Source organism: Streptomyces griseocarneus (genome assembly GCF_014655595.1).
GTDB classification, from domain to species: Bacteria; Actinomycetota; Actinomycetes; order Streptomycetales; family Streptomycetaceae; genus Streptomyces; species Streptomyces griseocarneus.
In genome coordinates, this window is record NZ_BNBL01000010.1 from 109,712 (window position 1) to 304,755 (window position 195,044).

At 72.9% G+C, this 195,044-nt stretch carries 179 protein-coding genes, 1 tRNA gene, 1 other RNA gene and 3 pseudogenes (1 of these 184 cut by a window edge); 85 read left to right on the forward strand and 99 right to left on the reverse strand.

The window, feature by feature from the left end:
• Positions 1–1,112 carry the 3' portion of a DHA2 family efflux MFS transporter permease subunit gene (locus IE295_RS24110; RefSeq protein ID WP_190065835.1) on the forward strand. The gene continues 481 nt to the left of window position 1, outside the view, so only the last 1,112 of its 1,593 coding nucleotides appear in the window; its start codon lies off the left edge, out of view; its stop codon occupies positions 1,110–1,112.
• 164 nt (positions 1,113–1,276) lie between these two features.
• Positions 1,277–1,642, forward strand: a complete 366-nt coding sequence (locus tag IE295_RS24115) for a peptidase inhibitor family I36 protein (RefSeq protein ID WP_190065836.1) — start codon at positions 1,277–1,279, stop codon at positions 1,640–1,642.
• Positions 1,643–1,696: 54 nt separating this feature from the next.
• On the opposite strand, the gene aceE is transcribed toward IE295_RS24115, so the two are convergent.
• A complete protein-coding gene (gene aceE / locus IE295_RS24120; RefSeq protein WP_190065837.1) occupies positions 1,697–4,429 on the reverse strand; it encodes a pyruvate dehydrogenase (acetyl-transferring), homodimeric type in 2,733 nt (910 codons plus the stop codon).
• Between the two features lie 484 nt (positions 4,430–4,913).
• Between aceE and IE295_RS24125 the strand changes: the two genes are divergently transcribed.
• From IE295_RS24125 to IE295_RS24150, 6 genes are all read left to right on the forward strand, one after another.
• Positions 4,914–5,336, forward strand: coding sequence for a DUF3052 domain-containing protein (locus IE295_RS24125; protein WP_190065838.1), 423 nt, complete (start codon positions 4,914–4,916; stop codon positions 5,334–5,336).
• 178 nt (positions 5,337–5,514) lie between these two features.
• Positions 5,515–5,973: a peroxiredoxin gene (locus IE295_RS24130; RefSeq protein WP_190065839.1), complete on the forward strand. Its 459-nt coding sequence runs from the start codon at positions 5,515–5,517 to the stop codon at positions 5,971–5,973.
• Positions 5,974–6,144: 171 nt separating this feature from the next.
• Positions 6,145–6,720, forward strand: a complete 576-nt coding sequence (locus IE295_RS24135) for a TerD family protein (RefSeq protein ID WP_190065840.1) — start codon at positions 6,145–6,147, stop codon at positions 6,718–6,720.
• A gap of 132 nt (positions 6,721–6,852) precedes the next feature.
• The gene (locus tag IE295_RS24140; RefSeq protein WP_190065841.1) at positions 6,853–7,428 is read left to right on the forward strand and encodes a TerD family protein; all 576 of its coding nucleotides are present in this window, start codon (positions 6,853–6,855) and stop codon (positions 7,426–7,428) included.
• A gap of 47 nt (positions 7,429–7,475) precedes the next feature.
• Positions 7,476–8,618, forward strand: coding sequence for a DUF475 domain-containing protein (locus IE295_RS24145; protein WP_190065842.1), 1,143 nt, complete (start codon positions 7,476–7,478; stop codon positions 8,616–8,618).
• A gap of 100 nt (positions 8,619–8,718) precedes the next feature.
• Entirely contained in the window at positions 8,719–9,471 is a 753-nt protein-coding gene (locus tag IE295_RS24150; protein ID WP_190065843.1) for a TerD family protein, read from the forward strand.
• 46 nt (positions 9,472–9,517) lie between these two features.
• Here IE295_RS24150 and IE295_RS24155 read toward each other — a convergent pair whose 3' ends face one another.
• On the reverse strand, positions 9,518–10,444 hold the full coding sequence (locus IE295_RS24155) for a TerD family protein (protein ID WP_190065844.1): 927 nt from the start codon (positions 10,442–10,444) through the stop codon (positions 9,518–9,520).
• Positions 10,445–10,651: 207 nt separating this feature from the next.
• Here IE295_RS24155 and IE295_RS24160 point away from each other — a divergent pair, with 207 nt between their 5' ends.
• The 4 genes from IE295_RS24160 (at position 10,652) to IE295_RS24175 (ending at position 15,817) form a co-directional block, all read left to right on the forward strand.
• A complete protein-coding gene (locus IE295_RS24160; RefSeq protein ID WP_190065845.1) occupies positions 10,652–11,815 on the forward strand; it encodes an HpcH/HpaI aldolase/citrate lyase family protein in 1,164 nt (387 codons plus the stop codon).
• Positions 11,812–14,250 (forward strand): phosphoribosyltransferase, encoded by a 2,439-nt coding sequence (locus IE295_RS24165; protein WP_190065846.1) that lies wholly within the window; start codon positions 11,812–11,814, stop codon positions 14,248–14,250. The genes IE295_RS24160 and IE295_RS24165 overlap by 4 nt, the downstream gene beginning before the upstream one ends.
• A gap of 77 nt (positions 14,251–14,327) precedes the next feature.
• Entirely contained in the window at positions 14,328–15,080 is a 753-nt protein-coding gene (locus IE295_RS24170) for an HAD family hydrolase (protein ID WP_263453182.1), read from the forward strand.
• Positions 15,081–15,151: 71 nt separating this feature from the next.
• Positions 15,152–15,817 carry an O-methyltransferase gene (locus tag IE295_RS24175; protein WP_190065847.1) on the forward strand — a complete coding sequence of 222 codons (666 nt, stop codon included), beginning with the start codon at positions 15,152–15,154 and terminating at the stop codon, positions 15,815–15,817.
• An 18-nt stretch (positions 15,818–15,835) separates the two neighbouring features.
• Here the strand turns inward: IE295_RS24175 and IE295_RS24180 are convergent, their stop codons facing one another.
• Together IE295_RS24180 and IE295_RS24185 are read right to left on the reverse strand one after the other, a co-directional pair.
• The gene (locus IE295_RS24180; protein WP_372478778.1) at positions 15,836–17,248 is read right to left on the reverse strand and encodes a coiled-coil domain-containing protein; all 1,413 of its coding nucleotides are present in this window, start codon (positions 17,246–17,248) and stop codon (positions 15,836–15,838) included.
• Between the two features lie 26 nt (positions 17,249–17,274).
• Positions 17,275–18,051: a DUF4097 family beta strand repeat-containing protein gene (locus tag IE295_RS24185; RefSeq protein WP_190065849.1), complete on the reverse strand. Its 777-nt coding sequence runs from the start codon at positions 18,049–18,051 to the stop codon at positions 17,275–17,277.
• 201 nt (positions 18,052–18,252) lie between these two features.
• On the opposite strand from IE295_RS24185, the gene IE295_RS24190 reads away from it, so the two are divergent.
• A tRNA-Val gene (locus IE295_RS24190) sits at positions 18,253–18,324 on the forward strand.
• Between the two features lie 78 nt (positions 18,325–18,402).
• Here IE295_RS24190 and IE295_RS24195 read toward each other — a convergent pair.
• The 5 genes from IE295_RS24195 to IE295_RS24215 form a co-directional block, all read right to left on the reverse strand.
• Positions 18,403–19,026 (reverse strand): GOLPH3/VPS74 family protein, encoded by a 624-nt coding sequence (locus IE295_RS24195; RefSeq protein ID WP_190065850.1) that lies wholly within the window; start codon positions 19,024–19,026, stop codon positions 18,403–18,405.
• Positions 19,027–19,142: 116 nt separating this feature from the next.
• The gene (locus tag IE295_RS24200) at positions 19,143–19,349 is read right to left on the reverse strand and encodes a hypothetical protein (protein WP_190065851.1); all 207 of its coding nucleotides are present in this window, start codon (positions 19,347–19,349) and stop codon (positions 19,143–19,145) included.
• Positions 19,350–19,495: 146 nt separating this feature from the next.
• Entirely contained in the window at positions 19,496–19,882 is a 387-nt protein-coding gene (locus IE295_RS24205; RefSeq protein WP_190065852.1) for a VOC family protein, read from the reverse strand.
• A 47-nt stretch (positions 19,883–19,929) separates the two neighbouring features.
• On the reverse strand, positions 19,930–20,511 hold the full coding sequence (locus IE295_RS24210) for a TMEM165/GDT1 family protein (RefSeq protein WP_190065853.1): 582 nt from the start codon (positions 20,509–20,511) through the stop codon (positions 19,930–19,932).
• Positions 20,512–20,720: 209 nt separating this feature from the next.
• Entirely contained in the window at positions 20,721–21,527 is an 807-nt protein-coding gene (locus IE295_RS24215) for an ABC transporter permease (RefSeq protein ID WP_190065854.1), read from the reverse strand.
• Between the two features lie 356 nt (positions 21,528–21,883).
• Between IE295_RS24215 and IE295_RS24220 the strand changes: the two genes are divergently transcribed.
• The 3 genes from IE295_RS24220 (at position 21,884) to IE295_RS24230 (ending at position 24,116) form a co-directional block, all read left to right on the forward strand.
• Positions 21,884–22,552 carry an HNH endonuclease family protein gene (locus IE295_RS24220; RefSeq protein WP_190065855.1) on the forward strand — a complete coding sequence of 223 codons (669 nt, stop codon included), beginning with the start codon at positions 21,884–21,886 and terminating at the stop codon, positions 22,550–22,552.
• A gap of 222 nt (positions 22,553–22,774) precedes the next feature.
• Positions 22,775–23,266: a DoxX family protein gene (locus IE295_RS24225; RefSeq protein ID WP_190065856.1), complete on the forward strand. Its 492-nt coding sequence runs from the start codon at positions 22,775–22,777 to the stop codon at positions 23,264–23,266.
• A 211-nt stretch (positions 23,267–23,477) separates the two neighbouring features.
• The gene (locus IE295_RS24230; RefSeq protein WP_190065857.1) at positions 23,478–24,116 is read left to right on the forward strand and encodes a DedA family protein; all 639 of its coding nucleotides are present in this window, start codon (positions 23,478–23,480) and stop codon (positions 24,114–24,116) included.
• Positions 24,117–24,217: 101 nt separating this feature from the next.
• Here IE295_RS24230 and snpA read toward each other — a convergent pair whose 3' ends face one another.
• A complete protein-coding gene (gene snpA, locus IE295_RS24235) occupies positions 24,218–24,877 on the reverse strand; it encodes a snapalysin (protein WP_190065858.1) in 660 nt (219 codons plus the stop codon).
• A gap of 240 nt (positions 24,878–25,117) precedes the next feature.
• Here snpA and IE295_RS24240 point away from each other — a divergent pair, with 240 nt between their 5' ends.
• Positions 25,118–26,101 carry a LysR family transcriptional regulator gene (locus IE295_RS24240; RefSeq protein ID WP_190065859.1) on the forward strand — a complete coding sequence of 328 codons (984 nt, stop codon included), beginning with the start codon at positions 25,118–25,120 and terminating at the stop codon, positions 26,099–26,101.
• On the opposite strand, the gene IE295_RS24245 is transcribed toward IE295_RS24240, so the two are convergent.
• Positions 26,084–26,821, reverse strand: a complete 738-nt coding sequence (locus tag IE295_RS24245; protein ID WP_190065860.1) for a hypothetical protein — start codon at positions 26,819–26,821, stop codon at positions 26,084–26,086. The two genes, IE295_RS24240 and IE295_RS24245, sit on opposite strands and share 18 nt — an antisense overlap.
• 188 nt (positions 26,822–27,009) lie before the next feature.
• On the opposite strand from IE295_RS24245, the gene IE295_RS24250 reads away from it, so the two are divergent.
• Together IE295_RS24250 and IE295_RS24255 are read left to right on the forward strand one after the other, a co-directional pair.
• Positions 27,010–28,533: a glycoside hydrolase domain-containing protein gene (locus IE295_RS24250; protein WP_190065861.1), complete on the forward strand. Its 1,524-nt coding sequence runs from the start codon at positions 27,010–27,012 to the stop codon at positions 28,531–28,533.
• Between the two features lie 170 nt (positions 28,534–28,703).
• Positions 28,704–29,282, forward strand: coding sequence for a hypothetical protein (locus IE295_RS24255; RefSeq protein ID WP_308013095.1), 579 nt, complete (start codon positions 28,704–28,706; stop codon positions 29,280–29,282).
• On the opposite strand, the gene IE295_RS24260 is transcribed toward IE295_RS24255, so the two are convergent.
• On the reverse strand, positions 29,271–29,918 hold the full coding sequence (locus IE295_RS24260) for a hypothetical protein (protein WP_190065863.1): 648 nt from the start codon (positions 29,916–29,918) through the stop codon (positions 29,271–29,273). The genes IE295_RS24255 and IE295_RS24260 overlap by 12 nt on opposite strands.
• 391 nt (positions 29,919–30,309) lie before the next feature.
• On the opposite strand from IE295_RS24260, the gene IE295_RS24265 reads away from it, so the two are divergent.
• On the forward strand, positions 30,310–30,825 hold the full coding sequence (locus IE295_RS24265) for a GNAT family N-acetyltransferase (protein ID WP_190065864.1): 516 nt from the start codon (positions 30,310–30,312) through the stop codon (positions 30,823–30,825).
• A gap of 66 nt (positions 30,826–30,891) precedes the next feature.
• Here IE295_RS24265 and IE295_RS24270 read toward each other — a convergent pair whose 3' ends face one another.
• Positions 30,892–31,989, reverse strand: coding sequence for an ArsR/SmtB family transcription factor (locus IE295_RS24270; RefSeq protein ID WP_190065865.1), 1,098 nt, complete (start codon positions 31,987–31,989; stop codon positions 30,892–30,894).
• 169 nt (positions 31,990–32,158) lie between these two features.
• A complete protein-coding gene (locus IE295_RS24275; RefSeq protein WP_190065866.1) occupies positions 32,159–32,653 on the reverse strand; it encodes a DUF6255 family natural product biosynthesis protein in 495 nt (164 codons plus the stop codon).
• 401 nt (positions 32,654–33,054) lie between these two features.
• Here IE295_RS24275 and IE295_RS24280 point away from each other — a divergent pair, with 401 nt between their 5' ends.
• From IE295_RS24280 to IE295_RS24305, 7 genes are all read left to right on the forward strand, one after another.
• Positions 33,055–33,813, forward strand: coding sequence for a GntR family transcriptional regulator (locus IE295_RS24280; protein WP_190065867.1), 759 nt, complete (start codon positions 33,055–33,057; stop codon positions 33,811–33,813).
• Positions 33,814–33,874: 61 nt separating this feature from the next.
• Complete coding sequence (locus tag IE295_RS24285; RefSeq protein ID WP_190065868.1) at positions 33,875–34,168, forward strand: GntR family transcriptional regulator; 294 nt, start codon at positions 33,875–33,877, stop codon at positions 34,166–34,168.
• Positions 34,169–34,237: 69 nt separating this feature from the next.
• Positions 34,238–34,546 carry a putative quinol monooxygenase gene (locus IE295_RS24290; protein WP_190065869.1) on the forward strand — a complete coding sequence of 103 codons (309 nt, stop codon included), beginning with the start codon at positions 34,238–34,240 and terminating at the stop codon, positions 34,544–34,546.
• An 8-nt stretch (positions 34,547–34,554) separates the two neighbouring features.
• Positions 34,555–34,716, forward strand: a complete 162-nt coding sequence (locus IE295_RS33710; RefSeq protein WP_224322888.1) for a helix-turn-helix domain-containing protein — start codon at positions 34,555–34,557, stop codon at positions 34,714–34,716.
• Complete coding sequence (locus tag IE295_RS24295; RefSeq protein WP_224322887.1) at positions 34,688–35,392, forward strand: transcriptional regulator; 705 nt, start codon at positions 34,688–34,690, stop codon at positions 35,390–35,392. Before IE295_RS33710 ends, IE295_RS24295 begins: the two co-directional genes overlap by 29 nt.
• Before the next feature lie 966 nt (positions 35,393–36,358).
• On the forward strand, positions 36,359–36,988 hold the full coding sequence (locus IE295_RS24300) for an ALF repeat-containing protein (RefSeq protein WP_190065870.1): 630 nt from the start codon (positions 36,359–36,361) through the stop codon (positions 36,986–36,988).
• A 99-nt stretch (positions 36,989–37,087) separates the two neighbouring features.
• Positions 37,088–37,945: an oxidoreductase gene (locus IE295_RS24305; RefSeq protein ID WP_190065871.1), complete on the forward strand. Its 858-nt coding sequence runs from the start codon at positions 37,088–37,090 to the stop codon at positions 37,943–37,945.
• Between the two features lie 13 nt (positions 37,946–37,958).
• Here the strand turns inward: IE295_RS24305 and IE295_RS24310 are convergent, their stop codons facing one another.
• A complete protein-coding gene (locus IE295_RS24310) occupies positions 37,959–38,567 on the reverse strand; it encodes a GNAT family N-acetyltransferase (protein ID WP_190065872.1) in 609 nt (202 codons plus the stop codon).
• Positions 38,568–38,673: 106 nt separating this feature from the next.
• Here IE295_RS24310 and IE295_RS24315 point away from each other — a divergent pair, with 106 nt between their 5' ends.
• Complete coding sequence (locus tag IE295_RS24315; RefSeq protein WP_190065873.1) at positions 38,674–39,039, forward strand: cupin domain-containing protein; 366 nt, start codon at positions 38,674–38,676, stop codon at positions 39,037–39,039.
• Positions 39,040–39,093: 54 nt separating this feature from the next.
• Here the strand turns inward: IE295_RS24315 and IE295_RS24320 are convergent, their stop codons facing one another.
• Positions 39,094–39,759, reverse strand: coding sequence for an HAD-IA family hydrolase (locus IE295_RS24320; RefSeq protein WP_190065874.1), 666 nt, complete (start codon positions 39,757–39,759; stop codon positions 39,094–39,096).
• Positions 39,760–40,075: 316 nt separating this feature from the next.
• On the opposite strand from IE295_RS24320, the gene IE295_RS24325 reads away from it, so the two are divergent.
• Positions 40,076–42,154 (forward strand): MFS transporter, encoded by a 2,079-nt coding sequence (locus IE295_RS24325; protein ID WP_190065875.1) that lies wholly within the window; start codon positions 40,076–40,078, stop codon positions 42,152–42,154.
• 65 nt (positions 42,155–42,219) lie between these two features.
• Here IE295_RS24325 and IE295_RS24330 read toward each other — a convergent pair whose 3' ends face one another.
• Positions 42,220–42,738: a GNAT family N-acetyltransferase gene (locus IE295_RS24330; protein ID WP_190065876.1), complete on the reverse strand. Its 519-nt coding sequence runs from the start codon at positions 42,736–42,738 to the stop codon at positions 42,220–42,222.
• Positions 42,739–42,791: 53 nt separating this feature from the next.
• Positions 42,792–43,118, reverse strand: a complete 327-nt coding sequence (locus tag IE295_RS24335) for an antibiotic biosynthesis monooxygenase family protein (protein ID WP_190065877.1) — start codon at positions 43,116–43,118, stop codon at positions 42,792–42,794.
• A gap of 179 nt (positions 43,119–43,297) precedes the next feature.
• Here IE295_RS24335 and IE295_RS24340 point away from each other — a divergent pair, with 179 nt between their 5' ends.
• Positions 43,298–45,355: a bifunctional glycosyltransferase 87/phosphatase PAP2 family protein gene (locus tag IE295_RS24340; RefSeq protein ID WP_190065878.1), complete on the forward strand. Its 2,058-nt coding sequence runs from the start codon at positions 43,298–43,300 to the stop codon at positions 45,353–45,355.
• Between the two features lie 37 nt (positions 45,356–45,392).
• Here the strand turns inward: IE295_RS24340 and IE295_RS24345 are convergent, their stop codons facing one another.
• The 4 genes from IE295_RS24345 to IE295_RS24360 form a co-directional block, all read right to left on the reverse strand.
• On the reverse strand, positions 45,393–46,091 hold the full coding sequence (locus IE295_RS24345; RefSeq protein ID WP_190065879.1) for a hypothetical protein: 699 nt from the start codon (positions 46,089–46,091) through the stop codon (positions 45,393–45,395).
• On the reverse strand, positions 46,088–46,540 hold the full coding sequence (locus IE295_RS24350) for a DUF6114 domain-containing protein (protein WP_190065880.1): 453 nt from the start codon (positions 46,538–46,540) through the stop codon (positions 46,088–46,090). Before IE295_RS24350 ends, IE295_RS24345 begins: the two co-directional genes overlap by 4 nt.
• Before the next feature lies 1 nt (position 46,541).
• Entirely contained in the window at positions 46,542–47,162 is a 621-nt protein-coding gene (locus IE295_RS24355) for a DUF6230 family protein (RefSeq protein WP_190065881.1), read from the reverse strand.
• A 216-nt stretch (positions 47,163–47,378) separates the two neighbouring features.
• Positions 47,379–48,617 carry a cytochrome P450 gene (locus IE295_RS24360; protein WP_190065882.1) on the reverse strand — a complete coding sequence of 413 codons (1,239 nt, stop codon included), beginning with the start codon at positions 48,615–48,617 and terminating at the stop codon, positions 47,379–47,381.
• A 255-nt stretch (positions 48,618–48,872) separates the two neighbouring features.
• Here IE295_RS24360 and IE295_RS24365 point away from each other — a divergent pair, with 255 nt between their 5' ends.
• Positions 48,873–50,042, forward strand: coding sequence for a steroid 3-ketoacyl-CoA thiolase (locus IE295_RS24365; RefSeq protein ID WP_190065883.1), 1,170 nt, complete (start codon positions 48,873–48,875; stop codon positions 50,040–50,042).
• Between the two features lie 56 nt (positions 50,043–50,098).
• Here IE295_RS24365 and IE295_RS24370 read toward each other — a convergent pair whose 3' ends face one another.
• Genes IE295_RS24370 through IE295_RS24390 form a run of 5 tightly spaced genes read right to left on the reverse strand, consistent with a single transcriptional unit; the run spans position 50,099 to position 55,752 of the window.
• Entirely contained in the window at positions 50,099–51,007 is a 909-nt protein-coding gene (locus tag IE295_RS24370) for an ECF transporter S component (protein WP_190065884.1), read from the reverse strand.
• Positions 51,004–52,623, reverse strand: a complete 1,620-nt coding sequence (locus IE295_RS24375; RefSeq protein ID WP_190065885.1) for an ABC transporter ATP-binding protein — start codon at positions 52,621–52,623, stop codon at positions 51,004–51,006. The genes IE295_RS24370 and IE295_RS24375 overlap by 4 nt, the downstream gene beginning before the upstream one ends.
• Entirely contained in the window at positions 52,620–53,765 is a 1,146-nt protein-coding gene (locus IE295_RS24380; protein ID WP_224322886.1) for a CbiQ family ECF transporter T component, read from the reverse strand. Before IE295_RS24380 ends, IE295_RS24375 begins: the two co-directional genes overlap by 4 nt.
• Before the next feature lie 14 nt (positions 53,766–53,779).
• Positions 53,780–54,463 (reverse strand): SCO2322 family protein, encoded by a 684-nt coding sequence (locus IE295_RS24385; protein ID WP_190066010.1) that lies wholly within the window; start codon positions 54,461–54,463, stop codon positions 53,780–53,782.
• A gap of 44 nt (positions 54,464–54,507) precedes the next feature.
• On the reverse strand, positions 54,508–55,752 hold the full coding sequence (locus IE295_RS24390) for an SCO2321 family membrane protein (protein ID WP_190065887.1): 1,245 nt from the start codon (positions 55,750–55,752) through the stop codon (positions 54,508–54,510).
• Between the two features lie 229 nt (positions 55,753–55,981).
• Here IE295_RS24390 and IE295_RS24395 point away from each other — a divergent pair, with 229 nt between their 5' ends.
• From IE295_RS24395 to IE295_RS24415, 5 genes are all read left to right on the forward strand, one after another.
• Complete coding sequence (locus IE295_RS24395; RefSeq protein WP_190065888.1) at positions 55,982–57,442, forward strand: aldehyde dehydrogenase; 1,461 nt, start codon at positions 55,982–55,984, stop codon at positions 57,440–57,442.
• A gap of 128 nt (positions 57,443–57,570) precedes the next feature.
• Positions 57,571–60,222, forward strand: a complete 2,652-nt coding sequence (gene lanKC / locus IE295_RS24400) for a class III lanthionine synthetase LanKC (protein WP_190065889.1) — start codon at positions 57,571–57,573, stop codon at positions 60,220–60,222.
• A gap of 43 nt (positions 60,223–60,265) precedes the next feature.
• Positions 60,266–60,388 (forward strand): SapB/AmfS family lanthipeptide, encoded by a 123-nt coding sequence (locus IE295_RS24405; protein ID WP_190065890.1) that lies wholly within the window; start codon positions 60,266–60,268, stop codon positions 60,386–60,388.
• Positions 60,389–60,513: 125 nt separating this feature from the next.
• On the forward strand, positions 60,514–62,235 hold the full coding sequence (locus IE295_RS24410; protein ID WP_190065891.1) for an ABC transporter ATP-binding protein: 1,722 nt from the start codon (positions 60,514–60,516) through the stop codon (positions 62,233–62,235).
• 38 nt (positions 62,236–62,273) lie between these two features.
• The gene (locus tag IE295_RS24415; RefSeq protein ID WP_224322885.1) at positions 62,274–64,103 is read left to right on the forward strand and encodes an ATP-binding cassette domain-containing protein; all 1,830 of its coding nucleotides are present in this window, start codon (positions 62,274–62,276) and stop codon (positions 64,101–64,103) included.
• On the opposite strand, the pseudogene IE295_RS34300 reads toward IE295_RS24415, so the two are convergent.
• Positions 64,029–64,406, reverse strand: a pseudogene (locus tag IE295_RS34300) (LuxR C-terminal-related transcriptional regulator); the annotation flags it as partial. The gene IE295_RS24415 and the pseudogene IE295_RS34300 overlap by 75 nt on opposite strands.
• Positions 64,407–64,783: 377 nt before the next feature.
• Entirely contained in the window at positions 64,784–65,449 is a 666-nt protein-coding gene (locus IE295_RS24425) for a TetR family transcriptional regulator (RefSeq protein ID WP_190065893.1), read from the reverse strand.
• Between the two features lie 228 nt (positions 65,450–65,677).
• On the opposite strand from IE295_RS24425, the gene IE295_RS24430 reads away from it, so the two are divergent.
• From IE295_RS24430 to IE295_RS24445, 4 genes are all read left to right on the forward strand, one after another.
• Positions 65,678–67,057 (forward strand): glycosyltransferase family 4 protein, encoded by a 1,380-nt coding sequence (locus tag IE295_RS24430; RefSeq protein ID WP_372478777.1) that lies wholly within the window; start codon positions 65,678–65,680, stop codon positions 67,055–67,057.
• Between the two features lie 145 nt (positions 67,058–67,202).
• On the forward strand, positions 67,203–67,937 hold the full coding sequence (locus IE295_RS24435; protein ID WP_190065894.1) for a class I SAM-dependent methyltransferase: 735 nt from the start codon (positions 67,203–67,205) through the stop codon (positions 67,935–67,937).
• A complete protein-coding gene (locus IE295_RS24440) occupies positions 67,934–69,061 on the forward strand; it encodes a prenyltransferase/squalene oxidase repeat-containing protein (RefSeq protein ID WP_190065895.1) in 1,128 nt (375 codons plus the stop codon). The genes IE295_RS24435 and IE295_RS24440 overlap by 4 nt, the downstream gene beginning before the upstream one ends.
• A 77-nt stretch (positions 69,062–69,138) precedes the next feature.
• Positions 69,139–69,927: a maleylpyruvate isomerase family mycothiol-dependent enzyme gene (locus IE295_RS24445; RefSeq protein WP_190065896.1), complete on the forward strand. Its 789-nt coding sequence runs from the start codon at positions 69,139–69,141 to the stop codon at positions 69,925–69,927.
• A 33-nt stretch (positions 69,928–69,960) separates the two neighbouring features.
• Here the strand turns inward: IE295_RS24445 and IE295_RS24450 are convergent, their stop codons facing one another.
• The 6 genes from IE295_RS24450 to IE295_RS24475 form a co-directional block, all read right to left on the reverse strand.
• The gene (locus IE295_RS24450; RefSeq protein ID WP_190065897.1) at positions 69,961–70,971 is read right to left on the reverse strand and encodes an LLM class F420-dependent oxidoreductase; all 1,011 of its coding nucleotides are present in this window, start codon (positions 70,969–70,971) and stop codon (positions 69,961–69,963) included.
• A 141-nt stretch (positions 70,972–71,112) separates the two neighbouring features.
• Positions 71,113–71,991 carry a DUF5336 domain-containing protein gene (locus tag IE295_RS24455; RefSeq protein WP_190065898.1) on the reverse strand — a complete coding sequence of 293 codons (879 nt, stop codon included), beginning with the start codon at positions 71,989–71,991 and terminating at the stop codon, positions 71,113–71,115.
• 171 nt (positions 71,992–72,162) lie between these two features.
• Positions 72,163–73,113 carry an N-acetylmuramoyl-L-alanine amidase gene (locus IE295_RS24460; RefSeq protein WP_190065899.1) on the reverse strand — a complete coding sequence of 317 codons (951 nt, stop codon included), beginning with the start codon at positions 73,111–73,113 and terminating at the stop codon, positions 72,163–72,165.
• Between the two features lie 47 nt (positions 73,114–73,160).
• Positions 73,161–73,805 carry a class I SAM-dependent methyltransferase gene (locus tag IE295_RS24465; protein ID WP_190065900.1) on the reverse strand — a complete coding sequence of 215 codons (645 nt, stop codon included), beginning with the start codon at positions 73,803–73,805 and terminating at the stop codon, positions 73,161–73,163.
• A 95-nt stretch (positions 73,806–73,900) separates the two neighbouring features.
• Entirely contained in the window at positions 73,901–74,506 is a 606-nt protein-coding gene (locus IE295_RS24470; RefSeq protein WP_190066012.1) for a response regulator transcription factor, read from the reverse strand.
• A gap of 8 nt (positions 74,507–74,514) precedes the next feature.
• On the reverse strand, positions 74,515–75,696 hold the full coding sequence (locus IE295_RS24475) for a sensor histidine kinase (RefSeq protein ID WP_190065901.1): 1,182 nt from the start codon (positions 75,694–75,696) through the stop codon (positions 74,515–74,517).
• Between the two features lie 152 nt (positions 75,697–75,848).
• Here IE295_RS24475 and IE295_RS24480 point away from each other — a divergent pair, with 152 nt between their 5' ends.
• Genes IE295_RS24480 through IE295_RS24490 form a run of 3 tightly spaced genes read left to right on the forward strand, consistent with a single transcriptional unit; the run spans position 75,849 to position 78,822 of the window.
• Positions 75,849–76,724 carry a MaoC/PaaZ C-terminal domain-containing protein gene (locus IE295_RS24480; RefSeq protein ID WP_190065902.1) on the forward strand — a complete coding sequence of 292 codons (876 nt, stop codon included), beginning with the start codon at positions 75,849–75,851 and terminating at the stop codon, positions 76,722–76,724.
• Positions 76,725–76,756: 32 nt separating this feature from the next.
• Positions 76,757–77,842 carry a Zn-dependent alcohol dehydrogenase gene (locus IE295_RS24485; protein WP_190065903.1) on the forward strand — a complete coding sequence of 362 codons (1,086 nt, stop codon included), beginning with the start codon at positions 76,757–76,759 and terminating at the stop codon, positions 77,840–77,842.
• The gene (locus IE295_RS24490; protein ID WP_190065904.1) at positions 77,842–78,822 is read left to right on the forward strand and encodes a 3-oxoacyl-ACP reductase; all 981 of its coding nucleotides are present in this window, start codon (positions 77,842–77,844) and stop codon (positions 78,820–78,822) included. Before IE295_RS24485 ends, IE295_RS24490 begins: the two co-directional genes overlap by 1 nt.
• A gap of 71 nt (positions 78,823–78,893) precedes the next feature.
• Here IE295_RS24490 and IE295_RS24495 read toward each other — a convergent pair whose 3' ends face one another.
• The gene (locus tag IE295_RS24495) at positions 78,894–79,049 is read right to left on the reverse strand and encodes a hypothetical protein (protein ID WP_190065905.1); all 156 of its coding nucleotides are present in this window, start codon (positions 79,047–79,049) and stop codon (positions 78,894–78,896) included.
• Between the two features lie 235 nt (positions 79,050–79,284).
• Positions 79,285–80,460 (reverse strand): hypothetical protein, encoded by a 1,176-nt coding sequence (locus IE295_RS24500; RefSeq protein ID WP_372478776.1) that lies wholly within the window; start codon positions 80,458–80,460, stop codon positions 79,285–79,287.
• Positions 80,461–80,717: 257 nt separating this feature from the next.
• Here IE295_RS24500 and IE295_RS24505 point away from each other — a divergent pair, with 257 nt between their 5' ends.
• From IE295_RS24505 to IE295_RS24520, 4 genes are all read left to right on the forward strand, one after another.
• Entirely contained in the window at positions 80,718–81,755 is a 1,038-nt protein-coding gene (locus IE295_RS24505; protein ID WP_190065907.1) for an ABC transporter substrate-binding protein, read from the forward strand.
• A gap of 74 nt (positions 81,756–81,829) precedes the next feature.
• Positions 81,830–82,672, forward strand: coding sequence for a Nif3-like dinuclear metal center hexameric protein (locus IE295_RS24510; RefSeq protein ID WP_190065908.1), 843 nt, complete (start codon positions 81,830–81,832; stop codon positions 82,670–82,672).
• 13 nt (positions 82,673–82,685) lie between these two features.
• A complete protein-coding gene (locus tag IE295_RS34305) occupies positions 82,686–83,429 on the forward strand; it encodes a zinc ribbon domain-containing protein (RefSeq protein WP_190066013.1) in 744 nt (247 codons plus the stop codon).
• A 6-nt stretch (positions 83,430–83,435) separates the two neighbouring features.
• On the forward strand, positions 83,436–84,599 hold the full coding sequence (locus IE295_RS24520; protein ID WP_190065909.1) for a bifunctional RNase H/acid phosphatase: 1,164 nt from the start codon (positions 83,436–83,438) through the stop codon (positions 84,597–84,599).
• Positions 84,600–84,677: 78 nt separating this feature from the next.
• Here IE295_RS24520 and IE295_RS24525 read toward each other — a convergent pair whose 3' ends face one another.
• A complete protein-coding gene (locus tag IE295_RS24525; RefSeq protein WP_229922997.1) occupies positions 84,678–85,037 on the reverse strand; it encodes a hypothetical protein in 360 nt (119 codons plus the stop codon).
• Between the two features lie 497 nt (positions 85,038–85,534).
• A complete protein-coding gene (gene yaaA / locus IE295_RS24530; RefSeq protein WP_190065910.1) occupies positions 85,535–86,335 on the reverse strand; it encodes a peroxide stress protein YaaA in 801 nt (266 codons plus the stop codon).
• A gap of 198 nt (positions 86,336–86,533) precedes the next feature.
• Here yaaA and IE295_RS24535 point away from each other — a divergent pair, with 198 nt between their 5' ends.
• Together IE295_RS24535 and rnpB are read left to right on the forward strand one after the other, a co-directional pair.
• Positions 86,534–88,000 carry an RNB domain-containing ribonuclease gene (locus IE295_RS24535; protein WP_190065911.1) on the forward strand — a complete coding sequence of 489 codons (1,467 nt, stop codon included), beginning with the start codon at positions 86,534–86,536 and terminating at the stop codon, positions 87,998–88,000.
• A 29-nt stretch (positions 88,001–88,029) separates the two neighbouring features.
• Positions 88,030–88,440: RNase P RNA component class A (rnpB, locus tag IE295_RS24540), an RNA gene on the forward strand.
• Positions 88,441–88,542: 102 nt separating this feature from the next.
• Here rnpB and IE295_RS24545 read toward each other — a convergent pair.
• From IE295_RS24545 to IE295_RS24555, 3 genes are all read right to left on the reverse strand, one after another.
• Positions 88,543–88,791, reverse strand: coding sequence for a hypothetical protein (locus IE295_RS24545; RefSeq protein ID WP_190065912.1), 249 nt, complete (start codon positions 88,789–88,791; stop codon positions 88,543–88,545).
• Positions 88,788–89,144, reverse strand: coding sequence for a hypothetical protein (locus IE295_RS24550; protein ID WP_190065913.1), 357 nt, complete (start codon positions 89,142–89,144; stop codon positions 88,788–88,790). Before IE295_RS24550 ends, IE295_RS24545 begins: the two co-directional genes overlap by 4 nt.
• A 311-nt stretch (positions 89,145–89,455) precedes the next feature.
• Positions 89,456–90,514: a helix-turn-helix domain-containing protein gene (locus IE295_RS24555; RefSeq protein WP_190065914.1), complete on the reverse strand. Its 1,059-nt coding sequence runs from the start codon at positions 90,512–90,514 to the stop codon at positions 89,456–89,458.
• Positions 90,515–90,706: 192 nt separating this feature from the next.
• Between IE295_RS24555 and IE295_RS24560 the strand changes: the two genes are divergently transcribed.
• The 5 genes from IE295_RS24560 (at position 90,707) to IE295_RS24580 (ending at position 96,671) form a co-directional block, all read left to right on the forward strand.
• Entirely contained in the window at positions 90,707–91,027 is a 321-nt protein-coding gene (locus IE295_RS24560) for a hypothetical protein (RefSeq protein WP_190065915.1), read from the forward strand.
• A 283-nt stretch (positions 91,028–91,310) separates the two neighbouring features.
• Entirely contained in the window at positions 91,311–91,478 is a 168-nt protein-coding gene (locus tag IE295_RS24565) for a hypothetical protein (RefSeq protein WP_190065916.1), read from the forward strand.
• A gap of 230 nt (positions 91,479–91,708) precedes the next feature.
• Positions 91,709–93,187 (forward strand): C40 family peptidase, encoded by a 1,479-nt coding sequence (locus IE295_RS24570; RefSeq protein WP_190065917.1) that lies wholly within the window; start codon positions 91,709–91,711, stop codon positions 93,185–93,187.
• A gap of 160 nt (positions 93,188–93,347) precedes the next feature.
• The gene (locus IE295_RS24575; RefSeq protein WP_190065918.1) at positions 93,348–95,438 is read left to right on the forward strand and encodes a glycoside hydrolase domain-containing protein; all 2,091 of its coding nucleotides are present in this window, start codon (positions 93,348–93,350) and stop codon (positions 95,436–95,438) included.
• A 54-nt stretch (positions 95,439–95,492) separates the two neighbouring features.
• Positions 95,493–96,671: an FG-GAP-like repeat-containing protein gene (locus IE295_RS24580; protein ID WP_190065919.1), complete on the forward strand. Its 1,179-nt coding sequence runs from the start codon at positions 95,493–95,495 to the stop codon at positions 96,669–96,671.
• A gap of 119 nt (positions 96,672–96,790) precedes the next feature.
• Here the strand turns inward: IE295_RS24580 and IE295_RS24585 are convergent, their stop codons facing one another.
• A complete protein-coding gene (locus tag IE295_RS24585; protein ID WP_190065920.1) occupies positions 96,791–97,345 on the reverse strand; it encodes a superoxide dismutase family protein in 555 nt (184 codons plus the stop codon).
• Positions 97,346–97,602: 257 nt separating this feature from the next.
• Between IE295_RS24585 and IE295_RS24590 the strand changes: the two genes are divergently transcribed.
• The 3 genes from IE295_RS24590 to IE295_RS24600 all read left to right on the forward strand — a co-directional run bounded on the left by IE295_RS24590 (position 97,603) and on the right by IE295_RS24600 (position 101,614).
• Positions 97,603–99,084 carry an alkaline phosphatase D family protein gene (locus IE295_RS24590; RefSeq protein ID WP_190065921.1) on the forward strand — a complete coding sequence of 494 codons (1,482 nt, stop codon included), beginning with the start codon at positions 97,603–97,605 and terminating at the stop codon, positions 99,082–99,084.
• A gap of 162 nt (positions 99,085–99,246) precedes the next feature.
• Positions 99,247–100,575 (forward strand): multidrug effflux MFS transporter, encoded by a 1,329-nt coding sequence (locus IE295_RS24595; protein WP_190065922.1) that lies wholly within the window; start codon positions 99,247–99,249, stop codon positions 100,573–100,575.
• Positions 100,576–100,585: 10 nt separating this feature from the next.
• Positions 100,586–101,614 (forward strand): small ribosomal subunit Rsm22 family protein, encoded by a 1,029-nt coding sequence (locus tag IE295_RS24600; protein ID WP_190065923.1) that lies wholly within the window; start codon positions 100,586–100,588, stop codon positions 101,612–101,614.
• 51 nt (positions 101,615–101,665) lie between these two features.
• Here IE295_RS24600 and ddaH read toward each other — a convergent pair whose 3' ends face one another.
• Both ddaH and IE295_RS24610 read right to left on the reverse strand, forming a co-directional pair.
• The gene (ddaH, locus tag IE295_RS24605) at positions 101,666–102,544 is read right to left on the reverse strand and encodes a dimethylargininase (protein WP_372478783.1); all 879 of its coding nucleotides are present in this window, start codon (positions 102,542–102,544) and stop codon (positions 101,666–101,668) included.
• Positions 102,545–102,636: 92 nt separating this feature from the next.
• Positions 102,637–102,819, reverse strand: a complete 183-nt coding sequence (locus IE295_RS24610) for a DUF6243 family protein (protein ID WP_190065924.1) — start codon at positions 102,817–102,819, stop codon at positions 102,637–102,639.
• 130 nt (positions 102,820–102,949) lie between these two features.
• On the opposite strand from IE295_RS24610, the gene IE295_RS24615 reads away from it, so the two are divergent.
• Together IE295_RS24615 and IE295_RS24620 are read left to right on the forward strand one after the other, a co-directional pair.
• A complete protein-coding gene (locus tag IE295_RS24615) occupies positions 102,950–103,546 on the forward strand; it encodes a TetR/AcrR family transcriptional regulator (protein WP_190065925.1) in 597 nt (198 codons plus the stop codon).
• A gap of 163 nt (positions 103,547–103,709) precedes the next feature.
• Positions 103,710–104,441, forward strand: coding sequence for a bifunctional DNA primase/polymerase (locus IE295_RS24620; RefSeq protein ID WP_190065926.1), 732 nt, complete (start codon positions 103,710–103,712; stop codon positions 104,439–104,441).
• A 33-nt stretch (positions 104,442–104,474) separates the two neighbouring features.
• On the opposite strand, the gene IE295_RS24625 is transcribed toward IE295_RS24620, so the two are convergent.
• The 7 genes from IE295_RS24625 to IE295_RS24655 all read right to left on the reverse strand — a co-directional run bounded on the left by IE295_RS24625 (position 104,475) and on the right by IE295_RS24655 (position 111,938).
• Positions 104,475–105,419: an SCO2278 family lipoprotein gene (locus tag IE295_RS24625; RefSeq protein ID WP_190066015.1), complete on the reverse strand. Its 945-nt coding sequence runs from the start codon at positions 105,417–105,419 to the stop codon at positions 104,475–104,477.
• A complete protein-coding gene (gene efeU / locus IE295_RS24630; RefSeq protein WP_190065927.1) occupies positions 105,343–106,323 on the reverse strand; it encodes an iron uptake transporter permease EfeU in 981 nt (326 codons plus the stop codon). The genes IE295_RS24625 and efeU overlap by 77 nt, the downstream gene beginning before the upstream one ends.
• A gap of 28 nt (positions 106,324–106,351) precedes the next feature.
• Positions 106,352–107,662: an iron uptake transporter deferrochelatase/peroxidase subunit gene (gene efeB, locus IE295_RS24635; protein ID WP_190065928.1), complete on the reverse strand. Its 1,311-nt coding sequence runs from the start codon at positions 107,660–107,662 to the stop codon at positions 106,352–106,354.
• A gap of 17 nt (positions 107,663–107,679) precedes the next feature.
• On the reverse strand, positions 107,680–108,813 hold the full coding sequence (gene efeO, locus IE295_RS24640; RefSeq protein WP_190065929.1) for an iron uptake system protein EfeO: 1,134 nt from the start codon (positions 108,811–108,813) through the stop codon (positions 107,680–107,682).
• Positions 108,814–108,936: 123 nt separating this feature from the next.
• On the reverse strand, positions 108,937–109,791 hold the full coding sequence (locus tag IE295_RS24645; RefSeq protein ID WP_190065930.1) for a heme ABC transporter ATP-binding protein: 855 nt from the start codon (positions 109,789–109,791) through the stop codon (positions 108,937–108,939).
• Complete coding sequence (locus IE295_RS24650) at positions 109,782–110,921, reverse strand: FecCD family ABC transporter permease (protein ID WP_190065931.1); 1,140 nt, start codon at positions 110,919–110,921, stop codon at positions 109,782–109,784. Before IE295_RS24650 ends, IE295_RS24645 begins: the two co-directional genes overlap by 10 nt.
• Positions 110,922–111,938 carry a heme/hemin ABC transporter substrate-binding protein gene (locus IE295_RS24655; RefSeq protein ID WP_190066016.1) on the reverse strand — a complete coding sequence of 339 codons (1,017 nt, stop codon included), beginning with the start codon at positions 111,936–111,938 and terminating at the stop codon, positions 110,922–110,924.
• Positions 111,939–112,051: 113 nt separating this feature from the next.
• Here IE295_RS24655 and IE295_RS24660 point away from each other — a divergent pair, with 113 nt between their 5' ends.
• Positions 112,052–113,467, forward strand: coding sequence for an HtaA domain-containing protein (locus IE295_RS24660; RefSeq protein ID WP_190065932.1), 1,416 nt, complete (start codon positions 112,052–112,054; stop codon positions 113,465–113,467).
• Positions 113,468–113,600: 133 nt separating this feature from the next.
• Complete coding sequence (locus IE295_RS24665; RefSeq protein ID WP_190065933.1) at positions 113,601–115,292, forward strand: HtaA domain-containing protein; 1,692 nt, start codon at positions 113,601–113,603, stop codon at positions 115,290–115,292.
• Between the two features lie 89 nt (positions 115,293–115,381).
• Here IE295_RS24665 and IE295_RS24670 read toward each other — a convergent pair whose 3' ends face one another.
• Positions 115,382–116,044 (reverse strand): biliverdin-producing heme oxygenase, encoded by a 663-nt coding sequence (locus tag IE295_RS24670; protein ID WP_190065934.1) that lies wholly within the window; start codon positions 116,042–116,044, stop codon positions 115,382–115,384.
• A gap of 144 nt (positions 116,045–116,188) precedes the next feature.
• Positions 116,189–117,046 carry a type I methionyl aminopeptidase gene (gene map, locus IE295_RS24675; RefSeq protein WP_190065935.1) on the reverse strand — a complete coding sequence of 286 codons (858 nt, stop codon included), beginning with the start codon at positions 117,044–117,046 and terminating at the stop codon, positions 116,189–116,191.
• A gap of 66 nt (positions 117,047–117,112) precedes the next feature.
• Between map and IE295_RS24680 the strand changes: the two genes are divergently transcribed.
• Positions 117,113–117,343 carry a hypothetical protein gene (locus tag IE295_RS24680; protein WP_190065936.1) on the forward strand — a complete coding sequence of 77 codons (231 nt, stop codon included), beginning with the start codon at positions 117,113–117,115 and terminating at the stop codon, positions 117,341–117,343.
• A gap of 72 nt (positions 117,344–117,415) precedes the next feature.
• Here IE295_RS24680 and IE295_RS24685 read toward each other — a convergent pair whose 3' ends face one another.
• Together IE295_RS24685 and IE295_RS24690 are read right to left on the reverse strand one after the other, a co-directional pair.
• Entirely contained in the window at positions 117,416–118,750 is a 1,335-nt protein-coding gene (locus IE295_RS24685) for an MFS transporter (protein WP_224322877.1), read from the reverse strand.
• 81 nt (positions 118,751–118,831) lie between these two features.
• A complete protein-coding gene (locus tag IE295_RS24690; protein ID WP_190065937.1) occupies positions 118,832–119,443 on the reverse strand; it encodes a hypothetical protein in 612 nt (203 codons plus the stop codon).
• 134 nt (positions 119,444–119,577) lie between these two features.
• Here IE295_RS24690 and npdG point away from each other — a divergent pair, with 134 nt between their 5' ends.
• Positions 119,578–120,291 (forward strand): NADPH-dependent F420 reductase, encoded by a 714-nt coding sequence (npdG, locus tag IE295_RS24695; RefSeq protein ID WP_190065938.1) that lies wholly within the window; start codon positions 119,578–119,580, stop codon positions 120,289–120,291.
• 69 nt (positions 120,292–120,360) lie between these two features.
• A complete protein-coding gene (locus IE295_RS24700; protein WP_190065939.1) occupies positions 120,361–120,555 on the forward strand; it encodes a hypothetical protein in 195 nt (64 codons plus the stop codon).
• Here the strand turns inward: IE295_RS24700 and IE295_RS24705 are convergent.
• The gene (locus IE295_RS24705) at positions 120,545–121,339 is read right to left on the reverse strand and encodes a site-2 protease family protein (RefSeq protein ID WP_190065940.1); all 795 of its coding nucleotides are present in this window, start codon (positions 121,337–121,339) and stop codon (positions 120,545–120,547) included. The genes IE295_RS24700 and IE295_RS24705 overlap by 11 nt on opposite strands.
• 126 nt (positions 121,340–121,465) lie before the next feature.
• On the opposite strand from IE295_RS24705, the gene IE295_RS24710 reads away from it, so the two are divergent.
• Positions 121,466–124,873 (forward strand): AfsR/SARP family transcriptional regulator, encoded by a 3,408-nt coding sequence (locus IE295_RS24710; RefSeq protein ID WP_190065941.1) that lies wholly within the window; start codon positions 121,466–121,468, stop codon positions 124,871–124,873.
• A gap of 82 nt (positions 124,874–124,955) precedes the next feature.
• Here the strand turns inward: IE295_RS24710 and IE295_RS24715 are convergent, their stop codons facing one another.
• From IE295_RS24715 to panB, 3 genes are all read right to left on the reverse strand, one after another.
• Positions 124,956–125,780 (reverse strand): ABC transporter permease, encoded by an 825-nt coding sequence (locus IE295_RS24715; protein WP_190065942.1) that lies wholly within the window; start codon positions 125,778–125,780, stop codon positions 124,956–124,958.
• The gene (locus IE295_RS24720) at positions 125,777–126,805 is read right to left on the reverse strand and encodes an ATP-binding cassette domain-containing protein (protein ID WP_190065943.1); all 1,029 of its coding nucleotides are present in this window, start codon (positions 126,803–126,805) and stop codon (positions 125,777–125,779) included. Before IE295_RS24720 ends, IE295_RS24715 begins: the two co-directional genes overlap by 4 nt.
• Before the next feature lie 127 nt (positions 126,806–126,932).
• Positions 126,933–127,802 (reverse strand): 3-methyl-2-oxobutanoate hydroxymethyltransferase, encoded by an 870-nt coding sequence (panB, locus tag IE295_RS24725; RefSeq protein ID WP_190065944.1) that lies wholly within the window; start codon positions 127,800–127,802, stop codon positions 126,933–126,935.
• A 201-nt stretch (positions 127,803–128,003) separates the two neighbouring features.
• On the opposite strand from panB, the gene IE295_RS24730 reads away from it, so the two are divergent.
• The 6 genes from IE295_RS24730 (at position 128,004) to IE295_RS24750 (ending at position 132,980) form a co-directional block, all read left to right on the forward strand.
• Complete coding sequence (locus tag IE295_RS24730) at positions 128,004–129,638, forward strand: MFS transporter (RefSeq protein ID WP_190065945.1); 1,635 nt, start codon at positions 128,004–128,006, stop codon at positions 129,636–129,638.
• Positions 129,635–130,261: a TetR/AcrR family transcriptional regulator gene (locus tag IE295_RS24735; protein WP_190065946.1), complete on the forward strand. Its 627-nt coding sequence runs from the start codon at positions 129,635–129,637 to the stop codon at positions 130,259–130,261. The genes IE295_RS24730 and IE295_RS24735 overlap by 4 nt, the downstream gene beginning before the upstream one ends.
• Before the next feature lie 72 nt (positions 130,262–130,333).
• Positions 130,334–130,489, forward strand: coding sequence for a hypothetical protein (locus IE295_RS33735; RefSeq protein ID WP_224322875.1), 156 nt, complete (start codon positions 130,334–130,336; stop codon positions 130,487–130,489).
• A gap of 9 nt (positions 130,490–130,498) precedes the next feature.
• Positions 130,499–131,524, forward strand: a complete 1,026-nt coding sequence (locus IE295_RS24740; protein ID WP_190065947.1) for an endonuclease/exonuclease/phosphatase family protein — start codon at positions 130,499–130,501, stop codon at positions 131,522–131,524.
• Positions 131,525–131,581: 57 nt separating this feature from the next.
• Positions 131,582–132,784, forward strand: a complete 1,203-nt coding sequence (locus IE295_RS24745) for an MFS transporter (RefSeq protein WP_190065948.1) — start codon at positions 131,582–131,584, stop codon at positions 132,782–132,784.
• Positions 132,759–132,980 carry a DUF2277 domain-containing protein gene (locus tag IE295_RS24750; RefSeq protein WP_190065949.1) on the forward strand — a complete coding sequence of 74 codons (222 nt, stop codon included), beginning with the start codon at positions 132,759–132,761 and terminating at the stop codon, positions 132,978–132,980. Before IE295_RS24745 ends, IE295_RS24750 begins: the two co-directional genes overlap by 26 nt.
• Before the next feature lie 16 nt (positions 132,981–132,996).
• Here IE295_RS24750 and IE295_RS24755 read toward each other — a convergent pair whose 3' ends face one another.
• Complete coding sequence (locus tag IE295_RS24755) at positions 132,997–134,751, reverse strand: NAD+ synthase (RefSeq protein ID WP_190065950.1); 1,755 nt, start codon at positions 134,749–134,751, stop codon at positions 132,997–132,999.
• Positions 134,752–134,932: 181 nt separating this feature from the next.
• On the opposite strand from IE295_RS24755, the gene IE295_RS24760 reads away from it, so the two are divergent.
• Entirely contained in the window at positions 134,933–135,505 is a 573-nt protein-coding gene (locus IE295_RS24760; RefSeq protein ID WP_224322874.1) for a DUF4234 domain-containing protein, read from the forward strand.
• A 64-nt stretch (positions 135,506–135,569) separates the two neighbouring features.
• Here the strand turns inward: IE295_RS24760 and IE295_RS24765 are convergent, their stop codons facing one another.
• Positions 135,570–137,147: a multicopper oxidase family protein gene (locus IE295_RS24765; protein WP_190065951.1), complete on the reverse strand. Its 1,578-nt coding sequence runs from the start codon at positions 137,145–137,147 to the stop codon at positions 135,570–135,572.
• Between the two features lie 62 nt (positions 137,148–137,209).
• Entirely contained in the window at positions 137,210–137,752 is a 543-nt protein-coding gene (locus tag IE295_RS24770; RefSeq protein ID WP_190065952.1) for a hypothetical protein, read from the reverse strand.
• 171 nt (positions 137,753–137,923) lie between these two features.
• Between IE295_RS24770 and gadC the strand changes: the two genes are divergently transcribed.
• The 3 genes from gadC to IE295_RS24785 all read left to right on the forward strand — a co-directional run bounded on the left by gadC (position 137,924) and on the right by IE295_RS24785 (position 140,955).
• The gene (gene gadC, locus IE295_RS24775; RefSeq protein WP_190065953.1) at positions 137,924–139,393 is read left to right on the forward strand and encodes a glutamate/gamma-aminobutyrate antiporter GadC; all 1,470 of its coding nucleotides are present in this window, start codon (positions 137,924–137,926) and stop codon (positions 139,391–139,393) included.
• A gap of 57 nt (positions 139,394–139,450) precedes the next feature.
• Positions 139,451–140,323: an alpha/beta fold hydrolase gene (locus IE295_RS24780; protein ID WP_190065954.1), complete on the forward strand. Its 873-nt coding sequence runs from the start codon at positions 139,451–139,453 to the stop codon at positions 140,321–140,323.
• A gap of 140 nt (positions 140,324–140,463) precedes the next feature.
• Positions 140,464–140,955, forward strand: a complete 492-nt coding sequence (locus IE295_RS24785; RefSeq protein ID WP_190065955.1) for a hypothetical protein — start codon at positions 140,464–140,466, stop codon at positions 140,953–140,955.
• Here IE295_RS24785 and IE295_RS24790 read toward each other — a convergent pair.
• Entirely contained in the window at positions 140,924–141,634 is a 711-nt protein-coding gene (locus tag IE295_RS24790) for an HNH endonuclease family protein (protein WP_190065956.1), read from the reverse strand. The genes IE295_RS24785 and IE295_RS24790 overlap by 32 nt on opposite strands.
• A gap of 230 nt (positions 141,635–141,864) precedes the next feature.
• On the opposite strand from IE295_RS24790, the gene glnA2 reads away from it, so the two are divergent.
• Both glnA2 and IE295_RS24800 read left to right on the forward strand, forming a co-directional pair.
• The gene (gene glnA2, locus IE295_RS24795; RefSeq protein ID WP_190065957.1) at positions 141,865–143,226 is read left to right on the forward strand and encodes a gamma-glutamylpolyamine synthetase GlnA2; all 1,362 of its coding nucleotides are present in this window, start codon (positions 141,865–141,867) and stop codon (positions 143,224–143,226) included.
• Between the two features lie 44 nt (positions 143,227–143,270).
• A complete protein-coding gene (locus tag IE295_RS24800; protein ID WP_190065958.1) occupies positions 143,271–146,366 on the forward strand; it encodes a bifunctional [glutamine synthetase] adenylyltransferase/[glutamine synthetase]-adenylyl-L-tyrosine phosphorylase in 3,096 nt (1,031 codons plus the stop codon).
• 45 nt (positions 146,367–146,411) lie between these two features.
• On the opposite strand, the gene IE295_RS24805 is transcribed toward IE295_RS24800, so the two are convergent.
• The 6 genes from IE295_RS24805 to IE295_RS24830 form a co-directional block, all read right to left on the reverse strand.
• Positions 146,412–147,257: a phosphatase PAP2 family protein gene (locus tag IE295_RS24805; protein ID WP_190065959.1), complete on the reverse strand. Its 846-nt coding sequence runs from the start codon at positions 147,255–147,257 to the stop codon at positions 146,412–146,414.
• Between the two features lie 85 nt (positions 147,258–147,342).
• The gene (locus IE295_RS24810) at positions 147,343–148,389 is read right to left on the reverse strand and encodes a LacI family DNA-binding transcriptional regulator (RefSeq protein ID WP_268255725.1); all 1,047 of its coding nucleotides are present in this window, start codon (positions 148,387–148,389) and stop codon (positions 147,343–147,345) included.
• A 25-nt stretch (positions 148,390–148,414) separates the two neighbouring features.
• Positions 148,415–150,061: a glycoside hydrolase family 13 protein gene (locus IE295_RS24815; RefSeq protein WP_190065960.1), complete on the reverse strand. Its 1,647-nt coding sequence runs from the start codon at positions 150,059–150,061 to the stop codon at positions 148,415–148,417.
• Positions 150,062–150,133: 72 nt separating this feature from the next.
• Complete coding sequence (locus IE295_RS24820) at positions 150,134–150,991, reverse strand: sugar ABC transporter permease (RefSeq protein ID WP_190065961.1); 858 nt, start codon at positions 150,989–150,991, stop codon at positions 150,134–150,136.
• Positions 150,988–151,929, reverse strand: coding sequence for a carbohydrate ABC transporter permease (locus IE295_RS24825; RefSeq protein ID WP_190065962.1), 942 nt, complete (start codon positions 151,927–151,929; stop codon positions 150,988–150,990). Before IE295_RS24825 ends, IE295_RS24820 begins: the two co-directional genes overlap by 4 nt.
• A 6-nt stretch (positions 151,930–151,935) precedes the next feature.
• On the reverse strand, positions 151,936–153,237 hold the full coding sequence (locus tag IE295_RS24830; RefSeq protein WP_190065963.1) for an extracellular solute-binding protein: 1,302 nt from the start codon (positions 153,235–153,237) through the stop codon (positions 151,936–151,938).
• A 312-nt stretch (positions 153,238–153,549) separates the two neighbouring features.
• Between IE295_RS24830 and IE295_RS24835 the strand changes: the two are divergent.
• Positions 153,550–154,929 (forward strand): annotated as a pseudogene (locus IE295_RS24835) (alpha-amylase); the annotation flags it as partial.
• Between the two features lie 54 nt (positions 154,930–154,983).
• Positions 154,984–157,527 (forward strand): annotated as a pseudogene (gene pulA, locus IE295_RS24840) (pullulanase-type alpha-1,6-glucosidase); the annotation flags it as partial.
• Here the strand turns inward: pulA and IE295_RS24845 are convergent.
• The 10 genes from IE295_RS24845 to IE295_RS24885 all read right to left on the reverse strand — a co-directional run bounded on the left by IE295_RS24845 (position 157,484) and on the right by IE295_RS24885 (position 166,387).
• Positions 157,484–158,200 carry a TetR/AcrR family transcriptional regulator gene (locus IE295_RS24845; RefSeq protein WP_190065965.1) on the reverse strand — a complete coding sequence of 239 codons (717 nt, stop codon included), beginning with the start codon at positions 158,198–158,200 and terminating at the stop codon, positions 157,484–157,486. The pseudogene pulA and the gene IE295_RS24845 sit on opposite strands and share 44 nt — an antisense overlap.
• Before the next feature lie 78 nt (positions 158,201–158,278).
• Entirely contained in the window at positions 158,279–160,216 is a 1,938-nt protein-coding gene (locus tag IE295_RS24850; protein ID WP_190065966.1) for a hypothetical protein, read from the reverse strand.
• A gap of 62 nt (positions 160,217–160,278) precedes the next feature.
• Positions 160,279–161,106 carry a tyrosine-protein phosphatase gene (locus tag IE295_RS24855; RefSeq protein ID WP_190065967.1) on the reverse strand — a complete coding sequence of 276 codons (828 nt, stop codon included), beginning with the start codon at positions 161,104–161,106 and terminating at the stop codon, positions 160,279–160,281.
• A 47-nt stretch (positions 161,107–161,153) separates the two neighbouring features.
• Complete coding sequence (locus tag IE295_RS24860; protein ID WP_224322872.1) at positions 161,154–161,801, reverse strand: rhomboid-like protein; 648 nt, start codon at positions 161,799–161,801, stop codon at positions 161,154–161,156.
• On the reverse strand, positions 161,792–162,250 hold the full coding sequence (locus IE295_RS24865) for a cupin domain-containing protein (protein ID WP_190065968.1): 459 nt from the start codon (positions 162,248–162,250) through the stop codon (positions 161,792–161,794). The genes IE295_RS24860 and IE295_RS24865 overlap by 10 nt, the downstream gene beginning before the upstream one ends.
• A gap of 62 nt (positions 162,251–162,312) precedes the next feature.
• Positions 162,313–162,861, reverse strand: a complete 549-nt coding sequence (locus IE295_RS24870; protein WP_190065969.1) for a winged helix-turn-helix domain-containing protein — start codon at positions 162,859–162,861, stop codon at positions 162,313–162,315.
• Positions 162,862–162,958: 97 nt separating this feature from the next.
• Positions 162,959–163,087: a hypothetical protein gene (locus IE295_RS34185; protein WP_263453101.1), complete on the reverse strand. Its 129-nt coding sequence runs from the start codon at positions 163,085–163,087 to the stop codon at positions 162,959–162,961.
• Positions 163,088–163,196: 109 nt separating this feature from the next.
• Positions 163,197–164,192: a sphingomyelin phosphodiesterase gene (gene sph / locus IE295_RS24875; protein WP_372478775.1), complete on the reverse strand. Its 996-nt coding sequence runs from the start codon at positions 164,190–164,192 to the stop codon at positions 163,197–163,199.
• A gap of 271 nt (positions 164,193–164,463) precedes the next feature.
• Positions 164,464–164,865 (reverse strand): cupin domain-containing protein, encoded by a 402-nt coding sequence (locus IE295_RS24880; RefSeq protein ID WP_190065971.1) that lies wholly within the window; start codon positions 164,863–164,865, stop codon positions 164,464–164,466.
• Between the two features lie 61 nt (positions 164,866–164,926).
• The gene (locus tag IE295_RS24885; protein WP_190065972.1) at positions 164,927–166,387 is read right to left on the reverse strand and encodes a DHA2 family efflux MFS transporter permease subunit; all 1,461 of its coding nucleotides are present in this window, start codon (positions 166,385–166,387) and stop codon (positions 164,927–164,929) included.
• Between the two features lie 64 nt (positions 166,388–166,451).
• Between IE295_RS24885 and IE295_RS24890 the strand changes: the two genes are divergently transcribed.
• Positions 166,452–167,234, forward strand: coding sequence for an ArsR/SmtB family transcription factor (locus IE295_RS24890; RefSeq protein WP_190065973.1), 783 nt, complete (start codon positions 166,452–166,454; stop codon positions 167,232–167,234).
• A 124-nt stretch (positions 167,235–167,358) separates the two neighbouring features.
• Here the strand turns inward: IE295_RS24890 and IE295_RS24895 are convergent, their stop codons facing one another.
• The gene (locus tag IE295_RS24895; protein WP_190065974.1) at positions 167,359–169,581 is read right to left on the reverse strand and encodes an NADP-dependent isocitrate dehydrogenase; all 2,223 of its coding nucleotides are present in this window, start codon (positions 169,579–169,581) and stop codon (positions 167,359–167,361) included.
• A 203-nt stretch (positions 169,582–169,784) separates the two neighbouring features.
• Positions 169,785–171,194: a type I glutamate--ammonia ligase gene (gene glnA, locus IE295_RS24900; RefSeq protein ID WP_190065975.1), complete on the reverse strand. Its 1,410-nt coding sequence runs from the start codon at positions 171,192–171,194 to the stop codon at positions 169,785–169,787.
• 198 nt (positions 171,195–171,392) lie between these two features.
• On the opposite strand from glnA, the gene IE295_RS24905 reads away from it, so the two are divergent.
• Positions 171,393–171,860: an RDD family protein gene (locus tag IE295_RS24905; protein ID WP_190065976.1), complete on the forward strand. Its 468-nt coding sequence runs from the start codon at positions 171,393–171,395 to the stop codon at positions 171,858–171,860.
• 122 nt (positions 171,861–171,982) lie between these two features.
• Here the strand turns inward: IE295_RS24905 and IE295_RS24910 are convergent, their stop codons facing one another.
• The 4 genes from IE295_RS24910 to lipB form a co-directional block, all read right to left on the reverse strand.
• The gene (locus IE295_RS24910) at positions 171,983–172,666 is read right to left on the reverse strand and encodes a DUF4191 domain-containing protein (RefSeq protein WP_190065977.1); all 684 of its coding nucleotides are present in this window, start codon (positions 172,664–172,666) and stop codon (positions 171,983–171,985) included.
• 10 nt (positions 172,667–172,676) lie between these two features.
• The gene (locus tag IE295_RS24915; RefSeq protein ID WP_224322909.1) at positions 172,677–172,937 is read right to left on the reverse strand and encodes an SCO2195 family GlnR-regulated protein; all 261 of its coding nucleotides are present in this window, start codon (positions 172,935–172,937) and stop codon (positions 172,677–172,679) included.
• A gap of 231 nt (positions 172,938–173,168) precedes the next feature.
• A complete protein-coding gene (gene lipA / locus IE295_RS24920) occupies positions 173,169–174,134 on the reverse strand; it encodes a lipoyl synthase (protein WP_190065978.1) in 966 nt (321 codons plus the stop codon).
• A gap of 123 nt (positions 174,135–174,257) precedes the next feature.
• Positions 174,258–175,064, reverse strand: coding sequence for a lipoyl(octanoyl) transferase LipB (gene lipB, locus IE295_RS24925; protein ID WP_190065979.1), 807 nt, complete (start codon positions 175,062–175,064; stop codon positions 174,258–174,260).
• A gap of 271 nt (positions 175,065–175,335) precedes the next feature.
• Here lipB and IE295_RS24930 point away from each other — a divergent pair, with 271 nt between their 5' ends.
• On the forward strand, positions 175,336–176,838 hold the full coding sequence (locus tag IE295_RS24930; RefSeq protein WP_190065980.1) for an NsdA family TPR-like regulatory protein: 1,503 nt from the start codon (positions 175,336–175,338) through the stop codon (positions 176,836–176,838).
• A 56-nt stretch (positions 176,839–176,894) separates the two neighbouring features.
• On the opposite strand, the gene IE295_RS24935 is transcribed toward IE295_RS24930, so the two are convergent.
• The 3 genes from IE295_RS24935 to IE295_RS24945 form a co-directional block, all read right to left on the reverse strand.
• A complete protein-coding gene (locus IE295_RS24935) occupies positions 176,895–178,211 on the reverse strand; it encodes an NAD(P)/FAD-dependent oxidoreductase (protein WP_190065981.1) in 1,317 nt (438 codons plus the stop codon).
• A 177-nt stretch (positions 178,212–178,388) separates the two neighbouring features.
• The gene (locus IE295_RS24940) at positions 178,389–179,285 is read right to left on the reverse strand and encodes a TIGR01777 family oxidoreductase (RefSeq protein WP_190065982.1); all 897 of its coding nucleotides are present in this window, start codon (positions 179,283–179,285) and stop codon (positions 178,389–178,391) included.
• A gap of 39 nt (positions 179,286–179,324) precedes the next feature.
• Positions 179,325–179,843 (reverse strand): DUF4240 domain-containing protein, encoded by a 519-nt coding sequence (locus IE295_RS24945; protein WP_190066022.1) that lies wholly within the window; start codon positions 179,841–179,843, stop codon positions 179,325–179,327.
• A gap of 204 nt (positions 179,844–180,047) precedes the next feature.
• Between IE295_RS24945 and IE295_RS24950 the strand changes: the two genes are divergently transcribed.
• On the forward strand, positions 180,048–180,956 hold the full coding sequence (locus IE295_RS24950) for an SDR family oxidoreductase (protein WP_190065983.1): 909 nt from the start codon (positions 180,048–180,050) through the stop codon (positions 180,954–180,956).
• A 4-nt stretch (positions 180,957–180,960) separates the two neighbouring features.
• On the opposite strand, the gene IE295_RS24955 is transcribed toward IE295_RS24950, so the two are convergent.
• The 6 genes from IE295_RS24955 to IE295_RS24980 all read right to left on the reverse strand — a co-directional run bounded on the left by IE295_RS24955 (position 180,961) and on the right by IE295_RS24980 (position 188,991).
• Complete coding sequence (locus tag IE295_RS24955; protein WP_190065984.1) at positions 180,961–181,926, reverse strand: helix-turn-helix transcriptional regulator; 966 nt, start codon at positions 181,924–181,926, stop codon at positions 180,961–180,963.
• Between the two features lie 243 nt (positions 181,927–182,169).
• Positions 182,170–182,793, reverse strand: a complete 624-nt coding sequence (locus tag IE295_RS24960; RefSeq protein ID WP_190065985.1) for a GntR family transcriptional regulator — start codon at positions 182,791–182,793, stop codon at positions 182,170–182,172.
• Positions 182,794–182,984: 191 nt separating this feature from the next.
• Entirely contained in the window at positions 182,985–184,778 is a 1,794-nt protein-coding gene (gene sucB / locus IE295_RS24965) for a 2-oxoglutarate dehydrogenase, E2 component, dihydrolipoamide succinyltransferase (RefSeq protein WP_190065986.1), read from the reverse strand.
• A 49-nt stretch (positions 184,779–184,827) separates the two neighbouring features.
• Positions 184,828–186,216: a dihydrolipoyl dehydrogenase gene (gene lpdA / locus IE295_RS24970; RefSeq protein WP_190065987.1), complete on the reverse strand. Its 1,389-nt coding sequence runs from the start codon at positions 186,214–186,216 to the stop codon at positions 184,828–184,830.
• Positions 186,217–186,527: 311 nt separating this feature from the next.
• Positions 186,528–188,048, reverse strand: a complete 1,521-nt coding sequence (locus IE295_RS24975; RefSeq protein WP_190065988.1) for a leucyl aminopeptidase — start codon at positions 188,046–188,048, stop codon at positions 186,528–186,530.
• Positions 188,049–188,187: 139 nt separating this feature from the next.
• Positions 188,188–188,991: an adenosylcobinamide-GDP ribazoletransferase gene (locus IE295_RS24980; protein WP_190065989.1), complete on the reverse strand. Its 804-nt coding sequence runs from the start codon at positions 188,989–188,991 to the stop codon at positions 188,188–188,190.
• A 72-nt stretch (positions 188,992–189,063) separates the two neighbouring features.
• Between IE295_RS24980 and IE295_RS24985 the strand changes: the two genes are divergently transcribed.
• Positions 189,064–189,801, forward strand: coding sequence for a hypothetical protein (locus IE295_RS24985; protein ID WP_190065990.1), 738 nt, complete (start codon positions 189,064–189,066; stop codon positions 189,799–189,801).
• Here IE295_RS24985 and IE295_RS24990 read toward each other — a convergent pair.
• From IE295_RS24990 to IE295_RS25005, 4 genes are all read right to left on the reverse strand, one after another.
• Positions 189,768–190,487 carry a hypothetical protein gene (locus IE295_RS24990; protein ID WP_190065991.1) on the reverse strand — a complete coding sequence of 240 codons (720 nt, stop codon included), beginning with the start codon at positions 190,485–190,487 and terminating at the stop codon, positions 189,768–189,770. The two genes, IE295_RS24985 and IE295_RS24990, sit on opposite strands and share 34 nt — an antisense overlap.
• Positions 190,484–192,250 (reverse strand): phosphatidylglycerol lysyltransferase domain-containing protein, encoded by a 1,767-nt coding sequence (locus tag IE295_RS24995; protein WP_190065992.1) that lies wholly within the window; start codon positions 192,248–192,250, stop codon positions 190,484–190,486. Before IE295_RS24995 ends, IE295_RS24990 begins: the two co-directional genes overlap by 4 nt.
• A 76-nt stretch (positions 192,251–192,326) precedes the next feature.
• Entirely contained in the window at positions 192,327–193,373 is a 1,047-nt protein-coding gene (cobT, locus tag IE295_RS25000; protein ID WP_190065993.1) for a nicotinate-nucleotide--dimethylbenzimidazole phosphoribosyltransferase, read from the reverse strand.
• Between the two features lie 101 nt (positions 193,374–193,474).
• Complete coding sequence (locus IE295_RS25005) at positions 193,475–194,674, reverse strand: bifunctional adenosylcobinamide kinase/adenosylcobinamide-phosphate guanylyltransferase (RefSeq protein WP_190065994.1); 1,200 nt, start codon at positions 194,672–194,674, stop codon at positions 193,475–193,477.
• A gap of 114 nt (positions 194,675–194,788) precedes the next feature.
• Here IE295_RS25005 and IE295_RS25010 point away from each other — a divergent pair, with 114 nt between their 5' ends.
• Positions 194,789–195,001 (forward strand): hypothetical protein, encoded by a 213-nt coding sequence (locus IE295_RS25010; RefSeq protein WP_190065995.1) that lies wholly within the window; start codon positions 194,789–194,791, stop codon positions 194,999–195,001.
• The last annotated feature ends 43 nt before the right edge of the window (positions 195,002–195,044 follow it).

Here is a 195,044-nt window from a genome sequence, read left to right on the forward strand (position 1 = left end):
CCTCCACGGCCGGCGGCCCGATCGTCGGCGGCCTGCTCGTCGAACACGTCAACTGGCAGTCGGTCTTCTTCATCAACGTGCCGGTCGGCGCCGCCGCGCTCGCCCTCGGCGCGGTCATCCTCAAGGAGAACCGCGCCGCGCGGTCGCCCAAGTCCTTCGACGTCCTGGGCATCCTGCTGCTGTCCGGCGCGATGTTCTGCCTGATCTGGGCACTGATCAAGGCCACCGACTGGTCGTGGGGGGATACCCGGACGCTCGGCTTCCTCGGCGTCTCCCTGGTCTGCTTCGTCCTCTTCACCATCTGGGAGCTCAGGTCGCGCGAACCGCTCCTGCCGCTCGGCCTCTTCCGGTCCGTGCCCCTGTCCGCCGGCACGGTCCTGATGCTGCTGATGGCGTTCGCCTTCATGGGCGGCGTCTTCTTCGTCACCTTCTATCTCCAGAACGTGCACGGCATGACCCCGGTCGACAGCGGCCTGCACCTGCTGCCGCTCACCGGAATGATGATCGTGGCCGCGCCCGCGGCGGGCGCCGTCATCACCAAGGCCGGACCGCGCATCCCGCTGGTCGTCGGCATGCTCTGCACCGCCGTGGCCTGCTTCGGGATGTCCACGCTCGAGCCCGGCACCGGCACGGCCACGATGTCCGTGTGGTTCGCGCTGCTCGGCCTCGGCCTGTCCCCGGTCATGGTCGGGGCCACGGACGTCATCGTCGGCAACGCCCCGCTGGAGCACGCCGGCGTGGCCGGCGGCCTCCAGCAGGCCGCCATGCAGGTCGGCGGCTCGCTCGGCACGGCCGTGCTGGGCGCCGTCGTCGCCACCCGGGTGGACCGCCTGCTGCCGGAGAAGTGGGCGGACGCCGGGCTGCCGCCGGCCACGCCCGAGCAGCTGTCCCGGGCCGCCGACGCCGTCCAGGTCGGCGTGGCGCCGGTGCCGCCGGGCACGCCGCCGGAGGCCGCGGCGCGGATTTCGGCCGCCGCGCATGACACTTTCGTGGCAGGAATGAACGTTGCCTTCACCGTCGCAGGTTGCGTGGCGGTGTTCGCGGCGCTCGTCGCGTTCCTCACCAAGCGGGGCGAGAACGCGGAAGCCGCGTCCGGCGCGGCGCACATCTGAGGCCGTACGGCGGGGGCGGTACCTCGGTACCACCCCTGCCGCCGGTCGTCTTCCCCTATCAGGGCATGGCCTGCCCGGCGCTCTTGGCAGCGGTGATCACCGCTCGGAAGACTCCTTCGCGTTCGGACACCGCGTTCGGACAACTGACAGGGGGAGGAACCCTTATGCGTACGCGCATCCGCTTCGTGGCCCTGACCGTCGTCGCCGCCGCGCTCGGCCTGGCGGCGGCACCGGCCGCGAGCGCGAAGCCGGGCGGAACGTGCAGTGCCGGGCAGCTGTGCCTCTGGCCGAAGACGGAATTCCGGGGGCAGCGCCATGCCAGTGAGCTGGCCGGGATCGACATCGAGAGCTGTGTGGCGCTGCCGGCTGGGGTGACGGCGGCGTCGCTGGTCAACCGGACGGGGCGCCCTGTTACGACGTATCAGAGCGCGACGTGTGGTGAGACGGGGGAGTTCGATACGTATCCGTCGGGGAGCTGGGTGCCGGAGTCTCCGTACGTCGTGCGGGCGTACAAGGTGTGGGAGCGCTGAAAAAACCCTGCCCCCGACCGGCGAGGCCGGTCGGGGGCAGGGTTTTTTATGAGGTTACGCGTCGCCGCCCGCGGCACCCGGGTCGGCCGCGGCCACGTCCAGGAGCTGGTAGCGGTCGATGGCCTGCTTCAGGGCCGAGCGGTCGATCTTGCCTTCCTTGGCGAGCTCGGTGAGCACCGCCAGGACGACCGACTGCGCGTCGATGTGGAAGAAGCGACGGGCGGCACCACGGGTGTCCGCGAAGCCGAAGCCGTCCGCACCGAGCGACTGGTACGTGCCGGGCACCCAGCGCGAGATCTGGTCCGGAACCGCCCGCATCCAGTCGGACACGGCCACCTTCGGGCCCTCGGCGCCGGCGAGCTTGCTCGTCACGTACGGGACGCGCTGCTCCTCCTCGGGGTGGAGCAGGTTGTGCTCCTCCACCGCGATGGCGTCGCGGCGCAGCTCGTTCCAGGAGGTCGCCGACCAGACGTCCGCCTTGACGTTCCACTCCTCGGCGAGGATGCGCTGGGCCTCGATCGCCCACGGCACGGCCACGCCGGAGGCCAGGATCTGCGCCGGGATGGCGCCCGCCTCGCCCTGCTTGAAGCGGTACAGACCCTTGAGGATGCCCTCGGCGTCCACGTTCTCCGGCTCGGCCGGGTGCTGGATCGGCTCGTTGTAGACGGTGAGGTAGTAGAAGATGTCTTCCGCGTTCTCGCCGTACATGCGGCGCAGACCGTCCTGGACGATGTGCGCGATCTCGAAGCCGAACGCCGGGTCGTACGCGACGACGCCGGGGTTGGTCGAGGCCAGCAGGTGCGAGTGGCCGTCGGCGTGCTGCAGGCCCTCACCGGTCAGGGTGGTGCGGCCGGCGGTGGCGCCGAGGACGAAGCCGCGGGCCAGCTGGTCGGCCATCTGCCAGAACTGGTCGCCGGTGCGCTGGAACCCGAACATCGAGTAGAAGACGTAGATCGGGATCAGCGGCTCGCCGTGCGTGGCGTAGGCGGAGCCGGCGGCGATCAGCGAGGCGGTGCAGCCCGCCTCGGAGATGCCGTCGTGCAGCATCTGGCCGGTCGGGGACTCCTTGTACGCCAGCAGCAGCTCGCGGTCCACGGCCTCGTACTGCTGGCCCAGCGGGTTGTAGATCTTCGCCGACGGGAACAGCGAGTCCATGCCGAAGGTGCGGTACTCGTCGGGGGCGATCGGCACGAAGCGCTTGCCGATCTCCTTGTCCCGCATGAGGTCCTTCAGCAGGCGGACGAAGGCCATGGTGGTGGCGATCGACTGCTGGCCGGAGCCCTTCTTGGTGGGCGCGTAGGCCTTGTCGCCCGGAAGGACGAGCGGCTTGGAGCGGTCCACACGGGTCGGTACGTAGCCGCCCAGCGCCTTGCGCCGGTCGTGCATGTACTGGAGCTCCTCCGAGTCCTTGCCCGGGTGGTAGTACGGCGGCAGGCCGGACTCCAGCTCCTTGTCCGCGATCGGGATGTGCAGACGGTCGCGGAAGCGCTTGAGGTCCTCGACCGTGAGCTTCTTCATCTGGTGGGTCGCGTTGCGGCCCTCGAAGTTCGGGCCGAGCGTCCAGCCCTTGACCGTCTGGGCCAGGATCACGGTCGGCTGGCCCTTGTGGGCCTTGGCCGCCGCGTAGGCCGCGAAGATCTTCTTGTGGTCGTGACCGCCACGGCCCAGGTGCAGGATCTGGTCGTCGGTCATGTTCTCGACCATCTTCCGCAGACGCTGGTCGTCGCCGAAGAAGTGCTCACGGATGTACGAACCGGTCTCGGTGGCGTACGTCTGGAACTGGCCGTCGGGGGTGCTGTTGAGCTTGTTGACCAGGATGCCGTCGCGGTCCTGGGCCAGCAGCGGGTCCCAGGAGCGGTCCCACACCAGCTTGATCACGTTCCAGCCGGCGCCGCGGAACTGCGACTCCAGCTCCTGCATGATCTTGCCGTTGCCGCGGACCGGGCCGTCGAGGCGCTGCAGGTTGCAGTTGACCACGAAGGTCAGGTTGTCCAGGCCCTCGCGAGCGGCCAGGGACAGCTGGCCGAGCGACTCCGGCTCGTCCATCTCGCCGTCGCCCAGGAACGCCCAAACGTGGGACTTGGAGGTGTCGGCGATGCCGCGCGCCTCCATGTAGCGGTTCATGCGGGCCTGGTAGATCGCGCCGAGGGGGCCGAGGCCCATCGAGACGGTCGGGAACTCCCAGAAGTCCGGCATCAGGCGCGGGTGCGGGTAGCTGGACAGGCCGTAGGGCGCCTTGGACTTCTCCTGGCGGAAGGCGTCCAGCTGCTGCTCGGACAGTCGGTCCAGCAGGAAGGCGCGGGCGTAGACGCCCGGCGAGGCGTGGCCCTGGAAGAAGATCTGGTCGCCGCCGTCACCCTCGTCCTTGCCCCGGAAGAAGTGGTTGAAGCCCACGTCGTACAGGGAGGCGGAGGAGGCGAAGGTGGCGATGTGGCCGCCCACGCCGATGCCCGGGCGCTGCGCGCGCGAGACCATGACGGCCGCGTTCCACCGGGTCGCGTTCAGGATCTTGCGCTCGATCTCCTCGTTGCCGGGGAAGAACGGCTCGTCCTTGGTCGCGATGGTGTTGACGTAGTCCGTGCTGCGCATCTCGGGCACGGCCACGCGCTTCTCGCGAGCCCGCTCGATCAGGCGAAGCATGAGGTAGCGGGCACGTTCCCGGCCTCGCTCATCGACGGCTGCGTCGAGCGAGTCGAGCCATTCCTGGGTCTCTTCGGGATCGAAGTCCGGGACCTGGCTGGGAAGGCCGCCAATGATGATCGGGTTGCGATCGGATCCGGAAGCCACGCTGTTCCTTCGCTGTTCGGGGCGTGTCGTGCTCTGCACGCGGGTCATGCTGCGCACGCGGGTCAATTACTTCTCTGCTGTTATGTCGCGCCGGCTCCCATCGTGGACCGCGGCGGCGGAAACGTCATCTCTACTGAGCGGTAACCACCACTCTCGAGACGAAGCGTCGAAGGTAGGCCGTTGGGGGCGGCCAAATCGCAACCTTACGCCCCCATAGGGGGTCCCTCGCGTACGGCCGTTCGGGCCCGGTTCCCGTAATCGCACGGAGTAACTTCGCAAACCCGGCGGAACGCTGTGGCGTGAATCACTCGGGCCTGCTGCCTGATGGTTGGAGTTGCCATGAGACGTCCGCGTCCGTCAACGTTTCGGCGGGCCCGATGGCCGGGTACTTGCGCGATCGGTCCGGCACGTGTGGACTACGCCCAATGCCCCGCGCACGCGGGGACCACAAGAACATTTCTCGAAAGATGACAGGAGGCAATCCGTGAGCGCGACCGCGGGCCACGCGGAGGAGCGGACCAACCCTGCCGCCAGGCTGGGTTTCCAGCCCGGACAGGTGGTCCAGGAGATCGGCTACGACGACGATGTCGATCAGGAGCTCCGCGAGGCCATTGAGGAGATCACCGGCCAGGACCTCGTCGACGAGGAGTACGACGACGTGGCCGACGCCGTGGTGCTCTGGTTCCGCGACGACGACGGCGACCTGACGGACGCGCTGGTGGACGCCATCGGTTGTCTCGAGGACGGCGGGGACATCTGGCTGATGACCCCGAAGACCGGCCGCGACGGCTACATCGAGCCGAGCGACATCAACGAGGCGTCGCAGACCGCAGGGCTGAGCCAGACCAAGAGCATCAGCGTGGCCAAGGACTGGACCGGCACCCGCATGGTCGCTCCGAAGCGCTGACCGACGGCGGCGCCCGAGCCGCAGCCGAAAACCGCCTCCGCGCCCCCCGCAGCCCGCTGCCGGGGGGCGCGGTGCATTCCGTGGGGGGCGCAGTGACACACTGGGCGCCTACCCGCGCCGGCGGGCGGGGCCGTACGCGCCCCCGGGCGCCGGCTCCCGTCGAGAGAGGGAAGCGACCATGGCAATCGCCGTAGGCGACAAGGCTCCGGACTTCGAGCTGAAGAACCAGCACGGCGAGACCGTACGGCTCTCGGACTTCCGCGGCGAGAAGAACGTCGTCCTGCTCTTCTACCCCTTCGCCTTCACCGGCGTGTGCACCGGCGAGCTGTGCGCCCTGCGCGACGAGCTGCCGCACTTCGCCAACGACGACGTGCAGCTGCTGGCCGTCTCCAACGACTCCCCGTTCTCCCTGCGCGTCTTCGCCGAGCAGGAGGGCCTGGAGTACCCGCTGCTCTCCGACTTCTGGCCGCACGGCGAGGCCAGCCGCGCCTACGGCGTCTTCGACGAGGGCAAGGGCTGCGCGCTGCGCGGCACCTTCATCATCGACAAGGAGGGCGTCGTCCGCTGGACGATCGTCAACGGACTGCCCGACGCGCGTGACCTGAACGAGTACACCAAGGCGCTGGCCGCCCTCTGAGCGACTCCCGGGGCGCCCGGGGTGCGCAACCCCGGCGGGCGCCGCGGACGTCCTTCGCGCAAGAGCCTGTAATCGGTGGGAACCGGTCACTAGGATCAAAACGTTGATCGGATGCCATCGCACAACCGGGGGCACGGGTCCGGCCTGGCCCCTCGAACCAATGGAGGACTCGTGGGAGTCAGTCTCAGCAAGGGCGGCAACGTCTCGCTGACCAAGGCGGCCCCGAACCTGACCGCGGTCGTCGTCGGTCTCGGCTGGGACGCCCGTACCACCACCGGTACGGACTTCGACCTGGACGCCAGCGCCCTGCTGACGAACGACCAGGGGAAGGTCGCCAACGACCAGAACTTCGTCTTCTTCAACAACCTCAAGAGCCCCGACGGCTCCGTCGAGCACCAGGGTGACAACCTCACCGGTGAGGGCGAGGGCGACGACGAGGTCATCAAGGTCAACCTGGCCGGTGTCCCGGCGGACGTCCACAAGATCGTGTTCCCGGTCTCGATCTACGAGGCCGAGTCCCGCCAGCAGAGCTTCGGCCAGGTCCGCAACGCCTACATCCGCGTCGTGAACCAGGCCGACAACGCCGAGCTGGCCCGTTACGACCTCAGCGAGGACGCCTCGACCGAGACCGCCATGGTCTTCGGCGAGCTGTACCGCAACGGCGCCGAGTGGAAGTTCCGCGCCATCGGCCAGGGCTACGCCTCGGGCCTGCGCGGCATCGCGCAGGACTTCGGCGTCAACGTCTGACGGTCCCGTCCGGCGGTCCCAAGCGTCCGACCGTCGCACGCGAGCTGTTCGTCCGGCGCCGCACACCCCTCGGGGAGTGCGGCGCCGGACGCGCACGGGCGAATCGTCTGAACTCGGGGAGGAAGCAAGATCATGGGTGTCACGCTCGCCAAGGGAGGCAATGTCTCCCTCTCCAAAGCCGCGCCGAACCTCACCAATGTGACCGTGGGCCTCGGCTGGGACGCGCGCTCCACGACGGGAGCCCCCTTCGACCTCGACGCCAGCGCGCTGCTGTGCGCCGCGGGCCGGGTGCTGGGGGACGAGTACTTCGTCTTCTACAACAACCTCAAGAGCCCCGAGGGCTCCGTCGAACACACGGGTGACAATCTCACCGGCGAAGGGGACGGCGACGACGAGTCGATCCTGGTGGACCTCGCCAAGGTGCCCGCCGTGTGCGACAAGATCGTCTTTCCGGTCTCCATCCATGAGGCCGATGTGCGCGGGCAGAGCTTCGGCCAGGTCAGCAACGCCTACATCCGCGTGGTCAACCAGGCCGACGGCAGTGAGCTGGCCCGCTACGACCTGAGCGAGGACGCCTCCAGTGAGACCGCGATGATCTTCGGCGAGGTCTACCGGTACGGCGGCGAGTGGAAGTTCAGGGCGGTCGGACAGGGGTACGCGTCGGGTCTGCGGGGCATCGCCCTAGACTTCGGGGTCAACGTTTCGTAAAGCCGCGTCCGCGCGGCAGTCCCGAACAGCGAAGGATTGGGTAGCCAGTGCTCCTGAAAACCTTTGGTTGGTCGTTCGCCGTCACGGCGGCCGGACTGGCCTTGGCCGGCGTTCTCTGGGGGTGGCAGGGGCTGGCGATCGTCGCGATCCTCTCCGTCCTGGAGATTTCGCTCTCGTTCGACAATGCGGTCATCAACGCGGGCGTCCTGCGCAAGATGAACGCCTTCTGGCAGCGGATCTTCCTGACGGTCGGCATCCTCATCGCCGTCTTCGGCATGCGGCTGGTCTTCCCGGTGGTCATCGTCGCGATCACCGCGAAGCTGGGCCCGATCGAGGCCGTCGACCTGGCGATCAACAACAAGGACCGCTACGAGGAACTGGTCACCGCCGCCCACCCGGCCATCGCCGCCTTCGGCGGGATGTTCCTGCTGATGATCTTCCTGGACTTCATCTTCGAGGACCGGGACATCAAGTGGCTGGAGTGGCTGGAGAAGCCGCTGGCCCGGCTGGGCAAGCTCGAGACGCTCTCCACGGTCGTCTCCCTGGTCGTCCTCCTCGTCGTCGCCACCACGCTCGCCACGGCCGTCCCCGTCCACGGCGGCGAGGGCACGATCGACAAGGCCGCCACGGTCCTGCTGGCCGGCATCGGCGGCCTGGTGACCTACCTGATCGTCGGCGGCATCTCCGGCTACTTCGAGGACCGCCTGGAGCACGAGGAGGAAGAGGCCGAGGAGGAGGCCGAGAAGGCGTCCGCCAAGAGCGGCAACGGCACGGTCGTCGGCCTGGCCGGCAAGGCCGCGTTCTTCCTGTTCCTCTACCTCGAGGTCATCGACGCGTCCTTCTCCTTCGACGGCGTCATCGGTGCCTTCGCCATCACCAACGACATCTTCATCATGGCGCTGGGCCTGGGCATCGGCGCGATGTACATCCGCTCGCTGACGGTCTTCCTCGTCCGCAAGGGCACCCTGGACGACTACGTCTACCTCGAGCACGGCGCGCACTACGCCATCGGCGCGCTGGCCGTCATCCTGCTGATCACCATCAAGTACGAGATCAGCGAGGTCGTCACCGGCCTGATCGGTGTCGTGCTGATCGGTCTGTCGTTCTGGTCCTCCGTGGTGCGCAACCGCAAGGAGGCGGGCCCGGGCGACGGCTCCGGCGCGAAGGCCGAGGTCTCCTCCGGGGTGTGACCCCGGCACATTTGAGGAACGCTCTCACCGGGGCGGTCGCGAGGATCATCCTCACGGCCGCCCCGTGGCATGTGTGCTGCTCATGTGGGGGTTTTCGGCAATGTCGGTATGGGAGAAGCTCTTCGGCAACTGGGGAAGCGCCGCCGCGCGCCAATTCGATTCCGGCGGTGCCAACGGCTCGGTCGAGCTGACCAGGCGGCATCCCACGTTCTCGCTGACCAAGCAGGGTGCGGCCACCGGGAATCTGCGGGTCAACCTGTCCTGGCGGATGCGCACCTCGGACTTCGGCGAGCGGCCCTCCGGCGGCTTCGACCTGTCCGCGCTGCGGCACCCGCTGCGCAAGTTCACGCCCCAGGTGGTGCAGGCGCAGGGGCCGGCCATGGTCGACGTCGACCTGGACCTCGCCTGTATGTACGAGCTGCAGGACGGGTCCAAGGGCGTAGTCCAGCCGCTCGGGAACATACTGGGCAGCGTCAACTCGCCGCCGTATGTTCAGCTCAGCGGCGACGACCGGTTCGGGTCCGGGTCGGGCGAGACGATCTACATCAACATGGACCACCGCGACGACTTCAAGCGGTTGCTGATCTTCGTCTACATCTACGACGGCACCCCGGCGTTCGACCGTACGCACGCCATGGTGACGCTCTACCCCGGAAACGGCCCCCGGCTCGAGGTCGCGCTGCACGAGCGCGCCCCCGAGGCGCGGTCGTGCGCCGTGGTGCTGATCGAGAACATCAAGGGCGAGATCCTCGTGCGGCGGGAGATGAAGTACGTCTACGGCTTCCAGTCCGAGCTCGACCGGCTCTACGGCTGGGGGCTGCAGTGGGGCCGCGGCTACAAGACCAAGGTCTGAGCCGCTGACGCCCGGCCGGCGGTGCGGGCCGGTGTCGCCGCCGGGCTCAGCGGTCGGACTGGAACTGCGGACCCTGCGGGGGCAGCCGGAAGGCCGGGTCGGGCACGGGCCGCTGCGGCGGGTAGCCGTAGGAGGGCTGGGGCGTCCCGTGCTGGGGGTAGCCGTACGACGGCTGGGCGGCCTGGGACGCCGGTGCCGTCTGGGGCGCCGGGGCCGGCGGGTACTGCGGCGGGTAGCCGTACGACGGCTGCGGCGGGATCGTGGGCGGCGCCGGGGGCGGCGGCGGGTAGGCGTAGCCGGGCGCGGACGCGGGCGCCGGGGGAGCGGCCTCGGGCTGCGGCTCGGGCGCGGGCTCCGGGATGGCTGAGGGGGTGCCGGACGCCGGTGCGGAGGCTCCCGGGGCGCCGCCCTCCTCCGACTCGTCCACCGAGATCCCGAACTCCGTGGCCAGCCCGACCAGGCCGGAGGCGTAGCCCTGGCCGAGCGCGCGGAACTTCCAGCCGTCGCCGCGCCGGTAGAGCTCGCCGCAGAGCATGGCCGTCTCGTCGCCGGTCTCCGCGGTGACGTCGAAGCGGGCGAGGGGGGCGACGTCCGTGGTCCCGGCCGCGGTCCGCGCGGCGTCGTACAGCAGCACGCACAGGTCCCTGACCTGCCCGAAGGAGCCGCCGTCGGCCGAGGCGGCCAGCACGACGCGGGCCACGGAGGGCTCCAGTGCCGACAGGTCGGCCTCGAGCGAGTCCGTGGCCCCCTCGACCAGCCGCTTCTTGGGCAGGTGCCGGACCAGGCCGGAGGGGTGCCGGGGCTGGTTGTAGAAGACGAAGTCCTCGTCCGAGCGCACGCGGCCGGCGTCGCCGATCAGGAGGGCGGAGGCGTCCACGTCCGGGATCCCCGGGCCGGGGGTCCAGCGCAGTACGGCCCGTACGGTCGGGGCGTCCAGCGGGATGTTCGACCCCTTCAGCATGGCGTGCGTCATGTCCGCAATCCTGCCCCCTCGTGCGGCCGGCGGACAACGCAGGGGGTCCCGGCCGCCCTCCGCTTACCGGACGGATTCACGGTCGTCATGAGTTTTTCACGTCTTTGGGGAACTCTTGACCCTCCCCCGGACGTACGATAATCGGCCACACTTCGTGCCGGCCGGCCCGGTGGGAAGGCGTCCAGGCCGCGGCATCCGGGGAGAGCGATGAGGCATTTCGGGCACCTTGCGTCTGCGGTGCGGAATGGGTTGTTCCATAGGGAGCCGGGCGAGTTCACCGCCGACTCCCCCGCCCCCACGCTCGCCGTCGCCCTCGGTGCCACGCTCTACAGCCCCGGCACCCGCCTCACGCTCGCCCGGGACATACACAAGCAGGCACGGCGCGGGGTGGTCTCCATGGTGCTGTGCCTCGAGGACTCCATCGGCGACGCGGACGTCGCGGGCGCCGAGGAGAATCTCGTCCGGCAGTTCACGGAGCTGGCCGCCGCCGGGGACGACCTGCCGCTGCTGTTCGTCCGGGTCCGCGAACCCGCCCAGATCACCGACCTCGTGCGGCGCCTGGGCCCCGCCGGGCGGCTGCTGTCCGGATTCGTCCTGCCCAAGTTCACCGAGGAACGCGGCCTGCCCTTCCTCGAGGCGCTGGCCGACGCCGAAGCCGACGGCGGCCGACGGCTGTTCGCCATGCCCGTCCTCGAGTCCCCGGAGCTCCTGCACCTGGAGACCCGCACCGAGACCCTGACCGGCATCGCCCGCGCCGTCGACAAGTACCGCGACCGGGTGCTCGCGCTGCGGCTCGGCGTGACCGACTTCTGCTCGGCGTACGGACTGCGCCGGGCGCCCGACATGACCGCCTACGACGTGAAGCTCGTCGCCTCCGTCATCGCCGACGTCGTCAACGTCCTGGGCCGCGCCGACGGCAGCGGCTTCACGATCAGCGGCCCGGTCTGGGAGTACTTCCCCCAGCCCGAGCGGATGTTCAAGCCCCAGCTGCGCCGCAGCCCCTTCGCCGGCCCCGCGGAGGCCCTGCGCACCGCGCTCATCGAGCACGACATGGACGGCCTGCTGCGCGAGATCCAGCTCGACCGCGCCAACGGCCTGCAGGGCAAGACCTGCATCCACCCCTCGCACGTCGCCCCCGTGCACGCGCTCTCCGTCGTCAGCCACGAGGAGTTCAGCGACGCCCAGGACATCCTGCGGCCGGAACTCGACGGTGGTGGAGTACTGCGCTCCGCCTACACGAACAAGATGAACGAAGTGAAACCGCACCGCGCCTGGGCCGAGCGCACCATGCGGCGCGCCGAGGTCTTCGGCGTCGCACGCGAGGACGTCAGCTTCGTCGAGCTGCTGGCGGCGGGGCTTCAGGACGTATGAGCGACGGAACGAGCAGCGACATAACGAACGAGGAGAATTCACGCGTGGTGTGGTCGGGGCAGTGGGTCGCGGACCGGCTGGACATCGCTCTCGAGGGCGACGCCCGCCTGCCGGAACTGCTGGGCCTGGCCCTGCGGCGCAATCCCAAGCGGGCGCATCTGCTGGTGTCCAACGTGCTGGGCAAGCACGTGCCCGCCTCTCCGGCGGCGGTGTACGAGGCCGGGGCCGGCCTCGGCCGGCAGGTGCGGGCCCTGCTGGGCGACGCGGAGGCCGCGCGGGCCGTCGTCCTGGGCTACGCCGAGACGGCCACGGGCCTGGGCCACGCCGTGGCGGACGGCGTCGGCCTGGCGCCGTACCTGCACTCCACCCGGCGGCCCGTGCCGGGGATTTCGCCCGTCGGCGGCTTCGAGGAGGAGCACAGCCACGCCACCTCGCACCTGCTGCTGCCACAGGATCCGGACTTCTTCGCCGGCGACGGCCCGCTCGTCCTCGTCGACGACGAGTTCTCGACGGGGCGCACGGTGCTGAACACGATCGCGGCGCTGCACGCGCGGTTCCCGCGGGAGCGGTACGTGGTGGTGGCGCTGGTCGACATGCGGTCGGCGGACGACCGGGCGCGGCTGGACGACTTCGCGGCCGAACTCGGCGCGCGGGTCGACCTCGTCGCCCTGGCCTCCGGCACGGTGCGCCTGCCGGCGGGCGTGCTGGAGCGGGGCGCGGAGCTGGTGCGTACGGCACCGTCGCCGTCGCCGTCTGCGGGTGCGCCGGTGCCCACCCGTGCCGCCCAGCGGGTTGAGCTGGAATGGCCCGCCGGCCTGCCGGACGGCGGACGGCACGGCTTCACGCCGGAGCACCGTGCGAGGCTCGAGGCCGCACTGCCGCGCATGGCCGCCCAGCTGGCCGCGGTTGTGGGCACGCCCCCGCGCCGCGTCCTCGTCCTCGGCACCGAAGAGCTGATGTACGCGCCCCTGCGCCTCGCTCAGGCGCTGGAGCGCGAGTTCGCAGAGGTGCGTTTCTCCACCACCACCCGCTCACCCGTCCTCCCCGTCGACGACCCCGGCTACGCGATCCGCTCGCGCCTCGTCTTCCCGGCCCACGACGCCCCGGCGGACGGCCCCGGCGAGCGCTACGCGTACAACGTCGCCGGCGCCGGCTTCGACGCCGTCGTCGTGGTGACCGACTCCGCCGCCGACACCCCCGAACTGCACGCTCCCGGCGGTCTGCTGGACCAGCTGGCCGCGCACGCCCGAAAGGTGCTGCTCGCCGTGATCCCCTCCCACCGTGCCGGAGGCGGACCGCTGCGCGGCCCCGCCTTCTCCTCCTACGCCCCCGAGGAGGTCGGCTGGCTGCTGCAGGACCTGTCGGCCGTGGACCTCGAGGCGCCCACCGAGGAGCGGGAGGAGGCGATCCAGAGCGGCGGCGCCCACTACGCCGAGTCGCTGCCGGTCGAGTACCAGCCCAGCGAGCGCTACCAGGCCGCGTACCACTCCGCCCTCGAGGCATCGGCGGCCCGCATGGCGCGTGCGGTGGGCGTGGTCACCGAGACCGTGCTCGCCGAGCGCTCGCCCCGCCCGGTCCTGGTCTCGCTCGCCCGCGCCGGGACGCCCGTCGGCGTGCTGATGCGCCGCTGGGCGCGGCACGCACACGGCCTGGACCTGCCGCACTACGCCGTGTCCATCGTGCGCGGCCGCGGCATCGACCCCAACGCCCTGCGCTGGATCGCCGCCCACCACGACCCGGCCGACGTCGTCTTCGTCGACGGCTGGACCGGCAAGGGCGCCATCACCCGCGAGCTGGCCCAGGCCCTCGAGGACGCCGGCGCGCCCGCCGGGTTCGACCCGCGCCTCGCGGTCCTCGCCGATCCCGGCCACTGCGTGGACACGTACGGCACCCGGGACGACTTCCTCATCCCCTCCGCCTGCCTGAACTCCACCGTCTCCGGCCTGATCTCGCGCACGGTCCTGCGTGCCGACCTCGTCGGCCCGCACGACTTCCACGGCGCGAAGTTCTACCGGGAGCTGGCCGGCGCCGACGTCTCCCGCGCCTTCCTCGACACCGTCTCGGCGCGCTTCGGCGACGTCGAGGAGGCCGTCGCCCGCGAGGTGAAGGAGCTCGCCGCCGCCGACCGCACCCCCACCTGGGCCGGCTGGGCGGCCGTCGAGCGCATCAGCGCGGAGTACGGCATCGACGACGTCAACCTCGTCAAGCCCGGCGTGGGGGAGACCACGCGCGTCCTGCTGCGCCGCGTCCCCTGGAAGATCCTCGCCCGGCGCGGCTCCGGCGCCGACCTGGACCACGTCCGCCTGCTCGCCGAGCAGCGCGGCGTCCCCGTCGAGGAGGTGGACGGCCTGCCCTACAGCTGCGTCGGCCTGATCCACCCGCGCTACACCCGCGGTGCCACCGGCACCGACGGCAAGGCGGTGGCCGCCAAGTGACCACGGCCTCCCGCGTCCTGGTCGCCAGCGACCTCGACCGCACCCTGATCTACTCCACCGCCGCGCTGGCCCTGTCCATGCCGGACGCCCAGGCGCCCCGCCTGCTGTGCGTGGAGACCTACGAGCAGAAGCCGCTCTCCTACATGACGGAGGACGCGGCCGCCGCGCTCGCCGAACTGGCCGGCGCGGTGACGTTCGTCCCCACCACCACCCGCACCCGCGAGCAGTACGACCGCATCCGGCTGCCCGGGCCCGCGCCCGAATTCGCCATCTGCGCCAACGGTGGCGAACTGCTCGTGCGCGGCGAGCCCGACACCGGCTGGCGGGAGCGGGTGCGGCGCACGCTGGCCGCCGAGTGCGCCGGCCTCGACGAGGTCCACGCCCGCATGGTGGATACCGCCGACCCCCGGTGGCTGCTCAAGGCGCGCACGGCGGCGGACCTCTTCTCCTACCTCGTCGTCGACCGGCCGCTGCTGCCCGAGGCGTGGGTGACGGAGCTGACGGAGTGGGCCGGGGAACGCGGCTGGACGGTCTCCCTGCAGGGCCGCAAGCTCTACGCCGTGCCCGGGCCGCTGACGAAGAGCGCGGCGGTCGCGGAGGTGGCGCGCCGCACGGGCGCCGACGAGGTGCTCGCCGCCGGCGACTCGCTGCTGGACGCCGACCTGCTGCTGGCCGCGGGCCGGGGCTGGCGCCCGGGCCACGGCGAGCTGGCGGACGCGGGCTGGAGCGCGCCGCACGTCACCGCGCTCACCACGCGCGGGGTGGCGGCGGGGGAGGAGATCGTCCGGGCCTTCGCCCGCGCGGCGGGGGTCGCGGCGGGGGTCTCGTAAACCGGCGCCCGGGGCCCGTAATCTCGTCGATCGTCAGCCGCATGGGGTACTGACCCGACCGAGGAGACCGCGTGGCCGAGACCAAGAGCGCTCCGCTCACCACCGAGCTGTATGCGTACGTACTCGCGCACAACCCCCCGCTCGACCCGGTGCAGCGCGCCCTGGTCGAGTCCACCCACACCCTCTTCCCCGACAGTGCGCTCAAGCAGGTGGCCGAGGAGCAGGCACCGCTGCTGGCCTTCCTCGTCCGCCTCACCGGCGCCCGGCAGGTCGTGGAGGTCGGCACCTACACCGGCCTGTCGGCGCTGTCCATGGCCCGGGCGCTGCCCGCCGGCGGACGGCTGATCACCCTCGACATCTCCGAGGAGTGGACGGCCCACGCCCGCGAGGCCTGGGCCGAGGCCGGCGTCGACGACCGCATCGACCTGCGCATCGCGCCCGCCCTGGACTCGCTGCGCGCCCTGCCCGCCGAGCCGCACATCGATCTCGCCTTCATCGACGCCAACAAGGACGGCTACATCGACTACTGGGAGGAGATCGTGCCCCGGCTGCGGCCGGGCGGACTGATCGTGGCGGACAACGTCCTCTTCATGGGCCAGGTCGTCGACCCGGCCGTCACCGGCGGCCCGGGCGCCCACATCAGGGCGTTCAACGAGCACGTGGCGGCGGACCGGCGAATGGAGTCGGTCATGCTCACCGTCGCCGACGGCCTGACGCTGGCACGCAGGACCGGCTGAGCCGATCGCCCGGGGCCCTCAGCGCGCGGCGCCGCCGCGCTCCTCGCGGATCTCGCGCACGACGTCCGCGACGGCCCGCCGGACCGCCTCGGTCTCCGTCAGGAAGTGCCACCAGTCCGGATGACGCCCCTCCAGGGCGCCGACCGCCCGCTCCAGGCGGGCCACCGAGTCGTCGAGCGGGCGGGCATGCCGGGGATCGGGCGTGCTGCGCCCGGCCATCGCCAGGCGCTGGGCGTCGCGGATGGCGAAGCGGGTGCGCTCGACCTCCTTCTCGTGGTCGAACGACACCTCGTCCAGCCGCCGCAGCCGGTCGCCGGCCGCCGAGACGGCCTCGTCGGTGGTGTTGAGCAGCGCCCGCACGGTGGCCAGGAGGGCCGTGGCGTCCGCCCAGCGCTGCTCGTCGCGGGCCGTACGGGCCTCGCCCAGCTTCTCCTCCGCCCGGGCGACGGCCCGCTCCGCCTCCTGCGGCACCTGCTGCAGGTCCTGCCAGCAGGCGGCGCTGTAGCGGCGGCGCAGCTCGCTGAGGACCGGGGCCACGCCCGCCGCCCGGGTGGCCAGCGCCTGGGCGCGGGTGCGCAGCGAGACGAGCCGCTTGTCGATCTCCGCGGCCCGCTGCGGCAGCTGCTCGGCCTCGCCGCGGATCGCCTCGGCCTCCCGCTGCACCCGCTCGGCGCGCTGGACGGTCTCCCGCACGCCGTGCTGCCCGGCGCCCTGGTTGAGCTTGGTCAGGTCGGGGGCCAGGGCGGCGAGGCGGGCGGCCAGGTCGTCGGCGCGCAGCCCGCCCGCCCGGGCCGCGTCCAGCGCCTCGCCGGCCGCTCGCAGCCCCTGCCGGGCCCGCTCCACGGCGGGCGCGAGCTGTGCCAGCTGGTTCTCGGCCCGGGTCAGCAGCGCGCCCAGGCCCTGCGCGAACCGGTCGAGGTCGGCCTTGACCCGCCGGAGCTCGTCCCTGGCCCGGGTCAGGTCCGTACGGGCCCGCTGCGCGGCCGCGGCCTCGAGGCCGTCGCGGTCCAGGTCGAGGGAGTCGACGGCGCCGATGTACGTCGCGGAGACCTCGTCTATGCGCCGCCCGAGCTCCTCGAAGTCGGCGGCCGCCTTGCGCGCGGCGGGCGAGGAGTCGGCGGCCGTGATCGTCTCGATGGAGATCCGCAGATCGCGCTGCGCGGTGTCCAGCTCGTAGAACGCCGCCGCGGCCGCGTCCTTGGCGGCCTGCGCCTCCGCCCGCTGGCTCTCGCCGCGCCCCCAGCCCCAGCGGCGGGTGCCGCCCCCGGGGAACGCGGCGGGCGCGGCGGCCGCCGCGACGGCCAGAAGGGGCAGGGGCAGCAGGACGAGCGCGAGGGCCTCGCGGGCCGCAACTGTCACCGTACGTGCGAACGTCGCCGTCACCTTGCCCACTCCCGATGGATCGCCCCAGGCCGGGTGCCATTCTCCCATCCACCGGGGGCGGACACACGGGCCGGTCAGCCCGCGGTGCGCACCTCGATGGCGCCGTTGCCGCTGCGCGCGGTCACCTCGTGGCGGCTGGCGTCGTCGCGGGGGACGTCCACGTTCACGCCGCCGTTGCCGGACTTGGTGTCGACCTTGTAGGGGGCGCGGGGGAGGGTGATGCGGGTGGCGCCGTTGCCGGCGCTGGTGCGCACCTCGTCGGGCACCCGGGCCAGCCCGATGCGGATCTCGCCGTTCGAGGTGGTGGCCTTCACCTTCGGCGCCCGCAGGCCCTCGGCGGTGACCGCCCCGTTGGAACTCCTCAGCTCCACCGTGCCCTTGGCGTCGCGGATGTCGATGGCGCCGTTGGAGGTGCGGACGTTGAGGGCCGTCTCGAAGCCGCGGGCCTTGACGGCCCCGTTGCTTCCCTTGACGGTCACGGCGACGCCGCGCGGCACCTCGATCCTGTGCTTGGCCTCGCAGTCCACGCTCAGGCCCTTGCACTTCATGCGCAGCTTCAGGGTGTCGCCGCCCTCCATCTCCCAGCTCACCCCGGTCTCGCCGCCCATCGACCAGCCGTCGAACCACCGGGTGACCTGGACGTCCTTGCCGTTTCCGGTGGCCGGTACGAGCTCGATGGCGGAGTTGTCCGTGTCCACGGTCAGCTCGCGGCCGGCGAGGGAGAACGCCTTGTGCTCGGGCGTCGCATCGTCGGCGTCGACCGTGGCGCATCCGGTGAGGGCGACGGCGGCGGCCAGGACCCCGCCGGCGAGGGCGGACAGACGAACGGCGCGGCGGGCGCGGGGAAGCATGACGATCTCCGTTTCGGCTGGTGGCGCGGGCAGTGCCTGCCTGCGCGGCGAGCCTATGCGCGCCCGCACCGCCCCCGGGATCCCGCCTGCTACCGCTTCCGGGGTGGTGCTAGCCCCCGTACCCGGGTGGCCCTGCTTTCCGGTTTGCTTTCCGGTTTGCCGGGACCTGGGGCAGGCCATGTAGTCTGTGCTGTCGTGCCAGGGCGCATAGCTCAGCGGTAGAGCGCCGCTCTTACAAAGCGGATGTCGGCGGTTCAAATCCGTCTGTGCCCACCCGTACGAAGGCCCCCAGTCGATCATGGCTGGGGGCCTTCGGCGTTCATGGGTGACATCCGCGCGTGGCGGGTGTTGTCAGTCGCCTCGCCAGACGTTGTCGAAGGCCGACTTCTCGATGGCTCGCCGTTGCCGCACGGCCTCCAGTTCCATGAGCGCGTCGTTGACCGCGGCGAGGACGGTCTCCACCGCCTCGTCGGCCACGTCCGGAGGCTGTTCGGTGTCCTGGTCGTCCTTGCCGTCCTCGTCGCGGATGCCGAGGGCCGTGGCGAGGGCGGTGAGGACGGGCTCGTTCGCGGCCAGGCGGTCCTCCGCCAGGCGGTGATCCAGCGAATCGGCCGGCACCGTCCGGTCGGTCCGGAAGGGCATCCAGCCGCTGCGGCGGCGCGTGAGCTGCCCTTCCGCCTCGAGGGCGGCCAGATAGGCGGAGGCCAGGTCGCGGCCCCTGCGCCACAGCCAGTCGCCGACCGGTTCGTACGGCGCTTCCCGGGTCAGCGACTGTGCGGCCTGCTCCAGCACGGGGTCGGCCACGGTCGTCCGGGTGCCGGGCACGATCCGGTCGTCGTCCAGGGTGACGGTCCCGGCGGCCAGGAGGTCGATCAGCTCCGCTCCCGCGAGCGCGAGTGACAGATCGCCTTGCTCCACGTCGCGACCGGGCGCCGCGTCCATGGCGATGATCGTCAAGTCCCGGGGTGTGGTCATAGAGGCTCCGCTCGGGCCGTCCGACGAGTACTCCCGGGGGCGAGCCTAGCGGGAAGGCCCCCTCGCCGGCGTGGCGAAGGGGCCCTTCCGTGCTCGCTAAGGGCGTGCCGGCGGCTTCAGGAGCGGGCCGTCGCGGCGCGCCTGCGCTGGAGCTGCCAGAGGGCGCCGGTGACGGCGAAGAGGACCACCGACAGGGCGGTGAGCACGCCACTGGGGCCGGTGCGTTCGTGCAGGACGACCGCGCCCGTCGCCGTCACCACTCCCGCCAGGGCCGCGATCGCGGCCAGTAGGGAACGGCCGCCCGTCGATTCGCGCTGTTCCATGTGCACCCTCCCTGCTCCGGCTTTCGCCGGCCCGTCTGCTCTCGCACCGCTGGGACGGTCCTGTCCGGTGTTCCCGGCAGGAAGCCCAGCCGGTTGATCATCATATGTTCCTGACAGGGCGCCAGTTGACCGGTGGGGCGGGGGAGTCAGCGCGGCTCGAGGAGGTCCCAGCGGTTGCCGTACAGGTCCTGGAAGACGGCGACCGTGCCGTAGGGCTCGTGGCGGGGCGGCTCGAGGAAGGTGACGCCCGCGGTCCGCATGCGGGCGTGGTCGCGCGCGAAGTCGTCCGTGTGCAGGAACAGCCCCACCCGGCCGCCGGTCTGGTCGCCCACGCGGGCCTCCTGCGCGGCGTCCGCGGCGCGGGCCAGCAGGATCGCCGACTCGCGCGCTCCCGGCGGGGCGACCACGACCCAGCGCTTCCCGTCGCCCAGCGGGGTGTCCTCGCGGAGCTCGAAGCCGACGGCGTTCACGTAGAAGGCGATGGCCTCGTCGTAGTCGCGCACGACGAGGGTCACCAGGGCGAGATGGGGCATGAACGGATCATCCCCCATCGCCGCCGGCCGCTCCCGGCGGGCACCCGTCAGCCCGCGACGGCCTCGTACAGGCTGAAGCCGGCCAGCGCCAGCATCACCAGCGCCGCCACCTTCGTGATCAGCTTCAGCGGCACGTACCGCATCAGCGTCTTGCCGCCCAGGATGCCCAGGGCCGCCACCGACCACAGGGCCAGCACGGCGCCCAGGCCGACGGAGACGGGGTCGTCGTAGCGTGCGGCGAGGTTGGCGGTCATGATCTGGGTGAGGTCGCCGAACTCGGCGACCAGGATCAGCATGAAGCCGGCCCCGGAGACCTTCCAGAAGGACTGGTCGGCGGGCTTCCTGATCTCCTCCTCGTCGTCGTCCTTCTTCAGCAGCAGCATCGCCGCACCCGCTAGGAAGAGCACGCCGACCACGGCCTGGACGAGCCGGTGGGGCAGGAGGGTGAGCACGCTGCCGGCCGCGATGGCGAGGGACACGTGGACGAGGAAGGCCGCCGCGACGCCGGCGAAGACGTAGGAGGCGCGGTAGCGGGTGCCGAGCATCAGGCCGGCCAGGGCCGTCTTGTCGGGCAGCTCGGCCAGGAAGACGACGCCGAAGACCAGGGCGGCGACGGTGAGACTGAACACGGGGTGGATTCCTCTGTCGGTGGGAGCTGCCGCACCGAAACAGTGACCTGCGTGAATCAGGGGTCGCTTCGGCACGGCAGCGTCATGGACACTGCGGCCGAAGGTCTCGCTGGCTCCGGCACGGTGTCCGAGGCCTCCGGGCGCCGGCTGAGACGGAACTCAGCAGTATGTCGACGGTCCGGCGAAGAGCTACTCCCCTTCTGCTCCCCTCAGGATACGTGACCCCCCGCAGGACCCCCCTCCTGGCGGTCCTCGCGGTGCAGCCGCCCGCGGGCGACCAGCTCCAGCACGACCGCCACCGCCACCGCCTGCACCATCATCAGCGCGACCAGCACGAACAGCTGCACCACACCCGCCTGCACGGGCGTGGCGCCGCCCAGCAGCATCCCCACGAACGCCCCGGGCAGCGTGACCAGCCCCACGGTCCGCGTCTGGTCCAGGCCCGGCAGCAGGGCGTCGGAGGCGGCCGGGCGGGCGATCTCCAGGCGGGCGTCGCGGGGAAGCAGGCCCAGTGCCAGGCCGGCCTCCACCTCGCCGTGGCGCGTGCTCAGCTCGTCGAGGGCGCGGCGGCCGCCCAGGACGGTCGCGGTCAGCGCCCCGCCGATGAGGATGCCGGTGACGGGGATCAGGGCGACGCCCTTGAGCGGTACGAGCCCGGTCAGCAGCAGCGCGAGGACCGTCGGCAGCACGCCCGCCGCGATCGGCGCCGCCACCCACCACCAGGTGCCGTTGGGTGTGACGCGGCGTCCCGCCGTGCGGACGGCGACGGCGTACATCAGCAGCAGGAAGCCCAGCAGCGCGGGCACGGACCCCACCACCCAGCCGATGAGCGCCGAGACCGCGGCCAGCTGGACCGCCGCGCGCAGCCCGGCGAGGGCGATCTGGCGGGCGTAGCCGCGCTCGCGGCCGTCGGCGAGGCGGGCGACGGCCGCCACCGCCACGGCCACCGCGAACAGGACGGCGAGGACCGCCCCCAGTGTGGCGTCGGCGGGCAGCAGGACGTCGGCGGCGAGCACGCGGCCACCCTACGGTCCGGCCGGCCGCCCCCGATCCCGCGGCGGGCGGCCGTGCGGCCGGTGGCGCGGTTGAACACCCGGACGGGGGCCTATGCCTGGCGCTGCGTCAGGAAAGGGCGGCTCAGGAGCGGCTGGGAGGCGGTTCAGTGGTGGCTCAGTGGTGGCTCAGGAGTGAATCCGGATCGGTCGGGGCCGACTGGAATGGATCCCTCCGGGCGATCTCACGTCCCCGAACCCTTGCCTTGACATGACCGCGTCGTCATCCTGACACGTGGCGACCACCCCCTGTACACCCGTCGCCGCGATTCTGGCCGCACTTCAGCGGCTCTACCCCCTCCACCCTCAAGGGAGTTCTCATGTCCGCACTGCGCGCTTCATCGGCCACGCGCGGCGTCTACGCGCGTCGTACGGCCGTCGCCGCGGGCCTCGCCGCCCTCGTCGGAACGCTCGTGCTCAACGGCCCGGCCGCCCACGCCGCCCCGCCCACCCCGCCGGACGCCGCCACCGCGCGCACCCAGCTGGGCCAGCTGACGGTCAAGCCCGAGGGGACGATGGACGGCTACAGCCGGACGAAGTTCCCGCACTGGATCACCCAGCACGGCCAGTGCAACACCCGCGAGGTCGTGCTGCAGCGGGACGGCGAGGGCGTCGAGCAGAACGAGAAGTGCGCGGCGGTCGGCGGCACCTGGTTCTCCCCGTACGACGGGGCCACCTGGAAGGACGCCCAGGACATCGACATCGACCACGTCGTGCCCCTCGCGCAGGCGTGGCGGTCGGGTGCCAACACCTGGACCACCGCCCAGCGCCAGGCCTTCGCCAACGACCTCTCCCGTCCGCAGCTGATCGCGGTCACCGACCGCGTCAACCAGGCCAAGGGCGACAAGGACCCGGCGCAGTGGCTGCCGCCGCTGGAGTCGTACCGCTGTACGTACGCCCGCATGTGGGTCTCGGTGAAGCACGACTACAAGCTGACCGTCGACTCCGCCGAGAAGGGCGCCCTGGCGGGCATCCTCAACGGCTGCTGAGCGACCGTCGGCGGACCGGGGAACGGGCCGCGGCGCGGCGCGTCGACCGAGCGGATCCGGCCGGGCCCCCTCCCTTCGCGGGAGGGGGCCCGGCCGTCGTGTGGGGCTGCAAAAGCCGTGTGACCAGGGCCGCATCCAGAAACTTGAACTTGCAAGTATTCGTAAGGTGTGCCTAACTTGTGGCTCGTCCTTGTTCCTGTCCCCGACACGAGGAGCCGACCCATGCCCCCCACGCCCACCGCGGCCGCGCCCTCCCCCTCCGGCGTGCGCACCGCCCCGGACGCCCCCGCCTCGCCGCTCGTCCAGCGCCTCGAGACGGCCCGGCCCTACGTCCTGTCGCTGTTCCGGATCGTCGTCGGCCTGCTCTTCGCCTGCCACGGTGCGGCCTCGCTCCTCGGCGTGCTCGGCGGCGCGGTCGGCTCCAACGGCGGCACCATCGCGGCCGGCACCTGGCCCGGCTGGTACGCGGCCGTGATCCAGCTCGTCGGCGGCGCGCTGGTCCTGCTGGGCGTCGGCACCCGCAGCGCGGCCTTCATCGCCTCCGGCTCGATGGCCTACGCCTACTTCGACGTGCACCAGGCCGGCGGCCTCTTCCCGATGCAGAACGGCGGCGAGGCCTCCGCGATGTTCGCCTGGGCCTTCCTGCTGCTGGTCTTCACCGGCCCCGGCGCCCTGGCGCTGGACCGTGTCTTCGCCCGCGGCAAGCGGGACTGACGCCCGCGACAAGCGGACTGACGCCCGCGACGAGCGGACTGACGCCCGCGACGAGCGGGACTGACGGCCGCGGCGGGACGTGATTCGAACAACATCACGGACCCTGCGCTCATCCCCCAGCTGCCCCAGGCGTACGCTGTACGGTTGTCAAGGCCGCCCCTGCCGCTCCCCTGCGACGTCGCGGCGGGGGACCGTACCGGGAGATCAGGACGTGCTGGATCAGTTGGGGGCGTTGGCCGAGACCCCATGGATATACGTGGTCGTCGGGGTGTCCGTACTCCTCGACGTGTTCCTTCCGGTGCTGCCGAGCGGCGTCCTCGTGATCGCCGCCGCCACCGCGGCCGCCGGCTCCGCCGCGGGTGCGGTGGGCGAGGCCACCCAGGGCCACGCGGGCTTCGCCGACATGTTCGCGCTCGTGATGTGTGCCGCCACCGCCTCCGTGATGGGCGACATGGTCGCCTACCGCCTCGCCTGGCGCGGCGGCGACCGCTTCGACCGCGCCATCGCCCGCTCCCGGCGCCTGACCGCCGCGCAGGCCAGGCTCGGTACGGCGCTGCTGCGCGGCGGCGGCCCGCTCGTCGTGCTGGCCCGCTTCGCGCCCGCCGGGCGCTCGGTGGTCAGCCTCGGCGCGGGCGTGATGCACCGCCGGGTGGCGGAGTTCCTCCCGTGGTCCGCTCTGGCCGGCCTGACCTGGGCCGCCTACAGCGTGAGCCTCGGCTACTTCGGCGGTCAGTGGCTGGGCGCCAGCTGGCTGAGCACGGCGGTCTCGGTCTTCGCGCTCTTCGCGGCGGGCGCGGGAGCGGGGTTCCTCATGCGCCGGCCGGCCGAGCCTGAGGCGCAGGCGCACTAGAGCGTTGAGTACTTCCGCGTGATCCGCGTGACGACTCACGCGACGATTCACGCGACATGGCCCGGTTCCTGAACGGAACCGGGCCATTTTGCGCTGTGGGGCTAGTGGACCTTGGTGAAGGGCGCCTTGTCGAAGGCCGTCAGGCCGTTGGCCCACAGCTGGTTGACGCGGCTCCTCTCGGCCGAGTTCGGGTTGGGGTTGGTGCAGGACGGGCCGGGGCCGCCACCGGACATCAGCTCGCTGCACGGGCCGGAGTAGTGGTCCGGCAGACCCAGGACGTGCCCGGTCTCGTGCGCAGTGACGCGGGTGGAGTCGTACTGCTCGTTCTGCCGGTAGTCGAGGAAGATGTAGCCGCGGCCGTGCCCGTCGGTGCTGGCGTACGAGCCGCGGGAGTCATTGCCCTCGTAGTACCGGAAGTCGGCGTTCGAGCCGGCGCGCAGCTGGATGTTACGGACCGAGCTGTTCCATATCTGCGCGCTTCTCGCTATCTCCGTCGAGAAGCTCGGCGCCCGGCTGGCGTCGTAGGTGACGGTGACGACGCGGATGCCCGGCGACGCGGCCTGCTTGGCCTTCGCGGACTTCATGACGGCGTCGAAGAAGGCCTTGTTGTTGGCCTCTTCGGCCTTGGAGCCGACGTACGAGGACTGGGTGTGCTGCGGCGCCGCGCTCACGTCCGCCGTCACGGCGGAGGCGGGCACGGCCATCGTCGCTGCCAGCCCGAGGCCGAGGGCAGCCGACAGCACCATCGTGGAGCGTTTCATGTGGGGGACTCCATTCGTGCCGAGAGCCTCTTCGGCCGGGTGCGGTGGGACACGCGGCCGGGGCTCACCGGGTGAACTCCTGTTCCCCCTGAGTCTCTGACGAGTTATCAATGGTGCGGATGATGCCAGTTGGCCATAGCGCCATCCAATCGCCTATCCTGCGCCACTCGCTGTCCGTCGGCCCGTCCAACTGCCCGTTCCCGTCCGGCATGTGTCTGGTGTGACGTACGGGGCGCGGATATGCTCGCTGGCGTGGAGCTTGAGGTCAGGCACCTCCGTGCACTTTGCGCCATCGCAGACACCGGCAGCGTGCGGAAGGCCGCGGTGCAGCTGGGCATGACCCAGCCCTCGCTGACCACTCAGCTCCGCCGCATCGAGAGCACGATCGGCGGCCTCCTCTTCACCCGGAGCCAGCACGGCAGCCACCCCACCCCCCTCGGTCACTCCGTCCTCTCCCGCGCCCGGCCGATCATCGCGGAGATGGCCGCGCTGGTGGCGGCCGCCCGGGACGCGGCCGTCGGGGTCGGCGGCCTGCGGCTGCGCATCGGCAGCATCGGCAGCCGCGCCGTCACCGGCTGGCTGCGCCGCATCCACCGGCGCCTTCCGGACACGGACACCACCATCCACATAGAGGTGTCGTCCAACACCCTGCTCCAGCTCCTGGCCACCAACCAGCTCGACGTGGCCTTCGTCCACGAGACGGACGGCTTCCCGCTGCACGTCCCCGAAGGCGTCGAACGCCGCGTCCTCATCGCCTCCGAGCCGCGCTTCGTCTCCCTGTCCGCCACCCACGCCGCGGCGGCGCGCCCGGTGATACGGCTCGCCGAACTGGCCGGCGACCCCTGGATCGTCGACCCCACGGCGGACGACGAGGCCACGGCCCTGCGCCGCGCGTTCATGGCGGCGGGCCTGGACCCCCGGCTCCTCCACGTCCGCGACAACACCACGGCGGCCGAGCTCGTCGCCTGCGGCGAGGCCGTACGCCCGTCGGCGCCGACCGCCGAACCCGTCCCCGGCACGGTGATCCGCCCCCTGGCCGGCGACCCCCTCACCACGCAGCTCTCCCTCGCCTCCCGGCGCGGCTCCTTACCCCTGCGCGAACTGGACGCGCTCTTCGCCGACTTGATGGCCGCGTACGTGGACGTGGCCGGGGCCAGTGCCACGTACCGGGCCTGGCTGGACCGCAAGGGCAGCCCGCTGCTGCCGTCAGTGGGGAGTCACTGAGCCCGCCGGTATTCGCGCGTCCGGAGCGGAGTCCGTGTGCGGGGCGGAGTCCGTGTGCGGGGCGTGGTTCGTGTTCGGGGTGGAGTCCGTGTGCTGGGCGGGGTTCGTGATCGGTATGACCTCCGTGCTCCGCGCGAGGGGTGAGAGGGGCGCTAGGGGTGCGAGGGCCAGCAGGAACAGCACGCCGGCCACCGCAAGCAGATCCAGGTCGCCCGCCGCGAGCACGATGCCCGCCACGACCACGACCGGACGCCAGGCGGCTATGGCGCGCAGCGCCGCCAGCTGGGTCATGAGCAGCACCAGCCCGACGTAGAAGAGCAGCGGCCCGACCGTATAGAAGGCGGGCTTCACGCCCGCGTGGCTCTGGATGCGCCCGAAGAGCTCGTCCATCGTCGCCCGGTCCACCGAGCAGTATCCGACGAGCAGATCGATCAGCACCTGCCCGGTCACGGCCACGACGCCCAGCAGGCCGAGACCCGCACCGGCGCCCGCGAACCACCGGCTCACGCGCCCCCGCCCGACCGTCGCGGCCCGGCGCAGCACCAGGAACACCGGGACGAACAGCAGCACCCCGGCCAGCAGGGCGAGGTGCCCCAGCGACCAGTCGGGGCCGGGTCCGTGGTCGTCGTCGATCAGCCGGACGATCCCGTAGGCGGTCATGCAGACCGGCGCGGCGGCGAAGGCCGACTCCCGCCAGGTCGTCGCCTCTGCTCTCGCCATTCCCGTGCCAGTACGTGGCGTCGCCCGTGTCCCGTTGTCGCTCGTCATGCTGTGATCATGTCGCCGGGAGCACCGCTCCGACCTCGGGGAACGCCCTGAGGGCACCCCGAGAGGCCCCTGAGAGGGGCGTGCGGACGTTGGCCGTACTCCGCCTTTGTCCGGACCAGAGCGCGGTGCGAGCATGCGGCATGGCCGATGAGATGGTGCGCAAGGCGCAGAGGCTCTACAACGCCACGTACGCCGGCATAAGCGGCATGCCGACGCTGGAGGAGAACGGCAGGACGTCGTGGGACGTCATGTACGCCCTGACCCGGGCCCTGCAGTACGAACTCGGCATCTCGCCGCAGTCCAACAACTTCGGGCCCGCGACGCTGGCCGCGCTGCAGTCGAAATACCCGGTCATCGACCGAGGCAACGGCTCCGCGAACATCAACCGACTGGTCCAGTCGGCGCTTTACTGCAAGGGATACGACGGGAGCGACATCGACGGCGTGTACGGCGGCCGGGTGGCCGCGTCCGTCGGCAGGCTGAAGCAGAACATGGGCGTCGCGGAGGCCTTTCCGGGAGACGGCGTCACGCCGAAGGTCTTCAAGGCGCTGCTGACGATGGACGCGTACGTCACGACGGAGGGCGGCAGTGAAACGGTCCGGTCCATTCAGCAGTGGCTGAACGGCCGCCACGTGAATCGCCGGAACTTCTTCATCGTGCCGTGCGACGGCCACTTCTCGCGCGATGTGCAAAAGGCGCTGGTGTTCGCCGTGCAGTACCAGCTGGGCATGAGCGACGACGTGGCCACCGGGGCATTCGGGCCGGCGACGAAGGAGGGGCTGAAGAAGAACACGCTCACGGTCGGATCCAGCGGTGCGTTCGTCCAGCTCTTCTCCGCCGCCATGATCTTCAACAGGCGGGGCGGAGTGTCCTTCACCGACGCCTTCACGAGTGAACTCTCCGCCGCGGTCAGCGGTTTCCAGGAGTTCGTGAAGCTGCCGGTGACGGGGGCCGGTGACTTCCCGACCTGGGCCTCGCTGCTCGTGTCCTGCGGCGACAACACCCGGCGCGGCACGGCCTTCGACTGCGTCACCGAGATCACCCCGGCGCGGGCGGATGCCCTGCGCGAGGCGGGATATCTGGTCGCCGGCCGCTATCTGACCAACGCCCCCGGCTCGTCGTTCGACAAGAAGATCCAGCCGGGCGAGCTGGAAGTCATCGCGACCAAGGGCCTGCGGGTCTTCCCCATCTACCAGACCTATGGAGGTTCGGCGTCCTACTTCAACGAGAACCAGGGCATCGCGGACGCGCAGGCGGCGTACGAGGCGGCACGGGGATACGGCTTCAAGAGCGATACGTGGATCTACTTCGCCGTGGACTTCGACGTCCTCGACCACCAGGTGACCGACAGCATCATCCCGCACTTCCGTGGCGTCAACCGGAAGATGGGCGAGCTGGGCGGCACGTACCGGATCGGCGTCTACGGGCCCCGCAACGCGTGTTCGCGCGTCTCCGCAGCGGGTTTCGCCACAGCAGCTTTCGTGGCCGACATGTCGACCGGCTTCTCGGGGAACCTCGGCTTTCCGATGCCGGAGAACTGGGCCTTCGACCAGATCGCCACGGTGAGCGTGGGCGGCGGCAACGGAAAGATCGAGATCGACAACAACATTCTGTCCGGGCTGGACATGGGCCAGAACGAATTCGACACGACCGGTGCGAGGTGAGGCGAATGACGTCCGGAATATCGCGTCGTGGGGTGCTGAAGGGCGCGGGCGCGGTGGCGCTGGGCGCTGCCGTGTCCGTACCGGCACTCGCACAGGCCGCACAGGCCGCGTCGGCCCCAGAGGCCGCTGTGGCAGCCCCTAGGGGAGGACTCAGCGCGAACGGCTGGCGGATGGTGAAGTCCGTCGACGGCGGCGGCCCGGTCCCGGGAACCGGCGTCACCGTGGCGCTACGCGCCGGGGACGTGGAGACCGTACTGGTGCACGTGGTGCGCCGCTTCCACTACGAGGTAGCCGCGCTGGGAGAGGGACAGGTGGTCGGCCACCTGGATCCGGCGAGAGTGCGGCTGTCGGCGCCGGAGAGCAACCACGCCTCGGGGACGGCGGTGGCGATCCGGCCCGACTGGTATCCGCGAGGCGGCCGGGGCGGGTTCTTCCCGCTCGAGATGCTGGTGCTGCGCGACATCCTCGCCGAGTGCGAGGGCGTGGTCGCATGGGGAGGGGACCACCGGGGACGGCCGTACGAGGCCCTCTTCTCGATCGACGTGCCGCCCGGCGACGCCCGCCTGCCCCGGGTCGCCGCGAAGATCCGCGGCTGGGCGGCGAGACCGGCGGCCCGTACGGGCACGGCGGGATCCGACACGGTGGGGTCGGGAGCGGCGGGAACGGGGCCGGTGGACGTGCTGGCGCCCGAGCGGCGGGCGGCCGCCCTGCGGCTCGAGCGCCTGCAACGGTCGAGGTCAGCGGGGTGAGGCGGCCAGCAGGTTGGTGATCAGCTTGCGCAGCCGGCCCTTGACGACCGGCTCGACGCCGTGGACGAGCTGGGCGCCGTAGACGACGGCGGTCCCGGCGGGCGGCGAGCTGGTCCAGCGGGTGCGGGGGACGGCGCGCAGCGCGGCGAGGGCCTCGGGCCCGGCATGATGCGAGATCTCGCGGGCGAAGCGGGTGCCGGGCGCGAAGCCGCTGCCCGGCCCCGCCGTGATGTCGGTCCACAGCGCCTCGGAGGAGGCGGTGTCCACGAAGAACTCCCCTCCGCGCTCCGCCTCCTGGAGGTGGAAGGCCACGCGCGCGACCCGCAGGGGGCGCGTGTACGGGTCGTCCACGCCGTGCAGGTGCGGCGGTATCCCGTCCCCGGGCCCGAGATCGTGGTAGTCCCACGGCGTGACGCCGGCGACGGACGGGAACACCCGCCGGATCGCCGGCAGCGCCCGCTCGACGGCTCCCCCCAGGATCTCCTGCACGGCGTGCGGCGGAACCATGCCGTCACTGGGCCGCGCGGGCACCCAGCCGGTCGCGTCGAGGTGCTCGTCCAGCACCTTGATGACCTGGGACGTCTCGTCGGGGGTGAGGAAACCCTCGATGGTGTGGATGGCCAGGGTCTCGGTCATGTGAATCACGCGGTACTCACACCTCTCGCGTCGCGGTGGTCGGTGTGGAGCGTCTTCGTGAGCCTCTTCACGAGCGTCTTCGTGAGCCGTACTTCCTCGCGCATTCCATCGGAGGGCGGAGGGGGCGGCAAGCGCCGGAACGCGCCGTACGGAAGCGCGGCGGCGCGTGCGCGGGCGTGCCGGAGGGCGCGAAATGCGTTGCCCGGCCCCGAAAGGCCTTGCTAGCGTCCCGCAGGCGCGTGGAGCGCCTGATCACTCGCGTGATCACTTCGGACCCGTGACAAGGGAGGTTGATGAATATGGCCGCCGCCGGCCCTCTTCAGCATGCCCTTTTCCGGCCCGCGCCGGCACCGCCGCGCGGTCCGGGTCGTTCCCACGACCGGAGTGTCACATGTCTTCTTTTCGTACCCCGACCCCGCTTGATCTGACCACCGACCGCCTCATCCTGCGCCCGTGGACCCGGGCCGAGGCCGCCGCCGTCCTCGACGGCACCCGGCAACAGCACTGGGCCGACGACTTCCCCGCCGAAGGCGACGGCGTCGTGGCGGGACTCTTCGAGGACTTCCCCGCCTGGCTGGACGCCTACGGCCACCGCCTGGTCATCGAGCGCGAAAGCGGTCGGGTGGTCGGCTCGACGGGCCTGTTCTGGCCGCCCGCCGACGGCACCCTCGAGATCGGTTACGGCATCGTGCCGTCGCGTCGCGGCCGCGGCTACGCCCCCGAGGCGGCGCGCGCCCTGGCGGAGTTCGCCCTCACCTCGACGGATGTGCACACGGTGTTCGCCACCGTGGAACTGTCGAATCCACCGTCGATCCGCGTGCTGGAGAAGGCGGGCTTCGAGCGGTGGAGCGCGGCGGGTGCGGGTGGCGCCGAAGACGGTGTCGTTCGGTTCCGCTTCGTGAAGTGAGTTGAGGGTTCGGGTGCGGGTGCGGGGGTGGCTACGGAGGCCGGCCCCGCCCCGCCCCCGCCCTGCTCACGCCGAGACGACGCCCTGCGCCGGGGCGGCGTCGTGCGAACGGTGGGCGGCGTTCCGCGCACGCCGGCGGGCAGGGCCCGGCCGGTCGAGCAATTCCTCGGCGCCGGCGGCCTGTTGGTAGTACACCTGCTTACCCGACCGCGCTCTTGTGACCAGGCCCGCACGGTGCAGGTGCGCGAGGTGGTAGGAGACGGTCGAGGGGCTCAGGTGGTGCCGTCGCGCGAGTTCCCCGGTCGTACGGGGCGAGGTGAGCCCCGCCAGCAGCGCGTACCGGGTGTGACCGACGACGTCGGCCAAGGGGTGCGCCGCCGGCTCGGCGGGCAGCTGCGGGACGGCTCCGCGCGCGGCCGGGTAGATGAGATAGGGCCCTCGTTCGTTCCAGGGGTCGGAGCTCAGCAGCCAGGTCGTGGCGAGCGGGGACGGGAGGAGGACGACGGGCCCGTCCGGCGCGGCGGTGACGTGGGGGCTGCCCGGCATGCTCAGGGTGCCGGCCGCGAAGGTGATCGCGGGGTGCAGGGAGTTCAACGCCGCGGCCAGGCCCTGGCGGACGACGACCTGCGCCCGGTGCTCGATGTCCTCCGCCACCCGGGGCCGCAGCGCGGGCCACGCGGGCGCGATGGCCGTCTTCCAGAGCACCTCCATCTCGCACGCCGCCCGTTGGGCGAGGCCGTCCTCACCCAGGCTGTCGAGGAAGGGGCGGACGGCGGCGTTCCCGCGGCCGCGTGCCGCCTTCGGTTCGGAGGCCGGGGAGTGGTGCGGCGGCGGTCCGGACACGAGCCTGGTCATCTGCCGGGCGACGACCTGGGCGGGCGTGCGGGCGATCTGGTGGAGCTCCGCGTCGAGATCGGGAGCGCTGCCGGCGGTCAGCGCCGGCGTCAGGAAGTCCGGCGCGTAGTCACTGATGTCACTGTGCAGCGCCCCCAGCAGCGGAAGGCGCCCGTCCGCCAGCGCCGCGCGCACCGCGTGCCGCACGGCCCGGCCGTGATCCGACGGCCCGGGATGCAGCGGATGCAGCACTGCCGCGGCCTGCATGAGAGGGGACACCGCGAAGCGGGAGCGGGCCAGCGAGTCGGCCGTCAATGCGATAGCGACCATCCACCCAGTGCAGCACACGCGTCGAACCTGATCGAATCGTTCCCTCCGATCCCGGCCACCGTGCTTGGCTCGAACGCGAGGCCCCGTCCGGAGCGCCTCATCGGGGGCTACGCGGCAGGAACCAGCGCCAGGACGCTACGGGGGTGCGTCCCGGCGCCGGTTCCGCCCTTCACGGCTTGCCGCGCGCACTCCGCCGGTTCGCCTCCCGCACTCTTCGCCGGAGCTCGTCGTACCGCCGCCCCACGGCACCCGTGCCGGCACCGGCGACGGTCGCCCCGTCGGGGGCGCCGGAAGGACCGCGCTCCGGCAGCTCGAGCGCCAGGGCGAGCGCCCGGTAGTCGACCACGCGCCGGGTGCCGCAGCGGGTGCAGGTTTGGATGCCGCCGGATGTTGTCCAGGAGGAGTCGGAGCCGTCGTCGGAGTCGACGTCGGCGTGGGGGCAGGCCGGGGCCGCCGTGCCGCCGGGCGTCTGGTCTTCGGACCGCTGGAGTGGTTCGTAACGCTGCTGCTTCCCCGAGGGGAAGACGGGGAGCCGAGCGGCTTTTGGGGGTGCGCTTCGGCGCGTGGGCGCGGACAGGACCGGCCGTGTGCCCAGCGCGCAGCCGAGGAGGTGCAGCACCATGAACGTGGGCAGGGCTGCGAGCGCTGCCTGAAGGGTGGTCACGAGTGCGCCGCCCGCAGATGGCGGCCCATGGCCACGGCCGCGGCCTCGGCTTCTTGTGTGTTCCCTTGCCGAACGGACGCGTAGTGCCGCGCCTTGATTTCCGCGCAGCCCGCGCAGGGCTGTGGAGCAGGGCCTGCGGTCTTCCCCGTGACCGAGTGCCCGTCCGACAAGAACGCTTCCCGTGGCTGTGACGGATCGGTAGTAGCCATCTGGACTCCCGAACAGTAGGAGGACGGTTCCCGGAGCGCACGCGTACATCTCTAGAGATGTTGCCAGTGAAGCAGTTCATCTCTAGAGAAGTCAACGGGCTTTGGAAATTGCGCACCTGGTTTGTGGCGCCCCCACTCCGCGTCAGCGACAGGGCGCCCGTACGCTGTCCAGAGAAGAGAGGTGATCACCCGATGGCCAACCAGGACACTGGCCGCCAGCCCAAGTACCAGAGGATCGCCGCCGAGCTGCGGAACGCGATTCGGGCAGGCGAGTACGGACCTGGTGACCGACTGCCCGGCGAGAACGAGCTGATGGCCGCCTACAACGTGGCTCGCATGACAGCGCGGCAGGCGTTGGGCGTGCTGCAGAGTGAAGGCATCACCGAAGCCCGGAAGGGCGCCGGCGTATTCGTGCGATCGTTCCGCCCGCTTCGACGACGCGGCATCCAGCGGCTGGCCGAGGAAACCTGGGGCTCCGGCCGGTCGATCTGGTCGGCCGACACCGAGGACCGGGCCCTGGTCGTCGACAACATAGAGATTGCCGAGCGAACAGCGCCCGTGCGGGTCGCCGAGGTTCTGGACCTCGCATCCAACGCGCCCGTCTGCGTCCGGAGTCGGCGGTTCGTTCTGGACGGCAAACCGGTGTTGTTCTCCACCTCCTACCTGCCCATCGACCTTGTCGCCGGGTCCGCGATCACGCGGGAGGACACCGGCCCGGGAGGGACGTACGCGAGGCTCGCGGAGCTCGGCCACAAGCCGGTTCGCTTCCGCGAGGAGATTCGCTGCCGGATGCCTTCCGTCGAAGAGGCCGAACAGCTCGACCTCTCGCTGGGCATGCCCGTCGTCCACATCGTCCGTACCGCGTTCGCCGAGGACGGCAGGGCGGTCGAGATCAGCGAGATGACGCTGGACTCCGCGTCGTACGTGCTGGAGTACGAGTTCGGCGCCTGACGCGTCAGGGGGTCCGCCTCGGCGGCCGGTTCCCGGGGCCCCGTGCCCTATGTTGACTGCCATGGCAGATCCGCAGGGCGCCTCGCCCGTCGACCCGGCCCGGGCAGCCTATGTCTACATGCAAGTGGCGGACCACATCGCCGCACGGATAGCGGCGGGCGACTTGCGACCGGGCGCCCGCCTGCCGGGCGAGCGCGACCTGGGAGCGGAGTACGGCGTGGCGATCGGCACGACCCGCCGCGCGATCCGGGAACTGCGCGACCGGGGCCTGCTGTTGACCTTGCCGGCGAAGGGCACGTTCGTTCGTGGCGGAGCAGCCGCCCGGAGAGTGACTGCCCGGACAGGCGGCGGTTAACGAAAGCGCCGTCTCCGCCCGCCGGCGTCTGCCACTCTTGGCGCCACGCGAGCTGAGGGGGGAATGCCCATGAACGCTGGATTCGGGCTCATCGTGCGTTTCACGCTGCGGGACGCGGCCGCGGCGGACGGCTTCGACGAGTTGGTGGCCCGGACCCTGGAGGGCATTCGGCAGCACGAGGCCGGCACTGTGGCGTACGTCAGTCACCGGGTGCCGGGCGAACCGGGCCTGCGGGTTTTCTACGAGCTGTACGAGAGCCGGGCCGCCTTCGACGCCCACGAACGGCAGCCGCACACGCGGCACTTCCTCGAGGAGCGCGAGAAATTCGTGCGGCAGACAGATGTGACCTTTCTGGAGCACATCGATGGAAAGGTGTGACGAGACCGGTGGTCCCCGATGGGCAGCGCGCGTTCGGCGCACGGGTTGCGGAACTGCGTGCGGAGCGTGGGCTGACCCAACGGGAACTGGCGGCTGAGATCGGCCGCACGACAAGCTGGCTTTCACAGGTGGAGCGCGGCCGTGGATCATGCCTGGTCCCTCGCCTATAGCGACCGGTTCTCCGAGCTGACCGCTTCGCTGAGTTCGCTCGTTCCGACGCTGGAGCGTGTGGTGCGCACGGCCGTCGAGCGTGAGAGGCACGAGGCCTACAGTTTGCTCGCCCGTACCTATCAGGCGATGTCGGCAGCCTTTGTGCGCCAGAACGAGGCCGATGCCGCCTGGGTGGCCGCCGACAGGTCCGTCGCTGCTGCCGAGCTGTCCGGCCGCTTGCCGGATGTCATCGCAGGTACGTTTCGGCTCGCGCACGCATGCGTTCGCCTCAAGAGGTACGACCAGGCGGAACATGTCGCGCAGTCCGCTGTGAACGCGCTCGTTCGGCATATCGATCGCGTCGGAACGTCACCGGAGATGCTGTCCCTTCTCGGCTCCTTGCATTTGGCGCTTGCGCTGGTGCACGCGCGATGCAGGAACCGTGCCGGTGCCCGGAGTGAGATAGAGCGTGCACGCCAAGTGGCCGCACAGCTCGGCGATGACCGCAACGACTTCAATCTCGAATTCGGGCCGACCAATGTCGAGATCCAGGCCGTATCCGTTGCCGTCGACCTGGGCGATGCGGGCGAAGCCCTGGACGTGGGTGGGCGGGTGGACGCCTCTGGCCTCTCCATCGAGCGCCGGGCGAGGCTCGCTCTCGATCCGCTCGCGCGGCGCACGGATGCGATGTCGTAGCCAGGGGCCGGCCGAGAGGCCGGTGCGACTCCGTTCCCGGCTCAGGAGGCGGCGGGCTCGCCCCAGCGAATTCAGACGGCAGGCCGAGCCTGCGCACCTGGTCCACCAGGTCCGGTTCCGCACCCAGGGCGGTCAGCCGGGGAGGGGCGTGGTGCGCGAGCCACGCGTTCAGTTCGTGGGTGACCGCCGTTTTGTTGTCGTCCCAGTACCACCAGTCGCCCGGCAGAACGTCGGACTCCAGGTCGTAGATCCAGGCGTCGACCGCCTCGAGCAGGTGCCGGTCGGCGATCGGGCCCCTGTGCGCTGCCCATTGGCCGAGCCAGGGGGTCACGGTCCCCGACGCCGTCGCGCACGTGGCGAACACTTCGTGGGCCGGGGTCGGCGGGTTCGCCGTCTCGAGGGTGTGAGCCCACCACGCGTGCAGGAAGCCGGATACCGCCTCGTACTGCTCCTTCGGCCAGTCGCGCCACTCCGTACGCGCCAGCGACCAGCCGACCTGGTCCCGGCCCCCGTTCCCCACCGTGGCCAGGACATACGTGAACTGGGGGAGCAGGCGCCGGAGCAGAGCGTCCCGGTCCTTCCAGCGCACGTCCACCCATGTCCGGTACAGCAGGTTCACACCGAGCGGCGCATCCGGCGTTTTGAGCAGCGTGAGTTCCTCAGGGCTGCCCCAATGGCACTCGCAGGTCGATTCGTCGGGGTGGACGTTCATCCCGCCGAAGACCTGGCGTGTGCGGTCCAGTGCTGCTCTGAGCCGGGCATCGGTGACAGAAGCCATGGCAGGCCCCTCTCGGGTACTCCGACGGGCTCGCGCCGATCGAAGATCGCACCCTAACCGATGCGCTCGGCTCGGCGACGCAGCGAACCTTGACGCGCCTCTGACGCCGGCGCCCGCAGGTCGGGCCAAAGGATGACATAGCCTGTGAAGAGCCTTAATGATCTTGATGGTGAAATGTGGGGTACCGCATGAAGTTCGCACGTGTTTCCGCCGTTGCCGTGGCTGCCGCGATCGCGCCGGCCGTTCTGCTGTCCTCGCCGGCCTTCGCAGCCGGTGCCGGCGCCAAGGCGCCTGTCGCCGTGGCGGAGGCGAAGCCGGGTGACGGGACCGTCAAGCTCTCGGACATGTCGGTGGACGACCTGCGGGTCGCGGTGCTGACGGTGATGGGGAAGCCCGGAACCGGTGAGGGTGTCAAGCGGGCGGGGGACAAGGCGCTGCGGGGCACCGTCGACGACCTGCGGCACTTCCTCGAGGTGGGCCAGTACCAGGCTCGCGAGGAGGACGACCGCGTTGCCGTTCTGACGGTGATGGGAAAGCCCGGCACAGGCAAGGCGGTGAAGGCGGCGGGTGACAAGGCGCTGCGGGGGACCGCCGCCGACCTGCGGCACTTCCTCGAGGTGGGCCAGTACCAGGCTCGTGAGGAGGACGACCGCGTCGCCGTTCTGACGATCATGGCGAACGGCGGCGAGGCGGTGAAGGCGGCGGGTGACAAGGCGCTGCGGGGCACCCCCGCCGACGTGCGCCGTTTCCTCGAGGTCGGCCAGTACGAGGCCCGGAAGATCGACAACCAGAAGAAGCCCGTCGGCGGCAAGCACTAGCGGGCCAGGCGGCGTCGGCCCGAAAATCGTTCCTCGCGAGTGCCAGATGATCTTTAGAGTGCAGACGCAGAAGTCATGGCACGAAAGAGGGGCGGCACCATGAGCGGGCGGCATGACGGGGGATCGGGCGAGGGCCGGGTCTGGTTCGTCACCGGGACGAGTTCCGGGTTCGGGCGGGAGCTCACGCGGGCCGTCGTCGCTCATGGCGACCGCGTGGTGGCCACCGCGCGGGACGTCGCGGCCGTCGAGGACCTGGTGGCGCTCGCGCCGGATCGTGTGCGGGCCGTCAGGCTGGACGTCACCGATGCCGAGTCCATCCGGCAGGCCGTGGCCGAAGCCGAGGCGGGCTTCGGCCGGATCGACGTTCTGGTGAACAACGCGGGGTCGGGGCTGCTCGGTGCTTTCGAGGAGCTGAGCGACAGCGCTCTGCGCCACAACTTCGAGACCAATCTCTTCGGTGCGATGGCGGTCACCCGCGCCGTCCTGCCGCTGATGCGGCGTCGGCGCTCGGGGCACATCGTCCAGATGTCGTCGGTGATCGGTGTGATCGCCGGGCCGGGCGGCACCGCGTACGCCGGGACGAAGTTCGCGCTGGAAGGCATGTCGGAGGCCCTCGCGGCCGAAGTCGCCCACCTCGGCATTCGCGTCACCATCGTGGAACCGGGGCCCTTCCGTACGGACTTCGGCGGGCGGGCGCTGCAGTGGGGCGAGCCGATGGAGGACTACGCCGGGCTCATGGGGCCGGCGCGCAAGGCGCTGGAGGCCTCGCACGGTTCGCAGTCGGGCGACCCGTATCGCGGGGCCGAGGCCATCATCGCCGCGGTCGGACTCGACGAACCGCCACTGCGGCTCCCCCTGGGGGCGGAGGCCTTCGCCTGGATCCGTGCCCATCTCCGCGCGCGGCTCGAGCAGTTGGACGCGGTGGAGGAGATCGGGGCGGACACCGCTTTCCGGTGACGTCCGGTCAGACTCAGAGCGGGGTAAGGATCATGAGGACCTCGTCGCGGGTGTCGTCCGGTGCGAAGCGGAGGGCTCCGGGCCACCGGCCGATCTCGCGCCAGCCCAACCGCCCGTAGAAGTCCTCCAGCCCCTCGCCTCCCCGCGCGGCGAGGCGCAACTGCTCGAGCCCCAGCTCGTCGCGGGCTGTCCGTCGCAGCTCGCGGACGAGGGCGGAGCCGACGCCACGTCCCCGGAAGCCGGGATGGGTCTGGAGGTGGTGGATCGTGCCCCAGTGGCCCACGAGCCGGTAGGGGTCGCGCTTGAGGACGGCCCAGCCGGCCAGGGCCTCGCCGGACCGGGCGATGACGAGACGGCTGTTGTCCGGGGCGAGACGGCCGAGGAGCCCGTCCAGCACGGGCGCGACGTCGCCGTCCCCGACCGGGGGAAACGGGAATCCGGCCGCACCGCCCGCATTGGTGACCGCGATCCAGCAGTCGATCAGCTCTCGCCGGAGCCCGGGCGTGACGTCGCGGGGGTCGGATATCTGGGCGAGCGTGAGCGTGAAGGCGAGCGGGGCGCCGGGCCGGGCGCCGGGCCGGGCGTCGTGGGCGCTCTCGAGTGTGTCGTCCTGCTGGGGCATGGGAGCAGCATGTCAGCGGGGTCTGACATTCCCGCCTGGAGACCCCGCACCCGCCTGCCTATCGTGAGAGATGAGGCACCTGCTCCGGATCCGGAGGGAGACGGTCATGACCTCGACAACGCATGACGAAACGCCGGTCACCATCGCGGGTGACGGCCTCGAGGCGCGGACGCGGGAGATCGGCGGCGGCATGAGCGTGCTCTGGGTGCGCGTGGCCAAGGGGACCGACCTCGGCCCGGCCCTCAAGGGACTGCCCGACGACCTCTGCCAGTGCCCGCACTGGGGGTTCCTGACCAAGGGCAGGATCAAGCTGCGTACGGCCGGGGGCGAGGAGACGTACGAGGCGGGGCAGCTGTACTACTGGGCGCCCGGGCACGCCCCCGAGGCGCTCGAGGACAGCGAATTCGCGGAGTTCTGCCCGACGAAGGAGCTCGAGGAGGTCGTCGCGCACGTCAAGGCGCAGATGACGTGAGGTGATCCCGGCCGTCCATGGGGCGGGGGCCCTCAGGCCTCAGGCCAGGGGACCTCAGCCCTCCGTCGTGATCGTCAGGACGATCCCGCCGTCCGGCGCCGCCTCCACCCGGACGTGCGTGAGGTCCGCGACCGCCGCGTCCGGCGCGTGCGCCGCCGCGCGGGGGCCCACGCCCACGACGCGCATGCCGGCGGCCTTGCCGGCCGCGATGCCCGCCTCGGAGTCCTCGAAGACGACGCAGTCCCGGGGGTCGAAGCCCAGCTCGGCCGCGCCCTTGAGGAAGCCCTCCGGGTCCGGCTTGCTGGCGCCGACCGACTCGGCCGTCACGCGCACCGCCGGCATCGGCAGGCCGGCCGCGCCCATGCGGGCGTCGGACAGGGCGCGGTCGGCGGAGGTGACCAGGGCGTGCGGGAGGCCGGCCAGGGCGGCCATGAAGGCGGGGGCGCCGGGGACCGGGACGACGCCGTCCATGTCGGCGGTCTCCGCCTCGAGCATGCGCCGGTTGTCCTCGTGGTTGAGCTCCATGGGGCGGTCCGGGAGCAGGACGGCCATGGTGGCGTAGCCCTGGCGGCCGTGGACGATCTTCATGGCCTCGTCGGCGTCCAGACCGTGCTCCTCCGCCCAGCGGCGCCAGCAGCGCTCGACGACCGCGTCGGAGTTGACGATCGTCCCGTCCATGTCGAGGAGCAGGGCACGAGCCGTGAGCGTGGTCGTGGTCATCGGAGGACTCCAAGCGCGCGGAGAAAAAAGACAAGCGGCTCCACCCGCCGGTCAGGGAGTGCGGGCGGAGCCACTTTGTTTCTCTACGATACAAAACGAATCGGGCAGAACGCCAACGCCCCTGGTCAACGCCCGACGGCCCTGGTCGGCGTACCCCAGCGGGCCGTGGCCGCCCCTCCGGCGGACGATGGAACGGAGCGGACCGACCCGACCCGGGCGGACTCGGCCCGACCGACCGGATTTCGGCCCGACCGACCGGGTCCGACCCGGGCCGAAGCGAGCGGAACCCCCACCCCCGCACCCCCAGGAGCTGCCCATGGGCCAGGACACCCCGGGCCCCGGACCCGGTCCCACGGTGGCCGCGGCCCCCACGCCCGTACCCGGCGAGGGGCAGACGCGGCGCGGCGTGGGCGTGGCGATCGGCGCGCTGCTGCTCGGCATGCTGCTGGCCGCGCTCGACCAGACCATCGTCTCCACCGCCCTGCCGACCATCGTCAGCGACCTCGGCGGGCTCGAGCACCTGTCCTGGGTGGTCACCGCCTACATCCTCGCCTCCACCGCCGCCACCCCGCTGTGGGGCAAGCTCGGCGACCAGTACGGGCGCAAGAAGCTCTTCCAGACCGCGATCGTGATCTTCCTGATCGGCTCGGCGCTGTGCGGGCTCGCCCGGAACATGCCCGAGCTGATCGGCTTCCGCGCCCTGCAGGGACTGGGCGGCGGCGGGCTGATGGTGCTGTCGATGGCGATCGTCGGCGACATCGTGCCGCCCCGCGACCGGGGCCGCTACCAGGGGCTGTTCGGCGCGGTCTTCGGCGGCTCAAGCGTGCTCGGGCCGCTGCTCGGCGGGCTGTTCGTGGACAACCTCAGCTGGCGCTGGGTGTTCTACGTCAACCTGCCCATCGGCGTCGTCGCGCTCGCCGTCATCGCCGCCGTGCTGCACATCCCGGCCCGCCGCACCCCGCACCGCATCGACTACCTCGGCACCTTCCTCATCGCGTCCGTCGCCACCTGCCTGGTCCTGATGACCTCGCTGGGCGGCACCACCTACCCCTGGGCGTCGTGGCAGATCATCGGCCTGGGGGTGCTCGGGGTGCTGCTGGTGGTCCCGTTCGTCCTCGTCGAGCACCGGGCGGCCGAGCCCGTGCTGCCGCTCGGGCTCTTCCGGATCCGTACGTTCTGGCTCTGCTCGGTCATCGGCTTCGTCGTCGGCTTCGCGATGTTCGGCTCCATGACCTACCTGCCGACCTTCCTGCAGGTCGTCCAGGGCGTCTCGCCCACCCTGTCCGGCGTGCACATGCTGCCGATGGTCGCCGGCATGCTGATCTCCTCGACCGGCTCCGGCCAGATCGTCAGCCGCACCGGCCGCTACAAGGTCTTCCCCATCGCCGGCACCGCCGTCATGACCATCGGCCTGCTCCTGCTCCACCAGCTCACGCCGACGGTCAGCGCCACCGAGACGAGCCTGTACTTCTTCGTCTTCGGCTTCGGGCTCGGCCTGGTCATGCAGGTGCTGGTGCTGATCGTGCAGAACTCCGTGGCCTACGAGAACCTCGGCGTCGCCACCTCCGGCGCCACGTTCTTCCGCTCCATCGGAGCCTCGTTCGGCGTGTCCGTGTTCGGCACGATCTTCGCCAACAGCCTCGGCCCCCGCATCACCGACGCCCTCGCCGGCACCCCCTTGCCGCCCGGCGTCACCCCCGGCAGCCTGCAGGCCGACCCGCGGGCCGTGGACCGGCTGCCCCCGGCACAGCGCACCGGCGTCCTCGACGCGTACTCCGTCTCCATCACCGACGTCTTCCTCTACGCCGTGCCGCCCGCCCTGGCCGCCTTCGCCCTCGCCTGGCTGCTCAAGGAGCAGCCGCTGCGCGGCAGCGTCACCGCGCCCGACACCAGCGAGGTCCTCTCCAGCAACCCCGTCGAGCGCTCCTCGCACGAGGAGTGCGCCCGCGCGCTCTCCGTGCTCGGCAGCCGGGAGGGGCGCCGCCGGGTCTACGAGAAGATCACCGAACGGGCCGGGCTGGACCTCCATCCCGCCGCGAGCTGGATGATGCTGCGCATCCACCGCGACGGCCACGTCGAGCCGTCCCTGCTCGCCGAGCGGGTGGACGTACCGCTACGGGTGATCACGGGCGGCGCCCGCCAGCTGGAGGAACGGGGGCTGGCCGAGCGCGAGGGGCTGCGGCTCGTCCTGACCGAGGTGGGGCTCCGGCAGGCGGACACGCTGTTCGCGGTGCGCGAGGAGATGCTCGCGGAGCTGCTGGGGGACTGGTGGACGGCCGAGGACCGGCCCCACGACCTCGTGGCGCTCGTCCGCGAGCTCAACAGGGAGCTCTGCGGCTCCGACGCCGAGCAGCCGCACAACGGCGACATGCGGTCCGACCACCGCCTGCCGTGACGCCCGGCCACCGTCTGCCCGTTACGCCCACCCACCGCCTGCCGTGACGACGGCGCCGGTGGCCCCTACGCCCCCAGCTCCTTGCCCAGCCACACCTCGGCGAACGGGTCCTCCTCCAGCGGCTTGTACGGCTCGATCCCGGTGAAGCCGTGCCGGGCGTACAGCGCCCGCGCCTCGACCAGGTCGCGCCGCGTGTTCAGCACGAGCCGCCGCGCACCCCAGGCCCGGGCCGTCTCCTCGGCCGCCGCCATCAGCAGGGGCGCCCCGCCGAGCCCGCGCTTGCCCTGCGTGACGTACACCTTCGTCACCTCCGCCGTCCGGGCGTCGCGGCGCAGCAGCCCCGCGCACCCCGCCGGCTCCCCGCCGTGCCGGGCGACCAGCAGCACGCCGTGCGGCGGGGTGAGGTCGTCGGCGGCCATCTCGGCCAGGTGACGCTCGGTCTCCTCGGGCGTGACGCCGCGGCCGTGGTGCAGCCGGTACCAGCGGTCGGCGATGTCGACGAGATACGCGCGCAGCAGCGCGGCCGACTCGGGCGAGCCGGCCGGCTGCTGGGCGACGGTCCAGGAGAGCGCGGTGGTGGTCATGGCGCGGATGGTCGCACGCGACCCGGCGCCCGGTCACCCGGTTTGGCGGGTGCTCAGCCGTTCTTCGGCGCGGCCTGCTGGACGACCTCGAAGGACCACACCGTCGAACCCGACGCGGCGGGCCGCTGCTTGGGGGCGCCCTCGCCGCCGCCCTGGTGGGCGGCCTTCATCGGGCCCTCCATCCATGCCTGGAAGTCCTTCTCGCTGCGCCAGCGGGTGTAGACGAGGTACTGGTCGGTGCCCTCGACCGGGCGCAGCAGTTCGAACCACTCGAAGCCGTCGGAGTTCTCCACCGTCCCCGCGCGGGAGGCGAAGCGCTGCTCGAGGACCTCGCGCTGCTCGGCGGGGACGGTCAGGACGTTGATCTTCACGATGCTCATGCGCCCATCCTGCCGCAGGGCACCGCCCCCGCAGCAGCCCCATGGCCCTCCGGGCGACCCCTTGGGCGCAACGCTCCGCACCCTAATGGCCCTTGGAGCGTTGGATTTAGGCCACCTGTGGGGTTTCGGACAGCGCTACGGGGGCGACCGAGCCGGTCGGACTGGAGGAGCTGCGGAGCGTGGCGGATGCGGAGCGGGGCGGACTGGCCAGTCCGCCGAGGGCGGGCTCGCGGACCGGAACGGTCGTGGGGGCGCTGTGGCTGCTCGCCGGGCTGCTGGCCGTGCGTCAGGCGGCCGCGGTGCTGCGTCTTCCCCCCGAACGCCGGTTCACCGACCTCGGGACGTGGATCGGCGAGCACGGTGTCCTGCACGTGCGGGGCTCCCTCTACGACACGGGGAAATTCACCGGCACCCCCTTCGCGGGACTCGTCCTCAGACCCCTGACCCGGGCCGCCGAGCAGAGCCTCGGCGTGGTCTGGACGCTGGGCACCCTGCTCCTCGTCGTGGCCGTGGCGCTGGTCGCCGCCCGTGCGCTGCCCGGGCGCTCCGACGGCGCCCCGCCCGGCCGGCGCACCGCCCTGCCGGCGGCACCGGTCGCCGTCATCCTGGCCATGGCCTCGCTGCCCGTGCGCAACACCTTCACCCTCGGTCAGACCAGCATCATCCCGGTGCTGCTGGTGCTCCTGGGCTGTTGCGTGCCGCGGTTCGCCGAGGGCTCCGGCCGGGCCACGGGCGTCCTCACCGGTCTCGCCGCGGCCCTCCAGCCGGCCGTCCTGCTCTTCGCCCCGCTGCTCCGGCTGACCGGGCGCCGCCGCGCGGCGGCCACCACCGGCGTCACCTTCGCGGCCGCCACGACACTGGCGTGGGTGACCCTGCCGGACGACTCGTGGACGTACTGGGTGCACCACATCGCCGGGGCCGGCCTCGGCGAGGCGCCCGACGGCCTCGCCAACCAGTCGCTGCACGGCCTGCTGCTGCGCGTGGGGCTGCACGGACCGCTCGAGCTGGTGCTGTACGCGCCGCTCGCCCTCGCCGTCGCCGTCGTCGGCCTGCGCCGCGCCGTCCGCTACGCCGGGGACGGGCAGGCGCTGCTCGCCACGGCCGTCACCGGCTGCGTGGCCGTCGTGGTCGCCCCGACCGCCTGGCAGCACCAGCAGCTGTGGATCCTGCTCGCCGTCGCCGGCCGGGTGGGCCGGCGCCGCGCCGACCGGCCCGTATGGCCCGTGCTCGTCGTGCTCGTCATGACGCTCACCAGCACGATCCTGGTCCCGCCGAACCCGGTCCTCGGGCCGCTCGGCCGGCACGCCCCGCTGCTGGCCGCCCTCGCGGCCGCCTGCGCGGTGCCGTTCCTCTCCCGCTCGTCCGAGGTGTGGGACCGGCCGCTGCCGACGCCGGTCGCCGGGCCGCAGCGCGGCCGCTTCGCCTGGGTGCCGCTGCTGGGCTTCTTCAAGCGCGCGCTCAACCGCCCGAACCTGTTGCTGGAGCTGATGCTGATACGGGTCGGCTACTGGGCCTACGCCTACATCCGCGCCCAGGCCCCCGACTCGCGCGCGCTCGCGGAGTTCCACGGCCGGCAGATCATCGGCGTTGAGGAGTTCCTGCGCATGGACGTCGAGCACGGCTTCAACCACTTCGTGGCGGGCATCGGCTGGCTCAAGGACGGCATGAACTACTACTACGGCACCTTCCACTTCCTGGTGCCGCTGTGCGTGCTGGGGTACCTGTACGTGCGCCGCCCGGCCACCTACCGCTGGGCGCGCACCGCGCTGGGCTTCGCGACGCTGATGGCGCTCGTCGGCTTCTGGCTCTACCCGCTGGCGCCGCCGCGGCTGATGCCGGGCCGGGGCTTCATCGACACCGTCAACGGGCCGCAGGACCTGTCCCACCCCGACTACGGGGCGCTGACGGAGCTGTCCAACCAGTACGCGGCGATGCCCTCGCTGCACATCGGGTGGTCGTTGTGGTGCGGCGTCGTGATCGCCGCGGTGGCGCCGAAGGTGTGGACGAGGTGGCTGGGCATGCTGTACCCGCTGCTGACCTTCTCGGTCATCGTCGGCACGGCCAACCACTACGTGCTCGACGCGGCGGGCGGCGCGCTGGTGGTCGCCTCCGGGTTCGGCATCCAGTACGTCCTGACCGGCCCGGGCCGGGTGGCGCTGGCGGCGATTCCCGGTGCCCGCAAGGGGGACGAGACGGAGGCCGCCGCGCCGCGCGAGCCCGTGCGGGCCGGGAGCTGACCCGGCCCGCCGGGCCGGCGGTGGCCCGATGCCCGTTCTAGCCGCTGACGACGATCTGGGACGCCGGGTCCGTCACGTCGGTGATGTCGTACGTGGCGTTGAACACGGCCGTCTTGGCTGTCGTCGGGCAGCCGAAGCCGCCCTCCACCTTCACCGGCACCGACACGTCGGTGACCGCGATCTGGGACGGCGTGCCGTTGGTGAACGCGGCCGGTATGACCGCCGGGGCGTCGGGGGCGGCCGTCACGGTGCAGCTGGCCAGGCCGCTGCTCTTGAGCACCATGCCCCGGGCGGGCGCGGTGAGCGAGGCCGTGCTCGGCGTGCCGTGCTGCATGGAGATGTCCCAGGCGCCGGACGTGGCGATGGCGATGTCCACGCCGGGCAGGCTGGCGCTGCAGCCGGAGTAGGTGGGCGCGTTGGCCTTGCTGACGACGGGACCGGCCGGGTTGGTGTTGCCGGGGGCCGCGGGCACGTGGTTGTTGTCGCTGCCGTCGGACGGCAGGGAACTGGAGGCCGTACAGGTCACGGTGAGCGAGCCGGCCCGGAAGCTGACCTCGCCGTTGAGGGTCGCGGAGAAGGCGTGGCCCGCGGGGGTGACGGTGGTCGGTCCCGCCGTGTCGTCGGCGGGCGTGGCGGACGCGGTGCCGGTGCCCGTGCCGGCGGCGAGGGCGAGGGCGGCGGTGACGGCGAAGGCGGCGCCGAGCGTGCGCCCGCGCCGGGGGGTGTGGGGGATCATGGGGTCTCCTTGGGTGGGAGGTGGGGCCCGGGCTCGGGGGAGTGCCCGGGGGCCTGCTCCGGTGCCAGCGGCTGCCAGGCGAAGATGAGGCCGCCGCCGACGACGCCGACGACGGTGCCGAACAGGAAGCCGCCGAGGTTGGACATGACCAGTGCGGCCGTGGCGATGACGACGGTGAGCACCCCGGCCAGCGCCCGGAACTGCGGGGCGAACCACGCGCTCAGGCCCATCACGATCATCACCAGGCCCATGAGGACCGACGGGATGCCCGCGATCCCCTGCTCGAGCATGATCTTCAGAGGTGCCAGCGGAAGGGCGCAGATCTCCGCGCCCGCGACGACGGCGGCCAGGCCGCCCCAGAAGGGCCGCCCCTTGCGCCACCGCCGCCACGCCGCCCACCAGTGGCGGCGCGGTGACGGTGCCGGGGCGGACTCGGTGCCGCCCGCCACGTCAGAAGCATTCCTGCTTGCCGAAGCCGATCTTCATGCTGAGGCCGGAGAGCTTGAACGTACCGGCGTTGGTCGCCCAGGCGACCTGCCGGACATTGGTCATCACGACCTTGTCCGCCTGCTGGCCGAAGGCGTCCTGCAGGCCCTGCGCGGAGGCCGGGCCCTTGTTGAGGGTCGAGGCGTCGCGCCCGATCTCGATGTTCTTGAAGGTGGCGTCGCCGCCGAGCTGGGTGGCGTCGATGAAGAGGTTCTCCGCCTCCACGGGCTTGCCGCCCGAGCCCGCGGTGAGCCTGAGCGAGATGTCGCCGAGCCCCGGCAGGGTGGTGATCACGGACTGGCACAGGTCGTCGAGCTTCGCCTTCTTGATGGCGGTGACGGCGACGGGCAGCAGTTTGCCGCGCGCGTTGCGGTCGATGCCGCCGTACTGTGCGAAGCCCTCGCCCTCCAGGCTCTGCGCGGCCACCTTGAACTCCTGCCCGGACACCGCGAACGACGCCGCCAGGGCCCCCTGGGCGAGCGCGACGGCCAGCGCGGCGGTGGCCGCGAATCCGGGCACGGCGAGTACGGCGAACCGGCGCCACCTGACGCGGCCGGTCACCTGTCTTCCCTGAGCGTCCTTCATGCGGTGTCCCCTCGGGAAACTGTGGACAGCGCTGACCGCGCTGTCGCGGTGCGTGGGGTGCTGGGTACCGGCGCGGCGTAGCGCGCACGCGCCGTCTCAGAAGGTGTACCCGAGAGTAAGTCCGCCACGTGCACCTGACAAGGGTTCAGGTATGAACAACTCCAGTTTGAACAAAGGGAGTTGGGGAGCGTGACGCCCTTGGGTCACCCCCGTGGGCTACGGGCCGTAGGTCACCCGCAGCTCCTTGATGCCGTTGAGCCAGGCCGAGCGCAGCCGCCGGGGCTCGCCGGCCTGCCGGATGCCGGGCACGGCGTCGGCGATCGCGTCGAAGACGAGGCCGATCTCCAGCACGGCGAGCGACTTGCCCAGGCAGAAGTGCGGCCCGCCGCCGCCGAACCCGAGGTGGGGGTTGGGGTCGCGGGTGATGTCGAAGGCCCCGGGGGCATCGAAGACCTCGGGGTCGTGGTTGGCGGACGCGTAGAAGAGCCCGACGCGCTGGCCCTTGGCGATGCGGACGCCCCCCAGTTCGGTGTCGCACGTCGCCGTGCGCTGGAAGGAGAGGACCGGGGTGGCCCAGCGGACGATCTCCTCGGCCGCCGTCGCCGGGCGCTCGCGCCGGTAGAGCTCCCACTGCTCGGGGTGGGTGAGGAAGGCGTGCATGCCGTGGCTGATGGCGTTGCGGGTGGTCTCGTTGCCCGCGACGGCCAGCATCAGGACGAAGAAGCCGAACTCGTCGGAGCGGAGGTTGCCCTCCCCCTCGGCGGCCACCAGCCGGCTGACGATGTCCCCGGCCGGGCGCTCGCCGCGGGCGGCGGCCAGGTTCATGGCGTACGCGATGAGTTCGGCCGCGGAGCGGGTGCCGGTCTCCTCGGTGACGGCCAGCTCGGGGTCGTCGTAGGCGATCATCCTGTTGGTCCACTCGAAGATCCGCGCCCGGTCGTGCTGCGGAATGCCGATGAGCTCGGCGATGGCCTGCAGCGGCAGCTCGCAGGCGATGTCGGTGACGAAGTCGCCGCTGCCGCGCTCGCGGGCCGCGGCCACGATGGCGCGGGCGCGCTCGCGCAGGGCCGCCTCGAGGGAGCGGATGGCGCGGGGGGTGAAGCCGCGCTGGATGATCTGCCGGACGCGGGTGTGCTCGGGCGGGTCCATGTTGAGCATCATCAGCTTCTGGGCGTCGATCTGCTCGCCGCGGATGCTCGGGTGGAAGCGGATGACCGAGGTGTTCAGGGCGGAGGAGAAGACCTCCGGCCGGGCCGAGACCCACCGGACGTCGGCATGCCGGGTCACCGCCCAGTAGCCGTCGTCGGCGAAGCCCGCGAGGCCGCGCGGCTGGGGGATCCACGACACGGGCGCGGTCCGCCGCAGCAGGGCGAACTCCGGGAGCGGGACGCGATGGGCGTAGAGATCGGGATCGGTGAGGTCGAAGCCGTCGGGCAGCGCCGGACAGGACGTCATGGCCACCACCACTTCCTTTGCCGTTTCCGATGACTGACGGTTCGTCAGAAGGGTGTCGGCCGACGGTAGTGAGGGGGTCTTGAAGCGGCAAGTCCGATGACGCCATCTGTTGCGCGGGCGGGGGGTGCGCGACCCTTGCGTACCGGGGGTAAGGCTCGCAAGACTGCGCACGGAACCACGGAACTAGAACGTGTACCAGTTCTGGGCCGGGGGCGCCGGGACGCCCTGCGGACGCGAGGAGAGGACGACTTGGCCATGCCCGCGGAACCTGTCATCGTCGAAGCCGTACGCACCCCCATCGGCAAGCGCGGCGGCGCGCTCGCCAACCTCCACCCCGCCTACCTCCTGGGCGAGACCTACCGCGAGGTCCTCGCCCGCACCGGCATCCAGCCGGACTGCGTCGAGCAGATCGTCGGCGGCACGGTCACCCACGCCGGCGAGCAGTCGATGAACCCCGCCCGCACCGCCTGGCTCGCCATGGGCCTGCCCTACGAGACGGCGGCCACCACGGTCGACTGCCAGTGCGGCTCCTCCCAGCAGGCCAACCACCTCGTCGCCAACATGATCGCGAGCGGCGTCATCGACGTCGGCATCGGCTGCGGCGTCGAGGCCATGTCCCGCGTCCCGCTCGGCAGCGGCTCCAAGCACGGCCCCGGCAAGCCCTTCCCCGACGAGTGGAGCGTCGACCTGCCCAACCAGTTCGAGGCCGCCGAGCGCATCGCCCGCCGGCGCGGCCTGACCCGCGAACGCGTCGACGCGCTCGGCCTGCTCTCCCAGCAACGGGCCGCCCGCGCCTGGGCGGAGGAACGTTTCAAGCGGGAGACCTTCGCCGTACAGGTGCCCACCACCGAGGAGGAGCAGCTCGCCGGCCAGGGCATGTGGCGCCTGGTCGACCGCGACGAGGGACTGCGCGACACGAGCATGGCGGCGCTGGCCGGGCTCAAGCCCGTCATGCCCACCGCCGTCCACACCGCGGGCAACTCCTCGCAGATATCCGACGGCGCGGCGGTGCTGATGTGGGCCTCCAAGCGCATGGCCCGCGCCCTGCGGCTGCGCCCGCGCGCCCGGATCGTGGCCCAGGCACTGGTCGGCGCCGACCCGCACTTCCACCTCGACGGGCCCGTCGACGCCACCCGGGCCGTCCTGGGCAAGGCGGGCATGTCGCTGCGCGACATCGACATCGTCGAGATCAACGAGGCCTTCGCGGCGGTCGTGCTGTCCTGGGCACAGGTCTTCGAGCAGGACCTGGAGAAGATCAACGTCAACGGCGGCGCGATCGCCCTCGGCCACCCGGTCGGCGCGACCGGGGCCCGGCTGATCACGACCGCGCTGCACGAGCTGGAGCGGCGCGACGGGGAGTTCGCGCTGATCACGATGTGCGCGGGAGGGGCGCTGGCGACGGGCACGATCATTCAGCGGCTGTGAGGACGGGCGGGGCGGCGGGCGTCAGGTGTCCGCTGGGTGTCACCGCCCGCCGGGCGTCAGGCGTCCTCGAAGTCCGGGCGGGCGTCGAAGGCGGCGCGGCGGGTGGCCCGGCGCAGGGCCTTGAGGACCGTGGGCCCCAGCGTGAGCGTGGCCACCACCGTCACCAGGGCGCGGGGCAGGTCCCAGCCCAGGGAGGTGGCCAGGCAGTACGCCACGAAGCGGGCGAGGTTGTCGGCCACCGCATCGCCCGGCACGAAGGCGACGCCCGAGACGAGGGCGCCGATGTACGGCCAGCCCTGGAGGTTCATCACCGTCCCGTACGCCACGGACGCCACCGCCCCGTACACCGCGAGCATCGCCAGCTCCCGCCGCCCGCGCAGCCGGTCCGGGCCCGGCAGCAGGCCCGCGCCCATCGACACCCACCCCATGGCCAGCATCTGGAACGGCATCCACGGCCCGACGCCGCCGGTGAGCAGCGCCGACGCGAACATCGACACCGCCCCCAGGACGAACCCGAAGCCCGGGCCCAGCACCCGGCCGGACAACACCATCAGGAAGAACATCGGCTCGATGCCCGCCGTCCCCGCGCCGAGCGGCCGCAGCGCGGCCCCGGCCGCCGCCAGCACCCCGAGCATGGCGACGGCCTTGGCGTCCAGCCCGGTGTCGGCGATCGTCGCCACCACGACGGCGAGCAGCAGCGGCAGGAGCGCCGCGAACAGCCACGGGGCGTCCTGCGAGTGCGCCAGCCCGGACGTCCGGGCGGCGAGGAGGGGCCAGCCGAAGGCGGCTACGCCTATGGCGCTCACCAGGGCCAGGGCGATCACGGAGCGGGGGCCCAGGCGGATGGCGCGGGTACCGGGGGTGCCGGTCGGCTTCCCGCCGTCGTCGCGTTGTGCCCACCCTCCCCCAGCTACCGCTGGGGGTGCCCCCAGCCCAGCGGAACGATCGCCCACAACCGGCTTCATGACGCCTCCTCCAGTGCGTCCCGTACCTGTGACACCGTCAGCCATTGCTGAGGGGCCAGGATCTTTGCCACCTGGGGGGCGAAGGCGGGGGAGGAGACGACGACCTCTGCCGCCGGGCCGTCGGCGACGATCTCGCCCTCGGCGATGATCACTACGCGGTGGGCCAGCTCTGCCGCCAGCTCCACGTCGTGGGTGGCCAGGACGATGGCGTGGCCCTGCCCGGCGAGGTCGCGCAGGACCTCGACGAGGCGGGCCTTGGCCGCGTAGTCCAGGCCGCGGGTCGGCTCGTCCAGCAGGATCAGCGGCGGGCGGGCGGTGAGGACCACGGCGAGGGCCAGGGCCAGGCGCTGGCCCTCCGACAGATCGCGCGGATGGGTCGCGTCCGACACGTCCGGCAGCAGCGCCGACACCAGCGTGCGGCAGGTGCCGGGCGTGGCACCGGCGTCGCGGTCGGCCGCCGCGCACTCCGCGGCGACCGTGTCGGCGTAGAGCAGGTCGCGCGGTTCCTGCGGGACGAGGCCGACGTGCCGCAGCAGGTCGCGCGGTCTCGTGCGGTGCGGTGCCACGCCGCCGACGCGCACCGTGCCGCGCGCGGGTTCGTGCATGCCGACGAGCGTGCGCAGCAGCGTGGACTTGCCCGCGCCGTTGCGGCCCATCAGCGCCACGGTCTCCCCGGCCCGTACCGACAGCTCCACGTCGTGGAGGGCCACCGTGTGGCCGTGCCGGACGCCGAGGCCCGACACCGAGGCGGCCGGCTCGCCGTCGCCGGGCGGCACGTCGTCCGCGGCCGCCGGCGCCTGCGGCTCCAGCCGCTCGCGCAACGGCGCCGCCCTGCGGCGGGCGTCGCGCACCGACAGCGGCAGCGGCGACCAGCCCGCCAGCCGGCCCAGCGCCACGACGGGCGGATGGACCGGCGAGGCCGCCATGACCTCGGCGGGCGCGCCGACGACGGGGGCGGCCCCCGGGCCCGGCAGCAGGATCACCTGGTCCGCGTACTGCACCACTCGCTCCAGCCGGTGCTCGGCGAGCAGCACGGTGGTGCCCAGGTCGTGCACCAGGCGCTGCAGTACGGCCAGCACCTCCTCGGCCGCGGCCGGGTCCAGCGCGGAGGTCGGCTCGTCGAGGACCAGCACCTTGGGGTGCGCGGTCAGCACGGACCCGATGGCGACGCGCTGCCGCTGGCCGCCGGAGAGCGTGGCGATGGGCCGGTCCCGCAGGCCCGCCAGGCCCAGCAGGTCCAGGGTCTCCTCGACGCGGCGGCGCATGGTGGCGGGCGGGATGCCGAGGGACTCCATGCCGTAGGCGAGTTCGTCCTCGACGGTGTCGGTGACGAAGTGGGCGAGCGGGTCCTGCCCGACGGTCCCGACGACGTCGGCCAGTTCGCGCGGCCGGTGCGTACGGGTGTCGCGCCCGTCGACGGTGACGCGGCCGCGCAGGGTGCCGCCGGTGAAGTGCGGTACGAGTCCGCTGACGGTGCCCAGCAGCGTCGACTTGCCGACGCCGGAGGGGCCGACGAGGAGGCACAGCTCGCCCTCGGGGACGGTGAGGTCGATGCCGGCGAGGGCGGGGCGGCCGGCGCCGTCGTAGGAGACGGAGACCTGCTCGAAACGGATCACTTCGCGGTCTCCTCGCGGTGGGTGGTGGGCTGAGGGCTTGGCGCCCCGCCGGCATCCGGCGCGGGTGCCACGAACGCGGGCAGCAGCCCGATCAGGATCGACGCCGCCGGCCACAGCGGGAGGGCCGGAGGGGTCAGCGGCACCGCCGGCGGGTGGAGGGCCTGGGGGGCGGAGGTGCCCGCCCAGATCATCAGGGCCGCCACCGCCACGCCCGAGGCGGAGACCAGCCAGGCCCGCGCGCCCCAGCGGTCGGGGCGGTAGCGGGTGCGGACCGAGCGCCGGCCGCCCAGGTGGAGCCCGGCCAGGGCGAGGACCAGGCCGGCGATCAGGAGGGGCAGGCCGTAGCCCGCGCCCGTGTCGGCGAGCAGGCCGTAGGTGCCCGCGCAGACGCCGAGCAGGCCGCCCAGGGTCAGGGCGCTCGTGGTGTGCCGGACGGCGGCGGGGACCTGGGCCGTACGCCCGTAGCCGCGCGCGTCCATGGCCGCCGCCAGGGCCACCGAGCGCTCGAGCGCGCCTTCCAGCACCGGGAGCCCCACCTGCAGCAGGGCCTTGAGGCCGCGGTCCGGGCGGCCGCGCAGGCGGCGGGCGGCGCGCAGCCGCTGGACGTCCGCGACGAGGTGGGGCGCGAAGGTCATCGCGACGACGACCGCCACGCCCGCCTCGTACAGCGCCCCGGGGAGCGACTTCAGCAGCCGGGCGGGGCTGGCCAGGGCGTTGGCCGCGCCCACGCAGACGAGCAGGGTGGCCAGCTTCAGCCCGTCGCAGAAGGCGAAGACCAGGCCTTCGGCACTCACCCGGCCGCCGATCCGTACGCCCCGCGCCCAGTCCGGGAGCGGAACTTCCGGCAGGGTGACGAGGATGTGCGTGCCGGGGATGGGCGAGCCGAGGACGACCGCGAAGGCGAGCCGGATGCCGATGACGGCGAGCCCCAGCTTGAGGAACGCGCCGTACGAGCGCGCCCACGGCGCGTCCGTGCGGCGCGCCGCGACGACGTAGCCGGCGACGCCGATGAGCAACGCCAGCAGCAGCGGATTGGTCGTGCGCGAGGCGGCGGTCGCCAGCCCCAGGGCCCATATCCACCAGGCGCCCGCGTGCAACGCGAAGGCCCGGCCGGCCGCCCCGCTCGCCCGGTTCTCCCTCATCCGGCTCTCCCGGCTCATCCGCGACGACGCCGCCGGGTCTGCCACACCGTGGCCGCCCCGAGGACGGCCAGGACCGCGATGCCGCCGATCAGTCCGGCGGACGGGCCCTCGTCGCCCTCGTCGTCGCCCGCGTCGTCCTGCTTTTCCCCGTCGTTCTGCTTCTGCCCGTCGTCCTGCTTCTCCTCGCCCCGCTCGCCGACCTTCTCGCCGCAGCCGGACTTCGGGTACCCGGCGATGCCGCACAGCAGCGCGTCGGAGTTGTACCGCAGCGGCTTGGCGACCGCCGCCAGCGCCTCACCGGCGCTGGCGTCCGTGCCGACCTGGGCGCAGGCGGTGCGGCCGGCGGGCGGCTTCTCGCCGCCGGGCGCGTCGGCGGGCGTGCCGAAGTCGAGCACCACCGCCACGCGCTTGGTGCCGTCCTTGGCGGGCGTACGGTCGCACACGGCGTCGAAGCCGGCCGCGCCGCGCGGCTTGGCGGCGTCGGCGGAGTCCTTGCTCACGGCGAAGCGGAACCCGATGACGTCCCCGTCGGCGGGCCGCAGCGTGCCGGGCCCCTGCGTGGCGTAGGCCCAGTCGGAGGCCTGGGCGCCGCGCTGCCAGAAGGACCAGTAGCGGTACCCCTCGGCGTGCGCGGGCGCGGCGCCGAGCACGGCCGTCAGCGTGGCCAGGAGCAGGGCGCCGGCCGTGCGACGTGCGATGGCCGTACGACGTGCGTCGGCCGTACGACGTGCGACGGCCGTCGTCACAGCTGGTTCTTCTTGCGGTTGCTGAGCAGGAAGCCGACGCCGACGCTGGCGACGAAGAAGACGGCGACGTACCACCAGACGCCGAAGCCGCTGCCGCCGTCCTTCTTCTTCTCGTCCTTCTTCTCGTCCTTGTCCGGGGACGCGGACGCCTCCGGCTTGGGGCCGGTCTCGTTCAGCGCCTTGACGTAGTCGGTGCCGCCGAAGGCGCGCGGGTCGCCGCCGACGGCGTGCACGGTGAGGATGATCTTGGCCAGGCGGCCGGGGTTGCCCTTGGCCCACTCGGCCGTGCCGCTGCGGTCGGCCTGGAGCCACTTCATCGGCTTGTCGGCGGCCTCGAGGTGGCCGCCGGCCGCGAGGGCGAGGGCGGCGTCGGCGGTGGTGCCGGTGTCCGGGCCCTGAGCAGGGGTCATGGAGGACTTCAGGAAGCCGCCGTTCGCCTCGAGCTTCTTCGCCAGGTGCGCGGCCGCCGCCTCGGCCGAGGCCGGGGCGTCCTTGGGCTTCGCGGACTCGTCGTCGCCGCACTCCAGCGGCTTGACCGGCTTGTCCTTGCCCTTCTCGGCCGCCTCGACGAGGTAGCCCTTGCCCAGGACGCCCAGCGCGGCGGCGGCCGTGGCGAGGTCGTTGGGGGCGAAGCCGCCGCGCTCGTCCTCCTTCTTGTCGCAGCCGGCCTGGAGGGACAGCAGCGCGTCGTACGGGCTCTTGCCGCCCTTGGCCGTGGCCTTCGCGGGGTCCTGGCCGGCCGCGGCGAAGGCGCCGACGGCGGTGGAGGTGGAGTTGGCGTCGCTGGGGGAGCCCGGGGTCATGCCCCAGCCGCCGTCCTCGTTCTGGTGGGCCTTGAGCCAGTCGAGGCCCTTCTTGACCGCCTCGGCGCGGCCGCCGACCGCGGCCAGCGCCTGCACGGCGGCGGCGGTCGCGTCGGTGAACTCGCCGGCCTTGGCGTCGCACGCCTTGCCCGTGTCGGCCCGGAACGCGGCGAAGCCGCCGTCGGCGCACTGCTGGCCCGCCAGCCAGTCGACGGCCCGCGGGGCGGGGGAGACGCCGGTGGCGTCCTGCGCGAGGAGGGCGAGCGACTGCCGGAAGACACCGTCGAACTTCGGGTCGCCCGTGCCGTACAGCCCCGGGGCCGCCGGGGACGGCGAGCCGTCGGCGAAGGCGGCGGGGGCCGCGGCCGCGCCGAGGACTGCGGCGGCGGCCAGCGTCGCGGCGGCGCGACGCGCGTGGACGGCGAGGGAGGGAGCCATGGAGTGGTGCCTCTCGGTGGTGCCGGTGGTCGACCGACGTCGCTTTGGTGGGGGGCCGGACAACTTTATCCGGCCCTGTACCGGGCCCCGATACCGCCACTGAGGCGGTCGAATCCGGTCATGCCCATGGCATGCCGGTGGTGCGCCCGGCATTGCCCCCCGCGCGGGGAGCTGCTATCCAACGGCTGATTCTTCTGATGCAGCGTCAGCTCAGACGGAGGCGATCGCGATGGCCGGACCCATCGAACACGGACAGCTCTTCATCGGCGGCACCCTGACCGACCCGGCCGCCGGCCCCGGCGGCGACGTCATCGACGTCGTCTCGCCCCACACCGAGACCGTCATCGGCCGCGTCCCGCACGCCACGCGCGCCGACGTCGACCGGGCCGTGGCCGCCGCCCGGAGCTCCTTCGACTCGGGCGTGTGGGCCGGCCTGCCGGCGGCCGAGCGGATCGAGGTGGTCACCCGCATCAAGGACGGGATCGCCGCCCGCCACGAGGAGATCGCCCGGATGATCTCGGCGCAGAACGGCTCCCCCTACTCCTGGAGCGTCCTCGCCCAGGCGCTCGGAGCGGTGATGGTCTGGGACAGCGCCATCGCCGTCGCCCGCGGCTTCCACGACGAGGAGCGGCGGGCCGGCGTCCTCGGCCCGCTGATCGTCCGCCGGGAGCCGGTGGGGGTCGTCGCGGCGGTGGTGCCGTGGAACGTCCCGCAGTTCGTGGCCGCGGCCAAGCTGGCGCCGGCGCTGCTGGCGGGCTGCTCGGTGGTGCTCAAGCCCTCCCCGGAGACGCCGCTGGACTCCTACGTGCTCGCCGAGGTCGCGGCCGGGGCGGGGCTGCCGGAGGGGGTCCTGTCGATCCTGCCCGCCGGAGCGGAGACCGGCGAGTACCTGGTCGGCCACCCCGGCGTCGACAAGGTCTCCTTCACCGGCTCGGTCGCGGCCGGCAAGCGCGTCATGGAGGTCGCCGCCCGCCACCTCGCCCGCGTCACCCTGGAGCTGGGGGGCAAGTCCGCCGCCATCGTCCTGCCCGACGCCGACCTCGACGCGGCCGTCGCCGGCATCGTGCCGAGCGCGTGGATGAACAACGGCCAGGCGTGCGTCGCCCAGACCCGCGTCCTCGTCCCCCGCTCCCGCTACGCCGAGCTCGCCGAGCGCTTAGCGGCGGCCGCGAACGCGCTCACCGTCGGCGACCCGCTCGACCCCGCCACCCGCGTCGGCCCGCTGGTGAGCCGCCGCCGGCGCGAGCGGACGCTGGAGTACATCGCCCTCGGGCAGCGCGAGGGCGCCAAGGTGCTGGCCGGCGGCGGCCGGCCCGCCGCCCTGCCCACGGGCTGGTACGTGGAGCCCACGCTCTTCGGCGAGGTCACCAACGACATGCGCGTCGCCCGCGAGGAGATCTTCGGCCCCGTGGTCTGCCTGCTGTCCTACGAGGACGAGGAGGAGGCCGTGGCGATCGCCGACGACTCCGCCTACGGGCTCTCCGGCAGCGTCTGGACCGGCGACGTCGAGCACGGCCTCGACATCGCGCGCCGGGTGCGGACGGGCACGTACTCGGTGAACACCTTCAGCCTGGACATGTTCGGGCCCTTCGGCGGCTACAAGGACTCCGGCATGGGCAGAGAGGGCGGACCCGAGGGCTACGCCGAGTACTTCGAGCAGAAGACGATCCACCTGCCGCCCGCCGGATGACCGGCGTCCGGCCTGGTCCGGACATATATTTACGCGTGCGTTCCGCACGGGATGTTCATGACATGCGTGACTGTCCCGCCCCTCCACCGCGTGGAAATCTCTTCCCGTCGCAGCACGAGGGGGAGTCGATGGAGAAGCGGTACGAGGTGTACTGCCTGGCCGACACGCACTTCTACGAGATCCCGGACCGGCTGTCCGCCCCGGCGGGCGGCCGGAGGCGGCCCGGGCCCTTCGAGACCGCGCAGCGCCCCGTGCCCGAGGGCTGGAAGAGCGCCCGCAGCGGCGACTGGCTCAACCTCACGCCCGTGGACGCCGACGGCACCCCGCGACCCGGACGGCCCGCCCAGGGCTGGAAGATCCACGTGTCCGCCACCGCCGGGAGCGCCGAGAAGACCGCGGCCGCCGTCTGGGACTACTGCGTCCCCCGGGGCATCCCGTTCAAGTTCGTCCCCGCCCCGCACCTGCTGCACCTGCGCAACAGCAAGTACGCGGCCCGCGACGGCGGCGGCAAGTTCGTCACCGTCTACCCGGCCGACGAGGACCAGCTGCACACCGTCCTCACCGAGCTCCACGAGATCGTGGGCGGCGCCCCCGGCCCGTACGTCCTCACCGACCTGCGCTGGCACGAGGGCCCGCTCTACGTGCGCTACGGAGCCTTCGCCCCCCGCTGGTGCACCGACGCCGACGGCCGTCTCGTCCCCGCCCTCGAGGACGCGAGCGGCACGCTCGTACCCGACCGGCGCGACCCGGCCTTCCGGGTGCCCGAGTGGGTCACCCTGCCCGCCTTCCTCGAGCCCCACCTGGCCGCCCGCAACGCCACCACCGTCGGCGAGCTGCCCTACCGCATCGAGAAGGCCCTGCACTTCTCCAACGGCGGCGGGGTCTACCGCGGCACCGACACCCGCGACGGCGCCGCCGTCGTCCTCAAGGAGGGCCGCCCGCACGCGGGGCTCGCCGCCGACGGCGCCGACGCCATCGCCCGCCTGGAGCGCGAACGGGACGCGCTGGAGAAGCTCGCCGGGCTCGGCGTCGCCCCCGGCCTGCGCGACTGGTTCGCCGTCGGCGACCACCGCTTCCTCGTCATGGACTTCGTCGAGGGCCGCCCGCTCAACTCCTTCTTCGCCGAGCGCCATCCGCTGCTCGCCACCGACCCCGACCCCGGCGCGCTGGCCGCCTACACCGCGTGGGCACTGCGCATCCACCGGGCCGTCGAGGAGGCGGTCGAGGCGGTGCACGCCAGGGGAGTGGTCTTCAACGACCTGCACATGTTCAACATCCTCGTGGCGCCGGACGAGGAGTCCGTGACGCTCATCGACTTCGAGGCCGCCGCGCCCGTCGCCGAGAACGGCCGGCAGATCGTCGCCCACCCCGGCTTCGTCGCCCCGCCGGACCGCACCGGCACCGACGTCGACCGCTACGCCCTCGCCTGCCTGCGCCTCGCGCTGTTCCTGCCCGTCACCACGCTCTTCGGCATCGACCGCGCCAAGGCCGCACACCTGGCCGGCATCATCGCCGAACAGTTCCCCGTGCCCCGGGAGTTCCTCGACGAGGCCGTCGCCGAGATCACCCGGGACGCCGGTCCGGCCGCGGGCCGGGACGCCGCCCCGGCCACGACGACGCGGACCCCGGCCACCGGCCTCGCCGCCCTGCCCGACCCCGGTGACTGGCCGGCCGCCCGCGACTCCATGGTCCGCGCCCTCCTCGCCTCCGCCACGCCCGACCGCGACGACCGGCTCTTCCCCGGCGACATCGCGCAGTTCACCGCCGGCGGCGGACTGGGACTCGCGCACGGCGCCGCCGGAGTGCTGCACGCCCTCGCCGAGACCGGCGCCGAACGCTACGAACAGGGCGAACGGTGGCTGCTCGACCACACCGACCCCGTACCGCCCGGCACCCCCCTCGGCCTCTACGACGGCCTCGCCGGCATCGCCCACACCCTGCACCGCCTCGGCCACACCCAGCGCGCCCTCGACCTCACCGGCTCGCTCCTCGCCGAGAACTGGCAGCGCCTGGGCCCCGGACTGCACGACGGCCTCGCCGGCGTGGGCCTCGTCCTCGACGACCTCGCCGAGGCCACCGGCGAGAGCGCCCTGCGCGAGGCCTCCCACGAGGCCGCGCGGCTCCTCGCCGACCGGCTGCAGGCCGGCGGGCGCCGGCGCGCCGGGCTCATGCACGGCACCACCGGCCCCGCGCTGCTCTTCCTCAGGCTCCACGAACGCACCGGCGCACCCGGCCTCCTGGACCTCGCCGGCGCGGCCCTGCGGGACGACCTCTCCCGGTGCGTCCGCACCCCCATCGGCTCCCTCGACGTCGACGAGGGCTGGCGCACCATGCCCTACCTCGGCGACGGCAGCGTCGGCATCGGCGCGGTGCTCGACGACTACCTCGCCCACCGCCCCGACGGCGGCGACGACGACCTCACCGAGGCCCGCGACCGCATCCTCACCGCCGCCCGGTCCCGCTTCTACGCCCAGCCCGGCCTCCTCCAGGGCCGCGCCGGAATGATCTGGCACCTCGCCCGCACCACGGCACCCGGCGTCACCCGCGAGGACATCGCCCGGCAGGTCTCCGCCCTGTCCTGGTACGCGATGCCCTACCGCGGCGAACTGGCCTTCCCCGGCCACCAGATGATGCGGCTGTCGATGGACCTCGCCACCGGAACGGCCGGCGTCCTGCTCGCGCTCGGCGCCGCCCTCGACGGCGACCGGCCGGCCCGGCTGCCCTTCCTGCCGCCCCTACGGGCGCCCCAGAGCCGGCTCCACCACGTCGTGGAGTCGTAACCGCACCACAGAAATCCCATCCGTCCCCACGAAAGGAAGAACCATGGCGCTTCTCGACCTGCAGAGCCTGGAGTCCGACGAGCTGTCCCACGGCGGCGGCGGTGGCGGCAGCAACGCCAGCCTGCTGCTGTGCTGGAGCACGGCCAGTGTCGCGCTCTGCCTGTGACGGACTGACCGTCGCTCGCGGGTGACCGCTCCCGGTGGGCCCTTCGTCGGCGGAGGGCCCACCGGCACGCCCGGCCCGCACCGGGAGCGGCCGGCCCGTACCGAGACGAGGAAGGGGTGTGCCGCATGGCCGCCACGGTCCCGCGCCACGCGGCGCCGAGCGCGCGCGACGGCGACCCGATCCTGCGCGCCGCCCTCCGCCACAGCGCCGGCCGCACCCTCGCGCTCGCCGCCGTCACCACCGCGAGCACCGGCGCGGCCCTCCTCCTGCCCGCCGTGCTCGGGCACACCCTCGACCTGCTGCTCGCCCGGCGCGCCGGCGACACCGGCCGCTGGCTGCTGCTGAGCACCGCGCTGATCTGCGTCCCCGCCGTCCTGGACGCGCTCGACGAACTCCTCACCGCCACCACCACGGCCCGCACCACGGCATGGCTGCGCCGCCGCGCCCTCGGCGACATCCTCGCGGCGGGCCCCCGCGCCACCGCCCGGATCCGCGCCGGCGACCTCGTCACCCGGCTCGTCGGCAACACCGCCCACGCCGCGACCGCCCCCGCCACCCTCGCCGGCACCGCGGCCGCCGTCGCCGGCCCCCTCGGCGGCATCGTCGCCCTGGGCGTCATCGACCCCTGGCTCGCCGTGGCCTTCCTCGCCGGGGCGCCCCTGCTCGCCCTGCTGCTGCGGGCGTTCGCCCGCGCCTCCACCGACACGCTCACCGCCTACCAGCGGATCCAGGGCGACATCGCCGGCCGCCTGCTCGAGGCGCTGCGCGGCGCCCGCACCATCGCCGCCGCCGGCACCGCCGGCCGCGAGCGCGAGCGCGTCCTGCGGCCGCTGCCCGGCCTCTCCGAACACGGCCACCGCATGTGGCGCGTCCAGGGCCGCTCCACCGCCCAGGCCGCCACGCTGGTGCCGCTGCTGCAGATCGCCGTCCTCGCCGTCGCCGGGCTCCAGCTCTCCCGGGACCGGCTGAGCGTCGGCGACCTGCTGGCCGCCTCCCGCTACGCCGCGCTCGCCACCGGCGTCGGCATGCTCGTCGGCCACCTCAACGCGCTGGTCCACAGCCGCACCGCCGCCCGGCGCCTGGCCGGGGTCCGGGCCCTGCCCCCCGTCCCGTACGGCACGCGCCGCCTTCCCGCCGACGGCGCCGGCACGCTCCGGCTGCGCGGCGTGCGCGCCGAGCGCGGCGGGCGGGCCGTGCTGCGCGGCATCGACCTCGACCTGCCGGGCGGCACCACGCTGGCCGTCGTCGGCCGCTCGGGCAGCGGAAAGTCCGTGCTCGCCGAGCTCGCCGGGCGCCTCGCCGACCCCGACGCCGGCGAGATCACCCTCGACGGCGTCCCCTTGCGCGACCTCACGCACAAGGAACTGCGCCGGGCCGTCGCCTACGCCTTCGCCCGGCCCGCGCTGCTCGGCGGCACGGTCGGCGGCACGATCGCCTTCGGCTCCTTCACGCCCCCGCCCGCCGCCGTCACCGCGGCGGCGCGGGCCGCCCGCGCGGACGACTTCGTACGGAAGCTGCCCGCCGGCTACGACACGGCCTGCGCCGACGCGCCGCTCTCCGGCGGCGAGGCCCAACGCCTCGGCCTGGCCCGCGCCTTCGCCCACGCCGGCCGGCTCCTGATCCTCGACGACGCGACGTCCAGCCTCGACTCCGTGACGGAACGCCAGGTCACCGACGCCCTCCACCGCCACGTCGCCGCCCCCACCCGCCTGATCATCGCCCACCGCCCCTCCACCGCCGCCCGCGCGGACCGCGTGGCCTGGCTGGACGGGGGCCGCCTGGCGGGGCTGGGAACACACGCACACCTGTGGCGCGAGCCGGGCTACCGGGCGGTGTTCGGGGAGTGAGCGCACGGCCGGGCCCCCACCGGAAGGAACCCCCGCCGATGATCCTCCGGCACGGCACCGCCTTCCTGCGCCAGCCCCCGCACCGCCGCGCCCTCGCCGGCCTCGCCGCCTGGTCCGTCGTCGAGGCGGCGCAGACGTTCACCACGGGCTACGCCCTCGCCCGCGCCCTGGACGACGGCTTCCTCGCCGGCCGCCCCGCCGCCGGCCTCGCGTGGCTCGCGGCCGCGGCCGTGGCGGTCGCCGCCGGGGCGTACGGCACCGGCCGTACGTACCGCCAAGTCGCCGGCCTCGCCGAGCCCCTGCGCGACGCGCTCGTCCGGCGCGTGGTCGCCCGCGCCCTGCACGACGCGGACGGCGCGGCCGTGTCCCGCCTCACGCACCAGGTGGAGATCGCCCGCGACACCTTCGCGGGCCTGCTCATGGTGGCGCGTTCCTTCGTCTTCACCGCCGCCGGCGCCCTGGCCGGGCTCTTCCTGCTCGCGCCCGTGCTGCTGGCGGTCGTCGTGCCGCCGCTCGTCCTCGGCCTCGCGCTGTTCGTGCTGACGCTGCGGCCGCTGGCCCGCCGGCAGGAGGCGTACCTGGCGGCCGACGAGGCGCTGTCCCAGTCGTCGGACGCCGTCTGCGCGGGCCTGCGGGACGTGACGGCGGGCGGCGCCGAGCGCGTCGTGGAGGCGGGGACGGGCGCGCTCGTCGACGAGGGGCTGCGCACCGCGAACGCCCTGGCCCGCTGGTCCGTCACGCGCGTGGTCGCCCTGGCCGTCGCCGGCCGCCTCCCGGTCGTGCCGCTGCTGCTGGCCACGCCGTGGCTGCTGGACCACGGCGTCACGCCGGGCGCGCTCGTGGGCGCCCTCGCCTATCTGACGCAGTCGCTGCTGCCCGCCCTGCAGAGCCTGGTCCACGGGCTGGGCACGAGCGGGTCGCGGCTGGTGGTGGTCCTGCGCCGCCTGACGGCCCCGGCCTCCGCACCGGACGCGGTCCCGCCCGCCTCCTGCCCGGTGCCGCCCGGCGGCCCGGCCGTCGAGCTGCGGGGCGTCACCTTCGGGTACGGGCGGCACGCCGAGCCCGTCCTGCGCGGCCTCGACCTGACGCTGCCCGTGGGCGGCCGGCTGGCGGTCGTGGGACCGAGCGGCGTGGGCAAGTCGACGCTGGCCGCCCTGGTCGCGGGCCTGCTGGGGCCGTGGGAGGGCGAGGTGCGGGTGGGCGGCGCGCCCGCCCGGGCCCCGGGGGCGGCGGCGCGGCGGGTGCTCATCCCGCAGGAGGCGTACGTCTTCTCGGGCACCCTCGGCGAGAACCTGCGGTACCTGCGGGACGATCCGGTCGGCGACCGCGAGGTCCTGGCGGCGGCCGACGCCGTCGGCGCGGCCGCCCTCGTGCGGCGGCTGGGGGGCCTGGCCGCCCCCCTCGTCCCGGACGAACTCTCGGCGGGGGAGCGGCAACTGGTCGCGCTGGCGCGCGCGTACCTCTCGCCGGCGCCCGTGGTGATTCTCGACGAGGCGGCCTGCCACCTCGATCCGGCGGCCGAGGCGCGCGCGGAGCGCGCGTTCGCGGCGCGCCCCGGCGGCAGCCTGGTGGTCGTCGCCCACCGCGCGGGGTCCGCCCTGCGCGCGGATCGCGTGCTGGTGATGGACGGCCCCGGCACGGCGGCGGGTACGCACGCGGAGCTGCTGGCGCGCTCGGCGCTGTACCGGGACCTGATGGGCGCCGGCGGCTCAGACCCAGCCGGCGCACTGGGAGATGCGGATGGCGTCGACGCGGTTGCGGGCCCCGGTCTTGCGGGTGATGGCGGCCATGTAGTTGCGCACGGTGCCGTTCGACAGGTGCAGGCTGCGCGCGATCTCGCCGACGGAGGCGCCGCCGGCGGCCAGTGACAGCACGCTCAGCTCGCGGCGGGTCAGCGGGATCTCGGCCGCCTCGAGGAAGCCGAAGCCGAGCGTCTCGTCGATGTAGCGCTCGCCCTTCGCCACCCGCCGTATGCCCTCGACCAAGCGGTCGGGAGAAGCGTTTTTGCTCAGATACCCCAAGGCCCCCATCTCATAGGCCCGGCGCAGGGGCCCCGGGCGTCCGGCGGTCGCCAGGGCCAGCATCGCCCCCCAGGAATCCCCGCCGGTACATCGCTCGCCCCCCGCCCCCCTGACCTCGCCCCACCCCTCGCCCGCGTCGGGACTGTCCATGTCGGCCACGCACACGTCCGGCCGCAGGGCCCGCGAGGCGGCGACGGCGCCCTGCCACGACGCCGAGGACACTTCGAGGTCCGGCTCTCTGCCGACCCATGCCGCGAGGGCCGTGCGCAGAAGACAGGTGTCGTGTATCAGAAGGACGCGTGTCACGTTGCCTCTCCCGCTCCGTGTGCGAACCGCTAGGGCACGTCGGTAAATTCATACCGGCGGATCCGCCGCCGCGGGTGCTGTTACCCGCTACGCGGGGGGCGTAAGGGCGTGGGGAGAAGACCGTGTCCGCCCCGGCCGGGCGCCACGAGCGGGGCGGGGCCGCCACGAGCGGGTACGGGCGGGCACGAGCGGCGCGCGAGCGCCGCATGCCCCGCCGGTGCCTAGGGGGTGTCCGCGCCGGCCGGCGGCCCGGCCGCCGGGCCGATGAGCCCGCACACCGTCTCGATGTCGATCTTCACCTGGGCGATGGACGCCCGCCCCGACAGCCAGGTGATCAGCGCCGAGTGCCAGGTGTGCTCGATGACCCGCACCGCGGACAGCTGCTCCGGCCCGGCAGGCCCGGGCAGGCCCATCGCGTCGAGGATGATGGCCGTGGTCAGGCGCGAGACCATGTCGACCTCGGCGCTCACCGAGCGGTCGGCGAAGGTCAGGGCCCGCACCATCGCGTCGGCCAGGTGCGGCTCGCGCTGCATCGCGCGGAACGCCCGCATCAGGGTCTGGGCGACGCGCGCGGCCGGGTCGGGGTCGGTGGGCGGGCGCTTGCACAGGGTCGCGTGGAGCTGTCCCAGCTGGTCCTGCATGGTGGCCACCAGCAGATGGACCTTCGAGGGGAAGTAGCGGTAGAGCGTGCCGAGCGCGACGCCGGAGGACTCGGCCACCTCGCGCATCTGCACCGCGTCGAAGCCGCCGCGGCTGGCCAGCCGGGTCGTCGCCTGCAGGATCCGGCGACGCCGGGCCTCTTGACGTTCCGTCAGGGGCGAGCCGGACGCGGGGGTGGACGCCATCGACGCGACAGACGTCATGGCCGACTTGGATTCCGTCGTCATATGTCCCGTTCCATGGCGTTTCGTGAGACTCCATCGGGCGCCGCCCGCGCGGCTCCGGACGGCACAGCATGGCAGGGGTCGGGCCGTGGCGCGAATCACCTGGCAGGGCTCTTTCCCCTCCCTGACATCCCGGTAGATTCAAGCTTCCGACGACCCAGTCTGAAACTTGTTCTAGATTAGCGCGACCCGTTACGCTCCGGCGGAACAGCCAGCGAGAAGGAGGCCGGAGTGACCGCTGAGGCCACGGAGGCATCGCTCACGCGAGACGACAGCCTCCTGGACGAGGGCGGCAGCGGCGACGGCGACCGTCCGCTGCGCATCGCGTTGCTCACGTACAAGGGCAACCCCTTCTGCGGCGGTCAGGGCGTCTACGTACGCCACCTCTCGCGCGAACTCGCACGGCTCGGCCACAGCGTCGAGGTCATCGGCGCCCAGCCCTACCCGGTGCTGGACGACGAGGCCGACTCCGCCCCCGGCTCCCTGCGCCTGACCGAGCTGCCCAGCCTCGACCTCTACCGCCAGCCCGACCCCTTCCGCACGCCCCGGCGCGAGGAGTTCCGCGACTGGATCGACGCGCTGGAGGTCGGCACGATGTGGGCCGGCCGCTTCCCCGAGCCACTGACCTTCAGCCTGCGCGCCCGGCGCCATCTGGCCGCGCGCCGGGGGCAGTTCGACGTCATCCACGACAACCAGACCCTCGGCTACGGCCTCCTCGGCGGCCCCGGCGTCCTCGGCGCCCCGCTGGTCACCACCATCCACCACCCCATCACCGTCGACCGGCAGCTGGAGCTCGACGCCGCCGCGGACTGGAAGCGCCGCGCCGCCGTGCGCCGCTGGTACGCGTTCACCACGATGCAGAAACGTGTCGCCCGGCGGCTGCCGTCCGTGCTGACCGTCTCCGGCTCCTCCCGCCAGGAGATCGCCGAACACCTCGGGGTGCGGAACGACCGCATCCACGTCGTCCACATCGGCGCCGACACCGGCCTCTTCTCGCCGGATGCCGCCGTCCCGGAGAAGCCGGGCCGCATCGTCACCACCTCCAGCGCCGACGTGCCCCTCAAGGGCCTGGTGCACCTCATCGAGGCGCTGGCCAAGGTCCGCGTCGAGAACCCCGGCGCCCACCTGGTCGTCGTCGGCAAGCGCGCCGAGGACGGCCCGGTCGCCTCGGCGATCCGGCGCCACGGCCTCGAGGGCGCCGTCGAGTTCGTCAAGGGCATCAGCGACGCCGAGCTCGTCGACCTCGTCCGCTCGGCCCAGGTCGCCTGCGTGCCCTCCCTGTACGAGGGCTTCTCCCTGCCGGCCGCCGAGGCCATGGCCACGGGCACCCCGCTGGTGGCCACCACGGGCGGCGCCATCCCCGAGGTCGCCGGCCCCGACGGCGAGACCTGCCTGGCCGTGCCCCCGGGCGACTCCGACGCGCTGGCCGCCGCCCTGGGCCGGCTGCTCGGCGACGGCGACCTGCGGCGCCGGCTCGGCGCCGCGGGACGCGAGCGCGTCCTGGCCCGCTTCACCTGGCGCCAGGCCGCGATCGGCACGGCCGAGCACTACCGGCGGGCCATCGCCCGGCAGCGGGCCGCGGCCCGGCGGCCGGCGAGCAGGCGCGCGTAATGGCCCGCGCCACAGGCCCGTACCGGCGCACCACCGGCCCGTACCGGCCCGCCGACGACTTCCGCTCCGGGCGCCAGCCCGGACCCGGCCGCCCGCCGGCAGCGGGCGCCCACCGACCCACCCCGCCGGACGAAAGCAAACACCCGTGCTGACCGTCGATTTCTCCCGCTTCCCGCTCGCCGCAGGCGACCGCGTCCTCGATCTGGGGTGCGGCGCGGGGCGGCACGCCTTCGAGTGCTACCGGCGCGGCGCCCGGGTCGTCGCCCTCGACCGCAACGCCGAGGAGATCCGCGAGGTCGCCAAGTGGTTCGCCGCCATGAAGGAGGCCGGCGAGGCCCCCGAGGGCGCCACCGCCACGGCCATGGAGGGCGACGCCCTCGCCCTGCCGTTCCCCGACGACAGCTTCGACGTCGTCATCATCTCCGAGGTCATGGAGCACATCCCGGACGACAAGGGCGTGCTCGCCGAGATGGTGCGCGTCCTCAGGCCCGGCGGCCGCATAGCGATCACCGTCCCGCGCTACGGCCCGGAGAAGGTCTGCTGGGCGCTCAGCGACGCGTACCACGAGGTCGAGGGCGGCCACATCCGCATCTACAAGGCCGACGAGCTGCTGCGCAAGATGGAGGAGGCCGGCCTCAAGCCCTACGGCACCCACCACGCCCACGGCCTGCACAGCCCGTACTGGTGGCTCAAGTGCGCGTTCGGCGTCGACAACGACAAGGCGCTGCCCGTGCGCGCGTACCACAAGCTGCTGGTCTGGGACATCATGAAGAAGCCCGCCGCCACCCGCGTCGCCGAGCAGATCCTCAACCCCGTCATCGGCAAGAGCTTCGTGGCCTACGCCACCAAGCCCCAGCTGTCCGCGGGCGCGGCCGAGTGACCGCCTTCAGCCGGGGCCCCGGCCGCACCGAACGCCTCGTCCTGCCCGGCGTCCTCACCGCCGAGCAGGCCGCCCGCACCGTGGCCGGCATCGCCGCCGTCCAGCGCCCCGACGGCGCCATCCCGTGGTTCCGGGGCCACCACCTCGACCCCTGGGACCACGTCGAGGCCGCCATGGCCCTCGACGCCGCCGGCGAGCACGCCCGCGCCGAGGCCGCCTACCGCTGGCTCGCCGACCACCAGAACCCGGACGGCTCGTGGTACGCCGCGTACGCCGACGGCGACGCCGACGCGCCCACCGACCTCTCCCGCGAGACCAACTTCGTCGCCTACGTCGCCGTCGGCGTCTGGCACCACTACCTCTCCACCGGCGACGACGCCTTCCTCGACCGCATGTGGCCGACCGTCTACGCCGCCGTCGAGTTCGTCCTGGCCCTCCAGCAGCCCGGCGGCCAGATCGGCTGGAAGCGGGAGTCGCCCGAGGACGGCGGCCGCGACGTCGCCGACGCCCTGCTGACCGGCTCCTCCTCCATCCACCAGGCCCTGCGCTGCGCCCTGGCCATCGCCGAGCACCGCGAGGAGCCCCAGCCGGACTGGGAGCTGGCGGTGGGCCTGCTGGGCCACGCGATACGCCACCACCCCGAGCGGTTCCTGGACAAGAGCCGCTACTCCATGGACTGGTACTACCCCGTCCTCGGCGGCGCCCTGACCGGCCCGGCGGCCAAGGAGCGCATCGAGCAGCACTGGGACGACTTCGTCGTCCCCGGCCTCGGCGTCCGCTGCGTGCTGCCCAACCCCTGGGTGACGGGCGGCGAGAGCTGCGAACTGGCCCTCGCGCTGTGGGTGATGGGCGAGTCCGACCGGGCCGTGGAGATCCTCCAGTGGATCCAGCACCTGCGTGCCGAGAACGGCATGTACTGGACGGGCTACGTCTTCGAGGACGAGGCCGTCTGGCCGGAGGAGCTCACCACCTGGACGGCCGGCTCCCTGCTGCTGGCCGTGGCGGCGCTCGGCGGCGACGAGGCGACCACCGCCGTCTTCGGCGGCGAGCGGCTGCCGGCCGGCCTGGAGCCGGAGTGCGCGTGCGGGGGATCGGGCCAGGGGCCCTCGGCCTGCCGCCGGTGACGCGCCCACGGGGGGCGGCCCGGCGGTGGGGCGTAAATCACCCGCCACCCCGCTCCCCGTAAATCTAAGGTGACGTCATGAGCCTTTTGAGCCACGACCGTTACTGCCAAGAGATCATCACTCAGAACGACCTGGTGCGGGCGGCGCTGCGCGGCGCGGACCTCTCCGCGACCGTTCCGACCTGCCCCGACTGGACGATCGCCCAGCTCGCGGTGCACCTCTCCGGCGCCCACCGCGGCGTCGCGGAGAGGGTGCGCAACCGCGACACCGAATTCATCGTGCCGAAGGGCGTGCCCGGCGTCGAGGGCGCCGAGTCCTTCGACGCCGCCGGGCTCGACGCCTGGCTCGCCGAGGGCGCGCAGATGGTGGCGGAGGCCCTGGCCGAGGCCGGGCCGGACGTCGACGTGTGGACCTTCGGGCGCGAGCAGAAGACCTCCTTCTGGGCGCGCCGGATGACGCACGAGACGGTGATGCACCGGGCCGACGCCTTCGCGGCCGTCGGCGCCGACTACACGGTCGACGCGGACGTCGCCGCCGACTGCCTCGACGAGTGGCTCGAGATCATCACCGCCCCGCAGGTCCTCGCGTTCAAGCCGGCGCTGGCCGAGCTGGCGGGCCCCGGCCGCACGCTGCACCTGCACGCCACGGACACGGACCCCGCCGTGAACGCGGAGTGGCTCATCGACTCCACCACCTCCCCCCTCACCTGGCGCCGGGCGCACGAGAAGGCCGCCGTCGCCGTGCGCGGCCCGATGAGCGACATCCTGCGGGTCCTCTACCGCCGCCTGCCGGCCGACAGCCCCGGCGTCGAGATCGTCGGCGACCGCTCGGTCCTCGACGTGTGGCTGGAGAAGGCCGCCTTCTGACGCCCGTGGCCGCGGCCGCTTCCGGCGCGTTCCCTACGCGTTGAGCTCGGCCAGCACGCGCAGGGTGGCGGGGTCCGGCGCCGTGACGAGGAGATCGGTGACCGGGCCCGCGCGCCACAGCTCCAGGCGCTCGGCGAGGCGTTCGCGCGGGCCGACGAGGGAGATCTCGTCGGCGAAGGCGTCCGGCACGGCCTCGACGGCCTCGCTCCGGCGCCCGGCCAGGAAGAGCTCCTGGACCCGGCGGGCCTCGCTCTCGTACCCCATGCGTCCCATCAGGTCGGCGTGGAAGTTGCGGGCGGCGTGGCCCATGCCGCCGATGTAGAGGGCGAGCATCGTCTTCACCGGCAGCAGGCCCTCGGCCGGGTCCGCGCACAGGTGCGCCTGGACCATGGGGGCCACCATGAAGCCCTCGGGCGTGCCCGCCAGCGCCTTCGCGTACAGCTCCGTACGCGTCGGCGACCAGTACAGCGGCAGCCAGCCGTCCGCGATGCGCGCGGTCTGGGCGACGTTGCGGGGGCCCTCGGCGCCGAGCAGGAGGGGCAGGCCGGGGCGCAGGGGGTGGGTGATGGACCGCAGCGGCTTGCCCAGCCCGCTCGCGCCGGGACCGGCGTAGGGCAGCGGGTGGAAGCGGCCGTCGAGGGTCACGGGCGCCTCGCGCCGCAGCACCTGACGGACGATGTCCACGTACTCCCGGGTCGCCGTCAGCGGGCTCTGCGGGAACGGGCGTCCGTACCAGCCCTCCACGACCTGCGGGCCCGACAGGCCGAGCCCGAGCATCATCCGGCCGCCGGATAGGTGGTCGAGGGTGAGCGCGTGCATGGCCGTGGCGGTGGGGGAGCGGGCCGCCATCTGGGCCACCGCCGTGCCGAGCGCGATGCGGCCGGTGTGGGCGGCGATCCAGGTCAGCGGGGTGAAGGCGTCGGAGCCCCAGGACTCGGAGGTCCACACGGAGTGGTAGCCGAGCCGTTCGGCCTCCTGCGCGAGGGCCAGGTGGCGGGCGTCGGGCCGGCGGCCCCAGTAGCCGAGGGCGAGACCGAGCCGCATGGCGGACCTCCGTCCGTAGCTGACTTACAGTCAGATGACGGGACCGTAGGCCCGCCCCGCCCGCCCCGGCAAGGGGGCGGGAACGACGGCGGCCCGCCGGGATGAACCCGGCGGGCCGCCGTACGGGAAGCGGGGCGTCGCTCAGCCGCGCTGAATGCCCGTGGTGTCCTGCAGGACGCCGCGACGGCCGTCCTGCGTCTGCGCGACGAGCGCCGGACCGCGCTGGTCCACCGCCAGGTACCACGTGCCGGGCGCGAGCTCGGCGATCGGGGAGGCAGAGCCGTCCTCCGCGTAGAGGGGACGGTTCACCGGCACCGCGAACCAGAACGGAGTGAAGTCGCCACCGGCCGCCGCGGGCTGGCCCGCGGCCTCCGGCTGCGGGGCGGGAGCGGCGGCGCCGCCGTCCGCCTGCGGCTGGACCTGCGTCGGGCCGGGCTGGCCCGGCTGGGCGCCGTACGGCTGGGGAGCCTGCGCGCCGTACGGGGACGGGGCGCCGGGCTGCTGCATGCCGGGCTGGCCGGGGTAGCCGTAGCCCTGCTGCGGGGCGCCGTACGGGGACGGGGCCTGCGGGGCGGCCATCAGCGGGGCCTTGAGCGCCGGGGTGCGCGGGGTGAGCACGGCCACCGCGGCCAGCACCAGGTTGGCGATCAGCGCCAGGATCTGGCCGACGCCCGGCGAGACGGCGTCCACGTCCGGACCGCCGAAGATCGTCCACAGCGAGGACCACGCGGCCGACACGGCGAGGACGGTGCCCCACTGGTCGAGGCCGAGGCCCATGACCTTGCGACCCTCGGGCTGGAAGCGCGCGGCGACGATCAGCGCGGCGGCGACGATCCCGGCGAGGAAGATCGACGGCAGTACGGGGAAGAGTTCAGGCTTCCAGCCGGTCGGCTCCTTGGGGCAGCCGATCGAGTTCTGCCCGCAGTCGTACGAGCGGAAGCTGAGGAACGAGGCGATGAACAGCAACACCGCTGCTCCGATCACCCCGCCGTCGCCTCGAGTGAGGGAGCGGATGTTCACCTAAAATCCTTTGTCAGTGCTGTCAGTAATCGTCGCTGTCGCCGGACGCGAGATGCCGGGGCGCGCGGGCGCGGGGGTGGCGGCCACCCATCGTACGGTGAACCTATCGCCTGGGCGGCCTGGGCGTCCTCTTCGTATCACCCTCGTGACACGGCCGTGGCCTGCCGGTACTTACCCGCGCAGGAAGTCCGTAATGCCGTTCGCGATCCCTTGCGCCGCCTTTTCGCGCCATGTCTCGTCGGTGAGCTGCGCGGCGTCCTGCGCGTCACGCATATTGCCGCATTCGATGAAAACCTTGGGAATCGTCGAGAGGTTGAGCCCGCCCAGATCACCGCGCGTGTCGAGTCCGGTGCCCTCACCGATGTAATTGGAGGGCGCGCTTCCGGTTGACTCGAGGAACTTCCCCGCGACCCGCGCCCCCAACTCCTTCGACGGGCCGGTGATGGCGGAGGTGTCCGCCGCGCCACCGTGCACGGATGCGGGCAGGATCACATGGAACCCGCGCTGGCCGGGGCCGGCGCCGTCCGCGTGGATGGACACGGCGGCATCGCCGTGCGCCTTGTTGCCGATGTCCGCCCGCTCGGTCACGCACGGCCCGAACGGCCGGTCGCCGTCGTGCGTCAGCACGACCGTGGCGCCGCGCTCCCGCAGGATCGACCGGAGCCGGTGCGCGACGTCGAGGCTGAAGGCCGCCTCGGTGTAACCGGAGTTGGTCTCGGTGCCGGTGGTGTCGCACTCCTTGTGGCCGGTGCCGATGTCGACCTGACGGTTGATCTCGGCGGTGTGCTCGTTGTTGCGGGAGTTGTGGCCCGGGTCGACGACGACCACCTTGCCCTTGAGCGGGCCGTCGCCGGCGGGAGCGTCGGCCGCCCCGGCCGGGGGGACGGGCGAGGCGGACGCGGACGCCGCGGCGGACGGCGCCTGCGACGCCTCCTGCCCCTGGTCCGAACGCGGTTGCGGCGTACGGTCCGCGGCGCCGGCCGAGGACGCGCCGGCGGCCGGCGCGGGGCCGCCCTTGCCGCCCGCGCCCTGCGCCCTGTCCTGCGCGCCGCCGTCCGAGCAGCCCGCCAGGCAGGCGGCCAGGAACAGCGCCGCCGCCCCGGCGGCGAGACGCCGGGTCATGTGGGTACTGCTGCCGTGGGACACGCGGGCGAGCCTAGCGTCGCCGCTCAGGATCCGAGACCCGTACGCCGCAGTACGCGCAGCGAGTGCGTCACGGAGACCTCGGTGAACGCCCCGGACTCCAGCGCCCGCAGGTACACGCGGTACGGGGCCTGGCCGCCGTCGGCGGGGTCGGGGAACACGTCGTGGATGACCAGCAGCCCCTCCGGCGCCACGTGCGGCGCCCACCCCTCGTAGTCGGCGTTCGCGTGCTCGTCGGTGTGCCCGCCGTCGATGAACACCAGCCCCAGCGGCGCCCGCCACACCGAGGCGGCCTGCGGGGAGCGCCCCACGACGGCGATGACGTGGTCCTCGAGCCCCGCCCGGTACAGCGTCCGGCGGAACGTCGGCAGCGTGTCCATCCGCCCCACGCCCGGCGCGTCGTCCACGACCGACGGGTCGTGGTACTCCCACCCCGGCTGCTGCTCCTCGCTGCCGCGGTGGTGGTCGACGGTCACGGCCACGGTCCCGGCCGCCCGGGCGGCGTCGGCCAGCAGGATCGTCGACCGCCCGCAGTACGTCCCCACCTCCAGCAGCGGCAGCCCGAGCCGCCCCGCCTCCTCGGCGGCGGCATGGAGGGCCAGCCCCTCGTCCAGCGGCATGAACCCCTTCGCCGCCTCGAAGGCGGCGAGTATCTCGGGCTTGGGCGCCATGGTCGTCCCCGTCCTGCACGTGCGTCGGCTGTGGCTTGGGCAGGACACATGCTGCCGTACGGGCCCCGGAGGGCCGTGGGCGGGGCGGGGGAGCCCTACAGCCACCCGTTCTGCCGGGCCGCCCGCACCGCCTCCATGCGGTTGCGGGTGCAGGTCTTGCCGATGGCCGCCGACAGGTAGTTGCGCACGGTCGCGGGGGACAGGTGGACCCTGGCCGCGATGTCGGCGACGGTCGCGCCGTCCACCGCCGCGGCGAGGACGTCGCGTTCGCGCTGGGTCAGCGGGTTGGGGCCGGCGCTCAGGGCGGCGGCCGCCAGGGCCGGGTCGATGACGCGTTCGCCGGCCAGGACGCGGCGGATCGCGGCCGCCAGGTCCTCGACCGGGCCGTCCTTGACCAGGAAGCCCGAGGCGCCCGCCTCCATCGCGCGGCGCAGGTAGCCGGGGCGGCCGAACGTGGTGAGGATCAGGACGCGGCAGCCGGGGAGCCGCGTGCGCAGGTCGGCGGCGGCGTCGAGGCCGCTGCGGCCGGGGAGTTCGATGTCGAGGAGGGCGATGTCCGGGCGGACCTCGAGGGCCTTGGGGAGGATCTCGTCTCCGTCGCCCACCTGGGCGACGATCTCCAGGTCCTCCTCCAGGCCCAGCAGCAGCGCCAGCGCGCCCCGCATCATCCCCTGGTCCTCGGCCAGCAACACCCTGGTCAGCTCGCTGTTCACGCGGCCCGCCCCTCCTCGTCGTTGTCGTCCACCGGAAGTTCGGCCACGAGCCGGAACCCGCGCCGTCCGTCGGGGCCGGAGGTCAGGGAGCCGCCCGCGGCGGCCAGTCGCTCCGTCAGGCCCTTGAGACCGTTGCCCCCCGCACCGGCCGCCCCCGGTGCCGACCCTACGCCGCGGCCGTCGTCGGTGATCTCCAGGTGCACGCGGTCCGGTTCGCCCCGCACCTCGATCGCGCACCGCGCCGCCCCGCTGTGCCGTACGACGTTGGTCACCCCCTCGCGCACCACCCACCCCAGCAGTGCCGCCGTCTGCGGCGGCAGCACGGGTCCCGACTGGCGGATGTCCACCGTGACGCCGGACGCGTCGAGCACCGAACGGGCGCTCTCCAGCTCGGTCGTCAGGCCGCCGGCCCGGTAGCCGGTCACCGCCTCGCGTATCTCGGTCAGCGCCTGCCGGCCCACCGCCTCGATGTCGGCGGCCTGGCCGAGCGCCGCGTCCAGGTCGCGCGGCGCGAGCCGGCGCACCGCCTCCGCCTTCACCACGATCACGGACATGGTGTGGCCGAGCAGGTCGTGCAGGTCGCGGGAGAAGCGGAGCCGTTCGCGTTCGACGGCGGCCCGCGCCAGCTCCTCCCGGGTGGCGCGCAGTTCGGTGACCGTCTCGGACAGCCGCAGGACGGTCGCGGTCACCAGGCCGGACAGGATCGTCCCGTAGCCGGTGCCCATCGAGTCCTCCCAGCTGCCGTGGAAGCCGGCGATGACCCCGGACGACCCGGCGAAGCCGAGCACGGTGAGGCCGAGCAGGCGTTGGTCGCGCAGGCGTTCGCCGCGCAGGACGACACCGGCGGCGAGCGAGAGGACGGGGAAGCACAGCAGCCAGTCGCCGCCGTAGCCGATGGTCAGGGCATAGGTGACGGCGGCGAGGCCGAGCAGGAGCAGGCGGGGCGTGCGCGTGGTCAGACGGTCGCGGTCCAGGCCGAACCAGACCGTGGCGATGTAGAGGCCGGCGAACGCGACGACACCGGCCCCGCCGAGCCACGGCAGCGGCAGTTCGCCGCACACGAGGTCCTGCACATCGCCGGCGATCATGAACAGCCAGGGCACGAAGGCGTACTTGCCCGGTGGCCTGTGGCGTGCGGCGTCGTCCTCGGCGGTGCCCCGCCCCTGCCTCTTTCCCATGCGGGAAATCCTAGGAACCCGCGCGGGGTGCGATCAGAAGCGAATGTCCCTGGCCATCCGTGACATTTGTCTTCCCCCGCCACCGGAGATCGGCTATACACGGGGCCGTAGAACGCGTTCTAGTCGTCGGTCAGACAGGAGCACACCCCTCCATGCCCATCGACCCCGCCAGGGCCACCAGCGCCGCGCCGCGGACCGTCCCCCTCGCCTGGGACCACAAGGACGTCCTGCTCTACCACCTCGGCATCGGCGCCGGCACCCCCGCCACCGACCCCGACGAGCTGCGCTACACCCTGGAGAGCCGGCTGCACGTGCTGCCCTCCTTCGCGACCGTCGCCGGCGGCGGCATGGCCCTGGCCGGCGGCCTGACCGCGCCCGGCATCGACGTCGACCTCGCCGCCGTGCTGCACGGCGGCCAGGCCGTCACCGTCCACCGGCCCCTTCCCGTCCGGGCCACGGACGCCACCCAGACCTCGCGCGTGGAGGCCGTGTACGACAAGGGCAAGGCCGCCGTCATCGTGCTGCGCGCGGACGTCGCCGACCCCGACGGGCCCCTGTGGACGTGCGTCAGCCAGATCTTCGTCAAGGGCGAGGGCGGCTTCGGCGGCGAGCGGGGCCCCGCGGGCGGCCAGGAGCGGACGCCGGCCCCCACCACGCCCCCCGACGCCACCGCCGACCGTCCCCTCCGCGAGGACCAGGCCCTCCTCTACCGCCTCTCCGGCGACTGGAACCCCCTGCACGCCGACCCCGGCTTCGCCCGCCGCGCCGGCTTCGAGAAGCCGATCCTGCACGGCCTGTGCTCCTACGGCATCGCCCTCAAGGCGGTCGTCGACACCGTCCTCGGCGGGGACGTCGCCCGCGTGCGCGCGTACTCCACCCGCTTCGCCGGCGTCGTGTACCCCGGCGAGACCCTGCGGGTGCGGATGTGGCGCGACGCCCCCGGGCCGGGCCGGATCCAGCTGACCGCCACCGCCGTCGAGCGCGAGGACGCGCCGGTGCTGACCGACACCGTCGTCGCGTACGCGTAACCGTCCCAGGACCCCGCGAAGGGAGCTCCGCCATGCGCGCCGCCGTACAGCACAAGACAGGGCAGGAGTCGCTCGACGTCCTCGACGACGTCGAAGCCGTCGGCTTCGGCCCCGGCAAGGTCAGGATCCGCGTGCGAGCCGCCGGACTGTGCCATTCCGACCTCTCCGCGATGTCCGGCGTCCTCCCGCAGAACGCCCCCTTCGTCCCCGGGCACGAGGGCGCGGGAGTCGTCACCGAGGCCGGCCCGGGCGTCACCGAGGCCACGGGCCTCAAGCAGGGCGACCGCGTCCTCGTCTGCTGGCTGCCGCCCTGCGGGAGCTGCGCCTCCTGCAGGCGCGGCCAGGGCCAGCTCTGCCTCGCCTCGCTCCGCAACTCCGGCGTCCCCAACTTCCGGCGCCGCACCACCGACCTCTACGGCTTCGCCGGCACCGGCACCTTCGCCGAGGAGGTCGTCGTGGACGCCAACTGCGCCGTGCCGATCCCCGACGACGTGCCCTACGAGGTCGCCGCCCTCATCGGCTGCGGCGTCACCACCGGCCTCGGCGCGGCGCTCAACACCGCGCGGGTGGCGCCCGGTTCCACGGTCGCGGTCATCGGCTGCGGCGGCGTCGGCGTCTCCGTCATCCAGGGCGCCCGCGTCTGCGGCGCCGCGCAGATCGTCGCCGTCGACCCCGTGGAGGCGCGCCGCGAGGCCGCCCTGCGCTTCGGGGCGACCGAGGCCGTCGCCCCGGAGGGCCTGGCCGACGCCCGCCTCAAGGTCACCGGCCGGGAGGGCTTCGACTACGTCTTCGAGGTCGTCGGAAAGTCCGTCACCGCCCGCACCGCCTACGAGGCCACCCGCCGCGGCGGCACCCTGTGCATCGTCGGAGCCGGGGCCCTGGACGACCACCTGAGCCTCAACATGTTCGAGCTGTTCTTCGACGAGAAGAAGATCCTGCCGTCCCTCTACGGCGGCGGCGACGTGCTGCGCTCGTACGAACGCGCCATCGCCCTGTGGCGGGCCGGCCGCGTCGACCTCGAGGGCCTGATCACCCATCGCGTCCCGCTCGCCCGCATCAACGACGCCATCGAGCAGATGCGCACGGGCGAGGCGCTGCGGACCTGGGTGACCATGTGATGGCGCCTCCCGCGGCATCCACCACGGCCTCCGCCGCCTCCGCGACCCTGCACGGCCGGACGGCCGTCGTCACCGGCGCCGGGCGCGGCCTCGGCCGGGCCGAGGCCCTCGAGCTCGCCCGCCTGGGGGCCGCCGTCGTCGTCAACGACCTCGGCCGGCCCGGCCGCGACGGCTCCGGCGAGGCCTCGCCCGGCCCCGCCGAAGCGGTCGCCGGGGAGATCCGGGCGGCGGGCGGCCGGGCCGTCGCCCACGTCGGCGACGTCGCCGACTTCGAGCAGGCCCGCGCCCTGGTCCGCACGGCCGTCGACACGTACGGCTCCCTCGACATCCTGGTCAACAACGCCGGCATCCTGCGCGACCGCATGGTCTTCTCCATGACCGAGGAGGAGTGGGACACGGTCATCCGCGTGCACCTCAAGGGCCACTTCAACACGACGCGCTTCGCGGCGGAGCACTGGCGGCAGTGCTCCAAGGCGGCCGGGGGACCGGTGTACGGACGGATCGTCAACACCGCCTCGGAGGCGTTCCTGGCCGGTTCGGCCGGACAGCCGAACTACGCGGCGGCCAAGGGCGGCATCGTCGGCCTCACCACGTCCACGGCGCACGCGCTGCGCAAGTACGGGGTGACGGTGAACGCGATCTGTCCGCGGGCGCGGACGCGGATGACCGAGGACGTCTTCGCCGCCGTCCCAGCGGACGGCGGGAAGGACCCGCTCGCGCCCGAGCACGTCTCCCCGCTGGTGGCCTACCTCGCGTCGCCGCCGGCGGCGGGGGTGAGCGGGCAGGTGTTCGTGGTGCACGGCGGGATGGTGGCCGTCATGGAGCGGCCGAGGGTGGCGGCGCGGTTCGACACGGCCGGGGAGGCCTTCGGCGTGGCGGAGCTGGCGGCCGTACTGACCCCTTATTACGCGGCGCGGGGGCGGGGCGAGGGGTTCGCGTCCCCGGAGGTGCTCAGACTCGAACGCCGGGCGGGCTCGTAGGAGAGCCCGCCCGGCGTCCGGGACGGTCGTTCAACGGTGTTCAACTGTCGTGCGACGGTCGTGAGGAACGGTCAGCCTGCGTCGGCGCGGCGGTGCTTGCCGTGGGCGGGGGCGCGGTTCTCGTCCGGGGCGGCCGGACCGCGGTGCCTGCCGGTGCCGGCGGATGCGGCCTGGGCGGACGCCTCGAGGGGACGCGCCTCGGTCGTGTCGGTTCGGGCATCGGGCATGGGGAAAGTCACTCCGTGGGATGTGGATGCGTGCTCTGCGCGTCGGGGCCACGGCAGTGGCGCACGGCGTCACAGACATCACCAGACGTCAACACGCTTTCCACGCGCGACCGTTCCGCTCACCTCGGTTCACCCGGGTGCCCGTCCGGTACAGCTGCGCGACCCCCGGCCGAGTCTAACGGGACCTTGATCAACGAGCCACCCGCACCCGAGCGCGTGTCCGCCATGTCCCCCGTTATGACGTACGGGCGCAGGGCGCCTGCTGCAACGGCACCGGCCGGGGCGCCGGAACGTCCGGCTCGTCCTCGTCCGGGGCCGCGGCGCCCTCGCGCGCGTCGTCCCTGCGGTCCTCGGCCGGCACCACCACGGCGCCGTCCTCCGACGGCCGCAGCCGGGCCAGCCCGCAGGGCACGCCGGGCGCGACGAACGGCAGCCGCAGCTCGCCGTCCGCCGTCCACAGCCCCGCGCCCGCCAGCCACCCCGCCGGTCCCTGGAACTGCCGCAGCCGCTTCTTCGCCGGCCGCCACACCCCCACCCAGCTGCCCGCGGCCCGGTCGACCCGGAACGCCACCGAGCAGTCCTCCGGCGACAGCCCCTGGCCCGGCTGGGCGGCGAACGGCGTCAGCGAGGCATCCGGCAGCAGCAGGCACTCCGGGAAGCGCACCGGCCGGGCCGACCCGAGCACGCCCCACCCCAGCCGGTCGTCGCCGGGCGCGTCGGACCGTACGACCAGCAGGCCGCTGTCCGGCTCGGCCAGCAGCAGCCGGTCGTTGCTCTTCTCCGTGATCTGCAGCAGCGGGCTGGTCTCCCCGCCCCGGCCCAGGTCGACGACGACGGCCTTGGTCAGGCCCTCCAGCTCCCGGTCGAGCGCCAGCAGCCGGCCCGACCGATCCAGCCACGCCCCGCCCTCGCAGCGCCCCGGCACCGTCGCCAGCAGCTCCGGCCCGCTCACCCCGCCGTAGACGAGCCAGAGCGTGGTCTGCTCCTCGCCGTGCACGAGCGCGTAGGCCGACGAGCCGTCGGGCGCGGGCGGCAGGAGGGACAGGTACGGGCACTCGATCGCGCCCAGCGGCAGCTCGCCGGTGCCGGAGCCGGCCGGGTAGAGCAGGGAGAGGGCGTACCGCTCGGCCACCCGGCGGCGGATCAGCACCCGGCCGTCGGACAGCGGCAGCACCTCGCTGTCCGGCTCCTCGGGCTGGCCGCCGGGCAGGGACACGGCGTAGGGCTCGGGCCCGTCGAGGGTCCAGCGCTCGGGGAACCAGCCGTCGGTGCCGTGGCCGAGGGCCAGCCAGGCTGCGTACGAGCCGTCGACAGTGACCGTGAACGCCGTACGTCTCATGTCCACCGGCGACGCACCCCGGGAAGTGCCTTGCGGGGCGCTCTGGGTGCCATGGGGAGCACAGACCGTCATGAGAAACGTCACCTCCGGCACTGAACGTAGTTATCGCGCCTGCGGCTCAACCCTCCGACGCTCGCCGCTTCACGCGTACGGGTGGCGGTTTCGGGGTTCGGCCATTGCGCGGGGGCCGGTTGTGCTGCGCGAGGGCCACATGTTTAAAGTGCGACTAAGGCAAGGCGAACCTAAGTGGCGCGAAATGTGGCTGACCGGCGCTCTTGACTCCGCCTTGACCACCACCCCCACCACTGCACCACCCCCTGGAGTACCCGATGACCCTCCGCCGCCGCGGCACCGCCGCCGCAGCCCTGTCCCTGGCCGCCGCGCTCTCCCTCGCCGCCTGCGGCTCGTCCGGCGACGCGGACGACAAGGCCGGCAAGGACGGCGGCGCGGGCTCGCAGTCCGTGGCGCAGGGCGGCAAGGACTTCGGGAAGGCCGCCGAGGAGACCGCGAAGCTGGGCACCGACGCGAAGCCCGGGCAGTTCCCGCGCACCGTCACCCACGCCCTCGGCAGGACCGAGATCAAGGAAGCGCCCAAGCGCGTCGTCGTCCTGGACGTCGGCGAGCTCGACAACGTCGTCTCCCTCGGCATCAAGCCCGTCGGCTGGGCCCCCAGCGAGGGCAGCCAGGAGATCCCCGAGTACCTGAAGAAGGACGTCGGCGAGCCCAAGAGCGTCGGCACCATCAACAACCTCAACCTCGAGGCGATCAACGAGCTCAAGCCCGACCTGATCCTGGGCAGCAAGCTGCGCGCGGAGAAGAACTACAAGGACCTCTCCAAGATCGCCCCGACCGTCTTCTCCATCCGCCCCGGCTTCACGTGGAAGGAGAACTACCTCCTCAACGCAGCCGCCCTGGACAAGACGGCCGAGGCGAAGAAGCAGCTCGAGGCCTACGAGGCCAAGGCGAAGAAGCTCGGCGCCGACCTCGGCGAGAAGAAGCCGACCATCAGCATGGTGCGCTACCTGCCGCAGTTCACCCGTCTGTACGCCCAGCAGTCCTTCATCGGCACCATCCTCAAGGACGCCGGCCTGCCCCGCCCGAAGATCCAGCAGGCCGACAAGCTCGCCGTCGAGATCAGCCCCGAGAACATCGACAAGGCCGACGGCGACTGGATCTTCACCGGCGTCTACGGCGACCCGGACAAGACCAAGCAGAACGCCGCCGAGGACAACCCGCTGTGGAAGAACCTCAAGGCGGTCAAGGACGGCCACGCCAAGCCCGTCAAGGACGAGACCTGGTACCTCGGCCTCGGCGTCACCGCCGCGAACAGCGTCCTGGACGACCTCCGCGGCTTCCTGGTGAAGTGATCCGCGGCTTCCTCGTGAAGTAGGGGAGCAAGCGTCAGCGAACGGCGGGCACGGAGGAAGGTAGCCTTTCCTCCGTGCCCGTACTGTCTGAAGTCATCGCCGCCCTCGAAGCCCTCTGGCCCCCGGAGCGGGCCGAGCAGTGGGACGCCGTCGGTACGGTCTGCGGCGACCCCGAGGCCGAGGTCGGCCGGGTCCTGTTCGCCGTCGACCCCGTGCAGGAAGTCGTCGACGAGGCCGTACGGCTCGGCGCCGACCTGCTCGTCACCCATCACCCCCTCTACCTGCGCGGTACGACGACGGTCTCGGCCGGCACCTTCAAGGGCCGCGCCGTGCACACCCTCATCAAGAACGACATCGCCCTGCACGTCGCGCACACCAACGCCGACAGCGCCGACCCCGGCGTCTCCGACGCCCTCGCCGGCGCCCTCGACCTGCGCGTCACCGGCCCCCTCGTGCCCGACCCGGCCGACGCCTCCGGCCGCCGCGGCCTGGGCCGGCTGTGCGAGCTCGACCCGCCGATGAGCCTGGCCGAGTTCGCCGAGCGCGCCGCCAAGCGCCTGCCCGCGACCGCCCAGGGCATCCGCGTCGCCGGCGACCCCGGGCGCACCATCCGCACGGTCGCCGTCTGCGGCGGCTCCGGAGACTCCCTCTTCGACCAGGTGCGCGCCGCCGGCGTCGACGCCTACGTCACCGCCGACCTGCGCCACCACCCGGCCTCCGAGGCGCGGGCGCACAGCCCGCTCGCCCTGGTCGACGCCGCGCACTGGGCCACCGAATGGCCCTGGACCGAGCAGGCCGCCGCCCAGCTCGACGAGATTTCCGACCGTCACGGCTGGGGCCTGCGCACCCACGTCTCGCGCACGGTCACCGACCCCTGGACCGCCCACGCGGCGTCGTCCTCCCCCAACCACCACTAAACAGGAGCCTCCACTGAACGCCGCGCCCGCCGACCAGATCCGTCTTCTCGATCTCCAGGCCCTCGACGTCCGCCTGACGCAGCTCGCCCACAAGCGCAAGAGCCTGCCCGAGCACGCCGAGATCGCCTCCCTCGAGGGCGACCTCACCCAGCACCGCGACCTGCTCGTCGCCGCGCAGACCGAGGAGAGCGACTGCGCCCGCGAGCAGACCAAGGCCGAGCAGGACGTCGACCAGGTCCGCCAGCGCGCCGCCCGTGACCAGCAGCGCCTGGACTCCGGCGCCGGCATGTCCCCCAAGGACCTGGAGAACCTCCAGCACGAGGTCGCCTCCCTCGCCAAGCGCCAGGGCGACCTGGAGGACGTCGTCCTCGAGGTCATGGAGCGCCGCGAGGCCGCCCAGGAGCGCGTGGCCGAGCTGACCGGCCGCGTGGAGTCCGTGCAGGCCAAGGTCGACGACGCCGTCGCGCGCCGCGACGCCGCCACCGCCGGCCTCGACGCCGAGACCGCCACCGCCACCAAGGAGCGCGAGCTCGTCGCCGCCTCCATCCCGGCCGACCTCCTCAAGCTCTACGACAAGCTGCGCGCCCAGTCCGGCGGCGTCGGCGCCGCCCGCCTCTACCAGCGCCGCTGCGAGGGCTGCCGCCTGGAGCTGAACATCACCGAGCTGAACGAGGTGCGCGCGGCCGCCACGGACGCCGTGGTGCGCTGCGAGAACTGCCGCCGCATCCTGGTCCGTACGCCCGAGTCCGGCCTCTAAGCCGCGATGGCGAATCGCTTCATCGTCGAGGCGGACGGCGGTTCCCGGGGCAACCCGGGGCCCGCCGGCTACGGCGCGGTGGTCCTCGACGCCGCGACGGGCGAGGCGCTGGCCGAAGCGGCCGCCCACATCGGCACGGCGACGAACAACGTCGCCGAGTACAAGGGACTCATCGCCGGGCTCGAGGCCGCCAGGGCCCTCGACCCGGAGGCCGTCGTCCAGGTCCGCATGGACTCCAAGCTCGTCGTCGAGCAGATGTCCGGGCGCTGGAAGATCAAGCACCCGGACATGAAGCCGCTGGCCGCGCAGGCCCAGCGCGTCTTCCCGGCGGACCGGGTGACGTACGAGTGGATCCCGCGCGAGAAGAACAAGCACGCGGACCGGCTGGCCAACGAGGCCATGGACGCCGCCAAGGCGGGCCGGCAGTGGGAGCCGGGCGCCTCGGCCGCGGGCCTGGCCGTCGCGGCACGGACGGCCGTCCCGGCCGCCGAGCCGCTGGAGGAGCCGAAGGCCGTGCCCGTCGGGTGGGGAGCCGCGGCGGACCTCGGCGCGCCCACCACCTTCGTCCTGCTGCGCCACGGCGAGACCGCGCTGACGCCGCAGAAGCGTTTCTCCGGTAGCGGGGGCACGGACCCCGAGCTGTCGGAGGCCGGCCGTCGCCAGGCCGAGGCCGTGGCGGCGGCGCTCGCCGCACGCGGCACCATCCAGGCGATCGTCAGCTCGCCGATGCGGCGCACCCGGCAGACGGCCGAGGCAGTGGCCAAGGCCCTCGGCCTCGAGGTCCGGATCGACGAGGGCCTGCGCGAGGCCGACTTCGGCGCGTGGGAGGGCCTGACCTTCGCCGAGGTCAAGGAGCGCCACCCCGAGGACCTGGACGCCTGGCTGGCCTCGTCCAAGGCGGCGCCCACCGGCGGCGGCGAGAGCTTCGCGGCCGTGGCACGGCGCATGGCCGTCTCCCGCGACAAGCTGCTGGCCCGGTACGCGGGCCGTACGGTGCTGCTGGTGACGCATGTGACGCCGGTCAAGACGCTGGTCCGGCTCGCGCTGGGCGCGCCGCCGGAGTCGCTGTTCCGCATGGAGCTGTCGGCGGCGTCGCTGTCGGCGGTGGCCTACTACGCGGACGGCAACGCCTCGGTGCGGCTGCTGAACGACACCGCCCACCTGCGGTAGCGCCCGCCGCTCGCGGCCCGGTACGCATCAAGGCCCCCGTCGTCCGCGGCGGGGGCCTTGTCGTTGCGGTGCGCGGTCTCAGCGGTCGGTGGTGGAGGCGACCCAGTCGCAGCCGGGGCACTCCCAGCGGTCCGGGTCGCCGATGCGCGGCGGCGTCATGTCGATGTCGCAGTGCGGGCACCGCACCACGATGGGCTCCACGTGCCCGCACGTGCCGCACACCCACAGCGGGCCCTCGGAGTCGTGCTGGCGCCAGGCCGTGCGCAGGCAGCGCCGGCAGCCGGTGGTGACGATCCCCGCCCCCCGGCTTATGACCGGCGGCTCGGGAGTGGTGTCGGCGTATTCGATGATCTGTGCCCTGATCCGGCCGTCGGTCGTATTGGCCATCCGGAGCAGATGTGCGACTCGCGAGCGTGCTTCGTCAACGAAATCGTTCATGGCGAGCAGCAGGTTATCGGCCCGCCGGTCACCGGCGTTCACATGTTGTCAGCGAACCGCCCGTTGGTGTCGCCCCCGGCCACGGCCGGGACACTGGCCGTCGCGGTGCGGCGGCCTCGCGGTGCGGCGTCGAATCATGCCCGTGTGGGTGACCGGCGTTCCGGTGGCGCTCCGGGATTCCGTGCGCCACCCCCGCGGTCCCGGCGTCACGGCACGTCAGTGGCCCGGGTGGGCGGCCTCCCACCCGGGCTCCGTGACCGGCCAGCGCGACCTGGTCTCCCGGCACGCGTAGGGGCCGGCGCCGGCGGTACGGGCCGGCGCCGGCGCCGGCAGTACGGGGCCGGCGCCGGCAGTACGGGGCCGGCGCCGGCAGTACGGGGCCGGCGCCGGCAGTACGGGGCCGGCGCCGGCAGTACGGGGCCGGCGCCGGCAGTACGGGGCCGGCGCCGGCAGTACGGGGCCGGGGCCGGCGGTGCGGGCCGGGGCCCGTCCGGCTCCTAGAGCTCGGTGACGATGACGTCGAGGGCGTACGGCTTGCCGCCCTTGGCCGGGGCGGCGTCCCCCTCGACCAGATAGCCCAGCGCGCGCAGCGCCTCCGCCAGCTCGGCCGGCGAGGCGGGCTCGTACCCGGCGGTGAGGAGGTCGCGCACGAGCCGGCCCTTCGTGGCCTTGTTGAAGTGGCTGACGACCGACCGCTTCTCCACGCCCTTCACGATCCTCGACTGCAGCACCCGCACGGTCGCCGTGCGCTCCGCGAGCTCGCCCTTCGGCTTCCAGGCCGTGGCGTACGCCGCCGACCGCAGGTCCAGGACCAGCCCGTCGCCCGCCGCCTCGGGCAGGGCCTCGGCCATGGGGCCGCGCCAGTACGCGCCGAGCGCCCCCAGGCCTGGCAACCGGACACCCATCGAGCAGCGGTAGGAGGGGATCGCGTCGTCGACGCGCACGGCACCCCACAGGCCGGAGAAGACGAGCAGCGACCGACGCGCCGCCCGCCGCGCCGCCGGGGTCAGGGTGGCGAGGTCCAGCGCGTCGTAGAGGACGCCGGTGTAGATCTCGCCGGCGGGACGGGTGGGCGCCGTCCGCAGCCCGGCGTTCTTCGCGATCTCGCCGCGCAGGCCCGGGCTCAGGCCCAGGACCTCGGCGGCCTTGTCCTCGTCGCCGGAGCACAGCTCCACGAGCTCGGCCAGCACCGTCTCCCGCGCCGGGCCGAGCCGCCCCAGGGACAGCGACCCGGTCTCCAGGGCCGGCCCGGCACCACCGGTGGCCTTCCCCTCGGACGGCGGCAACAGCACGAGCACGGTCGGTCTCCTTCACTACCCGGTTCATGGCCGGGTTCACTGCCCGGTCCACCACCCGGTGATCACCGATCACCGGGCCACGCTCCACGATCACGTCACGATCACGGCCGGACCGGCGTGCGCCCGGCCCTGTGAACCCTAACGCCGTCCGCCGCACTCGCCGTGCCGCGCGCCCGCGGCGCCCCTACGCTCGGTGCCATGCCCCGGCGCCCGATGCACGTGACGGACACCGAGCGCGCTCCGCTGGCGTCCGCCCTGCGCGAGCTGCGCGAGCGCACCCACGTGCCCCGGAGCTTCCCGCCCGCCGTGCTCGCCGAGGCCGAGCGGGCCGCGCGGCGCCCGCGCATGCCCGCCCACGACGCGACGGACGTCCCCCTGTTCACCATCGACCCGCCGGGGGCCATGGACCTGGACCAGGCCATGTACCTGGCCCGGCGGGAGGCGGGGGGCTTTCGCGTGTACTACGCCATCGCCGACGTCGCCGCCTTCGTCACACCGGGCGGCCCCCTCGACCAGGAGGCGCACGACCGGGTGGTCACCCTCTACTACCCCGACACCCGCATCCCCCTCCACCCCCGCATGATCGGCGAGGAAGCGGCCAGCCTCCTGCCCGACCACGACCGGCCCGCCGTCCTCTGGCGGCTCGACCTCGACACCGACGGCACCGTCGTGGGCACCGACGTGCGGCGGGCGGTCGTCCGCAGCAGGGCACGGCTGGACTACGCCGGGGTCCAGCGGGCCATCGACACGGGCACGGCGGAGGAGCCGCTGGCCCTGCTCCGCGAGATCGGCCTGCGCCGCGAGGAACTGGAGCGCACGCGCGGCGGCATCTCCCTGAACGTCCCCGAACAGGAGGTCGTACGCCGTGACGACGGCCCCTACGAGCTCGCCTACCGGGCCCCGCTGCCGGCGGACGGCTGGAACGCCCAGATCTCCCTCATGACCGGCATGGCCGCCGCCCAGCTCATGCTCGGCGCCGGCACCGGCGTCCTGCGCACGCTCCCGGCCGCCCCGGAGAGCGCGGTCGCACGGCTCCGGCGAGTGGCGCGGGCCCTCGGCGTGACCTGGCCGGAGACCATGCCGTACGCCGTCGTCGTGCGCGCCCTGGACCCGAACGACACCCAGCACGCCGCCTTCCTGCAGGAATGCACCACCCTGCTGCGCGGCGCCGGCTACACGGTCTTCGACCGCGAACGCCCCTCCCTCCACCCCGTGCCGCCCGACCCGGGCCACGCCGCCGTGGCCGCCCCGTACGCCCACTGCACCGCCCCCCTGCGCCGCCTCGTCGACCGCTACACCAGCGAACTGTGCCTGGCGGCATCCGCGGGCCTCGACGCCCCCGAGTGGGTCCGGACGGCCCTGGACACCCTCCCCGCCGAGATGGAACGCGGCGCACGGCGGGCGGGGGAGGCGGAGCGGGAATGCGTGGACCTCGTCGAGGCGGCACTGCTCCGCGACCGGATCGGCGAGGTCTTCGACGCGTACGTGGTCGACGTGCTCGACTCCCGCCCCACGGCGGGCACCGTCCACCTCTACGACCCGGCCGTCATCGGCCACGTCGAGGGCGACGGCGACGGCCCCCCGCTGCCGCTGGGCAAGCGCATGCAGGTCCGGGTGATCCAGGCGAACCCCGGCCGGGAGAAGGTGTGGTTCGCCCCCGCGTGAGCGGCCGGTAGCATGGTCGTCACGGCGGACGAGCCGGCCGGGCGGCCGCGAGGGACCTTCACCGGTCCTTCGAGGAACGTCCGGGCTCCACACGGCAGGGTGGTGGGTAACGCCCACCCGGGGTGACCCGCGGGACAGTGCCACAGAAAACAGACCGCCGGGGATCTTCGGATTCCCGGTAAGGGTGAAACGGTGGTGTAAGAGACCACCAGCGTCCGAGGTGACTCGGACGGCTAGGTAAACCCCACCCGGAGCAAGGTCAAGAGGGGCGGTCGCTTCACGGCGACGGCCCTGCGCGGACGATCGAGGGCTGCCCGCCCGAGTCCGCGGGTAGACCGCACGAGCCTGTCGGCAACGGCAGGCCTAGATGGATGGCCGCCTCCCCGGCCCCCGCAAGGGGACCGGGAGACAGAACCCGGCGTACAGGCCGGTCTCGTCCGTCGGCTATCTGAAGCGAGGGCCCCTGACCTGCATTTACGCAGGTCAGGGGCCCTTTGCGTAGGTCGGCGGGCCAGCTCACGTCGTCGGAGCCGAAGGAGGCATCAGTAGGCGGTGACGCTGACGACGACCAGCTTCAGCAGCCGGGGCGCGACCAGATACTCGAACATGCCACTGGCGACATAGGCGGTCTGCGCCTCGGAACCGCCTTCATGTCGTTCGCCGGAGATGTACAGGGTCTCTGCGGCTCGGAGTAACTCCTCACACCGTTCCTTGACCTGGCCTGCCAGTTCGGGGCCGAGGCCCAGCTCGGTCTCCGGCCACCAGTACTCCCAGTCCCAGCCGTCGCTCACCCGCCGACCGCCTGCCGCGCAGCCGCCTTGATGTCGGCCACCTCTCTGGCGGCGGCGCGCATGGTCCCCTCGTCCAGCGCTGTCCGGACCCGGCGCTCGGCATCGTGGAGCCTGCGGGCTGTCGCCGGGTGTCGTTCGATCTCCACCAGTGCTGCCCAGCGCAACAGGAACCCATTGACGGGGCCCACGGATTGCGTCTCGGCGGCCAGTGTGAGCACCTCGTCCCGCTCGGACTCCATCAGAGAGAGCTTCGACGGGGCGACACGCGCCAGGGCCTGTCTGAGTGCGGCGATGGTTCTGTCGGGGCGTTCGATGATCGGCTCGTCCCCGTGTTCCACCGGGTGCGCGCTCATGTGGGCTCCCTTGCGTGAGCGATACCGAAACAGCGGCAACTGCGTGGGTCCACAGTAGCCACGGGCGGAGACGGATGTGCCGCGTGCGCCTGCTGATCGGTCGGGCTCGACCAATGGCGGTCATCGGCGGTCGCCTGGTCATCCCTCGCCACTCACGAAGGCGCCGTCCGGCCAGCGAGAGGGTTCGTCGTTCCGGAAGGGGGCGACGGTATGGAGTGACCCCGCGCGAAAGCCCCCTGGTCTGCGAAGTTGCAGGTCAGGGGGCTTTGTGGGGCCGGGGCCGGGGGAGGGCGGGCCGGTAGTGGAAGCCGTCAGTCCGGTCTGTGGGAATCGGAAACAGGTGTTCCGGTTAGCGGTGGGCGAAGGTGTTCCGGCGTGCAGTGGCAGGGCAGCCAGCCGGCCCGGACCGCGAGGGCGCCGGCCTCGAAGCGGCTGCGGGCGCCGAGGCGTTCCATGAGGCCGGTGGCGATGCGGCGGGCCGTGCGCTGGGAGACGCCGAGGCGCTTGGCGATGGTCTCGTCGGTGCGGCCCTCGGCGAGCAGCTGGACGGCGGCCGCCTCCTGGCCGGTCAGGCCCTGGTCGTCGCGGACGGAGACCTCGCCGAGCGGGGCGGCGGAGGCCCAGACGTTCTCGAAGAGCGCGCACAGCGCGGTGAGCACGCCCTGGCCGCTCAGCACGACGGCGCGGGCGGCGGTGTCCTCGCTGTTGACCGGCATCACCGCGGTGGCGCGGTCGATGATGATCATGCGGGTGGGGAGGGCGGCGGCCGTGCGGACCTGGCCGCCCCGGTCGGTGAGCCACTGCGCGTACGCCACGGAGTGGGGGCTGTTGCGCACGCTGTCGAGGTAGATCGTGCGCATCCGTACGCCCCGGCCCAGCAGCTCCCGGTCGAGGGGGCGGGCGGCCTCGATGTTGGCCTCGGTCTGGGCGCCGTCGGGGCTGAAGGACATCACCTCCTCGCGGACGTCGCGGGTGAGGCCGGCCAGCCGGTCCCTGATCGCGTCGAGGCCGATCAGCTGCTCGCCGCCGAAGCCCGAGGAGGCGGAGCGCTGTTCGGCGAACTCGGCGATGAGCTGTGCGGCGGCGACCCGGGACTCCTCCAGGCGCTGCTGCTGCGCGGCGAGCCGGGCCTGCTGACGGGACATCAGGATGTCGAGGCCGATGTCGGGCGAGACCGCCCGGGCCCGCCCCGCCAGTTCGGCCGAGGGGCGGACGAGGGAGAGCTCGCTCAGGACGTCGAGGCCCCGGCGCACATCGGCGTCGGACATCTCCAGGTACTCCGCAAGGGCCCCCACCCCCGCGCCGGGCATCGCCAGCATCCCTCGGTAGACCCGTTCGGATGCGGCGTCGAGGCCCAATGTGTCCAGCATGCTGCTGCCCCCAGGAAACGGTACGAGTCAAAAAAGTCGGAGTCGCTGTCAAATCCTCCGTGATCATTACATGACATGTACAAATTGGGTAGGTCGAATCGGTGCCGCCGCGTGGCCGTTTCCGGCCATGGACAAAAGCGCTCCGTCTCTTTCCCTGGTACGGACGCACCTTCTCTTGCGAGGGTTGACTCCATGTACCTCGTGCACGTCGCCCTGCGTGGCCGTAGCGGTGCCGAACTCCCCGCCGACGCCCGCGATGTGGTCCTCGCGCACGCGCTTCCCCAGGACGGCGTCGAGCACGTCGTGATCCATCCCCATGCCGTGCCCTGTCCGGTGGTCGGGGTGTACCTGCTCGCGGACCGGCTGGAGACCGCCGAGTTCCGCGCGGAACGGGTGTGCCGGCGCGCCCTCGCGTCGCCCTCCGCGCTGGACGGGTGGGAGCTGGTGAACGCTCAGGTGCCGCTTATGGACGTGTACGAGCGGATGCCGCTGCCGGGCACTTTGCTGGACTGAGGCGGCGTCAGGCGCCGGGCGCGGGCGGCCGGACACGTCCCCCTGGACCGATCCGGCCAGGGCCGTTTCGGTCCACCGGAAAGGGCTTCCACCCGCCCTGACCTGCGGCGAAGCTATTACTCGTCAGCACGGAACACCGCGCTGACAGGCAAGGCAGAGCACGACCGTGGGCCGGATGCGGCCCACAGCGGCCGGCACGGCATCACCGCGGGATGCCGACGGACCGCACCGCCTCGGCCTGCCCGGCAGCTTCGCCACCTCGCCCTTGGAAGGACCACCAGAGATGATCCGCACCCGACTCGCCCAGGCCGCCGCGGTCGCAGCCCTCGCACTCGGCGCCGCAGTCCTCGCCCCGGCCGTCGCGGATGTCGCGGCCTCCGCCACCGCCCCCGCGGTCACGGCCCCCGCCCACGCTCCGGTCGCCGTCCAGTACTCCATGGGTTGGCAGTAATGGGCTGGCAGTAGCAGCCGACCGGCCGTAACGGCCGAGCGGGCCGGCCCGGCCGGCCCCGCGCCCCGGGCTCCCACCCCGTGAACCGCCCGTCCTTCCGGGCCCCGAACTTCCCGCTCGCGACCGCCGCCTCCGACGCGGCCGCCGTTCGCTGAGCCACCACCCATCACCGCGCCTCGCATGCCGGTCGATCCGCCATGCCCAAAAGGCCACTCGCACAGGAGACTTCCGTGTCCAAGAACGCTTACCTCCGCACGTCCGCCATCGGCATCGGCCTGGTCGTCGCCATCACGGGCGGCGCCATCGCCTCGGCGACCGCCGCCACGGCGGCGCCGGCACCGGCGGCCACGAGCCCGGCCAAGACCGTGGCCAAGGCCTCGGACGACGGCTACGGCGGCGCCGGCCAGGGCCCGATCAAGCCGGTGCCCGGCAAGGGCGGGAAGAAGCGCGGTCTCGTGGCCACCCCCAGAGCCGGCAGCGAATCGGCGCCCAAGATCACCCGGAGCGAGGTCATCAACCGCGCCAAGTCGTGGGTGGGCAAGGGCCTGGTCTACAACCAGAACGGCGAGTACGAGGGCTACCGCATGGACTGCTCCGGCTACGTGTCCATGACGTGGAACCTCGACGAGTCGCTCGCGACGCCCTACTTCGGCCCCGTGTCCAAGCGCATCGGCAAGGAAGAACTGAAGCCCGGTGACGCCCTGCTGAACCCCAAGTTCGGCAATGACGGCCACATCGTGCTCTTCGAGAAGTGGACCAAGGCCGACCACTCCAGCTACATGGGCTACGAGTTCTCCTCGAGCGGCGTGCACTACCGCGAGATTCCCTACGCCTACTTCTCGAACCACGACGCCGAGAGCTACTACCCGATCCGTAACAACTCCATCGTCGACGACGTCCCCAGTGACCCCGGCATGACGAGCCTGACCGCCGGCGACTTCAACGGTGACGGGAAGAAGGATCTGGTGGCGGTGGAGGTGTCCACCGGGAAGCTGTTCAGCTATGCGGGTCAGGGCAATGGCCGTCTGGGTGACCGTGTGGAGATCGGTCGTGGTGGTTGGAACGGTCTGAAGGACCTGGTCGCGGCCGACTTCAACAAGGACGGTAAGGACGACCTGGTCGCGACGGAGGCCAACACGGGCAAGCTGGTCCTTTACCCGGGCACGGGTACCGGCTCCGGTCTGGGCCGTCTCGGTGACCGTGTGGAGATCGGGCGTGGCGGCTGGAACGGTCTGAAGGACCTGTTCGCGGGTGACTTCAACGGTGACGGCAAGAAGGACGTCGGTGCCACCGAGATCAGCACTGGCAAGCTCGTCCTTTACCCCGGTACGGGCAAGAGCGACGGCCTGGGTGCGCTGGGCGATCGCGTGGAGATCGGTGACGGTGGCTGGAACGGCATGAACAAGCTGGTCAGCCCCGGTGACCTCGACAAGGACGGTAAGGACGACCTGATCGCGAACGAGATCGGCACCGGCAAGCTGTTCCTGTACTCCGGTAGCGGCAACGGTGTGAAGAGCCGGGTCGAGATCGGTCGTGGCGGTTGGAACGGCATGTCCGACATCGCGGGCGCCGACTTCAACGGCGACGGCATCGGCGACATCGCCGCCGTCGAATCGGCCCCGGGCGAGGAAGGAAAGCTCTACTTCTACCCCGGCAACGGCAACGGCGGCTTCGGCGACCGCACCGAAATCGGCAACGGCGGCTGGTAGTCACCGGCCGGCAGGCATCGCCTCCGGCAGGGGTGGGCCCGCTCCCGAGCGGACCCCGGGCCCACCCCGCCCCACCCTCCTCCCCGTAGTCCGCGGCCCGTACAGCCGCTTCGTTCCCAGCCGCCCCCTTGCGTCGGCTGCCGCTGCTCCGAGAGAGATCATGAGTTCCCAGCACCAGCACACGCGCCGCCTGGCCACGCTCGTAGCGGCCGCCGCGATCGTCGCCACCCCGCTGCAGATCGCCGGCACGGCCTCCGCCGCCACCGGCGGCCCGGCCGCCGGTCAGTCCTCCACCACCCCGGTCACGTACCAGGGGTTGAAGCTGCAGATCCCGAGCGACTGGAAGGTCGTCGACCTGGACAAGCAGCCGGACACCTGCGTCCGCCTCGACCAGCACACCCTCTACCTCGGTCACCCCGGCGCGGACCAGAAGTGCCCGGCGCACCGCGTCGCGCCGAAGACGGATTCCCTGGTCGTCGAGCCGGTCTCGGGTGCCGCGCCCCGCGCGGACATCCCCACCGTGAAGGTCGCGGCGGGCACGTCCGTACCGGACACGCTGCCTTCGGTCGAGAGCAGGGAGGTCCGGGTCGCGTTCGAGGGGGCGGGGCTCTACGCGACCGCTGCCTACGGCGGGACCACGGCCGCCGTCCAGAAGATCCTCGCGACGGCGACGCACGACGGCTCCGGCGCCCAGGCCAAGGGCAAGCGGCAGGCCCCCGCGCCCCGGCTCGCCGCGCCCCGCGCCCTCGCGTCGCCCTCCGGCGTCACGCCCAGCACGGGCTACACGGGCAAGGCGTTCGACACCTGCACTGCCCCGTCCACCTCCACGATGGAGGCCTGGGCTGCCGACTCCCCCTACCGCGGCCTCGGCGTGTACATCGGTGGGGCCGAGCAGGGCTGCAGGCAGCCCAACCTCACGCCCGACTGGGTGTCGGCGCAGACCCGGGCCGGCTGGCACCTGATGCCGATCTACGTGGGTGTCCAGGCCGAGCGGATCGACGCCGGACGCGCCGCCGAGCTGGGCCGGAAGGCCGCCGACGACGCCGCCAACAACGCCACGTCCCTCGGCTTCGGCCCCGGCACGGTCCTGTACTTCGACATGGAGCAGTACGCCCCCGGCTACCGCGGCACGGTCCTCACCTTCCTCTCCGGCTGGACCGAGCGCGTGAAGCAGCTCGGCTTCCGCTCGGGCGTCTACAGCTCCGCCTCCAGCGGCATCAACGACCTCGTCTCGGTCCACGACTCCGGCTCGTACCGCCGCCCCGACGTCCTGTGGACGGCCAACTGGAACGAGAAGGCCAACACCGACGACCCCTATATCCCGTCCGGCTACTGGGCCGACCGCCAGCGCATCCACCAGTACTCCGGCAACGTCTACGAGACGCATGCCGGCATCAAGATGCTCATCGACCGCAACTACGTCGACGTGGCCCCGGCAGCCCCGACCGATCCCGGTATGACGAGCCTGACGGCCGGTGACTTCGACGGTGACGGGAAGAAGGATCTGGTGGCGGTGGAGGTGTCCACCGGGAAGCTGTTCAGCTACGCGGGTCAGGGCAATGGCCGTCTCGGTGACCGTGTGGAGATCGGTCGTGGTGGTTGGAACGGTCTGAAGGACCTGGTCGCGGCCGACTTCAACAAGGACGGCAAGGACGACCTCGTCGCCACCGAGATCAACACCGGCAAGCTGGTCCTCTACCCCGGTACGGGTACCGGCTCCGGTCTGGGCCGTCTCGGTGACCGTGTGGAGATCGGGCGTGGCGGCTGGAACGGTCTGAAGGACCTGTTCGCGGGTGACTTCAACGGTGACGGCAAGAAGGACGTCGGTGCCACCGAGATCAGCACTGGCAAGCTCGTCCTTTACCCCGGTACGGGCAAGAGCGACGGCCTGGGTGCGCTGGGCGATCGCGTGGAGATCGGTGACGGTGGCTGGAACGGCATGAACAAGCTGGTCAGCCCCGGTGACCTCGACAAGGACGGCAAGGACGACCTGATCGCGACCGAGATCGGCACCGGCAAGCTGTTCCTCTACTCCGGCAGCGGCAACGGTGTGAAGAGCCGCGTCGAGATCGGCCGTGGCGGCTGGAACGGCATGTCCGACATCGCGGGCGCCGACTTCAACGGCGACGGCATCGGTGACATCGCCGCCGTCGAATCGGCCCCGGGTGAGGAAGGAAAGCTCTACTTCTACCCCGGCAACGGCAACGGCGGCTTCGGCGACCGCGTCGAAATCGGCAACGGCGGCTGGTAATCCAGCATTTCCCCTCTCCCCGCTCTTCGCTTTCTCTCAACGAATAGGTTTCTCATGCCCGCCTCCGCCCGCATACGCAAGGGCCTGCTCGTCGCCGCCGTCGCCCCGGTCGCTGTTCTCTCAATCTTCAACTGCGGTTCCGCCCAAGCCGCTTCGGTCGCCACCTGGGACAAGGTCGCGCACTGCGAAAGCACCGACGACTGGCACATCAACACCGGAAACGGCTACTTCGGCGGGCTGCAGATCCTGCAGTCCACCTGGGAGGGCTACGGCGGCAAGGCGTACGCCCCGCGTGCCGACCTGGCCACCAAGGAGCAGCAGATCCGCATCGCGGAGAAGATCCTGGCCGGTCAGGGCGCGGGGGCCTGGGGCACCTGCGGCGCGAGCGCCGGTCTCGCGTACGACCACGCCGACCCCTTCCCGGACAAGCCGGCGGAGCCCGTCGATGCGGGCATGACGAGCCTGACGGCCGGCGACTTCAACGGCGACGGCAAGAAGGACCTGGTGGCGGTGGAGGTGTCCACCGGGAAGCTGTTCAGCTACGCGGGTCAGGGCAATGGCCGTCTCGGTGACCGTGTGGAGATCGGTCGTGGTGGTTGGAACGGTCTGAAGGACCTGACCTCGGCCGACTTCGACAAGGACGGCAAGGACGACCTGGTCGCCACCGAGACCGGCACCGGCAAGCTCTTCCTGTACAAGGGCAACGGGCACGGCCTGGGCGATCGCGTCGAGATCGGGCGGGGCGGCTGGAACGGCCTCAAGGACCTGTTCGCGGGTGACTTCAACGGTGACGGCAAGAAGGACGTCGGTGCCACCGAGATCAGCACCGGCAAGCTCGTCCTCTACCCCGGCACGGGCACGAGCGACGGCCTGCGCGCGCTGGGCGACCGCGTCGAGATCGGTGACGGCGGCTGGAACGGCATGAACAAGCTGGTCAGCCCCGGTGACCTCGACAAGGACGGCAAGGACGACCTGATCGCCAACGAGATCGGCACCGGCAAGCTGTTCCTCTACTCCGGCAGCGGCAACGGCGTGAAGAGCCGCGTCGAGATCGGCCGTGGCGGCTGGAACGGCATCTCCGACATCGCCGGTGCCGACTTCAACGGCGACGGCATCGGCGACATGGCCGCCGTGGAGTCCGAGCCCGGCTCCGAAGGAAAGCTCTACTTCTACCCCGGCACCGGCACCGGCCGCTTCGGCGACCGCGTCGAGATCGGCAACGGCGGCTGGTAGCCACCGGCCCGAACAGATCCTGCGCCCGAACAGATCCTGCACGCACTGCCCGGCGGTCGGTCCACCGGGCAGTGCGCGTCTGTGATGCCGCGCCCGCCTCAGGGCTCAGGGCGCGGGGCTCAGGTGAAGGGAACGTTCACGCAGGCGAGCCGGGCTCCGGCCGTTCCGGCGTGGCCGGGGTCGGTGGCGGTGGCGTGGTCGTGGATGACCACGGAACGCGCCTCACCGGGGCGGAAGCGCCACTCCACGGTCGACGAGGAATGGGCGTCGCCGTGAGCGTCGGTGGTGAAGTCGAGCCACACCTCGTTGCGGGGGTTGGCGTACTTGGGGTCGGTCGAGGGCTGCTGGGGGTCCTTGACGTTCTGGTAGTGCGGCCCCGACGCCTCGGGCGTGCTGCCGCACGGCTGCGTGTGCACGTGCGCGCCGAACGTGCGGTTCGCCTGGATGCCGGTCAGGCGCAGCTCGATGCGGGTCCGGTCGTCGCCGGGGTGCGATATGACCGTGACCCGACTACCGCTCGGTACGGCCTTGGCGTCGAAGGTCACCGCCTGATGCGCGGCACCTCCGGCGGCCCGGAACTGGCCGCCCACGAAGACGTCGGGATCGGCCGCCGCGCCCGTCAGAGGCGATGCGACGGCCATCGCGGCGGCGAGCACTGACATGAGAACGGCCATACTCCACCTCTTTCGGCGTGACTGCCCCGTCCCGGGCTCCCGCTGCCCCCCGACCCACGGTAACGAGCCCCCCGTACCCCCGCGCGGCGAACGAGGGGGAGCGCCGCGGCGTACCGGGGAGTACCCGGCGCGCCCGGCGGACGTCGTCCGCGGGAACGTCACGCCCCGCATCCGGCCCCGCCCCACCCTGACGCGGCGTCAAATATTCAGCACCACGGGCCTTCACAGTCACCCCCGTCCCGCGCAGTCTGAAAGACATGACCCCCCTCACCGAAAATCCGTTCACCCTCGGCGTGGCCTCCGGCGACTGCCTGCCCGACTCCGTCGTCCTGTGGACCAGGCTCGCTCCCCGGCCCTACGAGCCGGGCAACGGCCTGCCCGCCGAGGGCGCCGTCGACGTCCAGTGGGAACTGGCCGACGACGCGTCGTTCCGGCACCTGCGGCAGAGCGGCACCGTTCCCGCGCCCGCCGCCGACAACCACACCGTGCACCTCGAGTTACGCGGCCTGGACCCCGGCGGCGTCTACTGGTACCGGTTCCGGGCCGGCAGATGGATCAGCCCCGTGGGCCGTACCCGTACCGCTCCCGCCCCGGACGCCGTGCCCGACCGGGTCGCCTTCGGGGTGGTGTCCTGCCAGCAGTACGACGAGGGCTACTACACCGCCCTGGCCCACCTCGCCGAGGAGGACCTCGACGCCGTCTTCTTCGTCGGGGACTACATCTACGAGAACGCCATCAACGCCCAGGCCGGCGCGCGCGAGTACACCGACAACCGGCTCCCGGAGTTCTTCGACCACTGGACCTGGAACCTGACCGACTACCGGCTGCGGTACGCGCTCGGCAAGTCCGACCCCGACCTGCAGGCCGCGCACGCCGCGCACCCCTGGTTCGTCACCTGGGACGACCACGAGGTGGAGAACAACTACGCGGGGCTGGTCTCCCAGAACAACGACCCCGTCGACGCCTTCCGCGCCCGGCGCGCCGCCGCCTACCAGGCCTACTGGGAGAACATGCCGCTGCGCGAGGCGCAGCGGCCCACCGGGCCCGACATGCCCCTCTACCGCCGCTTCCACTACGGGCGGCTGGCGCAGTTCGACATCCTCGACACCCGGCAGTACCGCTCCGACCAGGCGTACGGCGACGGCTGGAAGTACCCGGGCCCCGAGTCCGAGGACCCCGCCCGCACGATCACGGGGGACGCGCAGGAGCGCTGGCTCCTCGACGGCCTGCGCGACTCGACCGCCCGCTGGAACGTCATCGTCCAGCAGGTCGCCTTCAGCCGGCGCAAGAACACCACCGCCGCCCGCTCCCGGCTGTCCATGGACGCCTGGGACGGCTACCCCGCCTCCCGCGAGCGCGTGCTGGCCGGCGTCGAGCGGGCGGGCGTGGAGAATCTGGCCGTCCTCTCCGGCGACGTCCACGTCCACTACGCCATGGACGTCAAACGGGACTTCGACGACCCCGGCTCCCGCACGATGGGCGTCGAGGTGGTCGGAACGTCCGTCTCCAGCGGGTTCGACGGCGAGGAGCGCCCGGACGACTGGAACCTGATGCTGGCGGCCAATCCGCACATGAAGTACTACGACGCCCGCCGCGGGTACGCGGTCGTCACCCTCGACCGGTGCCGGCTGCAGGCCGACTTCCGCACGATGAGCGGGGTGGTGACCCCCGGCGGGGACATCTCGACCGCCGCCCGGTTCGTCTCCGAGGCCGGGGCGCCGGGTTTCAGCCCGGCGTAGCGGGGGGGGCGGGCGAACGCGCGTGCGCGGCACGGGCCGTACGGAGGCCGCGGCACGGGTCGTACGTAGCGCAGATCACCAGATGTAAGGGCCGGGGACCGGGCACGCTCATGACACCATGGAAGTATCTTGAAAGTTACAGAATCTTCCCTGGAGCCCTCTATGTCCGACCCCGGCCGCTCCCAGGCGGCAGGCGGCCGGAGTGCCGGCCGTCCCGCCGCCTCCGCGGCCGCCCGCCGCACCGGCCTGCTCGTCACCTTCATCCTCGGCGGGCTCACCGCCGTCCCGCCGCTGTCCATGGACATGTACCTCCCGGCCCTGCCGGAGGTCACCGACGCCCTCCGCTCGCCCGCCGCGACCGTCCAGCTCACCCTGACCGCCTGCCTCATGGGCATGGCGCTGGGCCAGCTCGTCGTCGGCCCGATGAGCGACAAGTGGGGACGCCGGCGCCCCCTCCTGGCCGGCATGGTGATCTACGTCGTGGCCACCGCCGCCTGCGCCCTGGCGCCCGGCGCCGGGCTGCTGATCGCCTTCCGCCTGGTCCAGGGGCTGGCCGGCGCGGCCGGCATCGTCATCGCCCGCGCGATCGTCCGCGACCTCTACGACGGCGTGGCCATGGCCCGCTTCTTCTCCACCCTCATGCTGATATCCGGCGTCGCCCCCGTCGCGGCGCCGCTGATCGGCGGGCAGATCCTGCGCCTGACCGACTGGCGGGGCGTCTTCGTCGTCCTGACCGTCATCGGCCTCCTCCTCACCCTCCTCGTCTGGCGCCGGCTGGACGAGACGCTGCCGCCGGCCCGCCGGCAGGCCGGCGGGCTCGGCGAGGCGCTGCGCGCCATGCGGAGCCTGCTCGCCGACCGCGTCTTCACCGGCTACATGCTCGCGGGCGGCTTCGCCTTCGCCGCGCTCTTCGCCTACATCTCCGCCTCGCCCTTCGTCGTCCAGGACATCTACGGGGCCTCGCCGCAGACCTTCAGCCTGCTCTTCGGCGCCAACTCCGTGGGGCTCGTCGCCGTCGGCCAGATCAACGGCAAGCTGCTGGTCGGCCGGGTCAGCATGGACAAGGTCCTGGCGGTGGGGCTGGGCGTCATCGTCCTCGCGGCGGCGGCCCTGCTCGTGATGGCCTCCGGGGTGTTCGGCCGGGTGGGGCTCGCGCCCGTCGCCGCCGGGCTCTTCGTGCTGATGTCCGCGATGGGCCTGGCCATGCCCAACACCAACGCCCAGGCCCTGATGCGCTCCGGCAACGCCGCCGGCTCCGCGTCCGCCCTGCTGGGGACGTCCACCTTCCTGCTCGGGGCCGTCGCGTCCCCGCTCGTCGGGATCGCGGGCGAGCACACGGCGGTGCCCATGGCGGGCGTCCAGCTCGCCTGCGCGCTGGCGGCCCTCGCCTGCTTCGCAGCCCTGTGCCGGCCCTGGCGGAGCCGGCCGGAGGAGGCGGAGGGGACAGCAACAGAAACCACAGAAACAACAGCAGACACGTCAGCCGCCTAAACTTGCAGGAATGCACGCCCCCGCACACCAGCCGACCGGCGAGGCCCGGCTCACCGGTGAGACCCTGCGCACCGCCCTCGCCGGCCTCCTCGACGGGCTGCCGCCCCGGCAGGCCGCCCAGGCCGTCGAGCGGCTGATCGCCAACTACCGGGGGCGCACCCCCACCCACACGCCGATCCTGCGCGACCGTTCCGACGTCGTCGCCTACGCGGCGTACCGGATGCCCGCGACCTTCGAGGCCGTACGCTCCGCGCTGGAGGCGTTCCGCGACCGCATGCCGGAGTGCACGCCCGCCTCCCACGTGGACGTCGGCGGCGGCACGGGCGCGGCCACCTGGGCGGTGGCGGCCGCCTGGCCGGAGGACGGGCACCGCACCACGGTCCTGGACTGGGCCGAGCCGGCCCTGTCGCTGGGCGCGGAGATCGCGCGCGAGGCCCCGTCCGAGGCGCTGCGCACGGCCGAGTGGCGGCGGCAGACCATCGGGGACAAGCTCGTCATACCCGAGGCCGACCTGGTCACCGTCTCCTACGTGCTGGGTGAGCTGACCGAGGACGGCCGCCGGGCGGTGACCGACGAGGCGGCCCGCGCCGGGCGCGCCGTGGTCGTCGTCGAGCCGGGCACCCCGGACGGATACCTGCGGATCATCGAGGCCCGCGACCGGCTGATCGCCGCCGGCTTCCGCGTCGTCGCGCCCTGCCCGCACAGCGCCGCGTGCCCCATAGAGGCGGGCACGGACTGGTGCCACTTCTCGGCGCGGGTGAGCCGTTCCTCGCTGCACCGGCAGGTCAAGGGCGGTTCGCTGGCGTACGAGGACGAGAAGTTCTCGTACGTGGCGGCGGTACGGGACGCCGGGGTCCCCGAGGCCCCCTCGCGGATCGTGCGCAGGCCGCAGATCCGCAAGGGGCAGGTGCTGCTGGAGCTGTGCACGCCGGCGGAGGGCCTGGCCCGCGAGACGGTGACCAAGCGGCACGGCTCCCTCTACCGGGCGGCGCGCGACGCCGACTGGGGCGACGAGTGGCCGCCGCCCGAGGGGGCGTAGCGGTCGTGGCCCGGCGGCCGGGGCGGGGCCCCGGCCGGGGCGCGCGATCGGTCAGCTCCTGAGCTCCTGCGTGCAGCACTTCACGCTGCCGCCGCCCTTGAGCAACTCACCGAGGTCCATGCCGACCGGCTCGAACCCTCTCTCGCGCAGCGGCCCGAAGAGGCCCACCGCGGCCTGCGGCAGCAGGACGTGGCGCCCGTCGGAGACGGCGTTGAGGCCGAGGGCGGCCGCGTCCTCCTCGGTGGCGATCAGCGCGTCGGGGAAGAGCCGCTCGAGCACGGCCCGGCTGCCGGGCGAGAACGCGCCGGGGTAGTACATGAGCTCGTCGGCGGAGTCGTCGAGGACGCACAGCGCCGTGTCCAGGTGGTAGTAGCGCGGGTCGACCAGGTCGAGGCCGATGACCGGGCGGCCGAAGAACTCCTGCGCCTCGGGGTGCGAGAGCGGGCTGCTGCGGAAGCCGCGCCCGGCCAGCAGCCAGGTGGCGGTGACGGCGAAGTCCCCCTCGCCCTCGTTGATGTGGCCCGGCTCGCGCACGTCCGCGTAGCCGTGCGAACGGAACCACTCCAGGTGCACCCCCGCCTCGGCCCAGCGCTCGGGGTGGGCGAAGCGGGCGCCGAGCACCCGGCCGTCGACCACGGTGGCGCCGTTGGCGGCGTAGACCATGTCGGGCAGGTCGGGGCGCGGGGTCAGCTCCTCCACGGTGTGGCCGAGGGAGCGGTAGCGGTCGCGGAGGTCCTCCCACTGCGCGAGGGCGAGCGGCAGGTCGACCGGCTTGCCCGGGTCCATCCAGGGGTTGATCGAGTATGTGACCCGGAAGTACGTGGGCGGGCACATCAGGTAGCGCCGAGGGGTGGATGCACGCGGGGCTGTACGCAAGTCGCGCTCCTCACGGTGGTGTTGGGCACGTACGTCGCTGTCGTACGTGCCCAAATCGTCCACGCTGGGCGACCTTCGCGCATGAACCGTACGGGTGGTTTATCGGCCACCTCGTGACGTAGTCCCGGCGGTGCCCCGGACGGGCCCTACGCACCGCCGCGGCCGGCGCGCCCCTCCCGCAGCGAGCGCAGCAGCTCCCGCTTGGCCGCGTTGGGGTCGGTGCCGCCGCCGGCCCCGCGCCCGCCGCGGCCGCCGCGCAGCGCCGCGCGGGAGAGGTTGCTGCGGGTGCCGCCGACTCCGAGCATGCCGCCCGCGTTTCCCTTGCTCATGGGGTTCTCCCTTCGCTCCATCTCGAGACGCTCCGTCTCGCGATGTCCTCCACTCTGAACGAGACGTATCGTCTTGTCAAGGGAATAGAGACGATACGTTTCGCCTCAATTGCTCGCTACACTGCGCCGCATGGCCACTACCAAGACCCCCGACGCCAACCGCCGCAGCGAGCGCTCCCGCCGCGCGATCTTCGACGCCGCCCTGGAGCTGGTCGGCGAGGTGGGCTACGACAAGCTCACGATCGAGGGGATCGCCTCCCGCGCGGGCGTCGGCAAGCAGACGATCTACCGCTGGTGGCCCTCCAAGGCCGCCGTCCTCCTCGACGCGTTCACCGCGGACGCGGGGGACGAGCCGGGCTGGGAGCTGCCCGACACCGGCGACCTGGCCGCCGACCTCAAGTTCGTCCTGCGCGCCACCGTCGACGAGTTCAACGACCCCAAGTTCGAGGCCCCCTACCGGGCGCTCGCGGTCGCCGGGGCCAATGACCCCGAGCTGTCCGAACAGTTCGTGAACCGGCTGCAGGACACCGGCGTCCAGGCCTACGTCGAGCGGCTGCGGCGCGCCCAGGAGGCCGGCGCGATCGCCGAGCACGTCGACCTGCGGATCGCCGCCGAGATGATCCTCAGCCCCTTCTCCCAGCGCTGGCTCATGCGTACGGCCCCGCTCACCTACGACTTCGTCGACACCCTCGTCGACCTGGTGCTGGGCGGCATCAGCCGGCGCTGAAGCCCCCTCGAGCTCCGCGGACGCCGCGCCGGGGGCCGCGCACGGCTCCCGCGCGAGCCGCCGGCGCGTCCGGTCTCACACCCCCCGGGTACGTTCGGCGGTCACACCAGGAGCAGGATGGTGGCAGCATTGACCGGAGACCGCGGTCGAAGTGAGGGGATAGATGGAACGCAAGAGCAGGTTCTCCCAATGGCTGCGCCGCCCCAGGAGCGGAGCGGGCGGCGATACGGGTACGGGGGCGGCCACCGGAGCCGCCCGCGAGGAGCTGCTCCTGGCCGCGGCCGCCGCCGGATTCCCCCTGGCGCCCGCCGCGCACCCGTCCGGCTACGGCTGTTCCTGTGAGCGCATCGGCTGTCCCACTCCCGGGCGCCATCCCGTCTCGTTCGCCTGGCAGACCCTCGCCACCACCGACGCCGACAAGGTCACCAAATGGCTGCGCGCCCAGCCGGAGGCCAACTTCGTCACCGCCACCGGCATCGCGCACGACGTCCTCGACGTCCCCGACCGGGCCGGCCGGCAGGCGCTGGACCGGCTGACGGCGGCGGGCATCGAGGTGGGCCCGGTCGCCGTGGTCGCCCAGGACGAGCGGATGCTGTTCTTCACCGCCACCCGCGGCACCCCGGACGACGAGGACGAGTGGTGGCCCTGCGAGCTGGACTGCCATCCGGAGACCATGGACGAGCATCCGGGCCTGCGCTGGCACTGCCGCGGCAGCTATGTGCTGATGCCGCCCTCCCTGCTGCCCGGTGACGAACCGGTGGTCTGGCTGCACGGCGCCGAACGCCCGCTGCCGGACCCGCTGACCCTGCTGGAGGCGCTCACCGACGCCTGCGCCCAGTACGCGGGAGAGCGCCAGGACCACGAGCCGGCCCACCCCTGGCCGATCGGCCGCTGAGGAAGCGGGCGGCCGGGGCAGGACGCCGGGACGTCACTCGCCCTTGACGGCGATCAGCGACTCGATCCGGTTGACGAAGACGGTGCGGGCGCCGCCGGGCGCGCCGGGAGTCTCCTTCGCCGGCACCTTCACCGCCGACTCCGAGACCCGCGTGTACGTCACCGCCTGCTTGAGGTCGCCCTTGAGCAGCGCCTTCGTGCGCGGCTCGGTGACCGACGGACGCACGCCCTTGACCATCGTGCGCTTCTCCCGGTGGTGCGCGGTGAAGAACACCATGGCCCCGCCGCCGACGGTCCGCAGGGCCAGCGGGGGGAATTCCGGGGCCTTGTCCGGGGTGTCGATGTACTCGGTCCAGAACGTGGGGGTCCGCGCCAGCTTGGCGCGCTCCTCGCGCAGCTGCGCGGGCGGCCCTCCGGGAAGGAACGGCCCGCTGTTGCCCGTCCGCAGGAACTCGGTGTACGCGCGGCTCAGCGCGCCGGGCGCCACCGCCGTCCCGCTCTCGCCGCTCGCCGGCACGGCCTCGGCGTACCCGTCCTCGTCGGTCGTGAACTCCGGCACCTTCCCCGGGGCCAGCAGCGTCAGGTACGCGGCCTTCCAGGGCGCCCGGGCGGCGTCGCGGGTGAAGACCACCAGCCACCGGTTGCGGTCGCGGTTGCTGAGGGTGTCGGCCACGAAGAACTTCGGCCAGCCGGCCGACTTCGGGATGGTGAAGCGGGCGTCCCGCAGCGCCAGCGCGGGATACCCCGGATTGCCGCCGGGAGTGACGGCACGCTGGGCGGCCAGGTCCGCCTTGGCTATCTCCGCCAGCGCGCCGCCCTCGACCCGGTCCACCAGGGCCGGGTCGAGCTTGCGGTACGCCTCGTTGTAGCCGTCCGTGAACTTCCTGAGGACCTCGGCGGCCTCAGCCCTGCTGCTCACCGACGGGATGACCGCCCGTTCGCCGTGCACCGTCACGCAGCCCGTCGCCGTCGCCAGCATCGGCAGCGTCAGAGCCGCCGCCGTGAACACTCGGCGTGGCCGTGGCGACCGGCGTCTCATCGCGCTTCGACTCCTCGGTGGCTGCTCGGGACGGCGCCACCCTACCCGCCCGGCCCGGGGCGAAGAACACCACCAGGGTCGGGACCAGGTACAGCCCCCACGCGGCGACCTGAAGCCACGTCGGGTCGGGCTGGAAGTTGAAGACGCCCTTGAGCAGCGTGCCGTACCAGCTGTCGGCCGGGATCTGCTCGCTGACGTCGAAGGCCCTGTCCGCCAGGCCCGGCAGGATGCGGGCCTCCTGCAGGTCGTGGAAGCCGTAGGCGAGCACGCCCGCCGCGACCACGATCAGCATGGCGCCGGTCCAGGTGAAGAACTTCGCCAGGTTGATCCTCAGCGCGCCCCGGTAGAACAGCCAGCCCAGCAGCACGGCCGTCAGCAGGCCCAGCATCGCGCCGACCAGCGGCCGGACGCCGTCGTCGGTGGCGTCGGCGGCGGCCCAGATGAACAGCGCGGTCTCCAGGCCCTCCCGGCCGACCGCCAGGAAGGCCGTGACGACCAGCGCGCCCGTACCCATGGCCAGCGCCGCGTCCAGCTTGCCGTGCAGCTCCTTCTTCAGGTGCCGCGCGGTGCGCCGCATCCAGAAGACCATCCACGTCACCAGCCCGACCGCGATGATCGACAGCGAGCCGCCGAGCAGCTCCTGCGCCTCGAACGTCAGGGTCTGCGAGCCGAACGTCAGCAGCGCGCCGAAGCCCATGCTGATCAGCACGGCCGCGCCGATGCCGGTCCACACCGGCGGCAGTGCGTCCTTGCGCCCGGTCTTGACCAGGTACGCGACCAGGATGCAGACGACGAGGCTGGCCTCGAGGCCCTCACGCAGGCCGATCAGGTAGTTGCCGAACACGCGGCCTCTCCTTCCGTGCGGGGACCGTTCACGCGAACAGGCCCTTGCCCCACCAGTCGCCGTCGCCCTCGATGCCCGGCGGCACCGCGAAGATCGCCGAGCCCACGTGCTGGATGTACTCGTTCAGCGCGTCGTTGGCGGCGAGGTTCTTCTGCAGCGGCACGAAGGCGTCCCGCACGTCGCGCTGGTACGCGATGAAGAACAGTCCCGCCTCCAGCCGGCCCAGCTTGTCCGTGCCGTCGGTGAAGGAGTAGCCGCGACGCAGGATGGTGGCGCCGTTGTTGCTGTCCGGGTGGGCCAGACGCACGTGCGAGTCCGGCTTCATCAGCTTGAGGTTGGGCTCGTCGCGCTCGCGCTGCTTGCCCACCGGGGCACCCTGGGCCTTGTCGCGGCCGAAGATGTCCTCCTGCTCGCCCAGCGAGGTGCGGTCCCAGGTCTCGATGTGCATCCGGATGCGGCGGGCCACGAGGTAGGAGCCGCCGGCCATCCAGGCCGGGCCGTCCTTCTCGCTCACCCACACGTGCTTGTCCAGGGCGGCGGTGTCGGTGCCCGAGACGTTCCGGGTGCCGTCCTTGAAGCCCATCATGTTGCGCGGGGTCTGCGCGTCCGGCGTCGTCGAGGACGTCTTGCCGAAGCCGAGCTGCGACCAGCGGATGGCGACCTTGCCCATGCCGATGCGGGCGAGGTTGCGGATCGCGTGCACCGCGACCTGCGGGTCGTCGGCGCAGGCCTGCACGCACAGGTCGCCGCCGCTGCGGGCCGCGTCCAGGTTGTCGCCGGGGAAGACGGGCAGGTCGATCAGGGCCTGCGGGCGACGGGACTTGACCCCGAAGCGGTCCTTGCCGTCCTTCTCGAACAGGCCGGGGCCCACGCCGAAGGTCAGCGTCAGCCGGGAGGGCTTGAGGCCGAGCGCCTCGCCGGTGTCGTCCGGCGGCAGCTCCGCCTGCCCGCCGTACGCGCCGTCGCCGATCTCGTGACCGGCCGTCATCCGTTCGGCGGCGGCCGTCCACTCCTTCAGCACCTTGATCAGCGCCTCGCGGTCGGACGTGGTGACGTCGAACGCCGCGAAGTGCAGCCGGTCCTGGACGGGCGTGGCGATGCCGGCCTGGTGGGCGCCGCGGAACTGGATCGCGTCGCCGGCCGAGGCGACCGGGTGGGCGTCGCCGCCGGTGCGCAGCGCGACGGCGGTGCCGCCCGCGGCGGCGGCACCGAGCGCGAGCCCGGCGCCGCCCCAGCCGAGCACGGAGCGGCGGGAGGGGGCGGCCTTGGCCGCCGTGTCCTTCGCCGCCTCGTCGTCAGCCGTGGCGCCGGCCGTGGTGCGTGGTGTCTCGTCAGCCATGGGAGCTCCCCCCGCCCTTACTTCGCGACCGCGCCGGCGAGCTTGGACAGCGGCTCGGCCAGGGCGTTGACGGCGTCGGAGAGCTTCTTGCGGTCGTCCTTGCCGACGCTGTCGTACGCCTTGAAGGTGTCGCCGTCGCGGTGGTCGTCCAGCAGCTTCTTCAGCTCGCCGAACTGCTTGTCCAGTTCCTTGGTGAGGTCCGAGTCGTTCTTGGAGGCGACCGGCTTCAGCAGCTCGTACGCCTTCTCGGCGCCCTCGACGTTGGCCTGGAAGTCGACCAGGTCGGTGTGGCTGTAGCGCTCCTCCTCACCGGTCACCTTGCCGGTTGCCACCTCGTCGAGCAGCTCCTTGGCGCCGTTGGCCATGCTGGTCGGGGTGATCTCGGCGGTGCCGACGACCTTCTGCCAGCCCTTGAGGTCCGTCATCAGCTGCTCGGCCAGCTTCTTGTCGTCCTCGGTGATCTTCTTGTCCTCCCAGAGGGACTTCTCCAGCTTGTGCCAGCCGGTCCACTTCTGGCCCTTCTCCAGGCCGTCCTCGCGGACGTCCACCTTCGGGTCGATGTCACCGAAGGACTCGGCCACGGGCTCGGTGCGCTCCCAGCCGATGCGCGAGACGGCGTACTGCTTCTTCGCCTCGTCCACGTCGCCGGCCTTGACGGCGTCGGCGAACTTCTGCGCCGCCGGGATCGTCTCGTCGGCCTGCTGCTGGACGTACTTGCGGTACTCGGCGACCGCCTTGTCCAGCGCGGGGTCGCTCTTCTCCTGCTTGCCGCCGCCGGTGGCGGTGACCTTCTGGCGGATGCCGTCGCCCTTCATTCCGGGCTTGCAGGCGATTTCGTACGCGCCGGCCTTCTTGATCGTCGCGACGATCTCCGCCTTGGTGCCGGGGCCTATGTTCTCCCGCTCGGCGACAATTCGGTCGCCCGCGGCGTAGACATACACCTCGGTGACCTTCGAGCCCTTGTTCTCGACATTGATCTTGATGTGACCCGTCGGGAAAGAGGTCGTGGAGACCTCGCACTTGTCGTCCGTGGCCTTGACCAGAATGGCGTCCGAGTCCTTCTTGTCCGACTTCTCGGCACAACCGGACACGGTGGTCAGGGCCGTGGCCACCGCGATGGCGGCGACGGCGGAGGAGCGGAGGACTCGCATAAGGGCTCCAGCTTGCTCGGAGAGCGGACGAGGGCGTGGCCTAAAACGATCGGTCGAATTAGGCCGCCCTAACTTATCTGAGCCTTGCCTACCCTGTTCCCCGTTCGGTGAGTGATTCTGCTCTCACGGAGCAAAATCTCGTCCCGCCCGTCTCGGGATCACCAATGGCTCTCCGCTGTGCGGATGATCAAATACATCGACGGGCTGTCCATAGACCCTTCCGAGCAATTCGGGCAGATAGACCTCGGCGGGCGGACCGTCCGCCACGACGCGCCCTTCGTGCAGAACGGCGACGCGATCGGCGTACGCCCCGGCCAGGCCCAGATCGTGCAGCACGACCACCACCGCGTCCCCGGCGGCGGCCCGTTCGCGGCACACGCGCAGGACGAGCTCCTGATGCCGCAGGTCCAGCGCGGCCGTCGGCTCGTCGAGCAGCAGCAGCGGGGCGCGCTGCGCGAGGACGCGGGCCAGCGCGACCCGGGCCCGCTCGCCGCCGGAGAGCGCGGCGAACGGACGGGAGGCGAATCCGGCCACCTCCGTGGCGGCCATCGCCGCCTCGACCGCCGCGTCGTCCTCGTCCTCGGCGGCCGTCCCCGCCCAGGGCGCGCGGCCCATCCGCACGACCTCCCCGGCGGTGAAGGGGAACGACAGCTCGGCCGACTGCGGCAGCACCGCCCGGCGCAGGGCCAGTTCGCCGGCGCTCCACGCATCGGCGGGCGCGCCGTCGATCCGCACCTCGCCCGAGGCGGCGGTCAGATCGCGGGCCAGCGCGGCCAGGAGCGTGGACTTCCCGGCGCCGTTCGGCCCGACGAGCGCCACGACCTCGCCTGCGGCGACGCTCAGGTCGACCCCGTCCAGCACGTTCCGGCCGCCGAGCCCCACCCGCAGGGCACGGGCCTCGGCCCGTACGGAGCCGAGGGGAGCGGGGGAGGGAAGACGCCGGGCCCGGCGAGCGAAGAACGAGCGCATCACGCCCATCCCCCTTGCCTGCGCCGCGTCCTGCGCAACAGCCAGAAGAAGAACGGGCTGCCGAAGAGGGCGGTCAGTACGCCCAGCGGGAGTTCCGCCGGCTGGGCGGCCGTGCGGGCCGCCAGGTCGGCGGCGACCAGGACGAGCGCGCCGCCCAGGGCGCTGCCCGGTACGAGGAAGCGGTGCCCCGGACCCGCCGCCATGCGCAGCAGGTGCGGCACCAACAGGCCCACGAACGTGATGATTCCGGCCACGGCCACCGCGGCCGCCGTCAGCAGGGCCACCACCAGCACCAGGACGAGCCGGAGCCGCTCGACGTCCACGCCCAGGTGGCGCGCCGGCCGTTCGCCGAGGGCCAGGAGGTCCAGCTTCCGGGCGTACCAGGGGGCGACGGCCAGCCCGGCCAGGGCGCACGGGAGCACCGCGAGCACCTTCGGCCAGGTGGCCTGCGCGAGCGAGCCCAGCTGCCAGAAGGTGATCTGCGTGATCTGCGCGTTGTCGGCGAGGAAGACGCACAGTCCGATGAGCGCGCCGGCGAAGGCGTTCACCGCGATGCCGGTGAGGATGAGCGTCACCACCTCCGTACGGCCGCCCGAGCGCGAGAGCGCGTAGACGAGCAGGACGGTCACCAGCCCGCCCGCGAACGCGCAGGCCGTCACGGTCCAGTTGCCGAGGAAGCCGAGCCCCAGCGCGATCGAGGCGACCGCGCCGACCGCCGCGCCCGACGAGACGCCGATGACGCCGGGCTCGGCCAGCGGGTTGCCGAACACCCCCTGCATCAGCGCCCCCGCGCACCCCAGGGACGCCCCGACCAGCAGCGCCAGCGCCAGGCGGGGCAGCCGTACGTTCCACAGCACGCTCTCGCCGACCCGGTCGAGCGCGGCGCCGCCGAGGCCGGCGCGGTGCAGGAGCGAGCCCAGCACGTCGCCGACGGGGATGTCGTACGCGCCGAGACCGGCGGACAGCAGGCAGAGGGCGCCGAGGGCGGCGGCCATGCCCAGGGCGAGGAGGACGCCGGTGCGGCGGCGTCCTGCCCTCGCGGGGCCGGCGCCGGCCGGGGACACGGCGGCGTCCTCGCGCCGGACGGCGGTGGCGGCGGTGGTGGTGGCGGGAGGAGCGGACTCCGGCGAAAGGCCCATTCAGCGGCCGCCCTTGTGGATCTGCTCGACGAGGGACTTCAGCACGGCGTCGGTGCGCGGCCCGAAGTTCAGCAGGACGCCGTCGTCGACGGAGGCGATGCGGCGGTCGAGGCCGGCCGGGGTCTGGCCGACGCCGGGAATCTTCAGCAGGCCGTCCACGCCGCCGACCGACTCCAGCCCCTTGCTCATCACGAGGATCACGTCCGGCGCGGCCTTGGCCAGTGCCTCGCTCGTGAGGGGGGTGAAGTCCTTCTTCAGGCCGGACTCCTTGCCCGCGTCCACGCCGCCCGCGGCCTCGACGAGCGAGTCGGCCCCCGAGCCCGCCCCGCCCATGAGGTAGACGGAGGCCGAGCCGCGCAGGTAGAGGAAGGCCACGCGCGGCTTCTTCCCGGCGCCGCCCGCGGGGATGCCCTTCTTCGCGGCGTCGAGGCGCTGTTCGGTGCGCTCGCGCAGCCGGTCCCCGGCAGTGGGGACGCCGAGCGCCGCGGCCACCTTCTCGATGCGGGTGCCGACGTCGGCCAGCTTCTTCGCCGGCTCGAGGACGACGAGCGGGATGCCGGCCGCCCGGATCTGGGCGACGGCCTCGGCGGGGCCGGTGGTGGTCTCGGCCAGGACGAGCGTGGGCTTCAGCGAGAGCACGCTCTCGGCCGAGACGTCGTGCGCGCGCGTGACGACCGGCAGTTCGCGTGCCTGCTCGAAGGTGGCGGTGATGTCGCGGGCGACGACCTTGCCGCCCAGACCGAGGCCGAAAACCACCTCGGACAGCGAGCCGGTGAGTGGGACGATGCGATCAGTGGCGGTGACGGTGACGTCATGGCCGTCGGCGGACCGCACGGTGACGGGGAGTCGTGACTCCGGCGTCCCGGACAGCGGTTCGACGCGGTCGGCCGCCGCCCGCTGTCCCTTCGCGGCGCCTTCCGGCGTGCCGGACGAGGTGCCGGACGTGCCGCAGCCGGTGAGGACGGCGGCCAGGGCCAGCAGGGCCACGAGGGCGCCGAACGGGCGTGGGAGGCCCATCGGCCCGCCCACCGACTGGCGTTGGGACACTTTCCCGCCTTTCCATAGCGAACGACTCCGGATGTAGCTTAGGTTAGCCTTACCTAAATTGCTATGTGTGAAAGGGGCCTTCCATGCCGCCGTCCAGACCTGCCCGCGCGCCCGTGGTCGCGCTGCTCGCGGCTGTGCTGGCGGCATGGGCGCCCGCGCCCGCCGCCCACGCGGCCGACGAGCGCGAGGTGTCGGGCGGGCGGCTGGACTGGGGCATCAAGTCCTCCTTCCAGAGCTACGTCACCGGGCCCGTCGCACACGGCGGCTGGACCCTGCGGGGCGGGGCGGCCACGGTCGGCGACAGCCGGTTCCGCTTCCACTCCGCCAAGGGCGTCTACCGGCCCGGCAGCGGCTCCTTCGAGGCGGGCTTCTCGGGCGGCGTGCGCTTCACCGGGCACCGCAAGCCCGACGGCTCCCACGAGCTCGACCTCACCGTCGACCGGCCCAGCGTCCGCCTCTCCGGCGGCAGCGGCACCCTCTACGCCGACGTGAGCAGCAAGGCCAAGGGCACGGGCGAGGTCACCACCGCCTCCCACGTCCCGTTCGCCTCGCTCGATCTGACGGGCATCGACCTGCGGGGCGGCGGCGCGTCCGTCACCCTCGCGAACGTCCCGGCCACCCTCACCGCGCAGGGCGCCAAGGCGTTCGCCGGCTACTACACCGAGGGCACCGCCCTGGACCGGGTGAGCCTGTCCGCCGACGTCGTGGCCGGTGCGCAGGCGTCACCGGGCGCGAGCCCCTCCGGCTCGCCGGGGGAGGGCTCGCCCGAGAAGAAGGGGAAGTCCAAGGGCGAGTTCACCGGTGCGGCCGTCGACTGGGGCGTGCGCCGGACCTTCCGGGAGTACGTCACGGGAGCCATCGCCCGGGGCTCCTGGAAGCTCGGCGACGGCGCCCAGGACGGCGGCGCGCTCTTCCGCTTCCCGGACGGCAAGGGCTCCTACGACGCCGCGTCCGGCACGCTCGACGCCGCCTTCGCGGGCACCCTGCGCTTCACCGGCAAGGACCTCGACCTGGCGCTCGGCCGGGTGGCGGTGGCGGCGAAGGACGGCAAGGGCACCCTCTCGGCGGACGTGACGAAGGGCGGCGGCACGGAGAAAGGCGTTCAGCTCGTCACCTTCGACGCCTCCGGCCTCAAGGAGAAGGACGGCCTCGCCGCCGTCGCCGAGGCCCCGGCGAAGCTCACGGCCGAGGGCGCCAAGGCGTTCGGCGGCCTGTACCAGGAGGGCGCGGAGATGGACCCCGTCTCCCTCGCCGTCCCCCTCGAGGCCTCGGCACGGCTGCCCGCCCTGCCGGACCTGGGCACCGCGCCCACGGCGGAGCCGAAGGCAGCCGCGGCCTCGCCGCCGGCCGCCGCGCGGGACGGGGAGCGGGCGGGCGCGCGGAGCGCCTCGTCCTCCTTTCCCGTGCTTCCGGTCGCCGTCGGCGCGGGAGCGCTGGTGGCGGCGGGTGCCGCGTATCTGGTGGTGACGCGGAAGCGGCGGACCTCGAACGGAACCTGACGCTCCGTCGGGTGTGGCGCACCACGCACCGGCCGCGGCCGCCCCGGACCTTCCCCGGCCTCCGGCTCCCTGATGTCATGGGGCCGCACGGCTTGATTCACGTATCTCATGTCCCTCTAGGAGAGAACAGACGATGACCGCCACCGCACGCCGCGCCGCACTCGCCGCGCTGGCCACGGCGACCGCTCTGGGTGCCACCGCGCTGACCGTGCCCGCGCACGCTGCGGGCGCCCCGGCGAAGGCCGAAGGGCAGAGGACCGACGGGAAGACGACCGACGGGAAGCAGGCCGAAGGTCAGAAGGCCGAAGGTCAGAAGGTCGAGGGGCAGCAGCCGCCGCAGATGGAGATCGCGGACGGCTCGCTGAGCTGGGGGGTGAAGGAGAGCTTCCGGAAGTACGTCGTCCGGTCCAAGGGCAAGATCGAGCTGGGCGACGACGCCCGGCAGGCAAAGAAGAACGGTGCCTTCACCTTCGCCGGGGGCAAGGGCACGTACGACCCCTCGACGCACGCGCTGACCACCACCTTCAAGGGCAGCGTGCGCTTCCTGGCGCACCCCGAGAAGGAGCACTACCAGCTCGACCTCAAGTTCTCCGACATCAAGGTCGTCACCGACGCCGCCGCCAAGGGACAGAAGGGCAGCATCACCGCCGACGTCACGCGCGGCGGCAAGACCGAGCAGGACGTCGTCATCGCCTCGCTGGACGTCAAGGCGGGCCGGATGAGCGGCGGGGCCGACGGCGCGGTCACCTACACGAAGATACCCGCGAAGCTCACCAAGGTCGGCGCGGAGGTGTTCGCGTCCAACGGCTCGTCCCCCTACGCCGAGGGCGACGCCATCGACCCGGCCACCCTCGCGGTGAAGGTGGCTCCCCCGAAGCCCAAGCCGGAGCCGGAGGAGCCCAAGGAGAAGCCGAAGCCCGAGCCCGAGGAGCCCAAGGAGAAGCCCGCCCCCGGCACCGTCCTCGACGGCAACCTCGACTGGGGCGTGAAGCAGTCCTTCCGCGCGTACATCGAGAAGCAGAAGGGCAAGATCGAGCTCGGCGACGGCGCCCAGCAGAAGAGCGCCGGCTTCCGCTTCCCCAAGGGCCACGGCAAGTTCGACGCCTCGAGCGGCTCGGTCGAGGCGGCGTTCAACGGAAGCGTCCGCTTCACGGCGCACTCCGGCAAGCTCGACCTGAAGCTCAGCGACATCAAGGTCAAGGCGACCGGTGCCGCCGGCATCCTGACCGCCGACGTCATCTCCAGCGGTACCGTCACGGAAGACGTGCCGCTGGCGGCCCTGAAGCTCACCGCGGGCTCGCTCAAGGCCAAGGACGGCGTCGTCGCGCTGGCCGGCGTCCCCGCGACGCTGACCGAGGAGGGCGCCAAGGCCTTCGCCGGCTACTACACCAAGGGCGAGACCCTCGACCCGGTGACGCTGGCCGTGGCGCTCGACGCGAACGCCAAGCTGCCCGAGGGCACCGAGTTCGAGAACTGCGAGGCCGCGTCGGCCGCGGGCAAGACGCCGCTGCGCAAGGGCGAGCCCGGCTACACGGCCAAGCTCGACACCGACGGCGACGGCGTCGCCTGCGAGGCGTCCGGTTCCGACACCGCCACCACCGGCGGCTCCACGACCGGCGGTTCGACCGGCGGTTCCACGACCGGTGGCTCGACCACCGGCGGTTCCACCACCGGCGGCACCGCCTCCACCACCGACACGGGTTCGCTCGCGCAGACCGGCTCGAGCACCCCGACCGGCCCGCTCCTCGGCGCGGCCGGCGCGATGCTGCTCGCGGGCAGCGGCGCCGTCTACGCCACGCGCCGCCGTCGCGACGCCCAGGGCTGATTCCTTCCGCCCCCACGAACACCCGCGCCCGCCGGTACGGTCACCGGCGGGCGCGGGCTTCTCCAGGTCGTGCGGAGCGGTCGGGCGGCTCAGGCGCTCAGCGGGAACTCCCGGCCCAGCGCCTGGAAGACGGCGGTGTTCAGCGCGAACGCCCGCCGGCACTCCTCGATCACGCGCTGCTTCTCCAGGTCGTCCACCGGCAGCGCGTCCAGCAGCTCGCGGTACTCGCGCTTGAAGGCGGCGGGGTTGCCGATGGCCTCGAAGACGTAGAAGCGCACGCCGTCGCCCTTGCGCTCGAAGCCCCAGGTCTTCTCGGCGGTGCCGCGGATGATCTGGCCGCCGGAGAGGTCGCCCAGGTAGCGGGTGTAGTGGTGGGCCACATAGCCGGCCGGCCAGTCGCGGGCGCACTCCTCGATGCGGGCCGCGTACGCCGCCGTGGCGGGCAGCGGCTCCAGGCCCCTACGCCACCCGGGGCCGCCCAGGTGGGCCAGGTCCCGCTCGAGCTGCGCGGCGCGGGCCAGCTCGGGCCGTATGAACGGACCGGCGACGGGGTCGGCGGACAGGGCCTCGGACCCGGCCTCCAGGGCCTGGTAGACGAACCAGAGCTGCTCGGTGTAGCGGCGGTAGGCGGCGAGCCCGAGCCGGCCACCGAGCATGTCGCTCATGAACGACGAGTTCTCGGCCTCCGTGTGCTGCTCGTGGGAGGCGGTGCGGATCAGCGTGGAGAACGGGGTCGGGGCGGGCGCGTCCAAGGAGGGCCTCCGGTGACCGAGGGGACGGGAAGGGACGGAGGGAACAGGCGGAAACGGATGCGCCGGGGCGCGCCGTCTCCACCCATCCTCTCCACTTAGGCTTACCTAAGTCAATCGCTTCCCGACATGCTGTCGGTAAAAACTCTACGGAAGCGTCAGGATCTCCGCACCCGTGTCCGTCACCACGAGCGTGTGCTCGAACTGGGCCGTGCGCTTGCGGTCCTTGGTGACGACCGTCCAGCCGTCCTCCCACATGTCGTACTCGTACGTCCCCAGCGTCAGCATCGGCTCGATCGTGAAGGTCATGCCGGGCTGGATGAGCGTGTCGTGGTGGGGGCTGTCGTAGTGGGGGACGATCAGGCCCGAGTGGAAGGACGAGTTGATGCCGTGGCCCGTGAAGTCACGCACGACGCCGTAGCCGAAGCGCTTGGCGTACGACTCGATGACCCGGCCGATGATGTTGACGCGGCGGCCGGGCTTGACCGCCTTGATGGCCCGCGCGAGCGCCTCGCGGGTCCGCTCGACGAGCAGGCGCGACTCCTCGTCGACGTCGCCGCAGAGGTAGGTGGCGTTGTTGTCGCCGTGCACGCCGCCGATGAAGGCCGTCACGTCGAGGTTCACGATGTCGCCGTCGCGCAGGACGGTGGAGTCCGGGATGCCGTGGCAGATGACCTCGTTGACCGACGCGCACAGCGACTTGGGGAAGCCGCGGTAGCCGAGCGTGGAGGGGTACGCGCCGTGGTCGCACATGTACTCGTGCGCGACCCGGTCCAGCTCGTCCGTGGTGACGCCCGGCGCGATGTGCTTGGCCGCCTCCTCCATCGCCCGCGCGGCGATGCCGCCGGCGATCCGCATCTTCTCGATCGTCTCGGCGCTCTGGACCTCGGGGCCGGTGTACGGGGTGGGCGCGTCCTTGCCCACGTACTCGGGCCGCGGGATCGAGGCGGGGACGGAACGGATGGGGGAGAGCGTCCCCGGGACAAGAAGCGACTGGCCAGACATGTCAGCGAGTGTAGCCAGGGCCCATCGGGGACCATGTGGGCGAGAGCACACACAGGAGGAGACCCGATGGCACTGTTCAAGCGGGGCACGGCCGGCAAGGCGGGCGAGTGGTACTACTGCCTCAAGCACGCCACGGTCGAGGAGGGGCCGGAGTGCCGCGCCGCCGACCGCATGGGCCCGTACGGGACGCGGGAGGAGGCGTCGCACGCGATGGAGCGGGCGCGCGAGCGGAACGAGGAGTGGCGCGAGGACCCGCGCTGGAAGGACGAGGCCGAGGGCGAGCCCAAGGGGGACTGAGGCTCGCCGTCGCGGCGGAGCGAGTGGCCCCGCCGCGACGGTGCCCGGCCTGCGGCCGGTGCCCGGACCGCCCTACGCCGCCTCGGTCACCGAGTCCTGCCCGGCGGCGGCCTTGCGCTCGCGCATCCGCACCGCGTGTTCGTCCGTCCGCTGGTCGTAGGACATCAGCTTCGGCAGCGACGCCGCCAGCAGCCCCACCGATGCCACGCAGGCCAGGCCGCCGGCCCACACCGAGGTGCGGACGTTGGTCAGCGCGGCCATGCCGCCCGCGCGGACCTGGCCCAGCTGCGGGCCCACGGAGTACGACAGCAGCTCGATGCCCGCCAGCCGGCCGCGCAGCTCGTCGGGGATCGTCTGGTCCCAGATGGCCGAGCGGAACAGGCCGCTCACCGTGTCGCAGGCGCCGGCCGCGGCCAGGAACAGCAGCACCAGCCAGATGTTGTGCATCCAGCCCGCCACCGCCATGGCCAGGCCCCAGCCCGCGGCCGCGTAGACCACCATCCGGCCGTGCCGGTTCACCCGCGAGACCCAGCCGCTGGTCAGGCTCACCCCCAGCGAGCCCACCGCGCCGGCCGCGTACATCAGGCCCAGCGCCCACCGCGCGTCCAGGTCGTCGGCGAGGAACGGGAAGATCGCGGTGGGGAAGGCGAAGAACATCGCCGCCATGTCGATCGCGTACGTGCCCAGCAGCTCCTTGCGGCTCCACGCGTAGCGGGCGCCCTCCAGGATGCCGCGCAGCGAGGGCTTGTCGGCGTCGTGCGAGGCGGGGGAGGGGGCGAGCCGGAGGGTGAGGAGCACGGAGACGGCGTACGAGGCCACGTCCAGGGCGTACGCGCAGCTCAGCCCCGAGAAGGCGATGATCACGCCCGCGGCCGAGGGGCCGGCGATGGCGCCGGCCTGCCAGCGCATCGAGTTCAGGGCGATGGCGGCGGGCAGCTGGTCGTGCGCGACGATCCTCGGCACGATCGCCTGCAGCGCCGGGCGCTGCAGGCCGGTCAGGGCGCTGACCAGCGCGGCCACCACGTACAGGGGCCAGATCATCGGGTGCGGCAGCAGGGTGTTGAGCAGCAGCATCGCGCTCAGGACGCCGAGCCCGGCCTCGGTCCACAGGATCAGCTTGCGGCGGTCCATGGCGTCGGCGAGCGCGCCGCCGTAGAGACCGAAGACGATCAGCGGGACGAGTTCGACCGCGCCGACCGCGCCCACCGCGAGGGCCGAGCCGGTGAGGTCCTTCAGCTGCAGCGGGACCGCGATGAAGGTCAGGAAGCTGCCGAAGACCGTCACCAGCCCCGCCAGCCACATGCGGCGGAAGTCGGCCGACGCGTGCCAGGGGGTCAGGTCGGGCAGCAGGGCGCGCAGCCGGCCGGTGGAAGGGGGACTGGGGGGAGGGGGATGGTGCTCGGTCACGGGGCACCATGGTGCGGGCGGGGAACGGCTCCGGCAAAACCATTTCTTTCGGTCAGGCGGGGCCGGCCGGCCGCCGGGGCGTCACCAGCGGTCGGGCGGCGGCGCGGTGAGCCGGTCGGCGAGGTGGGCCAGGCGGTCGCGGAAGCCGCGGCCGCGCGGGGCGGGCGGGGCGTTCTCCCCGGCCGCGGCGCTGACCAGGTGCTGGACGGTCTCCAGGTCGAGCTCCGCCGAGGCCGGCACGGCCAGCGCCTCGTGCGCGAGGGTGCGGAGGTCGCCGTGGCGCGCGTCGTCGCAGCCGTCGAGGGCCAGCACCGTCGCCCCGCAGCGCCGGGCGTCGTGCACCCGCTCCAGCAGCCCGTCCCCGGGTCGCTCCGGCGCCACCACCAGCAGCGTCTCCCCGCGCCGGGCCGCCTCCAGCCGGCCCAGCCCGACCGACAGGTGCGCGGGCGCGCCGGCCGGCACCCGGTGGCGCACGAGCGTGGGGCACAGCTCCGGGAGCCCGGCCCAGGCGGCCTCGTCGTCCAGGTGGGCGGCCAGGTGCCAGGGTTCGTACTCCGCGGTTCCCACCAGCAGCAGCCCCCCGCCGTGGGCGCCGACCGACGTCCGCAGCGTCCCCGCGAAGCCGCGGGCGGCCCGCAGCCACTCGGTCCCGGCGAGTGCCTCGCGCAGCAGCGCGACCCGTACGGCGTCCATGCGCCGCATCCTGCCCCAACCGCCGCACGGCGAAGCGGAGTTGCCGGGCGCCTCACCCGTTCGGGCGCGGGGGCCGGCCGGGCCCCCGCGCACCGGGCCGTCCAGGGGGAAAGCGGCGTGACAGTATCGCCGTCATGACTACTTCTGATGACGTGAAGGACGTGAAGAAGGCCCCGGCCAAGGATCCTTGGGACCTTCCCGATGTTTCCGGCCTGGTGGTCGGCGTGCTCGGCGGCACCGGCGACCAGGGCCGCGGCCTGGCCTACCGGCTGGCCAAGGCCGGCCAGAAGGTGATCATCGGATCGCGGGCCGCCGAGCGGGCCGCGGCCGCGGCCGGGGAGCTGGGCCTGGGCATCGAGGGCCTGGACAACGCCGAGTGCGCGCGCCGCAGCGACATCGTGATCGTCGCCGTGCCGTGGGACGGCCACGCCAAGGCCCTCGAGGCGCTGCGCGAGGAGCTCGCCGGCAAGCTCGTCGTCGACTGCGTCAACCCGCTCGGCTTCGACAAGCAGGGCGCCTACGCCCTCAAGCCGGAGGAGGGCAGCGCCGCGCAGCAGGCCGCCGCGCTGCTGCCCGACTCGCGGGTGACCGCCGCCTTCCACCACCTGTCCGCCGTGCTGCTCTCCGACCCGGAGATCGAGGAGATCGACACCGATGTGATGGTGCTCGGCGAGAAGCGGGCCGACACCGACATCGTGCAGGCGCTGGCCGGCCGCATCCCCGGCATGCGCGGCGTCTTCGCGGGCCGGCTGCGCAACGCCCACCAGGTGGAGTCGCTGGTCGCCAACCTGATCTCCGTGAACCGCCGCCACAAGGCGCACGCGGGGCTGCGCGTCACCGACGTCTGAGCCGTCCGGGGCATGGGGGACAATGACCGGGATCGTACGCACATGCGTCCCCGGACAGGAGCCGCCCCCATGCCCCGCCTCGCCCTCTACGCCCTCGCCGTGTGCGCCCTCGCGATCGCGGCGGCCGTCGTCTCGTTCGCCCGGGGCAGCTGGCTGGGCATCGTCTGGATCCTGCTGCTCGGCGTCTCGTCGAACATCGCCTGGTACTACGTGCGCAAGGCGAAGAACGACAAGGCGGCGGAGCAGGGCCGCGTCACGGGTTGAGCGACTCTATGGGGTTGCCCTCCCAGAAGCGGAACAGCCGCTGACCGTAAAAGGTGTCCCAGTCGCTCACGCCCAGGGCGCGCAGCACCGCGTCGATCATGTCGAAGAAGGCGTGGTTGACCTCGGGGATCCACAGGAAGCCGAAGACCGCGAGCAGGCCGAACGGGGCGAAGGGCTCGAGCTGGCGGCGGATCCCGTACGGCAGCCAGGGCTCGATCACCCCGTAGCCGTCCAGGCCGGGGACGGGCAGGAAGTTCAGGATCGCCGCGGTCACCTGCAGCAGGGCCAGGAACCCGAGGGCGTAGCGGAGGTTCTCCGGCACGCCGTCCAGGGCGTCCAGCCAGAACGGGGCGGAGACCACGAGCGCGAAGACGACGTTGGTCAGCGGGCCGGCGGCCGAGATGAGGCTGTGCTTCCAGCGGCTGCGGATGCGGTGGCGCTCGATGAAGACCGCACCGCCGGGCAGGCCGATGCCGCCCATGATCACGAAGATCACCGGCAGCACGATGCTCAGCAGGGCATGGGTGTAGGCGAGCGGGTTGAGCGTGAGGTAGCCCCTGGCCTCGACGGAGATGTCGCCGCCGTGCAGGGCGGTGCGCGCGTGCGCGTACTCGTGCAGGCAGAGCGAGACGATCCAGGCCGAGGTCACGAACAGGAACACCGGGAAGCCGGCGTTCGCCGCGAAGTCGGTCCACACAGCCCATATGGAGACCGCCATGATGGCGACGAGGGCGAGGAAGACGGGGCTGATGCGCCGCTCGCCGCGGGTCGCTTCGAATGCCATGTCTGAGTGCTCCTGGGGGAGGGAGGCCGCCGGGAACGCCCGGGGCGCGCGGATGTACCGGGCGACGGTACTCGGTGGGGGACGATATTTCGTAGCGCGAGATGCGCGCGGGGGGAGAATAAGGCAGTGCGTTACGGCATTCTCGGCAGCACCCAGGTCCATACCGACGACGGGAACCTCCTTCCCCTCGGCGGCGCCCGCCTGCGCGCGCTGGTGGCCGCGCTGGCCCTGCACCCCGGCCGGGTGGTGAGCCCCCGGGCGCTGATCGACGAGGTGTGGGACGGCGAGCCGCCCGCCGACGCCACGGGCGCCCTGCAGGCGCTCGTCGGCCGGCTGCGGCGGGTCGTCGGGCACGCCACCGTGGTCTCCGCCGACGGCGGCTACCGGCTGTGTGCCGAGCCCGACCACGTCGACCTGCACCGCTTCGAGCGGCTCGCCGACGAGGGCGAGCGGGCGCTGGCGGACGCCGACCCCGCCAAGGCGGCGGCGCTCCTCGACGACGCCCTCGCGCTGTGGCGCGGCCCGGCCCTCGCGGACCTGCCCGGTCGCACGGCCACGGCGGCCCGCTGCGACACCCGCCACCTCGCCGCGCGCCGCGGCCGCCTGGCGGCCGACGTCGCCCTCGGCAACGCCGCCGCGGCCCTGCCGGCCCTCGCCGAGCTCTGCGACGCCCACCCCCTGGACGAGCCCCTGCAGGCCCTGCGCCTGCGCGCCCTGCGCGACGCCGGCCGCCCGGCGGAGGCGCTGGCCGCGTACGCCGGGCTCGCCGGCACCCTGGCCGACCGGCTGGGCACCGACCCCGGCCCCGAGCTGCGCGCCCTCCACGCCGAACTGCTCGCGGGCCCGCCTCGGCCGGGCGGCCCAGGGCCCGCCGCCACGCCCGCCCGCCCCCGGGCCGATCACGCCGCGCCGCCCGCCGACGGGGACGCGCCCCGTGCGGGCGGTCCCGCACCCGCACCCGCAGCCGCGGCCGCGCCCGCGCCCGCCGCCCCGCCGCGTGGCAATCTCCGGGCGCGGCTGACCTCCTTCGTCGGCCGGGAGGACGACCTCGCGCTGATCCGGGAGGATCTCGGGCGGCACCGGCTGGTGACGCTGCTGGGGCCCGGCGGGGCCGGCAAGACGCGGCTGTCGCAGGAGGCCGCCGAGGCCGCCGCCATGGCGGGGGAGCGGTGGCCCGACGGGGTGTGGTTCGCCGAGCTCGCGCCCGTCGACGATCCGGAGACCGTGCCCGAGGCGGTGCTGACCGCGCTCGGGGCGCGCGAGACCGTGGTGCGCGGCACGACCGCCGAGGGGCTGCGCGCGGCCACCGACGCCACCGCCCTCGACCCGCTCGGGCGGCTCGCGGAGCACTGCGCGCGCCGCCGGATGCTGCTCGTGCTGGACAACTGCGAGCACGTCGTCGACGCGGCCGCCCTGCTCGCCGAGACGCTCCTCGCCCACTGCCCCGGCGTCGCCGTCCTCGCCACCAGCCGGGAACCCCTCGCCGTGCCCGGCGAGCTGGTGCGGCCCGTCGAGCCGCTGCCCGACCCCGTGGCCCTGCGGCTGCTCGCCGACCGGGGCGCCGCCGCCCGGCCCGGCTTCCGGGTGGAGGACGACCCCGCCGCGTGCGCCGAGATCTGCCGCCGGCTGGACGGGCTGCCGCTCGCCATCGAGCTCGCCGCCGCCCGGCTGCGGCTCCTCACCCCGCGCGGGCTCGCCGACCGCCTCGACGACCGCTTCCGGCTCCTGACGTCCGGCAGCCGTACCGTCCTGCCCCGTCAGCAGACGCTGAGAGCCGTGGTCGACTGGTCCTGGGACCTGCTGGACGAGCCCGAACGCGCCGTGCTGCGCCGCCTGTCCGTCTTCTCCGGCGGATGCGACCTCGCCCTCGCCGAGGAGGTGTGCGCCGACGGCACGGCCGTCGACGCCCGGGACGTGCCCGTCCTGCTCGGCTCGCTCGTCGACAAGTCGCTCGTGGTCGCCGCCCCTGCCGCCGACGGCCACATGCGCTACCGGCTGCTGGAGACCGTCGGGGAGTACGCCGGCGAGCGGCTGGACGAGGCCGGCGAGCGGGCCGCGGTGGAACGGCTCCACCTCGTCGCCTTCCGCGAACTGGCCCGTACCGCCGACCCCTTGCTGCGCGGCCCCGAGCAACGCGACTGGCTGGAGCGGCTCGAGCTCGAGCACGACAACCTCCGCTCCGCGCTGCGCCGCGCCCTGGCCGCGCGCGACGAGCAGGAGGCACTGTGCCTGGTGCTGTCCCTGGGCTGGTTCTGGCAGCTGCGTGACCACCGCGCCGACGCCCGGCACTGGGCGGAGGCCGCCGCCGCGCTCGGCCCGGACCCCTTCGCCGAGCCCGTGACGCCCGCCCCGCCGCTCCACGGCACCTGCACGGAGGTGCCCCCGCCGCTGCCGCCCGACCTGCTGGAGGAGGCACGCCGGGGCGTACGGCTGATCGCGATCTCCAACGTGGACGCCAACATGCGCGAGATCGGCGACCCCGAGATGCAGCGGCTGCTGCGCGGCATCGTCACCGCCTACGGCGACGGACAGCCGCAGAACTGCCGGGTGCCGGGCATGATGTGGTACTACGCGATCCTGATGACCGGCGCCGCCGACGACATGTACACGGTCCTCGACGACGCCGTGGAACGCTGCCGCCGACTCGGCTACCGCTGGGAGCTCGCCAACATGCTCCAGCTGCGCGCCAAGGTGCTCAACGACAGCCCCGACCGGACCGGACAGGCCATCGCGGACGCCGACGAGGGCCTGGAGCTCTTCCGCGGCCTCGGCGACTCCTGGGGCGTGGCCGAGGCGCTGGCCGGCCGCGGCGAGACCCTGGAGAAGCACGGCAGGTTCGCGGCCGCCGCCGACGACTACCGCGAGGCCGTCGACCGGGTCCTCGAGCTGGGCTCCGCCGGCCAGGTGCCGATGCTGCGGGCGCGCCTGGCCACGGTGCTGGCCGAGGACGGCGCCCTCGGGCCGGCCCAGGCCGAGGAGATCTACCGCGAGGCGCTCGCCGACGCGCAGCGGATCAGCCCGGACGTGGCCGCCTTCGTCCAGGTCCAGCTCGGCTGCCTCCTCGGCCGCAACGGGCGCCCGGCGGAGGCCCGGGAGATCTTCGAGGCGCTGGCCGAGGACTTCGGGGAGCGGGCCATCGTCGTCTTCGAGGCGTTGATGGACGGGCTGCTGGCCTGGCTGGACACCCTCCAGGGGCGCCCGGGGGACGCGCTGCCCCGGCTGCGCAGCGCCCTGGGGAAGTCCGATGACCCGCTCAGCCGGCTGATCGCGCCCCAGCTGGCCCCGGCGCAGCTGCTCAACGCCGGTCACGCCTACGCCGTGCTGGGCGGCGAGGCCGACGCCCTGAGGGCGGCCCGGCTGTTCGGCGCCTCCGCCGCGCTGCGCCCCGCGGTCTTCCACGTGATGTCGATGGAGCGCGAGATCCTCGAGGCCGGGGCGGAGGCCGCCCGTGCCGTCGTGGGCGCCGAGGCGTACGAGCGCGCGTACGCCGAGGGCGCCGGCCTCTCCCTCGTGGAGGCCGCCGCCCTCGTATGACGCGCGTCGTGGTCCGGCCCCGCCGGCCCGGTCCGGCTCAGGTCCAGCGGCCTCACCTGCTGCCGCCTCTGCTCCCGCCGCCTCAGGTCTTGTTGCGGAACTTGGCGACCGCCAGCGGTGCCGTCACCAGCGTGATGCCGGCGGCCCAGGCCAGCGTCATCCACACCGAGTGGGCCACCGGACCGCCGTTGATCAGGTGACGGGCGGCGTCGGCGAGGTTGGACAGCGGGTTGTACTTGGTGAAGCCCTCGAGCCAGCCGGGCATGTTGCTGGTCGGCGCGAAGATGGAGCTTCCGAACTGCAGCGGCAACAGGACGATCATCGCGACCCCTTGGACGGCCTGGGCCGTCTGCAGCGACAGGCCCAGCAGGATGAAGATCCACATCAGTGAGGCGCCGAAGACCATGGCGAGCGCCACCGCCGCCAGCAGGTGCAGCACCGAGGTGCTCACGGTGAGGCCGATCGCGAAGCCCATGCCCAGCAGGATCGTGGTCGCGATGAGCATCCGGCCGACCTCGACGACGATCTTCGCTATGAGGACGGAGGACCGGGCGATCGGCATGGTGCGGAAGCGGTCCATCACCCCCTTCTTGAAGTCGTCGTTGATGCCCGTGCCGACGGCCATGGCGATCTGCATGCCCATCATCGCCATCAGGCCGGGGACCAGGTAGTTGACGTACTCCTTCTCGTGCCCCTTGCCGGCGATGGAGCCGCCGAAGACGAAGGTGAACAGCAGGATGAAGACGACCGGCATCAGCAGGGCGTCGAACATCGACTCCGGGTCCTGCTTGATCTGCAGCATGTTGCGCCGCGCGAGCGCCCCGATGTGCCGCAGGTTGGCCCGCAGGCCGATCCGGCCCTCGTGGGCGGGCGCCGCCGTGGGCGCGCTGACCGTCGCCGCGCTCATGCCGCGACCTCCTGGAACTCGTCGGTGCGGATGTCCTGCTCGCCACCGGGGGCGGACGTCTTCTGGCCCGTGACGGCGAGGAAGACCTCGTCGAGGCTGGGCAGGTGGGTGCTGATCCCGGCGAGGGCGAAGCCGCGCTCGCCCAGCAGGCCCACCACGGCGGTCAGCTGCTCGTCGCTGACGATCGGGACGTTGACCACGCCCTCCGCCACGTCGGCGGTGGCGCCGGCGATGCCGTCGAGACCGGCGCGGGTGACCTCCCCGGCCAGCCGGTGCAGGTCCGCCGGGTCCGCCGGGCGGACCTGCAGGGTGCGCCCGCCGACCTTGGCCTTCAGCTCGTCGACGCGGCCGCCGGCGATCACCCGGCCGCGGTCGATCACCGTCAGCTCATGGGCGAGCTGCTCGGCCTCCTCCATGTACTGCGTGGTCAGCAGGACGGTGGTGCCCTCGCCGACCATCCGCTGCACCTCCTCCCACACCTCGTTGCGGGTGCGGGGGTCCAGGCCGGTGGTGGGCTCGTCCAGATAGAGCACCGCGGGCCGGCCGATCATGGAGGCGGCCAGGTCGAGCCGGCGGCGCATGCCGCCGGAGTAGGTCATGGCGGGCCGCTTGGCGGCCTCGGTCAGCGAGAAGCGCTCCAGCATCTCGTCGGCCCGCTGCCGGGCGTCCTTGCGGGAGAGGTCGAGCAGCCGCCCGATCATGTAGAGGTTCTCGCGTCCGGAGAGCTTCTCGTCGACGGAGGCGTACTGGCCGGTGAGCCCGATGATCCGGCGCAGCTGCCGGGGCTGGCGCACCACGTCACAGCCCGCGACGCGGGCGGTGCCCGCGTCCGGCCGGATGAGGGTGGACAGGCAGCGGACCAGCGTGGTCTTGCCCGCGCCGTTGGGGCCGAGGACACCGAGGACCGTGCCCTCGCGCACGTCCAGGTCGACCCCGTCCAGGGCCTTCGTCTCGCCGAAGTGCTTGACCAGGCCCCGGACTTCGACGGCGTTCCCGCCGCTTCTGGGGATGTCTTTTCGCGTCATGCCGACTACGGTGCCGGCCCCCGCCGACAACGTGCAGACAGCTGCCCGGCGGCGGGGGCCGGGCGCCGACAGACCGCCGACACCGCGCCGACGGACCGGCCGGCACCCGGCCCCCGCACGGGGCGGATCAGTGGAAGGAGTGCTCCTCGGCCGGGTACGCCCCGCCGACGACGTCCTCCGCGAAGGCCTTGGCCGCGTCGCCCAGGGCCTCGCGCAGCTGTGCGTACTGCTTGACGAAGCGCGGCACCCGGCCGTTCGTCATGCCGGCCATGTCGGTCCACACCAGCACCTGGGCGTCGCACTCGGCGCCGGCGCCGATGCCGACGGTGGGGATGTGCAGCACGCGGGTGACCTCGGCGGCCAGCTCCGCCGGGACCAGCTCCAGCACGACCGCGAAGGCGCCCGCGTCCTGGACGGCCTTGGCGTCGCGCAGCAGCTGCGCCGCCGCCTCCTCGCCGCGCCCCTGCACGGGGTAGCCGCCGTAGGCGTTGACGGACTGGGGGGTGAGGCCGATGTGCGCCATGACCGGGATGCCGGCCTGGACCAGCAGCTCGATCTGGTGGGCCGAGCGCTCGCCGCCCTCCAGCTTGACCGCGCCGACGCCCGCCTCCTTCACCAGCCGGGTGGCGCTGCGCAGCGCCTGGACGGGACCTTCCTGGTACGAGCCGAAGGGCAGGTCGCCGACGATCAGGGCGCGCTTGGTGCCCCGTACGACGGCGGCCGAGAGGAGGGTGATCTCGTCCATGGTGACGGGCACCGTGGACTCGTAGCCGAGGTGACAGTTGCCCATGGAGTCGCCCACGAGCATGACGGGGATGCCGGCCTCGTCGAAGACGGAGGCGGTCATCGCGTCGTAGGCGGTGAGCATGGGCCACTTCTCGCCCCGCGCCTTGGCGGCGGCGATGTCGCGGACGGTGATGCGCCGAGAGCTCGTTCCGCCGTACAGCGCCTTGGTGTCCTTCGGGCTGCTGTCGGGCGTCTTCACGGCATGCGTCATGACCATGGCTCCTGTATGTGTCGTCTCGAGGCGCCCTGACGGCGTCCCCGGATCACCTCCATGCTGACACGGCCCGGCCGGGCGCGGAAGTGAGCCCCGGGATCGGCCGGAAGGGTGGCCGGAGGCGGCCGTGCGTGCGGCGTGCGCAAAGTCCTTCCCATACGAGACGGGACCGTTCCGGAAGTGACCTAGGGTGTGCTCATGGCAACCCCCGACACCGCCTCCCCGCCGCCCCGCAAGGTCCCCGAGGCCGTGCACCGCAGGCGCTGGGCCGTCCTGGGCGTGCTGCTGAGCAGCCTGCTCGTGGTCGTCCTGGGCAACTCGGTCCTCAACGTCGCGATGAAGACGATCGCCGCCCCCGCACCCGAGGGGCTGGGCGCGACCCAGAGCGAGCTGGAGTGGGCGATCAACGCCTACACGCTCGTCTTCGCCGGAATGCTGTTCACCGCCGGACTGCTCGGCGACCGGTGGGGCCGCCGGCGGGTCCTGATCTTCGGCATGGCCGTCTTCGGCGTCGGCTCCGCGCTCGCCTCCATGGCCGGCTCCCCCGAGGAGCTCATCGCCTACCGCGCCCTCATGGGCTTCGGCGGCGCGTTCGTGATGCCCTCGACGCTCGCCGTCATCATGAACGTCTTCGAGCGCGAGGAGCAGCCCAAGGCCATCGGCATCTGGGCCGGCGCGGTCGGGCTCGCCATCGCCATAGGGCCGATCACCGGCGGCATCCTGCTCAGCCACTTCTGGTGGGGCTCGGTCTTCCTGATCAACATCCCGATCGTCACCGCCGTCCTGATCGCGATGGTGGTGCTGGTGCCCGACTCCAGGAATCCCCGGCCCGGCCGGCTCGACCCGCTGGGGGTGCTGCTGTCCGTCGTCGGGCTCGTCCTGCTGGTGTACGGCATCATCAAGGGCGGCCAGCTCGCCGACTTCACCGACCCCGAGGTCTACGGCACGGCCGGCGGCGGCCTGCTCGTGCTCGTCCTGTTCGTCCTGCACGAGCGGCGCAGCACCCACCCCGCCATGGACGTGCGCTACTTCCGCAACCCGGCCTTCTCGGCGGCCGTCGCCTCGCTGGCGCTGGTCTTCTTCGGGCTGATGGGCGTCACCTTCTTCATGGTCTTCTACACCCAGAGCGCCCGGGGCTTCACCCCGCTGCAGAGCGGGCTGCTGATGCTGCCGCTCGCCGCCGCCCAGATGGTCTTCGCGCCGCGCACCCGGATCGTCGTCGAGCGGTTCGGCGCGCGGGCCGTGTGCACCGGCGGCATGCTCGTCATGGCCGCGACGATGGCCGGCTACGCGTTCCTGGACACCGACACCCCCATCTGGATCCTGGAGGTCCTCTTCCTCTTCCAGGGCGCCGCGATGGCGCACATCACGCCGCCCGCCACCGTCTCGATCATGCAGTCGCTGCCCCGCGAGAAGGCGGGCTCCGGCTCGGCGGTGAACAACACCTTCCGGCAGATCGGCGGCGCCCTCGGCGTCGCCGTGCTCGGCTCGCTGCTCTCCACCGTCTACCGCGACGGCGTCTCCGACCGCCTCGCGGCCGTCCCCGGCCTGAGCGAGGAGGCCCGGCACGCGGCCGGCGAGTCCCTCGAGGCCACCCTCGCCACCGCCCGGGAGCTCGGCCCGGCGGGACGCGAGCTCGTCGGCCCGGCCCACGACGCCTTCATCCACGCCATGCACGTCACCGTCCTCGGCGCCAGCGCCTTCGCCCTGCTCGGGGCGCTGGTCGCGGTGCTCTTCCTGCCCGCCAAGGACGCGGCCCGCGCCACGGCCGGAGCCGCGGGCCCGGCCCCCCGGGCGCGGCAGGCCGAGGCGGAGAGCGGAGCGGAGGGATGACCGGCGGAGGCGGCCCGGGCACGGGTCCGGCCGCCGCACCGGCCGAGCGCCGCGGCCGTCCGCGCAGCGCGGCCGTCGACACCGCCGTCGTCGAGACCGTGCTGCGGCTGCTCGAGGACGGCGTCGGCGTCGCCGAGCTGTCCATGGAGCGCATAGCCCGCGAGGCGGGCGTCGGCAAGGCCACCGTCTACCGGCGCTGGGCGGGCAAGGAGGCGCTGATGCTCGACGTGCTGCGCTCCCTCGACGAGGCCGTGCCCGGCCCCGCCGGCGGCTGCGTGCGCGACGACCTCGTCGCCCTGCTGGAGTTCCTGCGCCGACGGGGCCTGGCCAAGCGCTCCTCCGCCGTGCTGCGCACGGTCGTGGCGCAGGTGCAGGCGCGGCCCGCGCTGTGGGCCGAGTACCACGACACGGTCGTGGCGGCCCGGCGCGAGGCGTTCGAAGCGGTGCTGCGCCGGGGCATGGCGAGCGGGGAGATCCGCGCCGACCTCGACACCGGTCTCCTCACCGATCTCTTCGTGAGCCCGATGCTCTCCCGCGCGCTGTTCCACGAGTGGCGGGAGCTGCCGGAGGGCCTGTCCGAGCGGATCGTGGACACCCTGCTGGAGGGCGTACGGCCCGCCTGAGACGGCCACTGGGACGCCCGTGCGCGGCGCCCGCGCGGCTCACGCGGGGGACTCGCCCCGAATGTGCCCGTTGTGTCACAGCACCCTGGCACGACCCGCTCCGCAGGAACCCCGCCGGGCCGGACGCTCGTCCTCCTCCCCGACGCCCCGCCCAGGGGTGTCCGGGTGAGCCCCGCCGTCATGATCACCTATGGTCGGGTGGCGGGGAAGCAGCAGACGGAGCAGTGAGGACAGCGGATGCCGCAGGCATACATGGAGGAGACGGGTCTCGAGGGCACGGGTCCGGAGCGGACCGGCTCCGGATTCCGCGACTTCCTGAGCCGGACGCGGGAGCAGTGGAGGGGCCCGGACGTCTGGCGGCGCGGCGTGGTCGTCGCGGCCGTGGCCGTCCTGCTCGGCCTGCTGATGCTGCTGCACGCCGACATCCCCAACCGGGTCGGCAACCTCGGCAGCCTCACCGAGACGTTCCTGCCCTGGCTGGGCCTGCTGATCCCGGTGCTGCTCGCCCTCGCGCTGCTGCGCCGCTCGGCGACGGCCCTGATAGCCCTGCTGCTGCCGGCCGTCATCTGGGTCAACCTCTTCGGCGGCCTGCTCAGCGACAAGTCCGGCAAGGGCGGTGACCTCACCGTCGCCACCCACAACGTCAACGCCCAGAACCCCGACCCCGCCGCCACCGCCAGGGCCGTCACCGCCTCCGGCGCCGACGTGGTCGCCCTGGAGGAGCTCAGCGACGCCTCCCGCTACGAGCGGGCGCTGGCGGACACGTACAAGTACCACGCCGTGCACGGCACGGTCGGCGTGTGGAGCAAGTACCCCCTCTCCGACGACCGCCCCGTCGACATCCAGATGGGCTGGACCCGGGCGCTGCGCGCCACCGTCCAGACCCCGCGCGGCCCGGTCGCCGTCTACGTCGCCCACCTGCCGTCGGTGCGGGTGAAGTTCAACGCCGGCTTCACCGCCGGGCAGCGCGACAACAGCGCGGAGGCCCTGGGCCGGGCCATCGCCCGCGAGCCCGTGCAGAAGGTCGTCCTCCTCGGCGACCTCAACGGCACCATGAACGACCGCTCGCTCGCGCCCGTCACCTCGCAGCTGCGCTCGGCGCAGGGCGCGGCCGGCGACGGCTTCGGCTTCAGCTGGCCGGCGAGCTTCCCCATGGCGCGAATCGACCAGATCATGGTGCGCGGCATGGACCCGGTCTCGGCGTGGACCCTGCCGGCCACGCCCAGCGACCACCTGCCGGTGGCCGCCCGCGTCAAGGTCTGACCGGACGACCCGTAGGGTGGAGGGCTGCCCACCGCACCCTCCTCCGAAAGGCCCCCCATGCCTCTGGCGCTGCTCGCCCTCGCGATTTCCGCCTTCGGCATAGGGACGACCGAGTTCGTCATGATGGGCCTGCTGCCCAACGTCGCCGACGACCTGGGCACTTCCGTCCCCACCGCCGGCTACCTGGTCTCGGCCTACGCCCTCGGCGTCGTGGTCGGAGCGCCCCTGCTCACCGCCCTGGGCGCCCGCATCCCGCGCAAGCGCATGCTCGTCCTGCTCATGGCGCTCTTCACGGTCGGCAACCTGGCCTCCGCGCTCGCCCCCACCTTCGGCCCGCTCGTCGCCGCCCGGGTGCTGGCCGGCCTGCCGCACGGCGCCTTCTTCGGCGTGGGGTCCGTCGTCGCCGCCCGGCTGGTCTCCCAGGGGCGGCAGGCCCGGGCCGTCGCCACGATGTTCCTCGGCCTGACCGTCGCCAACATCGTCGGCGTCCCCGCCGCCACCCTGCTCGGCCAGCACCTCGGCTGGCGCGCCACGTTCCTCGTCGTCGCGGTCATCGGGCTGCTGGCCATGGCCGCCCTCCTCGCGCTCGTCCCGCAGGTCCCGCGCGAGGAGCAGGGCGGCCTGGGCCGGGAACTGCGCGCCCTGGGCGGGCGGCAGGTGCTGCTGGGCCTGCTGACCGCCGTCTTCGGCTTCGCCGGCGTCTTCGCCGTCTACAGCTACCTCGCCTCGATCAGCACGCGCGTCACCGGCTTCTCCGAGACCTCGGTGCCCGTCGTCCTGGCGCTCTTCGGCACCGGCATGACGCTGGGCGCCCTCGTCGCCGGCCCCCTCACCGACCGGGCCCTGCGCCCCACGCTCTACGGCTCGCTGGCCGCCCTGGCGGCGGTGCTGGTGCTCTTCGACCTCACCGCCCACGTGAAGTGGGCGGCGCTGGTGACGGTCGTGCTGCTGGGCGCCGTCGGCTTCATGACGACCACGCCCCTGCAGATGCTGGTCATGCACAAGGCCCGGCACGCGCCGACGCTGGCCGCGGCCTCCAACCACTCGGCGTTCAACCTCGCCAACGCGGGCGGCGCGTGGCTGGGCGGCGCGGCCATCGCGGCGGGCTGGGGCTGGACGTCCCCCACGCTGGTGGGCGCGGCGCTGGCCGCGGTGGGGCTGGCCATCGCGGTGACGGCGGGCGCGCTGGACCGTGACAGCGGGTCACGGGTGGTCGCGGGTGCACACTTGGAGCATGTGCCGCAGCATCAAGACGCTTAGGCCGCCGGTGACGCCGGAGGTCCGGGAAGAGGACGTGCGCGCGGCCGCGCTGCAGTACGTCCGCAAGGTCTCCGGTTTCCACGCCCCGGCCGCGCACAACCGTGCCGTCTTCGACGAGGCCGTCGACGCGGTGGCGGAGGCGACGGCCCGGCTGCTGGACGGGCTGGTCGTGCGCGGCGGTCCGGCGCGCACGTAGCCGGGGGACCTCCGGATCAGACCGTCTCGCGCCAGCCGTTGGTGATCGGCAGGCGGCGGTCCTTGCCGAAGCCCTTGGGGGAGATCTTGGTGCCCGGGGGGTACTGGCGGCGCTTGTACTCCGCCGTGTCGACCAGGCGCAGGATGCGCGTCACGAGCTCCGCCTCGAAGCCCTCCGCGACGATCGAGGCCAGGCCCCGGTCGCGGTCGACGTAGAGCTCCAGGATCCGGTCGAGCACGTCGTAGTCGGGCAGCGAGTCCGTGTCCACCTGACCGGGGCGCAGCTCGGCGCTCGGCGGCTTGGTGATGGAGTTCTCCGGGATGGGCGGGGTCTCGCCGCGCTCGGCCGCCGCCCGGTTGCGCCAGCGGGCGAGGCGGAAGACGCCCGTCTTGTAGACGTCCTTGATCGGGCCGTACGCGCCGACGGAGTCGCCGTAGAGCGTGGAGTAGCCGCACGCCAGCTCGGACTTGTTGCCCGGGGCCAGGACGATGTGGCCCTCCTGGTTGGAGATCGCCATCAGCATCGTGCCGCGCAGCCGCGACTGGAGGTTCTCCTCCGCGAGGCCGGTCAGGCCCAGCGCGCCCATGTACGCGTCGAACATCGGCGCGATCGGCACGGTGCGGAGGTGCAGGCCGGTGCGCCGGGCGAGCTCCTCGGCGTCGGCGAGGGAGTGCTCGGAGGAGTAGCGCGAGGGCATGGCCACGCCGTGGACGTTCTCCGCGCCGATCGCGTCGCAGGCGATGGCGGCGACGAGCGCCGAGTCGATGCCTCCGGACAGGCCGATCAGGACACTGCGGAAGCCGTTCTTCCGTACGTACGCCCGCAGGCCCGTCACCAGCGCCGTGTAGACCTCCTCGTCGTCGCCCAGGTGCGCCACCCGGCCGCCGGTGAACTCCGGCTCGCGGGCGGGCAGGGGGTCGGCGGAGAGCGTGACGTGCTCGATGCGCAGTCCGTCGTCGACGACCCCGGAGGGGACCTCGGCCGGGGCGTCGGGCAGCTCGAGGTCGAGCACCACGCAGGTCTCCTCGAACTGCGGGGCGCGGGCGATGATCGTGCCGTCGCGGTCGGCGACGATCGAGTCGCCGTCGAAGACCAGTTCGTCCTGGCCGCCGGTCATCGCCAGGTAGGCGAGGGTGCAGCCGGCCTCCTGGGCCCGCTTGCGCACCAGGTCCCGGCGGGTGTCGTCCTTCTCGCGCTCGTACGGGGAGGCGTTGACGGACAGCAGCAGCCCGGCTCCGGCGGACCGCGCGGCGGGCACGCGGCCGCCGTCCTGCCAGAGGTCCTCGCAGATGGCGAAGGCGATGTCCACGCCGTGGAGGCGGATCATCGGCAGCGTGTCGCCGCGCACGAAGTACCGGAACTCGTCGAAGACGCCGTAGTTGGGCAGGTGGTGCTTGGCGAAGGTCAGCACGGCCTCGCCGCGGTGCAGCACGGCGGCGGCGTTGCGCGGGGCGCCGGCGGGCCGGCCCAGCTCGTCGCGGAACTCCTCGCGGCGGTCGAGGTAGCCGACGACCACCGGCAGCTCCCCGAGGCCCTCCTCCCGGAGGCGGGCGGCGAGCGAGCGCAGGGCTTCCCGGCTGGCCTCGACGAAGGACGGCCGCAGGGCCAGGTCCTCGACGGGATAGCCGGTCAGCGCCATTTCGGGGAACGCCACCAGATGGGCTCCCCGCTCGGCGGAATGCCGGGTCCAGCGCATGATCGTCTCGGCGTTCCCGGCGATGTCGCCGACGCGGGAGTCGATCTGGTTCAGGGCGAGACGAAGGTGAGCCACGCCACCAGTTTAATCGTCTGACTGACGCAATGTCGTGTGAGGGCGACCACGTAAGGGGCCGGAAAGGACATGTCCCTGGCGACAAAATGTGATCTTGTGACAAGCTGCGCGATCTACCCGTGGCGAATTCCGGCCGCGGGTTCATTGATGTTTTGTCAGAGAATTCCCTTAAGGAGACTCGTTGAGCACGCAGCCGCCGCAGTGGGGTCCGCCGTCCCCGAACAGCAACCCCTACCCTCCGGCCGCGCCCGCCCACAACCCCTACCAGGGCGGTTACCCCCAGCAGCAGGCGCCCGCGGGCTACGGCTACCCGGCGGCCGCCCCGGCCCCCGGCTACCCGCAGCAGGGTGCGGCCCATTTCGGCCTGTCGATGAAGCGCCGCAACCCCTTCGCCGCCTGGCTGGGCCTGCCGCTCATCACCTTCGGCATCTACGGCCTGGTCTGGTACTACAAGATCAACAAGGAGATGGCGGAGTTCGACAACCGCCGCCAGGTCAACCCCGCGATGTCGCTTCTCGCCGTCACGCTGGGCATTTTCCTGATCGTGCCGCCGTACGTCTCGCTCTACAAGACCGGCGCGCGCATCCGCGACGCGCAGCGCGCCGCGGGCCTGGTGCCCACCTGCAGCGGTGGCCTCGGCCTGCTGCTGGGTCTCCTCGGCTTCTACTCGCTCTACTACCAGATCGAGCTGAACAAGGTCGTCGACCACTACGGTCAGGTCCAGCCCGGCACCCAGGTGCCGCTGGCCGTCTGATCCACGCGCCTGTGAAGGGGCCCGCGCCGCATCCGGCGCGGGCCCCTGGTGCGTGCGGCGCCGGCTAGTCGCGGTAGCCCAGCACCGTCATCATCCCGGACTCGGCGTGGTAGACGTTGTGGCAGTGGATCATCCACAGCCCGGGGTTGTCCGCGTCGAAGTCGGCCTGGAGCCGCTCGCCCGGCCGGACGACGGCGGTGTCCTTGCGGGGCCCGCCGCCGGGCAGGGCGAAGGTGTGGCCGTGCAGGTGCATGGGGTGCCACATGGCGGTGTCGTTGACGAACACCAGCCGCACCCGCTCGCCCGCGCGCACCGGGTAGCGCTGGTCGGGCGCGTACCTCCTGCCGTTGATCGCCCAGTCGTACTTCGCCATCGAGCCCGTGAGCCGGAGCGTGATCGTACGGTCGGGGCGCCGGTCCGCCAGCCGTACGCTCCCGTGGGCCTTCAGCCGGCCGGCGGTCAGCGGCGCGCTCTCCAGCTCCTTCGGGCGTACGTCCTCCGCCGGCGCCGTGCCGCCGCCCGTGCGCAGCAGGGCCAGGGCGGTGCGCTTCTTGCCCTCCGCCAGCGCGGTCAGCGGGAAGACGCCGTCCCCGGCCTCGACCAGGACGTCGTAGCGCTCGCCCATGCCGAGCAGGAGGGCGTCCGTCTCCACGTGCTCGACGGGGAAGCCGTCGGTGTGGGTGACGGTCATGCGGTGGCCGCCGAGGGCGACGCGGAAGGCGGTGTCGCCGCCCGCGTTGACGAGGCGGATCCGGATGCGGTCGCCGGGCCGGGCGGTGAAGGTCTCCGGGGCCCGGGGCGTACGGCCGTTGACGAGGTAGTGGGGGTAGGCGACGTCGCCGGCGTCACCGCCGAGGACGTCGCTGGTGGCGCCCATCAGCATCCGCGAGGGGCCGGAGGGCGCGGGGCTCGCGCCGCCGCCGTGGTGCGCGCCGCCGCTGCCGTGGTCCATGCCTCCGTGGTTCATGCCGCCGTGGTCCATGCCCGCCATGCCCCGGGCGAGTTCCGCGAGCACGGCGTCCGGAGTGCTGCCGTCCACCCCGTCGACCCAGTCGTCGAGCACGACGACCCATTCCTTGTCGTACGCCAGCGGCTCCTTGGGGTCCTCCACGATCAGCGGCGCGTACAGCCCCCGGTCCTGCTGGGTGCCCGAGTGCGGGTGCAGCCAGTAGGTGCCGGGGTGGGTGACCTTGAAGCGGTAGTCGAACGACGCCCCGGGCCTGACGGCCCGTTGGGTGAGGCCGGGGGCGCCGTCCATGTCGTTGCGCAGCGCCAGCCCGTGCCAGTGCACGGAGGTGGGTTCGGGCAGGTGGTTGGCGAGGGTCAGGGCGAGGGTGTCGCCGGCGGTGACCCGGATCTCCTTGCCGGGCAGCGCGTCGCCGTAGGCCCAGGAGGCGACCGTGGTGCCGCCGCCCAGGTCGAGCCGGGCGGCGGTGGCGGTGAGCCGGACCGTGCGGACGGGCCCGGAGCCGGCGCGCGCGGCCTCGGCGGCGGCGACCTCCTTGCCGTCGGGGGAGACGTAGCCGGCGGGCGCGGCGGGCTGCCCGGGCTTCTCCGGGGAGTCCGAGCAGGCGGCGAGCACGCCGCCTCCGGCCATGGCGAGGCCCGCGCCGAGCACGGCGCGGCGGGTGGTTGTGCGCATGAGGAAGTGCACCTCGTGGGGTGTCGGTGATGGGTACGGGCGGCAGCGAGCGCGCTGCCGGCCTATACGCGCAGTACCGACAACCGGGCGAGGGCCTTGTGCCGTGGCGGCGGGACGGGCCACAGGGCGCGCGAGAACCACGCGCGGGCCGCCACGGGGGCCGCGCCGGCGAGATGGCCGAGCGCGGCGAGGGCGAGGAGGAGGGCGGCCGCCGCGCCGGCGCCGAGGACGGCGAGGCAGACGGACATGGGGTCCATGCCGCCGCCGTGCGCCGGGTCGTCGGCGTGTGAGACGTGCGTGGTGCGCAGGGTGTGTGCGGCGGGAGTGGCGGGAGCGGCGGGAGCGGCGTGAGTGGCGTGAGTGGCGGAAGCGGCGGCGGGCGCGGACCCATGCCCGTACGCCTCATGCACCTCTTGTGCCTCGTGTGCCTCCGAAGACGCCACTGAATGCGCCGTGGACGCCGCCACGGACGCCGCCGGGGAGTGGGCGCCGCCGCCGTGGCCGCGGGGGTGGCCGAGTGTGTGCATCGTCACGATGCCGAGGACCAGCGCGGCGAACAGCAGCAGCCGGCCGCACCACGCGGTGGCACCCCGCCGTCCTTGCACCGCCTGCCTCCACCGGCTCGTCGATCGTGGCGGCACCCTACCCCCTCGGGGTATCCGCCCTTCGGGCCGGGGCCACCGGGCGGCCGGGGCGGGATGTGCGCAGAGGGGCCCCAAGGCCCGATTATGGGGCGAAAACGATCGACGCACGGCCCCGAAGGACGCTCTCCCCCCATGACCATCACGGACCAGGTGCGGGAGGACAGTCCCCGCACCGCCGCCGTCCCCGCGCCCGCACCCACCCGGGCGCAGTTCATCTCCTGGGCCACGCTCGCGATGATGACCACCGCCTCCGTGGCGAACCTGCGCCCTTCGCCCTCGATGGCCCTCTACGGCCTGGCCGCCGTCTTCCTCTACCTCCTGCCCGCCGTCGTCTTCCTGCTGCCGACCGCCCTGGTCTCCGCCGAGCTCGCCTCCGGCTGGCCCGGCGGCGTCTACCGCTGGGTCAGCGAGGGGCTCTCCAAGCCGCTCGGCTTCCTGGCCGTGTGGTGCCAGTTCGCGATGACCATCGCGTACTACCCGAGCCTGCTGGCCTACGTGGCGAGCACCTTCGCCTACGTCATCGCCCCCTCGCTCGCCGACAACGGCCTCTACATCGCCATCGTCATCGTGGTCGTCTACTGGGCGGGCGTCCTGGTCACCTCGTGCGGCACCAAGGCGGTCGCCGGGCTCTCGAGCATGGGCCTCGTCGCCGGCACCCTGATCCCCGGCGTCGTCCTCGTCGTCCTCGGCATGGTCTTCCTCGCCCAGGGCAACCCGTCCGCCGCCCCCATGGACACCTCCCACGTCCTCCCGCCGTGGACCGGACTGGCCAGCCTCGTCCTGATCGTCAACAACTTCCTGTCCTACGCGGGCATGGAGATGAACGGCGTCCACGTCTCCGCCCTGCGCGACCCCGGCAAGCAGTTCCCGCGCGCGGTCTTCCTGGCCACCGCACTCGTACTGCTGATCTTCATCCTGCCCGCGCTGGCCATCAGCTGGGTGATGCCGGGCGAGGACCTGAGCCTGACCGCCGGCGTGATGCAGGCCTTCCAGGGCTTCTTCGACCACTTCCACGTGGGCTGGCTGACGAAGGTCGTGGGCGTCCTGCTCGTCGCCGCCGCGCTCGGCGGCATGCTCACCTGGATGGCCGGGCCGTCCCAGGGCCTGCTGATGGTCTCGCGGCAGGAGGGCTACCTGCCGCCCGTGCTGCAGCGGCTCAACAAGCGCGGCGTGCCCCGCAACATCATGATCGCCCAGGGCGCGCTGACCACCGTCATCGCGGGCCTGTACGCCTTCCTGCCCGACGTCTCCAGCGCGTACTGGATCTTCTCCGTCGTCACCACGCAGATCTACCTCGTCGTCTACCTGCTGATGTTCGCCGCCGTCGTGCGGCTGCGCGCCCTGCGGCCCGAGCGGCCGCGCGGCTTCCGGGTGCCGGCCGTCCACCTGGTGGCGGGCGTCGGCTTCGCCGCCTCCGCCGCGGCGATGTGCATCGGCTTCGTGCCGCCGGAGCAGTTCGGCGGCCAGCCGCTGTGGCGGTACGTGCTGATCGTGGGCGGCGGGCTGCTGACCCTCGGACTCCTCGCGCCGCTCGCCTTCCTGGCGTTCCGCAAGCCGCACTGGGTGACCGCCGGGGACCGTGGGGCCGACGCGGTCGAGTAGCTTGTGCGTGCTCTCCGGCGACCGGCGGACGGGCGGGGACGACACCAGGGGGACTGGATGAGCGGTACGGAACGGCCACCCGGACGGATGCTGCGCGTCGGCGGCGTCCCCCTGCACGTGCTGTGCGAGGGCTCGGGACCCGTGTGCGTGCTCAGCGCCGGGCTCGGCATGGGCTGGTTCGACTGGGAACCGGTCGTTCCGCTGCTCACCCCCTACCGCACGGTGGTCCGCTTCGACCGCCCCGGACTGGGCTTCAGCGCCCCGCCGCTGGGCCCGCCCACGGCCGCGGCGGAGGGCGCCCGGATAGCGGGCGTCCTCGACGCGCTCGCCCTCACCGGCCCCGCCACCGTCGTCGGGCACTCCCTCGCCGCCTTCCACGCCGAGGCGTTCGCCCGGCTGTACCCCGAGCGCACGGCCGGGCTCGTGCTGGCCGACGCCAGCGTCGAGGAGAACGCCCGGCCCGTGCCGGTGCCGGGGCTGCGCACCGCCGCCGCGCACGTGCGCGGCCTGGCCTTCGCCGCCGCCGGGCTGCCCCGCGCGCTGGGCCCCGTGCTGCGCAACCTCAGCGTCCGCGCCGCCTCCCTCACCCGCAACGACCCGGCCCCCGCCGGCCTGGTGCGGCGCGTCTACGGCAGCGGGCGCGTGGTGCGGGCGACGCTGATGGAGAACGCCCGCTACTACGACGTAGCCGCCGAACTCGAGGATCTGCGCGCCCACCACCCGCTGCCGCCCGCCCCCGTCACCGTCCTCGCCGCCTCCACCGGCACCGGCTCGGCCGAGGAGCGCCGCTGGCTCGAGCGCCAGCGGGCCCTCGCCGGGCGCCTGGACGGCCGCTTCGAGGCCGTCGCCCCGGCCGGCCACCTGCTGATGTACGACCGCCCGCAGTCCATCGCCGCCGCCGTCCTCGCCACCCCGTTCCTCCGCGCCTGACGGGCCTGACGGGCCGTACGCGCTGCCCGCCCGTCCGGCCGCCTCACCTGGTCGGCGGCATCCGGCGGGTGCCGTGCGCGGGCGGGCGGCAGTGTGGTCGGCGGAAGGGGGGCGTCCGGCACACAGGCGAGGAGCACCCGGTGAGGCCACAGCACGACCCCACACCCTTCGGCGGCGAGATCGAACGCGGCGCGGCATACGTCCTGCAGTGGCGGGCCGACCCCCGGTACGTGCTGTGCGGGCACGCCACGGAGGGCTTCGTCGACGTCCGAGAGCGCGACGCGGTCACCGAGCGGCACAGCGCCTGGCACATCGACACCGACACCGGCGTGATCACCCTCGCCGCCGACGCCCACGACCCCGTGCCCCGTGTGCTGACCCTGCTGCTGGGCCCGGCCGGGCACGGCCCCGTCCTGCGCCGGCTGGCCACCCCCGCCGACGCCGCCCAGCGCTGGAACTGGACCGGCCGCGCCCTGATGAGCCACAAGCACTCCACGGCCGACAAGCTCGCCGTCCACGTGGGCGGCGAACGGGGCACCACCGGCTACGGTCTGCGGATGGTCCTGCCCAAGCACGGGGTGCCCGACCACGAGTGGCAGCTCAGCCGCTGCACGAGTCCAGCATCTGTGTGAGGGTCCTGCGCTCGGCGGCGGTGACGGTCAGGGCGTAGGTGCTCTTCACCGACACCCACGCCCGGCCGTAGACGCACCAGGAGGCGCGGTCCGGTGGCTGCCACTGGTCGGGGGACTGGTCGCCCTTGGAGCGGTTGGTGGCCGCCGAGACGGTGAGCAGCTGCGGATGCGTCAGGTCGTTGGCGAGCGCCTTGCGACGGGTGTTGTCCCACTTGTCGGCGCCCGACCGCCAGGCGTTGGCCAGCGGCACGATGTGGTCGATGTCGACCTGGGCGGCCTTGGTGTACGTCTTGCCGTCGTACAGGCTGCGCCAGCTGCCCGAGACCGCCCGGCACTCGGCGTCGCGCTTGACGTCCTTGCCGTCGCGCTCGAGGACCGTCTCGCGGGTGTCGCACTTGTTGCCCTGCTGCGCCCAGTGGGGGAAGGCGGCCCGGCTGTAGCCGGACATCGAGTGCGGCGCCTCCTCCTTCAGCCCCGCCAGCTGAGTTTTGGCCTGCCCGGCCGGCGGCAGGCCGGGCAGCGTGAACGGGTCCTTTCCCTTCGCGTCCGGCTTCCCGCCCCCGGCGTCGTCCTTGCCGCAGCCGGCCAGCGCGGCCAGCGCGACCACGGCCGCCGTGGCGACGGCCGCCGCCCGGACGGCGGCCGGAGCCCCGGTCCCGGCATGACGGTGTTTCCGCATCCGGCATCCCCCCTCGCGTCCCGCGAAGAGGCTTCCCGCCCGGTACGGGAGGAAATCCCGCGGATCGGGAGGGGCAAGATCCACCCTGCGAACGTACGATGCACCCATAAGGCGGAACGGTGCGGCTGCCGCCCGGAAACTCCCCGGTAACCCCGGGGCGTGATACTCAAGGTCCAGCCTGTGCCCGCACCCGGTGAAACGAGCCGTCTGACCTGCAAGGATAGGTAGCTATGGATAAGCAGCAGGAGTTCGTGCTCCGCACGCTCGAAGAGCGCGACATCCGGTTCGTCCGGCTGTGGTTCACCGACGTCCTCGGCTACCTGAAGTCCGTGGCCGTCGCCCCCGCGGAGCTCGAGCAGGCCTTCGACGAGGGCATCGGCTTCGACGGCTCCGCGATCGAGGGCTTCGCCCGGGTCTACGAGTCCGACATGATCGCCAAGCCGGACCCGGGGACCTTCCAGATCCTGCCCTGGCGCGCGGAGGCGCCCGGCACCGCCCGGATGTTCTGCGACATCCTCATGCCGGACGGCTCGCCCTCCTACGCCGACCCCCGCTACGTCCTCAAGCGCATCCTGGCCAAGACCTCCGACCTCGGCTTCACCTTCTACACCCACCCCGAGATCGAGTTCTTCCTGCTCAAGGACAAGCCGGTGGACGGCACCCGCCCGGTGCCCGCCGACTCCTCCGGCTACTTCGACCACACCCCGCAGAACGTCGGCATGGACTTCCGCCGCCAGGCCATCACCATGCTCGAGTCCATGGGCATCTCGGTGGAGTTCAGCCACCACGAGGGCGCCCCCGGCCAGCAGGAGATCGACCTGCGCTACGCCGACGCGCTGTCCACCGCCGACAACATCATGACCTTCCGGCTCGTGATGAAGCAGGTGGCGCTCGAGCAGGGCGTGCAGGCCACCTTCATGCCCAAGCCGTTCTCGGAGTACCCCGGCTCCGGCATGCACACCCACCTCTCCCTCTTCGAGGGCGACCGCAACGCCTTCTACGAGTCCGGCGCCGAGTACCAGCTCTCCAAGGTCGGCAAGTCCTTCATCGCCGGCCTGCTGCGGCACGCGGGCGAGATCTCCGCCGTGACCAACCAGTGGGTCAACTCCTACAAGCGCATCTGGGGCGGCTCCCAGCGCACCGCCGGCGCCGGCGGCGAGGCCCCCTCGTACATCTGCTGGGGCCACAACAACCGCTCGGCCCTCATCCGCGTCCCGATGTACAAGCCCGGCAAGACCGGCTCCACCCGCGTCGAGGTCCGCTCCATCGACTCCGGCGCCAACCCCTACCTGACCTACGCGGTGCTGCTGGCCGCGGGCCTGAAGGGCATCGAGGAGGGCTACGAGCTCCCCGCCGGCGCCGACGACGACGTCTGGGCCCTCTCCGACGCCGAGCGGCGCGCCATGGGCATCGAGCCGCTGCCGCAGAACCTCGGCGAGGCCATCGAGCTCATGGAGCGCAGCGAGCTGGTCGCCGAGACCCTCGGCGAGCACGTCTTCGACTTCTTCCTGCGCAACAAGAAGCAGGAGTGGGAGGAGTACCGCTCCGAGGTCACCGCCTTCGAGCTGCGCAAGATGCTGCCGGTGCTCTGAACCGGCGGTCCTGCCCCCCACCGCGGACGGACGAAAGGCTGCCGATGACAGTGCCGGAGGGTCGGCGCAGCAGTGCGTACAGCAGGCTGCTGAGGTACGGCTTCACCGACCCGGCCGCCGCCGAGCGGCTGCTGGACGACCCGGTGCTGGGGGCCGTGGGGTCCGATCCGGTGCTGCTCGACGCGCTCGGCGCCACCGCCGATCCCGATCTCGCGCTGCGCGGGCTGCTGCGGCTGGTCCAGGCGCAGGACGCCCGGGGCGACGGGGAGCGGCGGGAGCTGCTGGACACCCTGGTCACCGCCAAGCCGCTGCGCGACCGGCTGCTGGGCGTGCTGGGGGTCTCCGAGGCGCTCGGCGACCACCTCTTCCGGCACCCGGGCGACTGGCACGCCCTCGACAGCTTCGAATCGGCCGATCTGCACCCCACCACGCCGGAGTTCGAGCGGGCCCTGGCCGAGGGCATGCGGCGCGGGCGCGACGCCGGGCTCACGCCCCCCGACGCGCTGCGCGCCGCCTACCGGCGCTCGCTGCTGGCCATAGCGGCCCGGGACATCAGCGGCACCATCGACGTCGCCCAGACCGCCGCCGAGCTCGCGGACCTGGCCACCGCCACCCTGCGCGCGGCCCTGCAGATCGCGGCCGGGGAGCTGCCCGCGGACGCCGGCGCCTGCCGGCTGGCCGTCATCGGCATGGGCAAGTGCGGGGGCCAGGAGCTCAATTACGTCTCCGACGTCGACGTGATCTTCGTGGCGGAGGCGAGGGAGGGCACGGCCGAGGGGCCGGCCCTGCAGGCCGCCACCCGGCTCGCCTCGCGGATGATGCGGGTGTGCTCCGACGTCACCCCCGAGGGCACCATCTGGCCCGTCGACGCCAACCTCCGCCCCGAGGGCCGCAACGGCCCCCTGGTGCGCACCCTCACCAGCCACCTCGCCTATTACCAGCGGTGGGCCAAGACCTGGGAGTTCCAGGCCCTGCTCAAGGCCCGGCCCGTCGCGGGCGACCTCGCCCTCGGGCAGGCGTACGTCGAGGCCGTCTCCCCCCTGGTCTGGCAGGCCGCCGAGCGCGAGAACTTCGTCGCCGACGTCCAGCAGATGCGCCGCCGCGTCATCGAGTCCATCCCCGCCACCCAGGTCGAGCGCGAGCTCAAGCTCGGCCCCGGAGGCCTGCGCGACGTCGAATTCGCCGTCCAGCTGCTGCAGTTGGTGCACGGCCGCAGCGACGCCGGCCTGCGCAGCGGCAGCACCCTCGAGGCGCTGGCCGCCCTCGCCGCCGGCGGCTACGTCGGCCGCGAGGACGCCAAGGCGCTCGACGCCGCCTACCGCTTCCTGCGCGCCCTGGAACACCGCATCCAGCTCTACCGGCTGCGCCGCACCCACCTCGTCCCCGAGGGCGAGGCCGACCTGCGCCGGCTGGGCCGCTCGCTGGGCCGCACCTGCGACTGGCCCGCCGGCAAGGAGCCCGTCGCCGAACTCGGCAGGCAGTGGCGGCTGCACGCCCGCGAGGTGCGGCGCCTGCACGAGAAGCTCTTCTACCGGCCCCTGCTGGACGCCGTCGCCCAGCTCGAGCCCGGCGAGATCCGGCTCAGCCCCAAGGCCGCCGGCCAGCGCCTGGAGGCCCTCGGCTACGCCGACCCGGCCGGCGCCCTGCGCCACCTGGAGGCCCTCGCCTCCGGCGTCACCCGCAAGGCGGCCATCCAGCGCACCCTGCTGCCCGTGCTGCTCGGCTGGTTCGCCGACTCCGCCGAACCCGACGCGGGGCTGCTCAACTTCCACAAGGTCTCCGACGCCCTGGGCCGCACCCCCTGGTACCTGCGCCTGCTGCGCGACGAGGGGGTGGCCGCCGAGAACCTCGCCCGGGTGCTCTCCGCCGGGCGCCTCGCCCCCGACCTGCTGCTGCGCGCCCCCGAGGCCGTCGCCCTGCTCGGCGACCCCGGAGGCCTGCGCCCGCGCGGCCGCGAGGCCCTCGAACAGGAGGTCATGGCCGCGGTCGGCCGCGCCGAGGACGCCGAGGCCGCGATCGTCGCGGCGCGCGGCGTGCGCCGCCGCGAGCTGTTCCGCACGGCCGCCGCCGACATCATCGGCGCCTACGGCCACCCCGGCGACGGCCCCCACGCCACCGGCGAGCACGGCGTCGGCTCCCGCGGCCACGCCGAGACCGCCGGCAGCGACCCGGGCGCCCGCGTGCGGACCGTCGGCGACGCCGTCTCCGACATCAACGCCGCCACCCTCGCCGGCGCCCTGCGCGCCGCCGTGCGGGCCGAGTGGGGCGACACCCTGCCCACCCGCTTCGCCGTCATCGCCATGGGCCGCTTCGGCGGCCACGAGCAGGGCTACGGCTCCGACGCCGACGTCCTCTTCGTCCACGAACCGCGCGAGGGCGTCGGGGACGAGGAGGCCGGCAAGGCCGCCTTCGCCGTCGCCGGCGAGATGCGCCGCCTGCTGCAACTGCCCACCACCGACCCCCCGCTGCTCGTCGACGCCGACCTGCGGCCCGAGGGGAAGTCCGGGCCCATCGTGCGCAGCCTCGCCTCGTACGCCGCCTATTACCGGCGCTGGTCGCTGGTGTGGGAGAGCCAGGCCCTGCTGCGCGCCGAGCCGGTGGCCGGCGACGAGGAGCTGGGGCGGCGCTTCGTCGAGCTGATCGACCCGCTGCGCTACCCCGCCGAGGGCCTGGGCGAGGACGCCGTGCGCGAGATCCGGCGGCTGAAGGCCCGCATGGAGACCGAGCGGCTGCCGCGCGGCGCCGACCCCACCACCCACACCAAGCTCGGCCGTGGGGGCCTGGCGGACGTGGAGTGGACCGTCCAGCTGCTGCAGATGCGCCACGCCTGGGCCGAACCCGGCCTGCGCACCACCCGCACCCGCGAGGCGCTGGCCGCGGCCTGCGCCGCGCGGCTGGTCTCCACCGAGGACGCCCGCATCCTGGACGAGGCCTGGGTGCTGGCCACGAGCGTGCGCAACGCCGTGATGCTCGTGCGCGGCCGCGCCGGGGACACGTTCCCCACCGACGCCCGGGAGCTGGCCGCCGTCGGACGCTACCTCGGCTACGGGCCGGGCCACGTGGGGGAGATGCTGGACGACTACCGCCGCACCACCCGGCGCGCCCGGGCCGTGGTCGAGGAGCTGTTCTACGGAGCCTGACCGGCCGCCTGACGGCCGGCGGACCCCGTACCCCCCAGCATGCGGCTAGGCGCTGCGCACCGCCACATGGCGGGCCAGCCGGAAGGGGAACGCCCGGTACCAGGCGTAGGACAGCGCGAAGCCGAACGCCAGGCAGACCACCCCGCCCACCGCGTCCAGCCAGAAGTGGTTGGCGGTCGAGACGATCACCACCAGCGTCGCCACCGGGTACAGCACCCCCAGCACGCGCACCCACACCGCCCGCGTCAGCATCGCGATGGTGATGCCGCACCACGTGGACCAGCCGATGTGCATCGAGGGCATCGCGGCGTACTGGTTCGAGACGTCGGCCAGGTTGCCCGACGCCATCGAGCCCCACGTGTGGTGCACCACGACCGTGTCGACGAAGCCGATGTGCTCCATCAGCCGCGGTGGCGCGAGCGGATACAGGTAGTAGCCGAGCAGGGCCACGCCCGTGGTGGCGAAGAGGGCGAGGCGGGCGGCGGCGTACCGCCCGGGATGCCAGCGGTAGAGCCACACCAGTACGCCGATCGTCAGCACGAAATGCAGCGTGGCGTAGTAGTAGTTCATGCCCACGATCAACCACGTCACCGAATTCACGGCCCTGTTGACGGTGTGCTCCACGGCGATGTGCAGGGTCTGCTCGGCCTGCCAGACCCAGTCGGCGTTGCGGAGCGCCGCCGCCCGCTGCTCGGGCACGGCGTTGCGGACGAGCGAATACGTCCAGTAACTCACCGCGATCAGCAGCACCTCGAACCACAGGCGTGGGTGGCGAGGGGCCCGCAGTCCGCGCAGGAAGCGGCGCTCCGCCGGCGGCGCCTCCGCCCGTTCCACAGTGGGTGACGGGGCGGTCGTCCGGCCTTCCAGGGTCCTTGCTGTCGCTTCACCCATAGGGGAAGAGTCTGCCAGAAAGCGTCCGTCCGCAGATCGTCCGCAGGTCTGGTACCGGCCGCCCCCGCGTCCCCCGTGGCGCGGGTCAGGCGTCCGTCGTACGGGTGTCCGCGCGCGGCCCCGGCGCCGACGCCGTCGACCCCCGGACCACCAGCTCGGGCAGGAAGACGAACTCGCTGTGCGGGGCCGGGGTGCCGCCGATCTCCTCCAGCAGCGCACGCACCGCGGCCTGCCCCATCGACCGCACGGGCTGGCGGATCGTGGTCAGCGGCGGATCGGTGAAGGCGATCAGCGGCGAGTCGTCGAAGCCCACCACCGAGACGTCCCGCGGCACTTCGAGACCGTGCTGCCGCGCCCCCCGGATGACCCCCAGCGCCATCATGTCGCTGGCGCACACCACCGCCGTGCACCCCCGGTCGATGAGCGCGGAGGCCGCCGCCTGACCACCCTCAAGGGTGAACAGCGAATGCTCGATCAAGCGCTCCGCCTCCGCCTCGGGCACCCCCAGCACCTCGCGCATGCTCAGCAGGAAGCCCTCGATCTTGCGCTGCACCGGGACGTAGCGCCGGGGCCCCAGGGCCAGGCCGATCCGCCGGTGCCCCAGTGCGGCCAAATGGGTGACGGCCAGCCGCACCGCCGCCCGGTCGTCGGGCGAGACGAAGGGGGCCCGCACCTTCGACGAGAAGCCGTTGATCAGCACGAACGGCACGCCCTGGGCACGCAGCCGCTCGTAGCGCTGCATGTCGGCGGAGGTGTCCGCGTGCAGCCCGGAGACGAAGAGGATGCCGGCCACGCCACGGTCGACGAGCATCTCCGTCAGCTCGTCCTCCGTGGACCCGCCGGGCGTCTGGGTGGCCAGGACGGGGGTGTACCCCTGGCGGGTGAGGGCCTGGCCTATCACCTGGGCGAAGGCCGGAAAGATGGGGTTCTCCAGCTCGGGGGTGATCAGGCCGACCAGTCCCTCGCTGCGCTGCCGCAGCCGGACGGGCCGTTCGTAGCCCAGCACGTCGAGCGCGGCCAGCACGGACTGGCGGGTGGAGGCGGCCACCCCCGGCTTTCCGTTGAGAACGCGACTGACGGTTGCTTCGCTGACACCCGCCTGGGCTGCGATATCGGCTAGCCGGGCGGTCACAGGAGGTGACTGTACCGGTCGCATCTCAGACTGCCCACCACACGCATGAATTCGCAGGAATTCTGACCGTTCCGCCAGAGAATTCCAGGGCTGCCAGGTCGTCGGTCGCCAGGACCGGGCGGCCCGGCACCGGCAGGGTCACCTCGCCGTCCCGCGCGTTGAGCGTGCACACGAAGCCCGGCCGGGAGAACGCCAGCACCCCCTCCGGGGCGTCCAGCCACGTCATCGCACCGTCGCCCAGCCCCGGCAGCTCCCGCCGCAGCGCCAGCGCCGAGCGGTACAGCTCCAGGGTGGAGCGCGGGTCGCCCGACTGTGCCTCCACCGACAGGGCGGCCCACGCCCGCGGCTGCGGCAGCCAGCTGCCGCCGGTCCCGAAGCCGAACGGCGCCGCCTCGCCCGACCACGGCAGCGGCACCCGGCAGCCGTCCCGCGTGCCGTCCTGCCCGTCGCCCCGGAAGAACGCCGGGTCCTGGCGCACCTCGTCCGGCAGGTCCGTGACCTCCGGCAGGCCCAGCTCCTCGCCCTGGTAGACGTACACCGAGCCCGGCAGCGCCAGCATCAGCAGCGCGGCCGCCCGCGCCCGGCGCAGGCCCAGCTCCCCGTCGCCGGCGCCGTAGCGGGTGGCGTGCCGCACCACGTCGTGGTTGGACAGCACCCACGTCGTGGGCGCCCCGACCGACAGGGTGGCGGCCAGCGACTCGTCGATGACCTCCCGCATCGGCTCCGCGCCCCAGTCGCAGGTCAGGAACTGGAAGTTGAACGCCTGGTGCAGCTCGTCCGGGCGCACGTACAGCGCCAGCCGCTCCGCGGTCGGCGCCCACGCCTCCGCCACCCCGATCCGCTCGCCCGGGTAGGAGTCCAGCAGCCGCCGCCAGCCGCGGTGGATCTCGTGCACCCCGTCCTGGTCGAAGAACGGCAGCACCTGCGCGCCGATCAGCTTCGCCTGCTCGGTGCGCCCGATGTCCGGCAGCCCCGGCGCCTTGACCATGCCGTGCGCCACGTCGATCCGGAAGCCGTCCACGCCCAGGTCCAGCCAGAACCGCAGCACCGACTCGAACTCCGCCCGCACCTCGGCGTTGTCCCAGTTGAGGTCCGGCTGCTCGGGCGCGAACAGGTGGAGGTACCACTCGCCCGGCGTGCCGTCCGCGTCCGTGGTGCGGGTCCAGGCGGGACCGCCGAAGACGGACTCCCAGTCGTTCGGCGGCAGTTCGCCCGAGGCACCCCTTCCGGGACGGAAGTGGTAGCGCTCGCGGGCCGCCCCCTCCGGCCGGTCCGCGAGCGCGGCCCTGAACCAGGCGTGCTGGTCGGAGGTGTGGTTCGGCACGATGTCCACGATGACCCGCAGCCCCAGCCGGTGCGCCTCGCGGACCAGGTCGTCCGCGTCCGACAGGTCCCCGAACAGCGGGTCCACGGCCCGGTAGTCCGCCACGTCGTAGCCGCCGTCCGCCTGCGGAGAGGCGTAGAACGGCGTCAGCCACAGCGCGTCCACGCCCAGGCCCGCCAGGTACGGCAGCCGCTGCCGGATGCCCCGCAGGTCGCCGATGCCGTCCCCGTCGCTGTCGGCGAACGAGCGCACGTACACCTGGTAGATGACGGCGCTGCGCCACCAGCCGTCGGCCTGCCGGGAGGCGTCGCCGGACGGGCGGACGGAGGGCGCCAGATCCTGGGTCATGTACTTCCTATCGGCTCGTAGTCACGTAGTACGGGGTCGTGCGCAGGGCTCAACGACGGTGCGCGCACAAGGTCAGCCCTTGGTGCCGCCGGCGGTGAGCCCCGCCACCAGGTGCCGCTGGGCGACGAAGAAGACCAGGCCGGCCGGGACGGTGATCAGCACGGCGGCCGCCGTCATCAGCCCCCACTCGGCCTTCTGCTGGCCCACGAAGGTCTGCAGGCCGACGGCCAGCGTGTAGTGCTCCTCGCTGCTCATGAACTGGCTGGCGAAGGCGACCTCGCCCCAGGCGGTGATGAAGGAGTAGAAGCCGGTCACGGCCAGCCCCGGCCGGGCCAGCGGCAGGATCAGCCGCCAGAACGTGCCGAACGGCGTGAGCCCGTCCACCCGGCCCGCCTCGTCGATCTCGGCCGGAATCGAGTCGAAGTAGCCCTTGAGCATCCACGCGCAGAACGGCACCGACACCGAGCAGTAGGTGAGGATCAGGCCGGCGTGGGTGTCCAGCAGCTCGAGCCGGCCGAGGATGGTGTAGAGCGGCACGATCAGCACCGCCATCGGGAACATCTGCACGACGAGGAAGGTCCACATCAGCGGCCGCTGCCCGGGGAAGCGCATCCGGGAGACGGCGTAGCCGGCCGTCGCCGCGATCAGGACGCCCACGACGGTGGCGCCGAGCGCCACCACCACGGAGTTGCCGAACCACGTCAGGAACTTCGTCTCGCCCAGGATGTGGGTGTAGTTGGAGAGGTCGAAGCCGGTGAACTTCGTCGGCTCCTGCCAGCCGTCGCGCCCGCGCAGCGAGACGAAGACGATGAACAGGACGGGGAAGAGGGCGATCAGCGAGGCGATGACCAGCGCGGTGTGCAGGGCGACGGACGCCCCGCGCGAGCGCTGCCCGCGCCCGCGCGGCGAAGGGGTGGTGGTGCCGCTCATCGCGCGGCCTCCTGTCGGGCGAGCATCCGGCGGTAGAAGGTGGCGAAGACCAGCAGCAGGGAGAGGATGAGGATGCCGTACGTCGCCGACCCCGCGTAGTCGCGGACGCCCTGGAACGCCAGGCGGTAGGCGTACGTCACCAGGATCTCGCTCTCCGAGCTCGCGCCCTGCCCGATCAGCAGGTAGATCACCTGGAACATGTTGAACGACCAGATGACGCCCAGCAGGATCACCGTGCCGCTCACCGGCCGCAGCCCCGGCAGGGTCACGTGCCGGAAGCGCTGCCACGGCGAGGCGCCGTCCATCTCGGCCGCCTCGTGCAGCTCGGCGGGGATGGCCTGCAGGCCGCCGAGGATGGCGACCATCATGAACGGCACGCCCAGCCACACGTTGACCGCGACCGCCGACAGCTTCTGCAGCGTGCTGTCGCCGAGCCAGTCCACCGGGTCCAGGCCCATCCCGGTCAGGAAGGCGTTCAGCACGCCGTACTTCTCGTTGAACATCAGCCGCCAGGAGAACGTGGCGACGAACGCCGGCACCGCCCAGGGCAGGATCAGCAGCACCCGGTACAGGGCCCGGAAGCGGACCTTCCGGTTGAGCAGCAGGGCCAGCCCCAGGCCGATGGAGTAGTGCAGGAAGACGCAGGCCACGGTCCAGACGACGGTCCAGGTCAGGCGCGAGTAGAAGTGGCCCTCCTGGCCGGAGAGCACCTTCCAGTAGTTGTCGAGTCCGACGAACTCGTAGGTGGCGGCGATGTGGTTGACGCCGATGGTGCGGGCGACGTTGGCCTCGTTGGCGTCCGTGAAGGAGAGGTAGATTCCCCTGCCCAGCGGATAGCCGACCAGGACGGCCAGCACGATGACGACCGGCAGCACCATCGCCCACGCGTACCAGTGGGTTCCGAAGGAGCGCCTGACCTTGGTGACGACTGTGGCCATCGGGTCCTACTCCTCGATGCCGTAGTCCTTGAGGAGCGCGGACTGCCAGGCCTTGGCCGTGGCGTCCAGGCCCGCCTTGGGCTCCTCCTTCAGCGTCAGGATCTTGGTGTAGTGCTGGAGGTACTCGGTGAAGAGGTCGCCGCCCTGGGGGATCGGGGGGCGGGGGTGGGCCTTGCTCAGCGCCTCGTGGAAGGACTTGCGCACCGGGTCGGCCAGGACGCTCTGGGTGTAGGCCGACTTGCGCGTCGGCAGCACGCCGATGGCGGTGGAGACGCTCTCCTGCTGGGCGGCCTCGGTCATGAACCGGGTGAAGAGGTAGCTGGCGTCGAAGTTCTTGGAGCCGGCGTAGACGACGAGGTTGTGGCCGCCGACCGGGGAGCCCGCGGTGCCCGTGGAGCCGGCCGGGATGGGCGCGATGCCCAGGTTGTCCTTGGACTTGTAGGCCTCGCCGCCGAAGATCTCCTTGGTCGACCAGGGACCGTCGATCAGCATGGCCAGCTTGCCGTTCTTGAAGTCCGTCTTGAGGGCGTTGTAGCCGTCGGTGCCGGCCGGCTTGGGCGCGGCGCCGGACTTCACCAGGTCGACGGCGGTCTCGATGCCCTTGAGGGAGGCGGCGCTGGAGACCGTGATCTTCTTCTTGGCGGCGTCGACCATGTCGCTGTTCTCGCCGTAGAGGAAGGGCAGGGAGTAGTAGCTGTCCGGGCTCAGGCCGATGCCGCCGGCACCGGTCTTGTCCTTGATCTTCTCGGCGGCCTCCTTGACCTCCTTCCAGTTCGCCGGGGCCTTCCCGACGCCGGCCTTCTGCAGCAGCTCCTTGTTGTAGAGCAGGCCGAGGGTGTCGGTGACCTGCGGGACGCCGTAGGTCTTGCCCTGGTAGGCGGCGTTCTTCAGCGGCCCCTCGAGGAAGTCCTCGCTCTTGTCGAGGGCGGGGGTGCCGGTGAGGTCCTTGAGGTAGCCGAGCTGGGCGAAGCCGGGGGTCCAGCCCACGTCGGAGCGCAGGACGTCGGGGGCGCCCTTGCCGGTGGCGGCGGCGGTCTTGAACTTCTGCTGGGCCTGGTCGAAGGGCACGTTGACGTACTCGACCTTGATCTTGGGGTACTTGGCCTCGAAGGCCGCCACCAGCTTCTTGAAGGCGGGCGCCTCGTTGGTGGCGTCGGAGGTGTCCCACCAGGTGACGGTGCCGCTCACGCTGCCCGGGTCGTTCGCCGCTTTGGAGCCGTCGCTCTTGTCGCCGCCGCCACCGCCGCAGGCGGTCATGGTCAGGGCCAGCGCGCCGACAACGGCGGCGACCGATATGCCTCTTCGCATATGGATGCTCCTTTTCGGGGAGGCCGGCCTTGGAGCGGGCGGCCCGAGCTGAGGAGGAAGCTAACAGGCTGCAATCTCTTGCGAAAGACCTTGCAAGAAGGGAATCGCAAGATTTCGGGGTTGTAACCGGACCGTGTCCCAAGGGTTGACCGGTGCGCGTGGGGCTCGTACGGTCACGGGCGGCAAGCGGTTGCACTCGTGCGGGCAATCTTGCTGAAAGAACCTTCATGGGCCTTACGGGCAAGGCGCGTTGCCGTACGGGGTTCGTATACCGCACCCCCCACCCCAGGAGGACCCGTGCCCCCCACCGGCATGTCCGACATCACGCGAAAAGTCATGTCCGCCACCCTCGCCCTCGTGGCCGGCGCGGCCGTCTGCGCACCCCGGGCCCAGGCGAGCCCGCCCGGCGAAAAGGACGTCACCGCCGTCCTCTTCGAGTGGAACTACGCCTCCGTGGCGAAGGAGTGCACCACCGCCCTCGGCCCCGCCGGATACGGCTACGTCCAGGTCTCCCCGCCCCAGGAACACATCCAGGGACCGCAGTGGTGGACCTCCTACCAGCCCGTCGGCTACCGCATCGCCGGACGGCTCGGCGACCGCGCCGCCTTCACCGGCATGGTCGCCGCGTGCCACGCGGCCGGCGTGAAGGTCGTCGTCGACGCCGTCGTCAACCACATGGCGGCCGGCCCGGGCACCGGCACGGGCGGCTCCCCGTACACGAAGTACGACTACCCCGGCACCTACCAGCGCCAGGACATGGACGACTGCACGGCCGTCGTGAGCGACTACCGGGACCGCGGCAACGTCCAGAACTGCGAGCTCGTCGGCCTCGCGGACCTCGACACCGGCGAGGAGCGCGTGCGCGCCCGGATCGCCGCCTACCTCGAGGACCTGCTCGGCCTCGGCGTCGACGGCTTCCGCATCGACGCCGCCAAGCACATACCGGCACAGGACCTCGCCGCCATCAAGTCCCGGCTGAGCAGGCCGGACGTCTACTGGAAGCAGGAGACGATCTACGGCGCCGGGGAGGCCGTCCAGCCGGACGAGTACCTCGGCACCGGCGACGTCCAGGAGTTCCGCTACGCCCGGGACCTCAAGCGGGTCCTCCTCGGCGAGCGGCTCGCCTACCTGAAGAACTACGGCGAGGGCTGGGGCCACCTGCCCGGCGGCAAGGCGTCCGTCTTCGTCGACAACCACGACACCGAGCGCGGCGGCGACACCCTGAACTACAAGGACGGCGCGAACTACACGCTGGCCAACGTCTTCATGCTCGCCTGGCCCTACGGCTCGCCGGACGTCCACTCCGGCTACGAGTTCACCGACCGCGACGCGGGCCCGCCGCGGGGCGGCGAGGTGGGGGCGTGCTGGCAGGACGGCTGGAAGTGCCAGCACAAGTGGCCCGAGATCCGCAGCATGGTCGCCTTCCGCAACGCGGTGCGGGGGACGGCGGCCGGCGAGTGGTGGGACAACGGCTACCAGGCGATCGCCTTCGGCCGGGGCGGCAAGGGATACGTCGTCCTCAACCACGAGACGTACGCCGTGAGCCGCGCCTTCCAGACGTCGCTGCCGGGCGGTGACTACTGCGACGTACAGAGCGGTCGGAAGGTGACGGTCGGCGCGGACGGCCGCTTCACCGCGACGGTCGCCCCGAACACGGCGCTGGCGCTGCACGTGGGTGCGCGTACATGCGGTTGATCTTCCCCTGACCCCGACCGAGGGAGCCTCTTCGTGAAACGTTTAGCCACCCTGGCGGCAGCGATAGCCCTGGCGGTGCCCACAACCGGCGGTACCGCCCGAGCCGCCGAACCCCCCGCCCCCACCCGGGCCCAAGTCCAGTGGCTCGACCAGCACACCCTCGCCTGGCCCAAAGGCCTCGGCGACCCCACCCACCCCCACCGCCTCGTCCACGAGCGCGGCTCCTTCGCGCTCACCCCCCAGCCGGGAGGCCTGGCGAAGTACCCGCGCCTGGCCGCGACCCACGACGCCTTCCGCGTCGACGCCCACGGCGAGGAACGCACGGCCCTCACCGGCAGGCTGACCGCCGAGACGGACGGCGTCACCACCGGCGTCCAGATCCCCGGCGTGCTCGACGACCTGTACGCGTCCGCCGCCACCACCGCGCGCCTGGGCCCCGTCTTCCACCGCGGCCGCCCCACCCTCTCCGTCTGGGCGCCGACGGCGAAGAACGTCGCCCTCGAGCTCGACGGCCGGAGCGTGTCCATGCGGCGCGACGCCGCCAGCGGCGTCTGGAGCGTCACCGGCGACCGCGACTGGGCCGGCAAGCCCTACCGGTACGCCGTCACCGTCCACGCCCCGGCCGCCGGGAAGGTCGTCACCAACCACGTCACCGACCCGTACTCCACCGCCCTGACCGCCGACTCCGCCCGCAGCCTGGTCACCGACCTCGCCGACCCGGCCCTCGCCCCGGCCGGCTGGCAGCGGCTGCGCAAGCCGAAGGCCGTGCCCCTGCGCGACGCGCAGATCCAGGAGCTGCACGTCCGCGACTTCTCCGCGCGCGGCGACTACCTCGCCTTCACCGACCGCCGCTCGGCCGGCATGCGGCACCTGAAGCAACTCGCCGACGCCGGGACCTCGTACGTCCACCTGCTGCCCGTCTTCGACTTCGCCACCGTTCCCGAGCGCCGCGCCGGGCAGGCCACCCCGCCCTGCGACCTCGCGGCGCTGCCCGCCGACTCCGACGAGCAGCAGAAGTGCGTCGGCGCCACCGCCGCCCGCGACGCCTACAACTGGGGCTACGACCCGCTGCACTACACCGTCCCCGAGGGCTCGTACGCCTCCGACCCGGACGGGCCCCGCCGCACCCTCGAATTCCGGCGGATGGTGGGCGGCCTGGCCGACGCCGGGCTGCGGACCGTCATGGACGTCGTCTACAACCACACCGCCGCCTCCGGCCAGGACGAGAAGTCCGTCCTCGACCGCATCGTGCCCGGCTACTACCACCGGCTCCTCGACGACGGCAGCGTCGCCACCTCCACCTGCTGCGCCAACACCGCGCCCGAGCACGCCATGACGGGCAAGCTCGTGGTGGACTCCGTCGTCACCTGGGCGAAGGAGTACAAGGTCGACGGCTTCCGCTTCGACCTGATGGGGCATCACCCCAAGGCCAACATCCTCGCCGTGCGCAAGGCCCTCGACGCCCTCACCCCCGACCGGGACGGCGTCGACGGCAAGTCCGTCATCCTCTACGGCGAGGGCTGGAACTTCGGCGAGGTCGCGGGCGACGCCCGCTTCGTCCAGGCCACCCAGAAGAACATGGCCGGCACCGGCGTCGCCACCTTCTCCGACCGCTCCCGCGACGCCGTCCGCGGCGGCGGCCCCTTCGACGCCGACCCCCGCGTCCAGGGCTTCGCCTCCGGCCTGTTCACCGCCCCCAACGACTCGCCCGCGAACGGCTCCCCCGACGAACAGCGGGCCCGGCTCCTGCACGCCCAGGACCTGATCAAGGTCGGCCTGACCGGCAACCTCGCCGACTACCGCTTCACCGACTCCGCCGGCCGCCGGGTCCGGGGCGCCGACGTCGACTACAACGGCTCGCCCGCCGGCTACGCGGCCGCCCCCGGCGACGCCCTGTCCTACGCCGACGCCCACGACAACGAGACGCTCTACGACGCCCTCGCCTACAAGCTCCCCCGCTCCACCCCGCCCGCCGACCGCGCCCGCGCCCAGGTCCTCGCCCTGGCCGCCACCGCGCTCTCCCAGGGCCCCGCCCTCTCCCAGGCGGGCACGGACCTGCTGCGCTCGAAGTCCCTGGACCGCAACTCCTACGACAGCGGCGACTGGTTCAACGCCATCCACTGGAACTGCGCCGACGGCAACGGCTTCGGCCGCGGCCTGCCCCCGGCCCGGGACAACGCCGACAAGTGGCCGTACGCCCGGCCGCTGCTCGCCGACCCGGCGCTGAAGGCCGGCTGCGCCCCGGTCACGGCCGCCTCGGCCGCCTACCGGGACCTGCTGCGCATCCGCACCACCGAGAAGGCGTTCGGCCTGCCGACCGCCGAGGCCGTGCAGGCGGCCCTGTCCTTCCCGCTCTCGGGCCGCGACGAGACCCCGGGCGTCGTCACCATGCGCCTCGGCGACCTCGTCGTCGTCCTCAACGCCGCCCCGGACGCGCGCACACAGCGCGTCGCCGACCTCGCCGGCACCCCCTACGCCCTCCACCCGGTGCAGGCGCGCGGCTCCGACCCCGTGGTCAAGGCGGCCTCCTACGCGGCCGGCCCGGGCACCTTCACCGTGCCGGGCAGAACGGCAGCGGTCTTCCGGCGCAGCTGAGCCGGACCGCCGGGGCGGCCGCCGGGCCGTCCGCCGGCTCGTCGGCGAGGACCCGCGCCAGCACGGCCGCGGTGTCCTCGTCGTGGGCGGCGCTCACCGCGACGAGCGCCGTGAACGCGTGCGCCAGCTGCGTCTCCAGCTCCGGGCGCGGAATGCCCCGCCCGTCCAGCCAGAGCAGCGTCGTGGTCTCGACCAGGGAGATCCAGGACCGCAGCGTCAGTTCCAGGCGGGGCGTCGGCTCTCCTACGCCCAGGTGCTCCAGCAGCCGGGCGTACGCGGCCCCGCGCACGCCGTCGATCAGCGAGACCGCCGCCCCCGCCCCCGCCGTCGCCGGGCCCCCGCGCAACAGGGCGGCGTACCCCGGGCCGTAGCCCTCGACGAAGTCCAGGAACCGCCGCAGGACCCGTAACAGGCGGGCGACCGGCGGGCCCGCGACGGGCTCCTCGAAGAGCGCCGTCAGCTCGTCGGCGGCGCGCCGCAGCGCGATCTCGTACAGGCTCTTCTTGCAGGTGAAGTAGCGATAGACAAGCGGCCGGGAGATCCCGGCCGCCATGGCGATGTCGTCGATGGAGACGGCGTCGGGCGGGCGGTGGCTGAAGAGGTCGAGGGCGACCGCGATGAGTTGCTCGCGTCGCTCCTCGACGCTCATCCTGCGGCGGACCACGGTCGTCATGGCGGTCATCCTAAACCGCCCGAACCGCCCGCCGGCCGGGGCCGTTGGGCCCGGCCGCGGGGGGCCGGCCGGCCCGGATCAGCGCAGCGCGGCGATCTTCCGGCCGTCCTTCAGACGGGCCGTCAGCTCCGTGCGCGCGCCCTGCCGGGCCGGCACGGCCAGGACCGGTCCCAGGGCGCTGCCGCGCACCCCGCCGGCCGCGGTCACCGAGGAGACCTCGCCGCCGCCGGCCGCGAGGGCGTACCACGTTCCGGCGCGGGACTTCCACAGCACGCCCGCGAGCACGTTGGGCTCGCGGGCGCCGCAGACCGGGGAGTCCTCGGCGCGGGCGACGACCGCGCCCGGGGCGCCCGCCCGGGCGCCGGGGACCTGGAACTGCGCGAGGACCCGGCCGCCCGCGCCCCGCCAGGTCTCGGCGCGGGTGCAGAACCACTCGGCGGTCCCGCCGGCCCCGGGCAGCGCCTGCGTCGCGAACCGCCAGGAGTTCACCGCCCGTACGCCCTGGCCGCGGATCGTCGTGAGGTGGCAGGCGGTGTGGGCCCAGCCGGCGCGCTCGGCGGCGGTGGACACGTCGTGCGGGGCGGCGGGGGCGCCCGCGGTGAGCCGGGCCGGGACCAGCTCGGCCAGGTCCGTGACGAGGTGGCCGCCGAGCTGCAGGGCCGTCCAGCGGCGGCAGTCGCCGGCGGCGGCCGGGCTGGGGAGCGCGTCGGTGACGCCGTCGGCGTCGCGGTGCAGCGGCTCGGGCGCGGCCGTGGGCGCGAGCAGGTCGCGCACGGCGGCGGTGGTCACCCAGGGGGCGGTGAGATAGCGGACGTTGCCGTCCGTGCGGCCGAGGACGAGCGCGGTGGCGCTCCCGTCTTCGGCGGCGTCGGTCCGCGCGAAGTCCAGCGCGGCCGAACCGGTGTCGCCGTTCCGGGACTCGGCGTAGCGCACGGCGCGCAGGCCGTCGTGGAAGAGCACCACCACGGCGGAGTCGACCTCGCCCGCGTACAGCAGCTGCGGCGGCCCCGCGGCCGGCCCGGAGGGGGTGCCCGGGGTGGCGGTGACCTGCACGGTGCGTCCGGGCCGGGCCCAGACGGCGAGCGCCCGGCGCAGCAGGTCCTTGTCGTCGGTGCGGTCGCCGCGGGCGGGCCAGCCGGCGAAGCCCAGGCGGTCGGCGCGCTTCCAGGCGCCGGGGGCGACCCGGGTCAGCCGGGCGGGGTCGAGGGCCTGCTGCGCGGCCTCGTTGCGCGCGTACGGGGGAGCGGCCGCGCCCCCGGAGCCCCAGCCGTCGCCGGGCAGCCCCAGGAGCGTGCCGCAGACGACGGCGGCGGCCAGGGCGGCCAGCGCCGCGCGGGTGTGCTGGCGGCGCCGCATCAGGTCCGTGGGCCTGGCCTGCAGCGAGCAGGGGTCGAACTCCACCGACTCCAGCAGCGAGACGTCCCGGCTGCCGGCCGGGACGCGCACCCGGCCGGCCTCGGCGAGGGCCGCGTCCGGGTCCTCGGCCCCGGCGGCGGCCAGCAGCCGGTGCACGTCGCGGTCGGCCGGCAGCTCCAGCTCGCGCAGCACGTACGCGGCGCGGGCGGGCCCGGAGAGCGCGGCGAGCGCCTGGTCGAGGGCCAGCTCGTCGGCGCCGCCGGAGCGGGGGAACAGCCGCAGGCCCCACACCTGGGGCAGCAGGGGCGGCAGCTGGCCGGGCCGGGGCAGCTGCCACCGGCCGCGCGGCCGGCCCGCGTCCAGCGCGGCGCGCAGCACGCGCTGCCGCACATAGGCGTACCCCGCGTCGCCGGGGGAGTCCTCGGCCTCGCGGGGCGCCGGCAGGACCGGCTCCGAGGCGGCGGAGCGGTTGCGGGGCAGCGCCCGCTGGACCAGGGCGTGCGCGGTCAGGACCCGTCGGTTGCGCCCCAGCGCCGGTGGCAGCACCAGGTAGGCGAGCCGCACCAGGCGCGGGTAGTGCTCGATGAGCGCGGCCTCGGCCTGCTCGACGTCGACGGGGGCCGGGGCGAAGGGCCGGGGGACTGTAGCTTGCTGCTCCACATCCGTAGAACGAGTGAATGATGCGATGGTCACCTCACCCGTGTGGGCGGGCGGAGGAGGGGCTACGCCACGCAGCGGGAGCGAATGCGGTCCACCGCCGCGTCGGGGATGCCGAGGCCCTCGCGCACGTAACCGTTCACGTCCCCGTGGAGGCGGTGCATCTCCTCCAGCGCCGCCTCGAGGTAGACGGGCCGTACGCCCAGGATCGCGTCGGCTATCGAGGGGTCGCCGCCCACGGCCGTGAAGCGGTCGATGACCGGCGCGAAGGCGGCCCGTACGGCGGGGTTCACCGCGAGGTACTCGCGCTCGACGGCCCCGGCGTCCGCGCCGAGCAGCAGCAGGACGACGGCGGCCGCCCAGCCGGTGCGGTCCTTGCCGGCCGTGCAGTGGAAGAGCAGCGGGCCGCAGTCGGGCTCGGCCAGCGTGGTGAGCAGCAGGCCGTAGGCCTGGCAGGCGGGCTCGGAGGTGACGAACGTGCGGTAGGTGTCGCACATCAGCTTCTCCGCCTTGCCGCCGCCCAGGTGCTCCTCGGCGGCGGCGGGGCTGCCCAGCACGTCCTCGAGCCGGGCGGGCACGCGGTCGCCGGGGGCGGCGTGGCCCTGGTGGGGGCCGGTGCGGTGGGCGGACAGGCCCGCCAGGACGTCGGCGACGATCAGCCGGGCCCCCTCGGGCAGCCGGTCGGGCCGCTCGCGCCGCTCGTGCTCGCTGCGCAGGTCGACGACGGTGTGGATGCCCAGGGCGGCGACGACGGGATCGGCCTCCGGGTCCAGGCGGTCCAGCCGGCCGGAGCGCAGCAGCAGACCGGGGCGGACGGCGGAGTTGCCCGCCAGCGCGATGCCGCCGAGGTCGCGGAGATTGGTGATCGTCGAGGCATCGTACTGCTGAGGCATGGGCGGGTCTCCCTTGTCTGCCTTGCTGCTTATCCCATTGTCTGTCCTTATTGTGGGGAAGGGTGGCCGAGTCCGCGACGCGCCCGGTCGGAGAGGACCGGTCCCAGGCCCATGCCCAGCGCCAGGGCCAGCAGGTGCCCCGCGTCCGTGAAGGTCGTCCGCCGCGGTCCGCGCAGGTAGGGACGTGCGACGAGGGCGAGCAGGGCGCCGCGGGCGCCCGTCCGCACCACGCCGTGCGGCAGGGCGGCGGTGAGCGCGCCGGCCACGGCGTTGAAGCCGTAGCTGGTCCCGACGTCGATCGCGGACCGGGTCCGCGGCCCGGCGCGCAGGGCGCGCAACCCCGCGTACACGACGAGCGACGCGCCCACGTGCCCGTACGCGAAGGCGCCCGCCGCCCACCACGCGCCGTAGGCGTACTCCGTGTACCCCAGCACGGCCAGGAGCAGCAGGACGTACGGCAGCTCCATGGGCGCCTCGACCACCAGCGCGCTGCCGGCGAGGGTGTGCCAGCGGCCCCGGCGCAGGTTGTCGACATTGGTGGAGCAGTGGCGCAGCAGGCGCCGGCGCGTGCTGGGCGTGAGCAGGTGCTGCACGGCGTACGCGCCCAGCTGCACGCCCCCCACGTAGGCAGGTGCGAGGCGGGGCAGCCGGCCGGGGGCGAGGGACGGCAGGACGCCGGCGAGACCTAAGCGCACGGGCCCTCGTCCTTCGCCAGGGTGAAGTCGTCGTAGTGGAAGCCGGGGGCGACGACGCAGGTCACCAGCGTCGGCTCGGCACCCGCCGGTTCGGCGGACTGCCACACCCCGCCGGGGACCAGCAGCTGGGGCCGCTCGCCGTGCTCGACGCCCGGGCCCAGGACGGCCTCGGTGGCACCGGCCTCATCGGGGGTCTCGCCGTCGCCGCCGAACCGCAGCCGCAGCGGGCCGCCGCGGTGCCACAGCCACATCTCGTCGGAGCGCACCCGGTGCCAGCGCGAGCGCTCGCCCGGGTGCAGCAGGAAAAGGATGCCGGTCGCGAACGGGCGCGGCCCGGCGTACCCCTCGGGGACGGCCTCGGCGGGCGTCCGCCAGGTCTCGCGGAACCAGCCTCCCTCGACGTGGGGCTCGAGGCCGAGGAGCGTGACGAGCTCGGAGGTGTCGGTCATGGCCCTTAGCCTCACCCGCCCCGCCGCTCACCCACAAGGGGCGGGCGGCGGGGCGGGGGGTCTCACAGGCCGGCCGGGGGCGCGTACTTGTAGCCGACGCGGCGCACGGTGACGATCGAGGAGCGGTGCTCGGCGCCCATCTTGCGGCGCAGCCGGGCGACGTGCACGTCGACGGTCCGGCCGTCGCCCACGTGTCCGTAGCCCCACACCGTGGTCACCAGCTGGTCGCGGGTGTGCACCCGGTGCGGGTGGGCCACCAGGTGCGCGAGCAGCTCGAACTCGAGGTAGGTCAGGTCCAGCACCCGGCCCGCGACGCTCGCCGTGCGCTGCTCGGGGTCGATGCGCACCAGCGCGTCGCCCTCGGTGGCGGGTCCGGCGGCCTCGGGGGAGGGCTGCTCGGCCGGTACGAGCACCAGGTAGCCGATCATCGGCGGCTGGCCGGGCAGGGAGGGCAGGGTGTGCTGCGGGGCGGGCATCCACGTGGCCCCCGGGTGCAGCAGCTCGGCGACCGGCGGCACCTCGTCCGGGGCCACGGCCCGCAGCCGGTGGCGGTGGGGGGCGTGGGAGGGGGCGGCCTGCGCGGGGACGGGCAGGGTGCGGAGGTTCGTCATGGCGGAAGCTCTTTCGCGCGAGGACGTCGAGGGGACGTGCTGGGCGCGCGGGCCGCTTGGCCGGGCCTGGTGCCGGCGGCTGACTTCGACGTGAGGGTCAGCGGGAGAGGAGGGCCTGCGCGAAGGACGCGCGACAACACACTCGGTCGAAGTCGTGGTGCTGGCGAGAGGGCCAGAAGGGCTCGAGGTCGCTGCGACCCGTCGCGGTGTTCTGGTAGCTGGCCATGCCCCCTATTGAAGCACGGCCCGCGACGGGGCAGCAGACCTGCTGAGCGGTCCATACGGAACCTTGGCCAAAGATCGACTCCAAGGCCGGGCCCGTGGGGACGATTCGGTCAGTTCGCCCCGGCGATCACGGGGTAGTGGTCGCTGAGGTTGGTGTAGGTGTACTGCTTGCCCCAGCTGGAGACGGTCCACGGCGCGGACGTCTCCCGGACGACCGTGTTCCGCCAGCCCGCCGGGCGCGCGTGGCCCTTGCGGTGCAGGACGTAGTCGAGGTCCTCGCGGGGGTCGGTGGGGTAGCGGTAGGCCGCGATCGAGTTCTCCTTGGTGTCGAAGGAGTACGGGTGCCCGGCGCGGGAGTCGGCCGGGGCCAGGTCGCCGTCGGCGAGCATCGAGGCGTACTCCGCGCTGTGGGAGTCCACGTTCAGGTCGCCGGCGAGCATGACCTGCTCGTCGGCCGGGATGTTCTTGGCGTCCAGGAACGCGTCGATCTGCCGGAACTGCTTGGAGCGGTCGGCGGCGGCCTCGCCCGCCCCGCAGCCGCTGTCGGTGGACTGGGCGTGGGTGCCCACCACGTGCACCCTGGTGCCGCCCACGTTCAGCACGACGTACGCGAAGCCCTTGTTGGACCACCAGTCCGCGCCGCAGGCGTCGTTGAAGATCACCTGCTCCTTGCGGACGATGGGCCACTTGCTCAGCACCGTCACGCCGCCGTCCTCCGGCGTGGTGGCGGAGTACTTGCCGCCGGTCGCGTCCCAGCCGTCCTTGCTCCGCCCGACGACGGGCGTCTGATAGGGGTAGCGGTCGGCCGCCGAGGCCTTCAGCGCGTCCGCGGTGGTGTTGTCGAACGCCTCCTGCAGCACGACGACGTCGTTGCCCTGGAAGAACCCGGCCGCGGCGATCTCCTTGGCCCGGTGCTCCTGGCCCCAGTTGGGGTAGAGGCTCGTGCTCATGAGGAAGGTGTTGTACGTCAGCACCTTCAGCTGCGGGGTGGCGGCGGCCGGTGCGGCCACCGCCGTCTGCGGCAGGGCCACGGCCAGCGCGGCGGCGGTGGCCGTGGCGGCGGCGGTGAACAGGGCGGCGGTTCCGGTGTTCTTGCTGAACGGCACTGCGTCTCCCGGGGTGGGGGTGAGTGAACGGGCCTGTGACATCCCATCAGTTGGCGTTACTCCTGGGTAACGGGCTGTTGGCGGACGGGAGACCGGAACCGCAACGCCTGAAGAAGCCGTGACCGCGCGGGGAATGCCGGCGGAATCGGTCGCGGAAAAAGGGTGAGCCCCGTCCCTGGACGCGGCGGGGGGACGCGTCAGGGACGGGGCTCGGGGACGGCGGAGCGCCGCGCAGGGCGGGGGAACGCTGCGGCGGGCTCCGCCCCGCTCGTTACGGCCGCGGCACGGTCGGGGCCTCGCGCACCCCGAGGAGGACGCAGCCCTTCTCGGTGCTGACCCGGTGCACGCTGCCGGGCTCCTCGACGATGAGGTCGCCGACGGTGTAGCGGTCGCCGTTGTCGTTGATCAGCTCGCCCTCGAGGACGAACACCAGCTCGTAGCCCAGGTGCTCGTGCAGGTCGCCGTGGGCGCCGGGGCGCATCCGGGTGAGGAGCGCCGAGGCCGGGCCGGCGTCGTCGGTGACGTACAGCCGGTGGACCTCCACCCCCGACCGGCCCGGCTCGGCCCAGGTCTGCCAGTCGAGGGCGTCGAGGCCCTCGGAGGAGAGCAGGCCGCGCAGCACGGTGACGTTGCGCGCCGGGACGGGACCGGTGGTCCGTGCGGGAACCGACATGGAAGATCTCCTTGCTGTGGCGATGGGCGAGCGGTGGTTCAGGTCCGGAAGCGGTCGGCCCTCAGGAGGGGCGGAGCGCGGCGTTCTGGCGCCGGGCGAAGAGGGCCAGCACTCCGCCGGTGAGGAAGGCCCCGGCGGCGATCAGCGCCGAGACGTGGAGGCCGTCGGTGAGGTGGCCGGCGGTGGCGGCCAGGGTGCCGAAGAGGGCCACGCCGACGGCGCTGCCCACCTGGCGGGAGACGTTGAAGACCGCCGAGGCCACGCCCGCACCGTCGGCGGGAGCCGACTCGATGATCGCGGCGGTGGACGCGAGGGCCGTCATGGTCTGTCCGAGCCCCGTCGCGACCAGCGCGAACAGCAGGACGGGGTAGGAGGTGTCGGATCCGGCGAGCAGCCAGCCCAGGAAGCCCGCCGACCCGAGGAACAAGCCGCAGGTCATCGGCACGTACGGGCCGGTGCGGGCCGCGATCCGGCTGAACAGCGGGGCGGCGATCAGGCCCATGCACACCGAGGGCAGCAGCGCCAGGCCGGTGCGCAGGGCGTCGTACCCCCGCTCCTGCTGGAAGTAGAGCGTGGACAGGAACAGCATGCCGTAGTAGCCCAGGCTGATCAGCAGGCCGACCAGGGCCGTCGCGGAGAACGCCCCGCGGCGGAACAGCGAGGGCCGCAGCAGCGGCCGGCGGCCGGCCGGGTTCAGCGTCAGCGCGCCCTCCAGCCGGTTCTCCACCACGATGAAGGCTCCGAGGGCGACCACGCCGACGGCGGCCGCGGACAGCACCGTCGGGGACGTCCAGCCCGCCGAGCCCGCCTCGTTGAGGGCGCCGGCCAGGGCGACCAGGCCCACCACGCCGAGGATCTGCCCGGCCGGGTCCATCCGGCCGGCGGCGGGCCGCCCGGCGGGGGCGGGCACGTGGCGCAGGGTGAGCAGTACGGCGAGCCCGCCCACCGGCAGGTTCAGCCAGAACACCGCCCGCCAGTCCAGGCCCGAGATCAGCAGGCCGCCCACCACGGGGCCGGCGCCGAAGGCGATCGAGGCGACCGCGCCCCAGATCGCGATGGCCCGGGCCCGCAGCGCCCGGTCCGGATAGGTGACCTGCAGCAGCGCGAGGGAGGCGGGAACGAGGAACGCCGCCCCCGCGCCCTGCACCAGCCGCCCGGCGACCAGCACGGCCGTCGACGTGGCCAGGCCGCAGCCGATGGAGGCGAGGGTGAAGACCGCCAGGCCCCACAGGAACATCCTGCGGTGCCCCAGCCGGTCGCCCAGACCGCCGCCGAGCAGCAGCAGGCCGGCGAAGACGGTGCTGTAGCCGTCCACGATCCACTGCAGGGCGGCCGTGCCGGCCCCCAGCGACCCACGGATGTCCGGTACGGCCACGGTGACCACCGTGACGTCCAGCATCACCAGGAAATAGCCGAGGCTCAGGGCGATCAGGGGGAGCAGTGGCAAGGGCGGGCGTTCGGACGCCGCGTTCACCACGGCGCCCTGCCGGGGGTCCGTGGTGGACCCGGTCGTCGTCGTCATGGATCAAGTCTCGGGGCCGGACACTTCGTCAGCTGACGAAGTGTCGTCGCGATACGGTGGCGCCATGCGCACCGCCACCCACGAAGGCGCCGACGACCGGCTCAACCACCAGACCGACGTCGCCCGGGCCGCCACGCTCATCGCCGACCCCTCCCGGGCCCGCATCCTCAAGGCACTGTGCGACGGCCGCGCGCTGCCCGCCGGCGCGCTCGCCGCCGAGGCGGGCGTCACCGCGCAGACCGTCAGCGCCCACCTGGGCAAGCTCATGGACGGCGGGCTCGTCACCGCCGTCCGCGACGGCCGCCGCCGCTACTACCGCCTCACCGGCGCCGAGGTCAGCGCCGCCCTGGAGGCGCTGGCCCTGATCGCCCCGCCGCTGCCGGTGACCTCCCTGCGCGAGAGCGGCGTCGCCAACGCGCTGCACCGCGCCCGCACCTGCTACGACCATCTGGCCGGCCGGCTCGGCGTGGCCCTGATGGGCGCCCTGCTCGAGGACGGCCTGCTCGCCGGCCACGACGGCAGCCACCACCCCCGGGCCGCGGTCCGGGACCGGCCCGCCGCGTACGGGCACGACGTCGACTACCGGCTGACGGAGGAGGGGCGCGCCCGGCTGCTGGCCTTCGGCGTCGACACGGACGGCCTGCCCGGCCGCCGGCCGGCCATCCGCTACTGCGTCGACTGGAGCGAGCACCGGCACCACCTCGCGGGCGGCCTCGGCGCGGCCGTCACCGCCCGGCTCTTCGGCCTCGGCTGGCTCCGCCACGGGACGAGCCCGCGCGTGGTCCATCTGACGGACGCCGGCACGCGGGGGCTCGCCGCCACGTTCGGGCTGACGGCCCAGGACTGAGCGGCCGGGCGGGTGACGGCACGACGAAGGCCGGGGCCCCGTGCGGGGCCCCGGCCTGTTCGTCCGTCCGGCCGTGCGGCGGATCACTCCGCCGTCAGGCGGAGGAAACCGCCGTCAGCAGGATTCAGCCGAGGGTGGCGATCGCCTGGTTGAAGGTCGCCGACGGGCGCATGACCGCCGAGGCCTTGGCGGCGTCGGGCTGGTAGTAGCCGCCGATGTCGGCCGGCGAGCCCTGCACCGCGATCAGCTCGTCGACGATGGTGCCCTCCTGCTCGGCCAGGGTCTTGGCCAGCGGGGCGAACGCCTCGGCGAGCTGGACGTCGTCGGTCTGCTTGGCCAGCTCCTGGGCCCAGTACAGGGCGAGGTAGAAGTGGCTGCCGCGGTTGTCGATGCCACCGAGGCGACGGCTGGGCGACTTGTCCTCGTTGAGGAACGAGCCCGTCGCGCGGTCGAGGGTGTCGGCGAGCACCTTGGCGCGCGCGTTGCCCGTGGTCGTCGCCAGGTGCTCGAAGCTCACCGCGAGCGCGAGGAACTCACCCAGGCTGTCCCAGCGCAGGTAGTTCTCCTTGACCAGCTGCTGGACGTGCTTGGGGGCGGAGCCGCCGGCACCGGTCTCGAACAGACCGCCGCCGTTCATCAGCGGGACGACCGACAGCATCTTCGCGCTCGTGCCGAGCTCGAGGATCGGGAAGAGGTCGGTCAGGTAGTCACGCAGCACGTTGCCGGTGACCGAGATGGTGTTCTCGCCGCGGCGGATGCGCTCGAGGGAGAACTTCGTCGCCTCGACCGGCGACATGATCTCGATCTGCAGGCCCTCGGTGTCGTGCTCCGCGAGGTACGCCTTGACCTTCTCGATCAGCTGCGCGTCGTGGGCACGGCCCTCGTCCAGCCAGAACACGGCCGGGTCGCCGGTCGCACGGGCACGGGTGACGGCGAGCTTGACCCAGTCGCGGATCGGCAGGTCCTTGGTCTGGCACATGCGGAAGATGTCGCCGGCGCCCACGACCTGCTCGAGCACGACGTCGCCCTTGGCGTCGACGACCCGCACGGTGCCCGTGACGGGGATCTCGAAGGTCTTGTCGTGGCTGCCGTACTCCTCGGCCTTCTGCGCCATCAGGCCGACGTTGGGCACCGAGCCCATCGTGGCCGGGTCGAAGGCGCCGTGGGCGCGGCAGTCCTCGATGACGGCCTGGTAGACGCCCGCGTAGCTGCTGTCGGGCAGCACGGCGAGGGTGTCGGCCTCCTGGCCGTCCGGGCCCCACATGTGACCGGAGGTGCGGATCATGGCCGGCATGGAGGCGTCGACGATGACGTCGCTGGGGACGTGCAGGTTGGTGATGCCGCGGTCGGAGTCGACCATGGCCAGCGCCGGGCCCTCGGCGAGCTCGGCCTCGAAGGACGCCTTGATCTCGTCGCCCATGTGGGGCAGCGTCTCCAGGCCCTTGAGGATGCCGCCGAGGCCGTCGTTCGGGGACAGGCCGGCCGCGGCGAGGACCTCGCCGTACTTGGCGAACGTCTTCGGGAAGAAGGCGCGCACCACGTGACCGAAGACGATCGGGTCGGAGACCTTCATCATCGTGGCCTTCAGGTGCACCGAGAACAGCACGTCCTCGGCCTTGGCCCGGGCGACCTGCGCCGACAGGAACTCGCGCAGCGCCGCGACGCGCATGACGGAGGCGTCGACGACCTCACCCGCGAGGACGGGGACCGACTCGCGCAGGACGGTGGTGGAGCCGTCGTCGCCCGAGAGCTCGATGCGCAGCGCGCCGTCCTCGGCGATGACCGCGGACTTCTCGGTGGAGCGGAAGTCGTCGACGCCCATGGTGGCGACGTTCGTCTTCGACTCGGCCGACCAGGCGCCCATGCGGTGCGGGTGGGCCTTGGCGTAGTTCTTGACCGACGCGGGGGCCCGGCGGTCGGAGTTGCCCTCGCGCAGCACCGGGTTCACGGCGCTGCCCTTGACCTTGTCGTACCGGGCGCGGATGTCGCGCTCCTCGTCGGTCTTCGGGTCGTCCGGGTAGGCCGGAAGGGCGTAGCCCTGCTCCTGCAGCTCGGCGACCGCGGCCTTCAGCTGCGGGATCGAGGCCGAGATGTTGGGCAGCTTGATGATGTTGGCGCCGGGCGTCTTGGCCAGCTCGCCGAGCTCGGCGAGGGCGTCGTCGATGCGCTGGCCCTCTTCCAGGTACTCGGGGAACTGCGAGATGATCCGGCCCGCCAGCGAGATGTCGCGGGTCTCCACAGTGACCCCCGCCGTCGAGGCGTAGGCCTGGACCACAGGCAGGAACGAGTGCGTGGCCAGGGCCGGGGCCTCGTCAGTGTGCGTATAGATGATGGTCGAGTCAGTCACCGGGTGCTCCGCTCCACGTCTGCAACATTGCTCGACATCAAGATATCTCGTGAGCGCCCCCCTCTCGACAGGGACCTGGCGTGAGATATACCCCGCCTTCGGACGCGCCCCGGCCCCCGGATCCGCCCCGGCCGCCCCCGGAAACGCCCCGAGCCCCGCTCCCGCGCGGGCGGGAACGGGGCTCGGGACTGCGGACGCAGGGTTTAGATGTCGAAGTACATCTCGAACTCGTGCGGGTGCGGGCGCAGCTGGATCGGGGCGATCTCGTTGGTGCGCTTGTAGTCGATCCAGGTCTCGATCAGGTCGGAGGTGAAGACGCCACCGGCCTGGAGGTACTCGTTGTCGGCCTCGAGGGCGTCGAGGACGGCCGGGAGGGAGGTCGGGACCTGGGGGACGTTCGCGTGCTCGTCGGGGGCGAGCTCGTAGAGGTCCTTGTCGATCGGCTCGGCGGGCTCGATCTTGTTCTTGACGCCGTCGAGGCCGGCCAGGAGGAGGGCCGAGAAGGCGAGGTAGGGGTTCGAGGACGGGTCCGGGGCGCGGAACTCGACGCGCTTGGCCTTCGGGTTGGAGCCCGTGATCGGGATGCGCATGGCGGCCGAGCGGTTGCGCTGCGAGTAGACCAGGTTGACCGGGGCCTCGAAGCCGGGGACCAGGCGGTGGTAGGAGTTCACCGTCGGGTTGGTGAAGGCCAGCAGCGACGGGGCGTGCTTGAGGATGCCGCCGATGTAGTAGCGGGCGGTGTCCGACAGGCCCGCGTAGCCCTGCTCGTCGTAGAAGAGGGGCTCGCCGTTGGTCCACAGCGACTGGTGGACGTGCATGCCCGAGCCGTTGTCACCGAAGATCGGCTTCGGCATGAAGGTCGCGGTCTTGCCGTTGCGCCAGGCGACGTTCTTCACGATGTACTTGAAGAGCATCAGGTCGTCGGCCGCGGCCAGCAGCGTGTTGAACTTGTAGTTGATCTCCGCCTGGCCGGCGGTGCCGACCTCGTGGTGCTGGCGCTCGACCTGCAGGCCGGCCTTGTCCAGCTCCAGGGAGATCTCGGCGCGCAGGTCGGCGAAGTGGTCGACCGGCGGGGCCGGGAAGTAGCCGCCCTTGTAGCGGACCTTGTAGCCGCGGTTGTCCTCCAGCGCACCGGTGTTCCAGGCGCCCGCCTCGGAGTCGATGTGGTAGAAGGACTGGTTCGCGCTGGTCTCGAAGCGGACGCTGTCGAAGACGTAGAACTCGGCCTCGGGGCCGAAGAACGCGGTGTCCGCGATGCCGGTGGAGGCGAGGTAGGCCTCGGCCTTCTTGGCGATGTTGCGCGGGTCGCGGCTGTACTGCTCGCCCGTGATCGGGTCGTGGATGAAGAAGTTGATGTTGAGCGTCTTGTCCCGGCGGAACGGGTCCATGCGAGCCGTGGACAGGTCCGCGCGCAGCGCCATGTCGGACTCGTGGATGGCCTGGAAACCGCGGATCGACGAGCCGTCGAACGCCAGCTCCTCGTCCGGGTCGAAGGCCGCGGCCGGGATCGTGAAGTGCTGCATCACGCCAGGCAGGTCGCAGAATCGGACGTCGACGAACTTGACGTCCTCATCCTTGATGAACTTCTTGGCCTCGTCGGCGTTCTGGAACATCCAACTCCTCCTAGCCCGGCCGCACGGGTCGGGGATTGCTTCGGTGGCGCGGTCCGTATCGCAATGGCGCGCTGGGGCCGACCCTAGAGAGACGGGATTTCTCAAGCATGACCCATTTGTTTCGCCGACGTTAACCGCCGCGCGGCGGGGGCGTACCCGGGCGCCGGGGAACAGAGTGGGACGCAGTACCTTTGTCGGGTGGACAACAGGCAAGCAATCGGATCATGGCTCTCCGGTCCCCGCGCCGCCGCCGAGGACATGGGCGTCGAATTCGGCCACCGGGGCGAGCGCCTGGGGCTCCCGAAGGAGGGGCCGGGCTCCGTGGCCCCGCCCGGCCGCCGCATCGCGGCCCTCGTCGTCGACTGGGCGTTGTGCGAGCTCATTGCATACGGCTTTCTGGGCGGCGCCGACCTCCAGCGGGTCGGGAACTGGGCCGTACTGATCTTCTTCGTCCTCAGCCTGCTCACCGTCGGTACGGTCGGCTGCACTCCGGGCAAGCGCCTGCTGGGCCTGCGCGTCATTTCCGAGGACGGCGCCCGGCTCTCCCTGCCGCGGGTGCTGCTGCGCAGCGTGCTGCTCGTTCTCGTCATCCCCGCCGTGGTCTGGGACCGCGACACGCGCGGTCTTCACGATCGTTTCTCGCGCGCGGTTCAGGTCCGGATCTGACAGCGGATCCCGGGCATAACCGAGATGTAATCGAGACGTGGAACGAACGATCGCGGAACGAAAAAAGGGGCGGGGCGGAACCGAAAGGTCCGCCCCGCCCCTTTTATTTGTTCTCTTACGTGTCAGCGGCCCTTCGGCATCCGCATGCCCTTCGGCATGGGCCCCTTCGGGATCGGCATGTTGCTCATCAGGTCGCCCAGCGCGCGCAGCCGGTCGTTCACGGCCGTCACCTGCGCGCCCGGCAGCACCCGGGGCAGCTTCAGGAGCGTGGTGTGCAGCTTCTTCAGCGACACCTGGCCCTCGCCGTCGCCCACCACGATGTCGTGCACCGGCACGTCCGCGACGATGCGCGCCATGCGCTTCTTCTCGGCCGCCAGCAGGACCCTCACCCGGTTGGGGTTGCCCTCGCCGACCAGCACGATGCCCGCCTTGCCCACGGCACGGTGGACGACGTCCTGGTTGCGGTTCATCGCGACCGCGGGAGTCGTCGTCCAGCCACCGCGCCGGATGTTCTCCAGCACCGCGGCGGCGGCACCCGGCTGGCCCTCCATCTGCCCGAAGGCAGCGCGCTCGGCGCGTCGCCCGAAGACGATCGCCATCGCGAGGAAGGCCAGCAGGAAGCCCAGAATGCCCAGGTAAATCGGGTGGTCGATCAAGAAGCCGATGGCAAGGAGTACACCGAAGGTGACAATGCCCACAGCCGCGACGACAAGACCGACCTTCGAGTCGACCTTCTTGGTCATCTTGTAGGTCAGGGCGATCTGCTTCAGTCGCCCGGGGTTCTCGGATGTTTCCTTCCTCGCCATACGGCGAAGTTTACGTGGCTTGCGGACCAGGGGTAGCCACGGCCTCGAGCACATGCTGCGCCTCACGCCTGTCCTTGGCCCGGCGGCGGTCCTCCAGCACCGCCGTCCAGGCGTTGCGCCGGGCGGTGCGCTGGCCCCCGCGCATCAGCAGGCCCTCCAGCGCGCGCAGGGCGCCGGTGACGGACGGAGGTCGTACGGACAGGGTGGACGGCAGAGCGGTGGAGGCGCGGGTGGCGGTCGACAGGAGTGCGGTACCGGGCGCGGCCTGCATCTCGGTTTTCCCCTCGGGAGCGGCGGTCATCGGAGCGTGGAGGGTGTCGTACTGCTGGGGGCCGTACGGGTGGGGGTCGCACTGCTGTGCGTACACCCATCGTCACTGAACGGTGTTACCAACGGATGACCTGTTGGTCAAACACCTATGAAACGTTGACGCGGCCCGTACCTTCTCCGGCGTTCGCCGGGAGGTACGGGCCGCGTTTCACGACGCTCCGCAGGGGGTGTCTCAGACCGCCTTCGCCGAGGCGGCGGCCTCGCGCTTCTCGATCGCCTGCTGGTGCAGCCGGCCCGCGCGGTAGGAGGAGCGGACCAGCGGGCCGGACATGACGCCGGCGTAGCCGATCTCCTCCGCCTCCTCCTTCAGCTCCACGAACTCCTGCGGCTTCACCCAGCGCTCCACCGGGTGGTGGCGCACCGAGGGGCGCAGGTACTGGGTGATGGTGATCAGGTCGCAGCCCGCGTCGTGCAGGTCCTGCAGCGCCTCGCTGATCTCCTCGCGGGTCTCGCCCATGCCCAGGATGAGGTTCGACTTCGTCACCAGGCCGGCCTCGCGGGCGCGCGTGATGACCTCGAGCGAGCGCTCGTAGCGGAAGCCGGGGCGGATCCGCTTGAAGATCCGCGGGACCGTCTCGACGTTGTGGGCGAAGACCTCGGGGCGGGAGGCGAAGACCTCCTCCAGCAGCTCGGGCACCGCGTTGAAGTCGGGGGCCAGCAGCTCGACCTTGGTGTGGCCGCCCTCGCGGCCGGCGGTCTGCTGGTGGATCTGGCGCACGGTCTCGGCGTACAGCCAGGCGCCGCCGTCCTCCAGGTCGTCGCGCGCGACGCCGGTGATGGTGGCGTAGTTCAGGTCCATCGCGACGACGGACTCGCCCACGCGGCGCGGCTCGTCGCGGTCGAGCGCCTGCGGCTTGCCGGTGTCGATCTGGCAGAAGTCACAGCGCCGGGTGCACTGGTCGCCGCCGATGAGGAACGTGGCCTCGCGGTCCTCCCAGCACTCGTAGATGTTGGGACAGCCCGCCTCCTGGCACACCGTGTGCAGGCCCTCGCGCTTCACCAGGCCCTGGAGCTCGGTGTACTCGGGGCCCATCTTCGCCCGGGTCTTGATCCACTCGGGCTTGCGCTCGATGGGGGTCTGGGCGTTCCGGACCTCCAAGCGCAGCATCTTGCGTCCGTCGGGTGCGACTGCGGACACGTCCGGCTCCCTATGACTTCGATTCCTCGGCGGACACCAGGGTACGCCCGTTATTTCCTACGCTCATACGCGCGCCTGCGCGTACGCCCAAGGCAACCGTCGGTGCCCGGGGCGCATTCCCCTCTACTCGGCGGCGGCCGTGGCCGGCTCCACCGCGCGGGGACGCGGCTCGTCCGCCGACAGGACCTCCCGCAGGTGCTTCTCCACCAGCGGGATCACCTCGGCCACGGTCACCCGGCGGCCCAGTTCGTTGGAGAGCGACGTCACACCGGCGTCGCGGATGCCACAGGGGACGATCCGGTCGAACCAGGTGTTGTCCGGGTCACAGTTGAAGGAGAAGCCGTGCATCGTGACGCCCTTGGCGATGCGGATGCCGATCGCCGCCAGCTTGCGGTCCTCGCGGCGCTGGCCGGCGTTGGAGGGAGCGTACTCCGGGCCGTTGAGGCGGGGGTCGAACTCCTCGTCCGTCAGCCGGGGGTCGAAGTCCAGGCTCAGGCCGCCGACGGCCGGGCGGGTCTCCACCGGATCCCCCAGCACCCACACCCCGCTGCGCCCCTCCACCCGGGTCGTCTCCAGGCCGAGCTCGGCGCAGACGCGGATGAGGGCCTCCTCCAGGCGGCGGACGTGCGCGATGACGTCCACCGGGCGGGGGAGCTTGAGGATCGGGTAGCCGACGAGCTGGCCGGGACCGTGCCAGGTGATCTTGCCGCCGCGGTCGACGTCGATGACCGGGGTGCCGTCCAGGGGGCGCTCGCTGTCCTCCGTGCGCCGTCCGGCCGTGTAGACCGCCGGGTGCTCCAGGAGCAGGCAGGTGTCCGGGATCTCGTCCGCGAACCGCGCCGCGTGGACGGTGCGCTGCTCCTGCCACGCCTGCTGGTACTCGACGGCGTCCGCTCCGAAGCCCAGGTGGACAAAGCGCAGCTCAGTCACGGCAGCTTCCCTTTTCCTTCGAACCTTCGAACCACATGGTGTCGCTCGCGTTCTTGCCACTGTACGGCGGAGCGCCGGCGAACCCGCAGGGGGCCGGGAGGGCGGCCGCCCCGGCCGATCGCCCGGTGATCTTCGGAGGTGATCTTCCGGGGGGTATCTGATCTGTCCTCACACGATCGGATGAATGCGGGGCGAAGGTGGCGATCGGGGCGTTGGGGGCCGCTAAGTTCACGCCGTTCCAGGAACAAAGATCAGGGAGACCGGCAGGCTGATGACGGAACGACCCCCACAGCGCATCCCCAACCGTCAGCTCGCGGCGCTCATCGCGGAGGCCGGCTTTTCCAATGCGGGCCTGGCCCGCCGCGTCGATCAATTGGGGCTCGAACACGGCCTCGACCTGCGCTACGACAAGACCTCCGTCACGCGGTGGCTGCGCGGCCAGCAGCCGCGCGGCACCACGCCCGCGCTGATCGCCGAGGTGTTCACCCGGCGGCTCGGGCGGCGGCTGTCCGCCCAGGACCTCGGGCTGGACGCGTGCGCCCCCGTGTACGCCGGGCTCGAATTCGCCGCCTCACCGGAAGAGGCCATTGACATCGTCAGCGGGCTCTGGCGCAAGGACTCCGGCAGCCACACCGAGCTGCGGAAGATCGCCTTCACGCCGGCCGGGCTGGTGGTGCCGAGCCGGGACTGGCTGATCGGGCGCGCGGACGAACGGGTGGCGCGCGGCCCGGGCCCCGCGCCCTCCGGAGAGGGCGTGCGCGTACCGCAGCAGGCGCGGGCCGCACAGGGGGCGCCGTCCTCCGCCGTGGCCCCGCCCCTGGCGCCGTCGGCGCTGTCCCTGCCCCGCCAGCGGCTCGCGGAGCGGGCGCCGGGCGCCCGGGTCTCCATGGGCGACATCGCGGCGCTGCGGTCGGTGGGCGAGCTGTTCCGCACCATCGACAACGCCTACGGCGGCGGGCACGCCCGCCAGGCGCTGGTGCGCTACCTCGAGCACGAGACCGAGCCGATGCTGCGGGGCGTGTACGGCGAGACGACGGGCCGGCGGCTGTTCGCCGCGGCCGCCGACCTGACGCGGCTCGCGGGCTGGACGTCGTACGACATCGCGGCGCACGGCCTCGCCCAGCGGTACTACGTCCAGGCGCTGCGGCTGGCCCAGGCGGCCGGCGACCGCGCCTACGGCAGCTATGTCCTGGTCACGATGAGCCGCCAGGCCGTCTACCTCGGCCACGGCCGCGAGGCCGTGCAGCTGGCGCGGGTCGCCCAGCAGGGCGTCGGGTCCGGGGCGCCGCCGGTGGTGCAGTCGCTGCTGCACGCGGTGGAGGCCCGGGGGCACGGCGTCCTGGGGGAGGTGCGGGCGTGCTCGGCGTCGCTGGCCCGGGCCGAACGGGCCCTGGAGAGCTCGCGGCCGGGCGACGACGTGCCGTACTGGGCGCGCTTCTTCGACGAGGCGCAGCTGGCCGACGAGTTCGGGCACTGCCACCGGGACCTGCAGCAGTACCGCGCCGCCGCGCAGCACGCCGAGCGGTCGCTGCAGCTGCGGGCGCCGGCGTACGCGCGCAGCCGGCTGTTCTGCAAGGTGGTGCTGGCGTCGGCGCGGCTGGGGCTGGGCGAGCTGGAGCAGGCGTGCGCGCTCGGGGTGGAGGCGGCGCAGGCGGCGGCGGAGATGCGGTCGGTGCGGGCGCTGGAGTACGTACGCGACTTCGAGCGCCGGCTCGAGCCGTACCGGGACGCGGCGGCCGTGCGGGCGTACCGGGAGAAGGTGTCGGTGCTCTGACGGCCGCGCGGCCCGGCGTCGCCGGTCGTGCCCACCGGGCCGCGGGCCCTGCCGGGCTACGCCGCCCGCAGGGTCTGCGCCTGTCCCGGGCGGACGCCCAGGTCGCGCAGGACCGCCTGCGCGGCCCGGCGGCCGGAGAACAGCGCCCCCTGGACCGTGCTGGTGTCGCGGTGGTCGCCGCAGACGTAGAGGCCCGACAGCAGCCGCACGGGGCGGCGCACGTCGTGCGGGGCCGGCATGGCGGGCACCGCGTCCGGGTCGTGGTGGGCCGCCAGGAGCCGCCACGCCGTGGTCGAGGTGCCGTAGACGCGGGCCAGCTGGGCGCGGGCCGCCCGGTCGAGCTCCGCCGTGGGCAGGCCGGCCGCCGCGCCCAGGACCGTCGAGGTGATCAGGGCCTTGCCGGCCGGCGCGCGGTCCGGGTCCACCTCGCTGGCCACCGTGGTGTGGGCCACCGGGCCCCGGCGGGCGCCGGTGAGGATCAGTGAGGCGTCGCGCAGCGGCGGCTCCTCCGCGGTGTGGTGCAGGATCGTCACGGGGTGGAAGCCCGGCAGGCGCAGTCCCGGGATCAGCTCCGCCGCCGAGCGGGCGCCCGTCGCGACGACGACCGAGCGGCAGGTGATCTCGCCGTGCTCGGCCGTGTCCACCGCGGTGGTGCCCACCGTCTTGGCCACCACGCCCGTCCGCACCGTCTCCGGTGGCAGCTGGGCCGCCAGCAGGTCCGGGATCACGCCCGCCCCGCCCGCCGGGAGGGCGAGGCGGCCGCGGGCGTAGCCGCGCAGGACCAGGTCGGCGCAGCGGCTGGACGTGGTGAGGTCGGGGTCCGAGAGCAGCGACGCCAGGAGGGGGCGCAGGAAGCCCTCCACCGTACGGGCCGGCAGGCCCCGGGTGGCGAGGGTCGCGGACGTGGGGCGGTCCGGGCGGGCCAGCATGCGGTCGATGGGCAGCGCGGCGAGGCGGGCCAGCGCCGCTCCCAGCCGGGCCTGGTCCAGGCCGGCGCTGCGCGAGGCGCGGGCCGCCGCGAAGGCGCGGGCGGTGGTGAAGGCGCGCTTGGCGCCGCGCAGTTCGCCGGTGCGGTGGTTGCGGCCGTCGGTGTGCACCAGCACGCCGGGGGTGAAGGGCCGCAGCTTGAGCGCCTCCAGGCCGGGGGTGCGGATCAGCTCGGGGAACGAGGTGTTGAGCAGCTGGCCCGTGCGGTCCAGGAGGAAGCCGTCCACCGAGTCGGTGGTCATGCGGCCGCCCGGCTGCGGGCCGGACTCCAGGACGGTCACGGTCACGCCGGAACTGATCAGGTGCTGGGCCGCCGAGAGGCCGGCCAGGCTTGCCCCCACGATGACGACATCAGCGTGGTGTGCGGTGCGTGCGCTGCTGAGCACGTGCCCTCCCGGGGTCGGTCCGCTCGCTCGGGGGCCTGATGCCCTCAACCGGCGGCGGCGATGCGCGAGTTCGCCTCGACCGTAGAGAGAAATCCGGTCAATAACAGTCGCGCACGGGCCGGGCACGGTCGCACGGCGGTCGCACAAACCCCCGTTCCGGGGTGCGGACCGAGGGCGTCAGCCCTTCGCCAGCGCCGCTCGTACGGCGCTCTCGACGTCCGGGTGGGAGAACGTGAAGCCGGACTCCAGCAGGCGGGCCGGCACCACACGCTGACTGGCCAGCACTTCCGTGGCCATCTCGCCCAGCGCCAGCCTGAGCGCCGGAGCGGGCGCGGGCAGCAGTGCCGGACGCCTCAGCACGCGCCCCGTCGCCGCGGTCGCCTCGCGGTTGGTGACCGGGTTCGGCGCCGTGAGGTTGAAGGGGCCCGAGAGGCCGGGGGAGTGCAGCAGGTGCCGCAGGGCCGCGATGTGGTCGGTGAGGGAGATGAAGCTCCAGTACTGCCGGCCGTTTCCCAGCCGGCCCGCCAGCCCCAGCCTGGCGAGGGGGAAGAGGCGGGCCCAGGCGCCGCCCTCGGCGGACACCACCAGGCCGGTGCGCAGCAGCACCGTGCGGACGCCCGCCTCCGTCGCCGCGCCCGTCGCCTCCTCCCAGTCCCGGCAGACGTCCGCCAGGAAGCCCCGGCCGGGCGGGGTGCGCTCGTCCACGATCCGCTCGCCGGTGTCGCCGTAGATGCCGATCGCGCTGGCGCTGAGCAGCACCCGGGGCGGGGTGTCGAGCGAGGCCACGGCCTCGGCGATCGCCCCGGTGCCGAGCACCCGGCTGTCGCGGATCTCCTTCTTGTACGCCGCCGTCCAGCGGTGGTCGCCCACCCCGGCCCCGGCCAGGTGGACGACGGCCTCGCACCCGGCGAGATGCGCCGCGTCCACGCGCTGGCGGACGGGATCCCACTCGACCTCGCCGGGGTTCCGGGGCGGGTGGCGCACCAGGCGGACCACCTGGTCGCCGTCGCGGGTGAGGGCGCGGACGAGCGCCCTGCCGATCAGGCCCGTCGAGCCCGTGACTGCTACGCGCATGGTGTCCCGTCAGGTCTCGTCAGGTCTCGTCAGGTCTCGTCAGGCCTTGAAGCGGTCCCAGAGACGGGGGAAGCGCTCGGCCAGCGCCGCCTCGTCCTCGAGGTCGAACGCCGTGCCGAGCGGTTCGGAAGGCTGCGGGGGCAGGCCGAGGTCGGGGGTCTCCACGCCCGTCAGCTGCTCGTACGCCTCGTCCGCCGCGTAGCCCAGGTCCTCGCCGTCCCCGTCCACTTCCTCGTCGAAGTCCTCCAGCAGGTCCGCGAGCGCGTCCGGGTCGTGCACGGCGCCCTCGAACACCTCCCGGCCCTGCCCGATCAGCCAGCAGCGGAAGTAGTCGAAGACGTCGTCGCTCGCGCCGTCGAGGAGCACGGCCGCGGCTCCCCACAAGTCCCACAGGTAGGCGCGGTTGTAGCGCGCCTCGAAGTGCCGGGCGAAGTCCAGCACGGCGTCCGGGTCGAGCTGCGTGAGCTTCTCGACCAGCAGGTCGGCCTGGTCCTCGGGGTCTCCTTCGGCGGTCTCTCGTGCGCTGTCGATCAGCTCCCAGAACTCCGTCTCGTCCATCATCACGGGACCAGCATCGGTCCTGGAGGGGGGCGACGCACCCGGAGGGAGCCGGATGCGGCCGTGTTGTTACCGGAGGCGGGTGGTGCCCGGTTGCCGGAAAATCAGGACAGGAGGTGTCCGGTTTCGGTGACAGCGTCGTCCTCGTCGTCCGGCGGAAGGCCGTCGGGCGGGAAGAGATGTGACGAGAGGGGACGGTTGGACATGGGTGTGCTCGAGGGGAAGGTCGCGCTGGTCGCCGGCGCCACCCGGGGGGCCGGCCGGGCCATGGCCGTGGAGCTGGGCCGCGCCGGGGCCGTGGTCTACGCGACCGGGCGGACCACGCGCGAGCGGCGCAGCGAGGTGGGCCGGCCCGAGACCATCGAGGAGACCGCCGAGCTGGTCACCGCCGCCGGCGGCACCGGCATCGCCGTACCCACCGACCATCTGGAACCGGATCAGGTCCGCGCCCTCGTCGAGCGCGTCGACCGGGACCACGGACGGCTCGACGTGCTCGTCAACGACGTGTGGGGCGGCGACCACCTGCTGGAGTTCGACACCAAGGTGTGGGACGTCGACCTCGCCGCGGGGCTGCGGATGCTGCGCCTGTCGATCGACACCCACGCCATCACCAGCCACTTCGCCCTCCCCCTGCTCGTCCGGCGGCCGGGCGGCCTGGTCGTCGAGATCACCGACGGCACGGAGGAGTTCAACCGCACCTACCGTGACAACCTCTTCTACGACCTGGCCAAAATCGCCCCCACCCGGATGGCCTTCGGGCTGGCGAAGGAGCTCCAGGAGTACGGCGGGACGGCCGTCAGCCTCACGCCCGGCTTCCTGCGGTCCGAGCGGATGCTCGACCACTTCGGGGTGACGGAGGAGACGTGGCGGGACGCGGTGGCCGCGAGCCCGCACTTCGCCGTCGCCGAGTCGCCCGTCTTCATCGGCCGCGCCCTCGTCGCGCTCGCCGCCGACCCGGAGCGGGCGCGGTGGAACGGCCGGTCGCTCTCCAGCGGTGAGCTCGCCAAGGTCTACGGGTTCACCGACGCCGACGGCTCCCGGCCGGACGCCATGGGGTACTTCCAGGACGTGGTGTACGGCGGCAAGGACGCGCCGGTGGAGGACTACCGGTAGGGGATCAGCCGTAGAGGGCGGCGGCGCGGGCCGCCGCCCGCGCGAAGCGCTCGCGGAGCTCCGGCGGCCCCAGCACCTCGGCCTCGGGGCCGAGCGCCAGCAGCTGTTCGTACGCCACGTCCCGCGACTCGACGGCCAAGGTGACGACGACGCGGCCCAGCCCGTCCGGGGCGCCGGCGGCCCGGAGGGCCTCCTGGGCCGCCGTACGGTCGGTGACGTACGGCAGGCGGCGGGCGCCGTCGGGGGTGAGGCGCAGCTCCACGCGGTCGCGGAGGATCGAGCGGGCGAAGGCGGCGGAGCGTTCCTCCCAGAAGGCCGGCAGGTCGAACGACTCGGGGCGGTGGAAGCGGGCCTCGCCCACGGTCACCGCCGTGAAGCGGTCCACGCGGTAGACCCTGACGTCGGCGTCCGCGCGGGCGGCCAGATACCAGACGCCCGCCTTGAGGATCAGGCCGTACGGCTCGAGGTCCCGCTCCACGTCGCCGTCCGGCCGGGCGTAGCGGGCCGTCATGCGGCGGTCGTCCCAGACGGCGTCGGCGACGGCGGGCAGCAGATCGGGCGGGTCGTGGGGCTGCCACCAGCCGGGGGCGTCGAGGTGGAAGCGCTGGGCCGCGCTCGCGGGGGCGTCGCTCAGCTCGGGCAGCAGGGCGGCCGAGACCTTCAGACGGGCGGCGGAGGCGGCGTCGGCCAGGCCCATGTCGCGCAGGGCGGTCGGCACGCCGGAGAGGAAGAGGGCTTCGGCCTCGGTCCGGCCGAGGCCCGTCAGGCGCGTGCGGTAGCCGCCGATCAGGCGGTATCCGCCGGCCCGGCCGCGGTCGGCGTAGACGGGCACGCCGGCCTCGGACAGCGCGAGGACGTCCCGGGCGACCGTGCGCTCCGAGACCTCGAGCCGGCGCGCCAGCTCCGTCCCGGTCATCGACGAGCGGGACTGCAGCAGGAGCACCAGCTTGATCAGACGGGCCGCACGCATGACCTCATCATGCCGGGGCCCGCTGACATTCGGGGCACGGCGATATTCGGGGCACGACGACAGGAGCCCGTGCGCAGCCAGGGCACGGATGACGCATGGGGTCCTGTCGTCACCCCTTCGGACCGTTCCGCGACACAGGACAGGGCGCGCGGGACGGCTCCGGCGGAGACGATACGCCTTTGATCGATGATCGATCAATCCCTAGGGTAAATCGGATGGGAATCCGCCCGGGGAACGGGGCGGTCAGATGCGCGGCGCGCAGCTCAGGACGTGCCGCTTGAGGAGCTCGCCGATGGCGGGGTCGCGGCGCCGGAAGGCCCGTACGATCTCCGCGTGGTCCTCGGCGTGGGCGCGCGGTTCGGGGCTGAGCCAGCGGATCGACAGCGTCGTCCAGACCTCGATGCCCAGCGACTCCCAGGTGTGCAGCAGGACGGAGTTCCCCGAGGCCCGGACGATCTCGCGGTGGAAGGCCACCGTGTGCCGCGCCTGCGCCTCGCTGTCGCCCGCGCGGTCGGCCACCTCCAGGGCCGCCACCTCCCGCTCCAGCGCCGAGACGTCCCCGGCGAGGGTGTCGGCGGCCAGCTCGGCGGCCACCTGCTCCAGGCCCGCGCGGACGGGGTAGCTCTCCTTGAGGTCGGCGGCGGTCAGGTCGCGGACGCGTACGCCCTTGTTGGGCACGGACTCGATCAGCCGCAGCGACTCCAGCTCGCGCAGCGCCTCGCGCACCGGCGTCTGGCTCACCAGCAGCTCGGCGGCGATCCGGCGCTCCACGATGCGCTCGCCCGGCTGCCAGCGCCCGCTGACGATCCCCTCGAGGATGTGCTCGCGGATCTGCTCGCGCAGCGAATGGACGACGGGCGGGGTCATTGCTCTCCTTGGTCGGATCTGCCGGATACGTCATTATCGGCGCTTCCCCCGGCCTGCCGGCCCGGCCGGGGGTCCGGGGGGCTGTCCCCCGGGAGACGCGGCGGGCGCATGGCGAAGGGCGCGGCCCCGGCTCGTACGGATACGAGACCGGGGCCGCGCCCTTCAGCGTGCGCTGCCGCGAGGCGTGCGGATCAGAGACCGATCTCGGCCTCGAACTCGGCGGCCTCCAGGAGCTGCTTGACCGTGGTCAGGTAGCGGGCGGCGTCGGCGCCGTCCACCAGACGGTGGTCGTAGGAGAGCGCCAGGTACGTCATGTCGCGGATCGCGATGGTCTCGCCGAGCTCCGGGTGGTTGATGACCACCGGGCGCTTGACGGTCGCACCGATGCCCAGGATGCCGACCTGGTTCGGGGGCACGATGACCGTGTCGAACAGCGCACCGCGCGAGCCGGTGTTGCTGATCGTGAAGGTCGCGCCGGCCAGGTCGTCCGGGCTGATCTTGCTGGAACGGACCTTGCCCGCCAGCTCCGCCGTCTTCTTGGCGATGCCCGCGATGTTGAGGTCACCCGCACCCTTGATGACCGGGGTCATCAGGCCCTTCTCCGAATCGACGGCGATGCCGACGTTCTCGGAGTCGAAGTAGGTGATGGTGTTCTCGTCCTCGTTGATCCGGGCGTTGATGACCGGGTGGGCCTTCAGCGCCTGGACGGCGGCCTTGACGAAGAACGGCATCGGGGACAGCTTGACGCCCTCACGGGCGGCGAAGGCGTCCTTGGCCTTGTTGCGCATCCGCATGATCTTGGTGATGTCCACCTCGACCACGGAGGTCAGCTGCGCCTGGCCGTGCAGCGCCTTCATCATGTTGTCGGCGATGACCTTGCGCATGCGCGGCATCTTGACCGTCTGACCGCGCAGCGGCGACGCCTCGAGAGCCGGAGCCTTCGGGGCGGCGGCGGCCGGGGCGGCAGCGGCGGCCGGGGCCGGCGCGGCCTTGGCGGCCTCGGCGGCGGCGATGACGTCCTGCTTGCGGATGCGGCCGCCGACGCCGGTGCCGGCGACGGTGGTCAGGTCGACGCCGGCCTCGGCGGCGAGCTTGCGCACCAGCGGCGTGACGTAGGCGCCGTCCGTCGCCGGGGCGGCGACGGCCGGGGCCTTCGGCGCGGCCGGAGCGACCGGCGCGGGGGCCGGAGCCGGGGCCGGAGCGGCGGGGGCCGGGGCAGCGGCGACGGGAGCCGGAGCCGGAGCGGCCGGAGCCGGAGCCGGGGCGGCGGGCGCGGCCGGAGCAGCGGCGGGGGCCGGAGCCGGAGCGGCCGGAGCCGGAGCCGGGGCGGCCGGGGCAGCGGCGGCGGCCGGAGCGGCGCCGGCGGCACCGATCACGGCGAGCTTGGCGCCGACCTCGGCGGTCTCGTCCTCGCCGACCAGGATCTCCAGCAGGGTGCCGGAGACGGGGGCCGGGATCTCGGTGTCGACCTTGTCGGTGGAGACCTCGAGCAGCGGCTCGTCGGCCTCGACCGTCTCGCCGACCTCCTTGAGCCAGCGGGTGACGGTGCCCTCGGTGACCGACTCGCCCAGCGCGGGCAGGACGACGTCGGTGCCCTGGGCGCCACCGGCGGCCGGGGCGGCCGGGGCCTCGGCGACGGGCGCCGGGGCGGCGGGGGCCTCGGCCACGGGGGCCGGGGCGGGCTCGGCGGCCGGAGCGGCCGGAGCCTCGGCGGCGGCCGGAGCCGCGGCCTCGGCGGGCGCGCCGGAGCCGTCGTCGATGATGGCCAGCTCGGCGCCGACCTCGACCGTCTCGTCCTCGGCCACCTTGATGGAGGCGAGGATGCCGGCCGCGGGGGCCGGGATCTCGGTGTCGACCTTGTCGGTGGAGACCTCGAGCAGCGGCTCGTCGGCCTCCACGCGCTCACCCTCGGCCTTGAGCCAACGGGTGACAGTGCCCTCGGTCACGCTCTCGCCGAGCGCCGGCAGGGTTACGGAAACCGCCATGATTGCGGTTGCTCCTTACGGTTAGTGCGGATGGTGGTGCGCTCGGGACTCAGTCGTGCGAGTGCAGCGGCTTACCGGCCAGGGCCAGGTGCGCCTCGCCCATGGCCTCGTTCTGCGTCGGGTGCGCGTGGATGAGCTGCGCGACCTCGGCGGGGAGCGCCTCCCAGTTGTAGATCAGCTGGGCTTCGCCCACCTGCTCGCCCATGCGGTCGCCGACCATGTGTACGCCGACGACGGCACCGTCCCGCACCTGGACGAGCTTGATCTCGCCCGCGGTCTTGAGGATCTTGCTCTTGCCGTTGCCCGCGAGGTTGTACTTCAGGGTGACGACCTTGTCGGCGCCGTACAGCTCCTTGGCCTTCGCCTCGGTGATGCCGACCGAAGCGACCTCGGGGTGGCAGTACGTGACGCGCGGCACGCCGTCGTAGTCGACCGGCACGGGCTTGAGCCCGGCCAGACGCTCCGCTACCAGGATGCCCTCGGCGAAGCCGACGTGCGCGAGCTGGAGGGTCGGGACGAGGTCACCGACGGCCGAGACGGTCGGCACGTTGGTCTGCATGTACTCGTCGACGAGGACGTAGCCGCGGTCCATGGCGACCCCGGCCTCCTCGTAGCCCAGGCCCTGGGAGACCGGGCCGCGGCCGACGGCGACGAGCAGCAGCTCGGCCTCGAAGGTCTTGCCGTTCTCCAGCGAGACCTTCACTCCGTCGGCGGTGTACTCCACGCCCGAGAAGCGGGAGCCGAGGGAGAAGTTGATGCCGCGCTTGCGGAAGGCGCGCTCCAGCAGCTTGGAGCTGTTCTCGTCCTCGACCGGGACGAGGTGGGGAAGCGCCTCGACGATGGTGACGTCGGCACCGAAGGACTTCCACGCGGAGGCGAACTCGACGCCGATGACGCCGCCGCCCAGCACGATCGCGGACTTCGGCACGCGGTCCAGGACCAGCGCGTGGTCCGAGGAGATGACGCGGTTGCCGTCGATGGTCAGGCCCGGCAGCGACTTCGGCGTGGAGCCGGTGGCCAGCAGGACGTGGCGGCCGGTGTAGCGCTGGCCGTTGACGTCGACGGAGGTGGGGGAGGACAGGCGGCCCTCGCCGGTCACGTAGGTGACCTTGCGGGAGGCGACCAGGCCCTGCAGGCCCTTGTACAGGCCCGAGATCACGTCGTCCTTGTACTTGTGGACGCCCGCGATGTCGATGCCCTCCAGGGAGGCCTTGACACCGAACTGCTCGGCCTCGCGGGCCTGGTCGGCGATCTCGCCGGCGTGCAGCAGAGCCTTGGTGGGGATGCAGCCGCGGTGCAGGCAGGTGCCGCCCAGCTTGTCCTTCTCGATCAGGGCGACCTCGAGACCCAGCTGCGCTCCACGCAGGGCAGCGGCGTAACCACCACTACCGCCTCCGAGGATCACTAGGTCGAAAACGGTGCTGGCGTCGTTCGCCACGTCACGTCCTCCATGCATGGGTACGCCGTTGCCGGTCGTCGGTGACCGGGCGGCGGCTGTTGTTCGGCCGCGTTTCTTCGGCCCTGTGATTACGGGGGCCCTGTCCTGCCGAGACAACATCTTCGCACTTGTTGACGGACGGCGGGACGCCGGGCCGGGCTGTGGGACGACTGATGCGTCACCTTCAGGGGGTTACTCGCGCGTACGAACGTGCCGGTTCATGCGGGTTTCGTCCGTAGCGAACACGCCACCGTACCGGCCGCGGCCCCGGGCGTCGCCCGGGGCCGCGGAGCCGGCACGAGACCCGTGACTCAGCCCAGGTCGCCGTCGGCGGTGCGCTCCGCCAGCCGGACCAGGGTGCGCACCGAGGAGCCGGTGCCGCCCTTGGGGGTGTAGCCGAAGGGGGCCTTCTCGTGGAAGGCGGGGCCCGCGATGTCCAGGTGCGCCCAGGCGATGCCCTCGCCCACGAACTCCTGCAGGAAGACACCGGCCACCAGACCGCCGCCCATGCGCTCGCCGATGTTGGCCATGTCGGCCACCGGGGATTCCATGGACTTGCGCAGCTCGACGGGGAGCGGCATCGGCCACGCCTGCTCGCCGACCTCCTCGGCGATCTCGTACAGCGAGGTGCGGAACGCGTCGTCGTTGGCCATGACGCCGAAGGTGCGGTCGCCGAGCGCGACGACCATGGCACCCGTGAGGGTGGCGACGTCCACGATCGCGTCCGGGTTCTCCTCCGAGGCGCGGGTCAGCGCGTCGGCCAGCACCAGGCGGCCCTCGGCGTCGGTGTTCAGCACCTCGACCGTCGTGCCGCTGTACATCCGCAGCACGTCGCCCGGACGGGTGGCGTTGCCGGAGGGCATGTTCTCCGCGAGGGCCAGCCAGCCGGTGACGTTGACCTTCAGGCCGAGCCGGGCGACGGCGAGGACCGCGCCGAGGACGGCGGCGGCGCCGGCCATGTCGCACTTCATGGTCTCGTTGTGGCCGGCCGGCTTCAGGGAGATGCCGCCCGAGTCGTAGGTGATGCCCTTGCCGACCAGCGCGAGGGTCTTCTCCGCCTTGGGGTGGGTGTAGGCGACGCGCACCAGGCGCGGCGGGTTGACCGAGCCCTGGCCGACGCCCATCAGACCGCCGAAGCCGCCCTTGAGCAGCGCCTTCTCGTCCAGCACCTCGACCTTGAGGCCGAACTCCTTGCCCGCGGCCTGGGCCTGGGCGGCGAACGACTTCGGGTTGAGGTCGTTGGGGGACATGTTGACCAGGTCGCGCGCGCGGTTGACCTCGGCGGCCACGGCGGTGGCGCGCTCGACGGCGGCCTTGAACGCCTTGTCGCGCGGCTTGCCGCCCAGGATCGCGGCCTCGGCCAGCGGGGCGTTCTTCGCGGGCTTCTCGTCCTTGCCGCCGCGGTAGGCGGTGAAGGAGTACGCGCCCAGGATGGCGCCCTCGCCGATCGCGGCGGCGGACTCGGCGTCCTCGACGGGCAGGGCGAACGCGGCCTTCTTCGAGCCGGCCAGCGCACGGGCCGCCACACCGGCGGCGCGGCGCAGCGCCTCCTCGTCGAAGGCGTCGCCCTCGGCGGGCAGGTCACCGAGGCCGACCGCCAGCACCACCGGGGCCTTGAAGCCGGAGGGGGCGGGCAGCTTGGTGACCTCCCCCTCGCCGCCGGAGCCGCCGAGGGTCTCCACGACGGCGGCCAGCCGGCCGTCGAAGGCCTGGTCCACGGCTTCGGCACCGGGCGCGGCGACGAGGCCCTTCGGGCCCTTCGCCACACCGATGACGACGGCGTCCGCGCGCAGCGTCGCCGCACTGGAAGTGCTGAGAGTCAGAGCAGTCACGGTGGTGGGTGTCCCTACTTCCGTCGAGTTCTCGGCCGTGGACGGTGGTCCGGCCGCACCTTGCGCATCGTATGCGCCGTGCTGGGGCCGCCAGGGCCCGGGCCATCCGGCACGCGAGAGCGTATCGGGGCGGGAGCGGTCAGCCCAGTGCCAGGACGACCAGCGCGCACGTCGCCGCGGTCTCCGCCAGGGCGCCGAACACGTCGCCGGTCACACCGCCGAACCGGCGCCGGCAGCGCCGCAGCAGCGACTCGGCGGCGGCCAGGGCGAGCAGCACGGCCGCCGCCCCCTGGGCCGCCCGGAAGGGGCCGTCCGCCGTGCAGGCAGAGGCTCCCGCGGCCGCGGCGGCGCCCAGCGCGGCCACGGCCCACGCGGCCCGTACGGGCACCACGCCCGCCACCGCCGCGCCCAGTCCCTCGGGCCGCGCGGCGGGCACGCCCGCCCGGGCGGCCAGGGTCAGGGCGCAGCGCGCGGCGAGGGCGGCGACGACCGCCGCGACCGCGCCGCGTGTCCAACTGGCCGCGTACAACTGCGCGAGGACGGCCACCTGGGCGAGCAGGGTGAGCAGCAGGGTGACGACGCCGAAGGGGCCGATGTCCGACCGCTTCATCACGCGCAGCGCGTCCTCGGCCGGCTTGCCGCTGCCCAGCCCGTCGGCCACGTCCGCCAGCCCGTCCAGGTGCAGCCCCCGGGTGAGCACGGCGCCGGTCGCGACGGCGGCCACGGCGGCGAGCGCCGGGCCGGCCCCGAGCAGCAGGAGCAGGACCGAGGCGGCGGCCGCGCAGCCGCCCACGACGAGCCCGGCCAGGGGCGCCGCCAGCATCCCGCCGCGGGCGGCCGGGCGGTCCCAGCGGGTGAGGGGGACGGGCAGCACGGTGAGGGTGCCGAACGCGAAGCGCAGGGCGTCGCCGAGGCTTGCCCGGGCGGTGGTCGTGTCGGTCATCGCGGGCAGGGTATCCCGGCGCCCGCGGCAGTACTTTTGCGGGGAGAGCGGGGGTACGGGAGCGGGAGTCTCATGGGTCACTGGCTGGCACGCAACATCGTCGAGCCGGGCAAGCTGCCGCTGCTGCTGGCGCTGACCGCGTTCGTGCTGACGTTCCTGGTGACCCGGGTCATCACCCGGCTGATCCGGGCCGGGAAGGGGCCGTTCCGCAACATCCGGCCGGGCGGGATGCACGTCCACCACGTGGTGCCGGGCGTGGTGCTGATGGTGGTCGGCGGCTTCGGCGCGGTGGCCGAGGGCCGGCACGGCTTCGGGGCGTCGGCGGCGGCCGTGCTGTTCGGCATGGGCGCCGGGCTGGTGCTGGACGAGTTCGCGCTCGTGCTCCACCTGGACGACGTCTACTGGACCGAGCAGGGCCGCAAGAGCGTGGAGATAGTGGTCCTGACCGCCGCGCTGGTGGCGCTGGTGCTCCTGGGCTTCTCGCCGTTCGGGGTGAACGAGCTGACGCCGGACGAGCTGCAGAACCGCACCATCGTGGTGACCAACACCCTCGTCAACTTCCTGCTGGCGCTGTTCGCCCTGGCCAAGGGCAAGCCGCGGCTCGCGCTGATCGGCGCGGTGGTGCCGCTGGTGGCCATCGTGGCGGCGGTGCGGCTGGCCCGGCCGGGGTCACCGTGGGCGCGGCGCTTCTACCGGCACCGGCCCCGCGCCCGGCGCCGCGCGCGGGTGCGGGCGTACCGGCACGACGCGCGCTGGTCGGCGGTGCGCCACAGGGTTCACGATCTGGTGGCGGGCGCGCCGGACCGCTGACCCGGCTGCCGGTGGGCGTCGCGGCGGGGCTTGCCGCGCCGCCGCAGCTCGTCCAGGCCGCACACCACGAGCATCGCGGCGACGGCGGCGATGTGCTCCTTGCCCGCCAGGTTGGGCTTGAGGAACACCTCCACCACCATGGCGAGCACCACCAGGGAGCAGGTGAACCAGGCGCGGTAGCGCCAGGTGACGTACATCGCCAGGCCCACGACCGCCGCCGACGGACCGGTGTCGATGACCCTCGCGGCCTCGGGCGGCAGCCCGAACGGCGAGTCCGGGCCGATGGCCACGGCCAGCCGGGCGTACATCGTCCCCGCGAGGGTGGCGACGTACGCGACGGCCAGCGTGCGCCACCGGCCCACCGCGCACTCGGCGATGCCGAAGACGATCAGGACCTGGGCCAGCGCCCCCCACACCGGCAGGTCGAGCGCGGGCACGAACAGCGACAGCGGCGTGCGCAGCAGCGCGACCCACCAGGGCAGCTGGGCCTGTACGGAGCCCACCCGCTGGACGGGGCCGAAGCCCCAGGGCTGGTTCTGGACGATCTGGAAGACCGCGGTGAGGGCCACGGCCGAGAGCGTCATGGGGACGGCCCTCAGCCGCCGGCGGGAGAGGGTCCCCCACACGGCGGAACACAGTGGACCCCATTCGGTGCGCGCGGCGCGGAGCAGCGCCGCGCGGTTCATCGCCGGCTCTCCAGATGCTTGCGGTTGAGCCACTTGGGCAGGCCGGGGGCCTCCAGGAAGCCCTCGGCGCGGGCGCTGGCGATGCCGATGCGCAGCAGGTCACTGCTCTTCTCGAACAGCATGAAACGAGGCTCCCAGATGGGGCGGTACTTCGCATTTGCTCGGTAGAGCGATTCGATCTGCCACCAGCGGGAGAAGAAGCTCAGCAGCGAGCGCCACATCCGCAGCACCGGGCCCGCGCCGAGCTTCGAACCGCGCTCGAAGACGGAGCGGAACATCGCGAAGTTCAGCGACACCTGGGTGATGCCCAGCGACCTCGCCCGCTGGAGCAGTTCGATGACCATGAACTCCATCAGGCCGTTCTCGGAGTCCCGGTCACGGCGCATCAGGTCCAGCGACAGGCCCTTGGGGCCCCAGGGCACGAAGCTCAGCACGGCGCGCAACTCGCCGTCGCCGTCATGGCACTCCAGCATCACGCAGCGGCCGTCGTCCGGGTCGCCGAGGCGGCCCAGCGCCATGGAGAAGCCGCGCTCGGTCGCGCCGTCGCGCCAGTCGTCGGCGCGGCGCAGCAGCTCGGCCATCTCCTCCTCGGGGATGTCCTCGTGCCGCCGGACGGTGACGGTGTACCCGGCGCGCTTGACCCGGTTGTAGGCCTGGCGAACGGTCCGCATCGCCCGGCCCTCGAGGGTGAACTCGGCGGTGTCCACGATCGCCTCGTCGCCCAGCTCCAGGGCGTCCAGGCCGTGCCGGGCGTAGATCGTGCCGCCCTCCTCGCTCGCGCCCATCACGGCCGGGATCCAGCCGTGCTCGCGCGCCTCGGTCAGCCACGGCTCGATGGCCCCGGGCCAGGCCTCGGGGTCGCCGATGGGATCGCCGGAGGCCAGCGAGACGCCGCCGACGACGCGGTAGGTGACCGCCGCCTTGCCGGAGGGGGACCAGATGACGCTCTTCTCGCGGCGCAGGGCGAAGTAGCCCAGCGAGTCGCGGTCGCCCCACCGCTCGAGCAGGCCGCGCAGGCGCGACTCGTCCTCGGCGGTGAGCGGGTCGGTGGCGCGGCGGGAGCGGAAGGCCGCGAACAGCACCAGGATCAGCAGCGCCGTGCTCATCACGTTGATGACGACGTTGACCCACCCGGGAGGGGCGATGCCGGCGTAGCGCTGGTCGTCGGCGGCGATCGAGACCAGCCGCATGACGCCGTAGTGCCAGCGGTCCAGGAACGTCGAGCGCTGCTCGTCGGTGGACTCGTTGGTGACGGTGACCAGGCCGGCGGCGAGCAGCGAGGTGACGAGCAGGCCGACGGCGGCGACGGCGGTGGCCAGCCTGGGGTTGGAGCGGTCGCCCTTGGCGTAGAACTCGCGGCGGCCCACCAGCAGCGAGAGCACGAACAGCGCGGTGACCACCAGCGAGAACCAGTTCAGGCCGTGCCTGCGGAACTCCGGGAAGAGCATCACGAACGCCAGGAGCAGCAGGAGCAGCCCGGACAGCACCAGGTTGAGGATCCACGCGGCCCGCTTGCGCCGGCGCATGGTGATCGCCAGGAACAGCGACACCACCGCCGGGGCGAAGCCGGCCGACAGCAGATAGGGAGTGAAGAACTCGTCGACGTTGTGCCGCCGGACGTCGGCGCCGAAGGACACCCAGACCGCGCCGAGCAGATTGACGAACGTAACGGCACGCAGGTACCACACGGCGAACGACGCGGCGCGCCGCTGCCAGGGGCCGCCGCGGGCGCCCTCATCCGGAGTCAAGCGGACATCTCCCATGAAAATTGATCATATGGGGCTCTTGTGCGGCGGAATCCGGGCGCTCGCGACGATCGCCGGTGGCTCACCGGCGTCGTCAGGAGCGCTCGGGGAGCTCCGCCGCCAGGGCCGCGGCCGCCTGTACCAACGGCAGAGCCAGCAGCGCCCCTGTCCCCTCGCCCACTGTGACGCCGTGGTCGAGCAGAGGGTTGAGCGCCATCCGGTCAAGGGCCTTCGCCTGCGCCGGATCGCCGCTCGCCTGCCCGGCCAGCCACCAGTCGGGCGCCCGGAACGCCACCCGCTGGGCCACCAGCGCGCACGCCGCGGTGACCACGCCGTCCAGGATCACCGGGGTCCGGCGCACCGCGCTCTGCAGCAGGAAGCCGGTCATCGCCGCCAGGTCCGCGCCGCCCGTGGCGGCCAGCAGCTCCAGCTGGTCGCCCAGCACCGGGCGGGCCCGGCGCAGCCCGTCGCGGATCGCGGCGCACTTGCGCATCCACGCCAGGTCGTCGATGCCGAAGCCGCCGCGCCCGGTGACCACCGACGCGTCCGTGCCGCACAGCGCGCCCACCAGGATCCCGGCCGCCGTGGTGCCGCCCACGCTCAGGTCGCCGAGGACCACGAGGTCGGTGCCGGAGTCGGCCTCCTCGTCGGCCACGGCCATCCCGGCCCGGAACGCCTGCTCCGCCTCCTCGGCGGTCAGCGCGTCCTCGATGTCGACGCGGCCCGAGCCGCGCCGCACCCGGTGCCGGGTGACGTCCTCGGGCAGGTCGGCCGCGTCGCAGTCGACGGACATGTCCACCACGCGCAGCCCGGCCCCGAACCGGCGGGCCAGCACGGCCGCCGGGCTCACCCCGTCGAGCACGGCCCGTACGAGCTCGTGCGCCCCGCCGGCCGGGCCGCCGGAGACGCCGAGCTTGGCGATGCCGTGGTCGCCCGCGAAGAGCAGCACCCTGGGCCGCTCCACCGGCTTCACGGGCAGGACGCCCTGCGCGGCGGCGAGCCACTCGCCGAGCTCGTCCAGCCGCCCCAGCGCGCCGGCCGGCGCGGCGAGCCGCTCGCGCCGTTCCTCGGCGTCCCGCCGGACGCCGGCGTCGGGGCGCTCGATCAGCGTGGCGAAGTCATCAAGATTCAGACTGCTCATCCGCGACACACTACCCGTGGGGGGCCTGGGCAACCGGGGTTGCCGGGGGTTCGGACGGCGCGGCGCGGGCGCCCCTGGGGCGTGCGCTAGCCACGCAGCTCCTAGCCGCGCAGCGACAGCGCCTGCCCCGCCACCACCAGGACGACGTGTTCGCACTCGTCGCCCACGGCCGCGTTCAGCCGGCCCAGCTCGTCGCGGAAGCGGCGGCCCGACGCCGACGCCGGGACGACGCCCGAGCCGACCTCGTTGCTCACCACGACCACGGTGCGGCTCGTGGCGCGTATCGCGGCCACCAGCTCCCCGACCCGCCCGGCCAGCTCGGCCGCGCCGCCGTCGGCCCACCGGGCGTCGTCCCACGCGCCGGCGGAGTCCATCGCGTCGGTCAGCCACAGCGCCAGGCAGTCGATCAGCAGCGGCGGGCCCTGCGCCGCCAGCAGCGGCACCAGGTCGCAGGTCTCGGCCGTGCGCCAGGATCCCGGCCGCCGCTCGCGGTGGTGGGCCACCCGCGCCGCCCAGTCCGCGTCGCCCTCGCGCGTACCGCCCGTGGCGACGTAGAGCACCTCCGGGAACGACTCCAGCCGCCGCTCGGCCTCCACCGACTTGCCCGAGCGCGCCCCGCCCACCACCAGCGTCCGCCGGGGCACGTCCGGCACGGCGTGGTAGTCGCCGACGGCCAGCGTCGTGCCGTCCGGCACCGCACGGGCCCCCGCCGCCGCCAGCCGCCGGTGCAGCTCGGGCCCCGGCGGGACGTCGTGGTCCAGGTGCACCGCGATCACGTCCGTGGTCGGCCCGACCGCGCCCACCTCCCGCAGCCGGGCCAGCGCGTCGGGCCGCCCGACGACGTCGAGCAGCACCATGTCGTACGGGCCGACGTGCCCGGGCAGCCCGGCCGGGCCCCCGCCGGGCGCCAGGTACAGCAGCCGCTGCCCCTCCGGCGACGTCACCTCGTACCCCGTGCCCGGCGCGTCCAGCGCCATGGCCCGCACCCGGTGGCCGCTGATCACCGACAGCTCGCGCCCGTCGGGCACCCGGCCCGGCGCGGGCAGCCCGGCCGGGAACTCCACGGCGGGGCCGTCGTTGGGGTGCGAGAGCAGCACCTGCCGCACGCCCGCGATGGAGTGCCCGGCGCGGGCGGCGGCGAAGGCCGGGCCCGGGGTGAGGTCCAGCAGCAGCGCGTCGTCGACGAGCAGGGAGGTCGCCGCCCGCGCCTCGTCGCCGACGGCGACGGCACAGGCGGCGCAGGGGCAGCCGGGGCGCGGCAGCCCGTCGGGGGCTCCGGTGCCGAGGAGAGTGAGTTCCACCCCCTGATCGTCTCGCGTCCCCGCACGGCGGGCGCGCGGGGCTCACCCTTTCTCGTCCCTAACGGACCGTTAGGCTGCGACACGGACACTCACTTCAGCCCCCAGGAGGCGGACATGGTGTGGACGTGGCGGTTCGAGAAGGCCGACGGGAGCGAGACGCCCCCCGCGCTGGAGCCGGAGGAGTTCACGACCCAGGGTGACGCGGAGTCCTGGATCGGGGAGAACTGGAAGGACCTGCTGGAGGGCGGCGTCGACCAGGTGCGCCTCTTCGAGGACGACACGGAGATCTACGCGGGCCCGATGAGCCTGCACGCCGCCGCGGAGTGACGAACGCGCGAAGACCGCCGGCCGGGCCCCTTTCCGGGGCCCG

Excerpts from the sequence above, each read along its gene's own strand:
- IE295_RS24115 (WP_190065836.1), top strand. The coding sequence starts at position 1,277 with ATGCGTACGCGCATCCGCTTCGTGGCCCTGACCGTCGTCGCCGCCGCG.
- IE295_RS24130 (WP_190065839.1), top strand. The coding sequence starts at position 5,515 with ATGGCAATCGCCGTAGGCGACAAGGCTCCGGACTTCGAGCTGAAGAAC.
- IE295_RS24140 (WP_190065841.1), top strand. The coding sequence starts at position 6,853 with ATGGGTGTCACGCTCGCCAAGGGAGGCAATGTCTCCCTCTCCAAAGCC.
- IE295_RS24150 (WP_190065843.1), top strand. The coding sequence starts at position 8,719 with ATGTCGGTATGGGAGAAGCTCTTCGGCAACTGGGGAAGCGCCGCCGCG.
- IE295_RS24155 (WP_190065844.1), bottom strand. The coding sequence starts at position 10,444 with ATGACGCACGCCATGCTGAAGGGGTCGAACATCCCGCTGGACGCCCCG.
- IE295_RS24160 (WP_190065845.1), top strand. The coding sequence starts at position 10,652 with ATGAGGCATTTCGGGCACCTTGCGTCTGCGGTGCGGAATGGGTTGTTC.
- IE295_RS24165 (WP_190065846.1), top strand. The coding sequence starts at position 11,812 with ATGAGCGACGGAACGAGCAGCGACATAACGAACGAGGAGAATTCACGC.
- IE295_RS24170 (WP_263453182.1), top strand. The coding sequence starts at position 14,328 with ATGCCGGACGCCCAGGCGCCCCGCCTGCTGTGCGTGGAGACCTACGAG.
- IE295_RS24180 (WP_372478778.1), bottom strand. The coding sequence starts at position 17,248 with ATGGGAGAATGGCACCCGGCCTGGGGCGATCCATCGGGAGTGGGCAAG.
- IE295_RS24185 (WP_190065849.1), bottom strand. The coding sequence starts at position 18,051 with ATGCTTCCCCGCGCCCGCCGCGCCGTTCGTCTGTCCGCCCTCGCCGGC.
- IE295_RS24195 (WP_190065850.1), bottom strand. The coding sequence starts at position 19,026 with ATGACCACACCCCGGGACTTGACGATCATCGCCATGGACGCGGCGCCC.
- IE295_RS24200 (WP_190065851.1), bottom strand. The coding sequence starts at position 19,349 with ATGGAACAGCGCGAATCGACGGGCGGCCGTTCCCTACTGGCCGCGATC.
- IE295_RS24205 (WP_190065852.1), bottom strand. The coding sequence starts at position 19,882 with ATGCCCCATCTCGCCCTGGTGACCCTCGTCGTGCGCGACTACGACGAG.
- IE295_RS24220 (WP_190065855.1), top strand. The coding sequence starts at position 21,884 with ATGTCCGCACTGCGCGCTTCATCGGCCACGCGCGGCGTCTACGCGCGT.
- IE295_RS24225 (WP_190065856.1), top strand. The coding sequence starts at position 22,775 with ATGCCCCCCACGCCCACCGCGGCCGCGCCCTCCCCCTCCGGCGTGCGC.
- snpA (WP_190065858.1), bottom strand. The coding sequence starts at position 24,877 with ATGAAACGCTCCACGATGGTGCTGTCGGCTGCCCTCGGCCTCGGGCTG.
- IE295_RS24240 (WP_190065859.1), top strand. The coding sequence starts at position 25,118 with ATGCTCGCTGGCGTGGAGCTTGAGGTCAGGCACCTCCGTGCACTTTGC.
- IE295_RS24245 (WP_190065860.1), bottom strand. The coding sequence starts at position 26,821 with ATGGCGAGAGCAGAGGCGACGACCTGGCGGGAGTCGGCCTTCGCCGCC.
- IE295_RS24250 (WP_190065861.1), top strand. The coding sequence starts at position 27,010 with ATGGCCGATGAGATGGTGCGCAAGGCGCAGAGGCTCTACAACGCCACG.
- IE295_RS24255 (WP_308013095.1), top strand. The coding sequence starts at position 28,704 with ATGGTGAAGTCCGTCGACGGCGGCGGCCCGGTCCCGGGAACCGGCGTC.
- IE295_RS24260 (WP_190065863.1), bottom strand. The coding sequence starts at position 29,918 with ATGACCGAGACCCTGGCCATCCACACCATCGAGGGTTTCCTCACCCCC.
- IE295_RS24265 (WP_190065864.1), top strand. The coding sequence starts at position 30,310 with ATGTCTTCTTTTCGTACCCCGACCCCGCTTGATCTGACCACCGACCGC.
- IE295_RS24270 (WP_190065865.1), bottom strand. The coding sequence starts at position 31,989 with ATGGTCGCTATCGCATTGACGGCCGACTCGCTGGCCCGCTCCCGCTTC.
- IE295_RS24280 (WP_190065867.1), top strand. The coding sequence starts at position 33,055 with ATGGCCAACCAGGACACTGGCCGCCAGCCCAAGTACCAGAGGATCGCC.
- IE295_RS24285 (WP_190065868.1), top strand. The coding sequence starts at position 33,875 with ATGGCAGATCCGCAGGGCGCCTCGCCCGTCGACCCGGCCCGGGCAGCC.
- IE295_RS24290 (WP_190065869.1), top strand. The coding sequence starts at position 34,238 with ATGAACGCTGGATTCGGGCTCATCGTGCGTTTCACGCTGCGGGACGCG.
- IE295_RS24300 (WP_190065870.1), top strand. The coding sequence starts at position 36,359 with ATGAAGTTCGCACGTGTTTCCGCCGTTGCCGTGGCTGCCGCGATCGCG.
- IE295_RS24305 (WP_190065871.1), top strand. The coding sequence starts at position 37,088 with ATGAGCGGGCGGCATGACGGGGGATCGGGCGAGGGCCGGGTCTGGTTC.
- IE295_RS24310 (WP_190065872.1), bottom strand. The coding sequence starts at position 38,567 with ATGCCCCAGCAGGACGACACACTCGAGAGCGCCCACGACGCCCGGCCC.
- IE295_RS24315 (WP_190065873.1), top strand. The coding sequence starts at position 38,674 with ATGACCTCGACAACGCATGACGAAACGCCGGTCACCATCGCGGGTGAC.
- IE295_RS24320 (WP_190065874.1), bottom strand. The coding sequence starts at position 39,759 with ATGACCACGACCACGCTCACGGCTCGTGCCCTGCTCCTCGACATGGAC.
- IE295_RS24325 (WP_190065875.1), top strand. The coding sequence starts at position 40,076 with ATGGGCCAGGACACCCCGGGCCCCGGACCCGGTCCCACGGTGGCCGCG.
- IE295_RS24330 (WP_190065876.1), bottom strand. The coding sequence starts at position 42,738 with ATGACCACCACCGCGCTCTCCTGGACCGTCGCCCAGCAGCCGGCCGGC.
- IE295_RS24335 (WP_190065877.1), bottom strand. The coding sequence starts at position 43,118 with ATGAGCATCGTGAAGATCAACGTCCTGACCGTCCCCGCCGAGCAGCGC.
- IE295_RS24345 (WP_190065879.1), bottom strand. The coding sequence starts at position 46,091 with ATGATCCCCCACACCCCCCGGCGCGGGCGCACGCTCGGCGCCGCCTTC.
- IE295_RS24355 (WP_190065881.1), bottom strand. The coding sequence starts at position 47,162 with ATGAAGGACGCTCAGGGAAGACAGGTGACCGGCCGCGTCAGGTGGCGC.
- IE295_RS24360 (WP_190065882.1), bottom strand. The coding sequence starts at position 48,617 with ATGACGTCCTGTCCGGCGCTGCCCGACGGCTTCGACCTCACCGATCCC.
- IE295_RS24365 (WP_190065883.1), top strand. The coding sequence starts at position 48,873 with ATGCCCGCGGAACCTGTCATCGTCGAAGCCGTACGCACCCCCATCGGC.
- IE295_RS24370 (WP_190065884.1), bottom strand. The coding sequence starts at position 51,007 with ATGAAGCCGGTTGTGGGCGATCGTTCCGCTGGGCTGGGGGCACCCCCA.
- IE295_RS24380 (WP_224322886.1), bottom strand. The coding sequence starts at position 53,765 with ATGAGGGAGAACCGGGCGAGCGGGGCGGCCGGCCGGGCCTTCGCGTTG.
- IE295_RS24390 (WP_190065887.1), bottom strand. The coding sequence starts at position 55,752 with ATGGCTCCCTCCCTCGCCGTCCACGCGCGTCGCGCCGCCGCGACGCTG.
- IE295_RS24395 (WP_190065888.1), top strand. The coding sequence starts at position 55,982 with ATGGCCGGACCCATCGAACACGGACAGCTCTTCATCGGCGGCACCCTG.
- lanKC (WP_190065889.1), top strand. The coding sequence starts at position 57,571 with ATGGAGAAGCGGTACGAGGTGTACTGCCTGGCCGACACGCACTTCTAC.
- IE295_RS24405 (WP_190065890.1), top strand. The coding sequence starts at position 60,266 with ATGGCGCTTCTCGACCTGCAGAGCCTGGAGTCCGACGAGCTGTCCCAC.
- IE295_RS24410 (WP_190065891.1), top strand. The coding sequence starts at position 60,514 with ATGGCCGCCACGGTCCCGCGCCACGCGGCGCCGAGCGCGCGCGACGGC.
- IE295_RS24415 (WP_224322885.1), top strand. The coding sequence starts at position 62,274 with ATGATCCTCCGGCACGGCACCGCCTTCCTGCGCCAGCCCCCGCACCGC.
- IE295_RS24425 (WP_190065893.1), bottom strand. The coding sequence starts at position 65,449 with ATGACGACGGAATCCAAGTCGGCCATGACGTCTGTCGCGTCGATGGCG.
- IE295_RS24445 (WP_190065896.1), top strand. The coding sequence starts at position 69,139 with ATGAGCCTTTTGAGCCACGACCGTTACTGCCAAGAGATCATCACTCAG.
- IE295_RS24450 (WP_190065897.1), bottom strand. The coding sequence starts at position 70,971 with ATGCGGCTCGGTCTCGCCCTCGGCTACTGGGGCCGCCGGCCCGACGCC.
- IE295_RS24460 (WP_190065899.1), bottom strand. The coding sequence starts at position 73,113 with ATGACCCGGCGTCTCGCCGCCGGGGCGGCGGCGCTGTTCCTGGCCGCC.
- IE295_RS24465 (WP_190065900.1), bottom strand. The coding sequence starts at position 73,805 with ATGGCGCCCAAGCCCGAGATACTCGCCGCCTTCGAGGCGGCGAAGGGG.
- IE295_RS24475 (WP_190065901.1), bottom strand. The coding sequence starts at position 75,696 with ATGGGAAAGAGGCAGGGGCGGGGCACCGCCGAGGACGACGCCGCACGC.
- IE295_RS24480 (WP_190065902.1), top strand. The coding sequence starts at position 75,849 with ATGCCCATCGACCCCGCCAGGGCCACCAGCGCCGCGCCGCGGACCGTC.
- IE295_RS24485 (WP_190065903.1), top strand. The coding sequence starts at position 76,757 with ATGCGCGCCGCCGTACAGCACAAGACAGGGCAGGAGTCGCTCGACGTC.
- IE295_RS24490 (WP_190065904.1), top strand. The coding sequence starts at position 77,842 with ATGGCGCCTCCCGCGGCATCCACCACGGCCTCCGCCGCCTCCGCGACC.
- IE295_RS24495 (WP_190065905.1), bottom strand. The coding sequence starts at position 79,049 with ATGCCCGATGCCCGAACCGACACGACCGAGGCGCGTCCCCTCGAGGCG.
- IE295_RS24500 (WP_372478776.1), bottom strand. The coding sequence starts at position 80,460 with ATGACGGTCTGTGCTCCCCATGGCACCCAGAGCGCCCCGCAAGGCACT.
- IE295_RS24505 (WP_190065907.1), top strand. The coding sequence starts at position 80,718 with ATGACCCTCCGCCGCCGCGGCACCGCCGCCGCAGCCCTGTCCCTGGCC.
- IE295_RS24520 (WP_190065909.1), top strand. The coding sequence starts at position 83,436 with ATGGCGAATCGCTTCATCGTCGAGGCGGACGGCGGTTCCCGGGGCAAC.
- IE295_RS24525 (WP_229922997.1), bottom strand. The coding sequence starts at position 85,037 with ATGAACGATTTCGTTGACGAAGCACGCTCGCGAGTCGCACATCTGCTC.
- IE295_RS24535 (WP_190065911.1), top strand. The coding sequence starts at position 86,534 with ATGCCCCGGCGCCCGATGCACGTGACGGACACCGAGCGCGCTCCGCTG.
- IE295_RS24550 (WP_190065913.1), bottom strand. The coding sequence starts at position 89,144 with ATGAGCGCGCACCCGGTGGAACACGGGGACGAGCCGATCATCGAACGC.
- IE295_RS24555 (WP_190065914.1), bottom strand. The coding sequence starts at position 90,514 with ATGCTGGACACATTGGGCCTCGACGCCGCATCCGAACGGGTCTACCGA.
- IE295_RS24560 (WP_190065915.1), top strand. The coding sequence starts at position 90,707 with ATGTACCTCGTGCACGTCGCCCTGCGTGGCCGTAGCGGTGCCGAACTC.
- IE295_RS24565 (WP_190065916.1), top strand. The coding sequence starts at position 91,311 with ATGATCCGCACCCGACTCGCCCAGGCCGCCGCGGTCGCAGCCCTCGCA.
- IE295_RS24575 (WP_190065918.1), top strand. The coding sequence starts at position 93,348 with ATGAGTTCCCAGCACCAGCACACGCGCCGCCTGGCCACGCTCGTAGCG.
- IE295_RS24580 (WP_190065919.1), top strand. The coding sequence starts at position 95,493 with ATGCCCGCCTCCGCCCGCATACGCAAGGGCCTGCTCGTCGCCGCCGTC.
- IE295_RS24585 (WP_190065920.1), bottom strand. The coding sequence starts at position 97,345 with ATGGCCGTTCTCATGTCAGTGCTCGCCGCCGCGATGGCCGTCGCATCG.
- IE295_RS24590 (WP_190065921.1), top strand. The coding sequence starts at position 97,603 with ATGACCCCCCTCACCGAAAATCCGTTCACCCTCGGCGTGGCCTCCGGC.
- IE295_RS24595 (WP_190065922.1), top strand. The coding sequence starts at position 99,247 with ATGTCCGACCCCGGCCGCTCCCAGGCGGCAGGCGGCCGGAGTGCCGGC.
- IE295_RS24600 (WP_190065923.1), top strand. The coding sequence starts at position 100,586 with ATGCACGCCCCCGCACACCAGCCGACCGGCGAGGCCCGGCTCACCGGT.
- IE295_RS24610 (WP_190065924.1), bottom strand. The coding sequence starts at position 102,819 with ATGAGCAAGGGAAACGCGGGCGGCATGCTCGGAGTCGGCGGCACCCGC.
- IE295_RS24615 (WP_190065925.1), top strand. The coding sequence starts at position 102,950 with ATGGCCACTACCAAGACCCCCGACGCCAACCGCCGCAGCGAGCGCTCC.
- IE295_RS24620 (WP_190065926.1), top strand. The coding sequence starts at position 103,710 with ATGGAACGCAAGAGCAGGTTCTCCCAATGGCTGCGCCGCCCCAGGAGC.
- IE295_RS24625 (WP_190066015.1), bottom strand. The coding sequence starts at position 105,419 with ATGCTGGCGACGGCGACGGGCTGCGTGACGGTGCACGGCGAACGGGCG.
- efeB (WP_190065928.1), bottom strand. The coding sequence starts at position 107,662 with ATGGCTGACGAGACACCACGCACCACGGCCGGCGCCACGGCTGACGAC.
- efeO (WP_190065929.1), bottom strand. The coding sequence starts at position 108,813 with ATGCGAGTCCTCCGCTCCTCCGCCGTCGCCGCCATCGCGGTGGCCACG.
- IE295_RS24645 (WP_190065930.1), bottom strand. The coding sequence starts at position 109,791 with ATGGGCGTGATGCGCTCGTTCTTCGCTCGCCGGGCCCGGCGTCTTCCC.
- IE295_RS24650 (WP_190065931.1), bottom strand. The coding sequence starts at position 110,921 with ATGGGCCTTTCGCCGGAGTCCGCTCCTCCCGCCACCACCACCGCCGCC.
- IE295_RS24655 (WP_190066016.1), bottom strand. The coding sequence starts at position 111,938 with ATGGGCCTCCCACGCCCGTTCGGCGCCCTCGTGGCCCTGCTGGCCCTG.
- IE295_RS24660 (WP_190065932.1), top strand. The coding sequence starts at position 112,052 with ATGCCGCCGTCCAGACCTGCCCGCGCGCCCGTGGTCGCGCTGCTCGCG.
- IE295_RS24665 (WP_190065933.1), top strand. The coding sequence starts at position 113,601 with ATGACCGCCACCGCACGCCGCGCCGCACTCGCCGCGCTGGCCACGGCG.
- map (WP_190065935.1), bottom strand. The coding sequence starts at position 117,046 with ATGTCTGGCCAGTCGCTTCTTGTCCCGGGGACGCTCTCCCCCATCCGT.
- IE295_RS24680 (WP_190065936.1), top strand. The coding sequence starts at position 117,113 with ATGGCACTGTTCAAGCGGGGCACGGCCGGCAAGGCGGGCGAGTGGTAC.
- IE295_RS24690 (WP_190065937.1), bottom strand. The coding sequence starts at position 119,443 with ATGGACGCCGTACGGGTCGCGCTGCTGCGCGAGGCACTCGCCGGGACC.
- npdG (WP_190065938.1), top strand. The coding sequence starts at position 119,578 with ATGACTACTTCTGATGACGTGAAGGACGTGAAGAAGGCCCCGGCCAAG.
- IE295_RS24700 (WP_190065939.1), top strand. The coding sequence starts at position 120,361 with ATGCCCCGCCTCGCCCTCTACGCCCTCGCCGTGTGCGCCCTCGCGATC.
- IE295_RS24705 (WP_190065940.1), bottom strand. The coding sequence starts at position 121,339 with ATGGCATTCGAAGCGACCCGCGGCGAGCGGCGCATCAGCCCCGTCTTC.
- IE295_RS24715 (WP_190065942.1), bottom strand. The coding sequence starts at position 125,780 with ATGAGCGCGGCGACGGTCAGCGCGCCCACGGCGGCGCCCGCCCACGAG.
- IE295_RS24720 (WP_190065943.1), bottom strand. The coding sequence starts at position 126,805 with ATGACGCGAAAAGACATCCCCAGAAGCGGCGGGAACGCCGTCGAAGTC.
- panB (WP_190065944.1), bottom strand. The coding sequence starts at position 127,802 with ATGACGCATGCCGTGAAGACGCCCGACAGCAGCCCGAAGGACACCAAG.
- IE295_RS24730 (WP_190065945.1), top strand. The coding sequence starts at position 128,004 with ATGGCAACCCCCGACACCGCCTCCCCGCCGCCCCGCAAGGTCCCCGAG.
- IE295_RS24735 (WP_190065946.1), top strand. The coding sequence starts at position 129,635 with ATGACCGGCGGAGGCGGCCCGGGCACGGGTCCGGCCGCCGCACCGGCC.
- IE295_RS24740 (WP_190065947.1), top strand. The coding sequence starts at position 130,499 with ATGCCGCAGGCATACATGGAGGAGACGGGTCTCGAGGGCACGGGTCCG.
- IE295_RS24745 (WP_190065948.1), top strand. The coding sequence starts at position 131,582 with ATGCCTCTGGCGCTGCTCGCCCTCGCGATTTCCGCCTTCGGCATAGGG.
- IE295_RS24750 (WP_190065949.1), top strand. The coding sequence starts at position 132,759 with ATGTGCCGCAGCATCAAGACGCTTAGGCCGCCGGTGACGCCGGAGGTC.
- IE295_RS24765 (WP_190065951.1), bottom strand. The coding sequence starts at position 137,147 with ATGCGCACAACCACCCGCCGCGCCGTGCTCGGCGCGGGCCTCGCCATG.
- gadC (WP_190065953.1), top strand. The coding sequence starts at position 137,924 with ATGACCATCACGGACCAGGTGCGGGAGGACAGTCCCCGCACCGCCGCC.
- IE295_RS24780 (WP_190065954.1), top strand. The coding sequence starts at position 139,451 with ATGAGCGGTACGGAACGGCCACCCGGACGGATGCTGCGCGTCGGCGGC.
- IE295_RS24790 (WP_190065956.1), bottom strand. The coding sequence starts at position 141,634 with ATGCGGAAACACCGTCATGCCGGGACCGGGGCTCCGGCCGCCGTCCGG.
- glnA2 (WP_190065957.1), top strand. The coding sequence starts at position 141,865 with ATGGATAAGCAGCAGGAGTTCGTGCTCCGCACGCTCGAAGAGCGCGAC.
- IE295_RS24800 (WP_190065958.1), top strand. The coding sequence starts at position 143,271 with ATGACAGTGCCGGAGGGTCGGCGCAGCAGTGCGTACAGCAGGCTGCTG.
- IE295_RS24805 (WP_190065959.1), bottom strand. The coding sequence starts at position 147,257 with ATGGGTGAAGCGACAGCAAGGACCCTGGAAGGCCGGACGACCGCCCCG.
- IE295_RS24815 (WP_190065960.1), bottom strand. The coding sequence starts at position 150,061 with ATGACCCAGGATCTGGCGCCCTCCGTCCGCCCGTCCGGCGACGCCTCC.
- IE295_RS24820 (WP_190065961.1), bottom strand. The coding sequence starts at position 150,991 with ATGAGCGGCACCACCACCCCTTCGCCGCGCGGGCGCGGGCAGCGCTCG.
- IE295_RS24825 (WP_190065962.1), bottom strand. The coding sequence starts at position 151,929 with ATGGCCACAGTCGTCACCAAGGTCAGGCGCTCCTTCGGAACCCACTGG.
- IE295_RS24830 (WP_190065963.1), bottom strand. The coding sequence starts at position 153,237 with ATGCGAAGAGGCATATCGGTCGCCGCCGTTGTCGGCGCGCTGGCCCTG.
- IE295_RS24845 (WP_190065965.1), bottom strand. The coding sequence starts at position 158,200 with ATGACGACCGTGGTCCGCCGCAGGATGAGCGTCGAGGAGCGACGCGAG.
- IE295_RS24855 (WP_190065967.1), bottom strand. The coding sequence starts at position 161,106 with ATGCCTCAGCAGTACGATGCCTCGACGATCACCAATCTCCGCGACCTC.
- IE295_RS24865 (WP_190065968.1), bottom strand. The coding sequence starts at position 162,250 with ATGACCGACACCTCCGAGCTCGTCACGCTCCTCGGCCTCGAGCCCCAC.
- IE295_RS24870 (WP_190065969.1), bottom strand. The coding sequence starts at position 162,861 with ATGACGAACCTCCGCACCCTGCCCGTCCCCGCGCAGGCCGCCCCCTCC.
- IE295_RS34185 (WP_263453101.1), bottom strand. The coding sequence starts at position 163,087 with ATGGCCAGCTACCAGAACACCGCGACGGGTCGCAGCGACCTCGAGCCC.
- IE295_RS24880 (WP_190065971.1), bottom strand. The coding sequence starts at position 164,865 with ATGTCGGTTCCCGCACGGACCACCGGTCCCGTCCCGGCGCGCAACGTC.
- IE295_RS24885 (WP_190065972.1), bottom strand. The coding sequence starts at position 166,387 with ATGACGACGACGACCGGGTCCACCACGGACCCCCGGCAGGGCGCCGTG.
- IE295_RS24890 (WP_190065973.1), top strand. The coding sequence starts at position 166,452 with ATGCGCACCGCCACCCACGAAGGCGCCGACGACCGGCTCAACCACCAG.
- glnA (WP_190065975.1), bottom strand. The coding sequence starts at position 171,194 with ATGTTCCAGAACGCCGACGAGGCCAAGAAGTTCATCAAGGATGAGGAC.
- IE295_RS24910 (WP_190065977.1), bottom strand. The coding sequence starts at position 172,666 with ATGGCGAGGAAGGAAACATCCGAGAACCCCGGGCGACTGAAGCAGATC.
- IE295_RS24915 (WP_224322909.1), bottom strand. The coding sequence starts at position 172,937 with ATGCAGGCCGCGCCCGGTACCGCACTCCTGTCGACCGCCACCCGCGCC.
- IE295_RS24930 (WP_190065980.1), top strand. The coding sequence starts at position 175,336 with ATGACGGAACGACCCCCACAGCGCATCCCCAACCGTCAGCTCGCGGCG.
- IE295_RS24940 (WP_190065982.1), bottom strand. The coding sequence starts at position 179,285 with ATGCGCGTAGCAGTCACGGGCTCGACGGGCCTGATCGGCAGGGCGCTC.
- IE295_RS24945 (WP_190066022.1), bottom strand. The coding sequence starts at position 179,843 with ATGGACGAGACGGAGTTCTGGGAGCTGATCGACAGCGCACGAGAGACC.
- IE295_RS24950 (WP_190065983.1), top strand. The coding sequence starts at position 180,048 with ATGGGTGTGCTCGAGGGGAAGGTCGCGCTGGTCGCCGGCGCCACCCGG.
- IE295_RS24955 (WP_190065984.1), bottom strand. The coding sequence starts at position 181,926 with ATGCGTGCGGCCCGTCTGATCAAGCTGGTGCTCCTGCTGCAGTCCCGC.
- IE295_RS24960 (WP_190065985.1), bottom strand. The coding sequence starts at position 182,793 with ATGACCCCGCCCGTCGTCCATTCGCTGCGCGAGCAGATCCGCGAGCAC.
- sucB (WP_190065986.1), bottom strand. The coding sequence starts at position 184,778 with ATGGCGGTTTCCGTAACCCTGCCGGCGCTCGGCGAGAGCGTGACCGAG.
- IE295_RS24980 (WP_190065989.1), bottom strand. The coding sequence starts at position 188,991 with ATGACCGACACGACCACCGCCCGGGCAAGCCTCGGCGACGCCCTGCGC.
- IE295_RS24985 (WP_190065990.1), top strand. The coding sequence starts at position 189,064 with ATGGGTCACTGGCTGGCACGCAACATCGTCGAGCCGGGCAAGCTGCCG.
- IE295_RS24990 (WP_190065991.1), bottom strand. The coding sequence starts at position 190,487 with ATGAACCGCGCGGCGCTGCTCCGCGCCGCGCGCACCGAATGGGGTCCA.
- IE295_RS24995 (WP_190065992.1), bottom strand. The coding sequence starts at position 192,250 with ATGGGAGATGTCCGCTTGACTCCGGATGAGGGCGCCCGCGGCGGCCCC.
- cobT (WP_190065993.1), bottom strand. The coding sequence starts at position 193,373 with ATGAGCAGTCTGAATCTTGATGACTTCGCCACGCTGATCGAGCGCCCC.
- IE295_RS25010 (WP_190065995.1), top strand. The coding sequence starts at position 194,789 with ATGGTGTGGACGTGGCGGTTCGAGAAGGCCGACGGGAGCGAGACGCCC.